207 protein-coding genes, 2 tRNA genes and 1 pseudogene (2 of these 210 only partly in view) are annotated in these 230,686 nt (G+C 34.3%); 147 read left to right on the top strand and 63 right to left on the bottom strand.

The annotated features are described in order from the left end of the window. Window positions 1-1,762: the 5' portion of a tetratricopeptide repeat-containing sensor histidine kinase gene (locus BK054_RS17200; RefSeq protein WP_232234309.1), read on the bottom strand. 152 nt of this gene lie to the left of the window's left edge; the window shows 1,762 of its 1,914 coding nt (coding positions 1-1,762); it begins with the start codon at window positions 1,760-1,762; its stop codon lies beyond the left edge, outside the window. Between the two features lie 1,012 nt (window positions 1,763-2,774). On the opposite strand from BK054_RS17200, the gene BK054_RS17195 reads away from it, so the two are divergent. From BK054_RS17195 to BK054_RS17170, 6 genes are read left to right on the top strand one after another with little or no spacing between them, the layout of a single operon-like run. Beyond that, complete coding sequence (locus BK054_RS17195; protein ID WP_006258397.1) at window positions 2,775-3,254, top strand: GNAT family N-acetyltransferase; 480 nt, start codon at window positions 2,775-2,777, stop codon at window positions 3,252-3,254. 59 nt (window positions 3,255-3,313) lie between these two features. Then, window positions 3,314-3,667, top strand: a complete 354-nt coding sequence (locus tag BK054_RS17190; RefSeq protein ID WP_006260368.1) for a hypothetical protein — start codon at window positions 3,314-3,316, stop codon at window positions 3,665-3,667. Then, the gene (locus tag BK054_RS17185; RefSeq protein WP_156860106.1) at window positions 3,654-4,235 is read left to right on the top strand and encodes a transposase; all 582 of its coding nucleotides are present in this window, start codon (window positions 3,654-3,656) and stop codon (window positions 4,233-4,235) included. The genes BK054_RS17190 and BK054_RS17185 overlap by 14 nt, the downstream gene beginning before the upstream one ends. Before the next feature lie 12 nt (window positions 4,236-4,247). Then, on the top strand, window positions 4,248-4,601 hold the full coding sequence (locus BK054_RS17180) for a hypothetical protein (RefSeq protein ID WP_006260368.1): 354 nt from the start codon (window positions 4,248-4,250) through the stop codon (window positions 4,599-4,601). Then, window positions 4,588-5,574 (top strand): transposase, encoded by a 987-nt coding sequence (locus BK054_RS17175; protein WP_071307585.1) that lies wholly within the window; start codon window positions 4,588-4,590, stop codon window positions 5,572-5,574. The genes BK054_RS17180 and BK054_RS17175 overlap by 14 nt, the downstream gene beginning before the upstream one ends. Before the next feature lie 10 nt (window positions 5,575-5,584). After that, window positions 5,585-6,049 (top strand): transposase, encoded by a 465-nt coding sequence (locus BK054_RS17170; protein WP_232234308.1) that lies wholly within the window; start codon window positions 5,585-5,587, stop codon window positions 6,047-6,049. Between the two features lie 62 nt (window positions 6,050-6,111). Here BK054_RS17170 and BK054_RS17165 read toward each other — a convergent pair. The 3 genes from BK054_RS17165 to BK054_RS17155 all read right to left on the bottom strand — a co-directional run bounded on the left by BK054_RS17165 (window position 6,112) and on the right by BK054_RS17155 (window position 8,325). Then, a tRNA-Arg gene (locus tag BK054_RS17165) sits at window positions 6,112-6,185 on the bottom strand. Between the two features lie 83 nt (window positions 6,186-6,268). Continuing rightward, window positions 6,269-6,342: transfer RNA gene (locus tag BK054_RS17160), tRNA-Arg, on the bottom strand. 573 nt (window positions 6,343-6,915) lie between these two features. After that, entirely contained in the window at window positions 6,916-8,325 is a 1,410-nt protein-coding gene (locus tag BK054_RS17155) for a thioredoxin-like domain-containing protein (protein WP_006258396.1), read from the bottom strand. 172 nt (window positions 8,326-8,497) lie between these two features. On the opposite strand from BK054_RS17155, the gene BK054_RS17150 reads away from it, so the two are divergent. From BK054_RS17150 to BK054_RS17140, 3 genes and pseudogenes are all read left to right on the top strand, one after another. After that, window positions 8,498-10,114 carry an ABC-F family ATP-binding cassette domain-containing protein gene (locus BK054_RS17150; RefSeq protein WP_006258395.1) on the top strand — a complete coding sequence of 539 codons (1,617 nt, stop codon included), beginning with the start codon at window positions 8,498-8,500 and terminating at the stop codon, window positions 10,112-10,114. Window positions 10,115-10,315: 201 nt separating this feature from the next. Further along, on the top strand, window positions 10,316-10,777 hold the full coding sequence (locus tag BK054_RS17145; protein WP_006265736.1) for an META domain-containing protein: 462 nt from the start codon (window positions 10,316-10,318) through the stop codon (window positions 10,775-10,777). Window positions 10,778-11,015: 238 nt separating this feature from the next. Beyond that, window positions 11,016-11,996, top strand: a pseudogene (locus BK054_RS17140) (IS30 family transposase). Window positions 11,997-12,539: 543 nt separating this feature from the next. On the opposite strand, the gene BK054_RS17135 reads toward BK054_RS17140, so the two are convergent. After that, the gene (locus BK054_RS17135; RefSeq protein WP_006258392.1) at window positions 12,540-12,947 is read right to left on the bottom strand and encodes a GNAT family N-acetyltransferase; all 408 of its coding nucleotides are present in this window, start codon (window positions 12,945-12,947) and stop codon (window positions 12,540-12,542) included. A 172-nt stretch (window positions 12,948-13,119) separates the two neighbouring features. Between BK054_RS17135 and BK054_RS17130 the strand changes: the two genes are divergently transcribed. The 4 genes from BK054_RS17130 to BK054_RS17115 all read left to right on the top strand — a co-directional run bounded on the left by BK054_RS17130 (window position 13,120) and on the right by BK054_RS17115 (window position 16,589). Continuing rightward, a complete protein-coding gene (locus BK054_RS17130) occupies window positions 13,120-13,797 on the top strand; it encodes a response regulator transcription factor (RefSeq protein ID WP_006265733.1) in 678 nt (225 codons plus the stop codon). Between the two features lie 3 nt (window positions 13,798-13,800). Then, on the top strand, window positions 13,801-15,093 hold the full coding sequence (locus BK054_RS17125; RefSeq protein ID WP_058699793.1) for a sensor histidine kinase: 1,293 nt from the start codon (window positions 13,801-13,803) through the stop codon (window positions 15,091-15,093). 144 nt (window positions 15,094-15,237) lie between these two features. Further along, a complete protein-coding gene (locus BK054_RS17120) occupies window positions 15,238-15,687 on the top strand; it encodes a PepSY-like domain-containing protein (protein ID WP_006258389.1) in 450 nt (149 codons plus the stop codon). 20 nt (window positions 15,688-15,707) lie between these two features. Next, window positions 15,708-16,589: a PepSY-like domain-containing protein gene (locus tag BK054_RS17115; protein ID WP_006265731.1), complete on the top strand. Its 882-nt coding sequence runs from the start codon at window positions 15,708-15,710 to the stop codon at window positions 16,587-16,589. A 44-nt stretch (window positions 16,590-16,633) separates the two neighbouring features. Here the strand turns inward: BK054_RS17115 and BK054_RS17110 are convergent, their stop codons facing one another. Continuing rightward, window positions 16,634-18,091, bottom strand: a complete 1,458-nt coding sequence (locus BK054_RS17110; RefSeq protein WP_006261638.1) for a LuxR C-terminal-related transcriptional regulator — start codon at window positions 18,089-18,091, stop codon at window positions 16,634-16,636. A gap of 908 nt (window positions 18,092-18,999) precedes the next feature. Here BK054_RS17110 and BK054_RS17105 point away from each other — a divergent pair. Then, window positions 19,000-19,434: an adenylyltransferase/cytidyltransferase family protein gene (locus BK054_RS17105; protein WP_006258385.1), complete on the top strand. Its 435-nt coding sequence runs from the start codon at window positions 19,000-19,002 to the stop codon at window positions 19,432-19,434. Between the two features lie 242 nt (window positions 19,435-19,676). Continuing rightward, on the top strand, window positions 19,677-20,165 hold the full coding sequence (locus tag BK054_RS17100) for an ecotin (protein WP_006258384.1): 489 nt from the start codon (window positions 19,677-19,679) through the stop codon (window positions 20,163-20,165). Window positions 20,166-20,269: 104 nt separating this feature from the next. Here the strand turns inward: BK054_RS17100 and BK054_RS17095 are convergent, their stop codons facing one another. After that, on the bottom strand, window positions 20,270-21,202 hold the full coding sequence (locus tag BK054_RS17095; RefSeq protein ID WP_006265730.1) for a siderophore ABC transporter substrate-binding protein: 933 nt from the start codon (window positions 21,200-21,202) through the stop codon (window positions 20,270-20,272). Between the two features lie 8 nt (window positions 21,203-21,210). Next, the gene (locus tag BK054_RS17090; protein WP_006265729.1) at window positions 21,211-22,356 is read right to left on the bottom strand and encodes a PepSY-associated TM helix domain-containing protein; all 1,146 of its coding nucleotides are present in this window, start codon (window positions 22,354-22,356) and stop codon (window positions 21,211-21,213) included. 166 nt (window positions 22,357-22,522) lie between these two features. Here BK054_RS17090 and BK054_RS17085 point away from each other — a divergent pair, with 166 nt between their 5' ends. Both BK054_RS17085 and BK054_RS17080 read left to right on the top strand, forming a co-directional pair. Next, window positions 22,523-23,497 (top strand): helix-turn-helix transcriptional regulator, encoded by a 975-nt coding sequence (locus BK054_RS17085; protein WP_006265728.1) that lies wholly within the window; start codon window positions 22,523-22,525, stop codon window positions 23,495-23,497. Between the two features lie 139 nt (window positions 23,498-23,636). Beyond that, entirely contained in the window at window positions 23,637-24,569 is a 933-nt protein-coding gene (locus BK054_RS17080; RefSeq protein ID WP_006261634.1) for a helix-turn-helix transcriptional regulator, read from the top strand. Window positions 24,570-24,691: 122 nt separating this feature from the next. Here BK054_RS17080 and BK054_RS17075 read toward each other — a convergent pair whose 3' ends face one another. Next, window positions 24,692-25,582: a DMT family transporter gene (locus BK054_RS17075; protein WP_006264114.1), complete on the bottom strand. Its 891-nt coding sequence runs from the start codon at window positions 25,580-25,582 to the stop codon at window positions 24,692-24,694. A 95-nt stretch (window positions 25,583-25,677) separates the two neighbouring features. Between BK054_RS17075 and BK054_RS17070 the strand changes: the two genes are divergently transcribed. Further along, window positions 25,678-27,099 (top strand): PLP-dependent aminotransferase family protein, encoded by a 1,422-nt coding sequence (locus BK054_RS17070; RefSeq protein WP_006261632.1) that lies wholly within the window; start codon window positions 25,678-25,680, stop codon window positions 27,097-27,099. A 157-nt stretch (window positions 27,100-27,256) separates the two neighbouring features. Then, window positions 27,257-28,258, top strand: coding sequence for a UDP-3-O-(3-hydroxymyristoyl)glucosamine N-acyltransferase (gene lpxD, locus BK054_RS17065; RefSeq protein ID WP_006265727.1), 1,002 nt, complete (start codon window positions 27,257-27,259; stop codon window positions 28,256-28,258). A 224-nt stretch (window positions 28,259-28,482) separates the two neighbouring features. Here lpxD and BK054_RS17060 read toward each other — a convergent pair whose 3' ends face one another. Continuing rightward, window positions 28,483-29,328 (bottom strand): aminoglycoside 6-adenylyltransferase, encoded by an 846-nt coding sequence (locus BK054_RS17060; protein ID WP_006265726.1) that lies wholly within the window; start codon window positions 29,326-29,328, stop codon window positions 28,483-28,485. 610 nt (window positions 29,329-29,938) lie between these two features. On the opposite strand from BK054_RS17060, the gene BK054_RS17055 reads away from it, so the two are divergent. The 6 genes from BK054_RS17055 (at window position 29,939) to BK054_RS17025 (ending at window position 40,950) form a co-directional block, all read left to right on the top strand. After that, window positions 29,939-32,098 (top strand): TonB-dependent receptor, encoded by a 2,160-nt coding sequence (locus BK054_RS17055; RefSeq protein ID WP_006265725.1) that lies wholly within the window; start codon window positions 29,939-29,941, stop codon window positions 32,096-32,098. A 57-nt stretch (window positions 32,099-32,155) separates the two neighbouring features. Beyond that, window positions 32,156-33,415 carry a hypothetical protein gene (locus BK054_RS17050; RefSeq protein ID WP_006265724.1) on the top strand — a complete coding sequence of 420 codons (1,260 nt, stop codon included), beginning with the start codon at window positions 32,156-32,158 and terminating at the stop codon, window positions 33,413-33,415. Window positions 33,416-33,866: 451 nt separating this feature from the next. Continuing rightward, complete coding sequence (locus tag BK054_RS17040) at window positions 33,867-35,612, top strand: ABC transporter ATP-binding protein (protein WP_006265722.1); 1,746 nt, start codon at window positions 33,867-33,869, stop codon at window positions 35,610-35,612. 5 nt (window positions 35,613-35,617) lie between these two features. Further along, window positions 35,618-37,381: an ABC transporter ATP-binding protein gene (locus tag BK054_RS17035; RefSeq protein ID WP_006265721.1), complete on the top strand. Its 1,764-nt coding sequence runs from the start codon at window positions 35,618-35,620 to the stop codon at window positions 37,379-37,381. A gap of 357 nt (window positions 37,382-37,738) precedes the next feature. Then, window positions 37,739-39,298, top strand: a complete 1,560-nt coding sequence (locus BK054_RS17030; RefSeq protein WP_006261625.1) for an NAD(P)/FAD-dependent oxidoreductase — start codon at window positions 37,739-37,741, stop codon at window positions 39,296-39,298. Window positions 39,299-40,056: 758 nt separating this feature from the next. Continuing rightward, window positions 40,057-40,950, top strand: a complete 894-nt coding sequence (locus BK054_RS17025; RefSeq protein WP_006261624.1) for an AbiJ-NTD4 domain-containing protein — start codon at window positions 40,057-40,059, stop codon at window positions 40,948-40,950. Window positions 40,951-41,062: 112 nt separating this feature from the next. Here the strand turns inward: BK054_RS17025 and BK054_RS17020 are convergent, their stop codons facing one another. After that, window positions 41,063-41,953, bottom strand: coding sequence for a DMT family transporter (locus BK054_RS17020; RefSeq protein ID WP_006261623.1), 891 nt, complete (start codon window positions 41,951-41,953; stop codon window positions 41,063-41,065). A gap of 88 nt (window positions 41,954-42,041) precedes the next feature. On the opposite strand from BK054_RS17020, the gene BK054_RS17015 reads away from it, so the two are divergent. The 11 genes from BK054_RS17015 to BK054_RS16965 all read left to right on the top strand — a co-directional run bounded on the left by BK054_RS17015 (window position 42,042) and on the right by BK054_RS16965 (window position 55,078). Further along, on the top strand, window positions 42,042-43,487 hold the full coding sequence (locus tag BK054_RS17015; RefSeq protein WP_006265719.1) for a PLP-dependent aminotransferase family protein: 1,446 nt from the start codon (window positions 42,042-42,044) through the stop codon (window positions 43,485-43,487). Between the two features lie 123 nt (window positions 43,488-43,610). After that, entirely contained in the window at window positions 43,611-44,246 is a 636-nt protein-coding gene (locus BK054_RS17010; protein WP_006265718.1) for a LysE family translocator, read from the top strand. 58 nt (window positions 44,247-44,304) lie between these two features. Continuing rightward, window positions 44,305-44,793, top strand: coding sequence for a PaaI family thioesterase (locus BK054_RS17005; RefSeq protein ID WP_006258348.1), 489 nt, complete (start codon window positions 44,305-44,307; stop codon window positions 44,791-44,793). A gap of 317 nt (window positions 44,794-45,110) precedes the next feature. After that, on the top strand, window positions 45,111-45,740 hold the full coding sequence (locus BK054_RS17000; protein ID WP_006264100.1) for a hypothetical protein: 630 nt from the start codon (window positions 45,111-45,113) through the stop codon (window positions 45,738-45,740). Window positions 45,741-46,444: 704 nt separating this feature from the next. Then, a complete protein-coding gene (gene ilvD / locus BK054_RS16995) occupies window positions 46,445-48,130 on the top strand; it encodes a dihydroxy-acid dehydratase (RefSeq protein ID WP_006265717.1) in 1,686 nt (561 codons plus the stop codon). 539 nt (window positions 48,131-48,669) lie between these two features. After that, window positions 48,670-50,364 (top strand): biosynthetic-type acetolactate synthase large subunit, encoded by a 1,695-nt coding sequence (gene ilvB / locus BK054_RS16990; RefSeq protein WP_006265716.1) that lies wholly within the window; start codon window positions 48,670-48,672, stop codon window positions 50,362-50,364. Window positions 50,365-50,376: 12 nt separating this feature from the next. Then, the gene (ilvN, locus tag BK054_RS16985) at window positions 50,377-50,889 is read left to right on the top strand and encodes an acetolactate synthase small subunit (protein WP_006258343.1); all 513 of its coding nucleotides are present in this window, start codon (window positions 50,377-50,379) and stop codon (window positions 50,887-50,889) included. Window positions 50,890-51,249: 360 nt separating this feature from the next. Further along, window positions 51,250-52,296, top strand: coding sequence for a ketol-acid reductoisomerase (gene ilvC, locus BK054_RS16980; protein ID WP_006265715.1), 1,047 nt, complete (start codon window positions 51,250-51,252; stop codon window positions 52,294-52,296). Continuing rightward, window positions 52,293-53,537: a threonine ammonia-lyase IlvA gene (ilvA, locus tag BK054_RS16975; protein WP_006265714.1), complete on the top strand. Its 1,245-nt coding sequence runs from the start codon at window positions 52,293-52,295 to the stop codon at window positions 53,535-53,537. The genes ilvC and ilvA overlap by 4 nt, the downstream gene beginning before the upstream one ends. Window positions 53,538-53,796: 259 nt before the next feature. After that, on the top strand, window positions 53,797-54,357 hold the full coding sequence (locus tag BK054_RS16970; RefSeq protein ID WP_006265712.1) for a methylated-DNA--[protein]-cysteine S-methyltransferase: 561 nt from the start codon (window positions 53,797-53,799) through the stop codon (window positions 54,355-54,357). A 112-nt stretch (window positions 54,358-54,469) separates the two neighbouring features. Continuing rightward, the gene (locus BK054_RS16965) at window positions 54,470-55,078 is read left to right on the top strand and encodes a Type 1 glutamine amidotransferase-like domain-containing protein (RefSeq protein WP_006261615.1); all 609 of its coding nucleotides are present in this window, start codon (window positions 54,470-54,472) and stop codon (window positions 55,076-55,078) included. A 757-nt stretch (window positions 55,079-55,835) separates the two neighbouring features. Here the strand turns inward: BK054_RS16965 and BK054_RS16960 are convergent. Together BK054_RS16960 and BK054_RS16955 are read right to left on the bottom strand one after the other, a co-directional pair. Next, window positions 55,836-56,546: a LytR/AlgR family response regulator transcription factor gene (locus tag BK054_RS16960; protein WP_006265711.1), complete on the bottom strand. Its 711-nt coding sequence runs from the start codon at window positions 56,544-56,546 to the stop codon at window positions 55,836-55,838. Continuing rightward, window positions 56,543-57,583 carry a sensor histidine kinase gene (locus tag BK054_RS16955; RefSeq protein ID WP_006265710.1) on the bottom strand — a complete coding sequence of 347 codons (1,041 nt, stop codon included), beginning with the start codon at window positions 57,581-57,583 and terminating at the stop codon, window positions 56,543-56,545. Before BK054_RS16955 ends, BK054_RS16960 begins: the two co-directional genes overlap by 4 nt. A gap of 253 nt (window positions 57,584-57,836) precedes the next feature. Here BK054_RS16955 and BK054_RS16950 point away from each other — a divergent pair, with 253 nt between their 5' ends. Continuing rightward, window positions 57,837-58,664 carry a DUF5694 domain-containing protein gene (locus BK054_RS16950; RefSeq protein ID WP_006261612.1) on the top strand — a complete coding sequence of 276 codons (828 nt, stop codon included), beginning with the start codon at window positions 57,837-57,839 and terminating at the stop codon, window positions 58,662-58,664. A gap of 473 nt (window positions 58,665-59,137) precedes the next feature. Here the strand turns inward: BK054_RS16950 and BK054_RS16940 are convergent, their stop codons facing one another. Genes BK054_RS16940 through BK054_RS16915 form a run of 6 tightly spaced genes read right to left on the bottom strand, consistent with a single transcriptional unit; the run spans window position 59,138 to window position 65,310 of the window. Further along, entirely contained in the window at window positions 59,138-60,844 is a 1,707-nt protein-coding gene (locus tag BK054_RS16940) for a bifunctional alpha/beta hydrolase/class I SAM-dependent methyltransferase (RefSeq protein WP_006265709.1), read from the bottom strand. Between the two features lie 23 nt (window positions 60,845-60,867). Next, a complete protein-coding gene (locus BK054_RS16935; RefSeq protein WP_006265708.1) occupies window positions 60,868-62,157 on the bottom strand; it encodes a phosphatase PAP2 family protein in 1,290 nt (429 codons plus the stop codon). Then, on the bottom strand, window positions 62,139-62,894 hold the full coding sequence (locus tag BK054_RS16930; RefSeq protein ID WP_006265707.1) for an SDR family oxidoreductase: 756 nt from the start codon (window positions 62,892-62,894) through the stop codon (window positions 62,139-62,141). Before BK054_RS16930 ends, BK054_RS16935 begins: the two co-directional genes overlap by 19 nt. Next, entirely contained in the window at window positions 62,891-63,925 is a 1,035-nt protein-coding gene (locus BK054_RS16925; protein WP_006265706.1) for a patatin-like phospholipase family protein, read from the bottom strand. The genes BK054_RS16930 and BK054_RS16925 overlap by 4 nt, the downstream gene beginning before the upstream one ends. After that, window positions 63,913-64,704 carry a phosphatidate cytidylyltransferase gene (locus BK054_RS16920; protein ID WP_006265705.1) on the bottom strand — a complete coding sequence of 264 codons (792 nt, stop codon included), beginning with the start codon at window positions 64,702-64,704 and terminating at the stop codon, window positions 63,913-63,915. Before BK054_RS16920 ends, BK054_RS16925 begins: the two co-directional genes overlap by 13 nt. Further along, on the bottom strand, window positions 64,705-65,310 hold the full coding sequence (locus tag BK054_RS16915) for a CDP-alcohol phosphatidyltransferase family protein (protein ID WP_006261606.1): 606 nt from the start codon (window positions 65,308-65,310) through the stop codon (window positions 64,705-64,707). A 380-nt stretch (window positions 65,311-65,690) separates the two neighbouring features. On the opposite strand from BK054_RS16915, the gene BK054_RS16910 reads away from it, so the two are divergent. Next, window positions 65,691-67,166: a DASS family sodium-coupled anion symporter gene (locus tag BK054_RS16910; RefSeq protein WP_006258329.1), complete on the top strand. Its 1,476-nt coding sequence runs from the start codon at window positions 65,691-65,693 to the stop codon at window positions 67,164-67,166. Window positions 67,167-67,266: 100 nt separating this feature from the next. Here BK054_RS16910 and BK054_RS16905 read toward each other — a convergent pair whose 3' ends face one another. The 5 genes from BK054_RS16905 to BK054_RS16885 all read right to left on the bottom strand — a co-directional run bounded on the left by BK054_RS16905 (window position 67,267) and on the right by BK054_RS16885 (window position 72,265). Next, window positions 67,267-69,390, bottom strand: coding sequence for an outer membrane beta-barrel family protein (locus BK054_RS16905; protein WP_006265704.1), 2,124 nt, complete (start codon window positions 69,388-69,390; stop codon window positions 67,267-67,269). Window positions 69,391-69,401: 11 nt separating this feature from the next. Beyond that, window positions 69,402-70,610, bottom strand: coding sequence for a PepSY-associated TM helix domain-containing protein (locus BK054_RS16900; RefSeq protein WP_006265702.1), 1,209 nt, complete (start codon window positions 70,608-70,610; stop codon window positions 69,402-69,404). A 554-nt stretch (window positions 70,611-71,164) separates the two neighbouring features. Beyond that, window positions 71,165-71,464, bottom strand: coding sequence for a type II toxin-antitoxin system RelE/ParE family toxin (locus tag BK054_RS16895; protein WP_006265701.1), 300 nt, complete (start codon window positions 71,462-71,464; stop codon window positions 71,165-71,167). Between the two features lie 5 nt (window positions 71,465-71,469). Further along, window positions 71,470-71,709, bottom strand: coding sequence for a type II toxin-antitoxin system ParD family antitoxin (locus tag BK054_RS16890; protein WP_006258324.1), 240 nt, complete (start codon window positions 71,707-71,709; stop codon window positions 71,470-71,472). A gap of 163 nt (window positions 71,710-71,872) precedes the next feature. Continuing rightward, window positions 71,873-72,265 carry a RidA family protein gene (locus BK054_RS16885; RefSeq protein WP_006261601.1) on the bottom strand — a complete coding sequence of 131 codons (393 nt, stop codon included), beginning with the start codon at window positions 72,263-72,265 and terminating at the stop codon, window positions 71,873-71,875. Between the two features lie 161 nt (window positions 72,266-72,426). Between BK054_RS16885 and BK054_RS16880 the strand changes: the two genes are divergently transcribed. Beyond that, window positions 72,427-73,239: an SMI1/KNR4 family protein gene (locus tag BK054_RS16880; protein ID WP_006265699.1), complete on the top strand. Its 813-nt coding sequence runs from the start codon at window positions 72,427-72,429 to the stop codon at window positions 73,237-73,239. An 8-nt stretch (window positions 73,240-73,247) separates the two neighbouring features. On the opposite strand, the gene BK054_RS16875 is transcribed toward BK054_RS16880, so the two are convergent. Continuing rightward, on the bottom strand, window positions 73,248-74,105 hold the full coding sequence (locus BK054_RS16875) for a helix-turn-helix domain-containing protein (protein WP_006265696.1): 858 nt from the start codon (window positions 74,103-74,105) through the stop codon (window positions 73,248-73,250). An 83-nt stretch (window positions 74,106-74,188) separates the two neighbouring features. Between BK054_RS16875 and BK054_RS16870 the strand changes: the two genes are divergently transcribed. Both BK054_RS16870 and BK054_RS16865 read left to right on the top strand, forming a co-directional pair. After that, on the top strand, window positions 74,189-75,556 hold the full coding sequence (locus tag BK054_RS16870; protein WP_006265695.1) for an MFS transporter: 1,368 nt from the start codon (window positions 74,189-74,191) through the stop codon (window positions 75,554-75,556). Window positions 75,557-75,678: 122 nt separating this feature from the next. Next, window positions 75,679-76,062: a hypothetical protein gene (locus tag BK054_RS16865; protein ID WP_006265694.1), complete on the top strand. Its 384-nt coding sequence runs from the start codon at window positions 75,679-75,681 to the stop codon at window positions 76,060-76,062. Between the two features lie 68 nt (window positions 76,063-76,130). Here BK054_RS16865 and BK054_RS16860 read toward each other — a convergent pair whose 3' ends face one another. Further along, window positions 76,131-76,775 (bottom strand): suppressor of fused domain protein, encoded by a 645-nt coding sequence (locus BK054_RS16860; RefSeq protein WP_006265693.1) that lies wholly within the window; start codon window positions 76,773-76,775, stop codon window positions 76,131-76,133. A gap of 204 nt (window positions 76,776-76,979) precedes the next feature. On the opposite strand from BK054_RS16860, the gene bshA reads away from it, so the two are divergent. After that, window positions 76,980-78,107: an N-acetyl-alpha-D-glucosaminyl L-malate synthase BshA gene (gene bshA, locus BK054_RS16855; protein ID WP_006258317.1), complete on the top strand. Its 1,128-nt coding sequence runs from the start codon at window positions 76,980-76,982 to the stop codon at window positions 78,105-78,107. Window positions 78,108-78,209: 102 nt separating this feature from the next. Here bshA and BK054_RS16850 read toward each other — a convergent pair whose 3' ends face one another. After that, the gene (locus BK054_RS16850) at window positions 78,210-78,950 is read right to left on the bottom strand and encodes a hypothetical protein (protein ID WP_006265692.1); all 741 of its coding nucleotides are present in this window, start codon (window positions 78,948-78,950) and stop codon (window positions 78,210-78,212) included. Between the two features lie 261 nt (window positions 78,951-79,211). Further along, window positions 79,212-80,063 carry an EamA family transporter gene (locus BK054_RS16845; protein WP_006258314.1) on the bottom strand — a complete coding sequence of 284 codons (852 nt, stop codon included), beginning with the start codon at window positions 80,061-80,063 and terminating at the stop codon, window positions 79,212-79,214. A 369-nt stretch (window positions 80,064-80,432) separates the two neighbouring features. On the opposite strand from BK054_RS16845, the gene BK054_RS16840 reads away from it, so the two are divergent. The 4 genes from BK054_RS16840 (at window position 80,433) to BK054_RS16825 (ending at window position 84,324) form a co-directional block, all read left to right on the top strand. Next, a complete protein-coding gene (locus BK054_RS16840) occupies window positions 80,433-80,642 on the top strand; it encodes a DUF6140 family protein (RefSeq protein WP_006258313.1) in 210 nt (69 codons plus the stop codon). A 691-nt stretch (window positions 80,643-81,333) separates the two neighbouring features. After that, window positions 81,334-82,134: a helix-turn-helix domain-containing protein gene (locus BK054_RS16835; RefSeq protein ID WP_225581811.1), complete on the top strand. Its 801-nt coding sequence runs from the start codon at window positions 81,334-81,336 to the stop codon at window positions 82,132-82,134. A gap of 88 nt (window positions 82,135-82,222) precedes the next feature. Then, window positions 82,223-82,933, top strand: coding sequence for an ankyrin repeat domain-containing protein (locus tag BK054_RS16830; protein WP_006261588.1), 711 nt, complete (start codon window positions 82,223-82,225; stop codon window positions 82,931-82,933). Window positions 82,934-82,977: 44 nt separating this feature from the next. Beyond that, window positions 82,978-84,324 carry an amidohydrolase gene (locus BK054_RS16825; protein ID WP_006258307.1) on the top strand — a complete coding sequence of 449 codons (1,347 nt, stop codon included), beginning with the start codon at window positions 82,978-82,980 and terminating at the stop codon, window positions 84,322-84,324. 296 nt (window positions 84,325-84,620) lie between these two features. On the opposite strand, the gene BK054_RS16820 is transcribed toward BK054_RS16825, so the two are convergent. From BK054_RS16820 to BK054_RS16805, 4 genes are all read right to left on the bottom strand, one after another. Further along, the gene (locus tag BK054_RS16820; RefSeq protein ID WP_006258306.1) at window positions 84,621-84,965 is read right to left on the bottom strand and encodes a DUF2853 family protein; all 345 of its coding nucleotides are present in this window, start codon (window positions 84,963-84,965) and stop codon (window positions 84,621-84,623) included. A gap of 67 nt (window positions 84,966-85,032) precedes the next feature. Continuing rightward, a complete protein-coding gene (gene menD, locus BK054_RS16815) occupies window positions 85,033-86,688 on the bottom strand; it encodes a 2-succinyl-5-enolpyruvyl-6-hydroxy-3-cyclohexene-1-carboxylic-acid synthase (RefSeq protein ID WP_006265691.1) in 1,656 nt (551 codons plus the stop codon). Between the two features lie 153 nt (window positions 86,689-86,841). Then, window positions 86,842-87,438: a glutathione peroxidase gene (locus BK054_RS16810; RefSeq protein WP_006264075.1), complete on the bottom strand. Its 597-nt coding sequence runs from the start codon at window positions 87,436-87,438 to the stop codon at window positions 86,842-86,844. A 79-nt stretch (window positions 87,439-87,517) separates the two neighbouring features. Beyond that, the gene (locus BK054_RS16805) at window positions 87,518-87,964 is read right to left on the bottom strand and encodes a GNAT family N-acetyltransferase (RefSeq protein WP_006265690.1); all 447 of its coding nucleotides are present in this window, start codon (window positions 87,962-87,964) and stop codon (window positions 87,518-87,520) included. Between the two features lie 185 nt (window positions 87,965-88,149). Between BK054_RS16805 and BK054_RS16800 the strand changes: the two genes are divergently transcribed. Beyond that, window positions 88,150-88,995, top strand: a complete 846-nt coding sequence (locus BK054_RS16800) for a prephenate dehydratase (protein ID WP_071307583.1) — start codon at window positions 88,150-88,152, stop codon at window positions 88,993-88,995. Window positions 88,996-89,052: 57 nt separating this feature from the next. On the opposite strand, the gene BK054_RS16795 is transcribed toward BK054_RS16800, so the two are convergent. After that, window positions 89,053-89,637, bottom strand: coding sequence for an O-methyltransferase (locus tag BK054_RS16795; RefSeq protein WP_006265689.1), 585 nt, complete (start codon window positions 89,635-89,637; stop codon window positions 89,053-89,055). A 142-nt stretch (window positions 89,638-89,779) separates the two neighbouring features. On the opposite strand from BK054_RS16795, the gene BK054_RS16790 reads away from it, so the two are divergent. Further along, the gene (locus BK054_RS16790; protein ID WP_006265688.1) at window positions 89,780-91,702 is read left to right on the top strand and encodes an OmpA family protein; all 1,923 of its coding nucleotides are present in this window, start codon (window positions 89,780-89,782) and stop codon (window positions 91,700-91,702) included. Between the two features lie 1,007 nt (window positions 91,703-92,709). On the opposite strand, the gene BK054_RS16785 is transcribed toward BK054_RS16790, so the two are convergent. The 3 genes from BK054_RS16785 to BK054_RS16775 all read right to left on the bottom strand — a co-directional run bounded on the left by BK054_RS16785 (window position 92,710) and on the right by BK054_RS16775 (window position 95,369). Further along, a complete protein-coding gene (locus BK054_RS16785) occupies window positions 92,710-93,252 on the bottom strand; it encodes an NADPH-dependent FMN reductase (RefSeq protein WP_006261580.1) in 543 nt (180 codons plus the stop codon). Window positions 93,253-93,476: 224 nt separating this feature from the next. Continuing rightward, complete coding sequence (locus BK054_RS16780) at window positions 93,477-94,295, bottom strand: META domain-containing protein (RefSeq protein ID WP_006261579.1); 819 nt, start codon at window positions 94,293-94,295, stop codon at window positions 93,477-93,479. Window positions 94,296-94,559: 264 nt separating this feature from the next. After that, the gene (locus BK054_RS16775) at window positions 94,560-95,369 is read right to left on the bottom strand and encodes a hypothetical protein (protein WP_006265687.1); all 810 of its coding nucleotides are present in this window, start codon (window positions 95,367-95,369) and stop codon (window positions 94,560-94,562) included. 156 nt (window positions 95,370-95,525) lie between these two features. Here BK054_RS16775 and pyrR point away from each other — a divergent pair, with 156 nt between their 5' ends. Both pyrR and BK054_RS16765 read left to right on the top strand, forming a co-directional pair. Then, window positions 95,526-96,074, top strand: a complete 549-nt coding sequence (pyrR, locus tag BK054_RS16770) for a bifunctional pyr operon transcriptional regulator/uracil phosphoribosyltransferase PyrR (RefSeq protein WP_006261577.1) — start codon at window positions 95,526-95,528, stop codon at window positions 96,072-96,074. Between the two features lie 27 nt (window positions 96,075-96,101). Then, window positions 96,102-97,028, top strand: a complete 927-nt coding sequence (locus BK054_RS16765; protein WP_006261576.1) for an aspartate carbamoyltransferase catalytic subunit — start codon at window positions 96,102-96,104, stop codon at window positions 97,026-97,028. A gap of 155 nt (window positions 97,029-97,183) precedes the next feature. Here the strand turns inward: BK054_RS16765 and BK054_RS16760 are convergent, their stop codons facing one another. The 6 genes from BK054_RS16760 to BK054_RS18700 form a co-directional block, all read right to left on the bottom strand. Continuing rightward, complete coding sequence (locus BK054_RS16760; protein WP_071307582.1) at window positions 97,184-99,388, bottom strand: hypothetical protein; 2,205 nt, start codon at window positions 99,386-99,388, stop codon at window positions 97,184-97,186. A gap of 25 nt (window positions 99,389-99,413) precedes the next feature. After that, complete coding sequence (locus BK054_RS16755; protein WP_006265685.1) at window positions 99,414-101,039, bottom strand: hypothetical protein; 1,626 nt, start codon at window positions 101,037-101,039, stop codon at window positions 99,414-99,416. Window positions 101,040-101,482: 443 nt separating this feature from the next. Then, window positions 101,483-103,012: a hypothetical protein gene (locus BK054_RS16750; protein WP_006265684.1), complete on the bottom strand. Its 1,530-nt coding sequence runs from the start codon at window positions 103,010-103,012 to the stop codon at window positions 101,483-101,485. 67 nt (window positions 103,013-103,079) lie between these two features. Next, entirely contained in the window at window positions 103,080-105,659 is a 2,580-nt protein-coding gene (locus BK054_RS18705; protein WP_232234306.1) for a beta strand repeat-containing protein, read from the bottom strand. Between the two features lie 437 nt (window positions 105,660-106,096). Beyond that, complete coding sequence (locus BK054_RS16740) at window positions 106,097-106,867, bottom strand: hypothetical protein (RefSeq protein ID WP_156860105.1); 771 nt, start codon at window positions 106,865-106,867, stop codon at window positions 106,097-106,099. Between the two features lie 5 nt (window positions 106,868-106,872). Further along, on the bottom strand, window positions 106,873-107,664 hold the full coding sequence (locus BK054_RS18700) for a hypothetical protein (RefSeq protein WP_006265680.1): 792 nt from the start codon (window positions 107,662-107,664) through the stop codon (window positions 106,873-106,875). Between the two features lie 723 nt (window positions 107,665-108,387). Between BK054_RS18700 and BK054_RS16730 the strand changes: the two genes are divergently transcribed. The 6 genes from BK054_RS16730 (at window position 108,388) to BK054_RS16705 (ending at window position 113,435) form a co-directional block, all read left to right on the top strand. Continuing rightward, window positions 108,388-109,308, top strand: a complete 921-nt coding sequence (locus BK054_RS16730) for an alpha/beta hydrolase (protein WP_006265679.1) — start codon at window positions 108,388-108,390, stop codon at window positions 109,306-109,308. Between the two features lie 984 nt (window positions 109,309-110,292). Next, window positions 110,293-110,688, top strand: coding sequence for a ribonuclease Z (locus BK054_RS16725; protein ID WP_232234305.1), 396 nt, complete (start codon window positions 110,293-110,295; stop codon window positions 110,686-110,688). Window positions 110,689-111,061: 373 nt separating this feature from the next. Beyond that, window positions 111,062-111,970, top strand: a complete 909-nt coding sequence (locus tag BK054_RS16720; RefSeq protein WP_006261567.1) for a ribonuclease Z — start codon at window positions 111,062-111,064, stop codon at window positions 111,968-111,970. A gap of 11 nt (window positions 111,971-111,981) precedes the next feature. Continuing rightward, entirely contained in the window at window positions 111,982-112,629 is a 648-nt protein-coding gene (pdxH, locus tag BK054_RS16715) for a pyridoxamine 5'-phosphate oxidase (protein WP_006265677.1), read from the top strand. Window position 112,630: 1 nt separating this feature from the next. After that, complete coding sequence (locus BK054_RS16710; protein WP_006265676.1) at window positions 112,631-112,885, top strand: hypothetical protein; 255 nt, start codon at window positions 112,631-112,633, stop codon at window positions 112,883-112,885. Beyond that, complete coding sequence (locus tag BK054_RS16705) at window positions 112,878-113,435, top strand: Smr/MutS family protein (RefSeq protein ID WP_006265675.1); 558 nt, start codon at window positions 112,878-112,880, stop codon at window positions 113,433-113,435. The genes BK054_RS16710 and BK054_RS16705 overlap by 8 nt, the downstream gene beginning before the upstream one ends. A 400-nt stretch (window positions 113,436-113,835) precedes the next feature. Here BK054_RS16705 and BK054_RS16700 read toward each other — a convergent pair whose 3' ends face one another. Beyond that, window positions 113,836-114,210 (bottom strand): winged helix-turn-helix transcriptional regulator, encoded by a 375-nt coding sequence (locus tag BK054_RS16700; protein WP_006265674.1) that lies wholly within the window; start codon window positions 114,208-114,210, stop codon window positions 113,836-113,838. A 115-nt stretch (window positions 114,211-114,325) separates the two neighbouring features. Here BK054_RS16700 and BK054_RS16695 point away from each other — a divergent pair, with 115 nt between their 5' ends. From BK054_RS16695 to BK054_RS16660, 8 genes are all read left to right on the top strand, one after another. Further along, window positions 114,326-114,847: an NAD(P)H-dependent oxidoreductase gene (locus tag BK054_RS16695; protein WP_006265673.1), complete on the top strand. Its 522-nt coding sequence runs from the start codon at window positions 114,326-114,328 to the stop codon at window positions 114,845-114,847. A gap of 131 nt (window positions 114,848-114,978) precedes the next feature. Further along, window positions 114,979-117,318, top strand: coding sequence for a TonB-dependent receptor (locus BK054_RS16690; protein WP_036497125.1), 2,340 nt, complete (start codon window positions 114,979-114,981; stop codon window positions 117,316-117,318). Between the two features lie 3 nt (window positions 117,319-117,321). Beyond that, window positions 117,322-118,494 (top strand): PepSY-associated TM helix domain-containing protein, encoded by a 1,173-nt coding sequence (locus tag BK054_RS16685; RefSeq protein WP_006265671.1) that lies wholly within the window; start codon window positions 117,322-117,324, stop codon window positions 118,492-118,494. A 430-nt stretch (window positions 118,495-118,924) separates the two neighbouring features. Beyond that, window positions 118,925-120,028, top strand: coding sequence for a porin (locus BK054_RS16680; protein ID WP_006261561.1), 1,104 nt, complete (start codon window positions 118,925-118,927; stop codon window positions 120,026-120,028). Between the two features lie 11 nt (window positions 120,029-120,039). Further along, window positions 120,040-120,258, top strand: coding sequence for a hypothetical protein (locus BK054_RS16675; protein WP_006261560.1), 219 nt, complete (start codon window positions 120,040-120,042; stop codon window positions 120,256-120,258). Window positions 120,259-120,600: 342 nt separating this feature from the next. Then, complete coding sequence (locus BK054_RS16670) at window positions 120,601-121,185, top strand: DUF4840 domain-containing protein (protein WP_006265670.1); 585 nt, start codon at window positions 120,601-120,603, stop codon at window positions 121,183-121,185. Window positions 121,186-121,236: 51 nt separating this feature from the next. Next, window positions 121,237-121,806 carry an RNA polymerase sigma factor gene (locus BK054_RS16665; protein ID WP_006258270.1) on the top strand — a complete coding sequence of 190 codons (570 nt, stop codon included), beginning with the start codon at window positions 121,237-121,239 and terminating at the stop codon, window positions 121,804-121,806. Further along, on the top strand, window positions 121,803-123,218 hold the full coding sequence (locus BK054_RS16660) for an outer membrane beta-barrel protein (protein ID WP_071307581.1): 1,416 nt from the start codon (window positions 121,803-121,805) through the stop codon (window positions 123,216-123,218). The genes BK054_RS16665 and BK054_RS16660 overlap by 4 nt, the downstream gene beginning before the upstream one ends. A gap of 234 nt (window positions 123,219-123,452) precedes the next feature. Here the strand turns inward: BK054_RS16660 and BK054_RS16655 are convergent, their stop codons facing one another. Continuing rightward, the gene (locus tag BK054_RS16655; RefSeq protein ID WP_230456741.1) at window positions 123,453-123,680 is read right to left on the bottom strand and encodes a hypothetical protein; all 228 of its coding nucleotides are present in this window, start codon (window positions 123,678-123,680) and stop codon (window positions 123,453-123,455) included. A gap of 205 nt (window positions 123,681-123,885) precedes the next feature. On the opposite strand from BK054_RS16655, the gene BK054_RS16650 reads away from it, so the two are divergent. Next, complete coding sequence (locus BK054_RS16650) at window positions 123,886-124,653, top strand: hypothetical protein (RefSeq protein ID WP_006265668.1); 768 nt, start codon at window positions 123,886-123,888, stop codon at window positions 124,651-124,653. A gap of 129 nt (window positions 124,654-124,782) precedes the next feature. Then, on the top strand, window positions 124,783-125,610 hold the full coding sequence (locus tag BK054_RS16645) for a helix-turn-helix domain-containing protein (protein ID WP_006261554.1): 828 nt from the start codon (window positions 124,783-124,785) through the stop codon (window positions 125,608-125,610). A gap of 91 nt (window positions 125,611-125,701) precedes the next feature. Here BK054_RS16645 and BK054_RS16640 read toward each other — a convergent pair whose 3' ends face one another. Then, a complete protein-coding gene (locus BK054_RS16640; RefSeq protein WP_006264052.1) occupies window positions 125,702-126,421 on the bottom strand; it encodes a VIT family protein in 720 nt (239 codons plus the stop codon). A gap of 67 nt (window positions 126,422-126,488) precedes the next feature. After that, window positions 126,489-126,944 (bottom strand): hypothetical protein, encoded by a 456-nt coding sequence (locus BK054_RS16635; RefSeq protein ID WP_006261552.1) that lies wholly within the window; start codon window positions 126,942-126,944, stop codon window positions 126,489-126,491. 127 nt (window positions 126,945-127,071) lie between these two features. Here BK054_RS16635 and BK054_RS16630 point away from each other — a divergent pair, with 127 nt between their 5' ends. From BK054_RS16630 to BK054_RS16605, 6 genes are all read left to right on the top strand, one after another. Next, on the top strand, window positions 127,072-127,746 hold the full coding sequence (locus BK054_RS16630; RefSeq protein WP_006265667.1) for a hypothetical protein: 675 nt from the start codon (window positions 127,072-127,074) through the stop codon (window positions 127,744-127,746). 560 nt (window positions 127,747-128,306) lie between these two features. After that, the gene (gene mdtD, locus BK054_RS16625) at window positions 128,307-129,743 is read left to right on the top strand and encodes a multidrug transporter subunit MdtD (RefSeq protein ID WP_006264050.1); all 1,437 of its coding nucleotides are present in this window, start codon (window positions 128,307-128,309) and stop codon (window positions 129,741-129,743) included. Between the two features lie 7 nt (window positions 129,744-129,750). Further along, on the top strand, window positions 129,751-130,236 hold the full coding sequence (locus tag BK054_RS16620) for a GNAT family N-acetyltransferase (protein WP_006265666.1): 486 nt from the start codon (window positions 129,751-129,753) through the stop codon (window positions 130,234-130,236). A gap of 379 nt (window positions 130,237-130,615) precedes the next feature. Beyond that, window positions 130,616-131,554 (top strand): ParB/Srx family N-terminal domain-containing protein, encoded by a 939-nt coding sequence (locus tag BK054_RS16615; RefSeq protein ID WP_006265665.1) that lies wholly within the window; start codon window positions 130,616-130,618, stop codon window positions 131,552-131,554. A gap of 786 nt (window positions 131,555-132,340) precedes the next feature. Then, entirely contained in the window at window positions 132,341-135,190 is a 2,850-nt protein-coding gene (locus tag BK054_RS16610; RefSeq protein WP_006265664.1) for a DUF6493 family protein, read from the top strand. Window positions 135,191-135,906: 716 nt separating this feature from the next. Next, window positions 135,907-136,416, top strand: coding sequence for a hypothetical protein (locus tag BK054_RS16605; protein ID WP_006265663.1), 510 nt, complete (start codon window positions 135,907-135,909; stop codon window positions 136,414-136,416). Between the two features lie 33 nt (window positions 136,417-136,449). On the opposite strand, the gene BK054_RS16600 is transcribed toward BK054_RS16605, so the two are convergent. Then, entirely contained in the window at window positions 136,450-137,211 is a 762-nt protein-coding gene (locus BK054_RS16600) for an MBL fold metallo-hydrolase (protein ID WP_006265662.1), read from the bottom strand. 100 nt (window positions 137,212-137,311) lie between these two features. Here BK054_RS16600 and BK054_RS16595 point away from each other — a divergent pair, with 100 nt between their 5' ends. Continuing rightward, the gene (locus BK054_RS16595; RefSeq protein ID WP_006265661.1) at window positions 137,312-137,623 is read left to right on the top strand and encodes a winged helix-turn-helix transcriptional regulator; all 312 of its coding nucleotides are present in this window, start codon (window positions 137,312-137,314) and stop codon (window positions 137,621-137,623) included. Window positions 137,624-137,696: 73 nt separating this feature from the next. Further along, window positions 137,697-138,425, top strand: coding sequence for a CPBP family intramembrane glutamic endopeptidase (locus BK054_RS16590; protein ID WP_006265660.1), 729 nt, complete (start codon window positions 137,697-137,699; stop codon window positions 138,423-138,425). A gap of 353 nt (window positions 138,426-138,778) precedes the next feature. Here BK054_RS16590 and BK054_RS16585 read toward each other — a convergent pair whose 3' ends face one another. Beyond that, window positions 138,779-140,908 (bottom strand): TonB-dependent siderophore receptor, encoded by a 2,130-nt coding sequence (locus BK054_RS16585; RefSeq protein ID WP_006265659.1) that lies wholly within the window; start codon window positions 140,906-140,908, stop codon window positions 138,779-138,781. Between the two features lie 248 nt (window positions 140,909-141,156). Here BK054_RS16585 and yddG point away from each other — a divergent pair, with 248 nt between their 5' ends. From yddG to BK054_RS16535, 10 genes are all read left to right on the top strand, one after another. Then, the gene (gene yddG / locus BK054_RS16580; RefSeq protein WP_006265658.1) at window positions 141,157-142,065 is read left to right on the top strand and encodes an aromatic amino acid DMT transporter YddG; all 909 of its coding nucleotides are present in this window, start codon (window positions 141,157-141,159) and stop codon (window positions 142,063-142,065) included. 77 nt (window positions 142,066-142,142) lie between these two features. Further along, window positions 142,143-142,625: a hypothetical protein gene (locus BK054_RS16575; RefSeq protein WP_006265657.1), complete on the top strand. Its 483-nt coding sequence runs from the start codon at window positions 142,143-142,145 to the stop codon at window positions 142,623-142,625. 12 nt (window positions 142,626-142,637) lie between these two features. Further along, window positions 142,638-143,210 (top strand): SMI1/KNR4 family protein, encoded by a 573-nt coding sequence (locus tag BK054_RS16570; RefSeq protein ID WP_156860104.1) that lies wholly within the window; start codon window positions 142,638-142,640, stop codon window positions 143,208-143,210. A 170-nt stretch (window positions 143,211-143,380) separates the two neighbouring features. Beyond that, a complete protein-coding gene (locus BK054_RS16565) occupies window positions 143,381-144,241 on the top strand; it encodes an alpha/beta hydrolase (RefSeq protein WP_006265655.1) in 861 nt (286 codons plus the stop codon). Window positions 144,242-144,340: 99 nt separating this feature from the next. After that, window positions 144,341-145,093 (top strand): hypothetical protein, encoded by a 753-nt coding sequence (locus BK054_RS16560; protein ID WP_006265654.1) that lies wholly within the window; start codon window positions 144,341-144,343, stop codon window positions 145,091-145,093. Window positions 145,094-145,148: 55 nt separating this feature from the next. Continuing rightward, a complete protein-coding gene (locus tag BK054_RS16555; RefSeq protein WP_006265653.1) occupies window positions 145,149-146,042 on the top strand; it encodes an AraC family transcriptional regulator in 894 nt (297 codons plus the stop codon). 128 nt (window positions 146,043-146,170) lie between these two features. Further along, window positions 146,171-146,479 carry a hypothetical protein gene (locus BK054_RS16550; RefSeq protein WP_006258246.1) on the top strand — a complete coding sequence of 103 codons (309 nt, stop codon included), beginning with the start codon at window positions 146,171-146,173 and terminating at the stop codon, window positions 146,477-146,479. Window positions 146,480-146,554: 75 nt separating this feature from the next. Beyond that, window positions 146,555-146,929: a hypothetical protein gene (locus BK054_RS16545; RefSeq protein WP_051009435.1), complete on the top strand. Its 375-nt coding sequence runs from the start codon at window positions 146,555-146,557 to the stop codon at window positions 146,927-146,929. A 1,982-nt stretch (window positions 146,930-148,911) separates the two neighbouring features. Next, a complete protein-coding gene (locus BK054_RS16540) occupies window positions 148,912-149,430 on the top strand; it encodes a DinB family protein (protein ID WP_071307580.1) in 519 nt (172 codons plus the stop codon). A gap of 70 nt (window positions 149,431-149,500) precedes the next feature. Further along, entirely contained in the window at window positions 149,501-149,989 is a 489-nt protein-coding gene (locus BK054_RS16535) for a MarR family winged helix-turn-helix transcriptional regulator (RefSeq protein ID WP_071307579.1), read from the top strand. Window positions 149,990-150,234: 245 nt separating this feature from the next. On the opposite strand, the gene BK054_RS16530 is transcribed toward BK054_RS16535, so the two are convergent. Beyond that, a complete protein-coding gene (locus BK054_RS16530) occupies window positions 150,235-150,837 on the bottom strand; it encodes a nitroreductase family protein (RefSeq protein ID WP_006258237.1) in 603 nt (200 codons plus the stop codon). A 93-nt stretch (window positions 150,838-150,930) separates the two neighbouring features. On the opposite strand from BK054_RS16530, the gene BK054_RS16525 reads away from it, so the two are divergent. The 13 genes from BK054_RS16525 (at window position 150,931) to BK054_RS16465 (ending at window position 164,113) form a co-directional block, all read left to right on the top strand. Then, window positions 150,931-151,299 carry a winged helix-turn-helix transcriptional regulator gene (locus BK054_RS16525; RefSeq protein WP_006258236.1) on the top strand — a complete coding sequence of 123 codons (369 nt, stop codon included), beginning with the start codon at window positions 150,931-150,933 and terminating at the stop codon, window positions 151,297-151,299. A 99-nt stretch (window positions 151,300-151,398) separates the two neighbouring features. Next, window positions 151,399-152,073, top strand: a complete 675-nt coding sequence (locus BK054_RS16520) for a hypothetical protein (RefSeq protein ID WP_006264028.1) — start codon at window positions 151,399-151,401, stop codon at window positions 152,071-152,073. 16 nt (window positions 152,074-152,089) lie between these two features. Then, on the top strand, window positions 152,090-152,710 hold the full coding sequence (locus BK054_RS16515) for a hypothetical protein (protein ID WP_006264027.1): 621 nt from the start codon (window positions 152,090-152,092) through the stop codon (window positions 152,708-152,710). A gap of 455 nt (window positions 152,711-153,165) precedes the next feature. Further along, window positions 153,166-153,513 (top strand): hydrogenase maturation nickel metallochaperone HypA, encoded by a 348-nt coding sequence (locus BK054_RS16510; RefSeq protein WP_006258232.1) that lies wholly within the window; start codon window positions 153,166-153,168, stop codon window positions 153,511-153,513. A 10-nt stretch (window positions 153,514-153,523) separates the two neighbouring features. Then, a complete protein-coding gene (gene hypB / locus BK054_RS16505; protein WP_006258231.1) occupies window positions 153,524-154,231 on the top strand; it encodes a hydrogenase nickel incorporation protein HypB in 708 nt (235 codons plus the stop codon). Window positions 154,232-154,238: 7 nt separating this feature from the next. Next, a complete protein-coding gene (locus BK054_RS16500) occupies window positions 154,239-154,688 on the top strand; it encodes an urease accessory protein UreE (RefSeq protein ID WP_071307578.1) in 450 nt (149 codons plus the stop codon). A 172-nt stretch (window positions 154,689-154,860) separates the two neighbouring features. After that, entirely contained in the window at window positions 154,861-155,868 is a 1,008-nt protein-coding gene (locus tag BK054_RS16495; protein WP_006258229.1) for an ABC transporter substrate-binding protein, read from the top strand. A gap of 7 nt (window positions 155,869-155,875) precedes the next feature. After that, window positions 155,876-156,874, top strand: a complete 999-nt coding sequence (locus BK054_RS16490) for a FecCD family ABC transporter permease (protein WP_071307577.1) — start codon at window positions 155,876-155,878, stop codon at window positions 156,872-156,874. After that, window positions 156,871-157,638 (top strand): ABC transporter ATP-binding protein, encoded by a 768-nt coding sequence (locus BK054_RS16485; RefSeq protein WP_039329999.1) that lies wholly within the window; start codon window positions 156,871-156,873, stop codon window positions 157,636-157,638. The genes BK054_RS16490 and BK054_RS16485 overlap by 4 nt, the downstream gene beginning before the upstream one ends. A gap of 8 nt (window positions 157,639-157,646) precedes the next feature. After that, on the top strand, window positions 157,647-158,153 hold the full coding sequence (locus BK054_RS16480) for a GNAT family N-acetyltransferase (RefSeq protein WP_071307576.1): 507 nt from the start codon (window positions 157,647-157,649) through the stop codon (window positions 158,151-158,153). A 213-nt stretch (window positions 158,154-158,366) separates the two neighbouring features. Further along, window positions 158,367-160,793 (top strand): TonB-dependent receptor, encoded by a 2,427-nt coding sequence (locus BK054_RS16475; protein WP_071307575.1) that lies wholly within the window; start codon window positions 158,367-158,369, stop codon window positions 160,791-160,793. Between the two features lie 147 nt (window positions 160,794-160,940). Further along, window positions 160,941-162,500, top strand: coding sequence for a DUF1186 domain-containing protein (locus tag BK054_RS16470; protein WP_232234304.1), 1,560 nt, complete (start codon window positions 160,941-160,943; stop codon window positions 162,498-162,500). Between the two features lie 146 nt (window positions 162,501-162,646). Continuing rightward, window positions 162,647-164,113: a Fic family protein gene (locus BK054_RS16465; RefSeq protein ID WP_071307660.1), complete on the top strand. Its 1,467-nt coding sequence runs from the start codon at window positions 162,647-162,649 to the stop codon at window positions 164,111-164,113. A 101-nt stretch (window positions 164,114-164,214) separates the two neighbouring features. Here the strand turns inward: BK054_RS16465 and BK054_RS16460 are convergent, their stop codons facing one another. Together BK054_RS16460 and BK054_RS16455 are read right to left on the bottom strand one after the other, a co-directional pair. Continuing rightward, window positions 164,215-165,378 carry an erythromycin esterase family protein gene (locus tag BK054_RS16460; protein ID WP_071307574.1) on the bottom strand — a complete coding sequence of 388 codons (1,164 nt, stop codon included), beginning with the start codon at window positions 165,376-165,378 and terminating at the stop codon, window positions 164,215-164,217. 47 nt (window positions 165,379-165,425) lie between these two features. Further along, window positions 165,426-165,896: an OsmC family protein gene (locus tag BK054_RS16455; protein ID WP_232234303.1), complete on the bottom strand. Its 471-nt coding sequence runs from the start codon at window positions 165,894-165,896 to the stop codon at window positions 165,426-165,428. Between the two features lie 158 nt (window positions 165,897-166,054). On the opposite strand from BK054_RS16455, the gene BK054_RS16450 reads away from it, so the two are divergent. The 10 genes from BK054_RS16450 to BK054_RS16405 all read left to right on the top strand — a co-directional run bounded on the left by BK054_RS16450 (window position 166,055) and on the right by BK054_RS16405 (window position 173,626). After that, entirely contained in the window at window positions 166,055-166,441 is a 387-nt protein-coding gene (locus BK054_RS16450; RefSeq protein ID WP_071307572.1) for a hypothetical protein, read from the top strand. Between the two features lie 128 nt (window positions 166,442-166,569). Continuing rightward, window positions 166,570-166,872: an urease subunit gamma gene (ureA, locus tag BK054_RS16445; RefSeq protein ID WP_006258220.1), complete on the top strand. Its 303-nt coding sequence runs from the start codon at window positions 166,570-166,572 to the stop codon at window positions 166,870-166,872. A gap of 16 nt (window positions 166,873-166,888) precedes the next feature. After that, window positions 166,889-167,263 (top strand): urease subunit beta, encoded by a 375-nt coding sequence (gene ureB, locus BK054_RS16440; RefSeq protein WP_006261509.1) that lies wholly within the window; start codon window positions 166,889-166,891, stop codon window positions 167,261-167,263. Next, the gene (ureC, locus tag BK054_RS16435; RefSeq protein WP_006264016.1) at window positions 167,260-168,981 is read left to right on the top strand and encodes an urease subunit alpha; all 1,722 of its coding nucleotides are present in this window, start codon (window positions 167,260-167,262) and stop codon (window positions 168,979-168,981) included. Before ureB ends, ureC begins: the two co-directional genes overlap by 4 nt. A gap of 89 nt (window positions 168,982-169,070) precedes the next feature. Next, window positions 169,071-169,568 (top strand): urease accessory protein UreE, encoded by a 498-nt coding sequence (locus BK054_RS16430; protein ID WP_071307571.1) that lies wholly within the window; start codon window positions 169,071-169,073, stop codon window positions 169,566-169,568. 3 nt (window positions 169,569-169,571) lie between these two features. Beyond that, a complete protein-coding gene (locus BK054_RS16425; RefSeq protein WP_071307570.1) occupies window positions 169,572-170,264 on the top strand; it encodes an urease accessory protein UreF in 693 nt (230 codons plus the stop codon). A 12-nt stretch (window positions 170,265-170,276) separates the two neighbouring features. Next, window positions 170,277-170,915 (top strand): urease accessory protein UreG, encoded by a 639-nt coding sequence (gene ureG / locus BK054_RS16420; protein WP_016649139.1) that lies wholly within the window; start codon window positions 170,277-170,279, stop codon window positions 170,913-170,915. Between the two features lies 1 nt (window position 170,916). Further along, entirely contained in the window at window positions 170,917-171,705 is a 789-nt protein-coding gene (locus BK054_RS16415; protein ID WP_006261504.1) for an urease accessory protein UreD, read from the top strand. Between the two features lie 41 nt (window positions 171,706-171,746). Further along, on the top strand, window positions 171,747-172,658 hold the full coding sequence (locus tag BK054_RS16410) for an urea transporter (RefSeq protein ID WP_006258213.1): 912 nt from the start codon (window positions 171,747-171,749) through the stop codon (window positions 172,656-172,658). 80 nt (window positions 172,659-172,738) lie between these two features. Further along, a complete protein-coding gene (locus BK054_RS16405) occupies window positions 172,739-173,626 on the top strand; it encodes a helix-turn-helix domain-containing protein (RefSeq protein ID WP_006258212.1) in 888 nt (295 codons plus the stop codon). Window positions 173,627-173,699: 73 nt separating this feature from the next. Here the strand turns inward: BK054_RS16405 and BK054_RS16400 are convergent, their stop codons facing one another. Continuing rightward, entirely contained in the window at window positions 173,700-174,329 is a 630-nt protein-coding gene (locus BK054_RS16400; RefSeq protein WP_071307569.1) for a TetR/AcrR family transcriptional regulator, read from the bottom strand. A 1,146-nt stretch (window positions 174,330-175,475) separates the two neighbouring features. On the opposite strand from BK054_RS16400, the gene BK054_RS16395 reads away from it, so the two are divergent. The 9 genes from BK054_RS16395 to BK054_RS16355 all read left to right on the top strand — a co-directional run bounded on the left by BK054_RS16395 (window position 175,476) and on the right by BK054_RS16355 (window position 183,833). Further along, window positions 175,476-176,756: a gliding motility-associated C-terminal domain-containing protein gene (locus tag BK054_RS16395; protein ID WP_016649143.1), complete on the top strand. Its 1,281-nt coding sequence runs from the start codon at window positions 175,476-175,478 to the stop codon at window positions 176,754-176,756. Between the two features lie 171 nt (window positions 176,757-176,927). Beyond that, a complete protein-coding gene (locus BK054_RS16390; protein WP_006258209.1) occupies window positions 176,928-177,695 on the top strand; it encodes a sulfite exporter TauE/SafE family protein in 768 nt (255 codons plus the stop codon). Between the two features lie 6 nt (window positions 177,696-177,701). Then, window positions 177,702-178,841, top strand: a complete 1,140-nt coding sequence (locus BK054_RS16385; protein WP_071307568.1) for a hypothetical protein — start codon at window positions 177,702-177,704, stop codon at window positions 178,839-178,841. 11 nt (window positions 178,842-178,852) lie between these two features. Then, window positions 178,853-179,542: an SMI1/KNR4 family protein gene (locus BK054_RS16380; protein ID WP_006264009.1), complete on the top strand. Its 690-nt coding sequence runs from the start codon at window positions 178,853-178,855 to the stop codon at window positions 179,540-179,542. Window positions 179,543-179,655: 113 nt separating this feature from the next. Continuing rightward, window positions 179,656-180,252, top strand: coding sequence for a GrpB family protein (locus BK054_RS16375; protein ID WP_071307567.1), 597 nt, complete (start codon window positions 179,656-179,658; stop codon window positions 180,250-180,252). A gap of 153 nt (window positions 180,253-180,405) precedes the next feature. Beyond that, on the top strand, window positions 180,406-180,888 hold the full coding sequence (locus tag BK054_RS16370; protein WP_071307566.1) for a DUF7000 family protein: 483 nt from the start codon (window positions 180,406-180,408) through the stop codon (window positions 180,886-180,888). 343 nt (window positions 180,889-181,231) lie between these two features. Next, a complete protein-coding gene (locus BK054_RS16365; protein WP_006264007.1) occupies window positions 181,232-181,948 on the top strand; it encodes a hypothetical protein in 717 nt (238 codons plus the stop codon). Window positions 181,949-181,952: 4 nt separating this feature from the next. Next, window positions 181,953-182,666, top strand: a complete 714-nt coding sequence (locus BK054_RS16360) for a DUF1963 domain-containing protein (protein WP_071307565.1) — start codon at window positions 181,953-181,955, stop codon at window positions 182,664-182,666. A gap of 138 nt (window positions 182,667-182,804) precedes the next feature. Beyond that, the gene (locus tag BK054_RS16355; RefSeq protein WP_083387856.1) at window positions 182,805-183,833 is read left to right on the top strand and encodes an NAD(P)-dependent alcohol dehydrogenase; all 1,029 of its coding nucleotides are present in this window, start codon (window positions 182,805-182,807) and stop codon (window positions 183,831-183,833) included. A gap of 204 nt (window positions 183,834-184,037) precedes the next feature. Here BK054_RS16355 and BK054_RS16350 read toward each other — a convergent pair whose 3' ends face one another. Further along, on the bottom strand, window positions 184,038-184,652 hold the full coding sequence (locus tag BK054_RS16350; protein ID WP_071307564.1) for a DUF3267 domain-containing protein: 615 nt from the start codon (window positions 184,650-184,652) through the stop codon (window positions 184,038-184,040). A gap of 147 nt (window positions 184,653-184,799) precedes the next feature. On the opposite strand from BK054_RS16350, the gene BK054_RS16345 reads away from it, so the two are divergent. After that, entirely contained in the window at window positions 184,800-185,093 is a 294-nt protein-coding gene (locus tag BK054_RS16345; RefSeq protein ID WP_006258200.1) for a thioredoxin family protein, read from the top strand. A 134-nt stretch (window positions 185,094-185,227) separates the two neighbouring features. On the opposite strand, the gene BK054_RS18695 is transcribed toward BK054_RS16345, so the two are convergent. Further along, window positions 185,228-185,620: a hypothetical protein gene (locus BK054_RS18695; RefSeq protein WP_225600663.1), complete on the bottom strand. Its 393-nt coding sequence runs from the start codon at window positions 185,618-185,620 to the stop codon at window positions 185,228-185,230. A gap of 263 nt (window positions 185,621-185,883) precedes the next feature. Next, a complete protein-coding gene (locus BK054_RS16335; RefSeq protein WP_006258198.1) occupies window positions 185,884-186,510 on the bottom strand; it encodes a hypothetical protein in 627 nt (208 codons plus the stop codon). 249 nt (window positions 186,511-186,759) lie between these two features. Between BK054_RS16335 and BK054_RS16330 the strand changes: the two genes are divergently transcribed. After that, complete coding sequence (locus BK054_RS16330) at window positions 186,760-187,323, top strand: YqiA/YcfP family alpha/beta fold hydrolase (protein ID WP_006263999.1); 564 nt, start codon at window positions 186,760-186,762, stop codon at window positions 187,321-187,323. A gap of 550 nt (window positions 187,324-187,873) precedes the next feature. Here the strand turns inward: BK054_RS16330 and BK054_RS16325 are convergent. The 5 genes from BK054_RS16325 to BK054_RS16305 form a co-directional block, all read right to left on the bottom strand. After that, complete coding sequence (locus BK054_RS16325; protein WP_006258196.1) at window positions 187,874-188,989, bottom strand: metallophosphoesterase; 1,116 nt, start codon at window positions 188,987-188,989, stop codon at window positions 187,874-187,876. 1 nt (window position 188,990) lies between these two features. Next, window positions 188,991-190,676, bottom strand: coding sequence for a RagB/SusD family nutrient uptake outer membrane protein (locus BK054_RS16320; protein ID WP_006258195.1), 1,686 nt, complete (start codon window positions 190,674-190,676; stop codon window positions 188,991-188,993). 11 nt (window positions 190,677-190,687) lie between these two features. Continuing rightward, complete coding sequence (locus BK054_RS16315; RefSeq protein WP_071307562.1) at window positions 190,688-193,999, bottom strand: SusC/RagA family TonB-linked outer membrane protein; 3,312 nt, start codon at window positions 193,997-193,999, stop codon at window positions 190,688-190,690. A 35-nt stretch (window positions 194,000-194,034) separates the two neighbouring features. Then, window positions 194,035-194,925, bottom strand: a complete 891-nt coding sequence (locus tag BK054_RS16310) for a FecR family protein (protein ID WP_071307561.1) — start codon at window positions 194,923-194,925, stop codon at window positions 194,035-194,037. Window positions 194,926-195,014: 89 nt separating this feature from the next. After that, window positions 195,015-195,560, bottom strand: a complete 546-nt coding sequence (locus tag BK054_RS16305; protein ID WP_006258192.1) for a sigma-70 family RNA polymerase sigma factor — start codon at window positions 195,558-195,560, stop codon at window positions 195,015-195,017. 744 nt (window positions 195,561-196,304) lie between these two features. On the opposite strand from BK054_RS16305, the gene BK054_RS16300 reads away from it, so the two are divergent. From BK054_RS16300 to BK054_RS16250, 11 genes are all read left to right on the top strand, one after another. Then, a complete protein-coding gene (locus BK054_RS16300; protein WP_006258191.1) occupies window positions 196,305-196,844 on the top strand; it encodes an RNA polymerase sigma factor in 540 nt (179 codons plus the stop codon). Between the two features lie 95 nt (window positions 196,845-196,939). Continuing rightward, window positions 196,940-197,869 (top strand): FecR family protein, encoded by a 930-nt coding sequence (locus BK054_RS16295; RefSeq protein WP_006258190.1) that lies wholly within the window; start codon window positions 196,940-196,942, stop codon window positions 197,867-197,869. A 152-nt stretch (window positions 197,870-198,021) separates the two neighbouring features. After that, on the top strand, window positions 198,022-201,507 hold the full coding sequence (locus tag BK054_RS16290; RefSeq protein WP_071307560.1) for a TonB-dependent receptor: 3,486 nt from the start codon (window positions 198,022-198,024) through the stop codon (window positions 201,505-201,507). 12 nt (window positions 201,508-201,519) lie between these two features. After that, window positions 201,520-203,256, top strand: coding sequence for a RagB/SusD family nutrient uptake outer membrane protein (locus BK054_RS16285; protein ID WP_071307559.1), 1,737 nt, complete (start codon window positions 201,520-201,522; stop codon window positions 203,254-203,256). A 16-nt stretch (window positions 203,257-203,272) separates the two neighbouring features. Beyond that, window positions 203,273-205,258: an endonuclease/exonuclease/phosphatase family protein gene (locus BK054_RS16280; RefSeq protein ID WP_071307558.1), complete on the top strand. Its 1,986-nt coding sequence runs from the start codon at window positions 203,273-203,275 to the stop codon at window positions 205,256-205,258. A gap of 1 nt (window position 205,259) precedes the next feature. Beyond that, a complete protein-coding gene (locus BK054_RS16275) occupies window positions 205,260-206,612 on the top strand; it encodes an alkaline phosphatase family protein (protein ID WP_006263991.1) in 1,353 nt (450 codons plus the stop codon). Window positions 206,613-206,870: 258 nt separating this feature from the next. After that, window positions 206,871-208,448, top strand: coding sequence for a calcineurin-like phosphoesterase C-terminal domain-containing protein (locus BK054_RS16270; RefSeq protein WP_071307557.1), 1,578 nt, complete (start codon window positions 206,871-206,873; stop codon window positions 208,446-208,448). A gap of 274 nt (window positions 208,449-208,722) precedes the next feature. Continuing rightward, window positions 208,723-209,559 (top strand): helix-turn-helix domain-containing protein, encoded by an 837-nt coding sequence (locus BK054_RS16265; protein ID WP_071307556.1) that lies wholly within the window; start codon window positions 208,723-208,725, stop codon window positions 209,557-209,559. A gap of 65 nt (window positions 209,560-209,624) precedes the next feature. Next, complete coding sequence (rclC, locus tag BK054_RS16260) at window positions 209,625-210,227, top strand: reactive chlorine resistance membrane protein RclC (protein WP_006261485.1); 603 nt, start codon at window positions 209,625-209,627, stop codon at window positions 210,225-210,227. 324 nt (window positions 210,228-210,551) lie between these two features. Beyond that, complete coding sequence (locus BK054_RS16255; RefSeq protein WP_071307555.1) at window positions 210,552-211,526, top strand: ketoacyl-ACP synthase III; 975 nt, start codon at window positions 210,552-210,554, stop codon at window positions 211,524-211,526. 120 nt (window positions 211,527-211,646) lie between these two features. After that, window positions 211,647-212,354, top strand: a complete 708-nt coding sequence (locus tag BK054_RS16250; protein ID WP_006263987.1) for a prolyl oligopeptidase family serine peptidase — start codon at window positions 211,647-211,649, stop codon at window positions 212,352-212,354. 122 nt (window positions 212,355-212,476) lie between these two features. Here the strand turns inward: BK054_RS16250 and BK054_RS18810 are convergent, their stop codons facing one another. Together BK054_RS18810 and BK054_RS16245 are read right to left on the bottom strand one after the other, a co-directional pair. Continuing rightward, on the bottom strand, window positions 212,477-212,545 hold the full coding sequence (locus BK054_RS18810; protein ID WP_375294369.1) for a hypothetical protein: 69 nt from the start codon (window positions 212,543-212,545) through the stop codon (window positions 212,477-212,479). 12 nt (window positions 212,546-212,557) lie between these two features. Then, window positions 212,558-212,797, bottom strand: a complete 240-nt coding sequence (locus BK054_RS16245; RefSeq protein ID WP_071307554.1) for a death-on-curing protein — start codon at window positions 212,795-212,797, stop codon at window positions 212,558-212,560. Between the two features lie 279 nt (window positions 212,798-213,076). On the opposite strand from BK054_RS16245, the gene BK054_RS16240 reads away from it, so the two are divergent. Together BK054_RS16240 and BK054_RS18690 are read left to right on the top strand one after the other, a co-directional pair. Beyond that, the gene (locus tag BK054_RS16240) at window positions 213,077-214,027 is read left to right on the top strand and encodes an RNase H family protein (RefSeq protein ID WP_071307553.1); all 951 of its coding nucleotides are present in this window, start codon (window positions 213,077-213,079) and stop codon (window positions 214,025-214,027) included. A 635-nt stretch (window positions 214,028-214,662) separates the two neighbouring features. Further along, window positions 214,663-214,806 carry a hypothetical protein gene (locus BK054_RS18690; RefSeq protein ID WP_232234302.1) on the top strand — a complete coding sequence of 48 codons (144 nt, stop codon included), beginning with the start codon at window positions 214,663-214,665 and terminating at the stop codon, window positions 214,804-214,806. A 49-nt stretch (window positions 214,807-214,855) separates the two neighbouring features. Here BK054_RS18690 and BK054_RS16230 read toward each other — a convergent pair whose 3' ends face one another. Beyond that, window positions 214,856-216,313: a hypothetical protein gene (locus tag BK054_RS16230; RefSeq protein WP_156860103.1), complete on the bottom strand. Its 1,458-nt coding sequence runs from the start codon at window positions 216,311-216,313 to the stop codon at window positions 214,856-214,858. Between the two features lie 222 nt (window positions 216,314-216,535). On the opposite strand from BK054_RS16230, the gene BK054_RS16225 reads away from it, so the two are divergent. From BK054_RS16225 to BK054_RS16155, 16 genes are all read left to right on the top strand, one after another. Beyond that, entirely contained in the window at window positions 216,536-217,108 is a 573-nt protein-coding gene (locus BK054_RS16225) for a Crp/Fnr family transcriptional regulator (RefSeq protein ID WP_071307551.1), read from the top strand. A 69-nt stretch (window positions 217,109-217,177) separates the two neighbouring features. Next, the gene (locus BK054_RS16220; protein WP_071307550.1) at window positions 217,178-218,155 is read left to right on the top strand and encodes a zinc-binding alcohol dehydrogenase family protein; all 978 of its coding nucleotides are present in this window, start codon (window positions 217,178-217,180) and stop codon (window positions 218,153-218,155) included. Between the two features lie 152 nt (window positions 218,156-218,307). Continuing rightward, complete coding sequence (rhuM, locus tag BK054_RS16215) at window positions 218,308-218,682, top strand: RhuM family protein (RefSeq protein WP_006261470.1); 375 nt, start codon at window positions 218,308-218,310, stop codon at window positions 218,680-218,682. A gap of 89 nt (window positions 218,683-218,771) precedes the next feature. After that, window positions 218,772-219,467, top strand: a complete 696-nt coding sequence (locus BK054_RS16210) for an HAD family hydrolase (protein WP_039329956.1) — start codon at window positions 218,772-218,774, stop codon at window positions 219,465-219,467. Window positions 219,468-219,563: 96 nt separating this feature from the next. Then, the gene (locus BK054_RS16205) at window positions 219,564-219,920 is read left to right on the top strand and encodes a four helix bundle protein (RefSeq protein WP_006261468.1); all 357 of its coding nucleotides are present in this window, start codon (window positions 219,564-219,566) and stop codon (window positions 219,918-219,920) included. 161 nt (window positions 219,921-220,081) lie between these two features. Further along, window positions 220,082-220,795: a hypothetical protein gene (locus tag BK054_RS16200; RefSeq protein ID WP_039329955.1), complete on the top strand. Its 714-nt coding sequence runs from the start codon at window positions 220,082-220,084 to the stop codon at window positions 220,793-220,795. 236 nt (window positions 220,796-221,031) lie between these two features. Beyond that, entirely contained in the window at window positions 221,032-222,969 is a 1,938-nt protein-coding gene (locus BK054_RS16195; protein ID WP_006261466.1) for a DUF262 domain-containing protein, read from the top strand. Between the two features lie 345 nt (window positions 222,970-223,314). Continuing rightward, on the top strand, window positions 223,315-224,235 hold the full coding sequence (locus BK054_RS16190) for an HPP family protein (RefSeq protein WP_071307658.1): 921 nt from the start codon (window positions 223,315-223,317) through the stop codon (window positions 224,233-224,235). Between the two features lie 283 nt (window positions 224,236-224,518). After that, window positions 224,519-225,121 (top strand): hypothetical protein, encoded by a 603-nt coding sequence (locus tag BK054_RS16185; RefSeq protein ID WP_006261464.1) that lies wholly within the window; start codon window positions 224,519-224,521, stop codon window positions 225,119-225,121. 3 nt (window positions 225,122-225,124) lie between these two features. Further along, complete coding sequence (locus BK054_RS16180) at window positions 225,125-226,246, top strand: aminotransferase class I/II-fold pyridoxal phosphate-dependent enzyme (protein WP_006261463.1); 1,122 nt, start codon at window positions 225,125-225,127, stop codon at window positions 226,244-226,246. Continuing rightward, a complete protein-coding gene (gene bioD, locus BK054_RS16175; RefSeq protein WP_006261462.1) occupies window positions 226,230-226,859 on the top strand; it encodes a dethiobiotin synthase in 630 nt (209 codons plus the stop codon). The genes BK054_RS16180 and bioD overlap by 17 nt, the downstream gene beginning before the upstream one ends. Before the next feature lie 3 nt (window positions 226,860-226,862). Further along, entirely contained in the window at window positions 226,863-228,143 is a 1,281-nt protein-coding gene (bioA, locus tag BK054_RS16170) for an adenosylmethionine--8-amino-7-oxononanoate transaminase (protein WP_071307549.1), read from the top strand. A 441-nt stretch (window positions 228,144-228,584) separates the two neighbouring features. Then, window positions 228,585-229,088: a hypothetical protein gene (locus BK054_RS16165; RefSeq protein ID WP_006263972.1), complete on the top strand. Its 504-nt coding sequence runs from the start codon at window positions 228,585-228,587 to the stop codon at window positions 229,086-229,088. A 65-nt stretch (window positions 229,089-229,153) separates the two neighbouring features. Then, window positions 229,154-229,318 (top strand): hypothetical protein, encoded by a 165-nt coding sequence (locus BK054_RS18495; protein ID WP_006261458.1) that lies wholly within the window; start codon window positions 229,154-229,156, stop codon window positions 229,316-229,318. 127 nt (window positions 229,319-229,445) lie between these two features. Continuing rightward, the gene (locus BK054_RS16160) at window positions 229,446-230,276 is read left to right on the top strand and encodes a helix-turn-helix domain-containing protein (RefSeq protein WP_071307548.1); all 831 of its coding nucleotides are present in this window, start codon (window positions 229,446-229,448) and stop codon (window positions 230,274-230,276) included. 71 nt (window positions 230,277-230,347) lie between these two features. Continuing rightward, window positions 230,348-230,686, top strand: partial view of an MBL fold metallo-hydrolase gene (locus BK054_RS16155; RefSeq protein ID WP_006263970.1) — the 5' end (the start) only. Its footprint extends 414 nt past the window's final position; 339 of the gene's 753 nt are visible here — the first part of the coding sequence; it begins with the start codon at window positions 230,348-230,350; its stop codon lies beyond the right edge, outside the window.

Raw genomic sequence — 230,686 nt, 5'->3', positions numbered from 1 at the left:
TGGTTATTCTATCACTAGTCTCTGTTTTAAAGATAGAGATAATACAGTTTTTAGCATGAGAGTGTTTGATGACATTCTGTATTGCTTCTTGTAATATTCTATAGATATTTATTTTATCATCATAGCTAACCTTGTCCCATTTATAGTTTTTGGATATGATAAGCTGAAACTTCTGTTGGTTGGTACTGTTTTGGACCACTAGTTTGGAGATGATTTCAGAGAACCCTTGTTGAATAAACTCATGATTTTTGAGGTCATGAGAGATTAGCCTGATTTGATTCTGTACTTTTTCTATTTCGTGAAGTATAGGAAGGTTGTCTTTAGAATTCCCCAAACTTAGACGAACGATGAATAGAGAGTTAATGATTCCGTCATGTAACTCCTGACTAATTCTTTCTCGCTCTTTCGTTAAGACATCTTGAGATAATTGTTCCTGCTCTAGTAGGAGCTTGAATATTAGTTCTTTATTTTCTTGATCTTGTTTTAAGAAGGTGTACTTTTTTATTTTATTTCTATATAGAATAATGAATAGGAGAATAATAGCGATTAAGACAATGATGATAGAAGTAATTAGTAGTTGGGAATTCTCCTTTTTTAGGTTGACGATGTTCTTTTCTAATTTTTCGCTTTCGTATTTAATTCTTGCAAATTTATTTCTCTTACTGATCTGTAGTTTATTGATGCTATCATTAAAAGCATAATATAGACTAATGTATTTGGTAGCTTCTTGTTTGTCTGTTAAGCTAAGTGCTTTTAAACTTTTTAAGATAGTATTATTAGCCTTAGCTTTAGTTGAAAGTTGATATGCTGTTTTGTAGTAATTTATAGCTTCTATTGTGTCTTTTTTCTTTAGGGCGAGTTCACCAAGTCTAAAGTTGTTTGCTGTTAAGCTTTGTTTATAATTTTTTTCAAGACTTATTGTTAATGATTCATTTAATAATTTTTCTGCAATGTTTAGTTTATTTAAGCTAATGTTTAATGTTCCTAGGTTTGTTAATATGATTGTATATAATTCATTCTGTTGGTTTAGATCTATTAAATTATTATAACCATAGCTTAAATATGTTTCAGAGTTTAAATAAGATTTTTGGGTGTGATATAAAGTTCCTATGTTATTATAACAATGTGCTTTTGACTCTAAAAATTCTTCTGTTGATATTAATTTATTTTTATAAAGGTCTTCTAAAATATAGATGGCCTCAGAGTAATAAAGGAGTGCTTCATTAGGCTGTTGATTTAGATCTAAGATATTACCTAGGTTTAAGTTTATTTCGTAGAGCAATCTATCTTTTGGTAATCTTTCAAGAATTTCAAGAGCTTCTAATGCTTTGTTTTCAGCTTCATTATATAAACCTTCTCTAAATAAGACTATAGATTTATATTGTTGCATTTTAGCAACGTCTACATAAGATTTAGTGTTTAGGTATATCTGTTCTGCTTGGTCGAAGTATATGTATGCACTATCTAATTGCATTTTATAATCGTAGTAATCTCCGATGTACCACAATGATTTAGCGACTAGTAAAGAGTCATTGTTTTTAGTCGCTATTTGATTGATTTCCTTAGAGTATCTAAAGTATTGATCATATAGCTCTAGGTTATAAGCCTTAGAAGCAATATCGATCAGTTGTGAGCTTTTTGGATTTATGCTTTTAGTGATTGTAAATAAAGAGTCTAATGTGTGCTGATTTTCTATTAGTGATTTATCATTGGATTCGATATTATCTAATACTTTTTGATTGCTAAGGTGATTTGTTTTCACTGCTGTTTTTTGACAACCAAACATGCTTATAATTAGCAGGCTACACAAGATGTATTTTGCATAGTGTCTTACAGATATTCGCTTACAGTATTGGGTAAGAGTGTCAAGTAATGCTAATAGGAAAGAGGCAGAATACATGGTTAGAATTTTAAAAAGATTTAGGTTTGACTAGTATGATGAAGGCAACTCTAGTTGTAGTAAAAGTAGAATAAAAATATGTACATCACAACTATGAAGTAGAGGATAGAAGGTATTAGATGGGGGATTGACTAAAACTTGTTTATCTACTGAAACTGTATAGTGAAAATGGAGTAAAGGAATTGAGTTAAGATGTTGGATTCTAGTTCTTAATTCGTTGTTGTTGAGTGTAAAAGGCTCCTGTAATTAGTGTTTTATTAACATTTTTAAAGTTTTAAACTTATACTTTCTTAAAGTATGGCTGACGATAGAAGGTATAAGCGAGAACACCACTATATTTGTACTTGTAAATGCTAAGCAAATACACAAAGTTAGAAAAGCGTTATGAGAATTACTATATAACATGAAGAATGATACAATGTTTAGTAGTTTATTTTATTGACTGTTTGACCAATTGTTGTTTCCAGATACAAGGGCAGATAAGAATAAGTAGCTAACTATATTGTATACTATAAAGTCACTAAAAGGCGAAGATGGTAATTGTGGGGACAAATATTGAAATAGATTGTATGGTATGCTATTTTAATATAACCATCTGAGTCTACTACCTAATATAGGGAGTGACTTTATTTTTCTTCATTGATGAAAAGTATACTTTGTATCTTTTTAATTATGATAGCCTCTAAGGCTATATTCTTTACTTATTTACTACAGGAGACATCTGATTACACTTCGTAATTAATAGTATATTTGTCTCTAGTCTAAGGTTCCTCTTAAACAGAAAACTACAGTTGTAATATTTAGAGTCAACTATACACAAAGTGTTTGGTTGAGGGGGATCTTGGTTTAGTATCAAGAGCAAAAAAATCAGAATATGTTTTTAGAAGAATTATATCCGCAATATAAGATTGAGTTAATTGAGGATAAACAAGTATTGCCTTATTCTTTACTATTATTAGCGGATGAGACCGTTCAGGCGATAAATAAGTATGTATTCGATAGTGATGTCTATGTCCTAAGAGAGGGAAGTCATGATTTAGCAGTTTTCTGTCTTTTCCACATAGATCATGAGGTTGTAGAACTTAAGAATATAGCTGTGTCTGCTGAGCTTCAGGGCAAGGGAATAGGGAGTCTATTGATTAAGGAGATTATTAGACTTGCAAGAGTAGGAGGTTATCGTCAAATCATAGTGGGTACAGCAGACTGTGGAGTAGATCAAATACGATTTTATGAACGCAATGGCTTTGTGAAGTATGGTGTAAAGAAAGACTTCTTCATAGAGAATTATGATGAGCCTATTATAGAAAACGGTATTCAGCTCCGCGATATGGTTATGCTAAAAATGAGTATATAAATAAAAAGGGATCAACGTTAAAAGTTGGGGAGGAAAGTGTAAAATAATATCTTTGTGCTATGATGGATAGCCAAGAAATACTAAAACTAATCTTACCTACTTACTTAGTAGAACACTTCAATATTACTAAAGTAGAAGAATTAGAGACCAAACTACATATCTACTTTGAAGAGAAGAATGATTACGGAAATCAATGTGCTGAAAGACAGCTTATTTCTAAAGGTTTCCATAGTATGATTACTATTGAAGACTTCCCGTTACGAGGTAAATCAGTTAAACTACACGTACAACGTCGTCGTTGGACAGATAAACAAACAGGAGAAATTATATCACGTGATTGGAATATCATCGCAGAAGGAACACGAATGACTACAGAGTTTTCGGAGTTCTTAAAAAAAATTGGCCGATACTAAAGTACTTAGCTGTAAGGCTATTGGTGAATTATTTGGAGTTAAAGGTGAAAAGTTTCAACGCCAATACAAACATAAAACTAGTGGTTTCAAACAATGGGATCAACAAGAACATGCACAAGACTGGCTACTCTACCCAGAAAATATAACTGAACAACTCTCCATAGATGAAGTATGTTTATCTATGGGAGAATTGTACACTATACTGACTTCTAAAGCAGGTAAAGGTCAGAAAAAGACCATTGTAGCGATAGTTAAAGGAACAAAATCAGATACTGTAATAAAGCATCTATCTAAACTACCTAAAAAACTTAGAGATAAAGTTACCGAGATTACTTTAGATATGGCAGGGGCTATGAAACAGATAGCTAAGAAGTGCTTCCCTAAAGCTGTGCAAGTAATTGATCGTTTTCATGTACAAAAGCTTGTAAGTGAAGCTGTACAAGATATTAGAATAAAATATAGATGGGCTGAGCTTGACGCTGAGAACACTGCTGTTTTAAAGGCTAAGGAAGAAGGCATTATATATAATGGATCAACGTTAAAAGTTGGGGAGGAAAGTGTAAAATAATATCTTTGTGCTATGATGGATAGCCAAGAAATACTAAAACTAATCTTACCTACTTACTTAGTAGAACACTTCAATATTACTAAAGTAGAAGAATTAGAGACCAAACTACATATCTACTTTGAAGAGAAGAATGATTACGGAAATCAATGTGCTGAAAGACAGCTTATTTCTAAAGGTTTCCATAGTATGATTACTATTGAAGACTTCCCGTTACGAGGTAAATCAGTTAAACTACACGTACAACGTCGTCGTTGGACAGATAAACAAACAGGAGAAATTATATCACGTGATTGGAATATCATCGCAGAAGGAACACGAATGACTACAGAGTTTTCGGAGTTCTTAAAAAAAATTGGCCGATACTAAAGTACTTAGCTGTAAGGCTATTGGTGAATTATTTGGAGTTAAAGGTGAAAAGTTTCAACGCCAATACAAACATAAAACTAGTGGTTTCAAACAATGGGATCAACAAGAACATGCACAAGACTGGCTACTCTACCCAGAAAATATAACTGAACAACTCTCCATAGATGAAGTATGTTTATCTATGGGAGAATTGTACACTATACTGACTTCTAAAGCAGGTAAAGGTCAGAAAAAGACCATTGTAGCGATAGTTAAAGGAACAAAATCAGATACTGTAATAAAGCATCTATCTAAACTACCTAAAAAACTTAGAGATAAAGTTACCGAGATTACTTTAGATATGGCAGGGGCTATGAAACAGATAGCTAAGAAGTGCTTCCCTAAAGCTGTGCAAGTAATTGATCGTTTTCATGTACAAAAGCTTGTAAGTGAAGCTGTACAAGATATTAGAATAAAATATAGATGGGCTGAGCTTGACGCTGAGAACACTGCTGTTTTAAAGGCTAAGGAAGAAGGCATTATATATAATCCTGAAATACTTAGTAATGGAGATACTAAGAAGCAACTTTTAGTTCGCTCACGTTCTCTACTTTATAAAAACCAAGTTAATTGGACATCTGACCAACAAGAAAGAGCTAAGGTACTATTTGAATTATACCCAGAGATCAAACAAGCCTATCTACTTGCTAATAACCTTAGACAGATATATAATCTACAAATAGATAAAGAAATAGCTATGACTAAGCTAGCTCATTGGTTTAATGATATTGAAAAAGCTTCACTCAAACACTTTAGTACTGTTTTAAAGACTTTTAATGTACACTATAACGAAATCATCAATTACTTTATTAATAGAAGTACAAATGCTTCTGCGGAATCATTTAATGCCAAAATTAAATACTTCCGTATGATGTATAGAGGTGTTAGAGATAAGAAGTTTTTCCTTTTTAGATTAACTAGACTTTTTGCCTAGTCCCCAACTTTTGTCACTGATCCTATATAATCCTGAAATACTTAGTAATGGAGATACTAAGAAGCAACTTTTAGTTCGCTCACGTTCTCTACTTTATAAAAACCAAATTAATTGGACATCTGACCAACAAGAAAGAGCTAAGGTACTATTTGAATTATACCCAGAGATCAAACAAGCCTATCTACTTGCTAATAACCTTAGACAGATATATAATCTACAAATAGATAAAGAAATAGCTATGACTAAGCTAGCTCATTGGTTTAATGATATTGAAAAAGCTTCACTCAAACACTTTAGTACTGTTTTAAAGACTTTTAATGTACACTATAACGAAATCATCAATTACTTTATTAATAGAAGTACAAATGCTTCTGCGGAATCATTTAATGCCAAAATTAAATACTTCCGTATGATGTATAGAGGTGTTAGAGATAAGAAGTTTTTCCTTTTTAGATTAACTAGACTTTTTGCCTAGTCCCCAACTTTTGTCACTGATCCATAAAAAGCCCTTGTTAGAAATAACAAGGGCTTTTTTAGTGATCCAATCAGGATTCGAACCTGAGACCTACTGCTTAGAAGGCAGTTGCTCTATCCAGCTGAGCTATTGGACCATTTAATCTTATAAAATAGATTAAAATTATCTATCTAAATTGATAGTTTAGGATAAAAACTCCTTAACTTAGAAGTGTTTTAGTGATCCAATCAGGATTCGAACCTGAGACCTACTGCTTAGAAGGCAGTTGCTCTATCCAGCTGAGCTATTGGACCATTTAATCTTTATAAAAGAGATTAAAAATTGTCAATTTTAGAAGGCGCATACCTTGATTTTTTTGACGTGGCAAATATATTGCTTTTTATTTAAAAGTTCCAAGGTAAAATAGTACTTTTTTTTGTAAAAAAATCAATGGTTTGATATCAAGTGATTTATAATTGAAAAAAAATGTCGTTTTCTTTGATTTTTCTTGATTTTACAAGGGGTTTGAGGGATTTTTTTGTTTTAAGATTCATCGGTTTTCTCTAATTATCCTTTAGAGTTAGGTGTTTTCTTGGTTAGAATAGAATGAAGCATGTGCCATGTAAAGCAGTTGTTGTATCAGGTATTGAAGAAATTTTTTGTCAAAAAATAAAAATAGAATATAAAACTAGGACTAATGCTGTACAGTTATAGTAGGACGAGACAGGTTTCGTTCGATTTGAGTCCGTAGTGAGTCCGTTAAAATAGGTATTAAAACGGAGTCAGTATTGAGTCATGATACAGGTAGTATAGTTTTATTCAAAAGAAGATAGAAGTATAATAAAAGTGAGAGCCCAACCATTCGGTTGGGCTCTCACTTTATTTTATTATTGCTTTAAAATTGTTTCAAAGTTCTTGTCAAAGATATTGACAAATGGATCTATGATAGAACCATCTTTGTCTAGTAGCATGCAACGTTGGATTTTTGTGATGATCCACTGATCTTTCATTTGGTTAAAGTCATCAGATCTAAGCTCTATAATACCATTAGAAGGGTAGCGCTTTAATATACTTAACCACTCTCCATGTTCACCATCGATACAGATCGATATGATTTCTATATTTGGCATTTCAGCTTTTAATTCTGCAGCTATCTGGTGAGCTGCGTCAGCATGCGCTATTCCATTTTTTGTCCAGAAGAACATTAGAGTTCTCTTATTGATAATAGAATTAATAGATACCTTTTGATTTTTAGTATTCACTATAGGAACTTCAGGTAACTTCTTCTCATATTTAAGATTTTGAATTGCTTGTTGGATCTGGATGATTTCATTGTGTTGATTCTTATCTGTAGATAGTTCAAAGTATCGCTCTAAGAACTTATCATTATTATTTAAGTTCTGATCCTCTAATAAGTAGATAAATGCAATATTATCTAAGATAGCATTTTTAACTTTATCGTTTCTGATTAAGGTGTCTACTATATTAAGCTTATCGATATATTTATCAAACTTGTTGTCTGGTATAATGTTTTGTTCAGGCTCATTCACAATAGAGTTTAGCATAATGGCTAGGTATTTAGTGAATGAAGAGTACTTTAATAAACGTTCATCATTGAAGTTTATTTTTTTTCTAAAACTATAATAGTCCGCAGGGAGTTTATCTCTTACATCTTCATCTGTTCTAACATAGTGTGCAGTAGGATAGAGCTCTTTTAATGCAAAGAAGTGTAAGTCAAGCTTCGCTTTTGCATACAGGTCAAAGTTGTCAGACCAGTTGATAATGGCTTTATTTCTTAGATAGTAAGTAGTTCTAGCTGCATGTACAGAGTCTATTCTTCGACTAAATTTCTCTGGAGATACATCGAATGCACTATATCCTTCACTCTCATCCATGATATTTCTGACAGTTAGATTCATTAAGAAATTATTCTTTTCAGCACCTCGTCCAGAGAATATAATAGAATGGTCAAAATCTCTTGAGTTAAGGCGTAGTGTCAGACTGTCATTTTTATCGAAGTAGATGTATTGAAACTCAGGATTGTGCTTATAGATATACATTCCTGGTGTTAATGAGTCGAATTTTTTATAAAACTTATTGTTTTCGTCTAGGAACAAAGTGTCTAGGACTTCATTGTCTTTGCAGAATAAAAGGTAATTAGAAGTAGGATTTATAATCTCTCCCTGTATATAAGCACTATAATCTTTAGGATCAAATTTTTTTTGACAAGATGCAAGAAGGCTTATAAGTGGGATAAAAAGGAGTAATAAATTTGTATTAGGTAGTTTTTTCTGCATTAGCTAAATGACTATTTGTTCGAGAGATAATATAAGCAAATTTAAGTTTTACGGGTGTTTTATCTTGTTAATGATTGGTTAAAGTGGGTGGGTAGGGCGATAAGTTTTATTTATAGATGTTTCTAAATATAAAATTAGTAATTTTGTAGGCAATTTAAATTAAAAGATAATAATGTTAACAGTTTCGAATCTGTCAGTTCAGTTTGGTAAACGAATTTTATTTGACGAAGTTAATGTAACTTTTACTCAAGGTAACTGCTACGGTATTATCGGTGCTAACGGTGCTGGTAAATCTACATTCTTAAAAATATTATCGGGAGATATCGACCCTACATCAGGTCATGTTTCTCTAGAACCAGGAAAACGTATGTCAGTTCTTAATCAGAACCACAATATGTTTGACGAATATACAGTTCTTGAAACTGTAATGATGGGTAATAAAGATTTGTATAATGTTAAGAAAGAGATGGATGAGCTTTACTTAAACTATACAGACGAAAATGCTGATCGTATCGGAGAGTTACAGATCCGTTTTGATGAAATGGATGGTTGGAATGCCGAGTCAGCTGCCGCTACGATGTTATCTAACTTAGGTATATCTGAAGATTTTCATTATACACCTATGGCAGAGATGGATGCTAAGTTAAAGGTACGTGTATTATTAGCACAGGCTTTATTTGGTAACCCAGATGTATTGATTATGGATGAGCCTACCAACGACTTGGACTTTGAGACAATCGCTTGGTTAGAGAATTTCTTAGCTCATTATGAGAACACAGTATTAGTAGTATCTCACGACCGTCACTTCTTAGATGCTGTGTGTACGCACGTATCTGATATTGACTTCGGTAAGATTAACCATTACTCAGGTAACTATACATTCTGGTACGAATCAAGTCAATTAGCAGCTAAGCAAAGAGCTCAACAAAATAAGAAAGCTGAAGAGAAAAAGGCTGAATTAGAAGAGTTTATCCGTCGTTTTAGTGCGAACGTTGCGAAGTCAAAACAAGCAACTTCTCGTAAGAAGATGATTGACAAATTAAAATTAGATGATATTAAGCCATCTTCTAGAAGATACCCAGCTATTATATTTGATACAGATAGAGAGGCAGGAGATCAGATTTTAAATATCGAAGGATTATCTGCTTCTATAGATGGAGAGGTATTATTTAAAGATATCAATCTAAATATGGCTAAAGGAGATAAACTAGTAGTAATCTCTAAAGACTCACGTGCTACTACAGCGTTCTACGAAATCTTAAACGGTAAGAAAGAGGCTGATGCAGGTAAGTTTGAGTGGGGAATTACTACAACACAATCTTATTTGCCAGTAGAGAACCACGAGTTTTTTGACAATGACTTGACATTAGTAGACTGGTTACGTCAATGGGCGAAGACTGAAGAAGAAAGAGATGAAGTATATGTACGTGGATTCTTAGGTAAGATGATCTTCTCTGGAGAAGAGGCTCTTAAGACAGGTCGTGTATTATCAGGAGGAGAGAAGGTGCGCTGTATGTTATCTCGTATGATGATGATGAGAGCTAACGTATTAATGTTAGACGAACCTACGAACCACTTAGATCTAGAGTCTATTACTGCATTCAATAATACATTGAAAAACTTTAAGGGAACGATCTTATTAACGACGCATGACCACGAGTTTGCACAGACTGTAGGTACACGTATTCTAGAGTTAACTCCTAATGGGGCTATCGATAGATATATGACGTTCGACGATTACTTAGATGATCCAAAAGTAAAAGAATTAAGAGCAAAAATGTATTCTTAATACATTTAAAATATAGAATAGGGCTATTTGTATTACAGATAGCCCTTTTTTTGTATAATAATTTATGTTTTGAGAAGAGTTATTCCTTATAATAAGACATTATATGTAAATTTTAAGAATTAATTATTATAGACTGCCATATGAAATGGTAAATTTGCTAATAACCTTGAAAAGGGGAAAACATAATAAAATAAAAGTAAGATGAAAAAGACATTAGTATTACTAAGTGCTGTTTTAGCATTAACGGCTGTAAGCTGTAAGACAGCAGGAGAAATTACTACTGTAACAGTAGAGAAAAAAGTAGATATGAGTAAAAAATTAGAAGGAGAATGGGTATTGAGCTCTATTACAACTCCAGCAACTTCTGGTAAAGATATGAGTACTCTTTTCTCAATGAAGAAACCAAGTTTAACTTTTGAAGTTAAGGATAAAAAAGTTTATGGAAATGATGGATGTAATAATATCCATGGAAGTTTTGAAGCTAAAGAAGGAAACGCTATCAAGCTAGGAGATAAGATGGCTTCTACGATGATGTTCTGTGAGGGAGTAGCAGATAGAGAGTTTATGAATGCACTAAATTCTGTAACTCATTATGACATTGTAGAGGATCAGTTAATTATGCGTTCTGGCGATATAGTAGTATTGACATTTACCAAAAAGTAAAAACTGAGTTCGAATATTGAATTTATAGGACTGATCTAAGGTATATCTTTAGGTCGGTTTTTTTATGGCTATAGGGGAATGAAGATTTTTTTAATTTGTTTTTTATAATTCTTAGATTCAACTAATAAATGCAACAGCATTTAAAAAACGGCGGAGAACATTTGCTCCATGGAGCAAATGTTCTCCGCCGTTGGCGAAAAAAAACATCTACTTTTGAGGTTCCTACACACCCAAAAAGATGTCACATTTAACGTTAGAACAAAGATATAAAATAGAAGCATATAAAAAGGCAGGTAAATCACTTACTGAAATTGCTTGTTATATAGGCAAAGACAAGTCTGTTGTTAGCAGAGAGCTTAAGCGCAATTCAGACGAAAGAAATGGTGTTTATAAAGCTAATCTTGGACAAAGAAAGACAGCTCAACGACACAAATAAAAACGCAAGAGAATACGCTTAACTGAAAACGTAAAAACAACTATTATAGACTATCTTAATCAAGATTATAGTCCAGAACAAATAGTAGGTAGAAGTAAACTTGAAGCAAAAGAAATGGTCTCTGTTGAATGTATTTATCAATTCATTTGGCAGAACAAAAAACAAGGAGGAAAGCTTTATAAGCATCTTAGAACTAAAGGTAAAAAATATAGAAAAAGAGGTGCATGCAAAGACAGTAGAGGCTTGATAAGTAATAGAGTAGATATTGAAAAAAGACCTAGTATAGTTGATGATAAATATAGAATAGGTGATCTTGAAATAGATTTAGTAATAGGGAAAAATCATCGTGGAGCACTGCTTACTATAAACGATAGAGCTACAGGGGTTTTATGGATGGGAAAGATAGAATCAAAGGAAGCTCACGTTGTAGAAGCTAAAATTATAGAACTCTTAAAAGACTTCAAACCGTTACTTCATACTATGACTTCTGATAACGGAAAAGAGTTTGCAAACCATCAAAATATAGCTAACACTCTAGAGCTTGATTACTACTTCGCAAAGCCTTATCACAGTTGGGAAAGAGGAGCTAATGAAAATTTAAATGGATTAGTAAGACAATATTTCCCTAAAATGACTAATTTCGATTTAATTACACAAGCAGCAATTGACAAGGCTGTAAATATTTTAAACAACAGACCAAGAAAGAGATTTGGTTTTAAATCGCCTAACGAAATTTTTACAGAAAAATTAAACCTAATGGTTACTGTTGCATTTAATACTTGAATCCACCATTGAAAGACAAAAAAAGGCAATATTTATCTAGTTAATATTTAAACTTTTATAAAAAGGCATAGAATTAGCGTGGTTACTGGTTTTGATTTACGCATTTAGCGACTTTTAAATTGAATAATTGTACTTAATGTTAGAATAAATTAGCATTATAATATGTTAATTTATGTGATTCTATAGTGAAAAGTGAATTGTTGATGAAGTGGTTAATAATTATTTGTTATCATAGTGAATACTCTTACAAAAATATATAATTTTGTCACCGTATGAAGGAATTGTGGGGACTTAGTACTTCATGCGATTTTATTCCCTTTCCTAATAAACGCGTTTGCTTTTGGCTAAGTATTGTATGAATAAAAGTCTATAAACGAAATGTTCTTTTGCGTTAATACATTACGGAAAGGGATTTTTTTTAATTATATATTTAAGTATATTTTAATGTACCTACTATCAATAATTTTAAACACTATATTTTAAATAAGTTGAGTACCTCCTCATGAGGTTTTATTGTTTCTATAAAAGTAAATCCTAATCTTGTTAGCAGTTTAATAGAACTCTTGTTATCGGAAGGGTTGTCGCATATAAAGTACTGTATTTAGCATCTTCTCTTATTATCTTGATGATAAAGCTTGTAGCTTCGTAGGCATATCCTAGCCCAATGTAAGTGGGTATGAAGGCAAAACCTATATCGTGATGCTCTAGGTAGTCTCGCTTAATCAGGGAGATTAATCCTATTGGTTTCCCATCCTCTTTTCTATTGACCACCCAGTATTGATACTGTGGGTTATCTAATATACTCTGTATATACATCTGTGCATCCATTGCCGTATAGACATTTCTATTTCCTATATATTTAAGCCATCCAGGAGTATTGACTAATTCTATGATAAAGGAATTGTCAGCATGAGAGAGTGGAGATATCTGTAGTCTATCGGTACTATACATAAGCTAAATCAGTTAAGTGTAAGGCATAACTAAAATAAGATTATTTCTTTAATATAGACAGAGATAATTTGCGTTTAAAAGCTTTATTATTCGTATTTCATTATTTAATCTGATAGAAAGGAAAAACATTAATTAGATAACTTGTATATTCGTAAGTACTAATTGGAGGGATATGAAAATTTTAGTTATTGAAGACGAACAGGAGTTAAGAGATATCATCCGAGAATCTTTAGAAAAAGAGCTTTACTTGGTCGAGGTGGCTAGTAATTATAAGGTAGGGATAGAGAAGTTAGCAGGGTATGACTATGATTGTATTTTGTTAGATATTATGCTTCCCGATGGTAATGGAATAGACTTGTTACGTGAGATCAAATCGATGGGTAAAGCCGACTCGGTTATTATTATATCGGCTAAAGATTCTATAGATGATAAAGTATTAGGCTTAGAGTTAGGAGCAGATGATTATCTCACTAAACCTTTTCATCTATCGGAGCTATTAGCTCGAATAAAGTCAGTGTTGAGAAGAAAGAATCAACAGGGGTTCCAGAGTGTAAAATGGAATAATATAGAGATTTTTATAGATGAGAGAACGGTAGTCGTGCAGGGAAGTACGATGTTGCTTAATAATAAAGAGTTTGAACTATTGTATTATTTTGTAGTGAATGCGAATCGGTTAGTGACTAAATCTTCTATTGCAGAGCATATATGGGGAGATAATATGGATGAGGCAGATAGTTACGATTTTGTGTACTCTCAGGTGAAGAACTTGCGCAAAAAACTAAAGAGTCATCACGCGGAAGTAAATATTCAGTCTGTGTATGGAATGGGGTATAAATTAGTGAATGAATAGGGGATGAAACTACATAATTATACACTTAGGTATTTATCCATTGGCATAGTGATAGTTCTTACTGTATGGGTGCTTATCTTCTACGCATTCATGACAGAAGAGGTCTATGATAATATAGATGATGGACTGAAAAACACTAAAAGTGAGATAGTCAAAAAAGCATATAATAATCCTAGTATCACTAGTATACAGTCATTCGGAGCAAGTGGATTCAGAATTACTCCATTAGCGCCAGGAGAATACTCTAGAAAGAATGTATTCACTACAGAAATGATCTATATGGATGTGGATGATAATGAGGAACCTGTGCGTATGCTCACCACTACTTTTGAAGATAAGAATGGAGATAATTTTTTATTAGAGATACGTACCTCTACTATAGAAGCAGATGATTTATTAGGAGATTTTGGTATTGCCGTTGGGGCGTTGTACTTGATGTTGATAATCAGTATATTCTTGATTAACTATTTTATTTTAAGGAAAGTAGTTTGGGGTTCATTTTATAAATTACTAGGTAACCTGAAGAACTATACTATAGGTAAAGAGGTGGTGACGGAAGAGACCAAGACTCCTATCCGAGAATTTACAGATCTACAGCTAGAGATTAATAAGATGATAAGACGTATAGAAAGTACTTTTGAACAGCAAAAAGCCTTTGTGTCTAATGCTGCTCATGAATCTCAGACTCCTCTAGCTATTATGAGTAATAAGTTAGAATTAATGGCTGAAAAAGAAGAGTTGAATGAAGAACAGATGTTACAAATACAATCTATTCATCAGACGCTGAGAAGACTCATTAAGCTGAACAAATCCTTGTTGATGTTGGCTAAAATAGAGAATAATCAATTCGTTAATTATCAAGACGTTAGTTTTAATGATGTCATTAGAGAGATGATAGAAGACTTTGAAGAGTTCTTTGAGTATAAGGCGGTTAGTATAACGGTTAAAGAGGATGAGCAACCTTTTATAGTCAATATGGATAAAGGGCTTTCTATTACGCTAGTGCAGAATTTACTAAAGAACGCATTAACACATAATGTACAAGGAGGAGAGGTAGAGGTAGAGATCGCAAATCATTACTTCAGAATTGGTAATACGAGTTTAATTCCTACTCCATTAGACGAGAACTTAATATACAATAGGTTCTTTAGAAGTACAACGAACGAACAATCTACAGGACTCGGGCTTGCTCTAGTACAGACTATTATAAAAGTAACAGATAATCTGTCTATCAAATATCATTTTGATAACAAGCATTATTTTACAGTATATCACACTGACTATGATTTGAAGTAATAAAGTGCTGTGAATTATAAAGGGGACAATCTATTAGGTTGTCCCTTTGCACTCAATCTATTTCTTTTTAAAAATGTAATTATTCCCAATTCTTTCCAGAATGTGTTTCTAAGTTTGTCATGTAAAACTAAAAAGAGAATTACTATGAAGAGTTTAAAAACATTGTTTGCAGGACTATTTATGTCAGTAGCTTTATTAGCTTCACAATCGACATTAGCGAAAGATGTAATCATCACTAAGAGTGAATTACCTCAGAAAGCAAGTAGTTTTATAGATACTTACTTTAAAGATAAAGAAGTGAGTAAGGTAGAGAAGGATACAGACTTCTTATCTGTGTCATATAAAGTGACATTTACAGATAATGTAGAGGTAGAGTTTGATAAATCTGGTGAATGGGATGAAGTAGATGGTAACACAACTACATTACCTACAGGCTTTATGCTTGCTCCAATCGTGACTTACGTTTCTGATCATTATAAAGGAGAGACGATTACTAAAATAGAGAAAGAAACTCGAAAATATGAAGTGAAATTAAGTAATGGAGTAGAATTAGAGTTTTCAAAAGATGGGAAGTTTAAAAGAATAGATCAATAAATAATTAAAAGAAAAAGAAAATGAAGAAAAGAAAAATTGCTTTAGCCTTAATGTTAGCTGTAGCGCTAGGATTCACAGCATGTAGTAGTGATGATAATGGAAATGACCACAAAGTAGAAAAAATCACAGAAGAGCAATTACCTGCTAATTCTAAGAGCTTTTTAAAGACAGTGTTTCCAAATTCATCTCTTAGACATGCTACTAAAGTAACTACTCCTAATTATTATGGTTCTCTATACACTACACGATTAGACAATAGAGTAGAAATAGATTTTGATAAAGCAGGAAATTGGACAGAGGTAGAAATGGAAGATGACTCTGCTATACCAGTTGAGTTTTTAAAGAGTGAAGTGCCTCATATCTATGACTATATAGTTAAGAATTATAAAGGATTCTCTATTACTGAGATAGATAGAGACATGAAAAGAGGTTATGAAGTAAAGCTTAGTTCAGGTTTAGAGTTGATTTTTAATACTAAACAAGAGTTTGTAGGTGTTGACTTAGATTTAGATAGAGATGAGGAGTTAATCGCAGGTACAGATTTACCACAGAAAGCACAGGATTTCTTAAAAACTCATTTTACAGGAGTAGAGCTTGTCTTAGTGAAGAAAGAATTAGATAGAGCAGGAGATGAGTATAAAGTATATTTAGCGAATGGTGTAAAGGTAGAATTTACTACTACAGGGGATTGGAAAGAGATAGAAACGAAGAGAAATGTAGCAATCCCATCTACGATTATACCTAGTGCTATTAATACTTATATTGTTAAGAACTATAATAAATTCCATATTGAAAGTATAGAGAAAGAGCACAATACTTATCAAGTAGAATTAGTAAACGGAGCACAAGAAATAGAGTTAGTATTCGATCTAGAAGGAAATTTCTTACGAATAGACAATTAATTGATACAGTAATACAGAAAGAGCTACCTTGAAGTAGCTCTTTTTTATTTTCCCGAAAGTAAGGTCTCTTTTAAAAGTAATGCTTGACTCCTAGTTTTTACATCTAGCTTTGTATAGGCATTGCTTACATGATGCTTGGTTGTACTAAGAGATATAGAGAGTTTTTCTGCGATTTCTTGGTTGGACAGACCATCCCATATCCCCATAATAACGTCTATTTCTCGATCAGTACATAGATACTTTTCTTTTAAGACATCTTGAATCGATTGTTCTTTGAAAGGACTTTTTTCTGTGTAATGATTTGGTGTTTTTTCTTTATGTTCTAAATCTTTGTGTGCTTTTTGTGATTGATTAGCCTTAAGGGACTCTAATTCATTTTTAAGAGATTCATGATCTGCTTTAAGCTTCTTTGCTTTGATCCATAAGGAATAACTTGCCAAAGTAAATGCGATACTATAGATTATACGAATCTTATCCTTATCTACAAATGAGAGATAGTAATTACCTGGAAATATAGAAAGATAATACGTCATCGAAGTTAACGCGATTACACTAAATGAATAAGTAATAAAACGAACAGACATATCCTCTTTATAATACTTTAAGACAAGTGCTAAAGTGATTATAGTTGATACTAGCGTACTACATACTATGATGATGAAGTACAGTGAATTATTAGTTTGATAAAGTACTATGCCTAATACAATATACAATAGCACTTGGAAGGAGTAAAAATATTTCAGTTTTGATGGTAATCTCTGTATATCTAAAAAGTAGTATATAAATAATGAGAAAATCAGACAGCTAATAGGTATAGATATTGCTAATATCAGTAACTCATTACACTGTTTGTTATATAAAAAATAGAGTAACCCATCTTCTACTAAATAAATAATAAAGACAGATACGATATATATACAATAAATAAGGATAACTTTCTCTTTAAATAGTGAATATAAGCCAAAGGTTAGCGCTATAGAAAGTAAAAATAAACTATAAAAAACCTCTATTTTGATCATTGTATTAAGCATAATACTTCTATACTCTGCACGCTCAACAAGTATAAAATTCCCATAATGAACATAAGAAGATTTTGACTTAAAATATATTGTGTTATGACCAGTGATAAAATGGTTCTCTTGATATTGCGGACTTATTTTTCCACCTTCTAAGTCAGTATTTATGGTTGTTTTTTCCCATAGGCCATTCTGTTTCGCATAAATATTATAATTATTTACGTGAATGGTAGGAAATTGTAATATAAGTGGTTTGTTTAATAAATCTTGAGGGATAGTTATTTTTAACCAAGTGTTTCCTTCTTTATCCTTAGAATACTGTGTAGTTGAGTCATGATCTAGTGCCTCGAATTTTAAGTGGTTTACTATAAAATTAAATTGCTCATTGTTAGTTTGGCTTAAACAATAAGTCGTAGGTGTGAATAGTAGTAAAATTAGTAATATCTGTAATATATTCTTTCTTTTACAACTGTGTAAGGCATTCATGTTTTGTTAGTCAGTGATTTAAGGGGCAAAAATAGTTATTTTTCAAGAATAAAAGTTCACGTCTTGAAGTTTTATGGCAAAGTGAGTTTTTTTTTGAGTAAATCTATCATATTTGTCTTTTTTTCTAAAAAAAAAGATATAGTACTTTAGTACTACAACTATGTTATATTGTTTATTATTAATGTGTTAAATGGTGTTTTTTAGAGATAATTTGGTACTTTAGTATGAAGTGATTATTAGAACCTTTTCCTATATTTGTAATTCAAAACAACAAATTTTTAATTCGGAAAGCTTTACATTTAGCTAGCTCAGTGTAGAGTATTTTGCAAAGATTTTTTCTGAGCAATTGTATTTTCCCCACCTGCAGCACAATCAATTCTTTTCCCTAAGAATTTGTGCTGCAGTCTTTTTTTACCCCCTTTAATGAAAAGGTATATTGGTTAGTGATTGTAGAGAAAATGTTCTAAATACAGGAGTGATTTTTTTGTGATTACTTAGCCAGATACTCTACCTATATTAGCCCTTCCCTAAAAAATATAGCTGTTTTACGGAATTCCTTATTTAAAAAGAGGTAGGACTATTTATCTTTGTGATTGAAGAATCAAAATCAATTGTGGCATTCTGTAGAAAAAAGGTACACTATATGAATAATGTGCTACGTTAAATATTTTGTTATTCTATCATTTTTATAATGTTAGAACTATTTTCTATAAAAAAAACAATATTTAAATTGTTTTAGAATTGTAATATTTGATATTTTTTAATCTTGATTTAACATAAATAGAATATAATTAGTAAATTTGTATCCTAATTTAGGAAAATAAAAAAGGGTACAAGATATAATCTAGTTTATAAATGGTTAATAAATTGTTTTATTACTGTTTAAAAACTAGGCAAAAAAGATAAGTATGAAAATTGGAATAACTTTTAGTGCATTTGACTTATTGCACGCAGGGCATGTGAAGATGTTAGAAGATGCAAAACGTCAATGTGATTTTTTAATTGTAGGATTACAAACTGATCCTACTTTAGATAGACCAGAGAAAAATAAACCAACTCAGTCTGTAGTTGAAAGATATATTCAACTAAAGGGATGTAAGTTTGTTGATGAGATTGTTCCTTATGCTACAGAACAGGATTTAGAGGATATCTTAAGATCATTTAAGATAGATGTTCGTATTTTAGGTGATGAGTATCAAGATAAGAATTTTACAGGACGTAAATACTGTGAAGAAAAAGGAATAGAGCTTTACTTTAACAGTAGAGATCACCGTTTCTCAAGTAGCTTATTGAGAAAAGAAGTTGCAGAAAAAGAAAACAGTAAACTAGTGAAGATAGGATAACACTATCCAACTATAAGTTATAAAAAGCACAATTGTTAATTCAGTTGTGCTTTCTTTTTTAAAATAATATGGTAAATCTTTTTAAACGTTGTTTTATTTGAATCAGTTTCTAGATTTAACTATAAATAATACATTATTTAACACGTTGGCTTGTGTTTTTTTTGTAATTTGCTATTAACTAATAACGACAATAACTTTTGTTTTGATATGAAATAAGAGTTGTCAATTAAAAAGAAAAAGAAATGAAAAAAGTTTTAAGTTTAATCGTTGTATTTTTTGGTTTAATGACTGTAACTATGGCACAGACAATCACAAGAACAGATGTATCTATTTTCCCTGCTCCAGAGAAAGGATATAAGCAAGTAGTAATTGAAGTACCTCACTCTTCTAAAGATGATAGTAAGAAGATCGAGTTTACAGTTGGTAAAATGATGGAGGTAGACGGGTGTAATCATTTTAACTTAATGGGGACATTAGAAGAGAAAGATCTTCAAGGTTGGGGATATAGCTATTTTGTATTCACAACGAAAGGAGATGTAGCTTCTACGATGATGGGATGCCCTGACGCAGCTAAGAGAAACTTATTTGTAAGTGGACAACCTCATTTAACACGTTATAATGGTAAATTGCCTATCGTAGTATACGTTCCAGAAGAATATGAAGTAAGATTTAAAATTTACACTACTGATGGTGATGAGTACCAAGCAAGTGAAGTAAGAAGAAAAAAATAAAACTAATATAAGAGAGAGAATACCTCTTTTATAGAAGAATACAAAAGAATAAAGCCTCTTAAGTAATTTTAAGAGGCTTTCTTTGTAGAATTATTATGGTGGTGTTAATGATAACCTTTGGCAATATCTTCTAAGAAGATTTTAAATGAAGTAGCTCCAGAACCAGATAAGAACCAAGCATCTGGATCTAGATAGATAACTTTATTTTGTTTATAAGCAGTTACTTTTTCTAGTAATGCATTAGTTATTTGAGTAGGTTTATCTGTGTTTTGTACGATGGCGTCTCTATCTATAATAAATAAGATATCAGGATTGTGTTCTAAGATAAACTCACTATTAATCATTTGTCCATGATTATTGGCAATCTCCGTAGTGATATTGGTTGCACTTCTTACACCGAAGTCTTTAAATATAAATCCATAACGCGTATTCTCGTCGAATAAGCGGAAGTTCCTTTCCGAGTGAATGATTACCATTGCTTTAGCTTCACTTTTAGCAATAAGGGCTTTTAAATCACTTAAACGAGTGTCTAAATCCTTTGATAACGCTTCTGCTTTTGATTCTACTTGATATATTTTGCCAAGTAGAAGAATATTGTCCTGTATATACTTTAGATAGTTATCTCCTTTATTAGGGATGCCTAACATTAAGGTAGGCGCTATTTTTACCATTTCATCATAATCTGCGGGGAAGGCATTATCCATGAATACAAGATCAGGACTTAGATTAGCTACTACGTCAAAATTAGGTTTAAATACAGCACCTAAATCTACGATACTCTTATCCTTTTCAAGATGTGATAAATACTTAGGAGTGAACTCTTTTGCCATTCCCTGAAACGGAATTTGCAATTCGTTCATATTCTCCATAATACCTCTTTCTAAGACTGCTACAGTTTTGGGTTGTATAGGTACTTGTACCGTTGTTCCATTGTTTTCTACTTCTATAAAATTAGAAGTTTCTGTTTCTTTTTGACTTTCTTTACAGCCTGTGATGGTTAAGGCTAGTAAAGCAAAAGTTATTAATTGCTTTCTCATAACGATTACTATTTTTTAGATTTTGATTTTTTGTTTCGGCGTCCCCACCATACTAAGAATCCAGTGATAGGAAGACTAGTTGCAATAATACCAGCTATAAACGTAGAGAACTTACCTAGCTGTCCCCACCATTGCCCCATGTGTATTTGCCAGACTAGATTGTCTACCTTATCGTAGATCTTTTGTTCTTTGCTATCATTGACCATTTCTCCACTGAATTTGTCAAAGTAAATAGCTTCTTTCCCTTCTTCACTTTTTAGACCAGCATTGGTTCCTAAAAAGAAAGGGTATATGCTTACATTGTCATAATTATAAGTCCAGATTCTGATGATTGTTTTATCTGGGTGTAAGTCAAATGCTTTTTGGATTAAAACATTCGTATCATAGAACGCTAAATCTTTAGTCGCTTCATGGTCTCTAGGATAGTCTTGTAAGGTATAGAACCACATTTTACCTTCTCCTCCGAATAGACTTACAGTTCCTTTCATTAAAGGGCTAAAGAAGATAAGTAAACCAGTCATTCCAAGTAGAAAGCAAATAATAGCACTATAGAAACCAAATACATTGTGTAGATCGTAATTCAGACGTTTAAACTTAGCTTTCCATTTAATCTTAAAGCTACTATCTCTAGTCGCTTTTGTCCATTTTTTAGGCCACCAAAGGACTAATCCAGTCAAGGTGCTTAGAACAAATATAATAGTGGAGATTGCGACTATCCAACCTCCCGTTTTACCCATTAACAGATTAGAGTGAAGTTGTGCCATAACATAGAAGAAACTGATAGAGCGATCCTGTTTTAGTACCTCCCCAGTATACGGGTTAATGTAGATAAAACTTAGCTTTCGATCCTTTAGATCAACTGAATTAATAACCCAGCTTTTAGAAGGATCTCTATCTACAACTATATAAGAAAAGCTATGTCCTGGGAATTTTTCTTTGTGTATAGCTGTGATCTCATCTATTTTTAAAGGAACTCCATTAGGCTCTATATAGCGTGCTTCTTTCCCTGCAGACCACTGCATGATTTCATCTCCATATACAATGATAGTCCCTGTAAGAGAGACAAAGACTAGTATAATACCAGCGACAATACTAGGCCATAAATGTAACCAAGCAATGATTTTGGAGAAAGTTGATTTACCTTTTTTCTTCATGAGATAAGTAGACTTATAGTAATAGTGGGGAGTTACCTATAAAGTAAAACAACTATAACTATGTTGTTTAAAAGTTATTTAGATTTAATTCAAATTGTTGTGATGCGAAAATAGTAGTAAATTTGCCTCATCATCTACGCAAAAAGTATTAATAAATCTACGAGTTATGAGTCTTTTATATCAGCAATATCAAGAGGTATTAAAGAATATTCCAAATCGCATTGAGTGGGGAAGCGGCGAACAGTACAAAGAGAGATATGGGCAGTTTACCTTTAAAGGAATTCCTATTAAACAGAAGTTTATTGATCATCCCTACTTTATTATCTCTTATGGAGAGTGGAGTGTACCTACTCCTGTAGATGTCGCTGTTATTAACGAAAAGAGTACTTTTAAACTCATGTTAGAGTTAGAGGGGTATTCCTGTTATTCTACAGCAAGAGAGACGATAGAGGTTCCGCAGGATTGCTTTAATTTGCTTTATGTACCTCGTGTAAATGGGCATTTGAAGTATAAAACAAATAGAAAGGTAGTGGAGGTTCTTTTTGATGAAGACTATTTCGCACAACTAGTTGAGACTAAAATACCTGCTTTGGCTTCTTTTTTAAATTTAGTTAAACAAGGAAAGACGACTACACTATTTGCAAAAGCGAAAACAATCCCTGTAGAGATACATCAGTTATTATTGAATATTTTACAGAGTGATGTTCATCCAGATTTGAAACTAGTTTATTTAGAGACTAAGGTAACAGAACTTTTACTGTTAAGTGTCCAAGAGTCTTTAGAGAGGAAGGTAGCTCCAATAGAAGAAATAAAATCTATGAATGATGCTGATAAATTATTGCATATTAAAACTTGGATAGACAATCATTTCTTGCAAGACATAACATTCTCTATGCTGAGTCAAAAATTCTATATCAATGAATATAAATTGAAGAAGTACTTTAAAAAATACTATGATTCTTCTTTGATTAGATATGTAAGAGATTTGCGTTTTGAGTATGCGTATCAGTTATTATCGTCACAGAAATTCTCAGTCAATAAAGTTGCTGAATTACTTCACTATGAGTATCCTCAGCATTTTGCTATTGCATTTAAGAAGAAGTATGGCGTTCCTCCTAGTACTTTAATTCATAGAAAATAGGAGTGAAGAAATAGGGTGTTGTCCTAATTAAATATTAATTAACGAATATTATTTAGAGTTGATTTAAATTAGGAGATCTTTTTAAGTACCTTTGTCACTTTCAATCAGTAGAATAGTAATAATTCTTTAGTTTGGTATCATGGTTAAAGAGACATTGATAAATGTAGGAGAGCGGTATGCTAGTCATGGCATAAAAGGGAATATACAGTTGTTAGATATGGAAGAGTTACATATTGATCACGTTTCTTTACAGCATAAAACTAGACAACAGAAAGAAGTGTTAAGAGATCAGAAGCACATTGAGCTTTTCTTTTTGTTTCAAGGAGAACACTTTTACCAATCCAATAAAAAACAATGCGTCAATACTTCTACAGGACGTTTTAGTTTTTTTCATCTACCTTATATTGATGGCTCCCTTGCTTTTAACCCTGTTGAAGAAAACTACAGTGCTATAGGCATAGAACTAACATTGCCTTATTTAGAGCGTATGTTTAATGGAGATCTAGAGTTGTTAGGAGACTTTGGTAAATCTTTGTACAGTGAGAGAGAAAGTGCTTTTTCTTCTAACTTAATGATTGTTCCAGAGATGAAGAAGTTACTGTATGACTTAGTCAATAATTCTTATGATGGTATGATGAAGAAGATTTATATGGAGACCAAGATTGTAGAGCTTCTTCTTTTAGTGATTAAGTATAGTGGAGATTATAAATATGAGATGGTAAGTGGTTCACTGACGAGGAGTGATGTTGATAAGCTATATTATGTCAGAGAGTTAGTGAGTAATAATCTTCAGAATCCATATTCTTTAAGAGAGCTTTCTAGATTAGCAGGAATCAATGAGTTTAAACTAAAAAGAGGGTTTAAAGAACTGTTCTCTACTACCATTTTTAATCATCTCTATGATGAGCGTATGGAATTGGGGCAGAAGCTATTGATAGAACAAGATTTATCTATCGCAGATATCGCACAACAAGTAGGGTATAAAAATCCTACACACTTTACTGCTGCTTTTAAACGCAAGTTTAATGAGTTGCCTAAAGATGTAAAGAGTGGTAATTTTGTTCAGTTTTAAGAATTAAGAGCCAATCCCTTTTTAGCTAAAAATAAACAGTGCAGAAGGAGGAAATATCAAAAGTAAGGTGATTGCTTTTAGTATTGTTCTACACTGTTTGAAGTAGCTAGTAATTGGGGTTACTAACCGAATTTTTTACTTCCAGCTACGCATAGAATAACGCCTACAGTTACTGCAATCATAGCCGTGCTTACCTGTTCGTTTAAAAGACTTGCCGCAAGTGCTAGACCAAAGAAAGGCTGTAATAACTGTAGTTGTCCTACAGAAGCAATACCTCCTTGTGCTAATCCTTTATACCAGAATACGAACCCCACAAACATACTAAATATTCCTAGATATGACACGCCTATCCATGCTTCTGTGCTTATTAGAGAAGGTACTTCAGGAGCTGTGATTAACATAATCGGTATAGATACAGGAAGAGATAATACGACTGCCCAAGAGATTACTTGCCATCCGCCAAGAGATTTAGATAGTTTAGCTCCTTCAGCATAACTTAGTCCACATAATAAGATAGCGATAAGCATTAATATATCGCCTATAGGAGAACTTGTAACCCCTTGTAGAAAGGCAAACCCCACTACTAATAGACATCCAAGTATCGAGAATAACCAGAAGATAGACTTTGGTTTTTCTCCACCTCTCCATACCGCAAATACAGCAGTACACATCGGTAATGTCCCTAAGAACACTAGTGAATGTGCTGAGGTGATATATTGTAACGCTAATGCGGATAATAAAGGAAATCCAATAACTCCACCTATAGCGACTATAAATAAAGGCAATAATTGTTTTTTAGTAGGTCTTTTTTCTTTAAAGACAAGTAGACATAACAGTGCTAATATACCAGCAATACCTGCTCTAGCTGCTGTTACAAATATTGGGTCTAATTCTAGTACAGCTACTTTAGTAGCAGGCATAGAACCACTGAATAGTAGTACTCCTATGAATCCATTGATCCAACCACTTGTTGAAGTTTGTTGTGCTGAATCAATTACACTAGTTTGTTTCATTTTCTTGATGTTTTATTTTTTAACAAAAATATACTGTATTAGTATGTAGTACAGTATCAATTTTGTAATTTTGAAAGGACACAGTTGAGATTGTTATGGAACAGAATTATTTGTATTTGAATATAGCAGATGCTATTGCTAGTCAGATTAGAGCAGGCGTACTAAGAGAAGGAGACAGACTTCCTTCTGTAAGAATGTTGTGCACAGAACATCAAATTAGTATGAATACAGCCAAACGAGTGTATTTAGAACTAGAGACACAGGCATTAATAGAATCTAAGCCTCAGTCAGGATATTTTGTAAGTAACCTATCTTATACGGATATTCCTTTGCCTCAGCCGAGTAACCCTATCTTTTTAGCAAATAATAAGGAACCTAAGGAGATTATTCGCAAGGTATATTCTAATATGGGAAATAGAAAGCTGACCTTATTCTCGTATAGTACACTATATGATGAGTTTTTGCCTTTGGCCAAAATGAAGAAAGAGATTATAGCAGCCTCTAGGTCGTTAGTAGATGGAGGGATAGAATATGATTCTGTACAGGGCAATCTAAATTTGAGGAGAATGATTGCACAGCGTTCTATCACTTGGGGAGGTAGTCTTAAAGAAGAAGATATTATTACGACTAATGGAAGCATGAGCGCTATTTCGTTGTGTTTATTAGCATTAGGCAAACCTGGAGATACCATTGCAATAGAAAGTCCTTGCTACCCAGGTATCTTTCAGCTAGCTATTGATTTAGGATTTAAAGTGATTGAGTTACCCACAGATCCAGTTTCTGGTATTGATGTGCAGTCTCTTAAAGATGCAGTAGAGCATATCGATATGTGTCTATTGATCTCTAATTATAATACTCCATTAGGAAGCTGTATGCCCGATGAGAATAAGAAGGAAATAGTAGAACTCTTAGAGAAACACGATATCCCATTGATAGAGGATGATGTCTATGGAGATATGTATTTTGGTAATCAGCGTCCTAAATGTTGTAAAGCTTTTGATAAAACAGGTAATGTGATCTGGTGTAGTTCTGTATCTAAGACCTTGACTCCTGGATATCGCGTAGGGTGGGTGTCACCTGGTAAGTATAAGAATAAGATCATGCATCAAAAGTTAGTACATCTAATCTCTACACCTCCTTTAATGCAAGAAGCTGTAGCTAGCTTTATGCGCTCAGGTAATTATGATAAGCACCTGCGTAAACTTAGAAAAGACATCTATAGCAATTATCAGAAATATTTGAATACTATTATTACTAGTTTTCCATTGGGAACTAAGGTTAATCGTCCTCAAGGTGGATTATCACTATGGATTGAGTTTGACCCTTCTATTGAGGCGATGGATTTATACGACTTAGCTATTGCGGAGGGCATTAGTATAGCACCAGGTAGAATGTTTACGGTACAAGAACAATTCGAGAACTGTATCCGACTGTGCATAGGCTTGCCTTGGTCAGAGAATGTTGAAGCCAAACTAAAAAGAGTAGGAGAGTTGAGTAAACAATTATTGAGGAAATAAGAAGACTTTCTAGTTTTATAATTTAAGTGATTTTATTTTTTTGAATATAAATACATGTAATTGTTTGTTAAAATAAATGAATATCGTTTTGTGTTGCAATATTTTTTGATTTTATTCGTTTTAATTAAATAAAACTCAAAAACTTTATTTCGCAATTATGAAATTATACTCTTTAACTGAATTGAACGATGTTTTAAATGGCGTTGTTGTAGGAAGTACATTAAGACAGATTAGTACAGCTGAGCAGTTGGAAAAAGCCAAAGAATGTCAAGTCTCATTTATAGGTAATAAAAAATACGAACGCTTATGGGGGGAATCAAAAGCCCCTATTGCTATTGTAAATAAAGATATTTCTATTCTACCAGGTATAGATAGGGCGTTTATTAAAGTAGATAATGTTGATTTAGCATTAGCGAAGTTACTTACACTATTTGCGCCTAAGATGCCTGTATTTAAAGAAGGTATTCACCCTAATGCCACGATAGATAGCACAGCAGTAATAGGTGAAGGAGCTAAAATAGCAGCTGGTTGTGTAATCGGTGAAAATGTAATAATCGGAAAAAATGTAAAGATGTATCCTAATGTCACTGTATTAGATGACAGTACGATTGGTGATAATACGATATTGTGGTCTGGTGTCATTGTGCGTGAGCGCAGTCATATCGGACATAACTGTATTTTACATCCTAACGCAGTGATTGGAGCTGATGGATTTGGTTTCTGTCCGTCTCCTGAGTTAGGGTTAGTGAAGATACCTCAGATCGGTAATGTAGTTATCGGTAATTATGTTGAGATAGGAGCGAATTCATGTGTAGATAGAGGAAAGTTTAGCGCTACCATTATTGGAGATGGTTGTAAGATTGACAATCTTGTTCAGATAGGACATAATTGTGAGTTAGGAAAATTCTGTATTATGGCTGGTAATAGTGGTTTAGCAGGTTCAGTTACACTAAAAGACTTTGTGGTGATAGGAGGTAGTGCTTCTATTAAAGATCACGTTACTATCGGACAAGGTGCTGTAGTAGGAGCTGGATCAGGAGTGACTGGAGATGTGGAAGCTGGTAAGACAGTATTAGGATACCCTGCTCAAGAAGCAAAAACAACGTTGAGACAATGGGCTGCACTAAAGCAATTGGTAACCAATAGAACAAAGAACTAATCTTTTAACCCAAAATACGCAATAGACATATAAACGAAAAGTAATTATACAAAATAGGTCTGAATTAGTGACACAAGCATACACTAGTATGGTTTTAGAGCTAATGAAAAAGCTATGAAGTAGAATGGTTTTGCAGTATTTAGGTTTAATAATAATCTATAAGCGACTAACTGATAAGGGTTAGTCGCTTTTTTTATATACCTCTATTTGTGATGATTCATTTATTAATCTTGATAGATTCTATTGATATACTGTAAGGCATTCGTAGCTTCTTCTACATTTACTTTTAGGACAAGTCGTTTACCTAGTTCTATTTGTAGTTCTTGAAAGAAAGTAGTCATGGTGTGAAAGGCTTCCCATGTATTTTGAATATTAGCATTGCTATAGGTTCTTAATACCTTGTTATAGTCTTCATCGCTTAAGTAGTTCTTAATGAATTTACCTGATTTGCCTATAGAAACGCTAAAATGGTGTTCACTCCCTATTTTCCAAGCTAGTAATTGTAAGAACATAGGACGGACGACAGACTCCATCATATCTTTTGCATATACTCTTTCTTCTCTAGCCAGTCCCTTAGCGACATTAGTAGAACACCACCAAAACTCATTACACACTTCTGTAAACTCCCGTTGAGTAGGGCGTTGTACATGATAGTCAATATCAGAAGACTCGGGTATGTCTTTAAATATTCCATCTTTGTCTAGCCATACGATAGAGAGACTGTCTTTTTTATACTGCTTTAATTGATCTACTGGGAATAGGGTAAGGTCTAATCTACTACCATCTTCATAAATCATTAAATAAGCATACGAAATAGAAGGAATACCCTCTTCATTACCTAAGTGCATATCATCAGGTAATTGTTGTAGGGCAGGCTGTCCAAAAGTTTTGTAGACAATACCCTCTTTCTTGATACTTTCTATATCTGTCACCATATAGATGATATCATAATCTTGGTACTGATCAGGAGTAACCATCGGGTTAGCCCTTGAGCCATTGAGAATAACAGCTCTAATGCGGTCATCTTGTTTGGCTAATTGAAGGATCTCTGTTTGTAATGGTGAAGCCATATAGGTGTTTTTAAGACGAATAAGCAAGATAATTAAATTAAAATGATTCACAGTGGTGTTTTTAGGAGTAGAATAAAGTTTTTTAATAGTCTAGCATTGCCACTCAAATACAATGCTATTACTCAACAACTAGAAAATCCATAGATAAGGACGTATATCTCACTTGATCTGCATAGCCATTAAGAAGGAAGTTCTACATTAGGAAGAGGTACTACGAGGTAGTAAATGCCTGTGTGTAGCTCTAATTGAAGATAGTTACTGCTCGTTTTTATTCTTCAAAAACAGCAGTGGTCGCATAGTTATCGCATAGTGATGGCATACTGCTCGCATATTTTTGCCTGCTTTTTATGCGACCACTATGGAATCAAACTACGATTAGTATATCATCATAGCTATATACAGGGTATCAGGGGGATAAGTCAACGACTTCTAATGTTGAGTTCTGAAGTACAAGAAGTGTTGTCTTCCTTTTTAATGAATCTAAATAATACTCCTTCTTGCGTCTTTTATATTCCTTTTAGCGTCAGTACTCAGGCAAAGGGATGCCTACTTTTGCCCTATCAATAAGAGAGATAGTCTTCCACAGAGCTATTCTATAAGAGAGATCAAGATGAAAATACCATACCTTACTTTATCCTTAATCGCTGTTTTATCATTTAATTCTAAATCTGTTTTTGCACAACAAGATACTTTACAAAATACAGGGTTAAATGAAGTGATTATTCAGAGAGAAACCAAAGCCGAAAAAGAAAGTCGTCAACCTATACGTGCTACTGTACTTGATGTAAAAGCGATGAAACAACAGCCGTCTAGTGTGATAGAGCTGATGAACAGAACAGTAGGTGTACGAGTGAGACAAACAGGGGGATTAGGTAATGCTACTAATTTGATGTTGAACGGTTTTGAAGGAAAGGCGATAAAGTATTTTAAGGATGGGGTTCCGATGGATTATTTAGGGAATGCCTTTAGTTATGCTATTGTACCGCCTACGATGATTGATCGCATTGAGATCTATAAAGGGGTGGTACCTGTAGCCTTAGGGGCAGATGCACTAGGAGGAGCAGTTAATATCGTAACGAAAGAGCCTGAAAGTAATCAATCTGTAGATGTATCTTATCAGATAGGTTCTTATAACACTCATAGAGGTACCGTAAACGCTTATTTTCAAGATAAAAAGACAGGTTTATTCGGAGGAGTAAATGCTTTTATTAATTACTCTGATAACAATTATAAGGTCAATGTGCCTTACACTGATCCAGAAACGGCACAGGTAAGTAGAGAAAAACACAAACTGTTTCACAACCGTTTCTCTAATGGATTTGTAGAAGGGTTTGTGGGAGTGAAGAACAAGACTTGGGCAGATGAATTGCGTTTGACTGTAAGTAGCTTTTACATTAATAAACAACACAATTACGGGATGACGATGAACTATCCATTCGGAGGAGTGACGAGTAATATGAATTCTGTAGTGCCAACACTTCGCTATCGCAAGGCTTTTTTAGATAAAGACTTGAAGTTAGATCAATTCCTTGTCTATAATACACTGCATTCTAGTTATACAGATACGATTAAAGGGTTTTACGACTGGAGAGGGAAGTTCACTCCAGTACCTAGTAAGAATGGAGAAGCGACTACTAGTGGAAGCATCAAAAAGTTACGTTATTATAACTTCGTATCTCGTACTAATCTATCTTACCGATTAGACAATGGGTTTATAGAGTTAAACTCTGTTTACAATACCTCTACTCGTCGTGGTTCTGACCCTTACGGAGAGACATTTCCTTTCTCTAAGATAGATATGTTACAGCGTTCTGTAGTATTCCAAAAGTGGATTACAGGGTTAAACTGGAGATTATACGCCTTAGATGATCGTCTGACGAATGACTTATCAGCGAAGTATTATTACCTGCGTACAGAAGGGTATGAGAGTGCGCATGGAGACACTTCTATGGAGCAGAAAAGATCTAAAACAAAAGGGAACTGGGGTGTATCAGAGTCGTTAAAATATCAGATTAACGATCGTATGTATGCTAGATTCTCAGGAGAAGTAGCCGTGCGTCTACCAGAACAAGAAGAGTTCTTCGGAGATGGAACATTCACGCGTACCAATTTTGCTTTAAAACCAGAAAAGAGTTGGAACTATAATCTAGGATTTAACTATAATAATCAAACCAACTTCATGACAGAGGTCAATGTGTTCTACAGAAGAACGCATGATATGATCATGCTGTTAAACACGGGTATTTTTGGTAATTACGAGAACATAGAAAAGATAAAAGGAGTTGGAGTAGAAGTAGATGCAGCATATTCTCCATTAAAGTGGTTGAGACTGTCTGGTAACGTGACTTATCAAGACTTTAGATTATATGATAAAGAAGACAAGACATATGAAGGTTCGCGTTTGAGAAATACACCTTATTTCTTTGCTAACCTTGGTCTGCGTACTTCACATGACAATGTATTCAAGGCAGGAGACAAGTTCTCGTTCTATTACAACTACAGTTTTGTAAAGGCTTATTACCTAGACTTTATTCCTAAAGAATTTGAACCTAGTGGTTTCTTAGGACTATGGGGAAAAGCACAAGTTAATGCAGAAGCCTATGTGATTCCTGATCAGAATTTACATTCTACAGGAGTGGTGTGGAGTTATTCACCTAAACTGTCTTTTGGTTTAGAAGCTAAGAACTTGTTTAACAGTGAAATATTTGACAATTACAAAATACAAAATGAAGGATTTAGTCTTCATTTTAAAGTGAATATGTCCCTTTAAAAAGGAGCAATTTAGAAATACAGAAACTTATCATTAAAACACAATAAATTTATTAAAATGAAAAAAAGCATTTTTAGTACTAAAACGATAGGAGCATTAGCTATGGCAGGGTTATTTGCTTTTGCATCATGTTCATCAGATGATAATTCAAGTTCAGAGCCAACTAAACCAGTTGAGCCAACGAAGACATCTTATGCGCTATTAACAGCTACATTAGGAGTACAGCCATTCGTAGGATACTTATCTAACTATGATAAAATGCCTGAAGGGGATTTAGACAATATCCATAAGGGGTCATTACAGATAAAAGGGAATGGAATGAAAGCGTATGGAGAATGGGTATTCCAACGTCTTCAATTAGGACGCGTTTCTTCTCCAGATGACGGTATCTTGAGATATTCTATTAATGCAGACGGTTCTTTATCAGAGACAGGTAGAATCACAGGAATGTCTTCTAACTTTTATGTACATGATAAAACGACTGGATACTATGCTGATATAGGAAGAGGATTGTTAAAGATACAAGTATTCAATCCTTCTACAATGCAGCGTACAGGAGAAATAGACCTTTCTGTAGTAGAAGATAAAAAAGCAGAATACCAAGCTGTGGGATCTCGCTTTATCGCGTCTAAAGATGGAAAATTATATGTAGATATCATCACAGGTTCTAAAGATGGACAAGGTAGTCAGATGAAAGACCCTGCTCCAGGATATATCAAACTAGCAGTGATCGACATCGCTACTGGTAAATATGAAAAAACGATTCAAGATAACCGTATCAGCTATGTAGGATATGGTGGTAACGCGAATCAAATGTGGACTATGGGAGATGATGGAGCGCTATATATGTGTTCTCATGGGTTCGGAGTAAATGGAGCGACTAATGGTTCTGCTATTGTTAGAATTAAAAAAGGAGCAACAGAAATAGATAAAGATTGGATCATTAAGATTGATGATTATGTAAAGAATACTACAGTAGGTTCAGTAGGGGTAAAAGATGGTAAATTATATACTGCATGGAGTGATAAAGCATTCTCATACACAGATATTTTGCCAAACCCTAATTTTACATACTATGCTTTTGATAAAGAGAATATTGCTGCAGGACCAAAAGCAGTAACTGGTATACCTCAATCTACTTATGCATTCCAAGATGCTCAAGCGATTACTACAATAGATGGTAAAGTGTACTTCAGAGTAGTGAATAACAAAGATTACAACGGATACTATGTATTAGGATCTGATAATGTAGCTAAACCTGCGTTTAACATCGGTAAAGGTGGTCAAGTATGGGGATTAGTGAAATTAGTTAAATAAGATAGTTTAATTATTTAGAACTTGACTTGTTGAGTTCGATTGTAATAGTAGAGAGGGGAACTTCTCTACTATTACTTTTTAGATGAAACAGGGAACAGGAAACGGGGAACGGGAAACGGGGAACGGGAAACGGGAAACAGGGAACAGGGAACGGGAAACAGGGGACGGAAAACAGGAAGCTGGGAACGGGGAACAGGAACGGGAAACTGGGAACAGGGAACAGGGAACAGGGAACGGGGAACGGGAAACAGGGGACGGGAAACGGAAAACAGGAAGCTGGGAACGGGGAACAGGAACGGGAAACAGGGAAATGGGAAACCGATGGCATGATAGCTCAAAGTAGGGAGACTTTGCAACGAGAACAGAACAAAAAACGATTTCACAGTTTCACGATTTCACAAAACAACAAAATCACAAAACAACAAAATCACAAAACAACAAAAACAATAATATGGCAACAGATAATGTGCTATGGCGTATTGTAAAACCAGTCAAGAAGAAGCTAAACTTTGCAATGGCTCTTTCTGTGGGTTCTACTTTATTGACAATAGCCAATTTAATAATATTAAGTTACCTAATTAATGCACTGTATCACGGAAATACAACACAATTGTTGTATCTATTCGGAGCGATGATCTTATGTGTAGTAGTTAGTTATGTATTACGTCTAAAGTCATTTGACGTATCCCATTACGCAGCTTTTGATTTAGAAGCTATTTTGCGTAAGAATATCAGTCACCATTTGGCGAAGTTACCATTAGGGTTCTTGACTGAGACAGGTTCAGGAGCATTGACTAAAATCTTAAATGAAGATGTTCGTTTATTACATGGATTTGCGGCAGATAGTACCCCTTTATTTGTGCGTACGTATGCCTTTCCAGTAGTTACTTTGGTTGCATTATTTTGGTTTGATTATAGAGTAGCATTAGTTTGTCTAGCTATTCTTATCGTAGGGCTTGGGTTCTTAGCATTAGCGATGAAGAATAAGACAGAAGTAACACATCAATTTAATAAAGCAAAAGAAGATATTAATGTAGCTGTGATAGAGTATGTACAGGCAATGCCGGTAGTACGTGTATTCGATGGAGGGGAGAAGTCATTTGTGCGTTATGAGAATGCCTTACAACGCTATTTATCTATTATTACCTTGTGGTTTAAGGAAAACGGATTGAATGCTAAGTTGTCCATGTTTATTTTAAACCCGCTACCTACATTTATTATATTACTTGTGCTAGGAACGTATTGGTTCCAAGAGGGGTCTTTGAGTTTTGTGTCTTTTGTAGCCTCTTTATTATTGGGGACAGGAATGATAGAGTCTATTTTGCCTTACCGAAGTTTGACTAATGTGATCTCTAGAGCTGCAATCAGTGCAAAGCGTATAGAAGAATTACTAGAAGTAGAACCTTTAACTTCTACAGGAGAACAAACTTCGGTAAACGATACAACCATTGAGTTTGACAAGGTGTCTTTTACTTACCCTGGTAGAGAGGACAAGGCATTAAATAATATCAGCTTTACGGTGAAGCCAGGTACTTTTACTGCTATTACAGGAGCATCAGGAGCAGGGAAGTCTACTGTAGCTCGTTTGTTACCTCGTTTTTGGGATGTTAGTGATGGAGAGATAAAATTGGGTGGAACAGATATCCGCCAATTAAAACCTGAGGTATTATTAGATACGATATCATTTGTGTTTCAAGACAATTTTATCTTCTCTGATACGATTGCTAACAATATCAGAATGGGCGCAGAGGAAGCTACATTAGAAGAAGTAATGGAAGCAGCTAAGGCTGCCCAAATACACGATTTTATTATGCAACTTCCTAATGGGTATGAGACCTTTGTAAAAGAAAGGGGAAATAACTTCTCAGGTGGACAGAAGCAACGTCTAGCGATTGCTAGAGCGATCTTGAGAAATAAACCTATTCTTATCTTGGATGAGGTAACTTCATTCTCAGATACAGAAAACGAACTATTACTGATGCGTGCTTTCCGCAATTTGATGAAGGACAAAACAGTCATTATGATCGCTCATAGATTAGAGACAATCAAGAATGCGGATCAGATTATTGTGATGGATAAGGGAAACATTAGCGAGATAGGAACACATGAACAATTAGCAGCTAATCAAGGAATATATCAAGCGATGTGGCAATCGTATACACAAGCGAGAAATTGGCATATTAAATCAGATAAGTAATAGAGATGAGTAAAGTACAAACAAATAAGAGCAGTTCTTTTATCGGTATATTATCTAACCTGATTAAAGCAGCAGGTCCAATGGGTGGACGACTGCGAATGAGTTTAATATTGATATTGTTGTCTTCTGTTTTTCAAGGAGCAGCTTATACTTGCTTTTACCCTATTTTTATGAATATAGGGAAGGGAAAGCCTGAGCAAGTATGGTTTTATATCTGGATAGCATTAGGCTTCGTCGTGATTAGTGCAATCTGTAGATGGATAGGGCAAGACTATGATTACGGAGGTTTCTCTTCTCAGGCACAGTATGACCTTCGCAAGAGACAAGGGGAGAAATTGAGAGAGATGCCCTTAGAGTTTTTATCTAATAAGCGCTCTGGAAAGTGGAGTGCCGTGATTAGTAATAATGTAGATGAGGTGATCTCTTACACCATTACAGTGTCAAGTTTGATGATGTATGGAGTGATTACACCTATATCAGTAGGGCTGATGACTTTCTTCTTTGACTGGAAGATAGCGATCGTTATCTTGATTTTATTCCCTGTGATCATCCCGTTGTATCGCTGGAGAAAACCAGCTTATGACCGTGGAATGTATTATCTAAATGAAGTACACTCTGAGCTAAATGCAGAGTCTATAGAGTTTATCCAAGGGTTGCCTGTGCTTAAAGCAAGTAATGGTATAGAGCGTATCGTAGCTCGTTTAAATAAAAGCATTGACAAAGTAAGAGAAGTGCAAATCTTCGGGCATGGCAAAGGGAGTACTCCTAATCTGATTATTACTTCTGCTTTAGAAGTAGGGATGTTAGTATCCTTGGGATTGGGAATATTGTTTGTGCTAAAAGCAGATAGCAATATGATGGTCATGACAGCCTTAATGATTATTGTGATTCGCTTCTCAGAGTTGATCTCTAGCTTTGTACCCATGACCATGATATTTAGTCTGATGGAAGCAGGATATAAGCAAATCACAGCGATGTTAGATGCTCCTGTCTTAGAAGTAAAGACACCTCAAGCGAAACCTACCTCTTATGGTATAGAGTTTAAAGAAGTAGACTTCTATTATGAAGATGCTCAAGAAAAGACTTTGTCTAATATCAACTTATCTATTGCACCGAAGTCTATTGTAGCTTTAGTAGGACCTTCAGGTTCGGGTAAGACTACGCTGGCAAGAATGATTATGCGCTATGCAGATTGTCAGAAGGGAAGCATTAGTATAGGAGGAGTTGATATTGCTAATTTGAGTCAAAACGATTTGTTGAGTATGATTTCTGTGGTATTCCAAGAGGTTTATTTATTTGATGATACCATAGGTAACAATATCCGTATGGCGAAACCTACTGCTACTCAAGAAGAAATAATAGACGCGGCTAAGCGTGCTCAATGTCATGACTTTATCAGTCAATTGCCTAAAGGGTATGATACGCCTATAGGAGATATGGGAAATACCTTATCAGGTGGAGAACGCCAGCGTATCTCTATTGCGAGAGCACTGCTTAAGAACAGCCCGATAGTCATTCTAGATGAACCAACGTCTTCTCTAGACTCATTAAGCGAACTTGCCGTACAGCGTGCTATCGATGAGTTAGTGAAAGAGAAGATTGTGATTATCATTGCACATAGGTTATCTACAGTCAGAGGCGCGGATAAGATATGTGTCTTAGAAAAAGGTCAGATAGTAGAGGAGGGAACACATGAAGCCTTAATGATAAAACAAGGTAAATACTGTGACCTATGGGAAGCAGAGAAGCAAATAGAGGCTTTGTTTTAAGAAGAAATAGCAATTGTATTCTATAGATTAGAAGGGCTAAGGACAGATAGTAGACTCATTTGATAAGCTTACCCCAAGTTCGCTTTTCCTTAGTTTCTTTTATGTAAAAGCTTGTGATATTGTATCACAGGCTTTTTTGTTTTAATGGTGGTAGAGATAAGAAGGTATTACTTTATAATCAGAATAAATAGTATGGGCTTAATATAGTAAATAACTAATAATTAGTTTTTTAGTGTTGTTTTCTGTATTTTGTGTACGGGATGTCAAAAAAATACTGAATGACTATAAAATAGTAAAAAAAACTAAGTGATTTTAGTTTATTTTTGCGCCTTTAATTTTTATTTGCTTTATAAAAAAATGCCACAAGAATTACAGTTACAAGTTCTTCCTGAAGTTGCAGGTACAGCGGATTTATTGACGCAGTACGTTGCAAACCATGTGAAGTGTTCTCCAAAGGACATTAAGCATATCACGATCTTAAAGAGATCTATTGATGCGAGACAACGCACCGTAAAGATTAATTTAAAGGTTGCTGTTTTTTTTGCCGATGAGGATGTCGTGCACAGACATATTGATTTTCCAGAGTATAAAAATGTAAAGGATGCTCCACGTGTTATCGTGGTAGGAGCAGGGCCTGCAGGTTATTTTGCAGCCTTACAACTAATCGAGCTAGGGGTAAAACCTATTGTAGTCGAAAGAGGAAAAGATGTGCGAGGTCGTCGTCGTGATTTGAAAGCAATAAATATCGATCATATCGTTGATCCAGATTCGAACTACTGTTTCGGAGAAGGAGGAGCGGGAACTTACTCAGATGGGAAGTTGTATACACGCTCTAAAAAACGCGGTGATGTCAATCGTATACTAGAGCTATTAGTAGCCTTCGGAGCATCACAAGATATATTAGTAGAAGCACATCCACATATCGGAACGAATAAACTTCCGAAGATTATGCAGGATATGCGTGCTAAGATTGAGGAGTTTGGTGGAGAAGTGTTATTTGAGAAAAGAGTAGTAGACTTTGTGATCAAAGGAAATGAAATAGAAGGAGTAAAACTACACAATGGAGACCTAATCGAAGCAAAGAAAATAATCTTAGCTACAGGACACTCTGCTCGCGATATCTATGAATTACTAGACCGTAAGAAAGTCTTGATAGAAGCAAAGCCTTTTGCCCTAGGAGTACGTGCAGAGCACCCACAGACGCTGATAGATAAGATACAGTACTCATGTGATTACAGAGGAGAGTTTCTTCCTCCAGCACCTTATTCTATCGTGAAGCAGGTTAATGGAAGAGGAATGTATTCATTCTGTATGTGTCCAGGAGGGGTTATCGCGCCTTGTGCTACAGCACCAGGAGAGGTAGTAACCAACGGATGGTCACCGTCTAAACGAGATCAAGCAACAGCCAATTCGGGTATCGTAGTAGAATTGCGTTTAGAAGACTTTAAACCTTTTGAAAAGTTCGGAGCTTTAGCAGGTATGGAATTTCAAAAATCAATAGAACAACAGGCTTATAGGGTAGCAGGAGAGACACAGCGTGTACCTGCACAGCGTATGGTAGACTTCTCTCAGTCTAAAGTATCAGAGTCTATCCCTAAGACATCTTATCTACCTGGTACGACTTCTATAGAGTTAGGACAGGTATTCCCAGGCTTCTTGACGCAAATAATGAGACAGGGATTCCAAGAGTTCGGCAAGTCGATGAAAGGGTACTTCACAAATGAGGCTATATTACACGCTCCAGAGAGTAGAACATCCTCTCCAGTGCGTATCCCTCGTGAGGATTATACCTTAGAGCATCCTCAGATCAAAGGACTTTATCCATGTGGAGAAGGGGCAGGGTATGCAGGGGGTATTGTATCTGCTGCCATCGATGGTGAGAAATGTGCGATCATGTGTGTCGAGAGCATGCAGTAATTAATTGAGAATTTAGAATTAAGAATTAGGAGTGTATTGCCTACGGCATTTAATGGCTAACAGTTGTTAGTTGACAGTTAACAGTATTGCCTATGGCATTTGGCATGTATATCACGCAATCGTAGAGATGATCATATACACCCGCCACCTAGTAACCACAGTCTATATAAGGTAGAGGCGCAATATCTTGCGTCTCACACAACGTATATCCATACCGTATACCACGCAATCGTAGGGATGTATTAGATACATCCGACACCCAGTAGATCATAGTTCTTTTTAAAGACATAAAATTTAATATACAAGCCTAATTACGAGAGTAGTTAGGCTTTTTTTATGTTATAAACGTATCAACAAGATATAACTAATACTTTTCAAGTTATCACTATCCTAGCTATATGTTCATTCCTTGTCGACTTCTTCATTTATTTTAGGAGGGGGTAGAAACTAAATTGTTAATGTTCTTAATGTGTCATTATTTGTCTAGGAAAGGAATAGGGAGTTCGGTAGCTTTATGAGGAGAGATTATTCTTGTAAAAGAATAATTATTTCGTATGTTTTTAATATAACTAGATTAGTGGATGTATTAATCATAAAAAGAGTATAATTTTAGGAAATGTATTTTTTATTTAGATAGTATGTAAATAAGAATTAACGTAATTACTAAGGTAGTTAGTTAATTGTTTATTCAAAGTTTTAAGAGAGTAAATATGTCTTAGAATATTTGATTAATTTTGAGATTAAATAATTAATAAAATATGAAATTTTCACAAAGGATAGGTGTAAAACCAATAAGAGAAATTTTACAAATAGAATCTATAGATGAAGTTTTACAAAATAAATTATGGAATGTTATTAGTAATGAGTTTCTTAATAAAATTAGTTCAATAGAACTTCTTGAAATTCTAGAACATATATGGGTTGACTATTTCGAGAATTTAAGAGATGAATACCCTGCTAGTATGGGATTTAATAGTACTCTTAAAGATGATTATTATAATTATATTAAAAGAGAGTTTTTTAATTGTTATTGGTATGAGGTATATGATTTTATAGAGTATCTAGTTGCATTTGAATTAGGAAGTAGTAGGTTTAAATATCTTGATTTTAACTTTATCTCAAATTTTAATGATGTACTGAGTAGTGAAATGGCTGGATATAGAATAGTTAATGGATTAATCATTCAAATAACAACAGAAGAGGAGATATTAACAATTGAAGAGTCTATAACTTCAACAGGGAATAGAGCTGTAGTAGAGCATTTAGAAAAGGCTTTATTATATCTATCAGATAAAATGTCTCCAGATTATAGAAACTCGGTAAAAGAATCTATTTCAGCAGTTGAAGCCTATTGTTGTTTTTTAATAAATGAACCTAATATTAGTTTAGGGAAAGCATTGAAAAAATTAGATGATATACATCCTTTGCATCCATCATATAAATCTGCTTTTGAGAAATTATATGGTTATACAAGTGATAGTGGAGGAATTAGACATGCTCTTGTTGAAGATGGAATTCTTGTAAAACAAGAAGATGCTAAATTTATGATAGTGGTTTGTTCTGCTTTTATAAATTATTTAAAAACAAAAGAAGAGTTGTTTAAAAATTCAAATTACAAGAAATCAATCAATTCTATTTCTAGAAGTAGATAAAGTAGTAGATAGTGTAAAAAAGAAATATGAAGGAATATTATAAGAACAAAAAAACGCACTATATAAGTGCGTTTTTCGTTAGTAAAAGGGTAATAATTAAAGAGAAAAATATCTATTTAGCAAACTTCTTACTTGCAGCTACACAAAGAATCACTCCGAAAGTGACGTATAGCATTGTAGGGCTTACTTTTTCGTTTAATACTGTTGCCGCTAATATCATCCCTAATAGCGGTTGTAATAATTGGATTTGACCTACTGTTGCGATTCCTCCTTGTGCTAATCCTTTATACCAAAAGATATACGCTAAAAACATACTGACAACAGAAATATAGAAGAGTCCAAACCAAGATTCTCCACTTACTAGAACTAAGTCTGTAGGTACCATATAAATCATAATCGGCACTGTAAGAGGTAGTGAGATAATACACGCCCAAGAGATTACTTGATATCCTCCTAGTGTTTTAGATAGTTTAGCTCCCTCTGCATAGCTCTGTCCACATAGGATGATCGCTAAGATCATTAGGATATCCCCGATAGGGTTAGAACTTACTCCCTGTGAGAATGCAAATCCAATCACTAAGGCACTCCCTATTAGAGAGAATAACCAGAAGATAGGTTTAGGCTTCTCTTTACCAATGAATACAGCGAATATAGCTGTAGACAGGGGTAACATTCCCATAAATACCAATGAATGTGCTGAGGTGATGTACTCTAATGCCATCGCTGTCAATAGAGGGAAACCAATAACTCCTCCAATGGCAACTTTAATTAGTGGCCACATCTGTTCTTTGGTAGGGCGTTTTTCGCGAAGAGCTATTACGCAAGCTAGCGCTAATAAAGCTGCGATAACTGCTCTTGCTGCAGTGGCGAAGATAGGGTCTAGGTCTTTAACCGCCATCTTAGTAGCAGGCATTGAACCTGCGAATAGAAGTACTCCAATAAATCCATTTAACCATCCGTTAGATGATTTTGTTGTTGCATTTAAAATGCCTGATTGTTCCATTATTCTGTTTTATTTGGGACAAAATTACCTCTATGTATAGGATTCACACAGTATCAGTTTTGTATATTTGCATGGGCACAGTTAGTAGATGAATATGAGCAAAACCTTTTTGTATAGTGAGATTGCAGAGAATATAGCTTCTCAGATTAGAAGTGGAAATATTAGAGAAGGAGAGAAGTTACCTTCCTTGCGTGGGTTATGCGCAGAATATGAGATCAGTATGAATACAGCAAGACGTGTTTTCTTAGAGTTAGAATCCCTGTCTTTGATTTATTCGAAACCTCAGAGTGGTTATTTTGTGAGTAAATTAAGTTATAAGAACTTACCTCTTCCAGAGGAGAGTAATCCCATTTTATTAGCTAATCACTGTGAACCTAATGATATTCTTCAAAAAGTATACGCTAATATAGGTAGAGAAGATCTCTTATTATTGTCTTATACGGTGGCGTATGGAGATATGTTGCCTATTGCTAAATTAAAGAAAGAGATAGTACAAGCCACTAGAGATTTGCCTACTGGTGGGGTACAATACGAACGATTAGAAGGCAACGCCAATCTGAGGAGAATGATTGCTTTGCGATCTTCAGGTTGGGGAGCTAATCTTCAGGAGGAAGACTTGATCACCACAAATGGAGGGATGAACGCAGTAGCTCTTTGTCTAACAGCATTGAGTAAACCTGGAGATACTGTTGCGATAGAGAGTCCTTGTTATCCTGGTATTCTACAATTAGCTCTAGGATTGGGGCTAAAGGTGTTTGAATTACCGACTAATCCTAATACAGGGATAAAAGTAGAAGCGCTAAGAGAGGTGGTCTCAGCAATAGATATTTGTATTTTAATCTCAAACTACAATACTCCTGTAGGGAGCTGTATGCCTGATGAGAACAAGAAAGAGGTGGTAGAGCTATTGGCACAGCACGATATTCCTTTGATAGAAGATGATGTATATGGTGATCTATGTTTTGAAGGTCATCGACCTACTTGCTGTAAGACATTCGATAAGACAGGAAATGTGCTTTGGTGTAGTTCTATCTCTAAAACACTTGCACCCGGATTTAGAGTAGGATGGGTAGCACCTGGCAAGTATAAAGATAAAGTGCAAAATATCAAACTGATACAGTCTATCTCTTCCTCTTCCTTAGAACAAGAGGCTGTAGCCAATTTCTTAAGGTCAGGGAAATACGATAAACACTTGCGAAAACTAAGAAGAAAACTATATCAGAATTACCAGAACTATGCTAGAGTTATTCAGCAGAGTTTTCCTAAGAATATTAAGATTAGTCAGCCACAGGGCGGGTTGTCTTTGTGGATAGAGTTTAGTGAAGAGATTGATACTATAGAGTTGTATGACTTAGCGATGAAGAAAGGGATAAGTATAGCTCCTGGACGGATGTTCACTTTGCAAAATCAGTATAACAACTCCATGCGATTGTGCTTTGGCTTGCCTTGGGATGTACAATTAGAGGGAAAGATTAAACAGATAGGTTTATTAGCTAGACAATTGCAAAACTTAAAGACTGTTAATACAGAATAGGAATAGCTGAAAGGAAAAGGGAGTTGCAAATACACGTTGAAATAAAAGAGAAAAAGTAATTTGAAAAACTTATCTATCAAGAGAAAAAAATTACATTTGACTTGACTAAACCAATGATTATTTATGATTCCACTACACGATTTAATGCTGTTTGCGATAGCGGCAGTAGTCTTGGCTATTACTCCTGGGCCAAATATGTTATATCTTATAACGAGAACATTATCACAAGGAAAAAAGGCTGGATTTATCTCTCTGATGGGAGTGATTTGCGGTTTTCTATTTCATATTGTATTAGTGTCTTTTGGGCTGACGGCTATATTATTTACCATACCTTATGCCTATGCTATACTGAAGTGGACAGGTGCGCTGTACTTAGTGTATTTGGCGTTTCAAGCGTTAAAACCTAATGCAAAGAATATATTTGATGTAGAACAAAGCGTTAAAGTAGATTCTCCGAGTAAGCTGTTCTCAATAGGTTTTTTAACGAATGTCTTGAATCCAAAGGTAGCGGTATTTTATCTTTCTTTGTTTCCCCAGTTTATTAAGCCAGCTTATGGATCTGTATTGTTACAGAGTTTAACATTAGGAACTACTCAATTATTAGTTAGTTTTATCAATAATTTTTTAATTGTTTTATTTGCGGCTAAGATGGCTTCTTTCTTTCAGAGACAACCTTTATGGGTAAAAGTACAGAAGTGGTTTATGGGGAGCGTATTGTTGTTTTTAGCTTTTAAAATGGCTATTTCAAAGGGAAAATAGTGTTTCTGTTTTTAGGATTTAGTACTTTTAGCTCTAAACTAATCTAAAAACTAAAATTATGAGCATCAATAGAACGCGTACTTTCTCTTGGGAAGACCCTAATAAAACTTTAGAAGAGGCAAAGAAATTAAATGGATATGAGTTTCTAATGCAGGTATTAGAAGGGAATTTACCTATGGCTCCTATACAAGAAACAATATCTTCTAGAGTAGTTTCTGTAGAAAAAGGACAGGTCATATTCGAACTAAAAGGAGAAGAGTTCCATTATAACCCAATAGGAAGTGTACATGGAGGTATCATTAGTACGGTATTAGATTCGGCAATAGGATGTTCTTTATTGAGTACCCTAGAGATTGGAGAAAGCTTTACCTCATTAGATTTAAAAGTGAATTTCTTGAGAAGAATAACTGCGGATACTCCTCCTTTAACTACGAAGACGAAGATTATCCATAAAGGACGTACTACAGCTTACTTAGAATGTGAATTACTAGATGCAGAAGGCAAATTATATGCACATGCTGTGTCCAACTGTATGATCTTTAGATAATATATTAGCCCACTAAATAAGTGGGCTTTTTTGTGCTAATATTTCGCAGTGTAAATCAAGATTAGTTTTTGACAATATAGTTGTTGTTTAATGTAAAGAATATGTGTTGATTATGAAATAAAAGGAGAGGTGAGACGTTTTAACCCATATTAGCATTAGCCAAATACTACAAAGCAATTCTACTTCATAGTTCTTTCATTAGCTCTAAAACCATACTATAGTATGCTTTAATCACTAATTCAGACCTATTTTGTATAATTACTTTTCGTTTATATGTCTATTGCATAATCTGGGTTTAAAATAGTAAAATAAGCACAATGAAAAAGAGGTACTTTATTTTAATCATGATAGGTGTTATAATCACCCTTGGAGTAGTCTTCTCAGAAACTATTGTATTAAGATTAGTGGGAGTACAAGAGTTAGAAGTATTTTCTCAAAAGGATTATGAAGAATCTCTAGTTAAATTAAAAGAGAAATATCCTGAAAGAGCACAGTTTCTCATTAGTACACAAGAGCAGTTTATAAGTTATTCGTCTCTCGTAGAGAAAGACAAACAATATATTCTGACCAAACCTATACAGTTATTGTATTTTAAAGAGGATAGTCTAGTTTCTATACATTCTAGTTGTAATGTTCCTATAAATTATTGGACATGGAAGTTAGATTGGAATATAGACAATCGATTTGAACAGTTTCCTCCATTATCTAGCACATCTACATTAGACATAAAATTAAAACAAATACAAGATGTATATGGTTTTAGAAGGGAGAATACGTCTGAGAATACTTTGACTGTTTTTTGGAGCAGAATGATGGAGAAACAAGTATATGGAGCTTTAGAAACAGTAATTTATAATAAAAGATTATCGAATAAAAAGGAGAAGTTAAACACAATCTTTATCAATGTAGATCATGCTTTTTTAGGTAAAATAGTTTTAGATGAGTAATAATCTGACAGAATAAGAAGAAAAAGGACACTTTTACAGGTGTCCTTTTTGCTTTTTTGGGGTATTTATAGAACTAAAAATAGTATTAATTAAAACTTTTTTTGAAGTTTTTTTACTAAAAAAAAGAGATGACTTTAATTATTTGATTTTTGAACTAAATAGAGTCTTTTTTTGTTTTTTTTAGATGAAAATAGAGTGAAATACATCTTTTTTAAGTAAAAAACACTTTGAGATATGAAGCTAGTCGTAGCAAGACTTGACCTTGTTTATAGAAACTGTTTTTGACAGATTAAATACGGTTATTTGTTAAATATTTTTAGAGGTGATGTTGAAGGTAGTGGTTTTTTTATATTTTATACTTATTTTGTTTGTTTTTTATTCTGTAAAACAGCCTGTTTTTTGATTAAAACATTAAGTAAATTGTTTTTTATTGTTTGGTTGTGTTAAATCAATTTATATCTTTGAACTATAGATCAGAAACAAAAAAGATGAAAAATTTAGTAAACATTCTAGTGGTTCTAATTATTGTGATTGTGGTAAACACATTTGCACGGGAGTCGCTATGCTGATTTTTTCTATCTAGAGATAAAGAATATTTGAAGCCTCCCGTTATCGGGAGGCTTTTTTTATTTAAAGCATTTTGCAATTAGACTTCTCTAGTCGTTTTGCTATCAAGGATATATAATCAACCAAAAAACACAGTTATGAATGTATTGAACAAGTACAGTAGAGTAATCACACAAGACCAAACACAGCCAGCGGCACAGGCTATGCTTTATGGAATCGGACTGAGTGAAGAAGACTTAGATAAGGCACAGGTAGGTGTTGTGAGCATGGGCTATGAAGGCAATACCTGTAATATGCACTTAAACGATCTGGCGAAGTATGTAAAGCAAGGCGTCAAACAGAGTGGATTAGTAGGGTTAATCTTCAACACAATCGGTGTGAGTGATGGTATTTCGAATGGGACAGAAGGTATGAAGTATTCTCTTGTATCTCGAGATATTATAGCAGATTCTATTGAGACAGTGGTTAATGCACAATGGTATGACTCTGTCATTGCTATCCCAGGTTGTGATAAGAATATGCCTGGTGCAATTATCGCGATGGGGCGACTAAATAGACCAGCTATTATGGTATATGGCGGTACTATACACTCGGGGAAATACAAGGACGAATCACTAAATATCGTCTCTGCTTTTGAGGCCTTAGGCAAGAAGTTTAGCAACTCTATTGCAGAAGAAGATTACAAAGGGGTGATTAAGAATGCTTGCCCAGGAGCAGGAGCCTGTGGAGGGATGTACACAGCCAATACAATGGCATCAGCCATAGAAGCTCTGGGGATGAGTTTACCACATAGTTCTTCCTATCCTGCTCTAAGTAGTGAGAAGAAACAGGAGTGTTTAGAAGTGGGACAGGCTTTGAGAAATCTATTAGAGAAAGACATTAAGCCATCAGATATTATGACTAAAGAAGCTTTTGAGAATGCGATGACAATGGTGATTACACTAGGAGGATCTACGAATGCTGTACTTCACTTAATTGCGATGGCACATGCTGTAGACATTGAGATTACACTAAAGGACTTTCAGGAGATTAGCGATAGAGTACCTGTCTTAGCAGATCTAAAACCTAGTGGAAAGTACCTTATGGAAGATTTGCACAAAATAGGAGGGGTACCTGCTATTATGAAACATCTGTTGGATCAGGGATTATTGCATGGAGATTGTCTTACAGTAACAGGAAAGACAGTAAGAGAAAACTTAAGTTTAGCAAAAGACTTGGCTAAGGACCAAGATATTATTGTGGATATCACTACTCCTATTAAGGAAAGTGGACACTTACAATTTCTCTATGGAAATCTAGCAGAGAAAGGAAGTGTAGCCAAGATCAGCGGTAAGGAAGGAACGTTCTTTAAGGGGAAAGCAAGAGTATTCAATGATGAGTATGCAGTTATTGCAAGTGTATCGGCTCAAGAAGTTCAGCCAGGGGAAGTAATCGTTATTCGATATTGTGGACCTAAAGGAGGTCCAGGAATGCCAGAGATGCTTAAGCCTACTTCTGCAATTATGGGAGCAGGATTGGGCAAGAGTGTAGCTCTTATCACGGATGGTCGTTTCTCAGGAGGAACACATGGTTTTGTAGTAGGGCATATTACTCCTGAAGCGTATGATGGAGGTACAATTGCATTAGTAGAGAATGGAGATATCATCAGCATTGATGTAGAGAATAGAAAGCTAGAGCTATTAGTCGATCAGAAGGTATTAGAAGCCCGTAGAGAAAAGTGGCAAAAGCCAGCACTAAAGTTTAAAAAAGGAGTATTGTATAAATACTCAAACTGTGTGGCAGATGCATCAGAGGGATGTATTACGGATAGAATTAGGAATTAAGAATTAAGAATGTTTGGCTAAGCCATTCGGTATGTATACCCTATATATAAAGTAGAGACGCATTATTATGCGTGTCACAGGGAATGGGGAAACAGGGAACAGAAAAGTTGCAAGAATATACGTCACGGATTAAAAATTCGCGCCATCAGCGTAACGATTTAAACTGTGTAAGAATCGCTCAAAGTCGGGAAACTTTGCGCAGTAAGACAGATCCGTCACATAATGTAGAGACGCATTTAGCCCGCACGCCTCCTGTCTCATTCACTAAAAATGTCTACTAGACATTTTCTTAACGTTCTGTCCTGTGTCACAGGGAATGGAAAACAGGGAATGGAAAACAGGGAATGGGAAACAGGGAACAGGAAAGTTAGGAGAATACACGTCACGGATTAAAAATCCGCGCCATCACAACATCACGTCCTATCGGCACACAACGGTAGGGGCGAATTGCAATTCGCCCTACAAAACAACATCACGTCATCACGGTTTCATAAAAAAACAACATCACAAAAAAAAACGATTTCAAAAAAACACAAAATATGCAACAAGAAAAATTAACAGGAGCACAGGCGGTAATCTCTTCTTTGTTGTGTGAAGGAGTAGAGACAATATTCGGGTACCCAGGTGGGGCCATAATGCCCATCTATGACGCTCTTTATGACAAAATGGATGAGCTAGAACACATTTTAGTACGCCATGAACAAGGAGCAATACACGCAGCACAAGGATTTGCAAGAGCTTCTGGTAAAGTAGGAGTAGTCTTTGCTACTTCAGGACCAGGAGCAACTAATTTGATTACAGGGTTAGCAGATGCCTATATTGATTCAACACCTGTGGTGTGTATCATAGGACAGGTAACATCTCAATTATTGGGGACAGATGCGTTTCAGGAGACAGATGTAATAGGTATTTCGATGCCGATTACGAAGTGGAACTATCAAGTAACTAAGGCTTCAGAGATAGCACCTACTATTGCCAAAGCATTTTATCTAGCGAAGGCTGGAAGACCTGGACCTGTTGTGATTGATATCACAAAGGATGCTCAGTTCGGAATGACTGCTTTTGAATATAAACCATGTTCTGAGGTGAGAAGTTATGCTCCAGAACCTCCAGTCGATTTAGAACGCTTTCACCAAGCAGCTGATTTAATTAATAAGGCAAAAAAACCTTATTTGTTAGTAGGACAAGGGGTATTATTAAGTCATGCAGAACAAGAGTTAAAAGCCTTTGTAGAAAAGACAGATATACCTACTGCTTCCACGCTTTTAGGTTTAGGAGCATTGCCTAGTAATCATAGTCATTTCTGTGGAATGCTTGGAATGCATGGTGATTATGCAGCGAATGTAAAGACGAATGAGTGTGATGTATTAATCGCTATAGGAATGCGCTTTGACGATAGGGTAACTGGAGATGTATCTCGATATGCAAAGCAAGCTAAGGTTATTCATATTGATATAGATGCAGCAGAGTTAAATAAAATTATTAAGGCAGATATCGGAATACGAAGTGATGCTAAAAAGGCATTAAATACTTTGATTGAACTAGTAGAACAGCGTACTCATAAGGATTGGCTTTCTGAGTTTAAACAAGGCAAAGCATATGAAGTAGAACAGTTGAGAGTTCACAAACAGCAAGTCAATGCAGACAAGATTATGATGGAGGATGCTGTTAAGTTATTGACAGAATTGACAAAAGGGGAAGTTGTCATTGTAACGGATGTAGGACAACATCAGATGATAACAGCCCGTCATTATCAGTACAATTCACCTAAGACAAATATCACTTCTGGAGGATTGGGGACAATGGGGTTTGCTCTTCCTGCGGCTGTAGGTGCTAAGCTAGGCAATCCTCAACAAACGGTAGTTGCGATAGCAGGGGACGCAGGTTTTCAGATGAATATTCAAGAACTAGGTACAATTATGCAAAGTAATATAGGGGTGAAAATGATTATTCTAAACAACAGTTTTTTAGGAATGGTAAGACAGTGGCAGCAGATGTTCTTTGAGAAGAGGTATAGTTTTACGGAGATGAACAACCCTAATTTCGTAGGTATTGCTCAATCGTATAATATCAAAGGCAATAAAGTAGAACATGCAACTGACTTAAGACATGCATTAGAAGAGATGCTTGTTCATCCGGGAGCTTATCTATTAGAAATAGTAGTAGAGAAGGAAGAAAATGTATATCCAATGATTCCAACAGGAGCAAGTGTTTCTGATGTATTATTAAATTAAAAGACAAGGAGTATGAAAGAGGAATTCACATTGTCGGTTTTTACTGAAAATAGTATTGGGATGCTGACGAGAATAACCAATGTTTTTACGCGTAGACATATTAATCTAGATAGTCTTACAGTGTCAGAATCTGAGATAAAACAGGTTTTTAAATACACCGTAGTATTTAAAAGTACACAAGAGCAAGTTGATAAATTGATTGGTCAGTTAGAGCGATTAGTAGAGGTGTTTAAGGTATTTGCACATAAGAATAGTGATATTATTTACCAAGAGCTAGCACTTTATAAAGTAAAGACAAATTTATTGTCTAATACCCAAGTAGAACAAATCATTAGAGCGAATCAAGCTAGAATATTATCAGTAGATAAAGATTTTATAGCGATAGAGAAAACAGGGTATATAGAAGAAATAGAGAATCTTTTTACTCAGTTGTCTAGTTATGGTGTACTAGAGTTTACTCGTTCTGGCAGAGTAGCGATTACGAAGCCTATGAACTATGAAGAGCTTTATTTGATTAAGAACTAAGAATGTTTACCCTTCGGGGAATTAAGAATCTAAAATTAAGAATTAAGAATGTATGGCTACGCCTTAAGGAAGTTGCCTTCGGCTAGGGAGTCACCGCTTTGTCGCACTACTCTTACTAGGTAGGCGCTACGTTAGAAAATAGAAAATAGGAAACAGGAAACAGGAAACAGGAAACAGGAAACAGAAAACAGAAAACTGGGAACAGGGAACAGGGAACAGGGAAGTCAAGAGAGCTTTAAACGAGATATATGTCACGGATTACAAATCCGCGCCAACATCACAACATCACAACATCACAACATCACAAAAAAACGATTTCACGAAATCACAAAAAAACAAAATCACAAAAAACTATAAAAAATGGGACAAATTAATTTTGGAGGAACACTAGAAAATGTAGTGACAAGAGAAGAATTTACATTAGATAAAGCAAGAGAAGTATTAAAAAATGAAGTATTGGCTGTTATTGGTTATGGAGTACAAGGACCAGGACAGGCACAGAATTTAAGAGATAATAAGATCAATGTGATCGTAGGACAGCGCAAGGATTCTAACAGTTGGGATAAGGCAGTAGCTGATGGATGGGTAGAAGGAGAGACGCTATTTGATATTGAAGAAGCTTGCCGACGTGGTACGATTATCATGAACCTACTATCAGACGCAGGACAAATCCATACGTGGGAGGCAGTTAAAGGTAATCTATCAACAGGTAAAGCATTGTATTTTTCTCATGGTTTTGGTGTCGCTTTTCATCAGAAAACGAATATTATTCCACCAGCAGGAGTAGATGTATTTTTAGTAGCACCGAAAGGGTCAGGAACATCTTTGCGTACATTGTTTTTAGAAGGATGTGGACTAAACTCAAGCTATGCTATTTTCCAAGATGCTACAGGTAGAGCACAGGAGAGAGCTTTAGCCGTAGGTATTGCTATTGGTTCAGGTTATTTGTTTGAAACAACATTTGAGCGAGAAGCTTATAGTGATTTGACTGGAGAACGAGGAGTGTTAATGGGAGCTATCGCAGGTATTTTTGAAGCGCAGTACAATGTACTAAGAGCAAAAGGACATACACCTAGCGAAGCATTTAATGAGACAGTAGAAGAGTTGACACAGAGTTTAATGCCTTTAGTGGCAGATCGAGGAATGGACTGGATGTATGCTAATTGTTCTACTACAGCACAGCGAGGAGCGCTAGATTGGAAAGATAAGTTTAGAGATGCTACTACTCCTGTGTTTAAAGAATTATATGAGAGTGTAGCGTCAGGAAGAGAGGCAGAGATTGTGATTAAGGCAAATAGCGAGAAAGATTACAGAGCTAAGCTAGAAGAAGAATTAAAAGAATTAAGAGAAAGCGAACTTTGGCAAACAGGTGCTGAGGTGAGAAAACTAAGACCATCCCAATCATGAACTTATTGACAAAAGTATATCAAGCACAACAGAATATTGCACGAGTCGTCGTCCAGACTCCTTTAATGAAAAATCTAAACCTAAGTACAGTATATCAGGCAGATATCTATTTGAAAAGAGAAGATTTGCAACCTGTACGCTCTTATAAGTTGAGAGGAGCATATAATAAGGTTATTACACTTACTCCAGACGAGCAGTCTGGAGGTGTAGTATGTGCTAGTGCAGGTAATCATGCGCAAGGAGTCGCTTTCGCTTGTCATCATCTAGATATCCACGCAACGATATTTATGCCGATTACTACTCCTAAACAGAAGATAGATCAAGTCAAACTATTCGGTAAAGATAAGGTTAACATCGTTTTGAAAGGAGATACATTTGACGCCTGTTATGCAGAAGCAAGCTTGTATTGTAAAGAGAATAAAGCGGTGTTTATCCATCCTTTTGATGATGAAGAGGTAATCGCAGGTCAGGGTACTGTAGCATTAGAAGTATTACAGGCTATGAAAGAGCCTATTGATTATGTATTCGTCCCTATTGGAGGAGGAGGTTTAGCAGCCGGAGTCAGTACTGTATTTAAACATTTAAGCCCATATACTCAGATAATAGGGGTAGAACCAGCAGGAGCAGCATCTATGCAGACTTCTATTCAAGAGAATGTGAATACAGCATTAAATACAATAGATACCTTTGTAGATGGGGCTGCTGTTAAGCGAGTTGGAGATTTAAACTTTGCTATTTGTAAAGAGAGTTTACACGATGTAATAACAGTAGCCGAAGGAAAGGTATGTACTACTATTCTCAGGCTTTATAATGAAGAAGCACTTGTGGTAGAGCCAGCTGGAGCTTTAAGTATAGCCGCTCTTGATTTGTATAAAGATAAATTGGTGGGCAAAAAGGTAGTCTGTGTAGTAAGTGGAAGTAATAACGATATTACTCGTACAGAAGAGATAAAAGAACGCTCACTCTTATATGAAGGGCTAAAGCATTATTTCATCGTTAATTTTCCACAACGGCCAGGAGCATTAAGGGAGTTTGTGAATGAAGTACTAGGGAAAGATGATGATATCACTTATTTTCAGTTTTCAAAAAAGAATAATAGAGAGAGAGGCCCTGCAGTAGTGGGGATAGAATTAGCCAACAGACTCGATTATGATCATCTGATTAAACAATTAGAGAAACATAATTTTAATTATCAGTATTTAAATGATAATGAAGCACTATTTACTCATTTAGTTGGCTAGTAGATTTCTTTATAAATGACTTGATTAGTAAGTCAGCATTGAATAGGTTCCGATTGTTTCTCGGAACCTATTTTTTATTCTAGAATAGAGAACGAATAGAGTTGTTGTCAAGAGTAGTTATATAAGACAAATAGTACTGAGTGATTTAAGTATAGCTATAGAATGAATGAAAGATTTCAGGAGTAGAATTGTTTTGTAGTATTTGGTCTATGTGTATTCTAGTTTTAAATTAGTAGACTGAAAATAAGCTCTATTCGTTATGGGACAAAGTACAGAACAATGTATTATAGATTTACAACAACTAGAAACTCCTATCGGTACTATCGTGGTCTGTGCTACAGATAAGGGAATTTGTTTATTAGAGTTTGCTGATATAGAGGTAATACAGAAGGAGTATGATCATCTTAGTAAAGAGAAGAATGCCGTGATTGTACCTGGAGAGAACAAGCATATTACCCAATTAAAAGAGGAGTTGAAGAAGTACTTTGAAGGAGAGTTGATTACTTTTAGTGTTGCTTTAGATCTAATAGGAACAGCATTCCAACAACAGGTGTGGCATGGACTTCTTCATATCCCTTATGGAGAAACAAAGTCTTATAAAGAACAATCGGAGTATCTACAGATTCCAAAAAGTATTAGAGCTGTAGCGAATGCGAATGGAATGAATAGAATAGCTATTGTGATCCCATGTCACCGAATTATAGGTACTGATGGTAGTCTGACAGGCTACAGAGGAGGGATTTGGAGAAAGAAATTCTTATTAGAATTAGAGAATAAAGAGAGATTCTCTTCTTCTCAGTTAACATTGAGTTTATACTGAGGTCAGTATAGTAAATTGTGGTTTTGAAAATAGCTATAATTAATCGCAAAAGCGTATTAGTAAGAATTGTACTTTAGTTTTATCAATTTTAAGAATTTGTATCGTGATAAAGATGTTTTTAAGTTCTTCATTCTGTGATGTAGTTAGCTTATTTAGTGACTTTGCTGGTGAAGAAGTAAAAGGAAAAAGGGTGACCTTTATTCCCACAGCCAGTGTAGTAGAAGAGTATGTGGGACATGTAGAAAATGACAAAAGAGCTTTCGAAAGTTTAGGAATCATTGTAGATGTATTAGAACTGAGTACAGCAAGTAATGAAGAAATCAGAGAGAAAGTAAGTACTAACGATTACATTTTTGTATCAGGCGGAAATTCTTTTTACCTACTCCAAACTTTAAAAGAAATGGGTGCTGATTACTTAATAAAAGCAGAGGTGTCTAAAGGGAAGCTGTATATAGGGACTTCGGCAGGAAGTGTTGTGATGTGTCCTGACATTCGATATATAGAGGCAATGGATGACAAATCATTTGCCCCTAAGTTGACAGAATACAAGGCAATGGGAATGATAGATCAATATCCTTTAGTACATTATGGATGTGAACCTTTTACAGAAGTAGCTGAACAAGTATATCAAGAATATAAGGATAAATTGCCTTTAGTGTTGTTAAATAATTACCAAGTTCTGACTGTCCAAAACCAAGAAATAGAGGTGTTGTCACTATAATTCAAAGTGTAAAAGTGGAATAGGGGGGATAATGTTTGAAATTGGTCAGCTTTTATAGTTTGTTCTTCTTATCAAATGTAATAGCTTGCAGTAACCAAACAAATTAAAAACGATGAGAGATTGATAGAGTAGAATTGCCCTTATCTTTTTATCAATCTTTCGTTATTATTTTTCTTTCCTTAGAAAAGGAAACAATTACAATTAAAGTGTTAAGAAATTTTTAGAAGGTTACAGTGATGTAGCCTTTTTTTAATTCTTATTTGTCTGAATATACTTCATTAGATATAAAACATTGAAATGAGTTAGTATTCTTCTAATTACATTTGATATCTATATTTATTTTCAATTGGCATCAAGTAATTTTACCTCACATAGTTCATTATTGTTGTTTTAAAATTAACTCAACACTTAGAAGGTGATCCGAAAGATCGCCTTCTTTTTTTTTGCATCCAGAGTACTCTTATAGTAAAGAGTTATACGATATTTAATTTGTTTGAGTCCGTAGTGAGTCCGTAGTGAGTCCGTTATGAGTCTGTTATGAGTCTGTTATTTTGGATATTTCAACGGAGTCATTATAGACTTATAGAAGACTTAGTATTGAAATATGTCAAGGCAAATAGAATTGATAGTACAACAAGAGTAAAATCTACTTACAGCTGATTAGATAAGTCCAACATTGTAAATAAGGTAATAGGAGTACTTAAACTATATATCAGAGTAATAATTAATCGATTATGTTTAAATAATAGAAGAGAACTTATTCCTTTAAGAGTTGACCTAATACCGTTTTTTTATAAGTCTCTCCTATAGGGATGATGGCCTTATCTATATATAGTCTATTGCGCTCTATAGTATCTAAGTGTTGTTTGTTGATAATAAAAGATTTATGTACACGGATAAATAAGTGACTAGGTAGCTTATCTTCCATCTCCTTTAAAGTGCATAGCGTGATAAGACGTTCATTCACTAGATGTAATGCCAAATAATCTTTTAACCCTTCTATATACTTTAAATCATTAAAGAGTACTTTGATATGTTTACCATCTGTTTTGATAAATAAGTGATTCTCTTGATCTATTTTTGGAGGAGTTGTCACTATATTATTCTGTTGTATAATGGGAGATGCCTTCTGTATGCTTTTAAAAAAACGCTCATAGGTAATCGGTTTTAATAGATAATCGATTACATTGTGTTCATACCCTTCTAATGCATATTGGTTATACGCTGAGGTGATGATGAAGTAAGCCTTTCTACCCAGTAGATTCATGATTTGCAGTCCTGTTAGTTCAGGCATTTGTATATCAATGAAGCACAGGTCTACGTCTAACTGTTGTAATTCAGTTAAAGCTGTTAATGCAGAGGTAGAGCTTCCTACTAGTTCTAGCTGAGGAGACTTCTGTACATAATCGCTTAGTAAGGCTACCGCTAAGGGTTCGTCATCTAATATATAGCATTTAATAGAACTCATAATTCAATGGATAGTTGGCAAGTAAAGATATTCTCTTCTTCTGTAATATTCAAGGTATGTTTATTCGGAAATTGTAAATCTAAGCGTTTATGGATATTGGCTAGACCTATTCCACTAGTCTTATCCTTGTTATAATTGTTAGTCTTGTTTTGAGTATGTATTTCAAGTAGGTTATTGTGCTGCTTAATCGCAATTGTAAAAGGATGTTCTTGATCTGTCAATATTCCATGTTTAAAACCATTTTCGATAAAAGGCAATAGCAATAAAGGGGGAATGAGTAGACTAGGATTTTCTATATCTATGTCTAGGATGATATGTGTTTGTCCTGCGATACGCATTTTCTCTAGGTCAATGAAGTCCTGTATATAGTTGATTTCTTTTTGAAGTTCTATATGATCTGTATCCGTTTCATAAGTCATATACCTCATGAGTTGACTTAATTTATCTATAGCAGGGAGCGCCTGTTCAGACTTCTGATAGACTAAAGAATAGATATTGTTTAGTGTATTAAAGACGAAATGAGGATTTATCTGTGATTTTAAAAAGCGCAATTCTACTTCATTTTTTTCTTGTTTTATAATTTGATTTAATTGTAGACTTCGAATCAAATAGATGATAATAAAAGTGATAGTAGAAGAAAGAATAGGAATTAGACTAAAGTATAAGTTGTCAAAGATGTAAAATAATACTGGAGTACCAGGGTAATAATTCTGTACGCCCCATATCCACAATATGACGCCTTGTTCTATAAAAGCTCTTATTACCAAGAAAAAGAGATAAGAAGATAGCCATCCTAGAAAAACTTTTTTCCAAGTGAACGACTTCATCACTTGAGGCATAATGTAAAGGTAATGAAAGTAAAAAACGCTAACGAAGATGATAGCAGTGGTGTTATTTAGAATAGAGAAATCAGTAAATCTAATTAAATATGGAGCATTATAATCTAAGTGAACATAGTAAATATAGATGATGAATAGCCATAAGAGTAAGTGTAATTTTCTTTCTTTTTGGATGGATAAAACCTCTACTGTCTTCATAAGTATTGTTTTTTGTAAAGCTATAAAAACTTAGTTTTTAAATAAAGAGTGTTCATCGGATAAAATAGAGTGTTGGTCGAAAAAGTAAAAAGAGAAAGCGCTTACTATTTCATCTTTGTCCTATAATCAAAAGAATATTTAAAGAAGTTTAAGGAAACTGGAAACTGGAAATTGGAAATAGGGAAGTCGGGAGAATACACGTTACGACATCACCAAAAAACAAAAAAATAGAACTATAAAAAAACAAACAATTATGAGAACTAAATTATTCAGTTTATTTGCGATGTGTTTAATGGGAGGGCAAATAGCCAATGCTCAAGTAAACGATAATCTAAAATCAGAACACCCTATCCCAGTACTGAATATGGGAACGTTTCACATGGGGTATACATCTGATGCGAGTACTACAGAGTTCGATGAACACAATTCCAAAAACAAGGAGATGATACACGAGGTAGCTAGAGCTTTAGCGGCCTTTAAACCAACTGTGATTATCGTAGAGCAATTACCAGAATCTAACGAGAGTTTAAACAAGTCTTATCAGGAGTACTTGACAAATCCCAATAAGGTATTTAAAAACCCTAATGAAATAACTTTATTAGCTTTTGAATTAGGACGATTAACTAATGTAGATAAACTATATGGTATAGATTATTCTGAAGGATATAACTATATGATAGCACAGAAAGTAGGAAGGTACAATGATAAGCAATTATATGATGATTATATGGCGGCTTGTTTTAAAGTATTAGATGAAGGAGAAAAAAAGATGAGGGATGTGAAGCAAATGCTTTACTTCAATAATAAAAAAGAGGTATTCGATGCTTTGATTAATCTGAATGCTGATATGCTGACTCATGTGTCTTCTCCAGGCAAGTCTGAAGGAGCTGATGAAGCAGCTAAATTCTATCACCGTAACTTAGTGATGTATTCTAACCTAAACCAAATACCACTGACGAAAGATGATCGTGTATTTATATTAATGGGGGGAACGCATACTGCATTCTTTAATATGTGGTTAGAACGCAGCCCTAAGTATGAGTTAGTAAACACACTAGACTATCTAGAGAAGTTTAAGTAATTAATTAGGAATTAGGAATTAGGAATTAGGAATTAGGAATTAGGAATTTTCTTGATTATGAACCTATATAAGGTAGAGACGACAATATTTTGCGTGTCACAGGGAATAGGGAACGGGAAACAGGGAACAGAAAACAGGAAACAGAAAACAGGGAACGGGAAACAGGAAACAGAAAACAGGAAACAGAAAACAGGAAAGTCGGGAGACTTTGCGCAACGAGTACATCCGTCACATCATGTAGAGACGCATTATTATGCGTGTCACAGGGAATAAGGAACGGGAAATGGGGAATGGAAAAAAAGGAATAGTAAAAGTCAGGAGAATACACGTCACGGATTAAAAATCCGCGCCATCAGCGTAACGATTTCACACCTTCACGACATCACAAAAAAACACCTTCACAAAATTAGGCTACTTAGAGCAATCTGAGTGGTAATAAAAAAGCCCCCAATGATGATGAGGGCTTTTGTTATTTATGATTTGACAATCTTACCTACGGATACTGTGAATATACCATAGTTATCGATTAACATATTCTGTTTAAACACGCTGTTATACGCGAATAGTTTATCAAGTTCATACTGAGAACGACGACGCATCACCCAGTCTGTATCTCTGTGACTCTTTAGTACAAAGGCAATTGTTTTTAACTGTGGGTGCCAAGGCTGTCCTGTGTAAACAATCACGCTGTTGTTAGTCGCTATACTACTTATTCCTTTGATGGTATTGCAAATCATATCGTTATCATCAAATAACTCAAAAATACCTGAAATGATAGTAATATTTGGCTCAAAGTTGAATAGCGGATAGGTGTTTAGATCAAAACAATCATAGTTCGTAAAGCGAATACCAGTTAGATTGTGCTGTTTGATATAAGCTTCACCTACTTCAATATTAGAGCGTTTAAAGTCATTGACTACTATTTCTGCATCAGGGTATTTTGCTTTGATATCGAATAAATAATTACCAGTACCTCCCGCTACGTCTAGTATCTTGATAGGTTTTCCTTGTTCTTGTAACAGCGCTATCTGTTTGTCTATTTGTTGTAATAGATGAACTTTTCGTTGGCGAATACCTGCCCATCCGATAGCGTTAAGGTAGTTCTTATCCATTATTTTACCGAAGCCTAACTTCCCTTGAGGAGTGTTTTTATACACATAGTCAAGAGAGATACCAGAGTCAAAGCCATACAGCAGTCCTAATCGCATTCCTTCTGATAGAGGCCCTATTACGCCTAATAGTTTCTTCTGGATTTTATAAGATAGCAATTCGACAGATGGCAATAGACCAAATAACATTTGGTAGTACTCATCAGTAGTAAACTTATCCGCTTTTAGGTTGATTTTTACTTTAGGAGCAGCGAAGCTCTTCTCCATAAACTTAGCAATGTCTTTATACACTTGTTCACGTCCTTTTTCAAATAAGATACCGTGGAAGCTTTCTTTTAGTGTTTTAAACTCTCTTAGGTCACTGCTTAGATTGTGAAAGAAGCGTTGTTGCCATTTGTTCTTGACTACGTAATCTTTCCCAGCTGAGAAGACAATCGTAGGTACAGTAATAGCCGCTGCATCATCTACAATGCGTTTTCCTGCATCCAGTAAGTCTACAAGCATACGCCCATTGATAAACTTCGTGATTAACGGGTCGCTATCGTAAGCTACTTGTTGATCTTTTTCATGAGTTAATACCTTAGACTTTACATAGCTTGTCACAATCATATCTGGTTTAAACTTAGTACCCAGTGCTATCATTTCTTTAGCCAAAGGAACGTATAGTTTAATAGAGAATGCTGGAGCAAGTAATGCCATACCTGCGATAGGAACAGCGTAATCGTGTACCCAAGCACTTGCTATAACCCCAGCAATACTGTTGGCTACGACAAAGGTGTCGTGATAGTGTATCTGATAGGTATGGTTTAGGTAATGAGCGAAGGCATCTAGGTCTCGCACATAGTCCATAAAGTTAGGAGATACTTCCTGTTCTGTATATCCATGCCCTCTAAAGTCAAAACTAAATACGTTATAATTAGCAAATGGAGCACTCTGTGCAAACTCTGCTAAACGAGCAGAATGCTCATGTCCACGATGTAGGACAATCATTGTTTTTTGTCCTTCTTTGTAATTCCAAGCTCTATAAAATATAGCTGCATTATCAAAGCTAGTGAATGTTCCTTCTATCATATATTAGTGTTTTTTATAGCAATTTATAATTTAAAGATAGCGTTTTGATTAATAGATTGTATATATGCCTGCGCATCTTTTTGTGTACAATCTGTATAATAAGCGTAAACTAAAGCGGCTATAGTCATGCTTCTAGACAGTCCCATAGCGCAGTGTATATAGATTACAGTATTGTTTTTTTTGTTTTGATACGCGTTAATAATATGTGTTACGATATGCTGAATATATTCTTGATTGGCCTGTCCTACATCTAAAAGCGGATAAAAGTGATAGGCAGAATGATGTAATAAATAACTGTTCTCCTTCATCTCAGCAGATAGGTCATAGGTTATTACTTCACTTGAATCAAAATGAGCTGAAGCTTCTTTAGAAGAAAGTAAAGATCCGATATAGAGCTGAGGGATCATCTCCTTGACCTCTACTGGGTAATAGACTTTGTTTAGTCTTCTCAGGATATAATAAGTTGTAATATAAGGCAGTAGAACAAGGTATTTCCACAAGTTAATTTGTCCTTGTTTATCTTTGATGAAATAAATGTTATTCTGTATATAAGCAATGCCAATATAGATAAGGTTAGTCGCTATCCAAAGCAATAAAATAGAGGTATAACGCTCAAGTGAATAACAAACAATACCCAATAGCATAGTCGCTAAAACAAAGTATATCAATCCTTTTTTAATATTGAGGTACAAAGCTTTCTCTTTGTTTGGTAGAAAGATAAAAGTACCTAAACAAACTAGAATGGCTGTGATCAAATCAATGGTGTGATGCTGATAGACAAATAGTGTAGAGAGGGCTACTAAGGCAAGCCAGATATGTAAGAAGACTTTGGTAAATACCTTAAATCTTCTAGTGTGTTCTACAACAGTCATAAACACAACTGCATAGGCTACATGTAGTGATGGAGCTTGATTATAATGGGTATCCCATGTCGTGATAAAGTCAAAAAGAGGGTTAAACAAAGCCACTGTATGTAAAGGTCTCTCTACTGTAAACTGAATAGGGAATACAATAAAACCAATAAAGGCGACTATAGTGACTGCTAACATACGCTTAGTCAGTAATCTCAATTGATAGATAGAATCTACCCAATAAAAAACGAGTAAGAAGAATAGCCCACTAGTACTATAGGGAATGATCATCCACTCTATAAACGGGATATAGTGATCTATCGCTAAGGTGACAGACCAATCCAATGCTCTATATACAGCGTAATACTGTGCCATCATATATAAAATAATGAAGACAGTATAACAGAGAAGCATTGCTTTGGTTCGTTGTTTAAAAGTAGGAGTTATTTCTTCTTTTGCCATTTTGCTTTTTTGTGCATAATACGTTGTAATATTCCTTTAGGGAATAGCTGTAAACAGCGAATTAGTCGATACATCTTTTTAGGAAAGACTATCAGTTCTTTGCCTTGTGTAATATCAGTATAGATGATATCAGCTGCTTCTGTAGGGGTGATAACATATTGTTTTTTAGACAAATCATCACTATTGAGCTCTAATAATCTAGGTGTAGCGACATAACCAGGGTGCACACTGATGACTTTAATCCCTTTATCCCTATAGGCGCGTTGATACGCTTTGCTAAGTGCTACTACTGCTTGCTTACACCTTGTGTAGATTGTTGCTTCATTATAGTCTAAAAAGGTAGATATCGAAGCGATACAGACGATGGTTCCTCCGTTGTTTTGCATACAGCCTCTCGCTACTTCTAATGCATTTAGTGTTGCTTTGATATTGTTGTCTATCATAGTATTGGTATCTTCCCAGGAGATATGCTCTAAGGCACTATCCGTATAATTACCTGCTCCTGCTATCAGTATATCAAGCTTAGTTTGACTAAATGTGTTTATAACATCTCGTAGTTGAGGTAGGTCTGTTGCATCTACTGTATAGACAGTTAGATTAGGATGTACAGAGAAGTCATGTCCTTCTTTATGAGGATTTCGACTGCCAATACCTACACGATAGCCCTCTTGTAAATAACGCTGAGCTAATGCCCATCCTATACCTGATGTACCTCCTGTGATAAAGACATTTTTCATTGTTTTAATGCATTAAGGACTACTTGATATCCATAGTCAAATTGTCTAAATATCTGTTCTTTACAGTCTTCTTTAGAAATGGGTAATTGTATTTCTAAAGCAAACTTTCTCCAATTAATCTTACGGCTTAGATAGCCCCCAGAGAGTTTTTGTCTCATATCACTGGTGTCTAATCTATTGGCTGTGATAGCTGCTGCTTGTTGAAGTCGTTCATTCCCACTGTAGCCAAATACAGCTCTTACTAAGCCTTCTTCCATGGCTGAATAAGGAGCTTTGTGTTCTAGCCATATTTCGTTACCTAATGTAGTGGCTAGTTCAAAAGGGATAAGGTCTATCGCTCCTCCTAAATACTGTTTACCTCTATACTGAGCAGGTGCCATATAGAACATATCAGAGGTACTAATACGCATCGCTCTTAAAGATTCTACCCCTAGAAGTAATTCCGTATCTCTCTCTACTGCACTATTTGTGTCAAATTTATATTGATCAATATATTGATATAATGAATCAAGAGGAACATTAGGAGTAGGAATGAGTGTTTTCTTAAAGGCTTTCTCTCCCTTTCTCTTTTTGTTCACTCGATTAGGTGTATATAATATCTCAGAACCAAGGGTAATGACCTCTGGCGCATCAGTATGTGTTGTTAATAAAGAAGGGAATTTCTCATCTAGGTTTTGAGGCTGATCAACAAAATACTTGCTAAACAGGTCTAATAGATAGGGAGCATTTTCTTTTTTCTTACTGTGCTTGATACAGTAGTATGGAAGGCGGTCTAGTCTCGTCTGATTAGTCAAAAAGGTATTCATCGCAGCAGTCAGAAATTCGTCTGATGCTAGATATCCTTTAATGGCCTCGGGTGTATTAAAGGTGCGTATAATCGATGTAGAGATAGTCGCTCCACAGGTTGAGATGATCAAGTCAGGTCGAATATTGTGTTCGACCATCGCGACATACATACCACAGTACATCACAAAGCGACTTCCGCCACCAGAGAACACCGCTACGCGATTATAAGGTTTTATTTGATCCATAACATGACAATATAAAATAGGGGAGTGGTGTATAATAAACTATCTACACGGTCTAGTAGTCCTCCATGTCCAGGAAGGAGTGTACCTGTGTCTTTGACATTTGCTCTTCGTTTGACTAAGGAGAAGGTTAGGTCTCCTAAAAAACCTAAAACACTTAATGCCATCGCCAGTAGAATAGTCTTTAGCGTAATGGCTTCCCCGAATAGTAAATAGTACATTAGGTTAAATATACCTGTAGTCATCACAATACCACCTATAACGCCTTCTAGTGTTTTATTTGGGCTGATATGAGGTGTTATCTTAGTCTTGCCAAATAGTTTGCCAGCCATATATTGACTCACATCGTTTAGCTCCATTGGGACAACTAATAAAATGAGATATTTATAACCTTCTTTTGCCAATCCGATATAGAATAATATCGCAGTAGATAGCAGGTAAAAGGTCATGACAGCTAAGAAGAAAGAATGAGTTTTGTACTTTAGGTATATACCAGCAGAAACAATCATGCTTAAGCCAAGTATAGTAAGTAAACTCTCTTCAATAGGTAGCAGTAATAAACAAATAGTGATAATCAAGGTAGTCAATACAGCTATTCCTAACTTTAGGGATCCTATAGGGATGGCAAAAGTAAATAACTCTAGTTGTCCCCAATAGATTAGGAACATAATGAACATTAATAAACTCAAGGGGTGTAGTAGTGCTAAGCCAAATACTACAACGATATAACACCATGTCCTAACGCGTAGGGGTACATCTGCAAACTTTCCTTCCTTTGTCATCTATTGTGCGTTTTTAAGTGCTTTACGGCATCTTGTGATTGTGCTTAATAGTAATAGTAAATTGATAACGATAAAGATATAGAAAGATGCTCCGCTAAGATTAACACCAGAGAACAGAAGTAATCCATATATTCCCAATATTAATGCTCTATCGCTTTTGCCCATAGGACCATCATATCTTCTCTCTCCACCTAATATCTTTCCCATTAGCCCTGCGAACTCATTGATAATACTCAAGCCTATAAATAAGACAATCAAATAGGTGCTCTCTGGTTGAAACTTTAATAAAGGAATAAATAAGATAAAGTCAGATAAAATATCACCTACCTCGTTGAGTAATTCGCCTTTCTTAGAAGTCTGATTATACAACCTAGCCATCATGCCATCTAATGCATTTAATGCCATGCGAATAAGCAATCCGATAGGTAAACAAAGAAAGAAGAAGTGGTAGCTATCTGCATACCAAAATAACACAGCTAATACAAAAGAGAAGACAATAGCGAATACAGTAATCTGATTAGCTGTGATTTTCTTTTTGTGTAATGCATTTAGTATTGGCATTAGCGATTTCTGAAAATAGGGCTTTATCTTATATACGGATATCATAGTTTACGATTTTATTAATAAAGGATTAACGGAATTATAATATTAAAAAACGTTAATGATTGTGGTTTTTTAATTATTTTATAGTGTTAAGGTTGTGGTTAATTTGGTTTTTGTAGTTAAAAATTGATTGGAAACTAAAAATATTATATAATAAAGTGTTATCTTTAATAGTGAAAAATAGAAATAACAAACATACTATTATAACAGTTAAGTGTGCTTATTTGTTATAAAAAAAACTAAAAAATATTGTACAAAATGTGTGTTTGGCATTTTTGTTGATTTTACATTATAAATAAAAGTAGTGAAAAATATTCCTTTTATACCAAGAATGTATTTACTCATTTGGGGATTATAGCTTACTACAGAAATCAATTACTCGTATGGCAAGTAAATTAGAACCTATCAAACCCGTACCAGCGTTAATCGCGGTCGCTATCACATTAATTATTTGGTTTGTTATCCCTGTTCCAGAAGGCGTTAGTCCTAATGCGTGGCAGTTGTTAGCATTATTCGTTGGAACTATCGCAGCTATTATTGGAAAGGCGCTACCTATCGGAGCGGTGTCTATTGTAGCGATAGCCTTAGTAGCTATAACAGGTGTAACTAATCCAGGCAACTCTAAAGCAGCTTTAGCAGATGCTTTAAGTGGTTTTTCAAATGATTTAATTTGGCTTATTGGAGTAGCAGTGATGATCTCTATAAGTTTAAAGAAAACAGGCTTAGGTGCTAGAATAGGATATTTCCTTATTTCCTTGTTTGGTAAAAGAACATTAGGAATTGCGTATGCATTGTCTTTTGCTGAAACAATTTTAGCTCCTGTAACGCCAAGTAATACAGCAAGGGGAGGAGGGATTATACACCCTATTATGCGTTCTATCGCAGTGAGTTTTGGTTCTAGACCAGAGAAAGGGTCTGCTGAAAAGATAGGGCGTTATTTAGCATTAGTGAACTACAATGCTAATCCTATTACTTCAGCGATGTTTATTACCGCTACAGCTCCTAATCCATTAATTGTTAGTTTGGTGCTAGCAGGTACTACTGCTGGAATCACTATAACATGGGGAATGTGGGCACTAGCAGCTTTAGTACCAGGACTTGTAGCTTTAATCGTGATGCCTTTAGTGATTTATATGATTTATCCACCAGAGATAAAGAAAACTCCTGATGCTCCAGTATTTGCTAAAAAGCAATTAGATGAGTTAGGACCTATTTCTTTACCTGAGTATATTACAATGGGAGTGTTTACCATCTTATTATTGTTATGGGCAGGAGTTCCGGCAATGATTTTTGGAGATACTTTTGCTGTTCAACCAACAGCGGCAGCTTTCTTAGGATTGGGAATTCTTATTGTCACAGGTGTATTAACTTGGGAAGATATATTAAAAAATACAGGGGCTTGGGATACGATAGTATGGTTTGCAGCTTTAGTAATGATGGCAGGTTTCTTAGGTAAACTAGGTTTAGTAGGATGGTTAGCTACAACAGTAGGAAAAGGTATTGCAGGATTAGGATTATCGTGGATACCAGCTACGCTTATACTGCTTCTAGTATATGTATATTCTCACTATTTCTTTGCAAGTACTACAGCGCATATTACAGCGATGTTTGCAGCCTTTTTCGCAGCAGGTATAGCTCTTGGAGCACCTGAGATGTTATGGGCATTAGTACTAGGATTCTCATCATCTATAATGATGTCACTTACACATTATGGTACAGGTACAGCCCCGATTATCTTCGGAACAGGATATACAACATTAGGAGAATGGTGGAAAGTAGGTTTTGTAACTAGTGTGGTTAACCTAATTATATTTATTCTAGTAGGAGGGCTATGGTGGAAAGCACTAGGGTATTGGTAAGAGAATAAGATTTATTATATAAGCAAAAGCCAGTCGAGATTGACTGGCTTTTGTTGTATAAATCAATGAAGTATAATGAGATATAATCTCCTTAATTAGATTAAAACTTATAGTTAAATGATAAAGTAGCTATTCGACTATCTAGATCATATTTCTTGCGAATATTAGAATTGAAGTTATCTCCTGTTACATTATAGTTCACAGTATTTAGAACATCTGTTACAGCTAGTTTAATAGTTGCTTTGTCTTCTAATAGGGCTTTAGATAAACCGATTGTTAAGTCAAAATAACTATCTCTTTTGTATAGACCTAAGTTTGACTTAGAGAAGTACTGTGCATTGACATCCGCTTTTAATCCTTTAACAATGGTAAAGTTGTTTTGAGAGTTAAAAGTGAAAGCTACTTGTGAACTATTGATTTCTGTTCCTTGATAGTTTCCTTCATATTTGTTGTTAAACAAATTAAACATATTACTCATAGACCACCATTCTGTAGGGCTTACTGTACCTGTTACATTCGCACCATAGTGATAAGATTTGTTTAAGTTTTCTTGAGTACTTACTAAGATACCTGTATCTGCTTGGTAATTATACACATTGGTCATCACATCGTTCGTCACACTGAAGTACACATTTGCGATAAGGTACTTACTCCATGTATATCCTACCTCAGAAGCATGTGTTATCTCAGGTTTTAACTTAGGATTCCCTTGCCAATAGTTAAAAGGGTCATCATAAAAACGGAATGGATTTAAGTCAAAGTGACTCGGTCTATTAATACGTTTACTATACGAAGCATAGAAGCCATGTGCGTTATCTGTTTCGTACTTGATAGAGGCACTAGGGAATAGTTTAGTATAATCGTTTTTACTGTATTCTTTAGTTGTTTTTTGGTCTATTTCGGTTTGTGTAAACTCTGAACGCAATCCTACTTGGAAACTCCAATGCTCTAAACTAAGCTTGTAGTTAGCATAAGCAGCGTGTATCTGTTCATTGTATTTATAGTGATTCGTTGAAGCAGGATCTACTTCCCATCCTGAATTATTTTGAAATTCATAAACAGATGGGTTGTCATTTGATTTGACAATTGACTTCCATCCTGTCTCTAAAGCGTGCTTATCATCAAGAGGTAAGGTAAAGTCTAATTTACCATTAAATACCTTAAACTGTGATGGAATATATCCGCGTCTATTTCTATATGGAGCATTTGAGTTATTTAATAAAACGTCAGCTAATTGAGATTGTTCAGATCTAAACTTAGAAGTTTCATATTCTAAATCTACATCTACTTTACTACCCTTATCATTGAATAAATGAGTGGCAGTTAAGTTAAATGTGTAATCATACCAATGCTCTTTATTTCCGTTGTCTGTATTAACATGTGAATTCAATGTTTCTATAGGAGCATATATCATATTATATCCTTTAGAATAATCTTCATATCTCCCGATTTTAGCATCGAATAAGAAGCCCACAGTTGTTTTAGAAGAAAGAGCGTAATCCACTCCAAATTTGAAGTTATTAGAAGTAAGAGGCTCATTACTAGTGAAGCGTTGTTCACTGTGTCGGTCTATCACAGAAGGATTAGTAGTGTTGTAGAAGTCTTGAAGATAATGTTTGTGTTCTTCTTCCCCTCTAAAAGTATAGCTATAGTCTCCAAATAGACTTAGTTTCTCATGCGTATACCCTAGATTAAATCCTGCATTAAGGCGGTTTTTACGTCCTCGTCCTGCATTGACAAAAGAGCTTCCTTTCAGCCCTTCCATATTGTACTTCTTTAATACAATATTAATGATCCCTGCATTACCAGCTGCATCATATTTAGCAGAAGGGTTAGCGATAATCTCTATATTTTTGACTTGAGAAGAGTTGGTTGATCTCAAGAGATTGGCTAGTTCTTTTGCAGATAGAGAACTCAGTTTTCCATTTAGCATTACACTAACTCCTTTTTTACCTCTCAGAGATAATTCACCTTCTTGAGATACAACCACTCCTGGAGCTCTTCCAAGAACTTCAAGTACTGTACTTCCATCAGATAAAGCACTATTCTCTACACTAAACACCATTTTGTCAGCTTTCTGTTGGAATACAGGAGCTTTAGTAGTGATTAATACTTCGCCAAGGTTTGTATTAAATGCGTTGAGTATACTGTCTAATTGTGCTTCTGTTTGGGCATAGGTACCCAGGCCGCATAGTGATAGCAGCCATATATATGGTCTTTTCATTGTTTTAAAAATTATTTAGTAGTCTTTTTTTTATTGCGTCTTCCCCAGTAGATAACAAAACCTGTAATAGGAAGAGAGGCACAGAATAAGCTAAGGATAAAAGCAATTATTTTTCCAGGCATACCAAAGAAAGCTCCTACGTGCAAATCATAAGTAGCACCAGTAGCTCGTTCTGCTAATAATCGTTCTCCATGAGATCTATTGAACAATAGCTCTCCAGAGTGTTCGTCAAATATCATGGTATGTGAGTCATTATATTTGAACTCGTGATCTTTAACGCGAATGGTCATATTATCGTGATGATGATCAGCGTTCTCATGATCTTCTAAGTCAATACCAAAGGAGAAAGCATTAGGGTAGTGCTCTTTTACAGTTGCAGCTATGCGATCTATTGTTGTTGGAGTTTCCATAGACTCTGGAGCGGTAGTCTTATAATGACTAAAGTCTGGAGCATACATAGAAAACCCGTTGATTAAGAAGTAGACCCAACTCATCGTGATGCGGAAAGAGTACATGATCCCAGTAATAGCCACTATTAAAGCTAGTACTGAAGAGTAAAACCCAAGTATATTGTGAACGTCATAATTCTTACGGCGCCAACCTTTTACTTTCTTCCATCTAAACCAAAAGCGTTGTTTACGCATATTCTTATTCTTAGGCCACCATAGTATAATCCCTGTGATTAGCATAATCACAAAGATTATAGTAGCTACACCTACTATAGTACCTCCTACAGCATTACTCAAAAGTAATGAGCGGTGAAGAATCATAGTGAAGAAGAAAGGGCTTTTCAATAGGTCATCGACAGCAATTACTTCTCCTGTATACTGATTGACATAGACTGTTTTAAAAACGAGATAAGTATCGAAATAATTCCATCCTTCCGGATTGGCTTTAAACAATCCAAATTGATAAGAACGAGTAGGATCCATTGGGATTGTTACTTCCTCTGCTGGAACTTCTTCGTTAACTAATTGTGCATTAACTAGTTCTTTTAGTTCACGAATAGGAATCGGTTTTTTATTTTCAATATCTTGTTCGCCATGATAGATCATGTCTTGTTTAAGATAGGTAGAGATATCCTCGTTGAAGACAAAAACAGTTCCTGTAAGTGATACGATAAGTACAATTATACCTGACAGTAGTCCTAACCACAAGTGGAGTTTAAGCATATACTTTTTGAAAATCCCCTTGGTTTTCTTGGGCTTATCAGTTTGCATAATAATTAATTATTTAGATTTAATAAATATAATTAGGGTTTCGCAAATATATAATTATTTATAATGATTCTAAGTATAAGTTTGTCCTAAATGAGAAGTATTTTATAATAAGTTGATTATTAGTGGATATCAATAATATTTTGTGGTTTTTTATAGTTAGTTTAAACCAATACCCACATTTGATAAATGCTGCAAAGTAATTCTAATTCATAGTTCTTTTCATCTAAAGGTCTCTTGCAATTTTAAGTTTACCTATTAGACTTATAGGTTTAAAGAGAAAGGTATAATTGAAAAAGTGCTAATTTTTAATATAGGTTAAATGATTATATTAAAGAATGCTATAAGGCTTGAGATAAAAGAGAATACTTCTGTAAGAATAGTTTATAGGTGGGTGTATGAAGTTTTATTTTCGTCTTTTGATTTTGCCATTGTATTTCTTTTTAATAAAGTTTATGAGAATCATAATAAAAGAAGAGGTAAAAGGCGATTTAGTTAGTTTTTGATAGGAGGATAGTTCTTGTTAGGTAGACTTGGAGAATGTAATTAAATAAATATTATTCTTTCAAAATGTTTTTTAAGTCCATTCGTTCGTGTAAGAAGCGAATGACTAAAATATCTTTATTCTGTAGTATTTGATAGAATATAATATGTTTACCTATAGCAAAACCTAAGAGATGTGTATTGATTCTGTCGTAACTTTTTCCAAGAGTTGGATTATTGGTTATTTTCTGACAAGTTTCAATTAATAGAGTATAATATTTATTAGCTTGCTGCTCAGACCATGCTTCAAAAGTATATGACCAAATTTCGGAGAGATCCTTAACCGCACGGTTAGTCAAAATATACTTTGCCATTATTTCTATTTGTTAGCCTTTAAAGCTTTTAGATGGTTGTTAGGGTCAAAGTCTTCAGCTATTCCACTATCAATTCCTTCTTGTATAGCATTTCTTAATACTTGTATCTCATTTTCTTCTTTCTCAAGAAGACGTAGACCAGCGCGAATGATCTCACTAGCATTTTTATAACGACCTTCATTTATTTTAGCTTCAACAAAACCTTCAAAGTAGTCTCCTAATGATACTGATGTATTACGTCCCATAACTTCTATTTTTATCAAAGTTACCAAAATTTGGTAATTTTAGATAGCGCATTTACTTTTATTTAGTATTTATTTTCAGTGTGTTAGGAGGCTTATAAGAAAAAAGAGTTGACCCAACTGAGCCAACTCTTCCGAATTACTTATTATGTATCAATCTAAACGACTACTTTGCAGCCCATATTTCTATTTCTAATTGAATCTCCGGCAATCCTAATGCTGTGATATACCCAACAGTCATAGATGGGTATTCTGTACCAAAAGTGTTGTCCCAAACTTCGTAGAAGAAGTCCCAGTCTATCTCTTGTGTCGCCCAAATATTAACTTTAATGACATCATCAGCAGTTAGTTTTTGACTACCTAATACTTGGATGATATTCATAAACGTGTTTTGTACTTGCGCATTAAATGTAGAAGGGATATTCCCCATCGCATCTGTACCTATTTGTCCTGAGAATGTATATAGATTAGCTCCTTTAGGAACCACAGTCACATGAGAATATCTTCCCACTGGAGCTGCTAAAGTGCTAGGATTTAGTCTTTGTATTTTTGTATTCATCCGCTATAAATTATTGTTTCACGCGCGAAAATAATCTATTGATTTATGAATTTAAGTTTCCTAACTAACTTTAGCTTTTTTATAAGATAAATGGCTGTTTTTAGGGGTAAACATGTTTTCTAAATTTAGTTATTTTTGCTCATTATGCTAAACATAATAATATGGAAACTATTAATTATCAACTATTTTTAAAAGAGATAGCACCTTTTGAAAACTATTTGTTTTATAAAGCTTTAAAAGAGAAAGAAGTAGTAGAATTAGAGTCAAGTATCTCAAGATCGTTACCACCTTATTACAGAGAGTTCTTGTTAACTATTGGTATCTATCAAGATGTTATAGAAGGGCTATTCATTAATAAGAACGAATGGATAGAACAGAATGGGTATTTAGGTGAAGTAGAAGAGAACTATGTGATGATAGGGGATAATGGAGGTGAAGAATTTTGGTTGTTGCGTACAGATGATACAGATGATCGAACAGTTTATAATTGGGTAGATGACGAAATAGAAGAAACTGGTTTTGCTTTCGAGGATCTACTTGAGAGATGTTTAAACAATTTGAAGGATGATAGCTTATGTAAATTAAGCAATGATAAAAAAGCTTTAAGGATTAACTTCGTTTTACGCCCTGAACAAGAGAATAAACTAAGTGAAGTCTTAGGTATAGAATATACAGGAGAGTGGATAGAAGATATCCCTAATTTTGAAGATTTGAGAGATTATTTAAAAGATCAGCAGTTAAGTGTTTATAACATTAATGCAAGATTAAATGGTCAATCTATTGAGATAAGAAAAGAGTATAGTGATAAAACAAAAGAAGCTGTGTATACTTTTGGTTACAACGAATCTTTATCAGTGTTAAGAGAGAATTCTAGAATAGAAGAGTATCAAACTTTGATAAAAGAACAGTTTCGCAACTCTTCTGTAAGCGTTTTTGATATTTATAATACCGATTTAACTGATTTAGTTTGGTAAGAGGCATATTATACTTTTTGGTGTTCTTTTTTATACTGTGAGGGAGTCATTTGTTTATATTTTTTAAACAATTTAGACAAATGACTTTCATCGTTAAAGCCTAGTTCAAAAGCTATTTCTTTTAATCTGGAATTGCTGTACTTAAGCCTAGTTTCTACTAACTTTAGCTTGTAATCTAAGATATAGTCTTGTAGTGATATCCCTGTCTGTTTTTTAAAATATTCTCCTAAATAGTTTTTAGAAATACTAAACTTATTGGCTAACGACTCTAAGGTCAATTTCTCCTTATGTCCAATGTATTGCTGGATATAAGTGATCATTTTCATAATATCTTGTGCCTTTCTATTCTCATTGACTTGTTCATAATCGTTTAGAATAAGGTTACGAGCTACAAGGTTGAGCAGGATAGAAATGCATTGTCTTATGATTAAATAATCTTGTGTATGGTTATTGTGCTCTCGTTGAATACTGTGTAATAACTGTTCTGCAAATACAGCATCTTCTTCAGACTGAAACACACATCCAGCTTTAGTATGGTAGTTATGTGTGATATAGGTCAGCTTATTGATATTATCACAAGTCTCTATGCGATCTGCCTCTGTGCGAATCTGAATGATAAAGCTCTGAGGACATTCTATCACAAGGATTTGGCCATCTTTACTTTCAAAAGAATACGGTGTATCAAAAGGAATAATAAACAGCTTTCCCTTTTTAAAAGGGACTTTATGATCTTCATATCGACTCATCCCTTTTCCCTTTTGTATATACACGATAGTGAGATGCGTTTTTGGTTGTATACTAAAAACATCATCCATCAGTAGATGTTCTGTGATATGAATAGGGTCGAAGGTGTTTTTAGAAGTCATATTGTTTACTGTAAAAACCTTTTAAAGTACAAGATAATTTGTATCTAGGGTATTTCCTTTGCAAAGGAATAAAAATAAACAATATGAATGAATATAAAAATAGGTGGACTATTCTACGCTATTTAGTTATAGGAGCTTTTCTATCCCCTTTAGATTACTTTATTGTCAATATGGCGCTACCTGCGATTAAAGAATCGTTTCATGCAACAGAGAATCAATTGCAAATGGTTATAGCGATATACGGACTTACATATGCTGCTCTAGTAGTCTGTAGTGGAAAGCTTGGCGATATATATGGTAGGAGAACTATCTTTACGACAGGGCTGTGGATATTCTTAATCTCCTCTTTGGCGTGTGCATTTTCTCCTTCTGTACAGATGTTGATTTTCTCTCGTTTTTTGCAAGGAATAGGAGCCTCTTTGTTAGCTCCGCAAGTATTAGCGTCTATTCGCATCCTTTTTGACGAATCAGAACGAGCAAAGGCTTTAGGGCTTTTTGGTTCTGTATTTGGCTTAGCAGCTATAGTAGGACAATTATTAGGTGGTGTACTATTAAATATTCATTTGTGGAATCTAACGTGGGAGATTATCTTTTTGGTAAATGTACCTGTGGCAGCTATTTGTCTATACGGTATTTATACTACTATGCCTAAGGAGAAAGTACAAAAACAAAAGTTAGATTACTTAGGTGTAGTCCTTGTGATTAGTGCGTTACTTTGTTTTATCACTCCTTTGATTTATGGAAGAACCTATGATTGGGTGTGGTGGATATTTGCTATTATAGGAGGTAGTATAGCACTTGCTATTAGCTTTGTGAAGTATGAACAATATAGAGAACAACGCCAAAAACCTGTCTTGTTATTTATCTCTTTGTTTAGTAATAAATCCTTTGCTTATAATTTGCCTATCATCTTGTTTTATAATTTTACCGCAGGGCTATTCATCTGCTATCCCTACTATTTACAGTCTTATCTAGGGTGGGATGTATTAGTAGCTGGTATGGCTGTTTTGCCTTATGGAATAGGTTTCTTTCTAGGGCCAATCTTATTTGCTAAGGTAGATAAGCAAGCTTCTTTTTGGATAAGATCAGGACTATTGTTATTATTAATCTCTTTCGTAGGGTTAGGTATATTATTTAGTCAATATGGTACACCGAACGCATTCATGCATGGCTTATTTCTATCAGCAGGACTTGGACACGGGCTGTTAATGCCTGTGATGATGAAAGAGAGTATTAAGTCCATAGCAATAGATCAAGTAGGGCAAGCATCAGGTATTGTGAGTACTACGATACAAGTAGGCAGTGTATTAGGAGGAGCAGTGATAGGTACTGTATTCTTTAGTTTAAGCAGTACTTTAGACTATCCTAATGCCTTTGGGATAGCAATAGCAGTAATAGGGTTAGTACAGATTATTGGTTTGCGGTTATCCCTAAGGGGAATTAGGAATTAAGAATTAAGAATGTTACCTATATACATATAACCGTAGGGGCGAATTGCAATTCGCCTTACAAAAAAACGATTAAACAACATCACAAAAAAACGATTTCACGGTTTCACAAAAAAACAAAAAACATGGATTTAGCAAAACAACAGGTAATAGACTTTCACATCAATATACAGACTTGGTTTAACGGCACAGCATCTAATAAAGAAGAGTTGTATCAAGCGATAGTAAGTACATTTGACCCTTCGTTTAAGATGACGAATGGAGACGGCAACTCGGTTAGTTATGATGCTTTTACACAATGGTTAACTACTGCTTATGGAATCTTTCCAACAAGACAAATAGAGGTTAAGAATATAGAAGGATACGCTACTTTCGGACATGCAGCAGTTCACTATATAGAAATACAACAGACAGATGATTTAAAAACAGTTAGAGAATCATCAGCAGTATTTACCTTAAAAGAAGGTAAAGCGATGTGGTATAGCTTAGTGGAGCGTTGGGTTTTATAGGTTCTCGGTTCACAGTTTACGGTTTACAGTGAACCGTAAACTGTAAACCTTAAACTGTCCACCATTAACTACTTTCTATCAAGATCTGTAATCAACAAAGGATTGTCTTGACGCAATTGTTCAAGTAATTTTTCTGTTTCAGAAGTCTTAGGGTTTTCTAGTAAAGCATCATACTCTTTCTGGGTAATACCAACCATCTGTAAAAAGTCTATACGTCCATTAGGAGTCTCTAAAGAGCCTAGTTCTGGGTCTAATGCAAAAGCGATAGCTACTAAATCTGTATCGTAATCTAAACGAATAGGACTATTAGTAGGGATAAAGTGAAACTCTTCAAACCATTTTCCTGAGTTAAATACATATTTAGCCAAGTTATTCATAAGGTTCATCGCCCAATGAAAGTTTTCATCTCCTTGTTTTTTTAGACGCATTGTCAACTCAAAACCATATCCACTAAAGTCATTGTCTACAGCCTCGTCATTATAATATAAGTCAGAGAATCCATAGGTAACAATATGGAAGTGGTCTGTCTGCTGATCACTATTATATACACTTAATCCATCTAAAGGATTTTCTCCACCTAAAGAGTAAGGTAATGCATTGCCGAAGTGCTGAGGTTCTTGCTCTCCATATTGCTTTGCTAAGTGATCAGAGATAGCATCCCATCCCACTGCATCTTCTTCATTGTATTTTTGTTGGTATTCTTCTTTTGTCATTTTATACTTTTTATGAGCGTTATTTTATGCGTCTTATAGCTTAGCAAAAATAGTGTTTTTGTTAAAATAAAACAGATAAAAACGTTGTGTTACAGTGGTGTAGTGTTAAAAAAGACGGCATAGCACAAAGTTGAAAGTTAAAACAAGAGATGTTATTAATAATAGAATTATCTTTAAGGATTCTAAAAAACAAGCATTAATTATATGAAAATAGCCATCGTATGCTATCCAACCTTTGGGGGTAGTGGTGTAGTAGCCACAGAATTAGGGTTGGAATTAGCGAAAAGAAATCACGAAGTGCATTTTATTACTTATAGCCAACCAGTGCGTTTAGCCTTGCTAAATCCTAATATATTTTATCACGAAGTAAATGTTCCTGAGTATCCATTATTCCATTATCAGCCTTATGAACTTGCCTTGTCAAGTAAATTAGTGGATATGGTGAAGCTATTCAAGATCGATGTACTACATGTACACTATGCTATTCCTCATGCTTATGCAGGGTATATGGCGAAGCAGATGTTGAAAGAACAAGGGATTAATCTACCGATGATTACAACACTACATGGTACAGATATTACTTTAGTAGGAAATCACCCGAACTATAAGACTGCAGTGAGCTTTAGCATCAATAATTCTGATTATGTGACTTCTGTATCTCAATCTTTAAAAGAATCTACTCACTGCCTGTTTGGTACTGAAAAGGAGATTCATGTCATTCCTAACTTTATAGAGGTGAAAGAATTAGACTGTGAAGATACACCGTGTAAGCGTAGTGCTATGGCGGGTAAAGATGAGGTGATCGTAACGCATATCAGTAACTTCAGAAAGGTGAAACGCATCGAAGATGTAGTCTCTATCTTTTATGGAATCCAAAAAGAAAGACCTGCTAAACTGATGTTAGTAGGGGATGGACCTGAGAAAGAACGCGCAGAACGCCAAGCATTAGAATTGGGAATCTATGATAAGATTATCTTCTTCGGTAATAGTAATGAGATAGAGCATATCTTATCTTATTCTGATCTATTCTTATTGCCATCAGAGACAGAGAGCTTCGGTCTAGCAGCCTTAGAAGCAATGGCGATGGGAGTACCTGTTATCTCTAGTAATACGGGAGGTCTTCCTGAGGTGAATGAGCATGGTGTATCAGGATATCTTAGTAATGTAGGAGATGTAGAGGATATGGTAGCGAATGCATTGAAGATCGTAAAAGATCAAGATACGCTATGTGGTTTTAAAGAACGCGCAAGAGAAGTAGCGAAGAAATTCAGTATAGATAAGGTCGTACCTCTATACGAAGATATTTATCGTGCTGCGATAGAGAAGAAGTAAGAATACTTTAAATAGAAAAGGGAGTCAAGTGATTGACTCCCTTTTATTTGCTGTGTATTTTGGTATCATCTTCTTTATCAGTAAACCAAAGTACAAATACCTCTATTTAGCATAGATAACCATACTAGGGTTATATTCTTTTGTATTATATAAAGTTAACCTTTGTGCAGTATTATTGATAGGGTAAAAGAACTGTATATCTGCTACTAAAAGCTCAAATTTTTCATCCGTATCAATACAATTACACAACCAGTCAGTTTCGTTTACAATAGAATCATGTATCGAAAATTCTATATTTAGCTCTCTAAGTGGTCCTTCTTTGGATAAGTCGTTGTCAGGGTGTATCGCAAAGGCTCTAATGCGCAGGAGTGCATCTGTACAACCTTTTGGGAAGACCACTTGTTCTTTTGGAATAAAAGAAGGTACCTGTACTTGCAGTACTTCTTTGTCTGTGTGTTGTACAATAATTCTTTCGAGGAAAGTGTCTTTAAACAGAGCTTTTCTATTGAACTCAAAACCTTCGAGTGCTTTACAATTGACCGAAAAAATCGACCTTTGTTTAAAATCAATCTTATCCTCCTGGTGCATGATACTCATGAGGTGCCCTAAAAATCGAGAATGCATATAGCTCTCATGTCTTTTGTTTAAATGAATCTCGATTACCTGTCGAATAAAGGAAGAGTTATGAGATACACTTCGCATTAATTTTGCATTGTGGTTTTTTGATTTGTCTTGTTTTGAACGATTAGGCCTTGTTTGCAATATCTGCTTGCCTCTGTGTTCTTTTCCATAAATAGGTCCTATTATACCTACTAGGAGTTTTTTGGAATTAATTCTAGCCATAATGTTGTTGGTTTTAATAGTTGATAATAAGTGTTTTATATCAAAAATCGAGCCGAATGTTCAGCATCTGATGGTAGAATTATAGCATAGTGATCGCATTCTTTTATAGCTTAATTATGTGACCACTATGCGATAAGTATCCGATAGGTATGCAATCAGTGCCATTAAAAAGTAATGCTTATCTATTTGTTTAAAAATGCATCTGTATAAAAAAGGGTTATTCTAATCATGAGAATAACCCTTTTTAGGATATATAAATAACTAAGCTTCTTTTTTAGTGCTAAATATAGTAGAGCCTACACTCGCAGTGATCACACAGGCTATAGAGATCCACTGTGTCAAGGTGAGGTGCTCTTTTAAGAATAGAAGACCTGACATGGCTGCAAAGGCAGGCTGTAAACTAGTAAGGATACTGAATGTCTTAGCGGGTAACTTCTTTAGTGCAACTAAATCTAGAGAGAATGGTAAGGCACTAGATAGAATAGCTACTAATGCTCCAAGTCCTAGACTACTCCAGGTCAACTTCTCTAGTCCTCCCATAAATAAGGCTACAGGGACTACGATAAACGTGGCGAATACAAGACCTACTGATACTGCATGGTTTGTATTCATCTCTTTAGAGACTTTACTTCCCATCACGATATAACACGCCCAAAACACACCTGCTGTAGCGGCTAATCCTAGTCCTATAATATCTACATTGTTAGTCTGCCATGGAACGATCAATAAGATTCCTGCACAAGCAAATAAAGCCCATACGATATCTAATACTTTTCGAGATAAGAATAGCGCTAGAAATAAAGGCCCTATAAACTCTATCGTTACTCCTAGTCCTAATGGGATGCGCTGTATAGCGAGATAGAAGATCATATTCATCAGGGCAATAGAACCTCCAAATAGCCCACAGTACAACCATTCTTTTTTAGAGAACTTCGAAATCTTCGGACGATTAATAATATTAAGGAATATAGCTGATATGCCTATTCTCAAAGCGGTCGTTCCGGTAGCTCCAACTACAGGAAATAATTGCTTGGCTACAGATGCTCCCCCTTGTACACACATCATAGAGGTCAGGGCAGCAGCAACTGAAGATGCTGTAGTGTTTTTTTTCATTTATAATGGTTAGGTAGTAGAGGCTTGTATGATGTAGTATATCTAGGTTAGTAGGTATAATACTTCATATAGCGAACTTGTCTTAAGGTTAATCTCCAAAGCTATGATAATTTCTAAAACTATCAAATAGAAGAACAAGTACTTATTTGAATGGAGTTAATAAGGAACAATACTCACCTATTGAAAGGAGTAGATAGGGATAGAATTACATAAGGTGATTTTCGATATAAAATATTTTTATTGGGTGAATATGAGCTTTTTTTGAGTGAATGAATATTTGAATTTTCTCACTCAAAAAAAATGGGGTTTGGCACTTTATTGTTATGATACATAGTGTGTTATAATTAACTTAGATTTAAAATTAGAGCTATGGCAAGATATAAAGCTACGGTGATACGCACGTATAATAATGAGCAAGTTTACCTCGAAAAAGGGATGAGTGTTGATTTTGTGTCATTTGCACATCCTTGGTTAGACAATGGCAAGGTGGTACAAGAGGCGTTTAGACGAGTATATGGTATTGATTTCTCTAAAGGCGGCGGTTGTAGCCCTGCCTTTATAGAAGTGGTGGAGGTTTAGTGTAAAGGAGAATGATAACTTATTTAGATAAAAGATGAAAAATAGAATATATTTAAAACGACTCCCACTTAGCGATATTTCGTAGCAAGGAAGCTGGTTTTAGAGAGTAATAAGTAGATGTTTTAGAGCAAAAAATACTTTAAAATTTGGTAGTTCAATATATAATTGTTTTCTTTGGCCTCGGTAATAGATTAAAAAAGAGCTCTTTTGAGCTGTATTTGATTGGTTATGAGAGGGAGATAGGAGCAGGGAACCAAAAAAATGAAATTACCATTCTTAAGTTAGAATAATTAATTCATCTACTAAATTAATATCACAGTTAAAGCCTATCCTTATAAAGGATGGGCTTTTCTTTTTATACATGAGATTTGAAATGTTAATTTATAGGATTAGAATAAACGAAAGAGGGAGGCTTATATTGGCTTTTTATAGGTTGATAGATTGCTGAAATGATATTCTTATAAAGGAATGATAATAATTACAGTTGTTTTATTGTGTAAATAATTCTCAATGTGTGAACTTTGTGATGTTTTAACTAAAAATAGTTTAACATGAATTTGAATTGAATTATTTTTAGCGACTATAAATGTCACTTGAATTAATATACCATACAAAATACGTGAATAGAAATACTAAAATTCAGACACTTTCCACTTCCACCATTTTAGGGGAAGATACCTGGGATATAACTTTGTTCAAACATATTGAGAAAGGTAGAAATGATTTGTTGTCCCCACACAAGCATGATTTCTACTTTATCTTCTTCGTTGAAAAAGGAGGAGGATACCACGATATTGATTTTGAAAGAGTAGACGTAGTAGATTACCAAGTGTTTTTCTTGAGACCCCAGCAAGTGCACTATTGGTTATTGGAGAATCATACTGTTGGATTTCAACTGATGTTCTCACCTACTATCTTACAATCTCTGAATACGACTTATAGTCCTTTAGCTTATTTTCAATTAGGAGCACCGAATCAGATGTTGCTAACGAAGGAGAGCTTTGAGAAGTATAAGGCAGATTTAGAGGAGTTAGAAGGACGATTAGCTAAGAATCAGATTATTGACCGAGAGATCGCTCTATTGTCGTTTCATTTATTGCTAAAACACTTACACAAGGATTATGTAGACTATCATGAGGGAGTGAATCCTCATAGTATAGATAAGAACATACTCCAGTTCGAAGAGTTGTTAGAAGTACACTTTAAAGAACAAAGTAGTGTGGCATTCTATGCTGAGCAATTAAAGATCACTCCGAATTATTTAAATATTCTTTGTAAAAAGGTATTGGGAACTAATGCGGGATCATTAATTCAGAATAGACTATTGCTAGAAGCAAAGAGGTTATTGACTACAACGAATATTTCGATTAAAGAGATTGCCTTTTCGTTGTCTTTTAATGATACGAGCTATTTTAATAATTTCTTCAAAAAACAATTGGGAGTAACACCTGGTGAGTTTAGATCGAGTTATAAAAATTCCAATAATCTATAAAAATATTACAACTTCCTTCCTATCAGTACTTCTATCTTTGTATTAGTAGTTATAAGTAACGAACTTAACCTATTAAAAACCAAGAGATATGAAAATGAGAAGAAGAATAGCTATATTACTTTTTATTGGCTTTATCGGAGGTGCGGCTATGGCTTGTAACTCGTCAGATGAAAGTTCAACCCATTCAAATGAAGTAGTAGATATGAAGGAAGTATCATTATTTACCGCGATTAAGAATAATAACCTTACTGCTGTGAAACAGCTTCTTGAAAGTAAGGTAGATATAGAACAGCGCAACGAAAAAGGAGAGACTCCTCTGATGTATGCTGTATATCAAAATCGCAATGCTATCGCAAAGATTTTAATGCAAGCAGGGGCAAATGTCAATGCCCAAGACAAGGTTCTTAATAGCCCTTTCTTATATGCAGGAGCAGAAGGTAATTTAGAAATAGTGCAAGAGGCGTTAAAATACGGTGCAGACTTTACTGTGTTTAACCGTTATAATGGTAGTGCGCTTATACCTGCGGCAGAAAAAGGTCATTTAGAAGTAGTAAAATTACTGGTTAACTATCCCAATTATCCTATCGATCATGTTAATAGACTAGGTTGGACAGCGCTTATGGAAGCGATAGTCCTTAGCAATGGCGGTGCTGTACATACTAGTATCGTAGATGAATTAATTAAGGGTGGTGTGAATGTGAATATTCCTGACGCTGATGGAATAACTCCATTACAACATGCTCAAAAGAGAAATTATACAGGAATGGTGAAGTTGTTAAAAGCAGCTGGTGCTAAATAAACTGTATATTCGATAGGTGTATAACAATAATAGGAAACAACAACATGATAAATAGAAAGCAATTTCTAGGATTAACAGCGGCGGCAGCTGGTGGATTATTTATTCCATCAGTAGGCTCGTCAGCGAAAGCAAGTACTGAAAGAAGTTCTGTTAAGGCAAATGTGTTCATTCTGCGCAATGTATTATTAGAAACTGGCTTTGAGTATAATGATAGAGGGGAAGTGTGGCGTACTAAGACAGCCTTATTTGATATACGCATTGCCAATGGAGTTATTGTTTCTATTGATAAGGTAGGAATGTCCGATACATCAGGTATTATCAGTGTTGATATGGATGGATTATTGATGTTGCCAGGATTTAGAGATATGCATATTCATATCGATAAAACGTTCTATGGAGAGCGCTGGTATGGTGATCCTAAACCTGGTCGATCTGTTAAAGATATGATCGATCTGGAAAGAAGAATATTACCTAATCTATTAGTTAAGTCAGTAGAAAAAGCGGAGATGGCAATAGACTTAATGAATAGTCAAGGAACTTATTTTGCAAGGTGTCAGACTAATATAGACCCGACTAGTGGACTGAAGAGCTTAGAGAATCTAAAAATAGCATTAGAGAATAAAAAAGAGGTGATGGGGAGTGAGATAGTTGCTTTTCCTCAGCATGGTATTTTATATTCTGATAGTGAGGCTCTGCTAAGAGAATCGGCTCAACTAGGGGTGGATTATATTGGTGGGCTTGATCCGACTACCGTAGATGGGAGTATGGAGAAGTCTTTAGATATCATGATTCAAATCGCTTTAGATTATGACAAAGGAATAGATATCCATCTTCATGAGGGAGCTAAAACAGGTATTCCTGCTATCCAATATATTTTAAAACAAGTAGAAGCTAATAAAGCGTTACAAGGACGTACTTATATCAGTCATGGCTTCGCTCTAGGGCAGTCAGATGCTAAAGAATTAGAGGAGTTATGTATACAGATGAGTGCTAATGGAGTAGGGGTGATCTCTACTGTGCCACTAGGGCGCTCTATGATGCCTATACCAACATTCTATAAGCATAAGGTAAGTGTGATGACGGGTACAGATAGTATTATAGATCACTGGCAACCATTTGGGAACTGCGATATGTTAGAAAAAGCAAAGCACTGTGCCGAACTTTATGGGTGGACAGATGAATTAAGACTGAGCCGTGCTTTACAAATAGCAACTAAAGATCAGGTGCTACCACTGAATGAAGCAGGAGATCGCCAATGGCCAAAAGTAGGAGATTCAGCAGACCTTGTTTTCGTGAAGGCTAGTTGTTCTGCGGAGGCAGTGGCTCGTACTCCAGAGAGAGAAGCTACTTTCTATAAAGGAAAGAGAGTGTACTCAAGAAAAACTGTTTAGTAGTCTAAACAACAAGAATGTTTTTTCATACCCAATTTTATATTTTTTTTTAAACGCCAAAGACATTGCATTTATAGAGACCTGATATGGAAAGCCCAAAAATAACAGAAGGGAATAGTATTTTCTAAAGTTTACTCCTAAAGGTTGATATACTTGTATAAGCGTAAATGTTTTTGGAAGTACCCCCATTAGAGACTTGTCATTAGATGAGTCTCTAATTTTTTAGTGATGAGCATAAAAAAAGGAACAGTCACAGAACTGCTCCTTTTAAAGTACATTAATATATTTACGTTATATTATTTCTTGTAAACACTTTCTTTTTTGAAGTGAACAGTCAATAAGTAATAAACTACAGCTCTGTATTTATTTCTATTTGATTGACCATATTTATCCATAACAGCTTGGATACCTTTATCTAACTCTGGTCCATCTTTAAGACCTAACTTTTTAATTAAAAAGTTGTTTTTAACTGTAGCTAACTCAGACTCTGAAGAACCAGCAACGGTAGAAGAATCTTGGTTATAAATAGATGGTCCACATCCAATAGTTACAGCAGTTAATAAATCCATATTAGCTGTTACACCACACTTATCTTTTAAATCAGCAGCGTACTTTTGAATTAATTCGTCTCTTTTACTCATAATTTTCTTTTTTATTGAGTACAAGATACATAAAATTTCAATACGCAAGCATTAATCGCTGTTAAAATTACATATTGCGAAAATAGTTGCTCAGTACAGTATTATTAACCTCAGTAGGAGTGAATACTTCTAGAATAGCAGGACCGTTATTATCTTCAAAAAACAATTGACATTGCTGTTCTAATTCTTCTTTGTTAGTCGCTGTTTGATATTTAAAATTATACATCTTTGCCAAGTGCTCAGCTGTGTGATGATGGCTTGTCTCAAAGTAAGTATTAAATACAGGTGTTTCTTTATGTCCTGGCAAGATTCTGAAAATACCACCACCACCATTGTTTAACAATAGTATTTTAAAGTCTTTAGGAATATAGTTATTCCACAGTCCATTACTATCATAAAGAAAACCGATATCTCCTGTGATTAATAAGGTAGGCTTTTGGGTAGCTACAGCAGCCCCTATAGCCGTAGAAGTACTTCCATCTATTCCGCTAGTACCTCTGTTACAATAAACAGGGTTAGAAGTGTCTATTTTGATTAATTGAGCATAGCGTATTGCTGAGCTATTACTGATTTGCAATTGGGTTCCTTTTGGCAATTGAGCAAATAAGGTTTCGAATACACTTAAATCACTAAACGGTATTGTCTTTAAATATGCCTCATGCTTAGCTAGTCTAGCTGTGACAATGCTCTGCATCCAAGTGTAATAGTTAGATGTAGTATAGTGTTCTACGTTTTCTTTAATGGTTTGGAAGAAGTTCTCAGGCGTATCTAATACTGCTTTGTTAAGCGCATTATAAGTATCATAATGTCTTAGCGTATCAATATGCCAATGTTGATTAGGTTTATACTTACGCAAGAATGCTTTGATTCTCTTACTGATCACCATTCCTCCAAAAGTAATCAAAAGATCAGGCTGAAAAGCTAAGAAATCTTCTTCAGAGAATGTGGTAATGATGCGATCGATATGTTCTACGCAGTGAGGGTGGTGCAGGTTAGAGGTAGTCTCTGTCATGATAATAACAGAAGGGTCATTCGCTAACCAATTTATGATCTCCTGACTTAGTGCATCAGGTGTATTAACACCTACAAGGATCAACTTCTTAGTTGCCTCTTTATAACTATCTATATATTGATCAAACTCTTTGAATTGGAGAGGTAGCGTCTCTAGGTTGATGATAGTAGGAGTAACTGTAAGTTCCTCTACAGTATTGTATAGCGGCTCTTCAAAAGGAGCATTGATATGTACAGGGCCTTTTTGGGCTATCGCTGTATTAATGGCATTGTTAATTAGAATATCATTTTCATTACTCGCCTCTTCTGTTAGATTGGCATTGTATACGATATGGTTCTCATATACATTGCGCTGTCTGATGGTCTGACCATCTCCTATATCAATCTTAGAGGTAGGTCTATCTGCAGAGATAATAACCATCGGTATCTGACTATAGAAGGCTTCTGCTACAGCTGGATAATAGTTAAGAAGAGCTGATCCAGACGTACAGACTAAGGCAATAGGGAACGCTGTCTGTTGGGCAATTCCCATACCGAAGAAGGCTGCACAGCGCTCATCTGCGAGACTGTAACACGTAAAAAAAGGATCACTAGCAAAGCCTATTGTTAATGGGGCATTGCGTGATCCTGGTGATATGATTATATGTTGAATATTCTTTGCTTTACAAATTTCAATAATACTTTGCGCTAGTTCTATTTGTGGATAGTTCATAATTTAAAAGTAAAACCCAAAGATACGAACAAACCCATTGTATTAAACCTCAAATCCGCAGAAAACATTTAATCGCTAATTGAAGCTATGTAAAGTAGAATTAATTCACAGTAAATGGTAGCTGAGGATTTAAGGTTAAATATGTAAAGTGACTTATTTTGCCTTAACCCAAGCTTTGATTTCTGGGGCATCTGGTAGTGTTCTAGGGTTGATTACTTTCACTAAATGACCAGTTTCGTCTATTAAGTACTTTTGGAAATTCCACTGTACTTCACTGTCTTCTAATCCATTCTTAGACTTTTTAGTTAAGAACTCATATATCGGTGCAATATCATCTCCTTTTACAGATATCTTATTCATCATTGGGAATGATACACCATAATTCTGCTCACAGAAAGTAGCGATTTCTTCATTGCTACCTGGTTCTTGAGATCCAAAGTTGTTCGCAGGGAAACCAACGATTACAAAGTTGTCTCCTCCGAATTCGTTATACATATTCTGAAGTTGTTTATACTGAGGTGTAAGACCGCATTCAGAAGCAGTGTTCACAATCATGATTTTCTTTCCTTTTAAGGAAGCGAAGTCAAACTCTTCTCCATAAAGGTCAGTAACCTTAAATTGGTAAATTGTTTTTTTGTCTTTTGGGGTTTGTGTCATAATGCTTTTATTGGTATTAATATTAGTATGGTGTGTGTTTGCAAAAATGGGTGTAATGGCTAAGATAGCCGCCATAACGAATAACTTTTTCATAATGATGTGAGTTTTATTGAGGTGAAATTACAAAACTGTTTTTAATTCCCTACTTGTTTTAACGCTTAATTTGTTTTCTTTAGTATTTTAAACGCATCACATAGAGGTCTAAACCTTTTGCCCAATAATCTTCTTGAGTTTCTATCACTTCAAAATTGTGTTTTTCAAAAAAACGGTACACCACCTGAGAGGTACGCACTTGTATTGTTTTGATTCTATGATCAGGCTTTAGGAGGTTTAATCTGTGTTTTAAGAGTAGAGAACCTGCACCTTTTCGATGATAATCAGGATGTAAGAATCCCCAACTCAATGAAGCAAATTCCTTCTCGAAGTTTCTGTTAATACCTGCAGCACCTATAATCTTGTCATTGTCTAAGGCTACATAGTAGAGGTCTAGATACTGATCTAGGTATAGCGCTAGGTCATCTACTTCTTCTTGCGCAAAATAAGTAGGGACATTGAGCTGAAGGATATCGAGTAAGATTTGCTTGTCTTCTTTCTGATAAGGTCTGATTGTTATACTCATTAATTTAGTAATTAGCTGTTATAAAAGTGTAATTGGTGTGATTAATTTAAATCCAATAGGGATTAATAGGCTAAAAGTAATAAAAACTTAAAATATGGAGTATAAAAACTGCTTATTATAAGTATAAACTACTAACTTTGATAGTTTGCCAATATTGCAATTATTAAAGCCCAAAAACATATTTTATGAAATCAGTAGTCATTCAAGGAATCAAAGGATCTTTCCACCATGAAGCAGTTGGGAAGTTCTTTGGTTCAGAAGAAGTAGAGATAGTGGATAGTCCTACTTTTAATTCGTTAGTAAAACAGTTAGTCAATAAAGAAGTAGATTATGGCATGATGGCGATAGAGAACTCTATTGCAGGATCTATATTACCTAATTACTCGTTGTTAACTAAGAATGACTTGTATATTTGGGGAGAGATTGCTCTTCCTATTAGACATAATTTACTAGCCTTAAAAGGACAGGCATTAGCGGATATCACAGAGGTGCGTACACACCCTATGGCCTTATTACAATGCGAGAACTTCTTAGATCAATATACAGATTGGAAGCGTCTAGCGATGGATGATACGGCTACATGCGCTAGAAATATCCAAGAGAAACAGTATAAAGGCGTTGCATCTATCGGATCTACATTAGCCGCAGAGATGTATGATCTAGAGATCTTAGCAGAGAATATCCATGACGTGTATGATAACTATACACGATTTTTCTTGTTAAGTAGAGAGCCTAAGAAAGTAGAAGGGTTTAATAAAGCTTCACTATATTTTTATACAGATCACCAAAAAGGAAGTCTAAATAGAGTATTAGAGATACTAGCTTCTCATGATTTAAACTTGAGTAAGATACAGTCTGTGCCTCTGTCAGGAAGTGTGTTCCAGTACTCATTCCACGCAGGTGTTGTCTTAGTCAATGAAGATTATGACAAGTATTATAAGGCGATGGAAGAAGTAACTAAGGCTACTCGATACTTAAAGGTATTAGGAGAGTATAAACAAGATAAATTAGTGATACCAGACCACCAATAGCTACAACTTTAGTAGTATAAGTAAAAAAGCGTGAATGAGATTATTCACGCTTTTTCTTTACTGCTTAGAAACTAATAACAATCCTGCTCCGATAGGGAGGATGACTTTCTTAAACTTATTCTCATCTATTCCATTGATAAACTCTTCTACTTCTGCTTCATGTGAGATTACATTATCGACTACCAATAAGCTAGACTCAGTCTGATCTAATAGACGTTCTAGATTTTTCCAATATCCTGTATAATAACTTCTCTCTGCATCTAATAAGATAAGATCAAAATCAAGACTAGTGTCTGCTAGATATTGTCCTGCGTCATAGGTTAGCAATTCTACATAAGACTGTAGGTTAAATTGTTTTAGGTTTTCAAATGCCTTATTTGTACGTTCTCTTTCGATATCTATAGAGATAATTTCTCCTTGATGGTGAGATACAGCTTCGGCTAACCATATTGTTGAAAACCCATTAGAAGTACCTAGTTCCAGTATTCTCTTAGCTTGTTTTGTTTTGACTAATAGCGAAAGGAACTCTGCAGACTCAGGTTCTATATTGCGCCATTTATCTAATCGGTCTGTTTTTTGAGCATCTTCTTTTTTAAAAGTGTCATAAAGAGCTAAGAATGCTTTTTTTAATTCAATATTCATACTGAAGGGATTTTTATCTGATTTTGAACAACTAATTTACAGAATATACGTTAGTATAGTAAGTAATTAAAGTAGTATTTTTGAGTAATAAATAGTTAAAATAGAGTACATTTATCTCTATTGGTCTATATAACAGAATAGTATGAGAATTTTTTTGATGGTTTTACTGTGTAGTTTAAGTATAACTGTACAAGCAAAAAAGAAACCAAGCTTAAAACGAGCAGACAAATATTATAAGAATACCGAGTATGCTAAGGCAGCGGACGAATATAAAAGACTTATATTAGGACGTCGTACAGCTGATTATATTTATTTGCAATTAGCAGATTGTTATGATAGGTTAAATCAAGATATTGAAGCATCTAGGTATTATGGTAAAGCAATTGCTCAAAACGACTCTACACTTAAGCCAGATATTTATTATAAATATGCTAAAGTGATGGAGAAGAATGGGCGTTATGAAGCAGCCAAAGATATGATGCAACAATTCGTTCGTAGAGCACCTCAAGATGCTAGAGCAAAAGACTTTCTAGCCAAACCAGATGCACATAAGGACTTAGTTGACAGATATCCTACTTATATGTTTCAGGAGTCAGGCCTTAATCATTTAGAATATGACGATTTTGGAGCATGGTTAAATCCTGGTGATACGTTGTACTTCGCGTCAAATAGAACGAAGCACGAAAAGAAAATACCTAGAAAGATATTTGAAGTAAGAGATAAATGGCAACGCAAGCCAAACTTTGATCTTTATACTGCTGAGTTTAAGGGAAAAGATGAACCTATAAAAGGGGTAACGCGTATTAAAGGGCGTGTCAATAGACGATTTAATGACGGCCCTAGTGTGATCTCTGCTAATGGACAACGTATCTATTTCGCTTCAGAAGCCTATAGAAATAGGAAGTTTAGAAAGAATGATAACGTCAAGCATAGAGATCATTTGATGAGTTTATTCTATGCTAAGAAGAAGAAAAAGAAGTGGAAGAGAGTAAAGCCACTACGCTTTACCCGCGCAGGCTTTATGTATACGAGCCCTGCATTATCGCCTGATGGCAAATTCTTATACTTTGCCTCTAATATGCCAGGAAGTTATGGAGAATTAGATATTTGGCGTGTAGCCGTATTAGAAGATGATGAGTTCGGAAAACCAGAGAACCTTGGGCCTGTGATTAACTCAGGTACTCGTAATGATTATCCTTTCGTTTCGTCAGATAATAAGTTATACTTTAGTTCTGATCGATGGGGAGGATATGGAGGAATGGATGTGTATGTATCAGATTTAAATAATTTATCTAATGCACCTACTAATCTTGGAGAACCTATTAACACAGCTAAGAACGATTTCGCTTTTAGCTTTTATCCCGATAAGAATATGGGATTATTCTCTTCTGATAGAATAGGTCGTACAGATATATATAAGGCATTCCCGCTGTGCTTTGTAGAGTTTAGAACTATGCTTAAAAATAAGAGCTTTAATACTCCTGTAGCTGATGCTAAAGTAGAGTTTATCAATACTAGACGTAGAGTAGAAGATCATGGTGTATCTAGTAGAAGTGGGATGGCTAGAGGAGAAGTGAAGTGTAGCGAGACTTATAAGATTAAGGTCTCTCACCCAGATTATTTAGATGAAATCATTGATATCACAGTCAATGCTGAAGAAGGGGTACAGGAGATAGACGTATTCTTAAGGCCTCTAGAAGAACTCGTAATAGGGAAAGACAAAATCGAATTAGGAGATATCCAATTTGCCTTTAATCAGACCGAAATTACAGAGAATAGTAAGATAGAATTAGATAAGCTAGTAAAAGTGATGAAGCGCTACCCTAGTATGCGAGTTAAAATTAACTCACACTCTGACAGTAAAGGAAATCCAGCTTATAACTTAAAATTGTCAAATGATAGAGCGAAGGCTACACTTGACTATATTGTATCACAAGGTATAGAAAGTAGTAGGTTAGAATCTCAGGGATATGGATCACAAGAGCTAAAAGTAGAATGTGAACCATGTAGTGAATGGGAAGACGCACAGAATAGACGATCAGAGTTTATTATCCTTCAAAGATAATATATGAGTATAAAAATAGTAAAGGCAGTGAGTTATCTCACTGCCTTTTTCTATTAATAGAACTCTTTATTTATCATAAAAACGGAATGTAATGAACTTTATTCTTATTTATCAGATGATTTAGTTGTTGTATTTAGCTAATAAAGGTTATTATATTAAGTTAATTAATTGTTAAATAACATTTGTGCTCTTATCACCATTAGCGATTTAAGAAAAATTAGAAGTAGAATGTATAGACTGTTTATTATAGAATAAGTCAATAGTGTTTTTGTAGATTAGTTATTAGATGAGTAGTATGTTAACTATTTTGCTTGTTAAATGTGAAGAGATGTAGGGTGGTAGAGACAAGTGCTAGTTTAATGATTTTATGAGGAGTGAACTTATTATGGTTATTATCTACATTAGGTGATTGAGGTAAAAAAGCCAGTATTTACAGGGGTTTGTATAGTATAAAAACATGTTTACATTTGCTCAGTACAAAAAACATAACAACAAAATAGTTGATACATAATGATTGGTTAAACAAGTTTTATAGATAGCTCTTTTATTGTTTTTACAATAATTTTTTCATAGTTAAAAGGAGTGTCAGCTCTAGCCAAGTTAGCTTCAGTTTAATTGATTTGTATTATGTTTCAAGGAGTCTTTATCGTGTTTTCGTCATCTCCATATCGATTAGAATATGGTTATAAAGACTGAGAAAGACTCTTATAATTTTCATTCCCTCCTAAGCTTAGTTTTTTAAAAATATTGCTTGTGAAAAAGAACTTGAATTGAGTTTAAGGAGGGATTGTTTTAATGATTTGATTAAAAGTGAGTGTTAATTAAGAAAGGATTTAGTGAAATCCAAATAAGGTGTTTTTCAAAAATTGTTTTATAGGGAATGAGAGGTAGAGGTACCTCTCTTTTTCTTACTTAGCACTTAAATACAGAAATACCAACCACCAAAAATTATTGTTGTTCTGATAGTAACAAAAAAGCCTATTGAGTATTCAAATAGGCTTTTTGTTTTATCGCGTTTGACTCTCTATTAGAAGGTCGGTTAACATTGACATTTTCTTTTTGTAGACTTCTGAGATATCATTGTCTTCATATAAGTCAGAGTTGCTAATCGGGATAGAATAAGGCAAAGACCATGCTCTAAGTGCTTTTGCGATATTGTCTAGAGCTTGTATACCTTGCATAGCTTGGTTACCAGCTGACCAACATGTAAATCCTACTATTTTATTTGTCAAATAAGCAGGGTGGTCTTTAGCTGTTATTTCTAACCAATCGATAGCATTCTTCATTACTCCAGTAAGGCTACCATGGTAGAGTGGAGTAAGCCAAATCATCACATCTGCTTCTCTAAAAGCATCTGCAAAGGTCATTACGTCTGCTGGGACGTTATCCATTAATTTAGCTTGAAATATAGGAATTTGAAAATCTGATAAGTGAACCTGTCGAACTTCAATATTAGAATTTATGAACTGATCTGCATAATACTGTGCAATGCGTCGCGATGTACGGAATGCTTCTTCGTCTAAAGAACCATTAAAAATTAAAGCTTTCATAAAACTAAATTGTTATTAATCCACTAAGGTAAAGAATTTATCAATTGTAAAGCGTTTATAAGCTTATCTTAATTTTTATTTAACCCTCATTAGAAAGCTGAGAATATTGAGACTGTATTCTGTTTAGGTTGATTTATAGTTAGTTGTATAAAAAAAAACCTGTGAAGTATAATTTCACAGGTTTTAGATATTTTAATGACTGTATTCTGTTACAGTCTTGTGTTTTATAAAGAGTTTTTCTTTGCTAAGTCAAACTTCATAATCACCTTATTGTTTTGTAAGATATTTAGAGTCTGATCTGTAATTTCGAATGGGTAAGTAGAATTGTCAAAGTATTTTAAGAACTCGTCTTTGCTACTGTTACCACATGATTTAGTAGTATCCGATTGAAGTTCAAACAAAGTGACTGTACTCGTTTTTGTATTAATAGCAAATGGAGCTTCGAATAAAGCACATCCGTTATTTCCTTTCACTAAGTAATTGTGAAAGTCAAAAGTAATCCATTGTCTATAAGGTCTTTTTTCACCACCATCTAGCTCTACTAGTTTCCAGTCATAACGACGTACATCTTTAGCTACTTTATCTAACTTCTCATCAGCGAATACGTACTCGATTCTATCTTTAGTCATTAGGTATAATAAACCTTCTTTTTCATTAAAGGTAATTGTACCATTAGAAATACGCTTTAAGAACTTGTTCTCATCATACTTAACGTCTGTAGCACATTCTTTATTCGTTTTAGAATCAAAACGAGTCGTCAGATGTGTACCTTTTGAGTTAACAGAAGTTTTCGTTACAGGAATTTCAAACACATTACACCCAGCAAATCCAGTGATCGTAGATCCATATTCACGATTAAGCATGATATGTTTATCTGTAGGAGTTAGTGTTCCAGGTTTGCTATTGTCTTGTAATACCCATCTCACATTCCATATACCATCTGGTGCTAATGGATGTCTTTCTTGAGAATCGAAAAAACCTTGTTGTGCAAAAGTTACTAAGCTTGTTAAACAAAGAAATAAACTAGTAGCGTATTTTTTCATAATAAATATTAAAATAATTCTAAATATATGTGATGCATTTACCCTCTTTTTGTTAACTATTTAGTTATAATAGATTGATTATTATGTGTTTAGTTTTTTTAGAAGTATCTGTAAATGATTGCGAAAAGATAGTAATTCCTATTTAATAACACAATTTATAAGAGATATATTATTGATAACTTAATATAAATCAATAAGTGATATAGATAATAAGGAGTTGTATTTCTTTTTTTACGTATTTTAAAAGATTATGGAGATTGTGTTTTACTCTTTAGGCATGAAACCAAACATGAGTACTAACTTTTCGTCTTGATAGAAATTTAGTGTTTGTTCAGCGATATCATAGCGATATGTTTTATCTGTGAAGTATCTCCCGTATCTCTCTTTTGTTTTACGACTTGCTCTATTTTTAGCATTATAAGGAATTTCGAAACTTTTGAAATAAAAAGTATCTTGATCAAAATAGAAATCAAACTTCACCTCAAAAGGGATATTATCTATCGTACCTGTCATGGTTTTGTTTTCAAAATCAAAAGAAGTAATCATCTTAGATAGATTATCTGAATCTCTATTTAAAGCAATTAGTCCCCAGTTAAATCTAGAGACGAACTTACACATACGGTCAAATGCTGTGTTATAGAACACATATTTAGTCTCTGTACCTTTTTTAAGCATTAAGACATCCGTTGTACTACTCACAGTGATAGCACTAGACTCTAAAACGCGAAAAAACTCTAAGTCTTCTTGTGTCCAATTAACTGTTGTAGGAGTAGATAAGAACTCTGTTTTATCAGTTAGTAAGACATATTCTGTAATGTTATCTTTGATTTGCTGAGCAGGTATTCGAGCGTAGATTGTTTTCTTCTGATCTTGATTAATCGGTTTGTTGGCTAATGCTATTTCTAGAGCACCATCAGTCCATTGTAGGATTAGATTTTTTTCTTTGTCCTGTATGACCCACTGTTCTTTTTGTATTTGTTTATTTGTCAAAGGAAGAGGGTCTTCTATCTTCTGAGCATGTAGCGCTAGAGATAGGGTTAAAGTAATGAATAGTATGAATTTAGACTTGATCATGAGCAATAGAATTTTTAATCTTTATCCAAAGATATCAATATGATTTAGAAAGCATCCTTTGATTAACTACATTTTTTTAGAAGATATATGTTTAATAAATTGGTGACAAATGATATTTAATTGTAAATTTACCCCCCAAACACAACTCTTTTATATATGAATCCAAAAGTATTACTTACTTCAAAAGAGATTGATATCATTCTACACCGTTTGGCTTGTCAATTAGTAGAAAAACATCTTGATTTTTCTAATACCCTTCTTATTGGTATTCAACCGCGTGGTAAATTTTTAGCAGAACGCATTAAAAGCATCCTTAAGACTGAATATGGTATATCTGAAGTGCCTTTAGGTTTTTTAGACATTACTTTCTTTAGAGATGACTTTAGAAGACATCAAAAAACTCTTGAAGCGAATAAAACACAAATAGACTTCTTAGTAGAAGATAAGAAAGTCGTATTTATAGATGATGTGCTTTATACAGGACGTAGTATACGTGCCGCACTGACAGCTATACAGTCTTTTGGCCGTCCAGCAGAGATAGAACTATTGGTATTAATAGATCGTCGTTTTAGTCGTCACCTACCGATACAGCCTGATTATAGAGGAAGACAAGTAGATGCCTTTGACGAGGAGACTATCCGTGTACACTGGTCTGAACATGAACAGGAAGATGCAGTCTTTCTAGAAGAAACTGAAAAAAACTAACTACCTAAATCTACTCATAGAAGTACAATGAAAGAATTAAGCGTAAATCACCTTTTAGGAATTAAGTATATCAATAAGCATGATATTGATTTAATTTTCGAAACAGCTGATCACTTTAAGGAAGTAATTAATCGTCCGATTAAGAAAGTTCCTTCTCTACGAGATATTACCATAGCGAATATCTTCTTTGAAAACAGTACTCGTACTAAACTATCTTTCGAATTAGCACAAAAGCGTTTATCTGCAGATGTAATTAGTTTTTCTGCTGCTCAGTCTTCAGTGAAGAAAGGAGAAACACTAATCGATACAGTTAATAATATCTTAGCCATGAAGGTAGATATGGTAGTGATGCGTCACAGTGATGCAGGAGCTGCTCATTTCTTATCTAAGAACGTAAGCGCAAGTATTATTAATGCAGGAGATGGAGCACATGAGCACCCTACACAGGCGTTATTAGACAGTTATTCTATTCGCGAAAAGTTAGGGGATGTAGCAGGGAAGAAGGTTGTGATCGTAGGAGATATTCTACATTCACGTGTAGCATTGTCTAATATTTTTGCTTTGCAGATGCAAGGAGCTGAGGTTAGAGTATGTGGACCTAAGACATTAATCCCTAAGTATATCGAGAGTTTAGGAGTAAAGGTAGAGTCTAATCTAAGAAAAGCTCTAGAATGGTGTGATGTGGCGAATATGCTTCGCGTTCAGAATGAGCGTTTAGACTTTAGCTATTTTCCTAATACGAGAGAGTATTCTCAACAGTTTGGGTTGACTAAAGAGATCTTAGATTCATTAGATAAAGAAATCGTAGTCATGCACCCAGGGCCTATTAACAGAGGAGTAGAGATTACTTCTGATGTAGCTGATTCACAACAGTCAGTAATCTTAGACCAAGTAGAGAATGGAGTAGCAGTTCGTATGGCTGTAACCTATCTATTAGCTTCAAAAATTAAATAATTCAAGCCAGCCATTTTGTTGGCTTATTTTATATCTATAGAACACGAAATGTAGTAGTACATTTCGTGTTTTTTTATTCAATATTATTAAATAAAAAAACTCTCCATTAACTTAATAACGGAGAGTCTTTAAAAAATTAATTGATTGTTATGATATTATTTCTTCTCTATAGAGAAGTTAGGATTGATTCTACTTTTAAAAGTACAATAAGTTCCTGTTAGCGTAAACGCTTTCTTAGGCCCTAGACAGTAAGTTCCATCTATAAGCTCACCTTCTGCTACATAATAAGTATGTACACCTGCTGTTGTAGGTGCTGGTGGATTAGCTAAAGGCGTAGTAGCTGTAGCACTGTCAAAATAGTATAGTTTTAACCCAGCCTGAGAAGGTTGATTGTGTAAAATCACTGGCTGACTAATACAAAATTCTTCATTTTGCACAGTAGGGGTAGAGGTTAATCCTTTATACGCAGCGCTTAATTTCATATAATGATTCTCTCCAAATCCTGGTGCTATAGCATAGTACATAATCCCTGTTTCATTCGCAGCAAAATCTCCTGTGATTTCACTTTGTTCATAGTTTGCTGTACCAGGCACCACACTATAAAACTTCGTTCCAGGAGGATAATCCCCTAATATCTTTGCTCTTGCAATCACATTAGCAGGTAGTGTACAGAACTCTTCATAAATTTTAACACCATTTACAATATCTGGGCATTCAGGAATAGAAAAAGTTGCACTAAAATCTTCAAAATTACGATTCTCTAATGTACCCGGTGTTTTCACTAAGGGTGACTTCATCTCATCATCAAATCCATTTTGTCCCAAAACACGCAGCGTTCCATTGAGATCAAATCCTGACATAAGGTTATTTACTGTAGTAGAAAGGATCGTACAGTCAACCACTTTTAATTTATAAGTTAGCTTTCCCAAAATCTTATTGATATCTGCTATTGGTACTTTCTTACCGAAAGTCCATACTAGAGTTCCACCAGGAACCTTGCTAGAATCTGTACTCGTTGCTCCTACTGGAGGAGTCCATGTTACTGTACCTGTAACGTCCATCGTCTGGTCAATACTACTACTTATATAATGCAAACTAGGAGGAATAGGGATTTCTATCTTTCCTCCTCTAGCTTCCTCTTGTCCACTAACATTGCGAATTGTTAAATCCCACACCATTTCTTGTCCAGGTCCGACTGTTCCATTATCCACTACTCCTGACTGTATAAAATTCTCTGGTAAAACATCTACCACAAAAGTTTCAACAGAAGAAAGCAAAGCAGGCATATAAAAATGCTCTTGTCGGTGTTTTACACTAGGCATTATAGAATAGATTCCGTCCCCATTTTTAATAACTGTATTATTAGGATTTGGCACTTCCATCATACCAATATCCATACCAGCGTTATCTACATATTTAGGCAGTCTCTTTGAATCTGTTAGATAAATGCTTCCATTAAAGAAATTATCTTCACTATTACCTGAATGGCTTAATTTAAACTGCTCATTATTTTCGTTCTTAAATATTAAGTAATCATTATCATATACTTTAGTTGCTCCTCCTACTATATATCCTATATTCAAATGAATATCTCCTTTATTAATAGCATAAACTGTTGTAGCTATAGACTTCCCTCCCCCAGAACTATAATACCCCATATGTTCTATAAGATTAATACTACGCCATGACATGGATTCATTACTATACACAACTACCATCCCCCAACCAGTGATTTTTTCTTCATTATCCTTTAAATCACTAGCGACATTGGCTACATAATAATCTCCTTCACCATTTTCTTGTATTATATCTGTGATGTCAACCTTTGATGTATATACACGACCTGAATAGTTATAATCACTTTCCACATCTACTAAATCGTAATATTGACTATTTTTAGCATGTTTTAGTTTAACTTTTCTTTTATTAAGTTTCCAGGTTTTATTATCAACCGTAACATCTACTTCCTCTAACCCCTTAGGAATAGTTCCAATCCAATACAGCCCTGCATATACAATTTTGGTATTGGCTCCTCCAGGTATCTTCAACTCTGCCATAGATGAGTTTACTGTAGTAGGATCATTATCTATATCAACAAACCTCATGGATTGAGTATTGTCTAAAGCTGGGTTGTAATTTGTGTAATATTGATTCGTATTTCCTATCACTGCAAAATCCCCCTGACGTAAATTTGGCATTATTTTGTTAAAAGGTTTTTGTGGTCTAACAATCTTTCTTTCTGTTTTAGTTCTTTCTATCCCTTGCCCATATACGCTTCCTGTTAGAGCTAAAAATGCACAACACAACAGTAGATAGCTTAGTAGTTCTTTTAAAGAACGATTATTTTGTTTTTCAAACATAATTTTCACTTCTTAAAAGTTAAGATTAAATACCTTCTTTAACCTGTAATACTACAGTGATAAAAGTGTTAGCTGTCGGCATCGCTGTAGCCTTTACGTCATAGGTAAGTACTCCAGTCTGAGATATTCTTAGATTAGTGTAAACATTAGGATCTGCATAGATGACGATATAGTTTAACTCATCTACATTAAACACCTCTATTCCCTTACCACTACTTGATATTACAGGTGTAGTAAATTGCTGTTTATAAACGTTATATAAATCTAATGCTTTATTTTTCTCATCTGGCACCACATCGATGGAAATCGGAGGCATATACAAATAGGTTGGGACAGCACTTCTTCTTTTGCGAACTGTTCCATTACCATCTACCATCAATACACTATCGTGATAAGTATTTGCTGTCGAAGACAATCCTTTAATGGATAATGTATTAGTAGCTGTAGTAGTAATCTCAGTAGCCTTAGTTAAGACTCCTCCTAATTCTATAGTATTATTTACTTTACTCAAACCATTGCTTACTGTTATAGCATCTCCAAAACTAGTACGTGGTTCCCATTTTAAGTCTCCTGTAGTATTAGTCGTTAATACAGCATTCGCATCTCCTTTGTTCATATCTGTTAACTCTATCGTACCATCTTTAATCAGACTAGAGGTGATAGATTCTTTTTTAATGCTTAATGTAGTAGCTGCCAAAACAGAATTAGCAGAAGAATTTGTACCAGTAGTAGCATCTCCTACCACGATTATCCCATCGGTAGACAAGTCGGCTTTACCCGTTATATCACCTGTATTTACAGTAGGTTTACCAGGTTCCCATACTTTCGTTGCGTCGTTATATACTAATGCCTGCCCTGTAGTTGTAGGTGGGGTAGGGCTAACTGTCACTTTTTTTATTTTGTTTATCGTATTGTCACCTGCTTTTCCTCCTACATCACCTGTAAGGTCTATTTCAGTAGGTACAACAGACACTTTATAGGTTGTGGTATTGCTATTAGTATCTATAGTTTTAGCTACTTCTGTACCATTACCATTCGCTACTACTGTAGTAGGTACTACCACAGTAGTGGTAATCAAACTCTTGATATAGGTTTCAAAGTCAGTGCTTTTTTTTAATAAATCGGTAAGAAGTACTTTAGTTTCTACTCCTTGTTCTGGTTTATAGGTTAGTACAGCTTCATTTCCTTCTATAGCTCCTTTAAACTCCGTTAAGGTTTCAAACTTCTTTATTACATCACTGATTTTCATCGTTTGTTCTACCCCTTTATCATCTTTCCAAGTGAATATATAATCTCCATTGTCTTGTGTGATCATAACGGTATCTTGCTTGGCTTCTTTCTTGATGTATTCGTATAGATTTGTATTAGAGATTAATACATTCCATTTATTTTTTTCCCAATAGTAAAATCCCGCGATTAGGTCTTTAGTTCCATTGTGGTATACTATTAAACTCTCAGGATAATCTCCTCCTTTAATAGTGGTTTTATCTATATCACTTAGTAAGTCAACACGCGGTATTAACATCCCTTTAGTAGTAGATGTTACATCTAGTATAGATGTAGGGTTAGGAAGATTAGTACCGATTCCTGTTTGCGCATATAATCCTACTGTACCAAGTAGCATTAATACTAAAACAACTTTCTTTTTCATAATACAATGATAATTTGTGAATAAAATTAACATAAAATAATATTATAAATACTATTTATTGGCGTTTGTTATAATAATTATACAAATATTTTTAACTTGAAAGTATGGTGATTGTGTTTTTTTCTTTAAATTATATGTAAGAAATGAATATTTAATATAGTGGTTTAGCTACTAAAATTAAAATATGTATAGTATTTTTGCGTATATTTTAATAAATGTTAAATCTAGTTAATAGGTGAGGGTGTTAGATCTTTAATTATAATTCTTACAGTATTACTCCGTGTTAGTATCTATAAAAGAGACAGAAAATAGTCTAAAAAGTATCCTTTTGGGATAGCATAAATAAGTGATTTATCTTTTCATCAACTAGTGTAATAAAAAAACTCTCCATTAACTTAATAATGAAGAGTTTAGGGGGTTAGGTAAATTGGGTGTTAAATCGATTAATTTTTTTCAATAGAGAAATTAGGATTGACTCTTGCTTCATCAGGACAAACGTACAATCGAAGCTCCATTGCTGCAGGAGCAGATCTGTAATACTCATTATTAAAAGGCCCTCCTCCTACAGAAGTTCCTTTTGCAGAATAAAACAATTGCTTCACAGAATTACTTGTACCATAAGTATCTTGAGACAAAGTCAACGTTACTAAACGTGTACTTGCATTATAACTCCAAGTACCAACTCCAGCTTGTACATAACTTGCATTAGCACCTGTAGTACCCAGTGGATTTCCATTAGCATCTTCAAATCTAAAACTATTCGCATCAATATGAGTAGAGCTATTTCCTCCAGAAGGATATCCTGTTAAAGATCCATTAAAAAAAGTATCATTTGAAAATGGATTGAAAACAATTTGTTTGCCTTTATTTATTGGAAACAACGAAATACAAGCTTCTTCCACATCCATTTTTGCAAAAGGAGCAAAAGGTAAGTCCACACTTACATTACGTACTAAAGTAAATTGCGTTGCTGCTCCTGTAGAAGCAGCGAAACCTATTTTAAATGTTTTAGGAACAACTGTATTTAAACTATATGCTTTACCATCAAAGTTTTTTGCAACTAAAGATTTTACATATTTATAATCTTGTATAATATGTCGTGTTACATTTCCATTCGTCACATAAACATTGACTGTCATTTCTCCAACTGTTTTAGGTACTAGCTCTATTTTTACCTTATTATAGCTCACTACACCATTAGCAGCTTTAGACGTTCGTAATACAAATGAATCTTTTGATAAAGGATAAGGTGGATCAAAAGTATAATTACCATTAGTAACATTTAATTGTGCTCCTGAATACTTTTGTTCATCAACACCACTAATTTGTTTTGTAATTAAAACAGGGTATCCTTTATTATTTGCTGGATTAACTGCCCCTCTAAGAGTAACATGATTTGCTCCAATATCATTGAAACCAGCTGTTGTAGGAGGAACCCCTTCATTTACTTCTCTTGAATTATTTACTTGAAGTTTATATCGACCATATACATCTAGCCCTACTCCTAAATACCCTCCCTTTAACCCATTGTGGGTAGCAATATTGGGATTATACCCTGATAGTCCAGGATCATTTCTATATGTATATCCTAAAGCTGCTCCTACCTGTCCTAAAGATAAAGCCTGACTACCATCATACATAAAAAAGGACATTCCATCTCCATATCTTCCTCCATAAGTTACTCCGCCATACATAGCATATTCAAATTCAATAATCAACCCAAACTCGGACGTAAAAGCCAATTGATTCAAAGAAAAACCACTAAATCCATATTTAACATCAGAGGTCAACATGATACCATCTTTGGTATACCTTGCAGTACCTAAAGGAGCATTCTGACTTACTCCTTCTAAGATTTCAGGAGGTTTACTTGTTCCTGTTAAAGCTAATTTATACGGAAATATTCTTGTACCTTGTGCCAATAAAATTCCAGGCAATATCATTATAAAAACTAAAAACAGTTTATTTTTCATATTTACTTCTACTTTTAAACATTACTAAAAGAATACTTGTGATCTCTCACCTGCACTTTAAGACTTTCTATTTCACCTGTAACACAATAGTAATAAAAGTTGCTCCACTTGGTTTAGCAGTAGCTGGAATACTATAAGTCAACACTCCACTAGCATTAATTGTTGCTGTACTAAATACAGCAGGATCTGCATAAATAACATAAAAATTCAATTGAGCTGCAGTAAGCACAGGTAATGAAGCTCCTGCATTACTTTTACTTTTAGGAGATCCATACTGAGCTTTATAAATATCGTAGACATTTAATGTTTTATTTGTTGTATTAGGAGTTATGGTAATACTAATAGGAGGTAAATAGAAAAAGTTTGGCATAATACTATTTTGAGCTACCCATAATGGTGCTCCTGAAGCATTTGTTGTCAATACAGAGTTTGCTGGTCCATTTGCCATTTTAGCTGTTGATACTGCACCATTCAAAATTTTATCTACAGTGATTGCATTATTTGCTATATTTCCAGTAGCTATCGTAGCTCCTGCAATATTTCCTCCTGTAATTGTACCTGCTGCAATATTTGAACCTGCTATCGTTGCAGCAGCTATCTTTCCTCCTGTTACAGCCCCATTAACTATTTTAGAAGTTATGATTGCATTATCTGCTATATGTCCACTACCTATAGTTCCACCAGCTATCTTTCCACCTGTAATCGAACCATTCTTAATACTTAAAGTAGTAGCGGCTAATACTGCATTCGCTGCTGTATTAGTCCCTGTTGCCGCATCACCTACAACGATAATACCATCTGTTGTTAAATTTGCCTTAGTTACAGTTAAATTAGCTCTAGGTTCCCATTGTGGTAACCCCGCTGCAGTCGTAGTCAATATCGTATTTGCTGTCCCATTCGTTAATTTTCCTAAAGGAATAGTAGCATTGGCTATATGTGTATTTCCATTAACTGCATTAGCTGCAATATGTCCTCCACCAATAGCCCCTACTGCAATATTTCCTCCTGCTATTGTTGCTGCTGCTATCTTTCCTCCTGTAATCGAACCATTCTTAATACTTAAAGTAGTAGCGGCTAATACTGCATTAGCTGCTGTATTAGTCCCTGTTGCGGCATCACCTACAACAATAACACCATCTGTTGTTAAATTTGCCTTAGTTACAGCTAAATTAGCTCGAGGCTCCCATTGTGGCAACCCCGCTGCAGTAGTAGTTAATATCGTATTTGCTGTCCCATTCGCTAATTTTCCTAAAGGAATAGTAGCATTGGCTATATGTGTATTTCCATTAACTGCATTAGCTGCAATATGTCCTCCACCAATAGCCCCTGTTGCAATATTTCCTCCTGCTATTGTTGCTGCTGCTATCTTTCCACCTGTAATCGAACCATTCTTAATACTTAAAGTAGTAGCGGCTAATACTGCATTAGCTGCTGTATTAGTCCCTGTTGCGGCATCACCTACAACGATAATACCATCTGTTGTTAAATTTGCTTTAGCTACAGCTAAGTTTGCTCTAGGTTCCCATTGAGCCACTCCCGCAGCAGTAGTCGTTAATACTCTGTCTGCCCCACCATCTGCTATTTTTCCAACCGTAACTGCTTTATCAACCAAGTTGCCTGTAGCGATAGTTGTAGGTGCAATTTTACCACCTGTAATAGAGGCATTTTTAATGCTTAATGTTGTAGCTGCTAATACAGCGTTAGGTGAAGATTTTACATCTTTTGTAGGGTCACCAATTACGATTATCCCATCGGTAGACAAGTCGGCTTTACCCGTTATATCTCCTGTATTTACAGCAGGTTTACCAGGTTCCCATACTTTTGTGCTACTATTATACACTAATGCCTGCCCTGTAGTTGTAGGTAGGGTAGGGCTAACTGTAACATCCTTTATTTTATTTAGGGTATTGGCACCTGCTTTTCCTCCTACATCACCTGTAAGATCTATTTCAGTAGGTACAACAGACACTTTATAGGTTGTGGTATTGCTATTAGTATCTATAGTTTTAGCTACTTCTGTACCACTACCATTCGCTACTACTGTAGTAGGTACTACCACATTAGTGGTAATCAAACTCTTGATATAGGTTTCAAAGTCAGTGCTCTTTTTTAATAAATCGGTAAGAAGCACCTTAGTTTCTACCCCTCGTTCTGGTTTATAGGTTAGTACAGCTTCATTTCCTTCTATAGCTCCTTTAAACTCCGTTAAGGTTTCAAATTTCTTTATTACATCACTGATTTTCATCGTTTGTTCTACTCCTTTATCATCTTTCCATGTGAAGATATAATCTCCATTTTCATGTTTGATCATAACGGTATCTTGCTTGGCTTCTTTTTTGATGTATTCGTATAGATTTGTATTAGAGATTAGCACATTCCATTTTTTCTTCTCCCAATAGTAAAACCCTGCTATTAGATCTTTAGTTCCATTGTGGTATACAATTAAACTTTCAGGATAGTCCCCACCTTTAATAGTAGTTTTATCCGTATCATTTAATAAATTAACACGAGGTATTAATATCCCTTTATTAGTCGAGTCAACATCTAATATAGAAGTAGAATTAGGTAGTGTTGTACCAATTCCTGTTTGTGCATATAGCCCAACTGTTCCCAATAGGAATAATGCTAAAGTAATTTTCTTTTTCATAACAACAATAATTTGCGAGTAAAATTAACATAAAATAATATGTATAATGTTTTACTTTAAGAGTGTTTATAATAATTATACTTGTTATTTTAAGTTAAAAACCGTTTTATAATTTAATTGTTTTTAATTTTATTTAAAAAATAGATAATTTATGTAGTAGTTTATCTACTAAAACAAAAGTCTATATCGTACTTCTACTTCTATTTTAATAAATGTTAAAGACAATTAGTAAATGAGGTTTTTTAATTCTTTAATTATAATTTTTACAGTATTACTGTTTGCTATGATGTAGAAAAGAGGCAAAAAATAGTCTAAAAAGTATCCTTTTTGGATAACATAAATAAGTGATTTATCTTTTAATCAACCAGTGTAATAAAAAAACTCCCCATTAACTTAATAATGAAGAGTTTTTTAAAATTAATTGTTGTCGTGGTATTTTATTTAATAGGTATTGCATAAAAGTAATTTTCCCATGGAACGTTACTATGAACCCATTCATCAGTTGTGAAGTTTTGAAGAAAAGGATAAATAGTTATATTGTCTACTAAAACATCTATGGCAACCGAACCATTTATAAAGTTTAGATTACCGTGATTAGGAATAGGATTAGCATCAGCATCTAATACTCCACCAATAGCACTATTTTCTTTTCCAGGTGTTAAAAATGTAAAACCTGTCTGGTCGTTAACATTAGTGCTTGATGAAGCAAATTTTATTTGTATCCAACGTCTAATAGGAGTTTCTTTTCGGACAGTAGCTCCTAAGAATATCATCCATTTACCTTTTGTTAAGGTGATGTTGTATTCAAGATATGAGTAACCAGAGTCTTTTGATTTTACAGTGATTGTTTGAGAAGGATAATTTGCTAGAACACTTGATTTCATATTAGGAAGTGTTTTCCATGTAGCAGTACCGTTTTCATTTGAGGTTAAAACATTTCCTTCTTTCTGCGTTCCGTCTACAATTTTAAGAGCACCAAAGGAATCACTGAAAATCTCTAATTTTGTATTTGGTTGAATAGTTCCAATTCCAACATTACCACTAGGGACAATTATAAAGTCATCAGTAAATTTATTAGCATCTACTGTTTTATTGTTTTTTTGTGGATCTACATGTAGTGACCCTAAAGGTAGTTCTGTATTTATGCCTATTTGAGCAAAAGATATTGTACAAGTTATAAATGTACTAAGTATATAGATATATTTCATTTTTTTTAATTTAGAGGTAATGCATAAAAATAATTTGTATAATAATTTGTATTCATAGTCCATGTATTTAAACCGGTGTTTTCTAAAAAAACATATAGAGTAACCTTAGATGCTGTAACTTCAACAGGAAGCGATCCTGCTATTAAATTCATTCCTTTATCTTCACTAGTGATTCCTGATATAGAGTTTCTAAGTACATCAGCTATACTACTTTGATTTTTAGCAACAGTTAAGAAAATAAACCCTTTGTAATCATCTGGATTAGAAGCTGAAGAAGAAAATTTAATGTGGAACCATTTTCTATCATTAGTTAGTGTTTGAATTGCACTTCCTAATAATAAAAGCCATTTTCCTTTAGATAAAGTTATATTTATACTTGAGTAACTATACGTTCTAAGATTAGATGTTGAAGTTATTGTTTTATTATTGTTAGGAAAATTTCCTAAGACGGTTTTTGTATTGTATGCAACATGTCGCCACGTTCCAATTCCTGTATCATTCGTTATAAAAATATGACCATCTGATTGACTGCCATCCATTATTCTAATAGCTCCTGGTGTATCTGATTTTATTTCTAATCTATTTGTAGGATTTATTGTTCCTATTCCTAGATTGCCTTCTGCTGTAACTACTACATCATTTGCTATCTGGGCAGGTGTTAGAGGACCAGTTAGATTATTATCGCCCTTACCATCTACATGAAATACAGCAAGAGGGCGAGGCGTGTTAATTCCTGTTTGTGCATATAATCCTATGTTTGCTAATAATGACAATGTTATTACAAGCTTCTTTTTCATAATTGAATTAATTTAACATCAAAATTAACTTAAAAAGTATAGTAAAATTCATTAAATATTATAATTAATAATTAATAATTAATAATTAATAATTAATAATTAATACAGTGTTTTAAAAAACTCAGGCGATTTAACATTTTTTTGTGTTTTCGGGATTATTTTGTATTTAATTCAGTTTGAAGTGAGTTTTTGTGTTAATCTTTTTGTTTTGTTTTTTAGAGAGGTTATTTTGTTGTTTTGTATACAGGGTGTTTTTTTTATGATAGTTATGATTTTTACAACTAGTTGTTTTGGCTCTTTTTTTACCCTGTTTTAGGCTTGTATCTCAGTGTTTATTTGGTGTTGTAGGATATGTTTGTCAGCGGATAGTATAGTGTAGTTTGCAGAGCATAAAAGTATAAAAAACGCGAGTACGGCGTTTTTTTACATCCAAAGGGCAAAAAAAGTAAAGTGTTTGAAGCGGGGTGGAAGATATTTTTTATTGCCCGTAGGGCAAATTTTTTTATATCTAGAATAGGATATTTACCTATACACAAAAATTAAATAGTGCAGTCAATTATGTGTTGCTACTGAGTCAAAATGATAGTTGATTATATAAAAAAAGAATATATTATATGTGAGATATTTATATCACTAAATAGGGAGAATTATTTCAAGTAGGTTATAGTTAACGTATCTATTTTATATTTAGTTTTAACTTTTTAAATTCTAGAATGATTACTAATGAAAAACAACATCCTAACGATCACGCTATTACTTCTGTCTACTTTTATGCAAGCTCAGAAGATAGAGCAAGTCTTTTTAGATAAAGAGGATAAGACCAAAAACTATTATACAAAAATCTATCCTTCTCATTTGCCATGGAAGGGGTATTTAGTCTTAATACCTGGTTTTGGAGAGAGTGCTGAGAAGGTGATGTTAGAAACAGATCTACCACTATTAGCTGCTAAGAGTGGTATGCTAGTGATTATCCCATGTCTGCAAGATGGAGTACTTTCGTTTGGAGTAGATAATACGAGTCAGAGTACATTAGGTCAAATCATAGAAGATGTCAGAAGTAAGCACAAGCTTATGGATCAGCGTTTTTTCATAGGAGGGTTTTCGATAGGAGGAAGTACGGCTATTAAGTACGCACAAGAGACTATAACGAAGCCACATGCTGTATTCGCTATTGATCCTCCTTTAGACTTCGAACGCTTTTATAACTCTAGTCAACGCGAGATAAGATTATCTGGTGTAGACAATGCTAGTGAAGAGAGTGTCTATATGATAGATAAAATAGAAGAAGTGATGGGAGGTACTCCTGCTACTGCACTAGAAGCTTTTTATAGTACATCTCCCTATTCATTCACGGATAAGAATCAGACTGCAGTGAAGAAGTTCGGACAACTTCCTTTGAGAATTTATACAGAGCCAGATGTAAACTGGTGGATACATGAGAGAGGTGAGGATCTGACCAGTATGAATGCGACAGAAAGCTCTGCTTTTATCAATGAATTAAGACGTTTAGGAAATGAGCAGGCAACGCTTATCACTACATCCAATAAAGGATACCGCATGAATACTCAGTTGCGTCATCCACATTCTTGGACGATCGTGAATACTCAAGAATTGATCCAATGGTTATTAGCAAGCGATAAGTAGAGGGAAGAGATCACAGCTGTACTGTCTTAGTTCATAAATATTGTCTAGTAATCATATTGTAGTTTACAACAGTCTATATCACCTTATGCCGTTATGCCAGTGACGCTTACTTTATAATTCTTAATTATTTTTGTACCTTTGTATTGTATTTTGCTTCAAATCAGAATCCTATCTGAATGCTTTTTGAACCTAAAAAAGAAGCAAATTCACCTTCCTTAGAATCTTTAAAAAGTACCATTTTTTAAAGGTTAAAATAATCTCATTTTGCGTTTAGCATTTAATTTCTGATTGGATTAATACTGTCTTGTATCTCAGTGTTTTGGGGCTATTGTGCAGTTTTTTTTTGTATTTGTTCGGGGCTTGTTCGGAAAAAGCCCTGTTTTTCCGAACCGCTTCCGAAGGATTCCCGAACAAAGCTCGCATAAAACTTGTGTATCCCTTTTTATCATTGGGTTTGTAGCGTTGTTCGGTAAATAGCGAACCATTTTTTTATAGGTTTTTATGGTTCGTTTTGAGAAGAGTAAAAAATACTATTTTTAAAAGATTTAGAATGATTTTTGGTAATAATATAAGGGGGGGTGACACGCATAATAATGTGTCTGTACTTTAATACACATCACGTTCATTCGACACCCAATGTCGGCACATAAAGTACATATTCGATAACGCATATCACATTATGATGGTACACATCCTATGGATTAACCACCCCGCCTTTCAGGCACCCCTCCACGGGAGGGGAATGCGATATGTAGTAAACGACGTGTCTGCGGTTTGTGTCTGCAGTACTACTATTCCCCTCCTATGGAGGGGTGCCCGTAGGGCGGGGTGGTTTTTAGGTAATACAAATCCAGTTGTTATGTCATTCTGAGCTTGCGAAGAATCCCATTCTATATGTTTGTAGAGTTATGTGTGAGACCCTTCCTATCATCAGTGTGACATAGATTGCGGATGCGTATTTCCATAATATTTTTACTCTGCTATATGATAGTATTTATATTCGTTTTATATTCGCTTAATCAAATTAAGGCGTATATAATGAAAGTAAAAGAAAAAGGGCATACCCTTATTATAACGAGTGACGAGGGAGATATAGTAACGTTTCTTAAAAAATTAGAAGAGCAGTATGAGCATAGTCTTGTACATTCTAATTTAATAATAGATTTAACGAAGGCTAAATATACTGTATCCGAAGAGGATTTAGAGTGTTTTGAATCTCTAGCGATACAACATATGGAGGAAGCTAATAAGTCTTTTATTATCGTTATAGAATCAATTGACTTTAATGAATTTGATGGAGATTTAATTATCGCTCCGACTTTACAGGAAGCACATGATTTGATAGAAATGGATGAAATCCAAAGGGACTTAGGGTTTTAAGAACTGTTTTTATTTCAGACTCAAAGTCAGGAGACTTTGCGTAGCACTTTCGATAGAAATGGATGAAATCCAAAGGGACTTAGGGTTTTAAGAACTGTTTTTATTTCAGACTCAAAGTCAGGAGACTTTGCGTAGCACTTTCGATAGAAATGGATGAAATCCAAAGGGACTTAGGGTTTTAAGAACTGTTTTTATTTCAGACTCAAAGTCAGGAGACTTTGCGTAGCACTTTCGATAGAAATGGATGAAATCCAAAGAGACTTAGGATTTTAGATAAAAATATACAAAAGGCTTAAAGTAATTTAAGCCTTTTATTTTGACTTAGCTTGTCGTTTTTGTAAATTACAAGCTCAAAAATTAAAACAAGACAATATTGAAACTTACTATATTAGGCTGTTATGCAGCAACACCAAGAACGATAACTAACCCTACATCTCAAGTTTTAGAGATGGGAGGACATATGTTTTTAATCGACGCTGGTGAAGGAACTCAAGTACAATTAAGACGTCATAAGTTGAAGTTCCAACGTATCAATCATATTTTTATTTCCCATTTGCACGGGGATCACTTTTATGGATTGATAGGGTTAATCTCAACGTATATGTTGTTAAACAGAACTTCTGATTTGCATATTTATGGACCTAAGGGCATAAAGGAAGTTACTTTGTTGCAGCTGAGATTGTCTAATTCTTATTCTGGATATAAACTATTCTTTCACGAACAGACTAGTAAAGAGAGTAGAGTAGTATTCGAAGATGATAAGGTTATTGTGCGTACCATACCATTAGATCACCGTGTGTATACTAATGGATATCTTTTTGAGACTAAGCCTGGAGATAGAAAGTTGCGTATTGGGGCTATAGAAGATTTAGGTATTGATAGATGTTATTATCAGAAGATTAAAAGTGGTGGTAATATCACATTAGATGATGGTACTGTAGTGGATAATAAGGATATTACTTATGATCCAGAGCCTACAGAGAGCTACGCTTTTTGTTCAGATACTTATTATTCAGAGGCCATAGTTCCTATCATTAAAGATGTAGATGTATTATACCATGAGAGTACTTTCTTAGACAGTGAAGAGCATTATACAGAAAGAACGAAACACTGTACTGCTAAGCAGGCAGCAAGTATTGCGAAGCTAGCGAATGCGAAGACTTTAATACTAGGACATTATTCTACGAGATATAATGATATTACCTTGTTTAAGAAAGAAGCAGAGACTGTGTTTAGTGGTAAAATACTGAATGGAGACGATGGTAAAGTGTTTGACTTATAATAGATTTAGATATGAGTGATTTAAGTGATTACAGAAAATCGTATGAGAAGAGTGTATTGTTAGAGAGTAGTGTAGACGAAAACCCAATGATGCAATTCAAGAAATGGTTTTATGAGATAGAGGATTTCGGTGGAGTAGATGAGGTAAATGCCATGACGGTATCTACAATAGGATTGGATGGTTTTCCGAAGTCTAGAGTAGTGCTTTTAAAGTCTTATGACGAAGAGGGATTTGTGTTTTATACAAATTATAACTCTGAGAAAGGAAAGGCTATTATCGCTAATCCACATTTGTGTTTATCATTCTTTTGGCCTTCTGCGGAGCGTCAGATTATTATCAAGGGTATTGCTAGTAAGGCTAGTGCAGCTCAATCTGATAATTATTTTGATAGCCGTCCTTTAGGAAGTCGATTAGGAGCTATCGTATCTAATCAGAGTGAGGTCATCCCTAATCATCAAGTATTAGAAGATGCTATCAATAAATTAGAAAAAGAAGCGACAGAAGATACTGTAAAACGCCCTGATAATTGGGGGGGATTTGTAGTAAAACCTGTGTCTATTGAGTTTTGGCAAGGAAGAGCTAATCGTCTTCACGATCGTATTCGATATACATTGACAGAAGATGGTTTAGATTGGAAAATAGAACGACTAGCACCATAATATGAAAATAGCAAAGATCGTATTAACTATCGCAACCCTGTTCTTTATGGGATGGGCGTTAATGGAAAGTTCTAAGGACCAACCAAAAATATGGGTGCAAGTAGTAGGTGTAACCTTGTTCTTTTTCTCCATGGCGAGATTGATGCAAAAGACACCTAGTAACACTCGTCAACAGGGACCAGCAGAACGTGAGTTCGATGCAGGAATAAAAAAAGATTTAATCAATCAAGCAAAAGAAGAAGAGAAAGATGCTTAGCAAAGGAGATTATGTACAAGTATTAGATGAGAACGAAGAAGGAGTTGTCATTAATATCATAGGAGATGAGGTAACTATAGAATCTAAAGAAGGTTTTGTATTAACGTATAAACCGAATGAGCTTTTAAAAATAGCTAAAGAGGACGAGGTAGATATGCGCTCAGCTAGTACTAGAAGTTCGGTTAGTGAAGCACTACAAGATAAGGTGGATCCTATAAAACGTTCCTTTACGAAGGAAAAACGTTCGCGTAAGGATGAGTTTATCCTAGAAGTAGATTTACATATAGAGAAGCTTACGAATGACTATAGACGTATGGAAAAGCACGATATGCTGACACTACAGTTAGATACAGCTAGAGGACAGGTGGAGTTCGCTATCCGCAATCGCATTCCTCGTATTGTATTTATACATGGAGTAGGCGAGGGGGTTCTAAAGGCTGAGCTAGAGTTCCTATTCAGTAGATATGCGGAGATAGTAGCTGAGGATGCGAATTATCAGAAGTATGGATTAGGCGCTACACAGATTTACTTTAAACAAAACGTCAGATAAGTTAATTAGGAATTAGGAATTAGGAATTAGGAATTAGGAATTAGGAATTAGGAATTAGGAATTAGGAATTAGTTCTTTTTTAATATACTCTTGATATAAAATATAACGACAATATGGCTAGGCTGTATTGTCGTTTTTTTGTGGACATATACGTCCTATACTATATGGATATTATGTCCTATCGGCACGTAATCATCCCTACTATTATGGAATCCCTGTGTGGAATGTATGACACGGATTCAAGTCCGCGCCAACATCACTGTGGAGATATATGTTGTGTAATACATATAATTGCTTTATAGATTTAGTTTAAGTGTTCCTGTTATGATTTATTAGTTGTATTTGTGATATGTCTATGCCAATCGAGTGAAGAGAAAATAGACAGAGAAGTTTATATTAATTACTTTTCGAATTCTTTTCTATTGTTTAGAATTGTCTCTAAATTATTAAATGCCCAGACTGATATGTTTTCGATATAGGGTACTAAGTCTAATCCAAGTTCAGTAAGTGTATATTCTACTTTAGGAGGCACTGTAGGATATACTTTTCGCGTAATAAAACCATCAGCTTCTAAGGTTTTTAAAGTTTTGGCGAGCATTTTTTGAGAAATATCTCCTATTGCTTTATCTATTTCATTAAAACGCATTACACCGTGATCTCTTAATAGGAGAAGGATAAGCATAGACCATTTCTCACCTATTCTGTCGAGTACTAATCTAATAGGACATGTATCTGCTTCTAAAATACTTTTTAGATTTAACTTATTGATTTTCATTATTAATTACTTGGAGGTTAGTATCTTACTTAGGCGTGCGTTCTTGTGTGGCCTATACAAAGGTAATACATTTGCTCTCCAAAAGAGAGTAACTCTAATTAAGAAAATCATTACAATGAAGAAAGTATTAATAGTATTAGCACACCCAAATTACGAAGCGTCAAATTCGAACAGAGCATTGTTAGAAGCATTGCCAAAAGATGTACAACTTACAATTCACAATATTTATGAGGCTTATCCCGATGGGCAGATAGATGTAGAGAGGGAACAAGAGTTGTTATTAGATCACGATAGAATAATCATTCAGTTCCCTACACAGTGGTTTAATGTACCTAGTTTACTGAAGTTATGGTTAGATGAAGTGCTTACTTATGGCTGGGCATTCGGAGTAGAACAAGGTGCTTTAGTAGGTAAAAAAATGGGTATAGTAACCACTACTGGTGGTGTAAAAGAGTCTTATGTAAAAGATAGTCATTACGGATTTACAGTGGAAGAGTTTTTATTACCTGTAATAGCTACTATCAAGTATATCGATGCGAACTATATAGGCTTTGTAGCGTTAAATAATGCGTATGGACCTACGGAGCAAGAAGTGAGTGAAGCTGTAAAACAATATGTGGAATTATTGAAGAAATAAGCAGAAAGACAAGTCGTTAGTATGATTTACTAACGATTTTTTTTGTAAAAAAACAGCATTAAATAGAATGAATATAAATAATTATTTATTTTTGCTGCGAAATCAAATAATTATAACAACATATAAACATGATGCTATCATCAAATATATTATCTAGTATGTTCACTAAAGCAGTGTATTTAACTATTTTACTGTTTAGTACTTCGGTACTTTCTCAAACTTTTTTAGTGAAAGTGAGCGATTCAAGTTTAAATAGAATTAGAGGAGCAGAGATTATTATTAATGGAGATAAAATAGGGGAAACGGATAGTAAAGGAGAGCTGACCATAGATGTTATAACAACAAATGAAGCTACTCTATTGGTTTTAGCTAGTGGTTACGAGGAACAATTGGTTACTATTAATAACACAAAATTAGAAAACCCTATTGAAGTTGTATTAAAGAAATTAGAGGAGTCGTTAGATGAGATTGTTATTACAGCTGGTAGAAGAGCAGAGAATATAGCTACTATTCCATCTTCTGTAACAATAATTAATCAGAAGGATATGGAAAAGCAAATGAGTGTTACAACTGATATTTCGACGATATTAAGTAATCTAGTACCTGGTCTAGGAAGTGCGACAAATAAGGGAACTTCGTCAGGACAGACACTGAGAGGAAGACCTCTATTAGTCTTAATAGATGGGATTCCACAATCTACACCATTGATGAACGGAGCTCGTGATATACGTTCGATTGCGCCATTTGCAATAGAGCGTGTAGAGGTGATAAAAGGAGCTACTTCTATTTATGGGAATGGTTCTACTGGGGGGATTATTAATTATATAACCAAGAAAAATAGAGGAGAACAAGTTTTTGGTGGAACTACTGTATTGGGAACTTCGTTTAATCCAGCGAACAGTAGTGGTACATTAGGATATAAAGTATCTCAGTCTTTCGGAGGGAAGTATAAAAAGTGGAACTATATGGCTGGTGCGTCTATCGACTATACTGGTTTACAGCGAGACGGAGATGGAGTGATATTAGGGCAGATAGATGGACTGTCTAATACGTATCAAAAGAACTTGTTCGCTCAAATCACATATGATATCAATGATAATTCGTCTATTCGCGCTTTTTATAATGGCTATACAAGTACACAACACGCCAGATATATCAGTAAGATAGGTAAGTATGGTAGTGAAGCAACGGTAGGTGTAGCAGGGATAGATCCTGGTGAAAACTCAGGTACGCCTTATAACCACAATGTTATGTTGGGGTACACGAACAATGACTTGTTTTTAGAAACACAGTTAGATGTGTCATTATATATGAATTCATTTCGCTCGATGAACCGCTATGTAGAAAAAGGAACGGCATGGTTTGGACCTGGACAAACGAGAATTAACTCTAAGAAGAAAGGTATTCGCTTAAACTTAAATACTCCTTTTACAGTATTTCAGATGCCGAGTGAAGTGACTTATGGAATAGATATTTTAAATGATAAAACAGACCAAGACTTAACAGATGGTCGTGTGTATATCCCTACAATGGATATGGTGAATATTGCGCCTTATGCACAATTAAAAATAGATTTAGTAGATCACTTGATACTAAAAACAGGAGTTAGATATGAGAATGCAAATGTAAAAGTAGATGATTTTAATACGATCGCTACAGGGCCTAATAACGAGGGAAGTATTTTCGTTCAAGGAGGTAAAATTCCTTACAAAACAACATTGTTTAACGTAGGGTTACGCTATAATAAATATGAGTATTTTAACCCTTTTATTAGTTTTTCTCAAGGATTTGCTATTAATGAATTAGGGCGAATCTTAAGAAGAGCAACAGAGAGTACATTAGACAAGCTAGAGACAGAACCAATTATTACGAATAACTACGAAGTAGGGTTCTCTAGTAGGTTTTCTATGTTTAGTTTTACAGGGTCATATTTTTTAAGCACATCTAAGTTAGGAGCTAATTTAGTAGATATAGGAGGATATTTAGTAGCACAGCGTGAACCTGAGCGAGTACACGGATTCGAAGTGACTGCTGAGGTCGCACTAACGCCACAGTGGACAGTAGGGGGAACTTATGCTTATGTAGAGGGAAAGGCAAAGTTCGACGATGGAAGTAAAGTATACTTAAATGGGGGACGTATCTCACCACCTAAAGCGACAGCTTTTGTGTATTATACTGCATCAGATAAATTAAATATACAGTTATATTGGTTGTATTCAGGAAGTAGAAATCGCTTTAATCCTAATGAAAAAGGAGGTTATAAAAATAGTGAAGGACCTGTAAAAGACATTAGTTTGTTTAATTTAGCATCTACTTATATCTTAAATAAAGCGTGGAAGGTAAATGTCGGTATTGAGAATTTGTTTAATAAAACGTATTATCCAGTAGTGAGCCAATACAGAGGGACTGATGCAGAGTATGTGAGAGGAAATGGAATGCAGGCTAATCTAAGCGTACAATACAACTTCTAGTAGATGAAGAAATTTATGCTATGGCTGCATAAGTGGCTAGGATTAATAACGGGAATTGTTATTGTCATCGTAAGTATTACGGGGTGTATTTATGTCTTTCACGATGATATAAAGAAAATTGTTTATCCAAATAATTTTTATATCGATGATACGGAAAATTTAAGTGACTATAATAGAGAAACATTGTCATTCTCATCTCTTCAAAGTATAGCTCAGCAAGCAGTAGGAGAGCAATACCCTATAAATAGAGTAGATATTTATCCTGCTAAAGATAGAACCTGGGTGTTTAGAGCACTCAAGACAGATAAGAATGCAACAGGATATTGGAATGAAGTAGTTTTTTATAAAAGAATATTTGTAAATCCTTATACAGGTGTAGTTCAGAAAGTAGAAGATACAAAGAAAGAGTTTTTTTATGTCGTGTTACAGTTACACCGCAATCTGCTATTAGGAAGTAAAATAGGAGGTTGGGTAGTAGGAGGAAGTACAGTGTTATTTATGGTTATTACGATTACAGGTCTGATCTTATGGTGGCCTAAAAAGTGGAAGGGTAAGACATTTAAACGAAGTTTCGTATTTGATTTTTCTGTCAATTGGAAACGGTTAAATCATGATTTGCACAATTTGTTGGGTATGTACACCTTCCTATTAGCTATAGTGATAGGGATGACAGGTGTATTATTTGCCTTTCCTAAGTTTAGATCAGCAGTAGAAATAACACTTAATAAAGTAGATGAAGATAAATTTCAGGTAATGGAATCTACTGCTTTTGATACCGTACCTCAGATAACAAGTAATACGTTAGACAATGCGGTATTTTATGCCTTAGATAAGTTCGGTTATGCCGATATGATGTCTATCCGTTTATCTAAGGATGAGAAAGAGCCTCATAGTTTACAGATTCGTTTAGAACAGGATAAGACGAGTAAATTCGAATGGTTGTATTTTGATAAAAAGTCAGGAGATATAGTCACTCGTGAAGATCATACTTATACATCAATAGCTTTAGGCACTAAAGTAAATTCTTTAAACTTCGATTTACACGTAGGCACGATATGGGGATACCCTACTAAGATACTCGCTTTTATAGGATCACTTATATTTGCTTCCTTACCAGTTACAGGATTGATAATTTGGTTGAACAAACAAAAGAAAAGTAAAAAAAGGAGTCGTTAGTAACATTTACTAACGGCTTTTTTTTTGTATAAAAAAATCACTTAATACACCTACCTAGGCATAAAAAGTGATTCTTCATTAAATTCATACTAATACACAACATTATAAAGATACAATAAGTTTTGTTAAAAACATAGTTTTATATAGATAAAATGAGGGTACCTATTTTGTGTCATAATCTTATTGGTAATTATCTTGATACGACGTTCTAAGTTATCGAATGATCTGTATCTGTTCATATAGCGTTGATTATTGTTGATTGAAATATTGAGTTTATTTAGCATAATAAATAGAATTGCTTTTTATGTTGTGTTATTTGAGAGTCTGAACTTCTATCTTTAGAATACTCATATTTGTACAATTATGGTAAAGTTTTGTTAATGATGTTTAAAAAAGAATTATATTAAACTTTTTAAAAATCTACCAAACTATGAATATTAAATATACAATCTGTGCAATCCTATTGGGAACGATAAGTGTGATGGCTCAAGATGAAAAAAAAGAAGAATCAACTTTATTAGGTGTATTGACACAGCAGGCTAACCCCGATGCGCCTAAGAAAGTGAATACCTTAGAAGTGTATCTAGACTCAAAGTACGAAAACTTGACTAAGACAAGTGGATCAGGTACTTCAGATAGTAAGTTTAGATTAGTACAGTCACGAGTTTATTTAAAAGGGAATTATAATAATAAGCTTACCTACTCACTTCGATATCGACTGAATGAGTCAGTAGCGTCTAATGCCTTAGAGTTTGCTTTCTTAGAGTATAATATTGATGATCATTGGACTGTAGGAATGGGAAAACAGTTTACTGCTTGGGGATCTACGGAGTTGTCTTATAACAGTGCTGATCTATATATGTTTACGAATATCATTGGATCTATTGAGCTTTTTAGTCCTGGGGCTAGTGTTGCTTATAAAGTAAAAGGACAGTCTTTTAAGTTACAGATGGTCTCTCAGGGAGAGCAGTTTGTGGCAGAAGATTATAAAAATAAGGCTTATGGAGGATTGTTTTTATGGGAAGGAGAATTGTTTAAAAAACATTTGAAAACGCGCTATGGATATGCGTTATTTCAACATGATGCGAAGAAGTATTACAGCTGGGTAACTATGGGGAATAGATTGACATTAAATAACTTTATGGCAGAGGTAGACTGGATGTATGGTTTTAGAAATGTAGGCGATGCCGCTTTTACAGATTTAAACACCAGTACTAAGGGAATCGCATATGTGAAGGATAATGTGACGACAGCTTCTGTGAAGTATAAGTTCCATAAAGTAACTCCTTATGTAAAAGTGATGTATAATTATAGAAAAGATCTAGAGAGTAATGTGTCTTATGCTTTAAAGGGAGTCTCTACAGCTATAGAGTATAATCCATTTAATGATAAGGCGTTTAAGGATCTTAGGCTTTTTGCAGCTTATAACTTTTTAAATTATGATTATAAGAATTATGAAGTTTCTAAAGCAGATAAGAATGAGCATCAGATAGCAGTAGGGGTGAGATGGATGGTGCCGTTGTTTAAATTATAAATAGAGTAAATATGATGAAGTACAATGAATTATTAATAGATGAGGAGAGCAAAACAATGCAATTGTTTAAAGGCTTATCAGAGGAAGAGGATAGAGAATTACATCAAATAGTTAGCTCGTTGATTAAACAGGGTAAAAAGATTAGAATGCAAGTTGTTGCTGATGATATTGGCGAACATAATGTATATCTTGAAGGGTATGATTTGGTAGATAATTTATTGCGAAAATAGAAGGAATAGAGTAAGTATTCTTACTTGTAGATTAAAAAAGACTTGTTGCCCTAATTTAGGGTAGCAAGTTTTTTTTTATAGTTATAATTGATGGGTAATGGAGTAGATAAGTATCAATGACTATGGGCTAAGGGTAATAGATTATCTTTTATTCTGTAAATAATAAAAATAATTTGTTTATATAACGTATTGTTTTGTAATGTCTTAAAGGTTGTTTTTTGTAAATTTATATAGAATAAGTAGTTTTTTTTAATTCCATCATGCAAGGATTTTTAAAAGTTGGGTTTATATAGATGAGTACTCACTATGAAATATTGTTAAACAAACTAAAAGTCTAGTAAAATGAGAGCAGTAAGAAGAATTAAAATGTTTACGATCTTATTTAGTTTAGTTGGTATTAGTTTTACATCGTGTATTAGTGATGATAATAATGTAGAGCCAAATAAACCTGTTAAGATAGGAGATGTAGTAGGGAGTTATAGTGGTAAAGCTTTTACTCTACAAGGAAAGTGGATGAATGAACAAAATACAATTTTTAAAATTAATGATAGTTTGATTGTATTTGATAATTTACCTGTTAGGGAGCTTGTAGGGTCAGTAGTTAAAGATGCTAGAAAAACGGAGGAAATATTAAATAAGATGGATAAGGTAAAGTATGACCTTGCTTATACGTCTGTAATAGATGAGACAGGAACAGCGTTAATATTAACTATGAATCCTAAAGAATTGAAGTTCACAATTCCGATGGACGATAATAAACAAGATGTAGTAGCGCATATTACTACAAAATATAAAGGAGTCTATGTGTCCAATAGATATGATATGGTGAAGTTTGAATGGGTAGTAGATAAATTAACTGTAGATGGAAAAGAAGATAAAGACTTTGTAGAAGTGAAGTATTTTTTTCCAGGATCTGTTAAAAGGTAATTAGAATTAGTTTTACCCATATTAGATCCAAACATAATGTTTATACAACAAATGACTAAAAAAGATAGTGTAGAACGAGGGTTAGTGGATAGATTACAATCTAAAGACCAATCTGCTTGGAAAGAATTTTATGAATTCTATTCAGGACATTTTACCTATGTATGTATGCGATATCTTAAGAGTCAGGATGATGTAAAAGATGTGATGCAAAATAGTTTTATCAAGATTTTTAATGCTATTGGCTCATTTGAGTATAAGGGAGTAGGTTCTTTAAAAGCGTGGACGACACGATTAATCATTAATGAATCTTTAAAATTTCTTAGAGATACTACTAAAATAGAATTTCCTACTCTAGTGGATGATTTAGTAGAGGTAGTTGAAGAAGAAGAACCTAATTTAGATGAGATACCAGAGTCAGAGATTTTAGAATTGATACGCTCTTTACCTGATGGATACCGAATGGTTTTTAACCTCTATGTCTTTGAAAAAAAGAGTCATAAAGAAATAGGTAGACTGTTAGAAATAGGAGAGAGTTCGTCAGCTTCTCAATTTCATAGAGCAAAGAAAATACTCATGCAGAAGATAAAGTTATATAATAAACCCAAAACAAGCGCCTTATGAACGATAAATGGTTAAATGATCTGGAACAGAAGATGAAGGATCATACAGAGATCGGACCAGAGGGGTTGTGGGAGGATTTGGAACAAAAACTTTTTGGGGAAGAGAAGGGAAAAATCATACCATTATGGTCAGATACTGTACAGCAAGCAACAAATAAAAAAGGAGCACCTAAAAGAATTGACTTAAAAAGAGTTATAGGGATCGTGGCTTCTATAGCAATCGTGTTAGTAGGAGGTGTAGAGTTATATTTGAGAAGTGAACGTGCTTTACAGCATGATGATAAAGAAAAAGATAGTATTGTTATAGATGCTAAAGAGACTGAGGTAACGCCTAATTCTAGACAGAATCAATATCTAGATAAGGTAGAAGAAGAGATAATTACCAAAGAAACACACACAAATACCAAAGCTTTGACTTCAACTGAAAAGGAGAAGGCAAGCAGTCATGCTATCAAGGCAATAGAAGAGAGGAGAGAGCCTTCTATTGTCGAGGTAGCTGACAATTCTAATTCAGTAAACCAAGAGAAGGAATATGTAACTATAGTTCCAAATACAGTAGATAAAGAAGAGGTTAAAGAACAGTTAGCGACTTTAGTAGAAGAAAGTCATAAAAACTTAGAAACTGCTATTGTAGAAAATCAGGTAAAGGAAAAAGAAATTAAAACTGAAGTAAAGTCAAAAAAGAATAGAGGCTTTTCTTTAGGGTTAATATCAAGTAATATAGCCTCTACATCTAGTATGCAACAAAGTGGATATAATACAATGAGTGGAGCGATGAAGGTAGGAGCTGATGCACCCTTGGATTTAGGAATGGCAGGTGCGGTGTTATCTGAGATTTATGTTGTGAATCAGAATAAAGAGGTCTATACCGATATTACGCATAAGAAGCCTATACGCTTTGGTATAGCGTTATACTATCCTATGGGAGATAAATGGGGAATCAATACAGGTATTACTTATACTAAATTATCCTCTGATCTTACTTCGGGAAGTCAAGAGTATAAGATTATAAATACTCAGACACTACATTATGTAGGAGTGCCTATACAGGTGAATTATAATTTATGGGAGAAAGGTAATTTCTCAGCTTATGTCAATGGTGGTTTTCATATAGAGAAGTCAGTATATGGAACACTTAAAACTAAGTTTCAAGCTAATCAGAATGTAGAAAAGAGACCAGACGAAAAGGTAACTGTAAAAGGAATACAAACATCTGCAAATGTAGCAATAGGTATGGAGTATAAATTAGCAAAGAGTGTAGGGCTTTTTGTAGAACCAGGAGCGAGATATTATTTTGATAATGGGAGTTCTATTAAAACTATTTATACAGAGAAGCCCTTTGATTTTAATTTACAGTTAGGGTTGCGTTATTCGATCCCTAATTCAAAGAAATCAATAGAAAGTAAAGAATAAACATTTAGAAGGTCGGAAGTAGAAGTGTCTATATACTACAATCTTCAAAAATCTATGAAAAGTGAAAAGTAAAGTGTTAGTAAGTTTTATGTTCATATTACTATGTAGTTAGGTTATATATAGTAATGTTTTTAATTAATTTATCACCCTCTGCACCTCTGTAATAAATTACAGAGGTGCTTTTTTTTAGGAGATAAAAAAAAACGCTTACAGTTAAGTAAGCGTTTTCAGATATTATTCTTCCTTATCAGGATCTTCTTCTTTAAAGTATTCTGTAAATATTTTGATACTATCTATAGGATCTGGCATTCCCATAGGAGCATTTTCGCGTTCATAATGTTCTAGTAAAATATTTATAACTTCATATTCATCTGCTTCAGGAGTATTAGGCTTAGCATCTTTTAATAGCTGTAATCTAACTAAAGCCATGTGATAATCTTCTTCCGTTCTAATTGGTTTCATAGGCATATTGACATTTTCTAAATAACTTTAACTACTCTCTTGTAGATAAATATACTGAATATAAAGTGGATAGTATACATAAAAGAGGATTATTTAACGAAGGAGGTTTTCATAAGATTTTTTTCTCTTGGGATATGTATAAAATGTATCTAATTAGTATTCATTATTTTGTAGATTTGTATTAACATAATTTAAAATAATTACTATGAAGAGTTTTTTAGTTTGTTTATTGTTAAGTGTAAGTACACTTGCTACAGCACAGAAAGTGGTGTTTAAAAAAGGAAAGGTATTATATGATAAGACACCTATTGCTAATGTCGAAGAAGTTAAAGGAGTTTATACTATTTCTACCTTAGATAATGAACCTGTTGTTATAGCTGATCCTCGTATAGCAGATGGACAAAAGTTTTATGTTAGAGTAACATTGCCAGAAGACAAGGAAAAGGTTGTTTTAGTTCGTCCTACTCATAAGAAGTGGAGTATGTCTAAGTCTAAGATTGTAATTGATGAGTTTACTTTTGGGATTTACAAGATTTTTACACCTACAGGATTGGATAAAGAAGCTGCTAAAGCAATAATGACTTATGATGATTCTGAAACTAGAGCTATGCTAGAAGTGAATAGAAAGGCTTATGTTGATACTGAAGAATATGTAAAAGGATTTTCTAGCCAAAATTGGGTATTTAATGATTTAGGGGAGTTTGGTAGGAATGAAAAAGGAAGTTTTGTTTCTTATGGAAAGGTAAAACGTTATAAAGATAATGGAGGAATAAACATAGTATACGATATTTCTGTTTATGATAATACTACTAGAAGTTACATCTTAGTTGGTAAATGGAATGAGAAGAGAGATAGAATGTTTGTTTTAAATAATGGAGAAGCATATATGTTACCTGATGTGTATAGTGCACCTACTTTAAGTTTAGATATGGATAAAGTGGCTAAAGCAATGGTTTATTTAGTTAAAAAATAAAGGAGTAAATATCTATAAGGAAGCATAATTAGTCGGAAGATATAGTACAAAACACGGAATTTAAGGTAATATTAAGGACTCCTATTGCTAATTAGTTTTATTTTGTAGTCTGATAAAATAGAAGGGAAGATGAAGACAGTTGGTTTAGAAACAAATAAAGAAATAGATTTTTATACAAGAGTAGATAATCTAGTATTGACTACTCCTCAAAAGCAAGATTACTATACACTTATCCTTTGTACTAGAGGACATATAGACTTAAAAGTAGGATACCATAAGTTTACCATTCACGAGGGCTCTATGTCTATTATTTCACCAGAAGTAATTTATCTTGGAGGACAAGCTTCAGATGACTTTAGAGTCTTACAGATTTTTTTTAGGAAGTGTTTTTTGTACCGCAATTATGTCAAGGAGATGATTGTGGATGAATTATTGTTCTTAAATGCAGATTATCCACCTATGTATAAGTTAGAAGACTCTTTTAAACAAGTCTTACAGAACTTTAATAATCTAGCTTGGGAATTGGACACTAAGGGACCTTATCACCTTAATATCATTCGCTTGAAGCTGATCGAGATATTGTATGATTACAACAGAGCTTGTGAGTATTGTTTATTAGGGTTTCACAAAGGGATGAATAGACAGTACCAATTGACTTATACTTTTAAACAACACTTAGAAGAGAAGTTTAAAGAGCTTAAAACCGTACAACAGTATGCAGACTTGATGGGTATTACGCCTAAGCATTTGACAGAAGTCATAAAAGAAGAGACTGGGATGACTGCACTTCAGTTAATACACGAACGTCTATTACTAGAGGCTCAGTATTTATTAAAACATAGTCATATGACTGTAAAAGAATGTGCTTATGAACTAGGCTTTGATAATATTTCGTACTTCAATCGCTTTTTTAAGTTACATATAGGGGACTCTCCTTTAGGATATAGAAATAAGTAGCTATTTAGAACTTTTAGAAAAGTTTGATTAATATATAAAGAGAACTTAGTATCAGTACTAAGTTCTCTTTGTATTTACAGCAAGGAGTGTTTTATACATTCACACCAAAGAGATAACCTACTAGAGCTGATAGTCCCATGGCTATAGATCCCCAGATAACGATTCTGAGTACTGCTTTTTTGATACTTGATCCACCAGTCTTCGCTGATAATGCCCCTAATGTTATTAGAAATACAATCGTAAAACCATATAGCCAATATTCCATCTCACTTACCGGTGCTAATAGGGCTACCCCAAGCGGGAGTACTCCGCCGATAGTAAATGAAGCGCCCGAGGCCAGAGCTGCTTGCATTGGATTAGCCTGGTTGATTTCATTAATACCTAATTCATCTCTAACATGAGCGGCTAACGCGTCTTTTTCAGTTAACTCAATAGCCACCTGCATAGCCGTTTCTTTTTTTAATCCACGTTGCTCATAGATCTGTGCTAGAAGTTTTAATTCCGTTTCTGGCATTTCTTCAAGTTCTTTTGCTTCTCTTTCTATATCCGCATTCTCTATATCCGTCTGAGAGCTTACAGATACATATTCTCCAGCAGCCATCGATAATGCACCAGCTACTAGTCCTGCAACTGTGGCAAGTAGTATAGGTTCTCTTGATGCACTAGCTGTCGCAACACCTATCGCTAAACTCGATACAGATATAATACCATCATTAGCCCCTAATACTGCTGCTCTAAGCCAATTACTGCGATTGATATAATGGCTATCTAGGTAATTGTCTATCGTTATTTTATCTTTTTTATCGCTCATTTTAGTGTGTTTTCGTATTTTTTAAAAAAGAAGTTTTAAGAAAAAAGGAGAGGTAGTGCTTTTGACACTATTCTCTCCTTTTTCCTTCTACATCTATATTGAGATGTTGTTTTATTTCTTCGAAGTTTTTATAACTAAACTCAAATATCTTTGTGCTTTTTTCTCCTTCTTGGAGTACGATGTATTCTGTAGCTCCTAGAAAAACTCGTTTAGTATGTGCTAGCACACATACTGTATTTGGTTTGTAAAATTTCTTTTTGCTTCCAATAAGGTTTCTGACTAAGATATCATTCTCTTGGATTGTGATATCCTTGACCATCGTCATCGTTAATGAAAAACTAAATACAAATAAGACTAACCCTAAGGTAACTCCTCCTACGAAGCCATAATGACTTTTGAAGCCAACATGGCCACTCTGTGCATCATCTGCCATAAAGTAAAATAGGGTAAAAAGTACTAAAGCAATAATAAGTAAAATCAATAATAATTTGATAATTCTTGAACTATATTGAGACTGTACCATAAGAATAGTGAAGTGTTGTTTTGTTATACAGCAAGTTACAAATAAAGCAAAAGATTAGCAAGACAATTTTTAGCAAACCTATTTTAGGTAAAAACGGATAATTGTATCTTAGCCTAAAATAGATACTATGAGCTGGAGCGCAGAACAGGTGTACACTATTGCAAATACCACAGTGATAGAACGATTGCAACAAATAGAAGAATTAAGACAAGGATTATTCAATATAGATACACTAGAAAAGGGAATCAGAAGCGAATGGACCAGAGAGATCTTCTTTGAGAATGAGCATCACGAACGAAAGCATATTAAACACAGCCTACCTCAGGATGGACTATTCGTTATCAATCCTTCTATGAGTAGAACAGCCTATGATGATAAGGACAATGCGTTTTATGCAAGTTATGCTGAATATAAAAAGAACAAATGGCAATTCTTAGAACATATAGAGATTGTTCCAATGGTATTGTCTTTGAACCTTACATTAGAACAGTGTAAGTTACTCGCTTTCTTACAACAGTTAAATGAAGAGACAAAACAACCTTTCGTGTACTATAAGTGTGAGATGTGGGGAGGTGATATAGATGAAGAAATAGCAGTAGTCTTCGATGGAGAGATGAAGGTGTATTACTTTGATGAATTGGCAGAAGAGTATAAACAGATGATTGGTGCCGAAATAAAAGAATTAGAAGATACTACCGTTTTACAGAAAGGGCTAGAGACTATCGGACTAGTCTTGCCAACGCATTTCTTTGCACTTCATGAGACCTCTTTTGATTGGTATCCTTATCAAGTGAGGCATTAAGCATTTATCTCTTTTAGGTCACTTGAGCGGTTGGGGATTTGTGAAGTATCCGCATGATATTGTTATTGAGGAACGTTATCTGAGTTAGTGTATCTCATCAATACTGCTATTTCTTTTAAGTTTATTTACATTTAATAGCTCACTATAATTTATCACTTCACAAGATTAATAGCCATTTAAACGCGATTTAAAAACCGTTCACTGTTAACAGTCAACTGTTAACCAATGAAATCCCTAAAGTTTTACTAAATTATACAAATGAGCTTCAACTGAATTCGTTGTATAAAAAATAAGATATACTTCTATTCGGTACATTAATTGATGTAATGCTATGATTTTGTTGTTAGAGCTGAGGTCTTTTTGTAATTTCTTTAGACCGAACTTGTCATAGGACAACTGAGAGAATAGATTGGATTATTTATATTTGTTTATCATCGTGATAGCAACTTTATATAGTGTATAAGAGCATTGTATTTTATTCATTTTACCTCGTGGTCTATCTAAAGTTAGCTCTACTACAACAGCGATGACGAATTAATTAATCTTAGTATTACAACATTATGGAAATAGGGATCGTTGAAGACCCAAAGGTGAAAAAGTATTTACCTTGGCTTGCTGCGTTAGCTATATTTATGCAAGCCTTAGATGGTACTATCCTAAACACAGGATTGCCCTCTATCGCTAGAAGTTTAGGAGAGTCACCCTTAGAGATGCAGAGCGTTATCGTATCGTATACCTTGACAGTAGCCCTGTTAATCCCTTTAAGTGGATGGTTGGCAGACCGCTTTGGTACACGTAATATGCTGATGTTAGCCATTGGTATCTTTACCTTAGGATCCTTATTTTGTTCTATAGCGAATACCTTAGATCAACTCGTTTTAGCTCGTATATTCCAAGCCATAGGAGGTTCTATGTTAGTACCAGTAGCGAGGTTAATACTGATTTATGCCTATCCAAAAGATCAATTACTAGGTATCATTAACTTTATCACCATACCCGCATTGATAGGGCCAATGTTAGGACCTACTGCAGGAGGTTTTTTAGTAGAGAAGTTCTCTTGGCATTGGATATTCTTGATTAATTTACCTGTCGGCATTGTCGCTATGGTTTGGGCAAGAAAGGTTGTTCCTAATTTTACCAATACAGTTGGCAAATTTGACTTAAAAGGATGGCTGTTAATCAGTGGAGGATTGACTACCATTACGTTGATTATTGAACGATGGAACTCTCCCCAATTTACAGCGACAACTCTAATCTTATTAGGAGTACTAACGATTATCTGTGTATTAGGATACATACGATACGCACAGAGAACCACTAAAGCCCTTATCAGATTAAGCTTATTAAAGATAAAAACACTAAGAGTAGGGCTAATAGGCAATCTCGTTACTCGATTTGGAGTAGGGGGAATGCCACTGATGGTACCTTTACTACTACAAGTTGGCTTTGGGTATTCTGCCTTTTTTGCAGGGTTAATGATGATACCACAGGCAGGAGCCAACCTTGTTTTTAGAAACTTTGTCATCCCTATTGTACGCAAATTTGGATATAGAAACACACTGATTGTCAATACAATATTGACCGGAATAATCATCTCTTGTTTCTTCTTTATCAATAAAAATACCCCAATGTGGATATTGGTGATCTTGATGATTTGCAACGGAGCATTTAATGCAGTACAGTTCACTTCTATGAATACCATAGCATTAGCAGATCTAGACAATGATACATCAAGTGAGGGAAACACCTTATTATCCGTTACCCAACAGTTAGCCATCAGTCTAGGGATATCTATCTCAGCGATGATCTTAGTGATGTTCCAAAATAGCAGTATTGGGACAAATGATCAAGGAATAGACGTGTTTAGATATACCTTTTTAGTCATGGGAATTATCACCATCTTATCTAGTCGTGTATTTGCAAGATTAAGTGTAGAAGCAGGAGCAAGCCTAGTCGAAAAAAGAGAATACAAAGAACCAAAACAACAAACAAATTAACGATACCATGGACAGATTATATTTTAGACCATTAGTCATAGAAGATAAAGAACAATTATTATACATCTACTCTGATAAAGACGCGATGCAATACAGAGGGAGCAAACCTCTTGAAACTATAGAAGAAGCAGAGAATATGGTGCTTCAAGCTCATAAAGAGTGGGACAGTAGAGCCAAAATGAGAATGGCTGTGATAGAGAAAGATACGGATGTGTTAATCGGAACAGCAATGTATTTCTTTGAATCTCCTGCAGCTGTAGAGATTGGCTTTTCTATAGGGAGAGACTTTTGGAAGTATGGTTATGGACAAGAGGGAACAGAGGGCTTAATGGAGTATATCAAAGCTAATGAACCTGAGGTAACTACTATTGTGGGCATCGCTCGTAGTGGAAACGAAAAGTCTCTAAAGATGATGGCGAATATCGGCTTCGTAGAAGTGTTAGATTACGAGGTAGAAGGGAAGAGAAGGTTTGAGTTAACAGTTAACGGTTAACAGTTTACAGTTTTTGCCTTCGGCAATTAGGATAGCATATCATGTAGAGACGCATTATTATGCGTGTCACACAATCTAAGTACTTAATGTTTTATGTTCCGCTTGAATTATCGAATGTTTGTCTTCGGCAATTAGGATAACATATCATGTAAAGACGCATTACTATGCGTGTCACACAATCTAAGTATTTAATATTTTATATTTGGCTTGAATTATCGAATGTGAGTCTTCGGCAATTGGGATAGCATATCATGTAAAAACGCATTATTATGCGTGTCACACAATCGTTATCACGTCTTGTATGCTGTGCGAAGTCGGGAGACTTCGCACTCATTTCAATAAAAACACTTTACCTTTACCACCACAATAAAATACACCCATGAAATATTATTGGAAAGATATCACAGATGAACATCAGCAATGGAAAGCATTAGAATTAAACGTAGAAGGATTAACACCTCCTACCATGCAATTATTGAGTGGTTCGAATTGGAAGATGAAGTTGGTCTGTGAAGATAAACCAGTGATGTGGGGACTAATCAGTAGAGACTTCTGTGATATAGGATTAGTAAGAACTTTCGAAGAGGAGAGTAGGCTGATTAAGAATATCAATTCCCAAGAAGTAGAGAAGCGCAAAGAGCTATCAACTGAAGAAAGACTAAAGTCGTGGTCTCGCTATTTTGCAGAAGAAATGGTGTCATCAGATAAGCACTTCTTTTATGACTCTATTTGGCTTTTTGAAGGATATAAAGACTTCGCCTCACCACCTAATTATGGAACTACTGTAGCTGCAGAAGATGACTTTGACGCCTTTACTTATGCCTCATGGGATAGAGAGTTGTTATACTCACGTCAAGTAGATGAATACTCAGGTCGTCTAAAGTGGTGGCGTAAGAAAGCGATAGAGGGAACATTACCTCCTATATTCGCATGGTATATCCCCTCTCTTGGAGGATATTGGATTATAGATGGCAACTATAGATTAAGAGCTGCTATCTTAGAAAAGAAAGAAATCCCAGTAGTATTAGCCTATTCAGGAGAGTATAAAGAAGCTATTATGAACCCTGATTACCAGCGAGGAATATTACACTCTTTAGCTAAATCAGAGGGTAAACCTGTAAGTCCACAAACAGCAGCGTCAATGAATCAGCATTTGGCTCAGGCTTTTGATGATAGACCTTATTTCCAACAGAAGACAGTAGCTCGAGTAAAGATCAAGTCCAATGAAGAGTGGCTCTCAGAGGTAACAGAATATCTAGAACGCATTGATTATCCTGAAAGAGAGAAGTATATTAAGCAGTTGAAAGATGAACTGTAATTTTACTTTAGTTTTTTTGTGATTTTGGTCTTTTGTTTTTTCGTTCAAGTATATTGTTTTTTATAAACCAATATCTTTACACTATCACGAATCCTCACAATACCCTATACACTATGTCTTTCTGAGCCTGCGAAGAATCCCATCTTATCGGTACACAACAGTAGGGATGTATTACATACATCCTCACAATACCCCGTATGCTATGTCCTTCTGAGCTTGCGAATAATCCCATCCTATCGGCATGTAACAGTAGGGATGATTACCTCCGCAGTATAATCAAGCATATTTTTTACTAAATACACTCCTCAATTGCTTTAAAAAAACCTAATCAACCCTAATTAACTATAATTACAAGCTGTTTTTAGTCTATAAAACCTCTTTTAGCCTCTTATCCATTAAAAATGGATAGCTTTTTATTTGTACCTTATTTGTATATCTTGCTTATAATTAGATGCTTGTGATTAAAGTGCATAAAAATATAAAATAATCAACCTATCCTAAACCCAGTAAATACGCTTCATAGAGTGATTTCCTTCAACACTTCTTCAACATTTCCCCAAGAATGCTCTAGTTAAGTGGTTGTTTGTTGAAGGAATCTTGAAGAGATGTTGTAGCGGTCTTGAAGAAGTAGGTATAATGATGAGGGAGGATATAAACTGTAATATTGTTATTTAAACCCCTTTATTCCGTTATTTATTTTAGGTTGTAAAATTGTATCTTTCGGTCTTGAAAGTGAGATTATAAAAACACAGCATACCAAAACAACAAAACCACAAGAGAATCGCTATGAGTAAAGATATATTTTATACTGAATTAGAAGAGTTTGTAAGAAAAGGAAATACTAGAAGATTACTTCTCTTACTTAAGGAAACTCCTTTAGAGGAAAGGCTTAAGTACACTAAGAAGATCTCTAAGCTAGGGAAATACTATCAAGAGTATGTACCAGAGGTTGGCAATAGGAATTCGTATGGATATAGAGGAAATAGTGAGCAGCGATCAGCTGTGAGTGTGGCGGTATTGGCTTGTTGTACATATAAAGATTTTACGGGAATATGGATTATTAGTGAGGAGGAGTTTAAGCAAGTATTGGATTGGTATGTGCCTGATTGGTTAGGTGATTATATCAATGATTCGGCTAGAGAAGGATGGGTGAGAGCGCCTTTTAACGAGATAGGCTATTTATATGAGTCTTATAAGAAAGGAGTGTTTAAGATCCCATTGACAGAAGCGACTTGGGCGACTGTGATGGTCAATGCAAGTAAGGTTGAATTATTTGATCAATACCCTGAGTTGTTAGAGAAGGAGTTTTGGTATTTATTTGACCATGAAGTGAATATTAATTACCACTCATGGGATGAGGTGATCGCAACATTAATAGAACAAGGACGATTAGATAAACAACGCATTGTACAGACTGTTATTCAAGGAGCATTGACTCATACGAATCAAGCGTTGTGTGGATGGAATGTGAATTTGTTAAGTAAATTATCTCTTGCTGATCATGAGATCTTGTCGTTTCAGGAGGATATCTTCCAATTGTTGAACAGTCCATTGTCTAAGGTGGTCAATGAAGCATTGGACATCTTGTTTAAAATAGCGAAGGACAAGGCTTTTCACGTAGAGGCTTTTGTCAATAGTCTGCCTATATTAATGAGTAGTATTGTTAAGGCGACGATCAATAAGGCGATGCGTATCGTGGCTGTATTGGATAAAGCACATCCTACCTATAAGGAGGCGAGTGCTGTTGCTATCGTAGGGGCTTTGCATATACAGGATCAAGCGATGCAGACTAAAATAGCGAAGCAAATCGTGAAATATGCTCAACCTAATGAGGAGCTGGCAGTGCAATTAGAAGCTTATCAAGAGATGATGATGAGTGAGACGAAGACGTTGTTTAGTGGATATATGAGTGTGCAGGAGAGTGCAACGCTTGCTGAGGCTTTAGAAGAGGGAGAGGCGGAGCTAGTGCCTATTCAGGCTATTGCGACAGTAGAAGATTTGATTTTCCATTGTTCGGCTTGGAAGACATTGGAGAGTGACTACGCCTTTGAGCAAACCATAGATGCGATTATTAGACTTCAAGGAGAATTAAAAGCAGAGCACATCGATCAGTTACTACCTGCTTTTGACAAAGTGTTTAAGACATTTAAAGATTTGTGGTCAACGAGTACAATACAGAACGCTATGGCTTTTTGGCTGTTAGAGTGGGCGCGTATGTTGATTGCAGATCCTACTATAGAGACTACAGCATTAGACAAGTTGTATCACAAATATGCTAAGGCAGAATTATATACCAATAGTGGAATCACGCTAGGAGAGGTAAAGTTAGAGGCAAGTAATCGATTTAGTTATTATTATGCTGCTTTGCGCCCTTATCTGACGGTGTATTACTACAGTTTACAATTGGTGAAAGAGAAGCGTATTTTCCCAATATTGAGTTTGCCTACCCACGAACCGTTTTATATAGATAGTAGGGTATTGGTAGATCGATTAGTAGCTTATCAAAAAGAGGGAGAATTAGTAGATGCAGTGGATTTACAGATTGCATTAGCACGTATAGATAAAAATACAGAAGAGGCTGGGTTGACACTAGCTCAGCAACAACTAAAAGGGCAGTTGCTAGCGATATTTGAGTTTTATTTAGGTAATGGCGAAGTAAAAGAAGAGTCTGCAGATTACTACGATGTATGGAGATTAGCAGCAGCGTTAAAGTACCCTCATCAACCTTTAGAAAGCTTGACAAATGAGCACTATACCAAAGAGCAACAAGAATACTGTGCGGGTTGGTTAGGAAACTGGGAAGTGATAGAAGAGTCTCATACGTATAAGGATTGGGATCATAAAACGAAGACGCAGATAGATAAGGTATATACGCATAAGAAACTGAAGTTTGAGCAGATACCGTATGATATTAATTTGTCTTTAATCTTTAGTCATATTAATAAAGCGATGCCAAAGACAGAAGTAGGTGATCGTATGTGTTCTGCAAATCTAATGGGATTAATCATGTACCAGATTAGAGATACTAAAGTGAATTTAAGCGAGTCTTTATTGGCTATTAACCCTAGACAGTTAGATCCTATTTACTTAGCTGTGGTAGAGAAATGCCTGCATTATGGTGGTAGTGCTACCTTCGAAGTAGCTGAGAAGAAATTGCTACAAGGGATGTTCACGTATCTGTTGCAAATGAATAATGTGGTCTTCTCAGAGCAATTCTACTTGTTCTTTGGACTTGCGTTGATATGCGATGATAAGGTAACGCGTGCTTTCGTAGCAGAGTATTGGATCAAAGAGGCACTTCGCCTAGATCAACAAAAAGTAGGTCATATCATCGGTAAAGTGGAGGCGAAAGAGTATGTGACGATTAAGCGTTTAACTGATTCTATACAAGGGTTTATGATGAATGTGAGTGTGCAACATAACCAAGCATTGCAGTTATTCATAGAGAGTATTTTAGAGCAATTAGGAACTAGTCCTATTAAAGGTCTGAAGACTCTATTAGAACAGTATGGAGAGGTACTTCATACAAATAATGCTAAGGTGACTAATCTTGTGGTAAAAGCCTTGATAGAAGATTGGAGTAAGGTGAGTGCTACGAAGAAAATAGCAGTGACGCTACGAGGACAGTTCGCTTAATTACGAATTTCAAATTACGAATGACGAATTATTTGCCTTCGGCATAGGGGTATACACGGTACAGATTGCAAATCTGTGCCAACGCTGGTATTGTGTTTATAGTGACGAAAGGTATATTTACGCAATAAATATAAAGTAGAGACGTCAATATTTTGCGTGTCACGTTCTGTTGGCACACAACGTTCTGTACACGAAGTTGGGGGTGGTATACACGGCACAGATTACAAATCTGCGCCAACGCTGGTATTATGTCGAAAAGGTATATTTACGCAATAAATATAAAGTAGAGACGTCAATATTTTGCGTGTCACATTCTGTTGGCACACAATGGTTATGTACACGAATTCGGGGTGGATATACACGGCACGGATTGCAAATCTGCGCCAACGCAGTAGAGACGTCAATATTTTGCGTGTCATATTCTGTTGGCACGCAATGCTTATATACACGAAGTCGGGAGACTTCGCGTAGCAGTATATACGGCACAGATTGCAAATCTACGCCAACGCAATGTATCAAAAGGTATGTTTACGTAACAAATATAAAGTAGAGACGTCAATATTTTGCGTGTCACATTCTGTTGGCACACAACGTTATGTACATAGCACAGATTGCAAATCTGCGCTAACGCTGGTATTATGTCGAAAGGTATATTTACACAATAAATATAAAAGTAGAGATGTCAATATTTTGAGTCTCAGTATAAAACGAATGATATGAGTCTAAGAAGTGAAATAGCTCCTCAAATGAAGGTAGCAGAAGAGCGTTATCCAATAGTGCTAAAAGCTGTATTAGGATATACTGACTTCTGTGATGAATATGGAGATGAGGACTTTATAGAGTATAAAAGAGTAGAAGGTGAGTTACATCAGCTGACTAGGAAAGATATGTCTAGGTATGACTTATGGGAGTATTGGGAAGGAGAAGGAGCAGAAGTGCTATCCTTTAGAATAGCATTACCTGATCCTTTAGTAGTAAAGGATATTAGTAGAGAAGAAATAACCGAAATTGTGACTATTCTCAAGGTATTTGACGTTCCTGAAGAGACAGAAGATACTACTTTTGAACAACAGTTTAAGTGGTATTTAGATGAGTATTATGATGCTTTTTTGAAGCTAAACTGTGCTAAGTATTCTTATAAACTCTTTATGCGTAATAAGAATAAACAAGGAGAGTATTTTGAATATTCTATAGAAGAGACTGTAAATGAATTAATGAAGAAATAACCAAAAGCCTCAATCACTTGAGGCTTTGCTGTTTTATACCGTGAATATATCCGCATCATTAGGGATGATAACACGAGAAGATAAATTATGTTCTTCAAAGTAAGCTTTTAGCATATTTCTATTTTCCTGAAGAGGGCTAATTGCTTCTAGATGAACAATAGCTACTTGTTTAATAGGGTAGTAATCTAGCAGAGTTTTGATATCAGTACTATTCATAGTAACGTGTTCTCCTATGCCGAATTTGGCGGCACCTCCATTAATGACAATTCCTGTAGGTTGATAGTGGTCAATGGCTTGTTTCACTTCTTTGCACCAGATAGTGTCTCCCATTAGATAGACTATCTCTTGATTATGGATAAGAACAAAGCCACTGGCATTTCCCATTAGATGACCAATTTCACCTTCACCATGTATAGCTACTGTTCGATGGATGTGAATACCTTCAAATATTGTGCTGTCTGTTATACCTATAACATTATGGAATCCAAGTGTTTTAATTGGTTCAATATCTTCATTTTGACAGTAAATAAGCATATCTTTTGGTAATAAGGTTTGTGCGGTAGGATCCCAATGGTCAGGGTGGAGATGGGTTAATAGTACTGCATCAGTTTTGTGTATTAAAGCATTAAGTTCAGCCTCTGTAAAAGGTAGCTCAGTTAATGGATTAGCTCTAGTGTCATCTGTCCATGGAAATGGACCTAAGACCCCCTTAGAACCTAACATAGGATCTACTAAGATATTTTTATTATTAACATTAATATTTATTGTAGCGTTTCTAATTAGTTGTACTTTCATAATTTTGTATTATTTAAATTTCTTAGTACAAAAGTACTTTAGGCTTATATTCTAATAAAGAAATGAACTTTTATGTGTATTGTTCACAAATTTGTAACCTATGAATTATGATGAGTTTGAGAGTTGCCCTCTTAATGTGTTTTTGAAGTTATTATCTGGTAAGTGGAAGCCCTTATTAATGTATCAATTCTTTGCTAACGGGGATATCCGTTTTACAGAATTGTGGCGTAATATGCCTCGTGTATCTAAGAAAGTGTTGTTAGAACAATTAAAAGAAATGGAAGTGTCAGGTATGGTTAAACGTACACAGATTAATACTTTTCCTCCTGAAGTGTTTTATGGTTTGACAGAATATGGGAAGTCAATGTTGCCTCTTATACAACACATAGAAGAATGGGTTAAATCTAATTAACAAAAGCCTCCATCACTTGAGGCTTTGTTATTTTATACGAATATGTTATTTTAGAAGAACTAAATTAACGACCATGACCATAGTTATACTTGAAGCACTAATGCAAGTAGGGGTATTGCTCCCTTTTATGATCTTGTTTATGAAAGACAGGAGCAAAAAAGATTTTATGCGCATTGGGATCTTTTGTTTTGTATTTGTGCTTTATAGTTGTGCATTGATGTTAGTACAGATATCTGAAAGCTTTCGTATTATCAATGGCAGTTGGAATTGGAGTGGGAAGGTCTATGGGATTATATGGGGAGTGGTTTGTTATTTTGCTTTTCGCTCTTACTTTAAAGGACACAATTTCTTTACGCTGAAGCAATCACCTGGTAGTCAAAAGGGAGTTTGGCTAGCGACTGTAGGTATTATCTTATCGGCTGTAGTAGCTTGGTGGTTTGCTGGTAGTGGAGGGGAGTGGAATATAGAGACTTTAGCCTTTCAACTTACGATGCCTGGCATAGATGAAGAGATTATGTTTAGAGGGGTGTTGATGGGGTTATTGTTATCTTCTTTGAGAATGAAGGTGAGGTATTTAGGGAATCCGAGTAACTTGATTATAGCTGTATTATTTGGTTTTGTTCATGCTTTTACACTTTCTGAAGAGTATATAGTGTCTTTTGATACGGTTTACTTTATACAGACTGCTTTTGCAGGGTATATTTATGGATGGATAGCTATCAAGAGTAGAAGTGTGCTGTTTCCTATACTAGCACATAATGGGAGTAATTTTTTTGGGACGTTGACGATGATGATAAAATAGGCATGGCTTGTTAATTAAGAATTTAAAATTAAGAATTAAGAATTGTTTGCCTTCGGCATGGGGTGTATATACGGGCACAGATTGCAAATCTGTGCCAACGCAATGTGTCAAAAGGTATATTTACGAAATAAATATAAAGTAGAGACGTCAATATTTTGCGTATCACATTCTGTTGGCACACAACGTTATGTACACGGCACAGATTGCAAATCCGCGCCAACGCAGTAGAGACGTCAATATTTTGCGTGTCACATTCTGTTGGCACACAATGCTTATATACACGAAGTCGGGAGACTTCGCGTAGCGTTATATACGGGTACAGATTACAAATCTGTGTCAACACAAGTATTCTCTTAAAATATTTTATAGTTTAGAGATAGTGATACAGTTCTTAGACCTTGAGGGTTAACTGTGGCGTTACCTGTGAAGTGTTTTTTATTCGTAAGGTTGTCTATTTTTAATATTGCATTGAATTTTTTCCAATCATAACCGATGGCAGCGTTGTAGATCGTGTAGCTTGGTAATGTGAGTACTCCTAGGGTAGAGCGGTTGATCGCTTTTTGTTCGCTTACTGAGTTTATTCCTATTCCGAAGCTTACGTTTCTGAATGCGCCTGATTGTAATTTGTAGTTGGTCCATAGGTGAAATAGATTAGCTGGTCCTGCTTCTTCTGGTCTAAGACCGAGGTTGCCATCAGAAGGTAGGGATTTGGTTACTGCATTATAGTTATGACTAAATCCTGTAATGATATCCCATCCAAGAAGTGGTGTTCCTGTCAAACTAAGTTCTATTCCTTCACTTTTTACTTTTCCTCCTTGTGTAAAACTGTTTAGAGAATTTAGATCTGTCATTAGTTTATTCGTAACCTTTATGTGGTAGTAGCTTATCGTTGCGGATAATTTATCTCCTAATAGATTTGTTTTGACACCTATCTCGAATTGGTTCGCTTGTTCCGGATCAAAAGGTTGAATGGTTTTATTGGTTCCGTCTGGATCAGAGATAATAGCAGGGTCTAGAAATACAAAGCCATTTAGATAGTTAGCAAAAAGTGCTAGTTTATTTTGGATAGGTTGATAGACTAATCCAAATTTAGGAGAGAGTGTAGTCTGACTCGTCTTTTGATTATTTACTGCTGAAGTACTTCCTTCTAGATAGTCAAATCTTAAACTTGCCATGAATGAGAAGTTAGGAAGAATATTAGTTACATTAGATACATAAGAACTGAAGGTCTGCGTCTTCGCTTTGTTATGTATATAATTACTCGTTGATAGAGCATTGTCAATAGCTGTTTTCGATAAATCTCCTGTGTCAGACTGATTGATTAAGGAGATGATACCGTGCTCTATATAATCACCATCTATACTAGAAAATTCTTTAGATAAATAGTCTAATCCGAATAATATAGTGTTGTCTAATGAACCAATATTATACTTACCTGTTATATTCTGTTGGATACTAAATATATTGGTTTTTGAGTCTATTTTAGAGATGTAACGGACAAAGTCGTCTGTGGTACCGATGTCTTCAAAAAGTATATCATATCCCTTGCTTTGGGTGTTGTTTTTATTGATAATGGTATTGGATGTCCAGTGGTCATTGATTTTATATTCTAATTTGGCTTGTGCTGTAAATGTTAGGTTTTTTAAGGTTAATTCGTTACTAGTGTATGCTTTTTTGTAGTTAGCCTCAAATAGGTCTAATGATTCAAAGCTTACAGGCATATATCTAGATATAAAAAACATAGGGGCATGAGCTCCTTCATTAATTTTATACTGAAAGTCAACGTATAGTTTTAGTTTTTCATTAATATTGTATTGGATAGATGGGGCTACGAAGAAAGATTCTTTATAACCAGCATCTTGAAAAGTGTGCTGCTTGTGATATGCTGTGTTTAAACGTATAAAAAGCTTCTTATGGATAGGGGTATTGATGTCTAACGATACTCGATTAAGGTTGTTTGACCCACCGATATAGTTCACTTCACCCCCTAATTGTTCATAAGGTTTTTTGGTTATCACATTGATTAATCCTCCATAGGAGATTACATTTCCTCCATAGAGTGTTCCGTTAGGACCTTTGACTACTTCGACTTGTTCAATATTAGCGATATCTAATGTACTATTAGTAAAGCTAGGCATACCATTGAGTAAGTTTGGTTGGAATGCAAAGCCTCTCATTGTATAATATTCTCCTCCTGTGACTCCTACACCTGTTGATTCCCATACTCGTACTAGCCCGGTAGCATTCTGTAAGACGTCTTTTATGTTAGTCGTTACTTGATTCTTCATAGTTTGATGAAGGATGATATCGGCAGACTGTGGATTCTCAATATAAGTTAGGGGTATTTTAGAAGAATAACCTTTTTGCTGTTGAGTAGTGGTGATTACTACTTCGTTTATTTTTTGATTGGTTATAGTGTCATTTGATTGAGCAAATAGAGGCGCATAACAGCATACAGATGCTATTAAAAAAAGGTGTTTCATTATTCTAAGTGTCGTGTTGTTATGTTATCGCAAATATAGAATATTAAACTACCTAATAATAGTGTGAAGTCTTGATTTTACGATAGTTTATGAGTGGTGTTCGCTTTTAAAACTATTTTAGACAGAGCTTTTATTAATAAGTATAAAAAGAATAGTTTTGTCAATTGTATTTCCTTTTAGAACTATACTTAGTGTGTAGGTTCTTTTAATAAATAAATATAGACCATTAAGACTATTAAATACATACTATGACTAAACACGTTAAGGCTACAATAATTGGTTTTTGTGCTATACTACTATGGAGTTCTATTGTAGGACTTATTAAGGAAGTGAGCTATTCATTTGGCTCTACAGGTGGTGCAGCGATGATTTATACTGTAGCAAGTGTGTTTCTGTTGTGTACTACGAAATGGGTACCGCTGTCTAAGTTTCCTCGTCGATACTTAGTTTATGGTGCTATTTTGATGGTTGCTTATGAGTTATGTCTAGCGTTGTCTATAGGTTATTCTACTAGTAGTAAGCAAGCGATAGAAATAGGAATGGTTAATTATCTGTGGCCAACTTTTACTATGATAGCGACTGTTCTTTTTACTTCAAAAAAGGCGAATTGGTTAATCATTCCTGGTGTTGTAGCTTCATTAATAGGCATTATTTGGGTTTTAGGGGGAGAAGAGGGGTTTAATTTATCTGAGATGCTCGTAAATATTAAGGCTAACCCACTGAGTTATGGATTAGCTTTTTTAGGAGCTATTCTATGGTCAGCATATTGTGTAGTTACTGTTCGTTCAGCGAATGGAGTGAATGGAATAACGTTTTTCTTTATGTTGGTAGCGTTAGTATTGTGGATGAAGTATTTTATTATGGAAGAGCAGGTAGAAATGCTCTTTACGCTATCTTCTATTGTCTATTTATTATTAGCTGCTTTTGCTATGGGATTTGGTTATGCAGCATGGAATGTTGGGATTTTAGAAGGCAATGTAACGATATTAACTGGGGCATCTTATTTTATACCAGTATTATCATCAGCTCTTTCTTCAGTATTGTTAGCGACTCCACTGGGAATATCTTTTTGGCAAGGGACGGTCATGGTGTGTATTGGTTCAATATTGTGTTGGTTCTCAACAAAAAAAGTAGAGACAATTAGTGGAGAGAAATAAGTAAACAATTGCTAGATAGTTATAAACTGAATTTAAAACTCTAATTTTGTCATTAGAAGATAATGTGAATAGGTATTATGGAAAAAGAAAGTAAAGTGAATGTTGTTCTTTTTGATAAGGCAGTTGAGCTGTTAAGTAAAGAGCATGAACTAATCAAATGGCCGTTAACAAAGACAGCAGAAGGTAATTTTATCAAAAACTTCGGTGAAGAGATAGGAGTTTTCTTTATCCGTCATTCATATCGCTCAGGGTGGCGTTTTGGTATCAATACTTTTGATCAGGTATTTCATTTACATAAAGAGAACTTCAAAGTACATAATAGAGAAATCTATAAACAGGGGTACTATATTATAGGTACGGGTCTTCACGAGGATTTGATTGTTCTTAATCTGAATACTGCCACAGTAGGTTATGTGAGTTCTGAAGCTTTCTACAGAGGAGAAGCTGAGGTAGATATTAATGTATTGTTTAAAGATACAGGGTTAGATATGGGGACGTTTTATTATCGATCTATAACTGAGAAGGATAGTTTTTATCGCTGTGCGGAGGATGTAAGGTAAATTGTTTGTAATATGAGATTGTTTGAAATAGAAGAAGTAAGTGTGTTTCTAGAGAAGAAATTTGCTGATGTTGATAAAGATATTATCTCAGAACTATTATTAATACCTTATAAAGGAAGTAAAGAAGAAGTTTTAAGGTTAAAAGAGTACTTAAATATTACTATTTTGCCAGAAGAGTTTGAAGATTTTATAATGAGATATAATTTAGGAAACTTAACCTTGGCTAATATACAATTTGGTAGTGGAGGAAATTATATTAATAGGTTAATAAACCTCAATAATAAAGATAACTATTGGTATCAAGATTGTTTAAGTATAGATGCTATGGTTGTTGGTTTGGGAGATCCTTATACTATACTTCTATCTTTAAAAGAGGGAGTTGTTTATGTTGTCTCTTCTGAAATATCTTTTGATGATAAAGTTATAGTAGCCCCTTCATTTGATAGTTTTATTCAAGGGTTAGGTACTTCTGTATATGTTAAAGAAAGTGGTAAGGAAGAGTCTTTTTTATCTTTAATAGAAAATGAATTTGGTGTTAATACACGTTTTTTTGGGAAGAAATACTTTATTAAAGCTTTTACATAGAGATTATAAATTTAGTAATTGTCTTAATTGTACTAATAGATGTTCTAATAGTACAAATAGATAAATAATCCTTCATTTATCTTGTTAATAATATACTGTTTTGGTATAAAAAAACTTTTGTAGCTCAATGATTTATTTATCTTTGAAGCCAACAAATTAACTAACCAAACATGATAAATATAAAAGCATTATTAGTAACGGGTATGTTGCTATTAGGCGTATCTGGTATTAGCCAAACGAATAGTAAACCTCTTACATTCGGAACAACAGATCAATTACACTCTACTATCCTAAGTGAGGATAGAACGATTAATATCGTTTTGCCACCAGATTATAATGCGAATGATACTATTAAGTATCCTGTCGTGTATATCTTAGATGGAGGGGTAGAAGAGGATTTTATACATCTGGCAGGGTTAGTGCGTTTTAACTCACTACCTTGGATAGCTCGTTTTCCTAATTCTATTATCGTAGGGATAGAGACGATCAACCGTAGAAAGGATATGACTTTTGCAGTAGATAATCTAAACTTCGTAGAGAAAGCAGGTTTTAGTAAAGATATGTTCCCAGAGTACGGTAGAGCTGAGGCTTATACAGCATTTTTAGAGTCTGAGTTGATTCCTTATATAGAGAAGAATTATAAAGGGAGTAGTACTCGTACTGTAATAGGGGAGTCGCTAGCGGGGTTGTATTCTACGTATGTATTAGAATATCATCCTTATCTATTTACAAACTATATTATTATTAGCCCTAGTCTATGGTGGGGAGATGAGAAGTTATTAGACAAGACACATACATGTCTGATAGAGAAGATAAAACAACCTGTGAATGTGTATGTAGGGGTGCCTAATAAAGAAGAGGATGTGAAGATGTATGAGTATGGGAAACAACTATACAAGACACTTCAAAAGAACAAGAATATCAAATCTCACTTTGACTATCTACCTCAGGAAATACACTCAACAGTGATCCATCAAGCGGTGAATAACGCATTTCAAAAGTTATATCCAAGTACATATTTCTCTAAGTAAGAGAATATAAATACACTAAAGCTACTCGATAAGGGTAGCTTTTTTTATGTGGTATTGTGTTGAAATGCTTATCTTTAGTTTTTGTAAATGATAGTAATTATGATGAGATATTGTTTTTTAGTTTTATTTGTGTTGGTGGCGTCTGGCAATAGTATGGCTCAGAGTTACGACAAAGTATATATAGAAAAAAAGGATGTAGATGTAAACAATACTATCTATAAGGTGGGACGTACTTTTTATTATTCTTATAAGATTCAAAACAAGGAAGGAGATAGTTTATTTATAGATGCAAAGGATGCAGAGAACTTGACTTCTGTTAAAGATGAGGCACTGCCTGATCAGTTTAAAATGGAGGTTATAGCTCCTGAAAAGGGTAAAAGAACGAATAAAAGACAGACTGAAATAAGATATAGCTTTGAACCTATGACTGATTTTAGATCTTCAACAGGATTGGTAGAGAATGAACAGAATGTATGGTTACACCCAATACGTTCCCATTTCTTTAAAGCATTAGAGACAGCTCCATTTCCTTATGTTCACTTAGGTAAGTCTGTAGGTTATACTTGGTCAGATCAGATGATTATAGGTGATTCTTGGTCTAATCCAGTGTGGGGAGAATGGAAAGGAAAGCTCTTGTTAGACTATACCTACAGGATAGAAAAACAAGAGATGGTTTCTACAGCTTTAGGAGATTTGTCTTGTCTTAAGGTGGTTTCTACAGCTAAGTCTACTTTAGGGGAAACAGAGTTAGTGTCTTATTTTTCTGAACAATATGGATTTGTGAAGATGGAGTATAAGTTGCTAACTGGGCTAAAAATAGTAATAGACTTAGTAAAAGTAGATGGCTTCTAATGGGATAATAGAGCGTATATCAAGTAGGTTTTCTCTATTTTTGTAAATAAAAAAGATGAGTAATGCTGATCAGATACACGACTATACCATAAAAGATATCCTTCGATTATTAGATCAGGAGTATCAGGATAGTGGTATCTATGTAGATGTACAGACTTCTTTTACAGATAATCCTTTAAAACATCCTTATCGCAATGAGAATTATACTTTGCTCTTTGTGACTCAAGGAATGATTACCGTACAGGTAAATCTGATAGAGTATCGATTAGAACCTGGTACCATAACGATTATTCCTCCACAGATGGTTATTCTGTTTAAGGAGTTTAGTCAAGATATTAACTTTATTGCTATTAGTTTTGATCGGGCTTTTGCGATAGAGAATACACATACCCAAAATGAGAAGAGTACTTTCGTCTTACTAACGCCGAATACAGTAACTAAATTAATGCTGAATCAAGAGCAACAAACTTCTTTATTAAGTCTGTGTACTTTACTCAATCATAAGAATACCCAAAAAGGGAAGTCTGCTAATCAAAAAGAAGCTATTAAGCATTTATTTGCTTTGTTTTTATTGGAATTAGTAGATGCGAGTCATTATAATTATAAGGAATTAAAGAGTAATTTGTCTCGAAAGGAAAGCCTTACTATTCAGTTTTTAGAGCTTCTTCAGCTTCATTTTAAATCAGAGAAATTGGTTCGTTTTTATGCTGATAGACTTTGTGTTTCTGAAAGCTATTTAGCTAAGGTGATAAAGGAGATTACGGCTAAGACTATTGGGGAGTTAATAGATGATGCTGTAATAGTTGAGGCACAGTTACTTTTGACTAACTCGACATTGAGTATATCAGAGATAGCAGAATCACTTCATTTTAATACTACTTCATTCTTTGGTAAGTTTTTTAAACGAAAAGTAGGTTGTTCTCCTCGAGAATATCGAAAAAGAATTTGATTATAGGATATAATAAGAGTGAATTAGAACAGTTTTGGGTAACAAATGTTCTTTTTTAATCCTTCAGATTGTTTAAACTTTGTCCTGTTTATATAACATAGTAACGTTTATTGATAAAACAAACTGAAATGAGTAAGCATTATATCACTTGTCAAAAGTGTAAAACAGAGAATGTCAATAGTGATTATTGTACGAATTGTGGAGAGATAATCAATGTGGTTTTACGCCGTCAAATGGAACAACAAAGAGTTGTTAATGAAAGAATACAAAAAGAAGTAAATAGAGAACTAACTAGTTTTGAGAAATTTACTCGTAGAATGCTCAAGCACCCCAATCCTTTTATCAGAGTGCCAGCTATGATAGTCAATGCTATATGGGTGGTAGGGGTATCTATCATGGCTGGGATAGCTTATCTTATTGGATTTATAGCAGCATAGTAGGTCGTTTATTTTTTAAAAAATTAGAATGAGAGGAGCTGTTACAACTTGTAATCGTTCCTCTTTTATACTTGTATGAAGAAAACACTTTTCTATATAGCCCTTTGTATTTCTGTTGTTATCTATGTTTTGCAGAAATCTCATATTGTTTTGCCTGCTTGGGTTAACAATTATGTCAATGATTTTCTGACTCTACCGTTGGCATTGAGTATCTGTCAATACATACTGAGGAAGTTAAAGAAGCAGGCAGATCTTCTATTACCTCTATCGCTTATCCTTTTTGTGGCTTTATATTATAGTGTTTACTTTGAATGGTATTTACCCCAGCAAAATCCTCGTTATACGGGAGATTGGTTAGATTGCGTGATGTATTTTAGTGGAGCAGGTGTGTTTTATCTTCTTAATAATACTGTTTTATTTCGCTTTCGCGAAGAGAATCGCTATAAATAGCTAACTATTATGTGGTGGTATTTCTTTACTTTGTATAAGTAATAGTTGGGATAAATCCCTAAACATTGATATCTATAAATTCGTCAGTATGTTTTATTATCTCAACCCATTAGTGACCATTATTTCAGTCTTAGTAGTTCAAATATTAGGGTATTTAATCTTCTATAAAAAGGGGATTAAGAGGTAGAGATATGCATTATCTGCTCTTATTTTTTTCTTATTCCTGATTGTTTTTCCTTCTGTATTTGTCTCAAAATTATATCCAATAGGTGAGTTCTCTGGCTCTCGATGTGGTATGGTTGACCTTGGTATATATCTGTTTTTTGGGTTTATAGGGATAGGAGGAATGTTAGTAATTCACCTGTTGTTTTGGGCTATAAACAAGTTTTTTTGTACTAATAAGGGTTAGAAACTACGCCAAACTAACCTTTCTTTTAACTAGCTTTAATTGTGTTAGTTGTCTTGTTTTTATATTTAGTTGTATTCTGTATTTTGCTTATTTACAGTATTTTGTGTAAGTGTGTTGTTTTGATTATGGAATGACTACTATTACTGTATTTAGAGCATTTTAAAGCCTTCTAATGAAAGATTTTCATTATTACACTTCCTAATAACTCTTGTGAGGTGTGGTGCTTCTAGTGTTCTTTATAATACTTTTTACTGTTTTGTTAATCGTTTTGAGAAGTAAAATGAGGTGTTTTGAACCTCTTTTAATACTATAATAGCTATCTTAGTATGGCTTTTTAATACAATCACACTTCTTTTTTTGCGCCTCCTTTATATTTTAAATAACCCTTTTTTGGTAGAGTAGCTAGAGGTGCTTTACCCTTTTTTGTGCTTCTATTTGGCAGAAGTATAGTTGTAGTATAACTCCTTTTTTTCACCTCTGTTTACTTTATCAATTAGGAGGGGTCTATTCATTTTACTAAGTTGAGAATTGTTGTTTTTTGTCATTCTGTATTTCTCTGTTTAAGTCTTAATAAGGTATTTGTATTGTGAGTCTTTTTTACAATATAACTAAGACTTTTTTTATGTGCCTTGTTGTTTTGTGTATTAGTTTAATAAAGACATCTTGTTTTATGTCGGTGCAATTTTTATCAGTAAATTATTTTGTTGAAATTGTTATTGATGCTTTGTGTTACTCCTTTAGTGTTTGTGTAAAGTAGAATATATATAATTTGTATTGTTGTGTTAATTATAACTATTTTGTTTGGTGTATTGGATATTTTTTTATTGTACAAGGTGGTTAGTTTAGGAGAGTTTAAGTTTTTAGTCAGGTAGTTTCTTTGAGGTATTAATTTTATGTGCTGGTAATTTGGTTGATTTGACTTACTTTTTTAAAGATTGTTATTTTCTTTTATTACGGTAAAAAGTACTTTTATGTTGCTAGATCTGTTGCGTACGAATTGTAGTTCTTTTTATTTGATGAGCTTTAGTGATAAGCAATAAAGAAGAAGGGAAAGTATGTGTTTTTTTAATACATATATATAAGAGAAGAGTGGGAGATCGTGTCTGGTAGTTTTGTAAAAAAAGGGTGTTTTTGTGTTCTTATACCAATGCTTTTTTGTGTTAGATAAGGAGGTGTTTTGTATTCTATTTAAGAAGGGTTGGGCGATTTTGTATATTAAGTTATGTTGATTATATAAAGTTTTACTTTAAGTGTTGTTTAGCTCAAGTGAAGCTTGATGTGTTTTAGGGGAGTGGCAAATGTCTTGTTTTTGGGATAAAGATTTTTTGTCAAAATGGCAGTCTTTTTAGGAGATATTTTAATGTCATTTTTACTTGTTAAAAATGCTATTTTTAAAGTGAAAATATTTTTTGTTTGAATAAGTATGTATTTAAAGTAATATGATTTAAAACTTTATATGATTCTTGTAAGTTACTGAATATTAATAATTACTATTTTATTTATTTGTTTTGTTTGTTTTTGTGTTTGATATTGTTGTTGTGATTACTATATTTGCAACAACAATATTTAAGTTATGAGTAGTGTAGAGAAGAGTTTTAGGGACTTTGAGAAGGTCTCAAAAGTATGGAAAAAAGCATTAGAAACATATTCTGAAGTGGAAATTTCTAAAAATGGATCAGCAGATCATTGGTCTTTAGGACAGATTTATTTACATCTAATTAATTCTACATTGTATTTTCATGGCAAGCAAATTGAGTGTTGTGTGAAGGCAAAAAACAACTGTAATAAGAGAAAGAATTTTAAGGGATTTATGGTCTATACTATATTAGGTAAATTTCCTCCTGTGAAGATAAAAGTACCTGCTTCGGATGAGTATACTCCTATCACTCCAGTTAGTAAAAAAGAAATTGAACTGGGGTTGCAGAAGGTTGACGAAATGATGTGTGTTTGGAAAGAATTATTAAAAAATGATTTGGGAGGAAAAACACCACATCCCGGCTTTGATTATTTAAACGCTAGTGAGTGGTTTAGATTAATACCGATGCATTGGGCGCATCACTTAAGACAAAAATCAGATAGAGATAATGAATAGATTTGGTAACTTATGTGTTTAATACAAGTGTTTTTTAAAATTGTAATAATTATTAATTATATTGTAATCTATGACTGATCAAATAAGTTTTCCGTTTAGTACTCCAGAGGAAAGTTCAGGATATTTGTTATGGCAAGTAACGATGTTATGGCAAAGAGCTATGAAGAGAGAATTGGATAAATTAGACATTACACATACACAGTTTGTTTTGATGTCTGCTTTGGGATGGTTGTCAAAAGAGGAGAGTAATGTTACACAAATAGATATTGCTAATCACAGTAATACGGATCGTATGATGGTGTCAAAAGTACTTCGAACCCTCGAAGAGAAGAAGGTAATTAAGCGTAAAGATCACCCTGTGGATACACGTGCAAAAGTGATTACTTTAACTCCGAGTGGAGTGGAACTTTTACAAAAAGCATTGAAGGTTGTGGAGGAAGTTGACAATACTTTTTTTAATGTATTGGGACCCTATCGTCCTATTGTTGATCTTAATTTGAAATCATTGTTTGAGAATCACAATCATTCAGAGAGTACTTCGAAGAACGATGAGAAGTAACGTTTCTTAGGCGTGGTTTTTTGTTTAATTCAAAATAACTTGTTTTAAGAGCTTGTTTTTGTTTGAATGAACGAATATTTGATAAATGTGTAAAGTGTTTTAAAACACCTTTTAAAATGCGTTATGAAGTATGTGGATTGCTTGTTTTGAATTGAGTTTTAGAAGACAATTGTGTAAAACAAAAAAGCCAAGGATAAGATTTCTTGGCTTTTTTGTTGTTAGAAGTAACATGAGTTGTAGTTTAATTATCTAACTTCTATTGTAGTTTCTTTATCTAGGCGATTTTTAGGAGTTACAGATGGTTGGTTAGTATCTTCAGAATTTCTGTATCCTATTGCTACAGCAAAAACACTTTTGTAAACTCCATCTTCATTGATAATCTTATCAAACTCTAGGGTATTAATACCCTCCATTGGTGTTGCATCAATTCCCATTGTACCACAAGCTGCTAAGAAGAATCCTAATGAAATATATACTTGATTTTTTAACCAAGCTGTAACCTCTTCTTCCGATTTAGGTTTTAGAAAATTATTGTAATACATTTTAGAACCTTCAGCTGCATTTTCTAAACGCAATTTCTCAAAGTATTCTTTTGTACTTAGTACATTGAACACAATTAAGTGACTAGCATCTTCTATCTTTGTTTGATTAAAAGCTGAGTTACTTGCTAATAGATTTTTTACTTCTGTGCTTTCAACAATAGTAAATTTCCATGGTTGGCTATTAATCGATGAAGGACTTAGTTGTAGTATATCTTTTAATTGTTCTATTTTGTCACCACTTATTTTTTTAGTAGAATCATATTTTTTAGTCGTGTATCTACTCTTAGCAATTTCTAAAAAGCTCATTTTTCTAATATTAAATTAACTATCATTTTTATAGTTGCAAACTTAAGTATAGTGATTTATATTTGCAATAACGGTCAAAAAGTATAGTAACTAATGTATAGTATAGACGATAAAGATTATCCTTGTAGTACGAGTGTGACGATGAGGTTTATAGGAGGTAAATGGAAAGCTGCAATTATAAAGTACCTTGCCGAAAAAAAGAGATACAGTGAGCTTAGAAAAGATTTGGTCAATATCACAGAGCGTACTTTGAGTTTACAACTTAAGGAGTTAGAAGCAGATGGTATTGTCATTAGAACAGTGTATACTAGTAAGCCTCCTCTAAGAGTAGAGTATGAATTGTCTGATTTTGGAAGAACATTGCTTCCTCTTATCCAGACTATTTCTGATTTTGGAAAAGAGATTATCAAGAATAATGACAAGGTGCACGTGGTGAGTCCACCTCCTTGTTCCCTAGAATAACTTAGAAAGGATATTACAGAGATGTAGTATCCTTTTTTTGATTCTGTGTTTAGGGAAAAGGAATAAGTGTTATTTTAGGTGTTTAAAAATGAATTGGTTATGGAGGGAGTAAAAGAACCTTTTGTGTTTAAAGGATTCCAATATGAGGATTTAGACTATGCCATTGAAAACTTTGTGAATGAATATGACTTGCCTTTAGATCCTAAGAAACTTGCGGAAGTAAGGAATGTGGCTGAGATGTTAGATTTAATAGTTAGCTATTTTAAGCAAGAGAAAAAAGAAGACTGTACTTCTCAACAAGCTTTTTATAAACTGAGAACAATTCTTCATAAGTATACAAATGAGTCTGATATAAAGCCGAGTACTCGATTAGAAGAATTATTCCCTAAACAGAATCGTATTGAGAATATTAATAGGGTAGAAGAAGATTTAGGATTTAAGTTACATATCTTAAAAATGAAGGATGACGTTGTTACTATACTTGTGGTTACTTTTTTAGTGTTGTTTGTATTGTTATTTTTTACAACATTGTATGCAATGTTAGGAGGAGTTATTTGGCTCTTTGCTTATAAAGTAGCTGAGGATTATAGGAAGGAGTTTAAAGTAGAGACGGTAGGTGAGTTGGTCAAACTAATGGTTGAGAAAAACTATTTTAAGAGTAGAAGAGATCCTAATACAATGAATGAAAAGGAGCTTAGAGAAATGATTGCTAAGTATTTTGCAGATTGTTTAGGTTTAGAAAGGGAAGAGTTCTTAAATGCTAAGTTTGGATAAAATAAAGATATAGATTATGAAGAAATATTACATACCTGGAATGATCAGTATCATACTACTGCCACTTATGTGTATGTGGTATTTTAGTTATACTAATTCGTATAAGGCTTATAGTGCTATAGTTGTTCGTATGGGAGAGGGTATTGGTGCATGTACTTTTGATGGAAATATTCCTATTGAAAAAATGACTTTTGTTGATTTTAGTTTAAATGGAAATATTGAAAATGATGCTTCAACTGTCAATAAAATAGTAAATGAAATAGACAAAATAGCACAGAATGAAGATTATGATAGTGGAGTTAATATTTTGCTAGGAGAAAAAATGGAGTATGCTAGTTATATTCGTATACTAGAAACGCTTTACCTGAAAGGAGGAATGTATATAGTGCTTGATGATAAGATAATTTGTGTACATGATAAATATTATAATGAAAATATTAATATGCTAGATGATATCATAATTGTTGACTCTATTACAAACGAGCCGTTATTTCCTGAGTTGAAACGCAATCGTACAATGGAGTTTTATGAACAAATGGGTAATAAGAAATACTTGATTCTAGGTAGTTTCTTATTATTAGTCGTTTTTGTTTTTAGAGATTATATCTCAATTAACAAGCATAGAGAGAAAAAATAACAAAGTCGGATATCATAAGGTATTCGGCTTTTTTGTTTCTTACTACTCAGTTCCCCATTTATATTCTCCTATATCCACTACTCTTAAAGAAATGTGAATGCCTATTTTATGGTAGTATAGTCAAGATTTGTGCTATTCTTGATGGAGAAGTGTTTTTACATTTGTACCGTTAATAAAGGGGGCGTGGCTAGTATGTGATTGGTTTTGATTTATTAACAACAGCAATTCTTAGAAATACCACTTTAAAGTATTTTGTAAAGAAAAGTGAAATTAGTGTCTATTCAAACCGAAAAGAATAGTACTGACCTAATCAGCGAGAATCCACACTAATCAAAAAATAGTTTAACTGTAAAGAATTACTTCAAGTTTCACAGTTAAACAAGAAAGGGTCTAAAAATTGTAGATACCTTTTTATCTGTTATAGTAGAGTATATATAGAATTAAAATGTAAAGCGATGCATGAATTGTCAATCGTGAAAGATATCTTTTCTACACTAGAAGAGCACTATGAGGCTAAAGTAGAAGATATTCAGAAAATACAGGTCACAGCAGGGTTGTTATCTAATGTACAGCCTGTGCTGATACAGAACGCCTTTGATGCCTTTATCATCGATAATGAGGTCTATAGAGACATGGAGTTAGAGGTGGTGGTCAATGATATCATAGCGCACTGTCACAGTTGTGATAAAGACTTTAAGGTAGAGTATCACCGATTTGTTTGCCCATGTGGTACTCCGTCAGCTGATATTGTACAAGGCAACGAATTATATATTTCAAAAGTAATATTTAAACAATCATTATAAATCATTATTTATGGCATCGAATCCAAAAAGTTTAGGAAATCGCGTAGGTTCATTACAATGTGATAATACCACATTACACTTGTTAAAAGCAAATGACTTTGTAGCTAATGCTATTAGAGAACGCTTAAAGAATGTTTGTGTTATTAATGTTTGTTCTTCTCCTGGTTCTGGTAAGACAACTTTAATGCAAGAAACAGGTAAACGTCTAGGAAAAGACTTAAACATATCAGTATTAGTAGGTGATCCAGAGACTGATAGAGATGCTGTTCGTATGAAAGAAGTAGGGTTAAATGCACTTCAGATCGTAACAGGAGGAATGTGTCATATTGAAGCACAGATGATTCTTCAAGCTTTAGATCATATTGACCTAGAAGGAACGGATTTATTATTCATAGAGAACGTAGGGAACTTATTATGTCCATCTGCTTTTGATTTAGGAGAAGACTATAGAGTTACTTTATTAGCAACTACAGAAGGAGATGACAAGCCGAAGAAATACCCTCGTATGTTTTTGACTAGTGAATTAATGTTAGTGTCTAAAGCCGACTTACTTCCTTATGTTCCTTTTACAGTAGAGAATGTAACGAAAGATGCTAGAGAGGTTAACCCAAATATCGAAGTATTGACGATTAGTACAACGAATGGAGAGGGAATAGACGAGTGGTGCGAATGGTTAAAAGAACGTGTAAAAGCTAAAAAAGCAAACGCAGCAGAGTAACTCACTTATGCAACAAACAATTTATATAGATGATATTCAACCTCGCGAACGAATTGTTGAGGGAATAGATGTGTTTGAAATCGAATGGTTCGAAACACAAAAGCATCTATTTCATCGATTGACTACTAACGGGGTTGAACTACATCTACTGAAGGAGAATAGGGACTGGCAACACGCTGATGCATTGTATTGTCAAGGAGAATTAATCGCTCAACTTGTTATTAAACCCACTTTAACAATACAGTTTAAATCGGATAAAGGACAAGAGGTAGCTGATTTCTCTTTTTATATAGGCAATAGACATTTACCTGTGTTTATAGAAGGAGATAACACCTTCTTAGTGCCTTATGACGGTAATCTATATGAACAATTGGCAAGCAAGTTTGCAAATAATATTGTGCTAGAGAAGAGACAGTTATTTACTTCTAAACTACTCAAAAAGAAATACAGTAAATAGGGAACTGAAAACTGAAAACAGGAAACTGAAAACAGGAAACAGAAGCCTGATAGTACTGTAAACTGTAAACCGTTAACTGTAAACCGTTAACCGTTAACTGTAAGCTGTTAACTGTAAACCGCAACTCAGTTGTCGCAGATTTGCAATCTGTGACGAGTAAATTCTAAGAATTATGAAATTAAGATATTTATTAACTGTATTGTTTTCACTTGTATTATTACAATCGTGCAAACAAAGTACAGAATCAACACAATCTACAGAACCTACCTCAACAGAGCTTGTAGCTATAGACAGTCGTGGTAAAGAGGTTCGTCTATCTAAGCCTGCTACTAGAGTAGTGGCTTTATACGAGGCTCTGGTAGATGATGTATTTATGTTAGATGCACAAGAGAAGTTAGTGGGGATCCCTCAACAAATTTATTTGAATGAAGATACTTTCTCTTTTCTATCTACTTTAGATAGTCGCATGGCTAAGAAAGAGATTGCCACACCTACTTTCGGTGGAGGGTCTTCTAATGTAGAAGCGATTATAGGACTTCAGCCAGACTTAGTCATCACTTTTGATCAAGATGCAGAAGCTGTAGCTCAACTAGAAGATTTAGGTATCGCTGTGTTTACCATTGCGAGTGAAGATCAAAAAGGAATTATCAGTGAACTTAAGGGAATAGGAACACTACTGGGGAAAGCTGATCGTGCTACTAAAATCACAGATTATATAGAAAAAGAAGTAGTAGAAATGGAAGCTTCTAAAGTAGAAAGCCCAAAGAAAGTATATTATGCTTGGTCTAAAGGACGAGTACTTTCTACTTCGGGTAAAGGTACTTTGATGGATATGGCGATTACACTATCTGGAGCTATTAATGCATGTCCTTTAGAGATGCAAGCTCCTAATGTAGGAGCGGAGATGCTGTACAAATGGAATCCTGATATCATCCTTCTGTGGAACTCTAATGAGCGCGATGTATATGGGTTAAGCGAATTAGCTAATCTACCTGCAGTAGTAAATAAACAAGTAAAGGTCATGAAACCTTCATTCTTATACGATCCTCACACAGTGAAGTTTTTATTATTTGCCAAACAAGTTCGTCAATGGAGTTACCCTGAGTACACAGAAGATGCGCTAAGAGCAGAGATAGATGAAGCGATGAATATATTATACAATACAAAAGGTCAGAAATAAACTATATATGAGATATAGCATTAAAGTTGGGTTATTGTGGATTATTCCTATTTGGTTATTAATAGGGTCTCTTATGTTGGGAACTACGGGGACTTTATCTCCAGCAGAGCTATTTAGCCATACTGTGAAGTGGTTTAGCAGTTCAGAACTTTCTACAGACCCGATAGAGACGATTTTGTGGAAAGTGCGTTTGCCCCGTATTATCTTAACCTTTTTAGTAGGAGCCTCTCTTGCTGTATCAGGAGGAGTGTTACAAGCTATCTTTCGCAACCCTATAGTAGACCCTTTTACTTTAGGTATCTCTTCAGGAGCTGCCTTCGGAGCTGCTCTAGCTATGCTATTTCCTTTTATATCGATTAATCTGTCTGCCTTTGCCTTTGGGATATGTGCTGTAGCATTGACTTATACAGTATCTTATGCAGGGAGTCGTACTTCTATAGTAAGTATGGTCTTGTCAGGAATTATCGTATCAGGAGTATTTACAGCTTTGCTAACCTTGTTACAATATATGAGTGACCCTTATAAACTACAAGCGATAGTACAGTGGACTATGGGAAATTTACACACTGCTTCTTGGTCTAAAGTATACACTGCATTTGCACCTATACTTTTGGGTTTATTTATAATTGTATTACTGCGTTGGAAACTTAACCTTTTGTCGTTAGGAGATAATGAAGCTTTAGCCGTAGGGGTGAACCCGAAGTATTTGAAGCTTGTTCTTATCTGTGTAGCGACGATGATTACTGCTTCTTCGGTAGCTGCAGTTGGAGTGATTAGTCTATTCGGACTGATCGTGCCTCACATGAGTAGAATGGTATTCGGACCTAATAACAATATTGGTGTTTGGGCTAATATCAGTATAGGAGGTTCTTTTCTATTGTTGATAGATGATTTCTCTCGTGCTGTAATGCCTTTTGAGATTCCAGTAGGCGTGTTTACCATGATTATAGGAGCACCTATATTTATTTATTTGATGAAGAAGAGTTTAACCAGTTGGAGCGTATGAGACAGTTGATAGAAATACAAGACTTAGTGTTCTCTTACGCTAAAGAAGTGGTCTTAGACAGGGTGAATGCGTCTTTTGAGCGAGGTAAACTCTCTATTATACTAGGGCGAAATGGAAGTGGTAAGTCTACGATGTTTAATATCCTAGCAGGTTTAGAAAAGAAGTATCACGGACAGGTGTGCTTTGATGGACAAGAACGCAGAATGATTAAACTTGGAAAAGAACAATATATGCGTATAGGATTCTTAAATCAGTTTCATCAGACTACTTTTCCCTTTACAGTGAAAGAAGTTATTCTAACAGGGAGGGCTTCTTTTGCGAAGTTTGCTCCTGCAGAACAAGATTTTCAAGAGGTAGTCGATATATTATCTCGCTTTCAATTATCTCATCTGATAGATAAGCCTTATACCTCACTTTCGGGTGGAGAGCGTCAGTTAGTCTTATTGTGTAGAGTATTAGTGCAAAAGCCAGAGGTGTTGATGCTTGATGAGCCTACTAATCATTTAGATTTACATTATCAGGTAGCAGTATTGAAGTGTATTAAACAATTAGCAGAAGAAGGTACTACTGTACTCTGTGTAATGCATGACCCCAATCTTGCGTTTATGTATGGAGAGCGATTTTATCTGATGCAAAATAAACAGTTGATAGATATTCAAGAGGTACAAGGGGAAGAGTTACACCGATTGTTAGAAGAGACTTATCAGTTGCCATTACACCGTATAGATAATCAAGGCAAACCTATGTTTATGCCTTTAATATAGTTGGTATTATGAATATTCAGATCAGTAAAGTAGAGTTACATCAAGCTCAAGATATAAAAGAATATGTCAAAGCATTTAGAAAAGGTCTTTTTCCTATGCTAGATAGTACTATAGTCCCCCGAGACCTTTTAAACTTTGAACAGACTTATCTTTTGCACCCAGACGGATGTTTTCTACAGGCAAGAGATTGTGATGATAATATCATGGGTGTGATAGGGATGATGCCTTATGATTATCGGTTTTACTATTTAGGTTATAGAGATAGTCGCACAGTAGAGGTCGCTCGTCTTTTTGTAGAGCCTGCTTATCGAAGAATAGGATTGGCAACTAAGTTGTTTAATGCTTTATTAGAAGTATCGAAGGAAAAAGGGATAGATATACTGTATTTACATACGCATCCTTTCTTAACAGGCGCTTTTGAATATTGGCAAAAACAAGGTTTTCAACTCATTAAAACGACGATGTATGGTGAGTTTGAGACACTGCATATGGATAGAACGGTTAGGGATAAATAGTACGGATTATAAATTGTTACTATGAGTTTACAGCACCTCTAGCTTTGAATAAGAATTGAGTGATTATAATGTAAGTTCATGGTGAGTCCGTTAATTTAAGCAAAATAACGGACTCACTAGGGACTCATAACGGACTTACTACGGACTCATTCCCAAGTACTAACAAACTTGAGAATACCTATATCGAATATAAATTAAGAAACACATTTACTAATGAAAACATATTTACGTAAATCAGGAATAATAGCATTGTCTCTATTACTTCCTTATCTCTCTAATGCCCAAACTTCTCAGAAGATATCGGGTAGAATATTAGGAGAGAAGAATAATCCCATAGCTTATGCTACTGTTACGATCGGTACTGATCGTGTAGAAGAGAGTGATGAACGAGGGGAGTTTATGACAGTAGATCAAGTGCAGTTTCCTCTGTTATTACAGATTAATGCCCTAGGCTATAAGCAGAAGTCAGTAGAACTTACAGAGGAGAACTATAAAGAAGGTTTTGTCGTTAAGCTTGAAGAAGATGTGAGTCAATTGCAAGAGATTCTAGTAACGGCAAGAAGAAATAATTCATATTTAACCAACTCTACAGTATTAGGGGGAAAGTACAATGGGAGAATAAAGGATTTGCCTCAGTCTATTTCGATTGTATCAAGTGAGTTAATGGAGGACAAACAAGTGTTCCAAGTAGCAGATGTAATCCCTGATTTGGCAGGTGTAACACAAGCATCTGTATATGATGAGTTTGTTATTCGTGGATTTAAAAGTGGTTATGACAATGGTATTCGTCTAATAAATGGAATGCGTTCTGCCTATGGTTTTGGAGAGAGTTACTATCGTTCGCCGATGACGATTAACTTTGAGAGTATTGAAGTACTTAAAGGACCAGGGGCTTCTTTATTTGGAGATATTGCTCCTGGGGGAACAATTAATATGGTGACTAAAAAACCATTAGAAAATCATAAAGGATTAATTAATTTCTCAGCAGGGAGCTTTGAGACTTTAAGAACTACTATTGATGTAGGAGGACCTATTGATAAAGATAAGAAGATATTATATCGTTTAAATGCAGGGTACGAAAGTTCTAAAATCTTTAGAGATATTAATAACCGCAAGAACTTCGCAGTAGCGCCTTCATTCACGTTTAAACCAGTGGAGGGAACAACGTTTGATGTAGATTTAGTATTCGATCAATTCAATGGTTATTTAGATAGAGGGATGAGTACTAAGGGAGGAGATTTATATGCTTTGCCACGTACATTTACCTTGAGCCAACCTTCAGATTACTTTAAGACCAAGACTACGACACTTAGCGGACGCTTAACACAGCGTATTACAGATAATGTAAATCTACATGTGAATTATATGAAGTCTATCTATGAAGAAGATTTGAATGAACACAGAACACTAAATACGTATGCTAATCCACCTGAGAACACAGTGGTGAATCTGCGTTTCTTTGATCGTCATGGTAAGGAGTATACGGATAACTTCGTGTCGTACTTAAAATGGGATAAATATGGCAAAAATATTGACCACCATATCGTAGTAGGAGTAGATTATGCTCAGTATAAAGGAGATAAAAATAGCTACCAACGCGAGGCGCGAAGTAAGAAAGAGAATGGAGAGGTAGTAGCTTTGACTTTTGACATGAATAATCCTGTATATCAAGGCGCTGATATTACTAATTATGTATGGAGATCAAACACACAATATCCTTTTATGAGCCCTTATAAGAGCACAGGAGTTTATATCCAAGATCAGATCTCTGTAGGAGAAAGATTAAAAATGGTATTGGGATTGAGACATGAGAGTTATAAGTCAGAGAGTACAGATACTAAGGTTCCTTTTACAGCGACTCAAAATGCTTGGCTACCTAGAGTTGGGTTAACTTACCTTATCAATGATAAGATTAATTATTTCGCTAGTTATTCTCAGGGGTATGTGCCAGTGGCTGCTAACTTTGTAGCAAATTATAAAGATTACGGAGCGGATAGTGCGTTTAAGTCAGAGAAGAGTTTCCAGGTAGAGACAGGGTTAAAAACAGGTTTCTTTGATAATCAGCTGCAAATGGATTTCTCTTTATTTAGAATCGAAAGAAGAGACATGCTTATCGGTACAGGACAGTTGACAGAAGCAGGATTACCAGTGTATAGACAGTCAGGTAGAGTAATCTCTCAAGGGGTAGAGTTAGATATGAGAGGACAGCTTACAAAAGAGTTTCAAATTATGGCCAACTATACTTATAATGACACAGAGGTAAAAGAGTCTGCTATCGCTTCAGAAGAAGGACAATTGTTACCTGGAGCTCCTAAGAATTCAGCTAGTATTTGGTTAAAGTATGTTTTTTCAGATACAGCACTTAAAGGGTTGGGATTCGGAGCAGGAGCTTATTATGTCGATCAGAGAAGGTTAAGTGAAAGTGTAGGTAAAGATACTCAGGGGAATGCTCAGTGGGGATATCTACCAGCTTATATGACGGCTAATGCGGCAGTGTATTATCACTTAGATAAATTTAAACTAGCTGTCAATGTGAATAATATATTTGATAAATATTACTTCCTTGGAGGATTTGACTATACAAGAGTGTTCGCAGGCGCACCTCGTAATGTGATGGTGTCATTAGGATACAATTTTTAGATATTTCTATCACAGATTTTAAATTTGTGACAGCAATCTGTGATAACATTTAATATAATTTATTTTAGATAAAAAGAAAACCTTAATAGAGTTTATTCTGTTAAGGTTTTTTTGCATTATTTTAGCATAAGTATTTTAATAGCTCTAATGATGGCAAAACTAAAACAAATAGGTTATACTATTACTTATGATCAACTAGTAGATGAGAAAATAACTCCTAAGGTTGCAAAATTAATGGGAGAGATGCATGAAGTGGCAATACAGGGAAGTAAAAATGGAGATAAGTTATTAGAGAAAACAATTGCTACATACCCTAGTATTCCTCAGTTTAAAAATTATTTATCGATTTGGTATAACACAAAAGGTAATACCAAGAAAGCTATTGAGGTGAATGACAGCATAATAAAAAAGCACCCAGAATATTTATTTGCTAAGGTTAATAAAGCAGCAATGTGTATTGATAATCGAGACTTTGATACGGTTATAAAACTTTTGGGTAGTTCTTTAGACCTTAAGGTATTGTATCCTGAGCGAACAGTATTTCATGTAAGTGAAGTAGAAGCAATGTCTAATATAGCTGTTCAGTATTATGTCTATAAAGGTGATTTTGAGCAAGCCAGAATAAGACTCGATATACTTAAAGAGATAAATCCAGAATCAGTATTAATAGATGCTTTTGAGAATTTTATTCTTGCTACAGAGGTTCTTAGTAAGAGTACTATGGAGACAGAAGATTATATGAGAACAACTATTAAGCAGCCTAAGACAAGAAAGAAGTTAGCACCTAAGTTTAACCATAAAGAGATTGAACTTCTTTACAAACAAGAAATACTTAGTGAAGAAGATGTTCAGATGTTGTTAGCTTTACCACGTACCACTTTGATAAATGACTTAGAGGCTGTGCTAGATGATAGTATTGCTCGTTATACATATTTTAGTAAAGAGGAATTTGATAGTTCTAATTATAATTTTGTTTTTAATAGTTTATTATTATTAAGAGAGTTAAAAGCAACAGAGAGTTTACCTAAATTATTGCATGTATTAGCACAGAGTGAAGAATACTTATACATGTATTTTGCCGATCTGTTGCCTGAATATTTATGGATGATTATCTACGAATTAGGACAAAACCAAATAGAGGTATTATTAGATTACGTCAAAAAACCACTTATATATACTTATTCTAAAACAGCTGTGTTATCTGCTGTTGCACAGTTGGCTTTGCATCAACCTAAAAGACGTAAAGAGGTTATAAAGTGTTTGAAAGCTGTCATGAATTATTATATTCAGGGAAAAGAAGAAGAAATAGATCCTGGTTTTATAGGTCTTTTGATAGGAGATGTTGTTGATATTCAGGCAAAAGAACTATTGCCAGAAATTAAGAAGTTATTTGAATTGGAGTATGTTGATTACATGGCTTGTGGAGATTTAGAAGAGGTTATGATGTATCTTACAGGAGATTTAGATGCAGTATTGCAATTAGAAATTAAGACTATTAGACAAATCAATATGATGTTAGAAGGTAATGAAGAACCTGATGATGATATGGATAGTGTTAGTAATGAGATGTATAATGATTTTATTTTAAATCAGTTCACTAATCATCAAATTGTCAATTCGCAAAAGGTTAATAGAAATGATCCTTGTCCTTGTGGAAGTGGTAAGAAATATAAGAAGTGTTGTTTACTAAAGAATACTAATGCTTAGTCAAGAGAAAATAAAGTATCAAAAACCTCAATAGATGCATTCTATTGAGGTTTTTTATTTGCTAAAAAAGATTAAGCTTATTTGAATTGATTTATTTTATTGGTTTCGTAATCAGTATTTTAGTTGTGGTTAATAATGCTAAAGCTATGTTCGAAAATAAGCATCTAGAATTTAAACAACAGCTAACTTCAGATTTAGAAAAAGAAGTTGTCGCTTTTTTAAATAGCAATGAAGGAGGTGTACTTTATATAGGTATTAATAATAAAGGTATCCCTATAGGAGTAAAGAATCTTGATCAGGATCAACTAGTTATTAAAGATCGGTTAAAGACTAATATACTTCCTTCCTGTTTAGGGCTATTTGATCTAGTTGTTGAAAATACAAAGGGCAAGAATGTTATAAAAATTATTATAGCAGGTGGATCTGAGAAGCCTTATTATATCAAGAAATATGGAATGTCAGAGAAAGGAACATTTATTAGAATAGGAAGCTCTTCAGAACCCATGACCACTAAACTAATAGAAGATTTGTATAGTAAACGAACTAGGAACTCTATTAGTAAGATTAGATCTCCTAAACAACAATTACAGTTCCAGCAACTACATATCTATTTTCAGTTTATCAATAAGACATTAAATGAACAGTTCGCAACTAATCTAGAGCTTTTAACCGAGAAAGAAGAATATAATTATGTTGCTTATCTAATGAGTGACAGTAATAGTGTCTCTGTTAAAGTAGCTCGTTATATAGGGCTAGATAGAGTAGAGTTAGAAGAGAGTAATGAGTTTGGTTATGAATCACTGATAAAAGCAACTCACCAAGTATTAGATAAATTAAATGTAGAGAATCGGACTCTAGCTAAAATCACAGCAAAAGAAAGGAAAGAAAGGCGTTTATGGAATGTAATCGCTTTGAGAGAAGCTGTTTTAAATGCCTTTGTACATAATGATTATACTCGAGAGATCGCTCCTAAGTTTGAGATATTCGATGACCGATTAGAGATTACTTCCTATGGAGGATTGCCTGATGGACTGTCAAAAGAAGAGTTTTTTTATGGTTTCTCTGTACCGCGAAATAAAGAGATTATGCGAATATTTAAAGACCTGGACCTAGTAGAACAGTTAGGGTCCGGTGTCCCTAGAATATTGCAGGCCTATGGTACAGATTGCTTTCAGTTTTCAGAAAACTTCTTGAAGATTACCCTTCCTTCAGCAGAACCAATTGTACTTGTTGAACGTGATAACGTGCAAGATACCATGCAAGATAACGTGCAAGACACCATGCAAGATAACATGCAAGATAACGTGCAGGATAACGTACAAGACACCATGCAAGATAACGTGCAAGATAGCATTCTTGATACCATGCAAGATAGTCCACAAGTTATAGAGCTTTTAAAAGCTTTTATTGATATACACAGTAGAGAAGAATTACAAGAGAAATTAGGGCTACTAAATAGAGATAATTTTAGAAGAAATTACTTGCAAGCAGCACTTGAAAGGGAATATATTGCTTTGACAATACCTGATAAACCTACGAGCCGTAACCAGAAGTACTATTTAACTGAAAAAGGGAAAGCAACAGCAAAGAGTTTACTTAAAAAGAAACCGTAGTAGAATGCTATGAGTTGATTTTATTCTTTAGTAGTGATTATAGGATGTTTGATTTTTTTTAGAAATATGTATTAGTATTGTGGTGTATTTAGCAAGAATGATTACTTCTTTAGGGTTTCAGTATTATTATTTTGGATAAAAACAATGCCGTCGACAACTTCTAGGATATTCATCTTAAGGAACATATTACCTAAAAAACGAGAGTATGTTGCTTGAGCCATAATTTTATCATTTTTATTGAGATAATGAGAAGTTGCTTCTTCGTTGTGATTGGATGCTATGATTTGTTCGATAGAGTTTGGTATTGCTTCTTTTAATTTATGTTTTTTACCATAGAAGCCTAACGAATTTCCACTTATAGCAGTATAAGCTATAAAAGCGTAATCATCTTTAAAGTTATCAGCTAATAGAGACCCTAAAGTGATTCTGTTATTTTGCATAAAAGAAGATTCAATAGCCTTTGGTTTTCTAATAAAATGAGTAGAAGAACCAAATAAGATTATCTTCTCATTAGGATATTGTTCTTTTAAGAATAATATATTCTCATACATTAATTGATCTCTATGATTATCTGAGTCAGTCTTGCTATTTTTTGCTTGTATTTTTTTTATCAGATTGTTTAAAGCTTGTTCTAATACTGGATTACTTTCTATTTGGGTTAGATAACATTGAAGATAGTCATAAACAATATTGTAATCTTTTTTAGTACGAAATAATGCTTTAAGATTGGTAATAGTTATATTTTTAAAGTGCTTCTCAAACTCATTAGAAGATATAGATGTACAACTTAGAGTGGTATCATGAAGAGTTTCTGTTATAGCTTTTGTGAAAATAGTATCTGAATACTCACCAGAGAAGTCAGCATCAAACCCAACTACTTTGATAGGATTACCTTTCTCATATTGTTCTTTTAGATAGATAAACAACTCTTCAAGAGGTTTATTTCTCATGATAAAAAAAATAGCATTATTTATTGTCCCAACTTGGCCAGTGATTTTGTATTGTTCAAAAGCCTGATACACTTCATATAAATTAGATTCAAGAGCAATGATCTTGAAATTATGTTGTTCTACTAGTTCTTTTATTAGTTCTACTCTAAGTGTACTCGCTGTATAATCAGTATGATTCGCATCTCCAAGAGCTACAATTGATTTGTCTTTTATGTCATTGACAATAAGTTTGTTTTGAGCATAATTAGTAGAAATGTAAAGACTACTTAAAAACAATAATAGGTATTGAAATATTTTAATATGTGATGGTAGCATAAGGATATATTTATTATACTAACGAGGAGTGTACGGATTTCGTGTGTCTATTGTTGTACAAGGATAGTAGGGTTGTGTTTCACAGGGAAGTTTACTGAGTTAGCAATGAAGCAATATTCATTGGCTTTATGATGTAGTTCTTTTGCTTTTTCGACCATATCTTTATTAGCTACAACTACCGTAGGATGGAGTGTTACTTCAGTGAATTTACCTTTGCCATCTACTTCTTCTATCATTACACCAGTCACATGATCTGTATATGCTACTACAATAATATTATTTACAGAGCAGAAGTGTAAGTACCACAACATATGGCAAGAAGATAGAGAAGAAATAAGCATATCTTCAGGGTTGTGTCTGGTCTTATCTCCTCTAAAAGCAGGGTCAGATGAGCCAAGAATATGGACTTTATTTTCTATACTGATTCTGTGATCACGTTCATAGTTCTTGTAGTTATCAGTTCCAGTTCCTTTGTTACCTGTCCACTCTATGGTAGCTTGATAGTTATGTGTTTTCATTGTTGTGTGTTTTGTGTTCATAAAGATAAGGACAAGTTTAACGATTTATGTTCTCAATTGCCTATTTTATGGTAGTATAGTCAAGATTTGTGCTATTAGATGGAGTATATAGATTTTATCTTTGTGGCATAATTAAGAACAAGGTATTTAACGCTGTTATGAAAGCATTATCTCGAATTATCGTTTTGTGTTTTTTTCTCTTTCATTTTGGATTTGTATTTGCAAGCCAACGTGTAGAGACAGGGAAGAATTATGCCGTATCAGGTAAGGTTTTGTTATCTGATCAAGTTAGCAAGAAAGATGCATCTAAAGTTTTTTGTCAAATAGAAGTAGAAGTGGAGTATTTAAACTCGTTAGATACTAATGACTTTTCTAGTGATAAAATAGATTTAGGTGATGTACTACACTTTCTGCATACATACGTTTTTAATGAGCGTTTTACTACACCCGCTTTAAGTGAGGACAATGTATCTGCTTATCTGCAACAGCATAGAGCAAAGTACTTATTATACCAGACACTTAAGATTCCTCATGGGATAGTTTAAAAAATAATGGCTACAGGGTAATTGTGGTCAAATCTTTGCTACTTAGTTAATCAATCAATATGTAGCCAATGTAGTTAAATCTATGTTGGAGTGTTATTCTATTTTTTCAATTTTAATTAAAAATATATATGCATTTATTACCGAGAGAAACGGAAAAGTTGCTTTTGCACTTGGCTGGTGAATTAGCCAAAAAACGCAAGGCTAGAGGGGTAAAACTAAATTATCCTGAATCTATAGCCTATATCAGTAGTGAGCTTCTAGAGGCGGCACGAGATGGAAAAACAGTAGCAGAGTTAATGCAGTATGGAGCTACACTATTAACACGTGAAGATGTAATGGACGGAATTGCCGAGATGATTCACGATGTACAAATAGAAGCTACTTTTCCTGATGGAACAAAGCTAGTGACAGTACACAACCCTATTCGATAATTTAATACGAAAACAAATGGTTCCAGGAGAATATTTTATTAAAGAGGAAGATATCATCTGTAATGAAGGTAGAGAGATTACTACCATTACAGTGGTTAATAAAGGAGATAGACCTATCCAAGTGGGGTCTCACTATCATTTTTTTGAAGTAAATAAAATGATGGAGTTCGACCGTGCTGCGGCATTTGGTAAACGATTAAATATTATTGCCAGTACAGCTGTTCGTTTTGAGCCAGGAGAAGAAAAAGAGGTAGACTTAGTACCTTATGCAGGTGCACGAAAGATATATGGACATAACGATTTAGCCAATGGAGAAACAATCTCTGAAGAAGCTAAAGCTATAGCGATGAAAAAAGTAGAGAAACAGTACTTTAAAAACAAATCATTATGAGTTTAAAAGTTGGTAGAGCAAACTACAGTGCGATCTTTGGTCCTACAGTAGGAGATAGAGTGCGTCTAGGAGATACAGAAATCATCATTGAGGTAGAGAAAGACTTTGCAAGTTATGGTGATGAGAGCAAGTTCGGTGGAGGTAAAACTGTACGCGATGGAATGATGCAATCATCTAATCACCTTAGTCATGAAGGGGTGCTAGATATGGTAATTACAGGAGCAATTATTATTGATCACTGGGGTATCGTAAAGGGAGATATTGGTATTAAAGATGGTAAGATAGTAGGTGTAGGTAGAGCAGGTAATCCTGATACGATGGATGATGTAAGCCCTAATATGATTATCGGCGCTTCTACAGAAGTACATGGAGGAGCAGGGTATATCGTTACAGCAGGAGGTATAGATACTCATATTCACTATATCAGTCCTACACAGATAGAGACAGCCCTATACAGTGGAGTGACTACTATGATAGGTGGAGGTACTGGACCTGCAGATGGGACAAATGCGACAACTGTGACTCCTGGTAAATGGTATATGAAGCGCATGATGCAAGCTGTGGATCACTTACCAATGAACTTCGGGTTCTTCGGAAAGGGAAATGTAGGGACAGAACAGCCTATTATTGAACAGATCGAAGCAGGTGCTTTAGGAGTAAAGATACACGAGGATTGGGGAGCTACTCCAGCTACTATCGATAGAGCGTTATCTGTAGCAGATCAATATGATGTGCAGGTAGCGATACATACAGATACGTTAAATGAAGGAGGATTCTTAGAAGACACAATGCAAGCAATTAATGGACGTGTAATCCATACATTTCACACAGAAGGAGCTGGAGGAGGACACGCACCTGATATTATTAAATCGGCTATGTATCCTAATGTATTGCCAGCGTCAACTAACCCAACGAGACCATTTACAAAGAATACAATCGATGAGCACTTAGATATGCTGATGGTGTGTCACCACTTGAGTAAAGATATTCCAGAAGATGTGGCTTTTGCAGATTCGCGTATTCGTCCTGAGACTATTGCGGCTGAAGATATCTTGCAAGATCAAGGAGTATTTAGTATCATGAGTTCTGATTCTCAAGCAATGGGACGTGTAGGTGAAGTAGTCACTAGAACATGGCAAACAGCTGATAAGATGAAGAAACAAATCGGTAGCCTAGCAGAGGATGAGGGAACAGGTAATGATAACTTCCGTGCAAAAAGATATGTAGCGAAGTATACAATCAATCCTGCTATTGCTCATGGGGTATCTAATTATATCGGGTCAATTGAACCAGGTAAAATAGCCGATTTAGTGATATGGAAACCAGCATTATTTGGTGCGAAACCAGAGATGATTATCAAAGGAGGAATGATAGCTGCGTCTAAGATGGGGGATGCGAATGCGTCTATTCCAACGCCTCAACCTATTATCTTGAGAACGATGTATGGGGGACTAGGAAAAGCAGTAACTAATACTTGTTTTAACTTCGTCTCTAAGGTATCTCTAGAAAAAGGTATTCAAGAAGAATATGGAGTAGCTAGAACATTACTTCCGGTGACTAATTGTCGTAATATCTCTAAAGCAGATATGATTCACAATCATGCTACACCAGAGATTATTGTGAATCCTGAGAACTATGAGGTAAGTATAGATGGTAAGAAAATCACTTGTAAACCAATAGATGAGGTAGCACTAGGACAGCGATATTTCTTGTTTTAAAACTATATAAACAACAAACAAATAAACCAACAACAAGAGAATATAAGGGCTTTTTAGCCCTGTATTCTCATTTTTAAGTAAACGTAAGCATGCTAGTAACTCAAGCGATAAGAAATTGTAAGTCAGAAGAGATAGAGAAGCATATCGATTATTTATACATCGAATGGTATCAAGTAGACAAGCGTATCCAGCGTCTAGTGACAGCTGATGGACTATCTATTGCTATTCGTTTTTTAGGTAAAGGGCAGAGTTTAAAAGATGGAGATATCCTATATGAAGACCAGCAAAAAGTAATCATGGTATCTATTTTGCCTTGTGAGGCTATTGCTTTTACTTCATCTGATATGATAACATTAGGTTTAGTGGCTTATGAAATAGGAAATAAACATATCCCACTCTTTGCTGAAGATAATAGTTTATACATGCCTTATGAGCGTTCTATGCAAGAGTGGTTTGATAAAAATGGATATACAACAGAGGTTATAGAAAAGAAGTTGAGATGTCCACTAAATGCAAATGTTGATTTTGAACAGCATAAGAAGTTTACGTTTACACTGCCTAAAGGTAGTTTATCATTAAAATTATAGAATATGCAAGAGTCATTTTTAGGAAGGTTATTGCATTTGGCAGATCCAGCATTACCCATAGGGGGATATACACATTCTAATGGGTTAGAGACCTATGTACAAAATGGGATGGTATGTGATAAGATATCAGCAGATCAGTATATAAGACATAATCTATGGTATAATATTAAGTACAATGATGCAGCACTGATGAAGCTGGCCTATGATGCTACTGTGTTAGGAGATGTCAAAGAATTAATCGCATTGGATCAAGAGTGTAATGCACTAAAAGGGCCAATGGAAATAAGACAAGGTAGTCAGAAGTTAGGATTGCGTTTATATAAGATATTTAGTAGATACAGTGGAGAGCATACTGTAGTACAACGATGGGAACAATTGATTAAGACAAAGGAGACCTATAATCACTATTGTATCCTTTATGGAGTCTTTGCAGCAGTAATGCAAATCCCTTTAGTAGAAGCTATGCATGCATATTACTACAATGCAGCTATAGGTATGGTCACTAATGCGGTAAAGCTAATACCATTAGGGCAATTAGATGGGCAAGATATTCTGTATTACTTACACGATGATTTATTGAAACTAAGTGAAGAGTCGTTAGTAATGGATAGAAACCTTATCGGTCTGTGTAATATTGGTTTTGATATCAGATGTATGCAACACGAACGCCTTTATTCAAGACTTTATTTATCATAAGCAAATAACAATATGGAAAATAGAAAATATATTAAAATAGGAGTAGGAGGGCCTGTAGGATCAGGTAAAACAGCTCTATTAGAACGCTTAAGCCGTCGATTATTAAATGAATATGATTTAGCAGTGATTACTAATGACATTTATACTCGTGTAGATGCAGAGTTTATGGCTAAGAATAGTCTATTGCCAAAAGATAGGATTATAGGCGTAGAGACAGGAGGATGCCCTCATACTGCAATACGCGAAGATGCGAGTATGAATCTAGAAGCTGTAGATGAGTTAGCTAGTCGTTTTCCTGATTTAGAGTTGATCTTTATTGAGAGTGGAGGAGATAACTTATCATCTACCTTTAGCCCTGACTTAGCGGATATTACCATTTTCGTATTAGATGTAGCAGAGGGAGAAAAGATGCCAAGTAAAGGAGGACCAGCCATTACACGTTCTGACCTGTTGTTAATCAATAAGAAAGACTTAGCCCCTTACGTAGGAGCCGATCTTAATGTGATGGAGACAGATGCAAGACGAGTGAGAAAAGGAGCTCCATTTTTATTTTCTAATTTAAAAACAGGAGATGGACTAGAAGAAATAGTCGGTTGGATTAAAAAATATGCCTTGTTAGAGGATATTGAAGAACCAAATTTATTGAGATAATATGATTTCATCATTAGATATAAAAGTTGAGCAACGTGAGGGAGCTTCTTATTTAAAAGACGCTTACGTTACTCAACCTTTTCGAATCGTACCAGTAGGGCAATATAAGAGAGATAAGGCAGCTTATCTGATGATTATGAGTTCTTCTCCAGGACTCTTAGATAACGATGATCATCGCATCTCTATTCACCTTGCTAAGTACACTAAACTTCAATTACAGACACAAGCGTATCAACGTCTTTTTCACATGAAGAATAAGTCGATGCAAACCACTGTAATAGATATGAAAAAGGGAAGTGCTTTTGCCTATGTTCCTCATCCGGTAGTGCCTCAGAGTTCATCTACTTTTATCAGTCGTAATAAAGTAGAAATGAAGGAAGATTGTCATTTTTTACTTTCTGATATTATTACTTGTGGAAGGAAGTTATCAGGAGAAGAGTTTGAGTACAATCACTTTCAGAATTTGACTGAGATTTATGTAGAAGGTAAGCTTAAAGTAAAGGATAATGTATTGTTACAACCTGACTTAATGCCTATTAAAGAGATAGGTATTCTAGAGGGATATACTCATCAGGGAACTCTGATTTATTACAATACCGCCAATGTATCTGTACTAGAATACATAGAATTTTTCTATAAACAGTATGGAGAGAAAGAAGGAATCGAATTCGGTATAAGCTTATTAGAAGGAGATGGATTTATGATTCGAGTTTTAGGACAAGGAGCAGAAAAGCTATTCAATATATTTCAAACAATTCAACAGAAGCTATGGGATGAGTTGTTTTTATAACAGCCTAAGTAGATTTTAATTAAAAACTCAAAAATAAAACCATGAAAGAACTTATAGTTCATTGTTTTAAGGCCTTTTTTAGAGGTTTTGGACAGATTATGTTACAAGCCAATGCAATAACAGGAATGCTGTTCTTGGCAGCAATATATTACGATTCTACCAATATGGCGTTAGCGGCATCTCTGAGTAATATAGTAGCTATTATAACAGCAAAATTATTGAGATTTGATAGGCAGGACATAGAGAATGGACTATATGGGTTTAATTCATGTCTGATAGGGGTAGCTTTAATATTCTATTTTGAACCTAGTATTTGGGTATATGCGATGATGATTATTTCATCTGTTTTATCAACCATTATAATGGGATGGGCAATAAAAAAGGAATTACCAGCTTATACATTTCCTTTTATTCTTTTTACTTGGATTTCACTGTTTATTCTAAGTATACCTGATTTAGCTATTCGTTCTGTACCTGAGCACTTTGTAGATATAGAAGAACTGGATGATTTTTTAATTCAAGGTCATGCTTTTGGACAAGTATTATTCCAAGGGAGCTTTGTAGCAGGAGTTGTATTCTTTTTGGGAGTGTTTATCAGCCGACCTATACAGGCATTATATGGTTTTGTAGCAGTGATTGTCAGTGTGTATATTTCGCATAGTAGTCATGCCTCTAATGCTTTAATTAGTGAAGGAGTATTTAGTTTTAATGCGGTATTATGCGGTATTGCTATGGGAGAGGATAAAGTACGTGCAGGAATGTATGTGTTAATCAGTGTAATTATCTCTACCTATTTCGATATTTTTATGATTAAGTATGGATGGACTACTTTGACATTCCCTTTTGTATTTGCGATGTGGGTGATGTATCCTATCAAGCAGTTAGACAAATGGATAGTGAAGAAATTAGAAGAACTAGGAATTACTAATCTTATTGATAGAATATCTAAGTAATATTGGCAAAATATTAGCTATAGACTATTGATAATGATCTATTTATTTTATAAAATTTGCCTTAATTATTTGGTTGAAATATGTCGAAGCCGTCTATTGAAATATTGAACAACTATCAGTATAAGAAGTTGTTTTTGCCTCATTTGGATAATAGTTATTTAGAGAATGATAGCAAGATTCAAGTTTATCGTTTAGAAGACTATTTAAGGGGAATTTTAATGCCTGTTATCCCTTATCGTACTACATTTAATTTTATGATTATGTTGACTACGGGGGAGATGACACAGTATTTAGATAGTGGAGCGTATACTTTGTCTAAACATGAGATTATCAATGTCAAGAATGGAAATATAACAGCAACCCTATCTATATCAGAGGATATCAGGGGGTATTTTGTTATATATGAGAACGATGTGGTTACAGATATATCATTAGGTGCAACTGATTTAAAGTTTTTTGCCATGAATCCTCATGTGAAGCTTAATGAGATGAATGCGAGTTGGGTAGGTAGAACATTAGATTTGCTAGAAGAAGAATCTTTAAGTGAAAATAGAGATGTAGAGATTTGTGTTACTTTGTTAGAGGCTATATTAATGAAGGTAATTCGCGTTGATATGGAAAAGAAGACTCCGATGAGTAGACAACTAGATATTGCCTTTCGCTTCAGAGAGTTGGTACAGAAATTTCATATCGACCATAAGAATGTACTGTTTTATGCTAACCTTCTTCACATCTCAGAGAATTATCTGAATAAATGTGTCAAGGAAGCTACTAATAAACCACCTAAACAGTGGATTAATGAGATTAGTATCTTACATAGTCAAATACTCTTACAAGATAAAACAAGAGATATTGCAGGTATCGCTTTTGAATTAAAGTATAATTCACCTTCTTATTTTACAAGGTTATTTAAAAAGGTGACAGGGTATTCACCTAGTGATTATCGCAAACATAAGTTTATATTATAACTTGTCTAGTATTGACAATGTTTAAAACAAGAAAGAGAATAGATATAAGTTATACTATTCTCTTTCTTGTTTTTTACTTTTCGTAGGCCTTGTCTATAATAGAGTTCATTGCCTCTTTTATCTTTTGTCTTCCTTCATCACTGTGGAGGTCTATACCACAGAAATACCTTCCATTGTGTTCAGCGTATAAGTTGAGGTAATAAGCCCCAGATACAAGAATAGCCATTAAAGCGCGATAATTATCTGCTTTATCACCAAAGTGATGATCAGATACATTCTTGAATAGAACTTCTCCTATATCTTCCTGTTTGGTTATAATTCTTTTTAAAGAATCTCTGTCTTCGGATAATTGCCAAAGCATTAGTTTTTGAAACTCCTTGTTTTGTTGAACAAAGTCGTATTGTTCAGCTAATAATGCTTTACCCATTTCTTTTCCGCCATCTTTAGTGGCTTCGTCTAACAATAAATCAGGATCTATATTGTTCCAAAAATATTGGGAGTTGATATACTCATCAAGTAATTGATCTACACCTCCAAAGTAATTATAGATAAGTTTTTTGTCTAGTCCTGCTGTTGCAGCGATATCATTTACCTTAAGGGCAGAATAACCTTTTTCTTTTAAAATTATTCCCACTGCTTGAAGTAATGTTTCTTTACTTTTTTCTTTATTTCTCTCTCTTGGTTTTTCCTTTTTCTCTGGCATAATGAAGTAAAAAATATTTTTTTCAAAAGTACTAAATATTAAGTCACTATTAAGTGATTTGTTATATATTTGCTCTTCAGAAAAGGTTCTCTAGGTATTGAAATCTTAGTATTAATGAAGGATACTTAATGTTTTCTGTTAAGAATATTTCTTTTAATAAGAAGTATTGATTTGGTTAGAGGCTTTGTTGAAAATAGAATTAGAGTCAATATTCTTGTTTATAGACTGTAAAGAAGTAATTGTAAAAAATAGGTATAACGCCATAAATAGAAGTATTATGATAAAATGGATATTAAGTGCTGTTGTCGTGATTTATTCTCTTGTAAGAGAGTTTATAACACATTTCTTGTAATACTGCGCTTTATAGTTATACGATAAAATATAGTTCTGGCCGAATTATAGATACGTTGTTTGTAGTAGGTTTCTAGTTAGTGTATTATCTAACTAGAACCTATGTTTTTTAATCAGTCATCTATTAAATTTTTTAGCATCCTGTATAATTGCTAGATAATGTATAATATTAATGAAAAAGAAAAGTAATAATGAGAGTCAAGTATCTTAGGGTATTTGGCTCTTATTTTTTTTAAATATAGTTTTAATGATTGCATAGACAGGGAGAGGAGCTGAATAAATGGTAAAAGCACTAAAAAATAAAATATTCACAATTAGCGATTGTTTGTTGTGAAATAAGAATGTAATTTAACAATTAATCACTAGAGGTATAAAAGAGGAGTCTATATACTATAGGGAGTCACCTATGGTGACTAGTGGCGTTTTATAAATTAGGTTTTATAATTGTTATTTTATGAGTTTTAATCGTGTATTTGTATAATATTTTTATTTATTGTGTATAAATGTTTGTGTAGTATTAAATATTGTTGGTTAAGTTCTATTTTTGTATTGCTAGTAATTATGATAAAATAATAAATAGTGTGTTCGTTTTATAGGTGTTTGAGACTAGTGAAATTGCTGAAAAGATCTAATAGAAGAATGATTAGGTACAAAATTTTATACAAAATAGATTAATTGGTGCGATTTTTGGTTTTATTGTAAAACGACCTCGTAGGGATAAGGTTAAAAAAAACCAGAGATTGAAAGCTAATATTGCTTTTAAAGCTGGGGATAAAATGAATAAAAAGAGTAGTTATGAAAAAGAAGAATATCAGTTTAATAATTCTTGGGCTAGTGCCATGTATTGTTTCTGCACAAACTGTAAATGAAGGAATATTATCCGTTATGCCAGGTACAGAAATGGGTACTGTAGCGGAGTTTATTAACGAAAAGAAAGGTGACTTTACTAATGATGGTACTGTTTATTTCTTTAATGATTTTACCAATGAAGGTATCTATAGCATTAGTAAAAATGCGAAGACAGGTAAAGTCGTGTTTAGTAGATATGAGAACGAAACAGGTGTACAAACTATTTCGGGTAACTCATTTACTGAATTTTATGATGTAGTTCTAAACAATCCCCAGACAGCTGGAGCTTTTGATCTGAAAACAAATATAGATGTCTATGGAACAATGGACTTTCAAGACGGAATTGTAAAGGTAGACTCGACTTTGAATGCAACAACAGGATTATCAAAAGGGATGATCAGTTTTCAGAAAGGAGCAAAAGCAATTAATGTGAGTGATAAAAGCTTTGCTGATGGTGAGATAGAGAAAATAGGAAACGATGAGTTTATGTTCCCTCAAGGAAATAAAGGTAACTTTAGATATGCTAAAATCTCTGCTCCTAAAAGTGATAAATCTGTTTATGTTAGTAGATATATTTATGATGATAAACAGTTTTTCGAATCTCATAGTAATAAATCTGGAGTAATTAATTTATTGAATACAAAAGAGTTTTGGTTAGTAGATAAAGGGAATAATACAGAAGGAGATGTCTTGCTAACCTTGAGTTGGAGTGATAAAACAACACTTAAGGAAATGTTGTTAAATCCAGAAAAAGACTTACATATTATCCGTTGGGATTCACATAATCTTATTTGGGTAGACGAAGGAGGAGTAGTAGATATCGCAAATAAAGAGGTAACTACAGCTACTGCTGTAAATGGTTATGGATTCTTTACTTTAGGGACAGTAAATACTGATGTAATGTTAGATGGTGATGTAGTCGTATATAACGCTGTTTCTCCTAATGGAGACGGTAAGAATGATTATTTTATTATTGATAATATTACTCGCTATCCTAATAATAAAGTACAGATCTTCAATAGATGGGGAGCTAAGGTATACGAAACAACCAATTATGATAGTAATGGTAATGTATTTAAGGGATATTCAGAAGGACGTGGTACTATGAATAAAAATGCTAAACTACCAACAGGTACTTACTTCTACGTATTAACATACGAATATTCTGATGCAAGAGGAGCTAGAATTATCAAGAAACAAGGATACTTACATTTAGAGAATGAATAAAGTTAAAAGAAAATGATTAATAGAGTTATTAAGGTATTATTGACATAGATGCTCTTAATACAAAATGAAAGAAAACCACTAACTATTGTTAGTGGTTTTTAGATAAAAAAGGAAAAATACACTTTAGAAGATAAAGTAATACTTCTACATTTGTGTACTTATAAAACACAAATGGAATTAGATATCTTATTGTATTTAGGAATAGTTGCTTTCTGTGCTGGGTTTATAGATGCCATCGCAGGAGGAGGAGGACTAATACAAACACCACTAGGCCTAGCCTTATTACCCCAACTCCCTGTATCGACCGTGATAGGTACACTTAAGATTCCTGCTTTTTCAGGAACAGCTATAGCTGTCAGACAATATTTAAAGCAGACTAAGATAAACTGGATGTACTTTGCTCTATTAGCCTTGATCTCTTTTGGAAGTGCTTTTGCAGGCTCTTATGTTTTGACGATAGTGAATAATGATTTTATGAAGCCTTTGTTATTTATCATCTTAATAGCCCTATGGATATTCACTTATGTCAAAAAGGACTTCTCTAGAAAAGCGATTACTAATATTACAGATAGACAGAAGTATATCTGGGGAGTTATCATTTCGGTAGTAGTAGGTTTTTACGATGGTTTTATTGGTCCAGCTACAGGTACGTTCTTTATTATGGGGTTTGTCTTTTTAATAGGTTTTGACTTTTTTAAAGCCTCTGCTTATGCAAAACTGATTAACTTAGTGACTAACTTCGGTAGTATCTGCTTATTTTTATTAAAAGGTGCTATTATATGGAAGGTTGCTATCCCAATGGCTGTTTGTAACGGTTTAGGAGGATATTTTGGAGCGAAGATGGCTATTCTAAAAGGGCAAGTATGGGTGAGATATATCTTTTTATTCATCATGTTCATTGCTATTTGTAGATTTGGATATGAAGTGTGGTTTAAATAAGAAACTATGGAAAGAGATAAACCATTTTACTTATCACTGACTAAAGAGAATAGTCATAAAGTAAAAATAACAGCAGGACAAGGTCGTTTTGCGATAGGAACTAAGGGAGTTACAACATCTAAATGTGATGCTTTAGTAGAGAGAGAGGATACTATTAATTGGGGCGTATTTAATGAGTTTCAAGTTCCAGCAGGAGGTAATTGGCCTCGTGTGATGGAGTACCACGGAGATGATACGTCATTTATCCAGTGGAGTGCTATTCGGGAGATGGAACAGCTAGATTGGGTACCACTAGATTGTACAGAGGCTGATTTTAGTCAGGCAGCTATCAGAAGATTAGTAGTGACTATTGATCATCCTATTCGCTTAATATTAGGCAAGGGAGTGAAAGACATCTCTATTAGAGGGAAGGTCAATAACCTTACTTTAGAGAACTATGAGCACCTAGAAGCCCTGTCTTTTTCGTTTGCTAATAATACTGTATCTCCCTTGAGATTACAAGTACTTAAAACGACAGCACATATCAAGGAGGTCAATATTCATACTAAAGTGAATGGGCAACCTTTTGATTGTAATAGTTTATCGCAATTCACTAATTTGACAGCAATATCGCTATCTGGTAATGTATGTAATCTAGGTGAATTAAAGCAGTTTGAGAATTTAGAAAGTCTAGAGTTGAGGTATATGCCTAACTTAGAGGGAATACCAACTTTAGCGAGTTGGTCTAAACTAAATTATTTCATTGGTTGGAATATTGAGGAAAAGGGCGGTAAAGAATTAAAGAAACAATTAACTGTATTAGAGAAGGAGAGAACCTTTCAATACGCTTCTGTTTCTAATTTAAAGAAGCCTGAGTGGTTTATTACTGAGTTTAGTATCCCATTTGGCTCTTGGGTAGGGAAGAACAATAAAGTAGCTGTAAAGGCTTATAAAGAAGCTTTAAAAACAATCAAAAAAGCTAAAACGAAAGAGGAAGTTAAGGAAGCAATCAGAGTTCTAGTAGAGATCGTGAATGATCTACCGAATATCGAAACTACAGAGAGAGAAGATACTTGGGAAGCAGTCATGCAATTAGTTTCTTTTAGCTCTTTAGTAATAGCGGAAGAAGAAGCTAATCAGTGGTTTGATGAATATAGAGACTTTTAAAAAGAATAGCTATGACTATAACAGAATTAGAACAGAAATATAATATCGTTTATCCTGAGCTTTATAAGCAGTTAGAAAAGGATAATATGTTAGAAGTAGGAGAGTACAGCTCTATGTGGTATGCAGCGACATTCCCGAAGTTAAAAGATAATCCACCTTTATTGTTATTTAGTGATGACTTTGAATTGACTCCTTTAAAGGATGTTGATGAAGATATAGCCTGGCTAAGAGACCCTGATAATTATATGGAGATTAAAGAAGAGTATAACTTTATTTCGTTTGCTAAGAATGGGGCAGGGGATATGTATTGTTTCATGATGAATGAAGAGGTAGACGGTGATTATCCTATCGTATATGTATGGCACGATGATATAGAAGCTATTTATGAAGCGAAGAATTTAAGAGACTTTATCTTTAAACGCATCGTGATGGATATGAGTCAGCTAGATACCTATAACAATCAGTCTGATCAAGAGTTTATAGAAAACCTTAGGGCTACCCTAAAGACACATATACAGTATCTATCAGAGGATAAAGTGGCTCTTCTACAGGAGTTAATAGAGCGTCCTATCATCGATTATAGATTAGAAGATACCAATGATAAGTATAGAGGATTATTGACCTATACAGAGTATAAAGAGATATTAGCGAAGTACATTCCTTATGAGAAGATGAATGTTTCGTTTCCATACTCCGAATAAGATAGTTGAAGCACCAATATTGTTTATTGGTGCTTTTTTTGACTTTAGTTTAAAGTGTCTTAAAGAGTGAAGAGTATCTTTGTATTGAATAGAACCCAATAGATCGTAGAATAATGAAAGTTAGTTTTGAGAAATACAATCCCCTGTGGAGAGAAAAGTTTGATCTTATAAAAGAAGAATTAGCTCCTGTGCTAAGCCATCTAGAGGTACAGATAGAGCATATCGGGAGTACTTCTGTAGAGGGATTATCTGCTAAGCCTATTATCGATATTATGATAGGATTAAAATCAGAAGAAGATTTGGATAAATTGTCTAGCCTCATGACTGCAAAAGGGTATATCTATTATGAACTATACAATGAAGATATGCCTTACAGACGTTTTTTTGTTAAGTTAGATCAAGAGCCTAGTGTATATGGATTTCCTACTCAGATAGGAATAGGAGAACAAGTGCCTGAAGCATTACATAATCACGATATCAGAGTAGCGAATATACATGCTATCCCAGTGGATAACATGAACTGGACACGTCATATCGCTTTTAGAGATTACCTAAGGGCACATCCTGCTGTGAAAAAGGCATATCAAGAATTAAAAGAAAAACTGAGCACAATGGAGTGGAGAGATGGAAATCATTATAATGAAGGTAAGGATAGTTTTATAAAAACAGAAGAAGCTAAGTCTATAAAATGGTTTTTAAATAAAAAGTAATAATAATGTTTCTTTAAATGTTAAAATTATTTACTATATTAGTATTTGTTAAAAAAACAAAAGAAAGTTATTATTAATTCGCATAAAAGCCGTAGCCTTATTTTAAGACTACGGCTTTTTACTTTATATATATCTTAATTTAAATACAATACGATGAATAATAAAATAAGAGCATATCAGCAAATAGTAAAAGGAGAGGAAGTACCTATAGTATATAAACACCTATTATCCCTAGTAATGCGTATAAAAGCTCACTTAGAAAAAAGAGATAGTCGCTATACAGGGTTTAAGTTTAGCAATGTATCTCCGGGTTATATGGATTATACCTATTTTCCTTTTTATAACGAGTATTTAAGAGGAGAGCTATTGCGTTTTGGGATTGTCTTAAATCATGCTGAGATGCGTTTTGAGTTATGGCTCATGGGACAAAATGCTGAAATACAAGATAGATATTGGCAGTTATTAAAAGATAGTAAGTGGAATCAGGGAGTGGAGCAGATGCCTATGTATAGTGTATTAGAAACAGTCTTAGTAGACAATCCTGACTTTAATAATGAGAAGGAATTGTTCGAAACGATAGCTACTCATGCAAAGCGTGATATAGACGAAATCATAGACTATCTACAAGTATTATAATCTTGTGATGCTTGTATGTAGTTGATATTTTGCTTTGGATGAGCCTATAGTCGCTGTAATATCATTCCGTAGTGAGTCCGTTATTTTGTCTAAAAAAACGGACTCACTACGGACTCATAACGGACTCACTACGGACTTATCCTGTCTCGTCCTACTATGACTGTACAGTTTCTTTGATCTCCACTAACTGTATTGTATGTTTTTAAGAAGAAAGTACACTCTTCAGAAGTAGTTAGACTGGTGTACTACTGTGATAATACTACTCTAAAATAGCTGTTTTCATTAAGGTGAAAGCAGATTTAAAAATGTATTTTCGTGTTTTATTTTAGAAAAAAGAAAGTCAATGGAAATCGTGTTATACCCTAAATTTGAAGAGGTCTTTATAGATGATACAGTAAGGGGAATCTTCTATCCGCTGTGTACAGTGGAACTAGCTTCTGGTAAGAATGTACACTTTGTCTCTCATAATGGTATCTGGACAAATGATGAAAGTAATTCTGATCAGAACTCATTTGATCATTTTTGTTTCTCATTAAAAGAAGGAAAGTATGTATTTAGTGGAGATATCACTCTATATAAAGGACATAAAGTGGCTCAGGCCGTATCTTCTGTATTAGAAGAAGAGTTCTGGACAAATGCAGACTATTATTTTAAAGCGAAGATGTCTCTAGAAGACTATACGGAGAGGGTAATACCTTTAGTGACTGACTTAGCTGATGATGAGCTAGATCTAGAGACCTATCTAGAGTTCTTCTATGCCTATTCTTTAAACAAACTAGTTTTTCAGAAAACAGGACAATTTGCTAAATATAGACAATTAATAGATGGCTTTGGCAAGGCAGATCCTAGCCCTTATGTGTATAAAGTGGGAGACGAGGATTTTGATACTACCTTGCGTTATAACGAACTAAGTGAGATAGCTCCAGCTTCTTTTATATCAGAAAATTATCCCCCTATAGGGATGACGATAGGGTGTGAGTTCTTTACAGATGGCAATGACTGCGTACTTTATTATAATGAGAAAGAGGACACCGTCATTTGCCTTAATACTTATTCTTAAGACTATGAAAACAATAGAACAACTAAAACAAGAGATAGGACGTACTATCACAGCCTTTGAAGTAGGAGGTTTTCGTCCGCTAAATACCATTGAAGAATCTTGGATTGCTCGTGTTACGGCATATAAAGAAGAAGAGGGAATACCGCTAGATGATCAAGGGAGAGAGATGATTCCTTTGTTACAATTGTATTTACCTAATCTGCCTTTTGTACCCAAGGCTTTAGAGGGGATAGTGTTACTGACGGTATTTATGTCTTATGATTACCCTGAACAATTAGAACCGATGGGAAATAAATGGGTGATTAGAACCTATGATTCCTTAGAAGGCGTTGTACAGAAGGAATTGACTAATAAAGATTCTATTCTACATCCATTTCCTTTAAAACCGCGATTAGAACAGGTAGATTATCCTATCTGGGACGGAGGAGGATTAACCTTAGAACAAGAGGATCGAATCTGCGAGATGGAGGATGAGGGTGTGATGGAGAGCTATTACGATGTGTTTGACACACATTGTTATGACACGAAGTTAGGAGGGTATCCTTCTTACTGTCAGTCGGGTATCGGAGTAGATGAAGAGTATGGAGAGGGACACGAATTTGTATTCCAAATCTCGACTAATGAAAAAGTGAATCTGAATGTAGTAGATAATGGAAGTTTTATGTTTGCTTATAATAAACAATCAAAGGGTTGGAGCATCTATTATGATTTCTATTAATGTATTGCGTATTGTGTAGTTGTGCTGTGAATTAATAAGCATATTGATAGATTACTTGTGTAATGTATAGAGAACGGATATAAACTGACTCTTTTAATCCATTTTTGTAACTTAGTGAGTATACTTAAAACCATAATTATGAAAATGAAAGCAGTACGTTTTTTAGGACTACACGATGTGAAAATCGTTGATGATATGCCTATTCCTGTACCTACAGGAGAGCAAGTATTAATTAAAGTAGCAGGTGCTGGAGTCTGTCACTCAGACTTGCATGTGATAGATGACGGTATCGTACCTGGGCCTTTCACCTTAGGTCATGAGAATGCTGGTTATGTAGAGGCAATGGGTGAAAGTGTAAAAGGATTTAAAAAAGGAGATGCCGTAGTAGTATATGGTCCTTGGGGATGTGGGCATTGTAAGCCATGCAAACAATCTTCTGAGAACTACTGTGATAACCATGCGAGTCAGGCTGCAGGAGGAGGGTTAGGATTAGACGGAGGGATGGCAGAGTATATGCTAGTACCTTCTTCTCGTTTATTAGTGCCGATAGGAGACTTAGATCCTGCTATAGCAGCGCCTATTACAGATGCGGCTTTGACGCCATATTCTGCGATTAAGAGATCGTTGCATAAACTGTCTCCTGACTCTTATGTAGTGGTTATCGGTATTGGAGGATTAGGGCATACTGCCTTACAGATATTAAAGGCCGTTAGTAGCGCTACTATTATTGCATGCGATATCACTCAAGACAAATTAGATTTCGCTAAGAAAATGGGAGCTACCTATACTGTTAATTCGACAGATAAGGATGCTGCAGAGCAAATCATAAAGATAACAGGTGCGAAGAAAGCTATAGCTGTACTTGACTTTGTAGGAGCGACCTCTACTATCGAATTAGGAGCAAAAGTAGTGGGATTAAATGGAGACCTTACCATCATAGGACTGTCAGGAGGTAACTATCCTTTTGGCTTCGGAAAAGTCCCATTGGGAGTAAATGTATCTATACCGTATTGGGGGTCTGAGGTAGAACTAATGGAAGTTATAGAACTAGCTAGACAAGGGCATATCCATATCGAAGTAGAGAAGTTTCCTTTAGATCAGGCTCTAGAGGTATATGATAAAATGAGAAGAGGAGAACTGAAAGGTAGAGCCGTATTAATACCTTAAGATATAGTATATTAAACCCAGAATAAGCGTTAGCCAAATACTACAAAGAAATTCTACTTCATATCTCTTTCATTAGCTCTAAAACCATACTATAGTATGCTTGTATCACTAATTCAGAGCTATTTTGTATAATTACTTTTCGTTTATCTGTCTATCACTGATTCTGGGTTAAAAAGACAGCCTATGAGCTGTCTTTTTGTTTAATTATTGTTTTAGTAAGTAGTATCCCGCTTCTGAAGGGTGATCTTGTACCCATGTATCCTTATCTTCTTTATAGATGAGGTAAATAATCATAAAGTCTCCCATAGCTGATACAGTAAAAAATATGCCGAATAATAGCATTCCTAAGCTACCTGTCCATATAGCGAGTATAGAAGGGATAAAGCCAAGTATAATAGCTGGCATGATCGCGCCTATACTATAGGGTCTGACTTTAAGTGGCTCTTTACAATGACAGTAAGGAGTGAGATATTCTTTTAGAAAGCCAAGCTTTATAGACTTAAATCCTTTCTTTGCAAATATAGCCCATGTAGCTCCATGTATAAGCTCATGTACTACGATTCCGAGAGTCATAACGACTATGTATAAGAAGCAATAGCCCATGACTAGTAATGGATGTAGTCCTTTTAGTGTAGAAATGCTAATTATTTCTCCCCAAACGAGATAGTATCCAGCAAAATTAACTATCGCAATAGGGATTAAGCTCAGTAGTGCATACCCATTTGCTTTTCCTAGATCAATGGTCTTCTTCTCTATGGTATAGTCTTCGAATCCTTCAGGCTTAGGTAGCTGAATAGGAGTAGTGGTATTTTCTTCCAATGTCTGTTAGTTAGGTTATTAGGTATGTAAATTAAGAAAAAAAACAATATAATGTGCTTTGTACTGTTTAACCTCCCATTCGTATATGACTTTTTGATAGAATGATCTCTAATTTTGCTTTAGTCAAACGAATTAAAAAAAGAAGAAATGAAGTTAGCTGAGATTTTAAAAGAAACAGATAAACCAGTATTGTTACAGTTTTTTGCAGAATGGTGTGGACCCTGTAAGATGTTGACTAGGATAATAGATGAATCGGTAGGAGAGATTACAGAGCATGCCTATTTGCAACGTATAGATGTAGATCAGCATCAGGAGATATCTGCTCAGTTTCACATACGAGCGATTCCTACTATGGTACTTGTAAATCAAGCAGGAGAGGTATTGTGGAAACACACTGGAGTGATGGAGGTAAGAGATATCGTAAAAGAGATAACGAAGTAATTGATTATAAAGAGTTAGCCTAGTGTATATACTTTGGTATATCAGAGTATATAAAGGTTATAATTGCATTTTATATTATAGGAGCAAGTAGGCTGATGGTCTACTTGCTTTTTTGATGTTATAAACAAAGGAGCTCATGGAGCTCCTTGTACTATTTTATACTCAAGTGAAATGCGTAAATACTTTCCTTTAATATCTTTTAGATGATCGAATTGTTTGGTAAAAGATAATAAATCGATTGCTTGATAGTCGTGTATTTCTTCTTTTTGTGTCATTAATGAAACCTTGTCTAATCCATCTATTTGATAGAAAGAAGAGTATAGTATAATGCTTTTATTATCCTCTGCAAGTGTAGCAGCTGGTAGAAGAACGCCATCACCTCTGATAAAGTGAATAGTATGATCTATCAGTTTGATTACATAGTTTGTATCCTTACCGTTGCTTAGTATTACACGTAGACGCTCTCCATCTAATGTCATGGATACAGGTCGGACAGCTTCTATTTTCTTTTCCCAATCTTGGTCCAAGGTTGTTGTCCCTTGATTGGTAATTGCTTTATCTATGAAGGTACTTTGCTGTTCTATAAATACAGAGCTAAAACTATAGGTATGAGGCTCCGTTAGATCAATAATTTCCTCTTCTACAGGTGGAGTGATTTTGATATCATCATCACTACTACAGCTAATAGTAAGAAGACCTAGTGATAATAACGGAATAAATAATCTACTGAATTTAATTATTTCTAAATAACATTAATCATAAAGTAAAGATAGACAATACCTAGATATATTTATTCTTTTATTTCATTGCTAAGATGTGTATTTTGATCTGCAAATGATTTACCACAATTATGGCAAACGCCTTTGCTAGGATCTACATCTTCTTCTTGAGTTTCCCATATATAAGTAGTACCACACGAGCATTCTATAACATAGAAGGGCTCTTGATCAGGTGTTGTTATAAATTTATGGAATACCCCAAAGTCAAGGTTCAACTTACTTATCTTTTTGAGTTCTTTTTTCTTGATTACTCCTATATAATAAGCTTCATCTCCTCTCTCTAAATTGCAGACCGTATAATTCTTAGGTAGTTTCTTACGGATTTGATTAATCATATAAGCAAGAGCTTCTCCTTTGTCAATCTTTTCTTTTTTTACAGCTTTAGAGACTTTTTTGTCTAATTTCTTTTCATTGATTACGAAATCTTCACCTAGTGTATTCATTCTTTGGCTGATAAAAGAAATGGCATCACTATCTAGATGCGGAGCATTAGCATTGACTTCATATAAGATTTTGTTCTTAAGCAAGAAGTTAAATAAGGCATCTTCAGGTATGGTATCTTTAGTACTTTGTAGAATACGCGTGTACTCCTCAGGAGATAATAATGCATTTAGCACTTGTTGATTCGCTTGTTTCATAACGGTTTTGTTTTTTTGGTTACATTATCGTTAGTTGAGTGGGTAAGAAATCTTCCTCCAAGATACAAATTAATTTAAGTAAGAAATGTTAATAATGCGAATAATATTTCTTTGTGCATTGATGAAAACGTTGTTTATCGTGTGTTTTAAAATGTTTTTTATAAAAAAAGCTTGTATATGTAATGGATTACTGTACATTTAGCCTGCGATAGTATAGATGATTATTATCGATTAATTAAATAACAAACAATGGACAACCTTTTTTTATTATATATCCATGGATATGGATCAAACAGAGAATCACGTAAATTTTATAACATAAAGGAGTCTTTACCAGACTTTCCGGCTGCGGTCTTTGAATGGGATGAGAACACAGATTTTAAGTTGTTATTACAAACAGCTGTAAGACAGACAGCAGAGATTGAACAGATCATTTTAGTAGGAGACTCTACAGGAGCTAATTTAGCGTACCAAGTAAGAGAAGCTCGAAAAGCGCTAGGGTTAAAGACAATATTAGTACTAACTAGTCCATTGCTAGATTATGATAAACGTCTTAATGCGGATCTACAGTTTACAGAGAATCTTCAAGAGAGTTTAATAAAAATAAATAATGTAGAGGATGCTTTAGTGATTATGGCTAAAGAAGATGAGGTAATTGACTTTAGTAATTTTAATGTAAAGAATAATGCTTCTAATAGTACTGTGATTTATGTAGAGGATAATCACAGGTTAGAAGGGTTTATCAATTATGTGGGGTATATAATAGGTTATATAGTCAATAAGAGTGTAAGACCAGAAGTAGAAGTAAACTAAAATAGCAAAGCAACCTGAGGGTTGCTTTTTTTAGATGTTTTGCACGCTCGTTGGATGTAATTAAAAGGTTTGATTTTTAATAGTATTTATTGGACTATCAAAGATGAATTTATTTTAACCTTTAGAAGATTTAGATGTGTATGTAAGTTATGTGTATAGAAAAAGAATCAGAGGAATAAGTACTTGCTATATTAGGGTGCTATGGTTTAAGGTAATTACTTCAGAGCAAACTAATTAAATACAAATAATTAAAACCAAGCATTACAAAGAAGTCAGTGTTTATGTAAATTATAAGTTCACTTTAAATCATCGCAATTTTAAGGTTTTGGGAGGGTTTTAGGAAGAGAGTTTTAAGAGTGAAAGTAACTTTGGCTAGTATTCAGAATTTAATATTAGATGATCTGAACAGTATAGTATTGGGACTTGTAATATAGAAATGACAGGAAGTACTTATGACTGGGCATTAAGAGGGTGTTTTTAAGAGGATGAGGTATAAATAAAAAATCACCAAGAAATAGTCTTGGCGATTTTTGTTGTTGAAAGGATTTGATTAATCTAAATGAATTAGGTATTGATTTCTTTCATCTCTTTTATGAGCTAAATGAGCTGTTTTTGGGGAGATACCAAATAGAGGAGAGAAGGTCTTAACCTTAATAGTTCTATTGTCGTCATAGAATTCTAATATTCTTATAAAGCCGTCTCCTCCGTTACCTTGATGGCCGCCACCTTCTGATTGCATATCAAAGAGCATCTGGTGTACTTCTTGTCCAAAGTTGTTTTTATCTACTCTATATCCTTCTCCCGAAATATGTCCAGATAGGACTAATTGCATATTCTTTGTTTCTTTTACTATTTTATTCCAAATCTGTTCTCCATTATTAGATTCAGGGAGTAATATTCTGTCTGATTTTCTTTCTTTTTTATCCTTAAAGTAAGGTTCAAAGATTATCCATTTGTTATCTCCTTCTAATCTTGTATCATTGCGATTGAGATAGGCGTGTGTTAACAAGACGATTTGATGATTTTCATATTGTTTAAATTTTAGAATTTCATTTGCCCAGTTTAGGGTTGTGTTTCGTGGAGCGTATTCTAGGTTGACAATCAGGTAATCTTTATTGTTAATTCCTTTAAACTCATACATGGCATTCGTTAGCGTAGGTAAGTTATGCTCATTAAGTCCATGTTGTACAAGATGTTTTTGATTTAAGTAATTCTTAGTTATAGGGAAGTACTTGTCATATTGGGTAGTTCTCGTTCCTTTAGAGTCTATGGTGTAATCGTGATTTCCTGTTGCTAGAATATAAGGAATCTTATGATCTAAGATAGTAAAGGATTTATCTATAAACTCCCATTGTTGCTTAGAAGAGAGATTTCCATTTAATCCAGGAAGGATTACATCATCTTGTTCTACTAAGTCACCAGTGCACAGTACCATTTTAATATTTAGTTGATCTATATTAGCCTCTATCCATCTATTAATAAGGTCTAGTATAGGTTGATTTTGGCTATATTTAGAATAGTTTTGAATATCAGGAATTAAAATCATAGACCAAGAGTTTGGCTGGTCTAATTCTACTTTTGTCGCATATTGTTGAGCAAAAGAAATAGGGGATGCTAATAAAAAAAGCACCCCTATTTGGAAATATAAACTATACAAACACTTCATTTTAATAACCAGGGTTTTGGGTAAGGTTAGAATTGATAATAATTTCTTTTGACGGAATAGGCCATAAGTATTGCTTATTCTTATCAAAAGCCCTGGTGGCTAATACTTTTATTTTTCCTTTACTAAGTAATCCGTCAAATACAGGTAATCCATTTTCATCTATGGTTGGTGTTTCTGACCAGAACCACAGTCCTTTATCAACTACTTCTTTTTTTAGTTTGTCAGGGTCTAACATACCATAATTTGGTCTAGTTAGGGCGATTTCGGCATGTTTCCAACGCATAATATCTTCAATTCTTCTATTTTCCCAAGCAAATTCTACTCTTCTTTCTATTCTAAGGTATTTTCTCATTTCAGTTTGTGATGAGATAGTAAGTAATGGAGCAGTAATACCAGAGTCATTATAAGCGCGTGCTCTTACTTGGTTAAACGCTTTAAGCATTTCGCTATCTAATTGGTTTAGTTCTATTTTTGCCTCTGCATACATTAGTAGTACATCAGCATATCTCATAATAACAATGTCAGCATCAGAATAAGAATCATCAGACCAGTCTGTATCAACTCCTTTTTTTAGTGTTAATCCATTATAAGAAGCATAGGTATCTACAGATCTTGTGTCTTTATTTTTTACTTGCTTACCTGTTGTAGTGTTAAGGACATTAGTAGAGTAAGGGTTAGGATCATAAATATATCCAAGGTGATCAGTACCAAATTCTACTATAGTTTCTTTTAATCTCGGATCTCTGTTTTTAAAAGGGTTTTGAGGATCAAAAAGAGGAGATTGATCTATTGTTTTCCCATCCGTGCATAGATAAGTAGCAAATAATTCCCAAGAAGGTTGTGCTACAGAGCTTCCACCAGCATTTCTAGTATAGAAATTCTTAACTGAGAATATAGAATTATGTTGAGCAGAACGTGGAATAGCAAACACAGTTTCAGAAGAATTCTTAGTTTTAGAAAGGAAATATTCTCCATAATTACTGTGTAGCTTATAATTATTTAGTTTTATACACTCTTCAGCAGCCTTACGTGCTATTTCATAATCGTGAAGATTTAATGCTGTTTTTGCCTTAAACGCTAATGCTGCACCTTTTGTCAATCTTGAATTCTGTGTTCCATTGTACTTAATAGGTAGGTTATTGATTGCAAAGTTAAAATCATTGTACACTTCTTGTAAAATAATTTTTTTATCAGTTCTTCCCATTTTGAAAGCCTCCTCTATCGTAAGCGTTTGAGTATAAAAAGGAACATCGCCAAAGAAAAACAGTAATCTACCGTAGAATATAGCTCTAAAGGCACGTGCTTCAGCTTCAAACTGTTTTCTATCTACTTCTGATAGATTACCTCTGTTTTGCGTTAAGTTTTCTAATATAGTATTTGCTCTAGCAATTCCTTTATAAGTATTCTTCCACAATGCAGCACTTGTACCCCATTCACTATTAATGGTACCAGCAGCATATTCATTCATTACTTGTCTTTGAGACCAGTTATCTGTTAATCGTTCACCAGCCCAGCCTGTTTCAAGATTCCAAAGGTATTCTCTGTAAAAATCATTAATAGAAAGTTCGTATTCATTTTTATCAGAATACCAATTTTCTGAAGAAGCACTAGAAGGAGGGTTTAAATCTAAATCAGCACAACTGCATGTAAAGATAAGTAAGCTAAGTATATAAAGTATTTTTTTCATTTTAGATAATATTAGAAGTTAACAGATACCCCGAAGTTGAATGATTTAGCGATGTATGCATTATATGCTGATTCTGGATCATATCCCTTTGGAAAATTACTGAATGTAAAATAGTCGTTTAGAGAAATAAATACTTTAAGCTTGTCTAAATGCACTGAGTTTACTAAATCTTTAGGGAAATTATAAGCTAAAGTGATATTCTTAATACGGAAATAAGCTCCATTAATTAACCAGAAATCAGACATTTTATAATTGTTGTTTTCTGCGCTTATATGCGATAATCTAGGGTATTTAGCATTTAGATTTTGTTCCACAGTATTGTATGGGCTCCAGTATTGACCATCTATCTCTTGCATTGGACTTGTCCATGAAGATTGGAAAGGTCTGATTTGGTTTTCTGTCAATAGACTTTTTTGTTTTCCAACTCCTTGGAAAGCTATTCCTAATTCCACTCCTTTGTAATCAAGGTTAATATGTCCACCAAATATGTAACGAGGTAGTGAAGAACCTAAAGGCACACGATCATAATCTGGTGATATGATTCCATCAGGAACACCATCAGGTCCACTTATATCTAGATATTTAATATCTCCTGGTTTTACAGCATTAGATAGTTTAGGGCTATTATCTATTTGTTCTTTATTTTGAAATAGACCATCAGAAATATATCCGTACCATTCGTTAAATGAAGTTCCTTGTCTTATGATTTTTCCATTAGACATAACGATACGTCCTCCCAAATCCCCCATAGTGGTTCTAGAGTCTGATAGATTAGCTCCTATAGAGTATTTTAGGTCACCAATCTGATCTCGCCAATTAATATCTAAGTCCCAACCTTCAGTGTGCATATTACCAGCGTTCTGTTGAGGGTTTTCAAATCCCATAAAAGCAGGAATCTCTAACTCTAATAGCATATCTCGTGTCTTCTTTTTATAATAATCAGCTGTGATACTAAGGCGATTTCTTAAGAAATTAATATCCAAACCAAAATCAATTGATTCTGTTGTTTCCCAAGTGATGTTCTGGATAGCATATTGCGTTTGAGCAGCAGTTAGAGCAGAGATAATCTGGTTGTCTTTATAGAATAAGGTATTAGAAAAATTGATTGAAGATTGATATGGATAGTTTCCGATTCGTTCATTTCCTAGAGTACCCCAAGAACCTCTAAGTTTTAAGTAGCTTATTACATTTTGGTTTTTCATGAAGTTTTCTTCTGATACTGTCCATCCTGCAGAAAAAGAAGGGAATATCCCCCATCTGTGATCTTTGTGAAAGCGTGAAGAACCATCTCTACGAATATTAGCTTGCAAATGATATTTGTTGTCAAATGAATAGATTAATCTAGAGAAAAGAGATTGATAAGCTGTCTCTGTTTTATCACCAGAGTTAGTCATAAATTCTACAGGAGCAAGGTCTAAATATGGAAAATTAGGCAATTCCATATTCATTGCTTTAGCGCCTAAATTATCTATAGAAGAATAATTATCTTCATACCCTAATAATAGATTAATACTATGTTTTTTTAGATCTTTAGTGTAAGTAGCAAGCACTTGTTTTGTCAGTATTTTGCTTTCGTTTCTATTCTCAATTAAAGTATTGTTTGTATGACCATTTATATAGCCTGAGAAGCGCTCAGGGTTCTCAGCATCATAATATTCTATTTTTTTTGTAAAGTTCTTTCTTCTATCAAAAGCTAGTTGTGGGGCTAAAACTAATGAAACTTTTAAATCTTGAATTGGCGTAAAGTTCAAGGCTACTCTTCCGTATATTTTATCAGAGTGATGTCTTTTAGTTCCTCCATGATACAAACTAGCATAGGCATTAGAACCTGATTTTCCTTCAGCCATTCTTCCATCTTGCCAAGTAGCAGCATATACAGGAGCATAACGCATAGCTTCCCATACAGGGTCATTAACAGGGGAAGTTTGTTGGGTTGTATTATATGATAAATCAATATCTCCAGAGATAAAATCATTAACCTTGATGTTGTTATTTACACGAGTCATAATTCTTTTGTAATTCTCAATATCATAAATTGCTTTGATATTCTCATAATCTACACTTGCACGCGTCTTAATTCGCTCACCACCACCAGAAAGAGAGAAGGAGTGTCTTTCTTTTGCAGCAGAATCTTTTAGCAATAGATCTTGCCAGTCTGTAATAGGGTATTTATTAGGGTTCTCTAAGTTCTTCTGATACCAATTGTCTATGTCTTGTTTGCTATAGATACCATATTCTCCTCCAGGAGCTGTACCTGCATCATTCCAAGACATTTCATTGATCATCTCCATGTAGCGTTTATAACCAACAGACTTAGGCATCATCGTAGGTTTTTCAAAGGCGTAATCAGATTTATAAGAGAAGTGAAATTCGTTATCTTTAGCGCGTTTAGTTGTAATTAAAATAACTCCTGCTGCTGCTCTAGCTCCATAAATAGAAGCTGCTGCTGCATCTTTTAAGACAGATATTTCTTCGATATCATTAGTGTTTACTTGATCCATATCATCTTGTGCCACTCCATCTACAACAATTAATGGATCTGTATTACCTATAGTAGTCACACCACGAACTTTGATATTAGCTTTAGCACCAGTTTTACTTGAGTTACGCGTTACCATTACTCCTGATAGTTGTCCTTGAAGAGCCTGCGAAAGCTGTGTTGTATTTCGCTGTTCTATTGCATCTCCACTAACTTGTCCTACTGAACCTGTAATATCTTTCTTCTTAGCTGTCCCATAACCAATTACTACAATCTCATCTAGATTAGACGCTTCTTCTCTCATTTTGATATTCATCATAGAAGAAGCCTTTACCATTTGATCTTGAAAACCAATAAAAGAGACTTTTATTAAGTCATTTGGATTTGCTTTGATATCAAAGTTTCCATCTAAGTCAGTAATGGTAGACTGTATATTACTTAAGTTTTCTATGGTTGCTCCAGGTAATGTAAGTCCATTGTTGTCCAATACTCTTCCTTTAAGCATACTTAAAGCAATAGAAGAGTTTCCTTTTTTGATAGAAAGTAGATTGTCCTCTAATTTATAAGATAGATTAACTTTGGCTTGTAATGAACTTAATATTTGTTGAAGAGTAAGTGTTTTACTACTAAAGTTTACCTTAGTACTCTGAGGTAATTCATCAGTATAGTAAATCTTAATAGAAGTTTGTTTCTCTATTGTTTTTATTAATTCATTGATTGTTAATTCACTTTTAGGTAGTGCTAAATTAATTTGAGAAGGTGATTGTCCTAGAGTAATATTTGACCACATCAGACAAGCTAGTGCTATTACAGGAAACTTAATTTTTTTGTATTTGTTTTTCATGGTTTAAGTGCATAATAGGTTTTTTAAATGTTTAGTTATTTTTTGAAAATTGAAATTTCTTTATCTTGTTTTTTATAGGTAAGGTCTTCCAAGAAGCAGATACTTCTCAGAATAGCATACAACTCATGTTTTGGATATTGTCCATGCAAGATGGCTTGGGTGTTAACACGATGATCAATGTGGATAGGGATACGGTAGTATTTTTCCAACTGATTGATTGCTTTATCTAAAGGGATATTATTAAAGTCAAAGTATGAAGTCTGAGCGAGTAAAGTATTATGAGCTAGTTTATCATTATGCCATACCAAACTATCGTTAGCATGTAATATTCTTAACGAAGAATCTTTAGGGTTTTCTACTGATACTATTCCTTCTATTACGTGAACTTTATGGTTATTAGAAGTCTTATCACTCACTGTAAATGTTGTTCCTAGAACTGTAGTGTTAAGGTGATCAGACTTGACTAGGAAAGGAAGATCTCTGTTTTTGGCTACTTTAAATAAGGCAGTACCTTTTAGTTTTACTGAACGATTAGAGGTATTGTATTCATCGTTAATTTCTAATGTAGTACCAGGTTCTAGTATAATAATAGTGTTGTCATCTAAAGTAATACTCGTGGTCTTTTCTGCATAATATAGATTAGTAGAAGAACTATATTGATTCCATAAAAAGACACCACTTAATAAAGGTATTGTAAGACAAGCAGCCCAGGTAGCAGTGCGTCTAAAGCGCATGCGTCGAGTATGTGCTTTCTGACTAGCTACTATTTTATTGCGTAATCTGTTTTCAACAGTTTCTTTGTCTGCGATGGTAGAAGTACCTGTTTGTTGTAATCTTTCTAACCAAGAAGTTAAAAATTGATTTTCTTGATCAGATGAGTTTTTCTTTAAATATTGATCTATAATATTTCTAATCTTGTTTTCCATGAATAGTGCTTATATCTATAAAGTGCGCTATTCTATAAATGGTACTATGCGAAAAACTGGATTTAATGATTACTTAATATAGGTAACAATTACTTAACGAATAAAAGAAAGAAGAAAAAGGCTTCTACAGAATAAGAAAGATTAGCTCTTAATAAGGATAATGCTTTGTTTAATTGGTTTTTAACTGTGTTTTCTGACAAGTTTAGGAGTTGAGCAATTTCAGAATAAGACTTCAGACTGTAATATCTCAACTGAAAAATTTCTAAACATTTTTCTGGTAATATTTCTGCAGCTTTTAATTTGACTTGTTCTAGTAGGTAAAGTTTAAATTGTTCTTGTTCCTCTACAGTAAGTAATTCAAATTCTGATAATGCCTCATAAGCAGTCTCTAGTTCTACAGAAGTAAATTTTCTATTGCGCAAATATTCTAGACATTTATATTTAACAGCTGTATAAAGATAGGCTTTAAAATTCTCAATATGTAAGGTATCAAATCTCTTCCAAAGATCAATAAATACTTCTTGAATGATATCTTCTGTCTGTGCAGTATTTTGAGTTAGGTTATTAGCATAGATATACAGAGACTCCCAATAAGACGTATACAAGTTGTTTACGAATCTATCTTTATTAGTCATTATTATATTATTTTGAGACCAAAATTATCTTATAATAAGAGTAATGTTCTTTCTCTAACTTTACTAAAGCATTAAGCTTTTTTATGTAATAAGGACATTATTTCTAAAAAGTAGTGTTTTTGTAAGGATATATTGTGTGTGTTTTACAAGGTATAGTATTGATATACTGATAAAAGAGAGAGAGTTTAAGTGAGAATATAAGTTAGTGTATGGTTAAGGAAGTGTAAAGAAATAACTATAAGATAGGAGTTGTTACGTTTTATGCGACGTCTTCTTATAGAGATTATTATATGTTGGTCTACTGGAAGATTACTTGCTGTATTCTTGCACATTTCCTCCTGAAATGGGCATTTTGGGCAATAAAAGTGCTAGAATTCCTTTGAAAGAACGAATTATTGGTTATATAGCCTTCGTTCTTTATTCAATAGGTTCGACACCATACTTTCTAGTTGGATGGCGTGGAACTTCATTGCTTTAGGACTGAAAAAGTTTTATAAAACTAAAAAGTCAAGATGACTTCATTTCAAGAAAGTAAGAGTCTGGATAAATAATTAAAAATATTAATAAGTAAATGTGATAATTATGTTATAATAATAAGAAATAGGAATTGTTTGTTAATTAAACTTAGCGAGTAAAAATGAAATAAATAGTAGGTGGTAATCTTAACGATTTAATAAAATTGAAGACAGGCTATAATATTACATTTGATCCTACACGAAAACCTACTAAAAGTAACAACATATAATGATAAGTAAAGAGAAAATGTTTGATGCTTTATATGAAAAGCATTGGTCTGAGTTATATGCTTTTGCTCTTAACGTAACAAGGGATAAAGTTATAGCAGAAGATATTGTACAAGAGGTTTTTATTGATTATTGGAGCCGCATGAATACCATTAATGTAGAACTACCAAGGGCTTATTTTTTTCAAGCTGTTCGAAATCAGTGTGCAAAAGCATTGAGTAATAGAAACTTCAATCAAGTACAAATAGAGAATATAGCTTCTTTAGTTCCAGATCTTGACGAGATACAGTTTGAAGAAGTAAAACAACAATTATTGAACGAAATTAATCAAACTGCAATCTCACTTCTACCAGATAAATGCTTAACTATTTTTAAAATGCGTTTTTATGAGCAATTGTCTTATAAAGAGATTGCCTCTCGTCTAAATATCTCTGAAAGTACAGTAGAGAATCAAGTGAACAAGGCTTTAAAACTGTTGCGAGGAAATACAAGATATATTACAGATATGCATTTTTCTGTATTGTTAAGTATTATGTGTTAAGTAAAGTTTAGCTGTATTATCTAATCGTTAAGTATGGTTTGATACATAGGTGTTTTTTAAAATAGAAGAACATCATAGTATAAAGCATACTAAGAATGATAAAACAGTTTAAAAGAATATTGTCAAAATACGCAGAAGGAAATAGTAATAAAGAAGAAGAATCTTTAGTTAATCAGTATTTTGATCGCATGCAAATGGAAGGTGTGCTTCCAAAAGATGTAAGTACAGCTGTTGGCGAAAGGATGAAAAGAAGAATAAACCTTCAAATTAAACCAGTCCCAAAAACGTCTTTTGCAATGTACTATAAGATAGCAGCAGCAGTAGCAATTGTTTTATCATTATCTTATTATTTTCTTTTCCCTTCAACAAAAGAAATAGAATATGTGGAGCAATTTGCAGTTAAAGGACAACAGCTTCAGTTTTATTTAAGTGACTCTACCTATGTACACTTAAATTCAAATAGTAAATTAATCTACCCTAAAACATTTAACGGAAATTCTCGTGAAGTACAATTAGTAGGAGAAGCTTTTTTTGAAGTAAAACACACTTCAAGAGATACTCCGTTTTTGGTTGTTAGCCCTAAATTAAGAACACAAGTATTAGGAACAAAGTTTAATGTAAACGATAGTCCTAATGAAACAGTACAAGTAAGTGTTTATGAAGGAAAAGTAAAAGTAGAAGACAAACAAACTAAGCAACAGGTTATTTTGGCAAAAGATGAACAAGTGACTTGGACAGATGCAGTAAGTTCATTACAGAAAGCGACTATACAAGAACAGCAGTTTAATCAATGGTATAAAGGAGAAGTCAAATTTAACCAAATGGGGATCCAAGAAGTAATTACAGTATTGAATAGGCGTTTCAATACGCATTTGCAGTTAGCATCAACTAATTTACCAACTTCAACAATTAGTGGCGATTTTACAAGCGATAAAATTGAAGACATCCTTCAAAGTTTGCAATTTATATACGGTCTTCAATATAAGAAGCAAAGTGATGGGAAGATTATAGTACACCTCAAATAGTTTATGTCTAACCACAATATTATGAAATGAAATAACACAACTACAATTAACTACAAAGAAAAAACCTGTACAAAGTGGCAGCGATGAACAGGTTTAGAAGTGATAATTAATTATCCAGCAGAACAATTAACTAAAAAACAAAGATAACAATTATGTATCTCAAATTATTCAAAGGAGGTAAGAAATTATATACTCCATTAGCTACTGCTTTGCTTTTTTTACACTTATTAAGTGCAGAAAACACTTATGCACAACAAAAAGCAGCGACACCGATTTCAATTCAGTTGAATCAAGCTTCTATTACAGATGTTTTTAACGCCATTAAAAAACAATCAAATTACACTTTAATTTATAGTGATAAAGTAACCGCTTTGACCAAAAAAGTGGATATGCATATTGACGCTAAAGACATAAAAGGTATTTTAGATTATATGTCTAAACAATATGGAATTACTTATCAAATTACAGGTTCAACTATCTCTGTAAAATTAGGAGAAGTAAAAACACAAAAGATAAAAGGAATTGTAATGGACGAACAAGGATTGGGGGTCCCAGGAGCTACAGTTATATTAAAGGGAACGGACAAAGGTGTAAGTACAGATTTGGACGGAAATTTTGCTTTGGATGCTGTAGTGGGAAAAGATAGAGTACAAATTTCTTTTATTGGATATAAAACAGTTGAAGTAATAGCAGCTACTAATTTAAAAGTAGCTTTAGTAGAAGACCAAACTAATTTAGATGAAGTAGTAGTGGTGGGATATGGAAAGCAAAAACGAGTAAATGTTACAGGAGCTGTAGATCAAGTAGGAGCAGAGGTGTTTAAAGATCGCCCTGTTTCTAATGTAGCTAAAGCATTACAAGGAGAAATAGGAAACCTAAACCTTATCATAGGAGATGGAAAACCTACCAGAAGTGCAACATTTAATGTGCGTGGTACAACTTCAATTGGAGGAGGAGGGAATGCTTTGGTATTAATAGATGGAGTACCTGGTGATCCTTCTTTATTAAATCCCAATGATATAGAAAGTGTATCTGTTCTTAAAGATGCTGCTTCTGCAGCTATTTATGGAGCAAGAGGAAGTTTTGGAGTAGTTCTAATTACCACTAAAGCATCTGAAAATGAAAAGTCAAAGATTAACTTTTCTACCTCTTTTTCGGTTTTAGATCATACAGTTAAACCTGATTTAGTGACTAATGGATACCAATGGGCGAAACAATTTGACGACGCTTATTATTCTTGGAATGATTACAAAATGCATCCGTCTAAAGCAAATAGCGTATTTCCTTTTTCTATGGAATATTTGCAACAACTAAAGGAACATGACGAAAACCCAAGTTTGAGTAAAGTAGATATTGATCCTGTAACTGGAAAATATGTGTACTATGGAAATACAGACTGGATGAAAGAGTTGTATGCAGATATGATTACAGCACAAGAGTATAATTTAAGTGCTAGTGGTGGAGGGGAAAAAGCAAGCTATTACTTATCAGGTAGAATAAATTCTCAAGACGGTATTTTTAGATATAACTCCGATAAATTTAATATGTATAATTTAAGAGGAAAAGGGTCTTTACAAGCAACAAGTTGGTTGAAGTTAGAAAATAACTTTGAATATGCTGAAATGGATTATTTCTTTCCAATCTTAAATCACCCTTCAGATACACCAGTTTGGCGTAGAATATCAGACGAGGCCTTCCCTGTAGCGATGATGTTTAATCCTGATGGAACCTTAACACACAATGCGGCAATTGTATTTGGTAGTTTTGTTTCAGGAGGAAATTATTCAGATACAAACAGACAACAATTGAGAAATACAACAAGTTTTGTTGCTGACGTAATTAAAGATGATTTGAAGTTATATGGAGATTTTACTTTTAGAAATTTAAATGAAGTAGAAACGAAACAATATACTCCAGTGCCATATAGTACCAAACCAGGAGAGTTACTTGAAAGAGGAGAGAATAAGTTAGAAGAGTTGCAAGAGAAAACGACTTATAAGGGGATGAATCTTTATGCAGAATATAAAAAGCAATTCGGTAGTCACTATTTGAAAGGATTAGTAGGATATAATTACGAAAAATTGCGTTTAGACAAGCGCACTTTAGAACGCAATGAGTTAACGAATTCTTTATTACCTGATTTTGGTTTAGCAACTGGAGAGAATATTGTTTTAAAAGGAGGAGGCTATCAATGGGCGACTTTAGGGGCTTTCTTTCGATTGAACTATAATTTCAGAGAAAAGTATTTTATAGAAGTAAACGGGAGATATGATGGTTCTTCAAAATTCCCACAGAATCAACAGTGGGGGTTCTTTCCATCAACTTCTGTAGGGTATCGTTTATCACAAGAGAACTTTTGGCAAAACAGTCGTTTAGCAGATATTTTACCTGAGTTGAAATTCAGAGCTTCTTATGGTTCATTAGGAAATGGAAATATCTCTCCTTATCAGTATTTAGAAACGATGTCTGTTAATCAATTAAATGTTTTATTAAACGGAAAAAATCCATTGTATACCAATAAACCAAATGTAATTCCTAATGGATTAACATGGGAGAAGGCTACTACATTCAATATTGGTTTTGATACAGAATGGTTTAACCGACGATTAACAACCTCTTTTGATTGGTACAAACGAGTTACAACAGATATGTATACACAAGGTACGCCTCTGCCACAAGTATTTGGAGCAACAGAACCTAAAGGAAACTATGCTGATTTAGAAACAAAAGGATGGGAGTTGTCGATTGCTTGGAGAGATAAAATCAACTTTAATAAACCTTTGACTTATAAGTTCCGATTTATTCTTTCAGACAATCAGTCTAAGATTACAAAATTTAATAATCCAACAAATTCATTAGATACATATTACAAAGGAATGAAGATAGGAGAAATATGGGGATTTGAAAATGCGGGTTATTTTATTGATCAGAATGATATTAATAATCATGCAGATCAAAGCTATATCCGTGTTTCTGCAGCAAATATATTAATGCCTGGAGATATCAAATTTGCAGATTTAAATGGAGATGGAGTAATTAATATAGGCGATAATACAGTAGATAACCCTGGAGATAGAAAAATTATTGGAAATTCAGCACCTCGTTTTAACTTCGGTTTTAATACTGATTTAGAGTGGAATAATTTCTTCGTATCTGCTTTTTTTCAAGGTGTAGGTAAACGCGATTTTTGGCCTGGAGCAGACAACTCTTTATTTTGGGGTGCATACAATAGACCATACAGTTGGCATCCAACAAAAATGAATGATATGATGTGGTCTGAAGAGAATCCAGATGCTTATTTTCCAAGGATGAGAGGGTATGTTGCTCTTAACAATAGAGGAGAGCTACAAGTACAACAAAGCAAGTATATCCAAAATGCAGCTTATATCCGCTTAAAGAACTTAACAATAGGATATAACTTTCCCAAACAGATGTTAGAAAAGAATAAAATAGAGAGTCTAAGAATTTTCTTTTCAGGACAAAACTTATGGACCTATTCACCCATGTTTAGAGTCTTAAAAACAATGGACCCTGAAGTAATTGATGGAGCAGATCCAGAATTGTCACCAAACGCTGGTAATGGAATGCGTTATCCGATGTTAAAAACATTCTCTTTAGGAATCGATATTACTTTTTAAAACAAGCAAACAATGAAAAAAATAATATTAATAACTGCTTTAGCAGGTTTGTTTATCACAACTTCTTGTTCAAACGACTTGGATCAATTACCCTTTGATAAACTTTCACCAGATGTAGCTTTTACAACAGAAAAAGATTTAGAATTATATAGCAATTCTTTTTATAAAATATTACCTAACGGAAATGATGTCGTTCGTGGAGATAATATGTCTGATTATGTTATTGGTCGAACAATCAATAACTATTTAACAGGTACTTATACAGCCTATGATAGTGGGGGTTGGAGTTGGAGTGATTTGAGAAATATCAATTATTTTTTAGAAAAATCAAAAGGAGCTAAGATCATAGATAAACGGAAAGCACATTACGAAGGATTGGCTCGCTTTTTCAGAGCGTGGTTTTACTTTGATAAAGTAAAGCGTTTTGGCGATGTGCCTTGGTATGACAAAACACTAACAGTAGATGATCCCGATTTGTATAAACCAAGAGATACAAGAGAATTGGTGATGCAAAAGGTTTTAGAAGATTTAGATTTTGCAATTAGTGCTATTGAAGGAGGAAAAGATAATAGTGCTTCACGAATTACCAAACAAGTTGCATTAGCTTTTAAATCTCGAGTATGTCTTTTTGAAGGAACCTATCGAAAATATCATACAGATTTAGGGTTGGTTGGTAGTTCGTCAGAGTGGTTAAAACAAGCTGCTAATGCCGCAGATGAATTAATGAAAACGTCTTCTTATCGCTTAAATACAGCGCAAGGGAATCAAAGCTATCGAAACTTGTTTAATAAAGAAGCAGTAGAAGCTTCAGAAGTGATATTAGCGGCTAATGCAAGTGCAGCTTATAGAATCTTTAACGATGCAAATTGGTATTATACAAGTGCTACGTATGGGAATCGCTCTAATTTGACTAAATCGTTTATCAATACCTATTTAAATATAGATGGCACTCGCTTTACAGATAAAGCTGGGCATGCAACTATACCTTTTTGGGAAGAAGTAAAAGGCAGAGATCAACGTTTAGAACAAACCATTCGAATGGGAGATTACAAAAGAGATGGACAAGCTGCTGCTCCTGATTTCACCTATACTTATACAGGTTATCAGCCCAAAAAATTAACCTTAGATTCTTCTGCTACAGATGGAGTAGCAGAAAATAATAATACACTGCCTTTAATTAGGTACGCTGAGGTTCTGTTGAATTATGCTGAAGCAAAAGCCGAATTAGAAGAATTTACAGGTGCTGATTGGGACAAAACAATCAAGTTGCTAAGAGAAAGAGCAGGTATTACCAATAGTAGCATACCAACAGTCGCAGATGCCTATTTAAAACAAGAGTTTTTTCCAAACATATCAGATGCGAATTTATTAGAAATTCGAAGAGAAAGAGGAATAGAGCTGGTGTTAGAAGGCTTTAGATATGATGATTTAAGACGTTGGAAGTTAGGATGGCTTTTAACCAAAAGCTATGAGGGCATGTATGTACCAGCCATGAATACACCATTAGATATGAATGGGGATGGTAAGTCAGATGTTTCTTTTGTTACAAAAGTACCTGCAAATCCACAAAAAGGAGTGTACTACTATATTATTGATAACAATCAGTACAAGTTGTCTAATGGTGATTCTGGGACACTTATAATTATGGACAATCTAAAACGTATCTATGAAAACCATCAGTATGTATACCCAATTCCATATAGCGCAATTGTATTAAATAGTAAATTAAGTCAGAATCAAGGTTGGTAATTTAATTGTAATAGAAATGAAAAGTCAAATAATAAGAATAATTCAAGTAGTGGTTTTATTACTTTGTTGTATCTCTTGTAATTATGAAGATGATTATACAAATAAAAACCCAAAGAAGGATCCTACAAAGTTGTTTACTCTAACAGCCTTGGTGGTAAATAAGATAGAGTCTCCTTTAGCTAAGGCAGAAGTAACTTTATATGACGAAAAGCAGAAGGAGATAAAAAAACAGGAATCTTCAACAACAGGAGCAGCTGTGTTTAGCGATTTGCTTGCTGGAAGCTATAAGTTAAAGAGTAGTTACGAAAATCAAGTTAACGAAGTAGTGGTAGAAATAAAGAATGAAGACAAAGAAGTCAAGATCAAATTAGATATTGCTCCAAAAGATGTTGTTCTTCAAAATTCTCCTATTGTAATTACTGGAATACAAGCCGATCCACGAGGGACAGATGCAGCTGCTAATGGCACATCTTCTACTTATGATGGAGGCAAAGTAGTTGTAAATCATATTGGAGGGTATGAGTATGTACAGTTAATGGCTTTAGAGGATATTGATTTTGAGCATACACCTTATAGTGTAGTTATGGCAAACAATGGTATTGTTGGAGATAGAGGATGGGCACAAGGAGGAAATGTAACCTATAAGTTTGATTTAGTATCAGGAAAGGCAAAAAAGGGAACCTTCTTTTATGTAGGAGGAAAGTCAAAGGTACTTTCAGGTTATGGCAGTTGTGGAAAAAGTACAGATATCAGTACGTCTAATTGGATTGCTACAAAAGATTATAAATTAGAAGCAGGAGACGGTTTTGGAGACCCTAATGGAGGAATCTTAGGAAATTTAGGAAAAGATGGTCAGAATGTAGCAGATGGTGTTGCAGTATTCAAAGGAACAACAGTTACAGGAGAATCAATTCCTTTAGACGCTGTTTTTTATGGTACATCATTAGAAGGAATATATGATTCTGTTAACAATTGGGGATATCGTGTGCCAGAACAAAATGACCGTTATGCAACAAAAGATAAAGAAGGTAAAGCACAACCGTTTTTTGGACAAGGTTCCAATATACATTTGTTTAGTCAACCAGGTTCGGATGTAGGAGATTTTATCAAGTTAGGTGGCTCTACAGATAGAAAGGAATGGAAGGTACTGAGAAATTCTACTATTGTACAGTTAAGTTATTGTGCAGGAGAATCTTCTTTAACAGACATCGAGAGAGCCAATGGAGTAACAGTATTTGCAGAAGGAAATACAACACCAGAAGTACCTGAGCCTTCAAAAGGAAATGTAAGTGTCATGTCTTTTAATATTCGTCATCACGATGCTACAGATCCCTATTCATTAGAGAGTAGAAAGGAGTATATCTTACAAGTGATTATAGACGAAATGCCAGACATTGTTGGGTTGCAAGAGTTTTCTGATAATTGGTTTGAAACATGGATGCAACAACAGATGGCAGCCAAAGGTTATGGGTATTATATGGACGAAGCTAATTCATACGGATCACCTAAAGTGATCTTCTATAAAAAAGATCGTTTTGATTTGAGAGGGAGTGCTACTTATCAAATGAAATATACTGAGAATAGAAGTGGTGCATGGGTGGTGTTATTTGACAAGCAAAAGCAAAAAGAATATTTTGTAACGAATAGTCATTGGACAACTGTTTCTTCAGAAGATAGAACAAAAATGGCTAAAGATGTCGTTAATATTATCGAACAAAATTACCAGAATCGCCCTGTAATTTGTATAGGAGATTTTAATGGACAACCTCATACTACAGAAATTAATGTTTTAAAAGCAACAACGCAACCAAAATTGTTGAATGCTGTAGACGAATCATTAAAAACATTTCACAAATGGGGGCCAACAGGTTCAACTACTTTAGATTATATCTTTTATTCTTCTCCTTTCAAATTAATAGAAGGAAAAGTAATACGAACAAGTTTTGGCGCAATATGGCCTTCAGATCATTGGCCTGTTATGGCAACTTTTACGATAGATTAATATGAAAAAAATACTAATTGCGATAGGGCTTTTTTGTGGTTTAAATACAACCGCTATAGCTCAAGAAAAAACACCTCATATTGTATTAATTACAATCGATGGTTTTAGACCAGATTTCTATTTAGAAGAGCAATGGGGAATGCATACAGTACGAGAGTTAATGAAAAATGGAGTAGCTGCTAAGGCAGTTACTCCTATCTTCCCTTCTGTTACTTATCCAGATCACACTACCATTATTACAGGAGAACTTCCTGCTCAACATGGAATAGTATATAACAATATTTTTGACCCTGCTACAGGCTCTCAAAAGTGGTATTGGGATTATAGTGCAATTAAAATACCAACACTATATGATGTGGTGAAGCAAAAAAAACTGACTTCTGCTAATGTAATTTGGCCTGTAACAGTCAATGCGCCTATCGATTATAATGTTCCTGATATATGGGATCTTACTAACGGATACGATAGAAGAAGTATTACAGCTTTATATACTACACCTTATAGTTTGTGGCGCGAGATACAAAATGAAGCAACAGGAACATTAAGAGCTAAAGATTGGGCAATGACAGAAGAAGAGCTGATTATGGATGAGAATATTGCACGTATGGGAAGTTATATGATTCAGCAGTATCAACCGAATCTATTAACCCTTCACTTTCCATGTACAGATCACTATGAGCACCAAGATGGTTTGGATAGTCCTTTGGTACGTGCCAGTGTTGCTGGAGCTGATCGTGCAATCAAAACAATTATTGAGGCATTAGATCGTTCAAAACTGAAAGATAACTATGTAATAATTATTACAGGAGATCATGGGTTTGAGAAAATCACACACCGTTTACAACCTAATATTTGGTTAAAGGATGCAGGACTGTTAGACGACGCAAAAACAATGGACTGGAAAGCAATGTTTCATACCCAAGGAGGTTCAGCTTTTTTGAGAGTGCAAGGAAAGAATAAAGTAAAAACAATCGAAAAGGTTAAAACTTTATTAGAAAAACAACCACAAGAAATTAGAAACCGCTATCGCATGATATCAAAAGAAGAGCTACAAAAGCTTGGTGCAGATCCAGAGGCAGAGTTAGCCTTAACAGGTTTAGATCACACAACATTTGGTGGAGGCCTTAAAGGAGAAGTATTGAGTAAGTTAAATAAAGAAGGTGGAGCACACGGATTTTTGAATAGCGATAAAAGTATGCAAACTGGATTTGTTGCTTTTGGAAAAGGAATAAAACAAGGAGTGGTGATCGAACAAATGGCTTTGATAGATATTTGCCCCTTTATTAGTGAATTATTGGAACTGGATTTTAAATTTCTTTCAAAAGAGTTAAAACAACAACTACTAAGTATCTAAAGATAGAATTAATATTATAAAGAAGGCTACTCTTTAAAATAATAGTAGTCAAATTCGGAAGATTGTAATTTTTAAATTAATTAAGTTACGTAAGCTTAACAATAGCATAAGATTAGTGTAGGAAGACATCACTAATTTTGGGCATTGAAAAAAAGTGACATTCTGAACAGTAAGGGGATATTATCAAATCATTAAATATTCTTTTTCGTAACGAAATACTTTAATACGCTCTATTTGTAACAACATAAACCATATATAATGAAAAAAAGATTATTTACTGTTGCCTTCTTATTTACGGCAGCATTAGCCATCGGACAGACTAGTGTGCGTGGCTATGTATTCGAGGATGCTAATAAGAACGGGAAAAAAGATAGAAGTGAAAAGGTATTAGCAGGGGTAGCGGTATCTAATGGAGTGGAGGTCGTACAGACTGATGATAAAGGACTGTATGAACTGCCTTTAACAGGGGATAATCAAATCTTTGTGATTAAACCAAGTCAATACGCTACTGTGTTAGACCAATATAATCTACCTGCCTCTTATGTAACGCATAAACCTAAAGGATCACCAACAGGAACTAAGTATGAAGGAGTAGCTCCAACAGGAAAATTGCCAAAAGAAGTAAACTTTGGATTGATTGCACAAGAGGAGTCAGCAGATTTTAAGGCTTTTATCTTTGGAGACCCTCAGCCATATAGTCTAGAGGAATTAGATTACTTTAAAAAAGCAGTAGTAGATGAGGTAAAGAATAAGACAGAAGGAATCTCTTTTGGCATCAGTCTAGGTGATCTAGTAGGAGATAAATTAGACTTGCATACGCCTTATAAAGAAGTGATGAAAGAAGTAGGGCTACCATGGTATAATGTGATGGGAAATCACGATATGAACTATGAGGCAACTGAAGATATCTACTCTGATGAGACCTTTGAGAAGAACTTCGGACCTGCTAATTATGCATTTAATTATGGGGATGCTCACTTTATCGTATTAGATGATATTCTATATCCTCACCCAATTAAAAAGAAAGGGTATCTAGGTGGTTTTAGACAAGATCAATTAGACTTTGTGAAGAATAATCTTAAGTTCGTTCCTAAAGATAAGTTAGTGGTAATTTCTTTTCATATTCCATTATTTGTTGGAAACGAAAAACACTTCGATCAAGAGTCTAGACAACAGTTGTTAGATATTTTAAAAGAGCATGAGAATATCTTACTATTGTCTGCACATACTCACTATCAGATGCATCAGTTCTATACGAAAGAACAAGGATGGTCAGGTATAAAACCATTACATGAGTATAATGTTGGGACAACGTCAGGCGACTGGTACTCAGGCGAGTTTAACGAGTTAGGTGTGCCTGCTTCTACTATGAGAGATGGAACCCCTAGAGGATATGCTACTTTAGTAGTTAAGGGGAATCAGTATGAGTTAGACTATAAAGTGTCTGGGGAATCAGATGATTATAAAATGGAATTGTTTATGCCTAAGGTTATTGCGGATAAGAAAGCAAATAACTATCAGATATATACGAATGTCTTTATGGGAACAGAGAAAGACCTAGTACAATATAGAATAGATGGAGGAGAGTGGAAAGAGATGAAGAAAGAAGAGAGTTTTGACCCAAGCTTCTATGCGGCAGTTCAAAAGTATGATTTGACAGAAAAATTATTAACTGGAAAGAAACCATCTCACCCGATTAAGTCATCTCATTTATGGAGTGCTAAGTTACCTTTTAATATTGGGTTAGGAGAGCATAAAGTAGAAGTGAAGGTGACAGATATGTTTGGTAGAGAGCATATCGCACAAAAGACATACAAAATCGAGAAAAGTAAATAGTATAGTTTTTTATAAGGTTTAGATTCTTTATCATTATAGCGAGCTCGCTTATAATTGAATCAGGATTTAAATTAAGTGTGTTGAAAGGGCTCAGTATCGTTAGATACTGGGCTTTTTCTGTTTGTGTAGGGGAGTTATAAGAAGGTCTTCTGCTATATCTATTCTTAGAAGAATCATAAAATGTTTTCAGAGCGTTTTCTTCCTATTATCTTTACTAGACATATAAAATGAAAAATGAATATGACTAATTTAGAACTAACGAAAGCTTAGTATTATGCATTATTCTATAAAAGTAAACACGCAGCAGTTAGAAGGAGCGTTATCTCCTATAAATAAGCCTTATTATTTTGCTATTCTTATAGATGGTGAAGCTACTTTTTCTTTAGATTTTAATAGATACTCTTGCTCTGGACAGTATATCTTATTTTTATCTCCTTATCAGTTGTTGACATGGGAAAAAGTAGAAATTAAGTCAATGAAGACTATACAGTTTCATGGAGACTTCTATTGTATAGAATATCACAAAGAGGAGGTAGCATGTAATGGGGTCTTGTTTAACGCATTATTTGACGCTCCTTATGTTCCTATTCAGTCATCTTTATTTCTAGAATTGACTCAGCTTTTTGATAAAATAGAGCAATTAGAACACCAACAGTCTGCTTATGATATTCCGATTCTCAAGACGTATTTACAATTGGTATTAGCACTGAGTAGTAAGGAAAAACAGTTGATTAATAAGAAACAAAAGACTTCAGGGCTGTCTTTAGAAGATATAGCTAGATTTCAAGAGATGCTAGAAGAGCATTTTATGGAGTCTAGAGCGGTAGCATTTTATGCAGAGCAGTATCATTTATCTGTTGATGTGTTTAGTAAAAAGGTTAGAAAGTATTATGGAAAAACACCTTCTAAATTAATCCAAGAACGCCTTATTTTGGAAGCAAAAAAACAACTTCATTTAACTCATAAGAGTGTAAAAGAGATAGCTAAGTTATTAGGATTTGAGGATGAGTTTTATTTTAGTCGTTATTTTAAGAAAGAAGTAGGTGTATCTCCTAAGATATTCAGAGAACAAGTAGGAATATCAGTAGTGGCAAAAAAGTCTATGAAATAGAAGGAATAGTCCATGTTATCCTTCTGCTGAACTATCTAGTTTTGTTGAAAAATAAAATAAAACCAATGAAACAAATTTTAGTATTATTTAGCAGTTTACAAGAGAAATCGATTCATTTTCTTCGTTTATCTATCTGTATTGTCATGGTTTGGATAGGAGGGCTAAAAGCTTTTCAATATGAAGCGGATGGTATTGTACCTTTTGTAACGAATAGTCCTTTTATGAGCTTTTTTTATCAGAATTCAACAAAAACAGTATTAGATGAATCTGGCAAAGAAGTATATGAATATACTCAACATAAAAATCCCGAGGGCAAAGTAGTGCAGAAGAACATTGATTGGCATAAACAGAATGGTACTTATGTGTTTTCGTATATTCTAGGTACAGTGATTGTAAGTATAGGGATACTCGTATTATTAGGGATATGGTATCCTAGACTCGGTTTTTTAGGAGGGGTATTAACATTAGGAATGTCTTTGGTCACACTATCATTTCTAATTACTACCCCAGAAGTATATGTGCCTAATTTAGGAGGTGATTTTCCTACACCTAACTATGGATTCCCTTATTTATCAGGTGCTGGACGACTAGTCTTAAAGGATATTATCATGATGGCAGCAGGATTAGTGATCGCTGGTGATTCAGCACGTAATTTGCTTTATAAGTGATTAATAGGTTTAGAATATAAAATAAAGTAAAAATAAAAGCTTAGTAATTATCTAATACTAAGCTTTTATTTTTAGAGGAGATAATAATTTTTGAAAGTATACTATTATTTTTAATAACCGAAATGTGTGTACTAGTTAAAAAGAATTAATTAATATGAGTTAAAATATTTTATATTATTGCTATTTAATGTTTTTATTATTTATAATTATTGCAATTTAAATATGCTTTATGGTTGTTGTTTTGCATATTTATTATTTTTTATTTATAAAAAGTAATATTTTTATAAATGGTTAAAAAAAGTAATAATCAAAAAACATTTTAATATGAAATTGCAACACACGTATTTTTATCATCCCTCTAATATTGAATGTAATGAGGAAGTAATTAAACAATTCGAAAGCCAAGGTGTCTCTATGAAAAAGATACAAGAAGCACTTGGTAGACATAATCGATTTGTAGTCGCTAAAGAGTCAAATGAAACTACGGTTTCTATGGGAATTGAGGCGGCAAAAGGAGTTTTAAAACAAAGTGGTATCTCAATAGAAGAAATAGATATTATTGTCTTTGTGACTTGTACTCCAGAGCATCAGATACCTTGTGACTCTATTTTTATACACCAAGCTTTGCAAGGAAAGAATAATACAATGTGTTATGATATTAACGCTAATTGTATTGGGGCTTTTGTAGCATTAGATCAAGTGACGCATTATCTCAATAGCAGTAGTAGAGCTAAAAATGCTTTAGTAGTTTGTTCTGATCAGTTATCTCGTATTTTAGATAGCCAAAACCCTGTAACAGCTTTTTGTTTTTCAGATTCTGCTTTTGCATTTATAGTAGAGAAAGAGACTACTACATCTGGATTAATAGACGTCATGTATCATACAGATAGTAGTTTTTGTGATACTGTTCTGTATCCACCCCAAGGACATTCTTGTTCTTTATCTGATGAATTAACAATGTGGGATACATCATTTGATGGAAGTGGAAGTGTGGAGTTTGCTTTAGATAAAATAGAGGTCTTTTTAGCAAAGAACAATCTAAAAATAGAAGATATCAGTTTATTCTTATTCTCTCAGTTATCGCTAAAAAACATTAAGATTATTAAATCACATTATCACTTACCAGAAGAAAAAGTACCTTTTTATTCAAAAGAGTTTGGTTATTCAGGAGCTTCTAGTCCTTTTTTAGCTTTACATCAATACCAGAAAGAAGGAACACCTCTAAAAGAAGGCGATTATTTTTTAATGTGGACATTAGGGGCAGGGTATCAGGCTGGTTTAATGTTGTGGAAATACTAAGTGTTTAGATGTTAGTTATCTAACTTTACATAAGGTGAAACTCAGTAAATTCAATGCTTACAGTGATTTTTTTGTTTTGAATTTAACAGATTAAAAGTATATTTACTTTCAAAAAAAACTATGAAATTTCTTACGGTATTAATCTGTCTGGTCTCATTGACGACCTTTGCTCAACCCAAAGCTATTTTGGATAAAACGACTTATCAATTTTGGTTAAATGAACCTAAAGTCGTAGAAGAAAAGAATCCTCTTATTATCTTTTTACATGGGAGAAGTCTTTCGGGAACTAATATAGATAGGGTAAAGAGATATGGTGCGTTAAAAGGAATAGAGAAGGGATTAGATATCCCCGCTTATTTAGTAGCTCCTCAATTGCCTTCTGGGCCATGGAATGCGGATAAGGTTGACGAAATCGTAAGTTATATGATTGCAAATTACAATATCGATGAGAGTCGCATTTATGTAACTGGAATGAGTTTAGGAGGATATGGTACGATGAAATATGCTGGTAAATATCCTAATCGTATAGCAGCTGCTATCGCTATCTGCGGAGGAGGAGAAGAAAGAGATGCCTGTGCTGTGACTAATATCCCTATTAAGCTTATTCATGGAGATAAAGACTTTATCGTACCACTAAAAGAGTCTAAGAAGATAATGACTGCTATCCAAAAGTGTGATAAAAAAGCGCCTGTAGAACTACAAGTAGTCAAAGGAGGTACGCATGGTAGTGTAGAAGATCTATATCGACACATGGAGGTATATAATTGGTTATTACAACATGTGAAGAGTAATGCCTCAATTAGTTCAGAAAACAAAGAAGAAATCTAAGTATAACATAAACAAAACACCCAAAGTCAAAAAGCTTTGGGTGTTTTATTTACATATTATTGGCTAATGTCTTCGCTGTTTTTAAGATATACTCTATAAAATCTTCTTCTACTCTTAAGATGTCATCTAGTTGCCCATTGTCTAAACTTAGTTTCTTGAATGCTTTTTACCCTATAACCTACAGGTATGATTAAATCTAGATTTTAAAACTTGACAGGTTTGTCTGAATTTGCAATGTACAAATTTTGCACATTGGTTTGTTCTACTAGTTCTCCTTCTTCAAATACATTTTTTATGTGTTTGGTAATGACAGTTCTGTCTTTTTGAAATAATTCCGCCATTTGTTCAATAGATAACCATACTGTTTCGTTCTCTAAACGGGTCTCTATCTTAGTAAAGCCATCTTCTGTCTGATAAAGAAGAATACTTCCATGCTCTGCCATAACATTTTTTTAAGTACTTTATATACTACAAAAACTATACTGTCAATTAACAACTTTATATTTATTTAGAGGGCAGTTTTATGTTTTATCCTTATTGCTAAAGTCTAGTGTATTGTGTTTTGAAAATGAGAGTTTTGTCTTGTCATTTTGAGATATTGATATAAAAACATTTTTTAAATTAGAAATATGTAAGGAGAAAATTCTTTATTGCTATGAGATTTTCTATTGTGATTTACTCAGAAGTCATTATCTTTAAGTACTCAAATCTCCTTAATAGATATGAAATACAAAATAGACCTATATACTCGCGTAAAGATAGATACCTCTAGTGACGCTAAGGCTTATGCTAATATGCTGTGTATAGGTGATCAATGCAAAACATTTGCAGAGGGGTTTATAGAAAACTCTCAATCTCGTATTTCACTTATGGCTATTGTCAAGGGATTAGAGCAGATTAAAGAAGGGGCAGAAGTAACTATCTATGTGACTTCTAAGTATGTGATGAATACCTTTGAGAAAGGGTGGATATTAAATTGGAAATACAATGATTGGTTAAAAGCCGATGGAGAGCCTCCATTGAATGTTGATCTATGGATGCGTTTTGCAGTTCAGATGGAAAGACATAAATTAACCTTTAACTATGTGTCTAATTATAAAAAGTATCCTCAACTAGTAGAGTGTAGAGATGTAGGCGCTGCCATGCTATTACAACCTAATTTACTAATAGATGAGGTGTATAGAGCTTATCTAGAGGAGTTACAGTATAAGTTGCACGATCTGATAAATGAACACCGCGTAGCAGAGATAGAGGTAGTATTAGATACGATAGAAGAGCCTGAAGAAGTGATCGTTTATGAGCCTGTATATGAGGCTTTGGATGAGATAGAGGATGAGCATGAAGAAGAGGAAGAAGAAACAGAAGAGAGTCAAAGCCATACTCGTCCAAAAGTATTTACTAGAATGCCAAGTGATATTAAACTACTAGTGACTATTCGAGATCAATTGAATCAATACTTTGCAGATCAACCGACTAAAGTAGAGTTGCGTTCTACGGATTTATACGATGAAATACGTAAAAATAAGACTTTAAAAGAACGTTTTCCTCATCCAGTACTCTTTAACCGCTTCTTGCGTAAGCAACATCAAGAAGGGGTGCTAAAACAGATTATTCCTAACTGTAAGATTGATACTTTTAATACTGATTTTTATCAGTGGTATTTTCATAGATAATTTGGGATGATTTTGTTTTGTGAAAACTTGTTTTAAATGTTTTCAGATTGCTGTCATGGCTTAGTCTTGTTTCCGAAATGCTTTCAAGACCTCTTTAAAACCGTACTTTTTGGGAACAACTCGGAAAGAAAAGAGCAAATTTATAAGACAAAAACCTTTTGAGTAATTATACCCACTGCGTTTAGATATAAATATCGAACTCCGTTTTATTTCTATTTACTCGGTTTTACTCCCTTTTTTGACTTCGTGATTAATCGGATTATTGTTGTTAATTATTAAGCGCTTAGTAATTAATCATAATATTCTCCTAACGATTTGTTCATCTTGAATATCTTTAGTTGGTATTGTTTTAGATCTATAATTACTTTTCGTTTATATGTCTATCTCTAATCCAGGTTAAAAAAGAAACCAGAAAAGGCCTTAGAGGCTTGGGAGAAGGCAATGGCCTTAGTTACTTACCTGTATAAGGAGTCTGTAGTAGATCAGAGTTCTAATCATGCAGATTAATTGCTTATATTCGAGAGCGGGTGTTAAAGATTCCATTGAGTATAGAATTATCCACCTTTGAAAACTGTATACTAAGTGATCAGCTTAAGAGCACAAGATGAGAATGTGCTCTATTGCATACCTGTTTAATGTTGACTAAGGACCTAGGTGTATTAGAAGCAGAGGTTATAGACACATTAATTGAAAGAATCGAGACTGTCAACGAGCTTGTTAGTAGTCTTATCGAAGAGGAAGAAAATGAGTGGGATAAATTGCTTTTAAGAATATTATAAATAAATAAGCCCATCGTATGATGGGCTTGATTTTATAATTTAGATTAGACTAGTTACAAGACTGTACATAGTCATCTACTAATTTTTTAAGACCTTCGAATGTATTGGTATCATAGTTAGAGAACTGAAGAGCACTACAGTTTACATATTTATCAAATAATTTTTTAGTAGTATCCTCTTTTCTGGTTCCGAAAGTAGATTTGTTTCCTAAATAGATTGCTTTTTTCTGTCCTTTTAATAGAAGGTAGAAGCCATCAGGTGTTTTTAGGTGGTGTAGCACCATATTTCCACCATTGTCATAATCGACTATTAAGAATTTACTAGAACCTCCAAATACATCCAGTTCTCCATTAGAGTTACCTAGTCCTCCATCATCAGAGGTAGGAGTACCGATATAACGCTCATTACCTACACCAAACTCTACACCCTCTTTTGCTTTAAAGTTTAATCTTTTTTTGTCAGTTTTAATAGCAACTGAGTTACCATAGCTACTAACATCAGCTATCCCAACGCTACCACTTATTCTATAGTCTCCATCGCGAGGTACAGATTCAAATTCAATAGTTACTAATCCAGTGTGTTTAGTTCCTTTTTTATCGATCACATACCCCTCTTGATCATAGATATTACGTGATTTTCCTCTAGCTTCTACTACATGCTTATTATATTCTTCTTGTTTTTCAGTAGTCTTAGCATCGCGATAATCTTTTATTTGTTGAGTCATATCACCAAATTTATAGCCGTTAGCATATAATTTAGCAATAAACACAGGATTCGCTTTAATAGGATCTGTAGCATCCATAAAGTAGTTAAGGTCTGTTAGATCAAACTGTTTGTCATCATACGTAGTTAGTGTAACTCCTCTTTTTGCGTTCATTGTTTTTGTTTCGTCATAACTCACCTTAGCGATAACATTTCCTTTGATATCAGCTATTGTAGCTTCATGTGAAGAGTACGCTTGTTTAGTTGTTTTAGTATTGATAAAACCTATTTTGTCAGCTCCTTGCATGATGCTTGCATCATCTGTTACATTAATATTCGCTTTCTTTAAAAGAGCGGTTTCTTCTGCTTTTTCTACTTTTCTATCACCATCTATTTTATTCCATTTGTCAGAAAGTTCTTTATTAGAAGATTGAAACAATTCGGTTGCTCTTTCAGAGTTAATACCTTCTTCTGTGATTAGGCCATCTGCAGAAAAGTATACTGCCATAATAGCTTGTTTCTCCTTACTTAATGTGAATGGAACATTTTTCATTTCCATATCCTGTACGTTTCCATTTTCTCCTTTAAGTTGTAACCAGAAGTTGTTATTAGCACTGCTTTTCACTTCTGCCCAAAAGGTAGTCTTGTCATCTAGACTAGTGAATTTATAAACAACTCCTTTTCGATCAATCTTAGCGATTTCTTTTTTATTAATTGTTATAATTCCTTTTTTGACATTGAAGTCTTGTGCTTGTGCTCCTATAACTGCCATAATGGCTAAGGATGTAGTAATGTAATTTATCATATTGTGATATATTTTGATAAATTTAGGTTGTTTTTGTGAATATAAGATTGTTGAATGTCTTGGTAATTGTTTTTTTATGTAAAAATGATAAATGATTGGCTTTGTTTGTAGAGAATTATGTAATAAAGTAATGCTGGTGCTAGTTGTTATTATAAGTGATAAATTAGCTTTTCTGATATCCTAAATAAGTTTTAATTTTAAACAGTAGAATTATCAATAGTCATGTTCGAAAAAGTAGATAAAGATTCTTTACTTAGTCAAGAGTTTATCAATAAGTATAAACCTTATTTTAGAGAGGAAGTGTATCCTGCTAAAACAGTATTGTTAGAAGAGGGAACAATAGCAAATAAAGTATTTTGGGTCAGTAAGGGGTGCTTGCGTGTGTGGATTAATAAAGATGGGCATGAGGTGACTTTTCAATTCTTTTTAGAGAACAGTATGGTCTCATCTATTGAGAGTTTTTGGAGGGGAATGCCTAGTAAATTTACTCTTGAGACGATAGAACCAACAGTGGTATGGGTGGCTGATAAAGAAGATATAAGACCTCTGTTAGAAGACTCTTTAGCTACGCCAGAGTATAGGGATCTATTTATAGATGTGATTTTTCAGCGAACATTCGATTATGTGAATCACAGCTTATCTTTTGTACAGTCAACCCCAGAGGAGCGTTATCTCAAGCTTTATGAGAGTAGACCAGAGCTTATACAACGTATTCCACAGCATTATATCGCTTCTTATATAGGAATATCTAAGGTTCACTTAAGTCGTATCAAAAGCAAGCTATTAAAGTCCTAATTTGATAACATTTGTTATCGATATACACGGTTGCTATCCAATACTTTTGTCTATATAAAATAAAGAGATATGAAAGCAGTTATTGTAAAAGAAAAAGGACAGAATCCAGTATATACTACCAACTTTAAGCCTGTTGAAGTAAGTTCATCAGAAGAAGTGTTGATGAAGATTAAGGCAGTTTCGATTAAGAATCTCGATAGAGCTATCGCCAGTGGCAAGCATTATTCGGTGAGCACTAAACCTTTTGCTCCTTTTGTTATCGGAACAGATGGAGTAGGTGAGCTTCCAGACGGAACCATGGCTTATGGATTTGGACTGCAGGGGATGTTAAGTGAGTATGCCATCGTAGATAAGAATCAATTAGTACCCTTACCTAAAGGAATTGATTTAGCAATGGCATCTGCTATGCCTAATGCCCTTATGGGATCTGTGATCGCTATGGTAGTCAGAGCCAGGTTACAAAAGGGAGAAGTGGTACTGATCAATGGAGCTACTGGTGTCACAGGGCAAGTAGCTGTACAAATGGCTAAACATTATGGAGCGAGTAAAGTAATCGTGACAGGCCGCAATGAAGAAGCCTTATCCTCGCTAAAGGAACTAGGAGCAGATGAAGCGATCAGTCTGTATCAGGATAAAGAAACTCTAGTAACAGCATTTAGTCAAGTACATCAAGAAACGCCTATCGATGTGGTGATTGATTACTTATGGGGAGATAGCGCTTCGGCTATATTGACCGCATTAAAAGGTAAAGGCAAGTACCAGCATAGAACTCGTTTTGTCAATGTAGGAGCGATGTCTGGTGATATGATGGAGTTGTCTTCTTCTATACTGAGGGGAACGGACATTATGTTATTAGGATCAGGAATAGGCAGTTGGACAGATGACGAGATGGTTCGTTTCTTTAAAGTATTGTTACCAGAAGCTTTTGACCTTGCAGTAGCAGGGAAGTTACGCCTTGATACCGTAAGTTATCCGTGGCAAGAGATAAGTGAGGTATGGGATATGCCTCTTAGCAGTGGAAAAAGATTGGTGATGATGACGGAGTAATTTTTTAGTAGAATATAAAGATACGCAAATATAGAAAAGCCCATCACATGATGGGCTTTTGCTATTATTTAGAGCAATGTATTTAAAGAGTAAGTGTGTAAAATAGAGTAGATTGCAAAGTGTTGATTAAGTACTACTTACAAATATATACTATGAAAGAAGAGAGCAACGTTTCGAATTTTCTGTTTTATCAGAATAAAGAAGGTAAAACAAGTGTTCAAGTTATAGTTGATAGTAATCAAGAGACTATTTGGGCGTCACAAAAAACAATGAGTGAGATATTCGGTGTAAATAGAAGTGTTATCACAAAACATATTGCTAATGTATTAAAAGACGGTGAATTAGAGGAGGATTCAGTATGTGCAAATTTTGCACATACTGTCTCTGATGGTAAAAATTATAAAACAAACTTTTCTAATTTAGACATGATACTATCTGTGGGGTATAGGGTTAACTCTGTACAAGCGACGCAGTTTAGAAAGTGGGCGAATGGAGTGTTTTATAAGGGGATTTGTATTAGAGGATGAACATCAGTAGAATAAAAGAAGAAAGACAAAAGTCTTTTTTAGATCATTAGCTAACCTCTATATTTGGCATATTATAAAGAAAATAGACTATGAGTAAAGATATACAGATTATAGCATTTGATGCAGATGATACACTTTGGAATAATGAAATATACTACCAAGAGACAGAACATGCTTTTTGTGAGCTTCTAAAAGATTATTTACCAGCAGAAGAAGTATCTAAAGTCCTTTTTGAGACAGAGATGCGAAATCTAGATCGATATGGCTTTGGAGCGAAGAGTTTTTTATTGAGTTTATTAGAAACGGGAGCTCAGATTACAGGAGCTCAAATGACAGATGTATTAATGCACCGCATCTTGGGGTTAGGTCATGAACTGATAGATAAACCGATCACTCTTTTAGATGGAGTAGAGGAAACACTAGATCAACTAAATGGTAACTATAAGTTAGTCTTAGCGACTAAAGGTGACTTATTAGATCAAGAGCGAAAACTAAAGAATTCTTCCCTATCTAAGTATTTTGACCATGTAGAGGTGATGAGTGATAAGCAGATACTAGATTATGGAAATTTAGTAAGTAAGTTATCTTGCCAACCTCAAGAGTTTATGATGGTAGGAAATTCAGTTAAGTCTGATATTATCCCAGTTTTAGAACTTGGAGGGTCGGCACTACACGTTCCTTTTCATGTGACCTGGGCACACGAAGTCGTAGAGGAAGAGCTAGTTTATGAAAACTATAGACAGTTAAAGAACATCAGAGAAGTAGTAGACTACTTGAAATCATAGCCTATATTAACTCGAAACATAACAATTTCTTCATATAGAAATGCTTTCTTTGGTATTGTAATGGTGGGAGTATAGTTAATCTATAAACTATTTGTTATGAGCTTTGTGAGTATATGTCAGCGAGATGCGATGTTGATTAAATCATTAGAACTAAAGTTAACAATCTATAAACTAACCTTAGAGAACTTTAAAGAGGATCATCTAGGAGCGATCGCTAAGATGAGAGAGATTAGTGGGATGATCTCTTTGTATATTGGTTTGGGGTTAAAGAGTCAGATACAAGAAGATTTTGTTTGTTACTTAGACGATATCTCTCACTGCTGTATGACTTTAGAAAAACAGATTATGCTCTGTGGGCAGTTAGGATTTTTAATCAATGAAGATATCGTATCCTTGTTAGATTTAAAGAATATCATTTTCGATTTTGTAGGAAAAACAGTTGTTCGAAAGTAGAACAGCGAACTACTATAGGCTGTTACACTATCGATTTACCTAAAAATAGAGCCCGTGATAAACATAGAATTTCACCTCTGTTTTTAAAAGAAAAAGCTTGTATTACTACTTTAGATATTTGTAGCTTTGGCCGTATCACAATTTTGTTAAGCAGCATATACATGAGTACAATTACATTTATCGACAGTGCCTATCCTAAACCCCATCTGTTAGAAGAGTTTGTTTGGGCAGGTCGTTTAGACGAATCAGGCAAACTATGGTTTGACCTACACCTAAAGTCAAAATACTACTATCTAAGCGAAGGAGAAGAGTATATAGAAGATGAGGAAGAGGACTTCGACGATGATGCCGAATATACCAGTATGAGCGAGTGGCAATCTAGAATCGTGTGGGATAACTATCACCAGTGTACTTTGTCTTCTACCTATTGGTCAGATGAAGGGGGACTTCTTCTTTCTGATGGGACCACTCCTTTTAGTTTTGATTTATTAGATAATAAAGAGTTTGTACTTAATCCGCTTCCTCTACCAGATGATATGTTAGAGTCTGAATTGGCTTTTGGTATCTATCTATTAGGCCATGACCTTTCGGCTAATCATACCATTAGCTTTACACCATTGGCGAATAAGCATTATGCTATACAGTGGTCAGGGGTGATAGCCCTAGCCTATGGTGGTTTTTATGATTATATCCACGAGTTTAAAGCAGATATTACAGAGAGCAAGTTTGACGGTTTTTATTTTCCTACCACTTGGACTTTAGAAGAAGCAAAAAAGCGATTTGAACAAGTATTGAGTAATATTGATCAGTATGAGTTTATAGATATTAACCCTATGAGTAATAAACGAGAATATAAGCTAATGCTTAAAGAGTAAATGAGAAGAGCTACTGATTATGAGGTAGCTTTTTTTGTTTAAATGCGAATGAGTCCGTAGTGAGACAGTATGGATTTATCATACGTCTTATCCTTATTCATTCCTTAGAAGGTATAAAAGAGTTACTTCTTTGTTGTTACTTTTGTTAAACTACTATCCTTAATTATAATTCATTAGCCCATCTATGTGATATTGTCTATTTTTGCAACCCTTAAAAATAGGTAAGCACGTATAGCATGAACATTATCACTTTCGAAGAAGTATTTAGAGGTAAAGTCTTTCGTATTCCTGATTATCAGCGAGGTTACTCGTGGACGAAGAAGGAGTTAGAAGAGTTGTGGGGCGATTTGAATAATACCCATCACAACCGAAATGCTTTTCACTTTACGGGTATTCTTACTGTGACTGACTTTAGTAAGTTTGATATAGAATGTATCAGACGAGAAGGGTTTGTGGTAAGAGTAGGAAAGTTAGTGATAGAAGGAAGTGACTATAAGGGGTATAATATTGTAGATGGGCAGCAACGTCTGACTACGGTATTAATATTGTTATCAGAATTGGTGATGAAACTAGAGGATAGCCCACTCAAACAACGACTTACAGAACATTACTTTAAAGTTAAAGAGACAGGTGGTTATCGCTATATTTTTGGGTACCACGTAGATGTGCCTTCTCATAATTATTTAATCAGAGAGATATTTAATGATACTGGTTATGAGGCAGAAGAGACAGAAACTTTATACACGCATAATTTATCTTTCGCAAAAGCATTCTTTAGTGAGCGAATTAAAGACTTTACACAAGTTGAATTAGTCTTTTGGATAGAGAAGCTCACTAAGCACCTATTGTTTTCTATATTAAACTTAAATGAGTCAAAGGAGTGCCCATTAGATGTGTCCATGGTATTTGAGACGCTAAACTTTAGAGGGAAACAATTATCAAGTCTAGAGCGACTGAAAAATAGAGTGCTTTATATCGTCTCTAAGCAATTGACAGTAGCTAGTACGATAGATCGCAGTCGTAAGAAAGTTAATCAGAGTTGGTTAGAAGTGTATAAATGGCTGGGGCGAAACCCTACACAAGCTATGGATGACGATGCTTTTTTGAAAGCGTTTTGGTTGTTGTACTTCTCTCATTCTAAGATGGTATCTACAGATTTTAAGTCTTATCAGAAGCATTTGTTTACCATCGACTTTCAGCTAGATCAACAAGAGATGGGAAGTATAAATTACGCTGATTATAGTGAACTTACCCAATGGCTAGAAAGTATGCGCAAGGCAGTAGCGCTGTGGTATTTTATTAATAATCCTTATGCTGTAGATACAGATGAAGACTTTGTGTATATGACTACTTCTGCGATACAGAAGTCATTACTAAGACTGTCTAATTTCCCTAGAGGATACGGTAAGTATATGCTTAACCTTGTATTGGCTGTATTGATGAGAGATTTGCCTGTGAAGGAAGATCATGGGCTATCAGACTTTGAACTACAAGAACGCTTGGCTAGTATAGAGCGTTTGTTCTTTGCGATGGAACGCCATAATATCATGTGCTTCTTGCTTCAAGGAAACAACTCTACGCTAAATGTAGAGGATACTTTCAGGGATATTAATTTTTACTATCTACGTGGACGTGCCCATAATAATGAGTACTTATTCAATGTGTTGATGGAGAGTAGAGTAGAGCACTTCCGATGGAAAGAGGTGATTCGTCATATTCATAAGGGAGGACGATTTAAGACTTGGGTAGGATTAGACTATTTCTTAAAAGGAATAGAGGAGAGTATGGGAGGTTTATTAGAACAGACCGAGCCTAAAGTGTACTTAGTCTATCCAGAAGAAGATGATTATGAGGTAAGAAGTACGTATAAGGATATTAATACTATGCAAAAGGTCAATCGTGACCGTTATAGCCATTCGATAGGTAATATGTTTTTAGCATATAACCGCTATGAAGCGAACCCTTTTGACAAGATACAACACAAGGTACAGAATGCTGTAAAGTATGAGTATCGAGTAAGTAAGTTAGAGTTAGACCTTTTAGAATACCCTACATGGACTAAGGAAAATATTGAAGCTAGAGGACGTAAGATGATGGAGGCTTTCATTGAACATTGGGAACTACCAATGATTCAAGAGACAGAGATGAAGAGATTGTTGTTAGATGAAGTGTGATTTTAATTAGGAATTTAAAATTAGGAATTAGAAATGTTTGGCTTTGCCATGATGTACTTGTATAGCTAGATATACTATACATTGATGTGATAGTATAAACAACATCACAATCATTAAAGGAGTGGCTCAAAGTCGGGAGAGTTTGCGCAGCAAGGTATTTTAATTAAGAATTAAAAATTAGGAATTAAGAATGTTTGACTTCGTCATAATGTACTTAGAGGATGAGATATACTTGTGTTAATGCAATAGTCTAAACAACATCACGTTCCATATAACAAAAACACAAAATTATATAAGTACTTTATACTTGAGTTCAATTAATTTTGCTTCAAATACGTAATGAAGATGATGAACTTAGTAAATAAACCAACTGTATATCACTATATTTTAGCATTTGTATTCATACTACTGATGGTATGTGGAGCAGTGTATTTTCAGGATCCAGAGATTGTCTTGCCAGAGATAGCAGCACTAGCTGTGGGGCTATGGGTATTCCAAGAGAAAGCATGGCTGAGACAGCCTGATAAAATATTTATTCTTCCTTCACTAACAGCGTTAATAGGGTTTGGGCTAAATATGTTAGCTATTCCTTATATTTCTAAGTTGTTGATTGTACTGCTACTGATGTTAGTGCTGATGAAAGTAATTAATTATAGTTTGCCTCCTGCATTAGCTACAGGTTTTCTTCCTATTGTGACTAATGCTCATGCGTGGTCATTTATCTATGCCATATTGGTAACTACTTTTGTCTTGATGGTTGTGGTCTATGCGCTAGCTTTAAATAAAGGGATTGACTCAAAAGGGAAGGTCAATACAAAAATGATGTATCCCTATATTGCTATTAATTTGTTGTGGATGATAGTGGCGTATTACTCAGCCAACCAACAGATGGCTATTATCCCTCCTATAGCTGTAGTACTGTATGAATCTTTAAATATGAAGACGTATTCACTGAAGATCATGGTTAAGCAAATCGCTATTCTTACATTAGCTATTAGCATAGGAGTAGTATTATATCAGTATATTGAGAACTGGTTGTTACTCGCATTTCTATTGTTGATTATGATGTATGGTTTGTCTCAACTATTTCAGATGCGAGTGCCTGCGGTATATGCGTTTCCATTCTTGGTTTATGTGTTTCCTGTAGAAAAGGTGATGAGTTTGCCTATCGCTACTTTTGTTGTAGCAACATTTTCATTTGGCGCTGTTTATATTTATAGAACATACTTATCTACTAAGGTAGCAACTCAGCCTGCAGACGAATAATTCGCTTATAGATATACTAAACAATTGATTTATAAATGAAGTAGTTTAAAGCAGATAGTCTTTTAGGGAACTAGTTATTCATAGAATAGCTGATATATACTAGTTAAAAGACTTTTTTTAGCAAGGGATAGGCTCGTATAGGGCGCTGATATATCACGGAGATAGAAGAGGTATTATCTTCTCGGTAGAGTGTATGATAGTATCCGGACTAGTATTTATCTTAAAAGTGGTCTTGTGGTGATCCAGTTAGTCCTTCTAGTTTTGTGGCTTAAACAAACACAAAATGGAACAACTATTAGAAGTAATCGTAGCGAGCGATGAGCTACACAGCAAATGGTTAAATGCCTTATCCTTTATGGAGAACACAGGAGCGAGGAAGATATCCGCTTGTGAAAATCCGTATCAAGTTACCTTTTTACAATTAAAGCATGCAGCGGAAGAACATAGGCATGCCTATTACTTAAAAAAACAAATTAAGAAACTACAAGTTTGTTTTCCTGAGCAGTATGATACCACTAGTTTATTAGCACCTGTTCAGACTCAACAGTATCTACAACGATTAGATGTATTTTGCGTTCGATATCTAAAAGAATCACTTGGACTTGATGAAGCACCTTTAAAATTCGCTGCTTATCTATTGGTTACGTACGCCATAGAGGTACGTGCAGACAAACTATATCCTATTTACCAAGGTGTTTTAGATCGATCTGGTTCTAAGGTGATGGTCAAATCAATTATAGCAGAAGAACAAGGACATCTAGAAGAAATTATTGCTCAATTAGAAGTTTTTTCACCTGATTGGCAATACTATGCTGATATCATTGTAGAGTATGAAGAATTACTTTGTCAAGAGTGGATGAAGGCTATTGCTAAAGCGATTAATTAAAGCATGAATACACTGCCTTATAATCTACAGCGAAGACTCTCAGAGCGGCTTTATGACCAGAATTATAGAAGCTTACAGCTTAGGGATATAGAAGCAATAGACTTCCTATCGAATGACTATTTAGGATTGAGTAGAAATAGTGTTTTTCAGCAAGGTTTATTAGATATGGTAGTAGATAATCCAGCTTTGTTAAGTGGAAGTACAGGATCTAGATTAATCAGTGGGAATATAAAGGAGGTAGAAGAAGTAGAAGAGTATATAGCAACTAGGCATAGCGTAGAGAGAGCACTTCTTTTTAATTCTGGTTATCAGGTTAATTTAGCTCTATTAGGTAATCTACCTACATCGAGAGACACTGTGATCGTGGATGAACTAATACATCGGTCTGTACACGATGGATGTCTATTGTCAAGAGTAAGAAAGTGGAAGTTCAGGCACAATGATTTAGATGACTTAGAGCGCTTACTCAATAAAGCAACAGGAGATATTTACATAGCTATAGAGAGTCTATATTCTATGGATGGAGATTTAGCTCCCTTAGAGGAGCTAATAGAGTTGTCACAGCGTTATGGCGCTTACTTAATAGTAGATGAGGCTCACGCTATAGGAGTATACGGACTAGGTAGAATACACTCTTTAGGATTACAGACTGGTGTATGGGCAACTCTTGTGACATACGGTAAGGCGATGGGAGTACATGGAGCTGCTGTGCTGGGAAGTAAGATGTTGATAGATTCTCTTATAAATTTTGCTTCTTCTTTTATTTATAGTACAGCCCCTAATGCTTTGATGGCTGTGAGTATTAAGCTTGCGTATCTTTTTATAGAGAAGTATCCTATGCTATCACTACAATTAGAAAGTGTTATCAAGACTTACGCAGAAGTTGCTCCTAAAGGCATTGTACTCACTCCAAGTCCTATACAGGTGATTAGTCTTAAGGGAATTCGAGATATCCCAAGCTTTCAAACAGACTTAGTACAACACAATCTTAGTACTTATATCGTTAAGGCACCTACTGTGGCTAAAGGTACAGAACGCATAAGAATCTGTCTACATGTTTTCAACACAAGAGAAGAAATGAATTTATTATTTGAAATTATAAAAAGAAATGACACAACCCCTTAAACTATTTGTAACTGGTATCGATACAGGAATTGGTAAAACAGTTACTTCTGCTATTCTAACACATTATTTTAAGGCTGATTATTGGAAGCCTATTCAGTCTGGAGACCTACATGAATCAGACAGTATGAAAATACAACAGTGGAATGAGAATGTGACTATTTATAGAGAAAGATTTAGGCTGCAGTTACCCGCTTCACCTCATGAATCTGCAGTTAAAGAAAATGTAGATATTCAACTAAGTGATTTTACGCTCCCTGATACTGCGAATAATCTTATTGTAGAGGGAGCAGGAGGATTGTTTGTTCCGATTAATTCTTCTACTTATATGATTGATCTGATTCAATATTTAAAACTTCCTGTCGCATTAGTGACTAAAAACTATTTGGGGTGTATTAACCATACAATGTTATCGATAGAAGCTTTGAGGACAAGGAATATTCCTATTGATTACCTTGTGCTAAATGGAGAGTTTAACCCTTACTCATTAAAGGCGATAAAGAACTTTATAGACAGAGATACACAACTAATACACATACCCACATTAGAAGAGATTACTAAAGAAGCAGTTATGTTAACAGCACTTGAATTAGCAAGTGTTTCATTACAAGAATAACAAATGAAAAATAGACAAGATAATTTAATAGAACGCGATTATGCTGTGAATTGGCATCCTTATACTCAGATGAAAACAGCTCAGAATATAATTCCTATCACAAAAGGAGAGGGAAGTTATCTATACGATGCGAATGGCAAGAGATATATAGATGCAGTATCATCCTGGTGGGTAACCTTACATGGACATTCGCACCCTTATATTGCTCAGAAATTGACAGAACAATTAACTACTCTAGAGCAAGTAATCTTTGCTGGGTTTACTCATCAGCCTGCTATAGAGTTATCAGAGCGATTATTAGGCTTATTACCATCTAGCCAGACTAAGGTATTTTATACAGATAATGGCTCGACAGCGATAGAAGTCGCTTTAAAAATGGCTATTCAGGCTAATTATAATAAAGGAGGTAAGAAGAATAAAGTCTTTGCTTTTAAAAATGGGTATCACGGAGATACTTTTGGGGCAATGTCTGTGAGTGGTAGAGGAATATGGACAGATCCTTTTGGCGATATGTTGTTTGAGGTTTTGTTTATAGAGGTGCCCACGGCAGAGAATCTAGAGAGTATAAAAAAGACCATTGATACATATGCTGAAGAGACAATCTGTTTTATCTATGAACCCTTAGTACAAGGGGCAGGGGGAATGTTAATGCACAAGGCAGAACACCTATCTGCATTAATGAGCCATTGTAAAGAAAGAGAAATACTCTTAATCCAAGATGAGATATTTGTGGGGTTTGGGCGAACAGGAAAGCTTTTTGCTGCTAATCACCTTAGTGAGTCGCCTGATATTATGTGTTTTTCAAAAGGACTTACAGGTGGTACATTACCATTAGGAATTACTACTTGTACAGAAGAACTGTATCAGGCATTTTATGCAGATGATAAGACTAAAGCACTGTTTCACGGACATTCTTTTACGGCAAGTCCTTTAGCGTGTACAGCAGCTTTAGCAAGTATGGATCTGTTGCTATCTAAAGATACACAGGATCATATTAATCGTATTGTAGAGAAGCACAAAGGGTTTATACAACAATTAAAACAGCATCCTAAAGTACAAGATGCACGTCAATGCGGAACTATTTTTGCGATGGAGTGGAAGACAACAGAATGTACTTCTTATTTTAGTGATATGCATGATATGTTATATCCTTTCTTCTTAGATAGAGGAGTCCTGATGAGACCTCTAGGTAATATTATCTATCTAGTGCCTCCATACTGTACAACTGACGAAGATCTAGAGTATATATATAACTGTATATTAGAGGCTTTAGAGATGATATAACTGTTTTGTATTAGGTGTCAAAACAGAAGAAACAGGTCTCTCTAAAAAGAGTAAAAAAAGCTTATAAATTTAAGTTTTTTTTCACAGTTCCTTTGATACATTTGCACCGCTTTTAGCACGAGGAAAAAGAGAAGTAAATTGCTTGGCATTATTGTTGTTTTATTGAGTACCTAAACCTAAAATAGCAGGATATGATAAAGAGTAGTTTATTGATCAGTGTATCTGTATTAAGTATGTTAGTGTTTGCAGGAAATTATAGTTCTGTAACTTATGCTACCTGTATAGGATATTCAAATTGTAAAGCGTGTAAAAATTGTAAATACTGTAAGCACTGCTCTTAGAAAGGAAATAGCTGTGGAGTTTGTAAGTAGATTCATTTTTAGTACGTAGTACATGGCTAGGGCAAGGTCTTACATAGTTTGAGGTATTTTAAATAGGATAATGAAACAAATAATTCTGTTGTTTGCAAGTATGATATTACTGTTATTTGCTTGTAAAAAAAGTGCCGGGTCACACGGTTTTACCATTTATGGTGAGAGTGACTATTATAAAGATGGAGTGTATTGTGCTGAGGTGATGTATGAAAACCCTTATACAAACAGTAGTAGTACTTATCAGGTAAGTGTAGAGGTGAAGGATGGAAACTTAGTACATATCAACTGGCCTAGTGAAGGATGGCTAGATGATGTGAACTTCTCTACTCAAAACATTACAGATGGGCAGTGCTCATTTATGAGTGAGAGAGGCTATAGATATACTATCACTCTAGGAGGTTTAGGAGCAGAGTGTTATGACGATAGTGAAGAATTGCAGAATCGCGTGAATGAGGATACGGCTCAGGCAACTTGTCCTGAATGTGGAGAGATGAGAGCTATACAAGAAAAACACTGCGTTTATTATGCTAATAGAGTAATCCTAGAGAATAATTGGGATAGACACTTTTAGTAAAACAGTATAATAAGACTTATTTATAGTGTAAGCAAATTATGAATCATATTTAAGAAAAGAAGATGAAGATCATAGGATGGGGTATTATCGCGATAGCGGTTCTCTTTTTAGGGATGTGTATTGGTGGACTCAATGGCAATACACCTGAAGAATATTTGGTTCTATTAGCTCTATTAGGAGTGATATTAGGTGCCTATCTTATCTATAAAAGTCAACATAAGGAATAATATAATTAAACAAGCCGATAGATGATTCTATCGGCTTGTTGTTTGAAAAAGGGCGTTTTTTGATTGTAGAAACGCCAGATTAATATTATTTTTAGTAGTTTAATTGATTGAATAGGATTTATAAGATATGAATGTAAAGTACTGTTTGCCTCAAAAAGAGCTAAGAAGTATCGTAAGTAGATTCTGGCATGGAGAAGTAGATTTAAAAGAAGGGAAAGGGCTGTATCGCATAATCGCTTCTGGTAATACAGGGATTATTATACAGCTGTTTCAGAATCAATCAGTATTGTACAATAAGGAAAATCAAAAGGCTTTGCCTAAGTCTTTTATCTATGGACAGAAGAGTGATAGTCCTTGTCTTAATTACTTTGCTCATAAAGCTACTGTACTAGGAGTAGACTTGCATCCTACTGCTTTTAAAAAAATATTCGGTCTGCATGCTACAGAATTGACAAATACGCTAGCAGATGCAGAAGATCTCTTACCAAGTGAAGTGTGTAGACAACTTTATGAAAGTACATCTACCCAAGAGGCAATTAAAATATTAGAAAATCACTTCTTAAGATATGCTATAACATCTTCTAATCAAGAGATAGAGTACAGCATACAAAAGCTAAATAAGACTTGTGAATTAGCTAATACAACGAGCCTAGCAGAAGAAGTGAATATGTCTAGGAGAAGTTTTCAGAGAAAGTTCAAAGAAGTAGTAGGTATAGATGCTTATACTTATAGTAGAATCATGCGATTTCAAAAAGCATTACACTTTATGCAAAATAGTGAGGCTACCTCATTAACTCAGGTAGCGTATAAGGTAGGCTATGCGGATCAATCTCACTTCGGGAGAGAGTTTCGGGTATTTGTAGGAGATTCACCTAAAGCATTTCTTCAAAATAGTTATTTTATGGATACTCCACAGATAGATATTTCTATACCCTTTAGAATAATTGGCTTAGAATAAATTGGCGTTATCATTCTATTTTTTGACTTGAAATAAGTTGAATTTTGTTCAATTAAATTTAGAAAAATAGTATGATCAACGTATATCACTTGAACGCTGTAGAGATTAATGCTCCAACAGGAGATAGAGCCATTGGGCACTGTACAGTTTTAGAAATAGAAAATAAATTAGTTTTAATAGATGCAGGAATAGGCATGCAGGACAACGATCCTGTGCAATCTAGATTCTCACCCGAATTAGTAACAGCTGTTGGGCTTCGATTAGATCCTTCTATGGCCATATATGAGCAGTTAAAACAACGAGGTCTAGACCCTAGAAAGGTAACAGATGTGGTAGTATCTCATCTAGACTGTGATCACATCTCGGGTATTGTAGATTTTCCGAACGCTTCTATACATGTTGGCTCTGAA

It is taken from the genome of Myroides sp. ZB35, assembly GCF_001865835.1.
In the GTDB taxonomy this organism is placed as follows: Bacteria; Bacteroidota; Bacteroidia; order Flavobacteriales; family Flavobacteriaceae; genus Flavobacterium; species Flavobacterium odoratimimum.
The sequence above is the reverse complement of the archived record's forward strand: the minus strand, read 5'-3'. Positions and strand labels throughout refer to the sequence as shown.

What these genes read in the sequence shown, in the direction of transcription:
- BK054_RS16575 (WP_006265657.1), top strand. Translation starts at nt 142,143, where the DNA reads ATGGAAAAAGAAAGTAAAGTGAATGTTGTTCTTTTTGATAAGGCAGTT.
- BK054_RS16865 (WP_006265694.1), top strand. Translation starts at nt 75,679, where the DNA reads ATGGATTTAGCAAAACAACAGGTAATAGACTTTCACATCAATATACAG.
- rhuM (WP_006261470.1), top strand. Translation starts at nt 218,308, where the DNA reads ATGAAAGAAGAGAGCAACGTTTCGAATTTTCTGTTTTATCAGAATAAA.
- BK054_RS16230 (WP_156860103.1), bottom strand. Translation starts at nt 216,313, where the DNA reads ATGATAAATTACATTACTACATCCTTAGCCATTATGGCAGTTATAGGA.
- BK054_RS16660 (WP_071307581.1), top strand. Translation starts at nt 121,803, where the DNA reads ATGAACGATAAATGGTTAAATGATCTGGAACAGAAGATGAAGGATCAT.
- bioD (WP_006261462.1), top strand. Translation starts at nt 226,230, where the DNA reads ATGACACAACCCCTTAAACTATTTGTAACTGGTATCGATACAGGAATT.
- lpxD (WP_006265727.1), top strand. Translation starts at nt 27,257, where the DNA reads ATGAAATTATACTCTTTAACTGAATTGAACGATGTTTTAAATGGCGTT.
- BK054_RS16725 (WP_232234305.1), top strand. Translation starts at nt 110,293, where the DNA reads ATGATAGTATTTATATTCGTTTTATATTCGCTTAATCAAATTAAGGCG.
- BK054_RS16900 (WP_006265702.1), bottom strand. Translation starts at nt 70,610, where the DNA reads ATGCAAACTGATAAGCCCAAGAAAACCAAGGGGATTTTCAAAAAGTAT.
- BK054_RS16415 (WP_006261504.1), top strand. Translation starts at nt 170,917, where the DNA reads ATGATTTCATCATTAGATATAAAAGTTGAGCAACGTGAGGGAGCTTCT.
- BK054_RS16320 (WP_006258195.1), bottom strand. Translation starts at nt 190,676, where the DNA reads ATGAAAAAAATACTTTATATACTTAGCTTACTTATCTTTACATGCAGT.
- BK054_RS16910 (WP_006258329.1), top strand. Translation starts at nt 65,691, where the DNA reads ATGGCAAGTAAATTAGAACCTATCAAACCCGTACCAGCGTTAATCGCG.
- ilvN (WP_006258343.1), top strand. Translation starts at nt 50,377, where the DNA reads ATGAAAGAGGAATTCACATTGTCGGTTTTTACTGAAAATAGTATTGGG.
- BK054_RS17030 (WP_006261625.1), top strand. Translation starts at nt 37,739, where the DNA reads ATGCCACAAGAATTACAGTTACAAGTTCTTCCTGAAGTTGCAGGTACA.
- BK054_RS16860 (WP_006265693.1), bottom strand. Translation starts at nt 76,775, where the DNA reads ATGACAAAAGAAGAATACCAACAAAAATACAATGAAGAAGATGCAGTG.
- BK054_RS17000 (WP_006264100.1), top strand. Translation starts at nt 45,111, where the DNA reads ATGAAAAAGAGGTACTTTATTTTAATCATGATAGGTGTTATAATCACC.
- BK054_RS16560 (WP_006265654.1), top strand. Translation starts at nt 144,341, where the DNA reads ATGATGAGATATTGTTTTTTAGTTTTATTTGTGTTGGTGGCGTCTGGC.
- BK054_RS16935 (WP_006265708.1), bottom strand. Translation starts at nt 62,157, where the DNA reads ATGGCAAAAGAAGAAATAACTCCTACTTTTAAACAACGAACCAAAGCA.
- BK054_RS16305 (WP_006258192.1), bottom strand. Translation starts at nt 195,560, where the DNA reads ATGACTAATAAAGATAGATTCGTAAACAACTTGTATACGTCTTATTGG.
- BK054_RS17195 (WP_006258397.1), top strand. Translation starts at nt 2,775, where the DNA reads ATGTTTTTAGAAGAATTATATCCGCAATATAAGATTGAGTTAATTGAG.
- BK054_RS18495 (WP_006261458.1), top strand. Translation starts at nt 229,154, where the DNA reads ATGAAGATCATAGGATGGGGTATTATCGCGATAGCGGTTCTCTTTTTA.
- BK054_RS17180 (WP_006260368.1), top strand. Translation starts at nt 4,248, where the DNA reads ATGATGGATAGCCAAGAAATACTAAAACTAATCTTACCTACTTACTTA.
- BK054_RS16965 (WP_006261615.1), top strand. Translation starts at nt 54,470, where the DNA reads ATGTTTTTAAGTTCTTCATTCTGTGATGTAGTTAGCTTATTTAGTGAC.
- BK054_RS16210 (WP_039329956.1), top strand. Translation starts at nt 218,772, where the DNA reads ATGAGTAAAGATATACAGATTATAGCATTTGATGCAGATGATACACTT.
- BK054_RS16925 (WP_006265706.1), bottom strand. Translation starts at nt 63,925, where the DNA reads ATGGATCAAATAAAACCTTATAATCGCGTAGCGGTGTTCTCTGGTGGC.
- ilvC (WP_006265715.1), top strand. Translation starts at nt 51,250, where the DNA reads ATGGGACAAATTAATTTTGGAGGAACACTAGAAAATGTAGTGACAAGA.
- BK054_RS16895 (WP_006265701.1), bottom strand. Translation starts at nt 71,464, where the DNA reads ATGGCAAAGTATATTTTGACTAACCGTGCGGTTAAGGATCTCTCCGAA.
- BK054_RS16495 (WP_006258229.1), top strand. Translation starts at nt 154,861, where the DNA reads ATGAAATTAAGATATTTATTAACTGTATTGTTTTCACTTGTATTATTA.
- bshA (WP_006258317.1), top strand. Translation starts at nt 76,980, where the DNA reads ATGAAAATAGCCATCGTATGCTATCCAACCTTTGGGGGTAGTGGTGTA.
- BK054_RS17105 (WP_006258385.1), top strand. Translation starts at nt 19,000, where the DNA reads ATGAAAATTGGAATAACTTTTAGTGCATTTGACTTATTGCACGCAGGG.
- BK054_RS16760 (WP_071307582.1), bottom strand. Translation starts at nt 99,388, where the DNA reads ATGTTTGAAAAACAAAATAATCGTTCTTTAAAAGAACTACTAAGCTAT.
- BK054_RS17005 (WP_006258348.1), top strand. Translation starts at nt 44,305, where the DNA reads ATGAGCATCAATAGAACGCGTACTTTCTCTTGGGAAGACCCTAATAAA.
- BK054_RS16950 (WP_006261612.1), top strand. Translation starts at nt 57,837, where the DNA reads ATGAGAACTAAATTATTCAGTTTATTTGCGATGTGTTTAATGGGAGGG.
- BK054_RS16550 (WP_006258246.1), top strand. Translation starts at nt 146,171, where the DNA reads ATGAGTAAGCATTATATCACTTGTCAAAAGTGTAAAACAGAGAATGTC.
- BK054_RS16330 (WP_006263999.1), top strand. Translation starts at nt 186,760, where the DNA reads ATGGACAACCTTTTTTTATTATATATCCATGGATATGGATCAAACAGA.
- BK054_RS16365 (WP_006264007.1), top strand. Translation starts at nt 181,232, where the DNA reads ATGGAAATCGTGTTATACCCTAAATTTGAAGAGGTCTTTATAGATGAT.
- BK054_RS16355 (WP_083387856.1), top strand. Translation starts at nt 182,805, where the DNA reads ATGAAAATGAAAGCAGTACGTTTTTTAGGACTACACGATGTGAAAATC.
- BK054_RS16335 (WP_006258198.1), bottom strand. Translation starts at nt 186,510, where the DNA reads ATGAAACAAGCGAATCAACAAGTGCTAAATGCATTATTATCTCCTGAG.
- BK054_RS17150 (WP_006258395.1), top strand. Translation starts at nt 8,498, where the DNA reads ATGTTAACAGTTTCGAATCTGTCAGTTCAGTTTGGTAAACGAATTTTA.
- BK054_RS18700 (WP_006265680.1), bottom strand. Translation starts at nt 107,664, where the DNA reads ATGAAAAAGAAGCTTGTAATAACATTGTCATTATTAGCAAACATAGGA.
- BK054_RS17055 (WP_006265725.1), top strand. Translation starts at nt 29,939, where the DNA reads ATGAAAATACCATACCTTACTTTATCCTTAATCGCTGTTTTATCATTT.
- BK054_RS16375 (WP_071307567.1), top strand. Translation starts at nt 179,656, where the DNA reads ATGAAAGTTAGTTTTGAGAAATACAATCCCCTGTGGAGAGAAAAGTTT.
- BK054_RS16570 (WP_156860104.1), top strand. Translation starts at nt 142,638, where the DNA reads ATGAGATTGTTTGAAATAGAAGAAGTAAGTGTGTTTCTAGAGAAGAAA.
- ilvB (WP_006265716.1), top strand. Translation starts at nt 48,670, where the DNA reads ATGCAACAAGAAAAATTAACAGGAGCACAGGCGGTAATCTCTTCTTTG.
- BK054_RS16555 (WP_006265653.1), top strand. Translation starts at nt 145,149, where the DNA reads ATGAGTAATGCTGATCAGATACACGACTATACCATAAAAGATATCCTT.
- BK054_RS17075 (WP_006264114.1), bottom strand. Translation starts at nt 25,582, where the DNA reads ATGAAACAAACTAGTGTAATTGATTCAGCACAACAAACTTCAACAAGT.
- BK054_RS16515 (WP_006264027.1), top strand. Translation starts at nt 152,090, where the DNA reads ATGAAGAAATATTACATACCTGGAATGATCAGTATCATACTACTGCCA.
- BK054_RS16655 (WP_230456741.1), bottom strand. Translation starts at nt 123,680, where the DNA reads ATGAAACCAATTAGAACGGAAGAAGATTATCACATGGCTTTAGTTAGA.
- BK054_RS16265 (WP_071307556.1), top strand. Translation starts at nt 208,723, where the DNA reads ATGCATTATTCTATAAAAGTAAACACGCAGCAGTTAGAAGGAGCGTTA.
- rclC (WP_006261485.1), top strand. Translation starts at nt 209,625, where the DNA reads ATGAAACAAATTTTAGTATTATTTAGCAGTTTACAAGAGAAATCGATT.
- BK054_RS16880 (WP_006265699.1), top strand. Translation starts at nt 72,427, where the DNA reads ATGGAAACTATTAATTATCAACTATTTTTAAAAGAGATAGCACCTTTT.
- BK054_RS16240 (WP_071307553.1), top strand. Translation starts at nt 213,077, where the DNA reads ATGAAATACAAAATAGACCTATATACTCGCGTAAAGATAGATACCTCT.
- BK054_RS17120 (WP_006258389.1), top strand. Translation starts at nt 15,238, where the DNA reads ATGAAGAGTTTAAAAACATTGTTTGCAGGACTATTTATGTCAGTAGCT.
- BK054_RS16295 (WP_006258190.1), top strand. Translation starts at nt 196,940, where the DNA reads ATGATAAAACAGTTTAAAAGAATATTGTCAAAATACGCAGAAGGAAAT.
- BK054_RS17090 (WP_006265729.1), bottom strand. Translation starts at nt 22,356, where the DNA reads ATGAAGAAAAAAGGTAAATCAACTTTCTCCAAAATCATTGCTTGGTTA.
- BK054_RS16245 (WP_071307554.1), bottom strand. Translation starts at nt 212,797, where the DNA reads ATGGCAGAGCATGGAAGTATTCTTCTTTATCAGACAGAAGATGGCTTT.
- BK054_RS16685 (WP_006265671.1), top strand. Translation starts at nt 117,322, where the DNA reads ATGAAGAAATTTATGCTATGGCTGCATAAGTGGCTAGGATTAATAACG.
- BK054_RS16825 (WP_006258307.1), top strand. Translation starts at nt 82,978, where the DNA reads ATGATAAATAGAAAGCAATTTCTAGGATTAACAGCGGCGGCAGCTGGT.
- BK054_RS17100 (WP_006258384.1), top strand. Translation starts at nt 19,677, where the DNA reads ATGAAAAAAGTTTTAAGTTTAATCGTTGTATTTTTTGGTTTAATGACT.
- BK054_RS16465 (WP_071307660.1), top strand. Translation starts at nt 162,647, where the DNA reads ATGTTCGAAAATAAGCATCTAGAATTTAAACAACAGCTAACTTCAGAT.
- BK054_RS16710 (WP_006265676.1), top strand. Translation starts at nt 112,631, where the DNA reads ATGAAAATAGCAAAGATCGTATTAACTATCGCAACCCTGTTCTTTATG.
- BK054_RS17145 (WP_006265736.1), top strand. Translation starts at nt 10,316, where the DNA reads ATGAAAAAGACATTAGTATTACTAAGTGCTGTTTTAGCATTAACGGCT.
- BK054_RS16285 (WP_071307559.1), top strand. Translation starts at nt 201,520, where the DNA reads ATGAAAAAAATAATATTAATAACTGCTTTAGCAGGTTTGTTTATCACA.
- hypB (WP_006258231.1), top strand. Translation starts at nt 153,524, where the DNA reads ATGGCATCGAATCCAAAAAGTTTAGGAAATCGCGTAGGTTCATTACAA.
- BK054_RS16615 (WP_006265665.1), top strand. Translation starts at nt 130,616, where the DNA reads ATGAAATATTATTGGAAAGATATCACAGATGAACATCAGCAATGGAAA.
- BK054_RS17095 (WP_006265730.1), bottom strand. Translation starts at nt 21,202, where the DNA reads ATGAGAAAGCAATTAATAACTTTTGCTTTACTAGCCTTAACCATCACA.
- BK054_RS16620 (WP_006265666.1), top strand. Translation starts at nt 129,751, where the DNA reads ATGGACAGATTATATTTTAGACCATTAGTCATAGAAGATAAAGAACAA.
- BK054_RS16410 (WP_006258213.1), top strand. Translation starts at nt 171,747, where the DNA reads ATGAAAGAACTTATAGTTCATTGTTTTAAGGCCTTTTTTAGAGGTTTT.
- BK054_RS16805 (WP_006265690.1), bottom strand. Translation starts at nt 87,964, where the DNA reads ATGAGTATAACAATCAGACCTTATCAGAAAGAAGACAAGCAAATCTTA.
- BK054_RS16590 (WP_006265660.1), top strand. Translation starts at nt 137,697, where the DNA reads ATGACCATAGTTATACTTGAAGCACTAATGCAAGTAGGGGTATTGCTC.
- BK054_RS17060 (WP_006265726.1), bottom strand. Translation starts at nt 29,328, where the DNA reads ATGGCTTCACCATTACAAACAGAGATCCTTCAATTAGCCAAACAAGAT.
- BK054_RS17110 (WP_006261638.1), bottom strand. Translation starts at nt 18,091, where the DNA reads ATGAATGCCTTACACAGTTGTAAAAGAAAGAATATATTACAGATATTA.
- BK054_RS16275 (WP_006263991.1), top strand. Translation starts at nt 205,260, where the DNA reads ATGAAAAAAATACTAATTGCGATAGGGCTTTTTTGTGGTTTAAATACA.
- BK054_RS16595 (WP_006265661.1), top strand. Translation starts at nt 137,312, where the DNA reads ATGAATTATGATGAGTTTGAGAGTTGCCCTCTTAATGTGTTTTTGAAG.
- BK054_RS16795 (WP_006265689.1), bottom strand. Translation starts at nt 89,637, where the DNA reads ATGAATATTGAATTAAAAAAAGCATTCTTAGCTCTTTATGACACTTTT.
- BK054_RS16740 (WP_156860105.1), bottom strand. Translation starts at nt 106,867, where the DNA reads ATGAAATATATCTATATACTTAGTACATTTATAACTTGTACAATATCT.
- ilvD (WP_006265717.1), top strand. Translation starts at nt 46,445, where the DNA reads ATGAATGTATTGAACAAGTACAGTAGAGTAATCACACAAGACCAAACA.
- BK054_RS16390 (WP_006258209.1), top strand. Translation starts at nt 176,928, where the DNA reads ATGGAATTAGATATCTTATTGTATTTAGGAATAGTTGCTTTCTGTGCT.
- BK054_RS16670 (WP_006265670.1), top strand. Translation starts at nt 120,601, where the DNA reads ATGAGAGCAGTAAGAAGAATTAAAATGTTTACGATCTTATTTAGTTTA.
- BK054_RS17155 (WP_006258396.1), bottom strand. Translation starts at nt 8,325, where the DNA reads ATGCAGAAAAAACTACCTAATACAAATTTATTACTCCTTTTTATCCCA.
- BK054_RS16885 (WP_006261601.1), bottom strand. Translation starts at nt 72,265, where the DNA reads ATGAATACAAAAATACAAAGACTAAATCCTAGCACTTTAGCAGCTCCA.
- BK054_RS16380 (WP_006264009.1), top strand. Translation starts at nt 178,853, where the DNA reads ATGACTATAACAGAATTAGAACAGAAATATAATATCGTTTATCCTGAG.
- BK054_RS17190 (WP_006260368.1), top strand. Translation starts at nt 3,314, where the DNA reads ATGATGGATAGCCAAGAAATACTAAAACTAATCTTACCTACTTACTTA.
- BK054_RS16750 (WP_006265684.1), bottom strand. Translation starts at nt 103,012, where the DNA reads ATGAAAAATAAACTGTTTTTAGTTTTTATAATGATATTGCCTGGAATT.
- BK054_RS17070 (WP_006261632.1), top strand. Translation starts at nt 25,678, where the DNA reads ATGGAACAGAATTATTTGTATTTGAATATAGCAGATGCTATTGCTAGT.
- ureG (WP_016649139.1), top strand. Translation starts at nt 170,277, where the DNA reads ATGGAAAATAGAAAATATATTAAAATAGGAGTAGGAGGGCCTGTAGGA.
- BK054_RS16635 (WP_006261552.1), bottom strand. Translation starts at nt 126,944, where the DNA reads ATGGTACAGTCTCAATATAGTTCAAGAATTATCAAATTATTATTGATT.
- BK054_RS16185 (WP_006261464.1), top strand. Translation starts at nt 224,519, where the DNA reads ATGGAACAACTATTAGAAGTAATCGTAGCGAGCGATGAGCTACACAGC.
- BK054_RS16195 (WP_006261466.1), top strand. Translation starts at nt 221,032, where the DNA reads ATGAACATTATCACTTTCGAAGAAGTATTTAGAGGTAAAGTCTTTCGT.
- ureB (WP_006261509.1), top strand. Translation starts at nt 166,889, where the DNA reads ATGGTTCCAGGAGAATATTTTATTAAAGAGGAAGATATCATCTGTAAT.
- BK054_RS16605 (WP_006265663.1), top strand. Translation starts at nt 135,907, where the DNA reads ATGAGTCTAAGAAGTGAAATAGCTCCTCAAATGAAGGTAGCAGAAGAG.
- BK054_RS16490 (WP_071307577.1), top strand. Translation starts at nt 155,876, where the DNA reads ATGAGATATAGCATTAAAGTTGGGTTATTGTGGATTATTCCTATTTGG.
- BK054_RS16510 (WP_006258232.1), top strand. Translation starts at nt 153,166, where the DNA reads ATGCATGAATTGTCAATCGTGAAAGATATCTTTTCTACACTAGAAGAG.
- BK054_RS17080 (WP_006261634.1), top strand. Translation starts at nt 23,637, where the DNA reads ATGGTTAAAGAGACATTGATAAATGTAGGAGAGCGGTATGCTAGTCAT.
- BK054_RS16915 (WP_006261606.1), bottom strand. Translation starts at nt 65,310, where the DNA reads ATGATATCCGTATATAAGATAAAGCCCTATTTTCAGAAATCGCTAATG.
- BK054_RS16850 (WP_006265692.1), bottom strand. Translation starts at nt 78,950, where the DNA reads ATGGCTAGAATTAATTCCAAAAAACTCCTAGTAGGTATAATAGGACCT.
- ureA (WP_006258220.1), top strand. Translation starts at nt 166,570, where the DNA reads ATGCATTTATTACCGAGAGAAACGGAAAAGTTGCTTTTGCACTTGGCT.
- BK054_RS16700 (WP_006265674.1), bottom strand. Translation starts at nt 114,210, where the DNA reads ATGAAAATCAATAAGTTAAATCTAAAAAGTATTTTAGAAGCAGATACA.
- BK054_RS16530 (WP_006258237.1), bottom strand. Translation starts at nt 150,837, where the DNA reads ATGAGCTTTTTAGAAATTGCTAAGAGTAGATACACGACTAAAAAATAT.
- BK054_RS17050 (WP_006265724.1), top strand. Translation starts at nt 32,156, where the DNA reads ATGAAAAAAAGCATTTTTAGTACTAAAACGATAGGAGCATTAGCTATG.
- BK054_RS16565 (WP_006265655.1), top strand. Translation starts at nt 143,381, where the DNA reads ATGATAAATATAAAAGCATTATTAGTAACGGGTATGTTGCTATTAGGC.
- BK054_RS16765 (WP_006261576.1), top strand. Translation starts at nt 96,102, where the DNA reads ATGAAAGAATTAAGCGTAAATCACCTTTTAGGAATTAAGTATATCAAT.
- BK054_RS16535 (WP_071307579.1), top strand. Translation starts at nt 149,501, where the DNA reads ATGACTGATCAAATAAGTTTTCCGTTTAGTACTCCAGAGGAAAGTTCA.
- bioA (WP_071307549.1), top strand. Translation starts at nt 226,863, where the DNA reads ATGAAAAATAGACAAGATAATTTAATAGAACGCGATTATGCTGTGAAT.
- BK054_RS17020 (WP_006261623.1), bottom strand. Translation starts at nt 41,953, where the DNA reads ATGGAACAATCAGGCATTTTAAATGCAACAACAAAATCATCTAACGGA.
- BK054_RS16475 (WP_071307575.1), top strand. Translation starts at nt 158,367, where the DNA reads ATGAAAACATATTTACGTAAATCAGGAATAATAGCATTGTCTCTATTA.
- BK054_RS16460 (WP_071307574.1), bottom strand. Translation starts at nt 165,378, where the DNA reads ATGCTACCATCACATATTAAAATATTTCAATACCTATTATTGTTTTTA.
- BK054_RS17135 (WP_006258392.1), bottom strand. Translation starts at nt 12,947, where the DNA reads ATGTATAGTACCGATAGACTACAGATATCTCCACTCTCTCATGCTGAC.
- BK054_RS16470 (WP_232234304.1), top strand. Translation starts at nt 160,941, where the DNA reads ATGATGGCAAAACTAAAACAAATAGGTTATACTATTACTTATGATCAA.
- BK054_RS16640 (WP_006264052.1), bottom strand. Translation starts at nt 126,421, where the DNA reads ATGAGCGATAAAAAAGATAAAATAACGATAGACAATTACCTAGATAGC.
- BK054_RS16730 (WP_006265679.1), top strand. Translation starts at nt 108,388, where the DNA reads ATGAAAAACAACATCCTAACGATCACGCTATTACTTCTGTCTACTTTT.
- BK054_RS16775 (WP_006265687.1), bottom strand. Translation starts at nt 95,369, where the DNA reads ATGATCAAGTCTAAATTCATACTATTCATTACTTTAACCCTATCTCTA.
- BK054_RS18705 (WP_232234306.1), bottom strand. Translation starts at nt 105,659, where the DNA reads ATGAAAAAGAAAATTACTTTAGCATTATTCCTATTGGGAACAGTTGGG.
- BK054_RS16930 (WP_006265707.1), bottom strand. Translation starts at nt 62,894, where the DNA reads ATGAAAAATGTCTTTATCACAGGAGGTACATCAGGTATAGGATGGGCA.
- BK054_RS16405 (WP_006258212.1), top strand. Translation starts at nt 172,739, where the DNA reads ATGTCGAAGCCGTCTATTGAAATATTGAACAACTATCAGTATAAGAAG.
- BK054_RS16255 (WP_071307555.1), top strand. Translation starts at nt 210,552, where the DNA reads ATGAAATTGCAACACACGTATTTTTATCATCCCTCTAATATTGAATGT.
- BK054_RS16840 (WP_006258313.1), top strand. Translation starts at nt 80,433, where the DNA reads ATGGCAAGATATAAAGCTACGGTGATACGCACGTATAATAATGAGCAA.
- BK054_RS17115 (WP_006265731.1), top strand. Translation starts at nt 15,708, where the DNA reads ATGAAGAAAAGAAAAATTGCTTTAGCCTTAATGTTAGCTGTAGCGCTA.
- BK054_RS16315 (WP_071307562.1), bottom strand. Translation starts at nt 193,999, where the DNA reads ATGAAAAACAAATACAAAAAAATTAAGTTTCCTGTAATAGCACTAGCT.
- BK054_RS16585 (WP_006265659.1), bottom strand. Translation starts at nt 140,908, where the DNA reads ATGAAACACCTTTTTTTAATAGCATCTGTATGCTGTTATGCGCCTCTA.
- BK054_RS16385 (WP_071307568.1), top strand. Translation starts at nt 177,702, where the DNA reads ATGGAAAGAGATAAACCATTTTACTTATCACTGACTAAAGAGAATAGT.
- BK054_RS16790 (WP_006265688.1), top strand. Translation starts at nt 89,780, where the DNA reads ATGAGAATTTTTTTGATGGTTTTACTGTGTAGTTTAAGTATAACTGTA.
- pdxH (WP_006265677.1), top strand. Translation starts at nt 111,982, where the DNA reads ATGAGTGATTTAAGTGATTACAGAAAATCGTATGAGAAGAGTGTATTG.
- BK054_RS16160 (WP_071307548.1), top strand. Translation starts at nt 229,446, where the DNA reads ATGAATGTAAAGTACTGTTTGCCTCAAAAAGAGCTAAGAAGTATCGTA.
- BK054_RS16325 (WP_006258196.1), bottom strand. Translation starts at nt 188,989, where the DNA reads ATGAAGTGTTTGTATAGTTTATATTTCCAAATAGGGGTGCTTTTTTTA.
- BK054_RS16270 (WP_071307557.1), top strand. Translation starts at nt 206,871, where the DNA reads ATGAAAAAAAGATTATTTACTGTTGCCTTCTTATTTACGGCAGCATTA.
- BK054_RS16450 (WP_071307572.1), top strand. Translation starts at nt 166,055, where the DNA reads ATGAAAGCATTATCTCGAATTATCGTTTTGTGTTTTTTTCTCTTTCAT.
- BK054_RS16690 (WP_036497125.1), top strand. Translation starts at nt 114,979, where the DNA reads ATGCTATCATCAAATATATTATCTAGTATGTTCACTAAAGCAGTGTAT.
- BK054_RS16485 (WP_039329999.1), top strand. Translation starts at nt 156,871, where the DNA reads ATGAGACAGTTGATAGAAATACAAGACTTAGTGTTCTCTTACGCTAAA.
- BK054_RS16430 (WP_071307571.1), top strand. Translation starts at nt 169,071, where the DNA reads ATGCTAGTAACTCAAGCGATAAGAAATTGTAAGTCAGAAGAGATAGAG.
- BK054_RS16630 (WP_006265667.1), top strand. Translation starts at nt 127,072, where the DNA reads ATGAGCTGGAGCGCAGAACAGGTGTACACTATTGCAAATACCACAGTG.
- BK054_RS16800 (WP_071307583.1), top strand. Translation starts at nt 88,150, where the DNA reads ATGAAATCAGTAGTCATTCAAGGAATCAAAGGATCTTTCCACCATGAA.
- BK054_RS16180 (WP_006261463.1), top strand. Translation starts at nt 225,125, where the DNA reads ATGAATACACTGCCTTATAATCTACAGCGAAGACTCTCAGAGCGGCTT.
- BK054_RS16870 (WP_006265695.1), top strand. Translation starts at nt 74,189, where the DNA reads ATGAATGAATATAAAAATAGGTGGACTATTCTACGCTATTTAGTTATA.
- ureC (WP_006264016.1), top strand. Translation starts at nt 167,260, where the DNA reads ATGAGTTTAAAAGTTGGTAGAGCAAACTACAGTGCGATCTTTGGTCCT.
- BK054_RS16310 (WP_071307561.1), bottom strand. Translation starts at nt 194,925, where the DNA reads ATGGAAAACAAGATTAGAAATATTATAGATCAATATTTAAAGAAAAAC.
- BK054_RS16300 (WP_006258191.1), top strand. Translation starts at nt 196,305, where the DNA reads ATGATAAGTAAAGAGAAAATGTTTGATGCTTTATATGAAAAGCATTGG.
- BK054_RS16190 (WP_071307658.1), top strand. Translation starts at nt 223,315, where the DNA reads ATGATGAACTTAGTAAATAAACCAACTGTATATCACTATATTTTAGCA.
- BK054_RS16540 (WP_071307580.1), top strand. Translation starts at nt 148,912, where the DNA reads ATGAGTAGTGTAGAGAAGAGTTTTAGGGACTTTGAGAAGGTCTCAAAA.
- BK054_RS16830 (WP_006261588.1), top strand. Translation starts at nt 82,223, where the DNA reads ATGAAAATGAGAAGAAGAATAGCTATATTACTTTTTATTGGCTTTATC.
- BK054_RS16425 (WP_071307570.1), top strand. Translation starts at nt 169,572, where the DNA reads ATGCAAGAGTCATTTTTAGGAAGGTTATTGCATTTGGCAGATCCAGCA.
- BK054_RS16650 (WP_006265668.1), top strand. Translation starts at nt 123,886, where the DNA reads ATGAAGAGTTTTTTAGTTTGTTTATTGTTAAGTGTAAGTACACTTGCT.
- BK054_RS16400 (WP_071307569.1), bottom strand. Translation starts at nt 174,329, where the DNA reads ATGCCAGAGAAAAAGGAAAAACCAAGAGAGAGAAATAAAGAAAAAAGT.
- BK054_RS16920 (WP_006265705.1), bottom strand. Translation starts at nt 64,704, where the DNA reads ATGACAAAGGAAGGAAAGTTTGCAGATGTACCCCTACGCGTTAGGACA.
- mdtD (WP_006264050.1), top strand. Translation starts at nt 128,307, where the DNA reads ATGGAAATAGGGATCGTTGAAGACCCAAAGGTGAAAAAGTATTTACCT.
- BK054_RS16370 (WP_071307566.1), top strand. Translation starts at nt 180,406, where the DNA reads ATGAATAATAAAATAAGAGCATATCAGCAAATAGTAAAAGGAGAGGAA.
- BK054_RS16940 (WP_006265709.1), bottom strand. Translation starts at nt 60,844, where the DNA reads ATGATAGAAGGAACATTCACTAGCTTTGATAATGCAGCTATATTTTAT.
- BK054_RS16890 (WP_006258324.1), bottom strand. Translation starts at nt 71,709, where the DNA reads ATGGGACGTAATACATCAGTATCATTAGGAGACTACTTTGAAGGTTTT.
- BK054_RS16165 (WP_006263972.1), top strand. Translation starts at nt 228,585, where the DNA reads ATGAAACAAATAATTCTGTTGTTTGCAAGTATGATATTACTGTTATTT.
- BK054_RS17130 (WP_006265733.1), top strand. Translation starts at nt 13,120, where the DNA reads ATGAAAATTTTAGTTATTGAAGACGAACAGGAGTTAAGAGATATCATC.
- BK054_RS17010 (WP_006265718.1), top strand. Translation starts at nt 43,611, where the DNA reads ATGATTCCACTACACGATTTAATGCTGTTTGCGATAGCGGCAGTAGTC.
- BK054_RS16525 (WP_006258236.1), top strand. Translation starts at nt 150,931, where the DNA reads ATGTATAGTATAGACGATAAAGATTATCCTTGTAGTACGAGTGTGACG.
- BK054_RS16345 (WP_006258200.1), top strand. Translation starts at nt 184,800, where the DNA reads ATGAAGTTAGCTGAGATTTTAAAAGAAACAGATAAACCAGTATTGTTA.
- BK054_RS16205 (WP_006261468.1), top strand. Translation starts at nt 219,564, where the DNA reads ATGAGCTTTGTGAGTATATGTCAGCGAGATGCGATGTTGATTAAATCA.
- BK054_RS16675 (WP_006261560.1), top strand. Translation starts at nt 120,040, where the DNA reads ATGATGAAGTACAATGAATTATTAATAGATGAGGAGAGCAAAACAATG.
- BK054_RS16545 (WP_051009435.1), top strand. Translation starts at nt 146,555, where the DNA reads ATGAAGAAAACACTTTTCTATATAGCCCTTTGTATTTCTGTTGTTATC.
- BK054_RS16280 (WP_071307558.1), top strand. Translation starts at nt 203,273, where the DNA reads ATGAAAAGTCAAATAATAAGAATAATTCAAGTAGTGGTTTTATTACTT.
- yddG (WP_006265658.1), top strand. Translation starts at nt 141,157, where the DNA reads ATGACTAAACACGTTAAGGCTACAATAATTGGTTTTTGTGCTATACTA.
- BK054_RS17125 (WP_058699793.1), top strand. Translation starts at nt 13,801, where the DNA reads ATGAAACTACATAATTATACACTTAGGTATTTATCCATTGGCATAGTG.
- BK054_RS16200 (WP_039329955.1), top strand. Translation starts at nt 220,082, where the DNA reads ATGAGTACAATTACATTTATCGACAGTGCCTATCCTAAACCCCATCTG.
- BK054_RS16455 (WP_232234303.1), bottom strand. Translation starts at nt 165,896, where the DNA reads ATGAAAACACATAACTATCAAGCTACCATAGAGTGGACAGGTAACAAA.
- BK054_RS16820 (WP_006258306.1), bottom strand. Translation starts at nt 84,965, where the DNA reads ATGAGTAAAAGAGACGAATTAATTCAAAAGTACGCTGCTGATTTAAAA.
- BK054_RS16705 (WP_006265675.1), top strand. Translation starts at nt 112,878, where the DNA reads ATGCTTAGCAAAGGAGATTATGTACAAGTATTAGATGAGAACGAAGAA.
- BK054_RS16360 (WP_071307565.1), top strand. Translation starts at nt 181,953, where the DNA reads ATGAAAACAATAGAACAACTAAAACAAGAGATAGGACGTACTATCACA.
- BK054_RS16970 (WP_006265712.1), top strand. Translation starts at nt 53,797, where the DNA reads ATGGGACAAAGTACAGAACAATGTATTATAGATTTACAACAACTAGAA.
- BK054_RS17025 (WP_006261624.1), top strand. Translation starts at nt 40,057, where the DNA reads ATGAAATTTTCACAAAGGATAGGTGTAAAACCAATAAGAGAAATTTTA.
- BK054_RS17085 (WP_006265728.1), top strand. Translation starts at nt 22,523, where the DNA reads ATGAGTCTTTTATATCAGCAATATCAAGAGGTATTAAAGAATATTCCA.
- BK054_RS16225 (WP_071307551.1), top strand. Translation starts at nt 216,536, where the DNA reads ATGTTCGAAAAAGTAGATAAAGATTCTTTACTTAGTCAAGAGTTTATC.
- BK054_RS16520 (WP_006264028.1), top strand. Translation starts at nt 151,399, where the DNA reads ATGGAGGGAGTAAAAGAACCTTTTGTGTTTAAAGGATTCCAATATGAG.
- BK054_RS16480 (WP_071307576.1), top strand. Translation starts at nt 157,647, where the DNA reads ATGAATATTCAGATCAGTAAAGTAGAGTTACATCAAGCTCAAGATATA.
- BK054_RS16960 (WP_006265711.1), bottom strand. Translation starts at nt 56,546, where the DNA reads ATGAGTTCTATTAAATGCTATATATTAGATGACGAACCCTTAGCGGTA.
- BK054_RS18690 (WP_232234302.1), top strand. Translation starts at nt 214,663, where the DNA reads ATGTTGACTAAGGACCTAGGTGTATTAGAAGCAGAGGTTATAGACACA.
- BK054_RS16645 (WP_006261554.1), top strand. Translation starts at nt 124,783, where the DNA reads ATGAAGACAGTTGGTTTAGAAACAAATAAAGAAATAGATTTTTATACA.
- BK054_RS16955 (WP_006265710.1), bottom strand. Translation starts at nt 57,583, where the DNA reads ATGAAGACAGTAGAGGTTTTATCCATCCAAAAAGAAAGAAAATTACAC.
- BK054_RS16755 (WP_006265685.1), bottom strand. Translation starts at nt 101,039, where the DNA reads ATGAAAAAGAAAGTTGTTTTAGTATTAATGCTACTTGGTACAGTAGGA.
- BK054_RS16810 (WP_006264075.1), bottom strand. Translation starts at nt 87,438, where the DNA reads ATGAAAAAGTTATTCGTTATGGCGGCTATCTTAGCCATTACACCCATT.
- BK054_RS16785 (WP_006261580.1), bottom strand. Translation starts at nt 93,252, where the DNA reads ATGAAAGCTTTAATTTTTAATGGTTCTTTAGACGAAGAAGCATTCCGT.
- BK054_RS16290 (WP_071307560.1), top strand. Translation starts at nt 198,022, where the DNA reads ATGTATCTCAAATTATTCAAAGGAGGTAAGAAATTATATACTCCATTA.
- BK054_RS17015 (WP_006265719.1), top strand. Translation starts at nt 42,042, where the DNA reads ATGAATATGAGCAAAACCTTTTTGTATAGTGAGATTGCAGAGAATATA.
- BK054_RS17035 (WP_006265721.1), top strand. Translation starts at nt 35,618, where the DNA reads ATGAGTAAAGTACAAACAAATAAGAGCAGTTCTTTTATCGGTATATTA.
- pyrR (WP_006261577.1), top strand. Translation starts at nt 95,526, where the DNA reads ATGAATCCAAAAGTATTACTTACTTCAAAAGAGATTGATATCATTCTA.
- BK054_RS16845 (WP_006258314.1), bottom strand. Translation starts at nt 80,063, where the DNA reads ATGAAAAAAAACACTACAGCATCTTCAGTTGCTGCTGCCCTGACCTCT.
- BK054_RS16695 (WP_006265673.1), top strand. Translation starts at nt 114,326, where the DNA reads ATGAAGAAAGTATTAATAGTATTAGCACACCCAAATTACGAAGCGTCA.
- ilvA (WP_006265714.1), top strand. Translation starts at nt 52,293, where the DNA reads ATGAACTTATTGACAAAAGTATATCAAGCACAACAGAATATTGCACGA.
- BK054_RS16500 (WP_071307578.1), top strand. Translation starts at nt 154,239, where the DNA reads ATGCAACAAACAATTTATATAGATGATATTCAACCTCGCGAACGAATT.
- BK054_RS16220 (WP_071307550.1), top strand. Translation starts at nt 217,178, where the DNA reads ATGAAAGCAGTTATTGTAAAAGAAAAAGGACAGAATCCAGTATATACT.
- BK054_RS16250 (WP_006263987.1), top strand. Translation starts at nt 211,647, where the DNA reads ATGAAATTTCTTACGGTATTAATCTGTCTGGTCTCATTGACGACCTTT.
- BK054_RS16680 (WP_006261561.1), top strand. Translation starts at nt 118,925, where the DNA reads ATGAATATTAAATATACAATCTGTGCAATCCTATTGGGAACGATAAGT.
- BK054_RS16875 (WP_006265696.1), bottom strand. Translation starts at nt 74,105, where the DNA reads ATGACTTCTAAAAACACCTTCGACCCTATTCATATCACAGAACATCTA.
- BK054_RS16665 (WP_006258270.1), top strand. Translation starts at nt 121,237, where the DNA reads ATGACTAAAAAAGATAGTGTAGAACGAGGGTTAGTGGATAGATTACAA.
- BK054_RS16905 (WP_006265704.1), bottom strand. Translation starts at nt 69,390, where the DNA reads ATGAAAAGACCATATATATGGCTGCTATCACTATGCGGCCTGGGTACC.
- menD (WP_006265691.1), bottom strand. Translation starts at nt 86,688, where the DNA reads ATGAACTATCCACAAATAGAACTAGCGCAAAGTATTATTGAAATTTGT.
- BK054_RS16600 (WP_006265662.1), bottom strand. Translation starts at nt 137,211, where the DNA reads ATGAAAGTACAACTAATTAGAAACGCTACAATAAATATTAATGTTAAT.
- BK054_RS16780 (WP_006261579.1), bottom strand. Translation starts at nt 94,295, where the DNA reads ATGAAAAAATACGCTACTAGTTTATTTCTTTGTTTAACAAGCTTAGTA.
- BK054_RS16610 (WP_006265664.1), top strand. Translation starts at nt 132,341, where the DNA reads ATGAGTAAAGATATATTTTATACTGAATTAGAAGAGTTTGTAAGAAAA.
- BK054_RS17040 (WP_006265722.1), top strand. Translation starts at nt 33,867, where the DNA reads ATGGCAACAGATAATGTGCTATGGCGTATTGTAAAACCAGTCAAGAAG.
- BK054_RS16395 (WP_016649143.1), top strand. Translation starts at nt 175,476, where the DNA reads ATGAAAAAGAAGAATATCAGTTTAATAATTCTTGGGCTAGTGCCATGT.